This is a genomic window from Rhizobium leguminosarum, from assembly GCF_001679785.1.
GTDB classification, from domain to species: Bacteria; Pseudomonadota; Alphaproteobacteria; order Rhizobiales; family Rhizobiaceae; genus Rhizobium; species Rhizobium leguminosarum_R.
In genome coordinates this window covers 779,769-1,007,217 of record NZ_CP016286.1, presented here as the reverse complement: position 1 = coordinate 1,007,217, position 227,449 = coordinate 779,769, and the positions used below count along the sequence as shown (strand labels likewise).

Below are 227,449 nucleotides of genomic sequence, written 5' to 3'. Positions count from 1 at the left end.
TCGAAAAAGGCGGCTTCCGTGTCGCATCGTCCAAAGATTTTCGCAGCGCCGTGGCGGTGCCAAATGATTTCGATGGCGCTGATGTTCAGTACTTCGAACGTTTCGGAATCGCAATTGTGCGCCGTGACGGCGAGAGACTGAAGCCCATGTTGCAAAATGCCATGCAGCGGAAGGTCATCAGCGCGGCTCGGCCAGAGCGATCCTATCGTGCTCTCGGCGGCCCGCAGACGATGCGGCTAGACCTCGCACAGGTGGGCGGCGTTGCAACCTCTTTGGACCGTGACTACCTGCTCGGCTATCGTGACGCTGTGAACGAACTGGTCGATCGCTTATTGGGCAAAAAGGGCGCGGAGGGGCTTGTGGCCCGGGCCGCCTTTGACGAGACCAGCAACACTTGGGGACTGCAGGCTATCAGGGCTATCGAAGGTGACCTGAGCGGGGCCGGCATCAAGGTAGCAGTACTGGATACCGGATTTGACGAAACTCATCAGGATTTTGTCGGCCGCTCCGTCACCAAGAAGCTCTTTGCAACACGTAGTTCCGAAGGCGATGTTCACGGTCACGGAACGCATTGCATCGGCACGGCATGCGGTCCATTGCGACCGACCAGCGGCCCACGCTACGGCATCGCCCATGAGGCGGAAATCTACGCTGGAAAGGTGCTGGGCGACGACGGCTTCGGCACCGACCGGTCGGTCATTGCCGGCATGGAATGGGCGCTGGATGAAGGTTGCCATGTTATTTCGATGTCGCTAGGCGCTGCAACGCAATTTGGAGATGCGCCGAGTGACGACTACGAGCAAATTGGGCAGGTATGTTTAGACGCGGGAACTTTAGTTGTTGCCGCCGCTGGGAACGAGAGTTCTCGTCCTCAACAGATTGCGCCAGTTGGTTCTCCGGCGAATGCGTCCACGATCCTGGGAGTTGGCGCCGTGGATCGCCCCTTCGTGCCGGCGTCGTTCTCATGCGGCGGTTTGAATCCTGGTCAGGAAGTGGACATTGCCGCTCCTGGCGTCGACATATTTTCGAGCTTGCCCGATGATAAGTATGACCGATGGGATGGCACCAGCATGGCGACTCCACATGTTGCTGGCGTTGCGGCTCTTATTGCTCAGTCTGATCCGAAGTTTCGCGGATGGGCGCTATGGGCGCGCTTGATTCAGCTTACAAAGCCCCTATCTTCCCCTGCTAGGGATGTTGGCAAGGGCCTGCTCCAGGCAAGAGGAAGCGGCGAGGTATGACGACCGATAAGATTGAAGTTACCATTCGGATCGATAAAAAGGAGGCCCGCAGTTTGGGAGAGGTCGTCGGCGACTTGAAGTTGAAAGGCCTCGAACAGGTGCAAAGCCACGAGCGCTTCATGATTGTCAACGGTACTGTCAATCCTGATGCGCTCGATGCGCTTCGCGCGGTAAAGGGCGTCGCTTCGGTTCGGAAAGATGTCGCATACAAGCCTCAAGCGAACTGATCATGCAGGCGGCACGGCCTATGCGCAGGCGCTGAGCAGGAAGTCGTCAGTGAGAAGCAGAGAAGAGTGGGATTTTCAATATCTTCCCCCTCATTTCGGCGTGGCTGAACTTCGATTGACGAAGTCCACCACGACCCCTGGCTTGACCATAGCCGCCAACTCTTCGGCATCCCAGTTCGTCAGCCGCACGCAGCCATGCGATCCCACCTTGTCGATGAGCTTCGGCTCCGGTGTCCCATGTATCCCATAGGTGGGCTCAGTCAGGTCGATCCAGACCGTACCAACAGGACCGTTCGGCCCCTTCGGGATCGTCAGGACCTTGTCGTTCTTTCCCTGCTTGAAGTTGCGCTTCGGGTCATATCTGTAGACCGGCATCCGTGCGACGCCCTTAACCTTGTGCTTGCCTGACGGCGCCGGATTGTCTTCGCTTCCGATCGTTGCGGGATAGACTGCAAGCAGCGATCCATCCGCAGCATAGGCGAGCACCTGCCCGGTCTTCCTGTCAGCCTCGATCCTCTTGACCCTCCCTTCCCTTGGAGGACCCGGGTTCACCACCCACACCGTGTCGCCAGGAGCAAACTGCGAAGCCGGGTTGAGCGCATGCACGAGATCGATACCCATGTGGAACCGCTCGGACAGTTTCTCGGCAACGCTCGTATATCCCAAGCTTTGCATCTTTGCCTTCTCGCCATAGTCTTCAGGGATCTTGTCAACGAGACCCGCGGCATCCTCTGCCGAGACGACATAGCTCTCAACGATCGGGGCATTGCCTTCCAGGCGGGAGGCGACCTCTGGATCGAGCCTCCCATCGACAGGCAGGTTGTTCATCGCCTCGAAGCCGGCCACGGCCTTGTCGACGTTTTCGCCCGAGAGGCCGTCGATCACGCCGGGAGACGAGCCTGCACGGTCGAGCAGAACCTGAAGACGGACGATCGCCGGGTCTGGATCTCCCGGCCCAGATTTCTCAGTCCCGATGGACGCAATCGACGCGGTATTGATTTCTTCGGGTCGGAGTTCGCGCGCGACAGCACCGCCAACGGAGAAGGCCAGAGCGAGCAGCGACATCGGCAGGGCTGTTTTCATGGACGACAAATGGCCAGCGGCGCAACTTGTTCCAGTGCGAACAGAGCCAGGCGGGTGTTCACGATGATTTCAATGTCCAGCCTCAGCAAATTCAGTACAACGGCCATTCGATCCGAAGGAGCTCGTGAATGCCGCGCGAGAGCGTCAATGACCTGCTGGCTTTTCTGGCGGTCGCCCGAGAGAAGAATTTTACGCGAGCGGCTGCGAAGCTGGGCGTGTCTCAATCGGCGCTCAGCCACGTTGTCCGCCAGCTCGAGACACGGCTCGGAATCCGGCTGCTGACCCGTACCACGCGGGCCGTTTCGCTCACCGACGCCGGAGAGCGGTTGTTCCAAGGCGTGGGGCCTCATTTCGACGAGATCGAGGCGCAACTTGAAACCCTCACCGAATTCAGGGAAAAGCCGGCCGGGAACCTCCGCATCACGGCATCAGACCACGCAATAAGGTGGATCATCTGGCCGAAACTCCAGCGCTTCCTGCCGAACAACCCTGACATCAAAGTGGAGCTGATACGCGAAAACGGGCTGTCTGACATCGTGACCGAGCGCTTCGACGGCGGCGTCCGGATGGGGGAGCAGGTGGCGAAAGACATGATCTCGACACGCATCGGGCCTGATTTCCCTTTTGCCGTCGTCGGAGCACCCTCATATTTCGAGGGCAAGGGGGTTCCGGAGCATCCGCAGGACCTCGTCCGCCACAACTGTATCAACGAGCGCCTGCCCACATATGGCGGCTTCTGGGCATGGGAGTTCGAAGACAACGGGAAAGAGATCAGGATCAGGGTCGAGGGACAGCTTGCCTTCAATAACTCCTATCAGAGTGTGGAAGCGGCGCTGGACGGACTTGGCCTGGCATACGTACCGGAAGACGTCGCGCTACCTCATATCGCGGAAGGCCGTCTGAGACGCGTGCTGGAAGCCTTTTCGCCACACTGGGATGGCTACCATCTCTACTATCCCAGCAGAAGGCAGTCCTCTCCGGCTTTCGTGGCGCTCGTCGACGCCCTGCGCCATCGAGCCTGACGATAGGTCATCGTCTTTTCTACGGCGCCCTTTGGATGGCTGCATATTCGATGTAACGCATCATGGAAGGAAAACGCCGACGCGCAGGGATCGCTTCCGGTGAGGCGCTCATTTGGCCGCCCGCTGGTGACCCTCTCAGTGAATTGTCTTCGACCGCTTCTCGGTATCCGAAATGTCATCGAGCGTCGCTATAAGCTTTTCGAACTCATTCAAGACGCGATTGAACTCGGCGTCCTGCATGTTGGCGATTTCCGATATCGTCGAGGACACGGACGCGATCAGCTTGTCGATCCAAACGCAGCGCTCGGCCGGCACATGTCCGAGAACCTCTCGCCGATGCGTCTTCAGCTCGCGGAGAATGCGAACGATAAGGGCTCCACGGTCTGCCCGGCTCAAGAGCGGAAGCCTTGTCTGTGCCTGCTGGATTTCCGTTATCAGCGCCGTCGCCATCCCCGCTCTCCAAGCTCTGAATGCAACCAGGTATCACAACCGTAGCGTTTGCAACACGGACTTTAGTCCGACTGACCAGGTCGTGCAATCGGGTACGCACCGCGCGAGCACATCAGTTGCTCGCCGCTACGAGATCCGACACGTCGCAACTGCGCCGCGGTCCGTCCCATGGTTGATACGTATTGTCTTCCGCTCGATACGACTTGTAGCGAGCGGCGCACCGGGCTGCCGCCTGTGCATTTACTTTCGTGCCGATGCCTTCATCAGCCCCCGCGACGATCCGCTGGAACGGCGACATGCACTCGCGGGTCTCGCCGCTATAGGAACGATAACTGTTCGTCGCGGGGTCGAAAGAGCGGTAGCGGTCCGCACACCAGGCAAGATGCTCGACCGAAAATTCTGGCTGGGGTGTCTGACGTTCGGCCGTCGGGCGAACGGGTTCCGGCCTGGCCCTTGCGGTAATGACGGCCGATGCCTCGGTGACATAGCTGGAATAGAGAGGCGGAATTCGCTCATAGCGCTGCTGCCGAGGATCGACTTTCACCGGCGCCGTCGTCCAGAGATCGGGCGCTGCAAGGTCATTGAAAGCGTGGGGCTCGGAATCCGCCACGACGTGGGACGCGACAGATGCAGCAGCCATGCAAGCCCCGACCGAGCTCAAGATCCCAAAGGCAACGGATGCGATGGCTTTCATTGTCCCGACCCCTGCTGTTGAGCCTGTGGAACCCAGACGCGGCCGGAGGTACTGCCCTGTCGGCCGCCTGTGGCAACAAGCACCGCGAGAATAACGGCCATTGCCAGCAGGATGACGATCAGCGGCAAGGCCAGACCACCGGATTTCTCTTCGGAATAGATCATGTTCCTCTCCTTGGCCCCGGCGGCGGAGGCCGCCGCCGGGCACTGCCCGTTATGCCGAAATGATGTAGACGATCGTGAATGCGGAAGGATCGACGATGACGATCCGGCCATCCGCGAGAAGGAAGAAACGGTAGGCCTTGTACTGCGGTACAATTTCCACGATCCGCGGCGGCAGCGGCTCGAGCCTGATCTTCTTCGGGATGGTGGTGCCGACCGAGACCGTGAAATCCGCCTCCCGAACCGGCTCGACATGAACCTCCTTCACGACGCTGCGGATTTCCGTCTGCTGTTCGACGGAGATGTTCACGTCGGTCGTATTGCTCGTCTCAGTCTTCGTGGTGTTCTCAGTGTTGCTGTCGACGGATGGGTTGTTGTTCTCGGCCTTCGTCTTGCTGTTCGACTGGGTCTCGGTCGAGCCGCTGGAAGACTTCGCGTCGCCGGACTTCTGGGTTTCATCGGAGCCGGTCGACGTGCCAGTGTCCTGGCTGCCGGCAGGCTTCTGGCTTTCCGTCGAGGACTGTCCCGACTTGGAAGACTTCGAACTGTCCGGGCTTCCGCCTGAGGCGTCCGTGCCTGCGGCACCGGAGCCGGTTTCGGTCGAGCTTCCGGACTGCTTCTTAGCTCCGGGCTGAGTTGTCGTCTGATCGGAAGATCCATCCGTGGAGGTTCCGCTCGACGCACCCGACGAGCTTCCGTCGGAGCCGGAAGGCTGCGTGGCTTGCTCGCTCGATACTCCCGCGCCGCCCGAGGAGGCACCGCCCGCATCCGGTTGCTGGGTCGCGCCGCCGCTGGATTGGTCGTTTTGAGCAGCACCTTTCTTGGGAAGAATCGGCGCGTCCTGCGCCACGGCGGAAATGATGCCCACCGGCGAAACGCCGATCGACAGTGCCGTCATCAGCACGGCGAGTGTTTTGGTCTTCATAACAATCTCTCTGCTTTTTGGCCGCACGACGACGCTGTCGTCCGTCGTGCGGCGGTTCTCAGGTTCTAACGATGATGTTGAGAGGCAAGACGCGGCAGAGACCGCGTAGGATCAGGTCACTTGATAACCTGGATCACCTTGCGGGACGACGGCTCGACGATGACACGTTCATCATTGACCACCGCGTAAGCATAGGTCGGGTCATCCGGAATAGGCGTCACGACGACCGTCTCCGGCAGGGGCTGGCCGACGACAACCTTCTCCTTGACGACCACGCGCGCCGACGGGGCCGGAGCCTCGCGGACATAGGTGATGACCTTTTGGGGCGGCGGATCGATCGCCGTACCAACGACTGCGCCGGCAACGCCGCCGACAGCAGCGCCGACTGGACCGCCGACGATCGCACCGGTAACCGCGCCACCGGCGGCACCATTGACGGTCGAGGACTGGGCAAATGCGGCGCCCGACATGAGGGTCGCGGCAGCCGCACCGACGATAAGCTTGGAGAGCATTTTCTCCTCCTTCTGTTTCGAGGCGGCCTTCGTGACCGCTGGCAAACCAACTAGCTGGAGCCCAGGGTCGTTCCACGCCCCGGACCTCAGTCCGATCGGCCCCGGCCTTTGGTCCTAAACCCATTTCAATATCGGTCGCCGGCGCTAATTGCGGATCGGAAGGCCCTGTGGTCGCGGGCATTGAGGAGACTGAAGGAGATGGCACGATCCAACCGTCGGGAGGCGGGACGCAGGCGCCTGGCGATGCGCCTGCCGCAGATGCGCAAGCTGATCATGGAAAGCCGCGACCCGTGGCAGCTCGAGCTCTTCGAAGCCTACCAGATGGCCGTCGAAGCACGCGACGCAGTTCGACGGCAGCGGTTCAATCCGAACCTTGTACGGGAATATGACGAGACCTGCTCGGAAATAGAACGGCACGTCATCCGAGCCATGTGCGAGCCTTCCTACGCGCAACGCACAAGCTGACCCCGGTGAGCCGTCATATCTCGGCGGGCAGGAACTTTTGGAAATCAATATGGAGGAACCGCTTGATTGCCGCCGCAACGCTGACGAGAATTATGAAACACGGCCGACGACGACCAACGCACTCATGCCGCCGCACGGACGCACTCCGTGGCGCGATTCCAGTTGCTCGGCCACTTCGTCGACGATCTCCAGAATGCGCCCCGGCGCCCGCTTTTCGATCTCTCCCCTGAGCGGAGTGGCTTGACAGAAGGCTGCAGCGACGTCGTGCGCGGCCGCGACGGAGGTCAACTCGATCCGATCGCAGGAAACCGAATCAAATCCAGCCGAAGACATATGCGCCTTGATCGTATGAGGGTCGAAATAGGAATATGGCAGGCGACTTAGAAAGTCCGGCGGGTCGGACCGAAAGAGGCCTGCCAGGGTTTCGTCCACATATCTCGCGAAGTCGTTAGCAGAAAGCGAATCCCAGGTCGCAAACAGGAAACGACCGCCGCTCCGCAACACTCTTGCAGCCTCGCCATAGGCCTTGAGCTTATCCGCAAAGAACATCACCCCGAACTGGCAGACGACGAGATCGAACATCGAGGGCGCGAAGGGGAGATTTTGCGCGTCGGCGTGCATCCAGTGAGTCCGCGACATCGTCAGCGATGGTGCCCCGACGTCGATCATCGCCTGACTGAGATCGGTGGCAACGAGCTCTGTTGCATGATCGAGTGTCGCCCGCAGAGCGCGTGTCAAGGCGCCGGTCCCCGCAGCAACCTCGAGAACGCTGCCGGGTTTCAACCGTTCGGCGACGATCGCCATCTCCGACGCATAAGGCTCGAAGAGTATGGGCACGAGAAAGGCCTCGTAAAAGTCGGCAACGTCTTCCTCGAACGGCGCCGGAAAAACGGCAGGTGCGGCGCTGATGCCGCCGTCGATATCTGCGGAAATCGTCACGTACAAGCCTCCAAACCTTGGTCTGTCGATCGTGAAATATGACTGAATCCGTTGATGTCTATGAGCGTCAGACCTTGGTCCCAGCCCTGTCCGACCGAAGTCCCTGGAGTGGAACGCGGATCGGGATCGCTCCGTTTCGAAAGAGACCAAGGAGATCCAACATGCCCCAGAGTCATAGATCCCGAGTGAATGACGCGTGCAACGCGTCCGTCTTCGCACTTGTTGTCGTTCTGGCTGCCCTTCTCTACGTCTTCGGCGCGGCCATGTCCGGCGATACCGTCGGGTTGACCGAGAGCATAAGAGGCGCCGAGGTGTTCGACACGAGGAATTTGCCCTGACGCTGTTTGGAAAACTCTGAAGACGCGGTAGGCTCATCGGCAAGTCTATTATCGGTATCAAAATGAATTGGCTTCGCCGCTGGAATGCCCGCTCACTTGCCTCCCAGTTCTTCATTGCGGGTGGGCTCATATCGATCGCCGCAATGCTGGTGGTGGGCCTTTTCGTGAGCCACCTCATCGAGGAAACCGTCATCCACAATTCGGGAGCGGCAACGGCGCTTTATGTGGATAGCGTAATCGCACCGCTCCTTCCCGATATGCAAACAGAATCACTGCTTGATGAAGCGAGTGCTCTGGCTCTGGACGAGACGCTCGGCCAGGGTGCACTCGGCAAACGCCTTGTTTCGTTCAAGCTGTGGCGAAGCGACGGCACCATCCTCTATTCGAACGAGAAGGAGCTGGTGGGCAGGAAGTTTGCGGTCAGCGACAAGCTGCAGAGGGCATTCGCAGGGTCTCTCGTCGCGCGCTACGAAATTGCCAGCGATCCGGAAAGCGATAAGGAGCGCGCGCTCGGCAAGCCGTTGATGGAGATCTATAACCCGGTGCTCCAGCCCTGGTCCGGACAGGCAGTCGCCGTCCTTGAGTTCTACGAGACGGCAGAAGGATTGGGCGATAGTCTGGCGCATGCCAGGCTCCGGAGTTGGGGCGCCGTCACCGCTCTGACGGCGACCTTTTTCCTTGTTCTCTCCGTTCTGGTGTTCCGGGGTAGCCGCACGATCGAGGCGCAGCGCAAGGACCTCAAGGAACGGGTCACCGAACTGTCTGCGCTGCTGGCGGAAAACCGCGGGCTACAGCGTCGGCTGCAGCGCGCCTCGCAGCGGGCGGCAGCGCTGAACGAAACCTATTTGCGCAGCATCGGTGCAGATCTGCACGACGGTCCGGCCCAGCACATCGCCTATGCCTCATTGCGCCTGGACAGCGACGTGTTGATCAATGCCTCCACCCAGCCCGAAGCACGCGAAAAGGAGCTTGCCTGGATACGCTCGAGCCTTGCCGAAGCGATGACCGAGATCCGCAATATCTGCAGCGGACTGGTGCTTCCACACATCGAAAAATCCTCAATCACCGAGATCGTCACGCGGGTCGTCGAAGCGCATCAACACAAGAGCGAAAGCCATGTCGAAACTGTTATCGACGAGGATGGACCGGAACTTCCCCCCGCCGTAAAGATCTGTATCTATCGCTTCGTTCAGGAAGCCTTGAACAACGCTTATCGCCACGGCGGCGGCGTGCAGCAGGCTGTCAGGGCCGTCTCGCACAAGGGTCATGTCCGTGTCGAGGTCAGCGATCGCGGCGACGGCTTCGATCCGACCGAGGTGAGGCCAACGAGCCTTGGCCTCGTGGGGTTGCGGGAGCGCATCGACAGCCTGGGAGGATCTTTCGACATCAAGACAGGCGAAGGAGGAACGACCGTGACCATGATCTTCGAGCCAATGGAAGTGGGAGAGTAGGGATGACAGCAATCACCATCGGCGTCGTGGACGATCATCCGCTTTTTCGCGAGGGTGTAACGCGTAGCCTGTCGGAGATCAGCGGCTTTATCGTCGTTGGCGAGGGGGCCAGCAGCGATGATGCCGCGATGATCGCTTCGGACAACCACCCCGACATCATGCTCCTCGATGTCTCGATGCCCGGCGGTGGGCTGTCTGCGATCAGTGACGTGTTGGCGCGGAGCCCTACAACGAAAGTGCTGATGTTGACGGTATCCGAGGAGGTGGACACTTTACTGGGAGCTCTGCAACGGGGCGCGATGGGTTATGTTCTGAAAGGTGTTGGTTCGCGTGGCCTCGCCGAAGCAATCCAAACCGTCCTGCGTGGCTCGCGATATATCTCGCCGACGATGTCGGCGAAAGTCATGGAGAATTCGTTGAATGGCGGAACCTCCGACAAAAGCAGCCTGACGCCACGGGAACGCGAGGTGATGGATCTTGTCGCTCAAGGCTTGTCAAACAAGCATATCGGCTTGCGTCTCAGCCTGCAGGAAAAGACCGTGAAGCACCATATGACCCAAATCCTGAGCAAGCTCGGCGCCTCAAACCGGACCGAGGCGGCTCTACAGTGGCGCGAACGGCGCTGAGACGAATTATCACCGCCTAACGTCAGCGAAGAAAGCGGCTCAATCGGCGGGCATCGTTTGCCGTTGCTTGTCGACTGATAATTGTCCGGCCCTTCGAGTCCTTCATAACGTAGCGACCGCGTTGCAGGGTTTCAGTTATGCCGTTCGAATGGCGGACGTCGATGGAGCCATCGGACGCCGCTGTTGCTCTCGCGCCCGATCTTGCTGGCGATCCTGTGCTAGAGGAAGACGATCCCCCACCACCGGCGGAATTTCCACCATTGCCGTTTCCCGAACCGCTATTGCCGTTGCCGCTGCCGCCACTATTGCCATTCCCTCCCCCGTTCCCATTGCCACCACCGCCGCCGTTGCCATTCCCTCCACCATTACCGTTGTTGCCGTCCTTTGCCTGCGCAAAGTCCGCCGCCAGAACAGGAAGGAAACCGCCGAAATTTAAACTGACTGGTGATGCAGCAGCGATGAGAGCGACGGCCGCACTGCCGCCCAATCTCAGAAAATCGCGTTTCCGGATACTCATGCCATAGCCTCGTTTGTCCGTTCGTTGCCCGCTTCCCATGCAATACGACGTATGAGACTTTTCGCTGTTCCAAGTAAAGAATGCAACCGACCTAGGTAGTAGGTGCGGCAAGACTTTGGTCCGCCTCTCGCCGAGTGCAATGCTTTTCATCGGAAAAACGCCGCACGGTGGCGCCGCAAGCGTTCCTCTGCTGGCGTCCGTTCGTACCTTCTATGGAACTTCTCCGCTTTTCGCCGCTTTGTCTGTTCAAGGTGCAACAGAGGAAACTTCCATGGCAAACCCAAACGAATCCCCCGCAGTCCAGTCCCTGCGAAAAGAACAGGCAGAGCAGCGGAAGCAGGCGCGAAAAGGCGAACTCGACAAAGCAATCGAGGATACATTTCCTGCGTCCGACCCCGTGTCTGCCACTCATACTTCTATTCCTGCCGGTCGCAGCGACGTCGAGGCGGCTGAGCGTGTGAAGCGGGAGCCGGATCCCACCAGGCTTGACGAGCAATATCCGTTTGTCGATCAAGCTCTACGCTCGACCGGCGACACCGCCCGCTCCTCCGAGGCCTCCGATGTCGATCGCCAAGGAATGCGGTCTCTTCAGAGAGAAGCAAGCCGCGTCGCCGAGTCCGCATCGGAACTGGCGTCCGGATCTGCTCGCCTGGCAAAGGCCGAAGCCCGCACATTCGTCCATGATCTCGAGGATCGCATACGCCGGCAGCCGCTGACGGCCGCAGCGATCGTCGCCGGTCTCGCCTTCGTCTTTGGCGCGACGCGTTGAGGAGCCAGCCATGGCAGCGCGATGGACTGGCGGCTGTCTTTGCGGATCCTGCCGGTACGAATTCGACGGTGATCCGCCGCATTCGGGATACTGCCATTGGGATATGTGCAAGAAGGCGACGGGAGGCCCTTTCGCGGTCCTGGTTCAGGCGAGGATCGACGATCTTGCCTGGACGGCCGATACGCCCACATCGTACCGATCGTCGCCGATCGCCACGCGCGGCTTCTGCGGCAAGTGCGGAACACCACTCTATCTTCAGTACGACGGCGACGAACTGATCCGGGTGACTGTCGGCTCGCTCGACCGCCCGGAGAAGATCAGCCCTGCGGGACATTACGGTGTGGAGAGCCGCCTTGATTGGGCCGATTGCGGAGGGGGACTTCCTGAGGAGGAAACTCAGGAGCGCTTTTAGATGTTGCCCGGCATCGCCCGGGCTTCTTGCGGGGGCCTCATGAAAATCGCAACCTACAATGTCAACGGCATCAATGGGCGGCTGGAGATCCTGCTGCGCTGGCTCAAGGAGGATGTCCCTGATGTGGTCTGCCTCCAGGAACTGAAGACAGACGATGCCAGGTTTCCGCGAAAGGAGATCGAACAGGCCGGCTACGGCGCCATCTGGCACGGACAGAGATCCTGGAACGGGGTTGCCATCCTGGCGAAGGGCAAGACACCGATACTGACGCGTCGCGGTCTTCCCGGCGATCCTGACGATACCCACAGCCGGTATATCGAAGCTGCCGTCGACGGCATCCTGGTCGGATGCCTGTATCTTCCCAACGGCAATCCGTTTCCAGGAGCAAAGTTCGATTACAAACTGCGCTGGTTCCGCCGTCTGCAGGACTACGCCGCCGAACTCCTCGAGCTCGAAGTGCCTTCGATCCTGGCCGGCGACTTCAACGTCATGCCGACGGAGATCGACGTCTACAAGCCGGAGCGATGGCTGGACGATGCCCTATTCAGGCCGGAAGTGCGCGAGGCCTATGCTCATCTCGTCGCCCAGGGCTGGACTGATGCCGTGAGGCACCTGCATCCGGGAGAGCGCGTCTACACCTTCTGGAAATACTGGCGGAACAGCTTCGAACGTGACGCCGGGCTTCGGATCGATCACTTCCTGCTCAGTCCGGCAGTCGCCCCGTTGCTTCGATCAGCAACCGTCAGGAGAAAGCCGCGCAGCTGGGAGCATACGAGCGACCACGCGCCCGTCATGATCGAGCTCGACGTTTCCGAAGCTGGAGCAGATCTGTAAGCCGTAGGCCGCTCGGGAGCGAGGGAACCTGTCACGTCGCCGAGAGTTATCCCAAAGCGCGGGACGGCATCCCTGCCCCACAATTCTCCAACCGAAAGTAACGCCATGGGCGAAAGCAAGAACTACCTGAACACCGACGAGATCCAGGCCGACGACCAGCTGTCGCCGAAGCCTGTCGAAGGAAAGGACCCGCCGAGGCACGTGCGCAAAAGCGAGGAAGCCATCGCCGAAGGCTCCGACGACACGGAGCGCGTACGGGTTCCGCCGCCGGTTCCGAATCCCGATTGATCGGAATATCTCGCACGTGACGCGCAGTTTTATTCATCTATGCCAAGATCATAGATGCGACCGGTCAGCCAGGCTGGCCAGTCTCGCTCGAAGAAGGATCTGGCGCTTTCATCGAATGTGCGGTTCGCACGCGTTGAAAGCCTGATCTCATTCCCATCAAGACGAACGACGATCTGCTCTTTGCGATGCGCTTCGCGTTCTTTCTGGAAGCGATAATCCTGCAACGGTCCTGAGCGCGCCAGCGGGAGAGATTCGCCTTCCGCGTCGCATATCGCCCGCGCCCCGCGGCTGCCGCCGCCGTTGCGAATGAAGAAATCAAGCGCGCTGAGCACGGCTTCCGAAGCAAGCGCCATATGCCACCATTGCACGCCGCGAACCGCCTCCGCTGCTCGACCGTAGGCGACGCCGTTATCGCGAATTTCAGCATTCAGCTTGCGTGCTTCGAGCAGGGCGCCGCTGACACTTTCCTGATCGCAGAGGATGCCAGCCTTTTCACTCATTCGCGCCTGTACTTGCGAACGGATAGATTTGACGGTGTGCGGGCTCTCGGTCCGAAGGACCGCAAGGAGGTCGGCGATGCCCGCCTCTGCGATATCGGCGATGTCATCTGCCGCCGACCGCTTTGCCCTGCCACTCGCGCTGATGTGCTCCGCCGCGCGCGTACCGAAGACTTGCCCGGCATTGAGCGCCGCTCCACCCGGCCTCGTCACGCCGTGTGTGCCCGCCGCCTCTCCGACCGCGTAACAGCCGCCGAGACTGCTGCGGCCCCAGGTATCGACCATGATGCCGCCGTTCATGTGCTGATTGTTGACGGCAAATTCCAGCGGCTCCTCGGCAATGTCGATTTTGGAGCGGCGATAGAGTTCGATCGCGAGCGGGTTCATATGCTTCAACCGATCGATCGGCATGTCCTGGTCGGCACCGGCCTTGCCGAGATAGAGACGGACGTCTTCATCCAGTCTTTCCAAGCTGAACGACAGGTCCCCCGGCAGCGGATTGCGATTGAAGTCCATGAAGACGCGCCGTCCCGCGGCGGTCTCCCTGAAGATGGCCAGATCGACCAGGCTCGAGCCGAAATCGAGCATGCGTGTCGCGTGAAATGGCCACTGATAGCCCTTGCGGAAGATGTTCGACGCCAGCTCCTGGGTGCTGCGATAGTATTCTGCCAGGAAGTGATGCTCGGCGCCTTCGGCGTCCACCGAGTAAATATGCGGGATCGCCTGGACGTAGGTGCCTGACAGATTCCACGGGAATCCCTCCCTACGTGTTCCGATGCCAAACTGGCTTTCGGTCAGGTTGACGAGTTCGACGCCTGCGTCCAGCGCCAATCCGAGAGAGCCGAAGCAGCCGTTGGGATAAACGCTGTCGCGATAGAGTTCACCCGGCCCGCCGGCGGCGAGCACGATCACGCCGCTGAAGAACAGCGCAAGGCCCAGCGGGTTCTCCTCCCTGCGGTCGCTGGCGCGCATGGCGACTATCCCGACGACGTGACGGTCACCGCCAGCGCCCTCGGTAAGGATCTTTACCGCGGTGGTCTGGTTGTAAAACGGCACTCCGAGCCGGATCGCTTCCTCGGCCAGCACCTTGACCATCAGGCGCGAGGTGCGCGGGCCGCAACTGGTGGCGCGGCCGACCTCGTCATGGTCGGTCTGATATCTGAGCGTCCCGCCAAGCGGATCTTGAGGCAGCGGCAGGCCTAAGAACTGGAGTGATGCCATCATCCGGGACGAGCCTACAGCCTCGACATAGGCCGTGTCCTCGTCCATCGCACCGCCGCTGCGGATGGCGCGCGCCATTGCCTTGTAATTGTCGCCCTGATCGGTCGTGTTTGCCGTGTGAAGAGTCTGCTTGTCCGATCCCGAACAGGCCGAGGTTCCACCCCACGCGCTTTGGCTGATAATGACGACGTCGTCGCCGCGCCGTTTCAATTCCACCGCCGCACGCAGACCCGCCGCGCCGGATCCGACGACGACGCAACCGGCTCGATAGATCGGCGCCTCGACGCCGGCGAGCCGGACCACGTCCGAACGGCCGGGCTCGGTTGGGAGCCGCGGCATGTCGACATCGGTCAGTGCGTCAAGAATTTCCTGCGGAACGTCTGTGGTCATCGGCGTTCAGCCCAGCGGGATGTCGACCCAGCGCCTTTGCCGGGAGGACTCCATGCATGCGTCGACAATCTGGCAGATGTGATGGCCTGTATCGAATGTCGGCCACATCGGCCTGTTTGCAACGATCGAGCGGATCACCTCGGCCACCTCGATGATCTTGCTTTCATTGTAGCCCAGGCCGAAATTCGGCAGAGGAAGGAAAGCCCGGAAAGTGGGGTTCTCAGGACCCACGTCGATCTCGCGAAAGCCGCGACGTCCCGTCAGGTCGTCGTTGGAGTAGAAGCGCAGCCGGTTTATCTCGTCATAGGTATAGGCGATGCTGCCTTTCGTTCCATAGATTTCATAGGTCTGCATGAACTTGCGGCCGGTCGCGACACGGCTGAAATCGACGATCCCGCCGGCGCCGTTCTCGAACCGGCACAGCAGATTGGTTGCATCGGGATTGGTGATATCAGCCCAGGTCTCATTGCCTGTCAGCTTCACCTGCTCGCCATAGGCAAGGCCTTCGACGACAGGCCGGCGCGGCGTCACGATGAGATTGTCGGCGATCAGGGAACTGACGCGGCCGACCAGGAAATCCATGAAGCTGAAGATGTGCGAACCGGTATCACCGACGATCCCGGTCGGCGCAAGCTTTCCGTCGCCCCGCCACATGAAGGGCGCGTTCGGATCGCCATACATGTCGACGTGCTGGCAGCCGCGGAATAGCTTGATCTCGCCAATTTCGCCGGATTGAATGATATCTTTCGCCAGATCATGGACGGGATTCCGAGGAAAGGCGTGTCCAACGCGGGTAATGACACCCTTTTCCCTGGCGATGTCGGCCAGTTCCCGCGCCTCGGCGGCGGTGTTTGCCAACGGCTTCTCGCAATAGACATGTTTGCCGGCCAGCAAGGCCGCCTTGGCCACCTCGTAGTGGAGATGGTCAGGCAGGCAGATATCGATCAGATCGACATCCGGATCAGCGACCGCGAGATTCCAATCCTGAAGAATTCTTGCACCCGGCGCCCTGTGAGAAAGGTCCCCGGCTGTCTTCGACGGACCTTCGACGAGAGCGACGATCCGTGCCGTTCCGTCCGACACTCCGAAGAAATGCGGAAAGGTCTGATAGGCCATCGTGTGGACCCTTCCCATCCAGCCCGATGCGCCAATCACTGCAACTCTGACTTCAGACATTGTCGTCTCTCCTCTCGACATGGCCTACCGGATTTCGGCGCGAGCCCGAGGCCGCGTATCGTTGCGTTCGTAGGCGAAGATGGCAGATGGAAGTGCAGGCAAGCCCCGAATGAGGTCCGAGCCTTTTTCGCCGACCATGATCGTCGGAGCGTTGGTATTGCATGACGGCACGCGCGGCATGACGGATGAATCGCAGACCCTGAGGCCTTCCAGGCCATGGACCTTGAGATCAAGTCCGACAACCGCATCGGGTCCCACCCCCATCTTGCAGGTTCCCACCGGATGATGGTCGGTCTTTGCGTTGGCGCAGCCGTAGTCGAAAAGCTGCTCGTCGGTCATCACCTTCGGTCCGGGAAGCCTTTCGGCCATGACATAGGGCTTCAGCGCCGCCTGCTGCATGATCTCGCGCGCGAGCTTCAGCCCTTCCAGGGACATCGTCCTGTCGTGAGGATCGGACCAGTAGTTGGGGTCGATCAATGGAGCGGCAGCCGGGTCGGAGGTTGACAGACGCACCGTCCCCCGCGACCGCGGATGCAGATAGGCGGAGTTAAGGGTCACGCCGGCATTCTTGAGCCGTTCGACACCCGCTTCGATGCCCGAACCCAGGCCGAGATGAAACTGGATATCAGGAGAACGGGCTTGCGGATCGACGTACCAGAAGCCGCCGGTCTCGAAGAGGGACGAGGCAACCGGTCCTGTGCGGAACAGGACATATTGAATCCCGGCCCAAACGGTCCGGTGGTATTTTGCGACGCCATCATAGGTGTGATCGCCCGTGCATTCGGCAATGACGAAAAGATCCAGGTGATCCTGGAGGTTGCCGCCGACACCCGGCAGATCGTGGAGCACCTTGACGCCCACCGACTTGAGATGGTCGGCCGGTCCTATGCCGGACTGCAAAAGCAGCTTCGGTGATCCGATGGCGCCGGAGGAAACCAATACTTCGCGGTCGGCGCGCACGATCTCCTGGCCGTGCGAGGTCACGATCTCGACGCCTGTCGCACGGGCTCCCTCCACGATAATACGCGCGACGCGCGTGCCCGTCCTGACCGTCAGGTTCTTCCGGTCCTTGATCGGCGAGAGATAGGCGAGCGATGCCGACGACCGGCGACGGTTGCGCTGCGTCAGCTGATAAAATCCCACGCCTGCCTGCTGGCGTCCGTTGAAGTCGTGATTGTAGGGAATGCCGAGCTCCTGCCCTGCACGGATATAGGCGTCGCAGATCGGCAGCGGCGCAGCAGGCATGGAGACGCCGAGCGGACCGCCATAGGAGTGGTAGTCGTCGGCGAAGCGCTGGTTGTCCTCCGCACGTTTGAAATAAGGAAGGATCGAACGATAGTCCCAGCCCTCGCAGCCGTCTTCACGAGCCCAGAGGTCATAATCCACCGCGTTTCCACGCGTGTAGAGCTGTGCGTTGATGGACGAGCCGCCACCAATGACTTTCGCCTGCGTATAGCGAAGCACCCGGCCTTTCATGTGCTTCTGGGGAACGGTTTCCCATCCCCAGCTGGCGACGCCTTTGGTCATCTTGGCGAAGCCCGCGGGCATGTGAAAAAGCGGATTCCAGTCGCCTCCACCCGCCTCGAGCAGGAGTACTCTGACATCTGGATCTTCGCTCAGCCGATTTGCAAGCACGCATCCTGCAGGGCCGGCGCCGGTGATGATATAGTCGAAACCCATCTTACTTTCCTATTTTGTCCGTTCGGTCTGCCAGCGCGTCTCGTGCCTGCAAGTCCTTCGACGCGATGTGATCTGCCACTCTCAGTGCCTGGCCGGCGATAGTGAGCGCAGGATTCACAGCGGCCGATGTGGGGAGGAAACTCGCGTCGACGACGAAGAGATTGTCGTGATCATAAGCCCGGCAATACGCGTCGAGCGGCGCAGCCGCGGGATCGTTTCCGATGCGGATCGTTCCGCACTGATGGGAGGGCGTGCGCTTGTCGAAGGGCCTCGCCAGCACGATCGGAAACCCGATCGACTTCAGTATTGCCTTCAGCCTGGCGACAAGCGCGAGATGAGCGTCCCAATTGGTTCGCTGCCATTGGAGAATAATCCGGTCTCCATCCACCATGACTCGGCTTTCGGGATTGGGAACGTCCTCGCTCATCGCATAGAAGTCGATGGCATGGCCGGTGATGAAGCGCAGAAGCCATTCCGGAGCCTGGGGCAGAGAGCCCTTGAGAACTCTCTCGGAGATGCGCCCCAGGAGCTGCACGTTGCCGAGGGGCGGCCCTCCCTCCCCGTCGGAGAGATAGAAGTCGTTGAAGGCAAACGTCTTCTGGTAGATGGAGGTGTTGCTGAACCGCGGCGAGACCCCGATGACCGCGGAGGCATTGTGGTTCATGAAGTTGCGGCCCACCTGGTCGGAAGAATTCGCCAGACCCTTTGGGAAGCGGTCGTTTTTCGAACGCAGCAAAAGCACTGATGATTGGACCGCCCCGGCGGAGAGGATCACGATCTCAGGCGAAACAGTCAGCGTCTCCCCGTTCTTGATGTAGGTCACCCGGTCGATCCGGCTCCCCGCTCCCGTGTCAAGCCCCGTCACCCGCGCATTGGTTTCGAGCCGGACGTTCTCGTGCCTCAGCGCCACTGCAAGGGCTGCGGTCTCGGCATCCATCTTGCCGTCGCGGGCGTTCGGATGCGCATCCCATGGTGTGCGTGCTTTGGAGAGCCAGGCGTCAAGATCGAGGCCGAGCGGCAGGGAAAACGGATGCAGGCCTTTCCGCTTGAGGCGCGCCCTGATATCGGCGATCGGCGCCTCGTCCGGGACGGGCGGGTACTCGTAGGAAGCCGAGTGGTGCGGTTCTGTGGGGTCTTCGCCAAGGCTGCCGCGGACCTGATACATGCGTTCGGCCTGGCAGTACCACGGCTCCAGCACCTCATACGGAAACGGCCAGGCCGGCGACACGCCCTCCCGGTGCTGGATGACGTCGAAATCTTGCTTGCGATAACGTGACAACACGGCGCCGTAGAACTTCGAATTCCCGCCGACATTGTAGTAGTTGCCGGGATTGAACCCCTTGCCGCTTGCCTCGTACCAGGTTTCCTTCGGTCGAAAATGTCCCCGCTGGAAGATCGCGCGCTGGTCGCGATTAACAGGAAGGTCGGCGATATGGTCGCCGGCTTCGAGGATCAATATCTGCGCACCGGTCACGGCCAGACCGGCCGCGACCGTGGCGCCGCCGACGCCTGAACCGATGATGACGATGTCAGGTGAACCGCTCATGTTAGCACCTGGCCCTCAAGCGATCCGCGCCTGTGTGTCCGGATCGAAGAAGACGGCCTTATCGAGATTGAAGGCGAGGCGGGTGTTTTGTCCGGGAGCGATGCCGGTATCGGCGCGCAGGCGGGCGACGACGGATTTGCCGCCGAGCTTGGTGACGGCGAAGGTGTCGGAGCCTGCCGGTTCGACCACCTCGATCAGGCAGTCGCCCTCGGTCAGCGAGCGCGCCTTGCGGTCGGCGCCATCGGGATCGGTTAGCGCCTCCGGCCGGATGCCGAAGATCACCTGTTTGCCGGTATAGGCAGTCAGGCCGTCATTGCCTGATATGACCGGCAATCTCAGCGGGGCGGCATTCGGCCGCTCCAGCGAGACTTCCAGCCCGCCGGCGCCGTTCTCGACGGTGGCGGTCAAGAGGTTCATCGCCGGCGATCCCATGAAGTCGGCGACGAAGATGTTGGAAGGGCTGTTATAGATCTCGGCCGGCGTGCCGAACTGCTGCAGCACGCCGTCCTTCAGCACGGCGATCTTGGTCGCCAGCGTCATCGCCTCGATCTGGTCATGGGTGACATAGACGAAGGTGGTGCCCATGCGCTGATGCAGCCGCTTGATCTCGGTGCGCATGTCGACCCGCAGCTTGGCATCGAGATTGGAGAGCGGCTCGTCGAACAGGAAGACCTGCGGATTGCGCACCAAGGCCCTGCCCATGGCGACACGCTGGCGCTGGCCGCCGGAGAGCTGGCTCGGCTTGCGGTCGAGCAGATGGCCGATCTGCAGCATGTCGGAGACCTGGGCGATCGCCCTGGCACGCTCCTCCTTCGGCACGCCGCGGATCTCCATGCCGAAGGCGATGTTGCCCGCCACCGTCATGTTCAGATAGAGCGCATAGGACTGGAACACCATGGCGATGTCGCGCTTGGAGGGATGCAGGCCGCTGATGTCGCGCCCGTCGATCCGGATATCGCCAGAGGTGATCGTCTCCAGCCCGGCAATGGTGTTGAGCAGGGTGGACTTGCCGCAGCCGGACGGGCCGACCAGCACGAGAAAGCCGCCCTTTTCGAGTTCGAGGTCGATCCCCTTGAGAATGTCGACGGCGCCGAAGCGCTTTTTGAGACCGGAGATTTCGAGGAAGGCCATGGATTACCCTTTGACAGCGCCCGCCATCAGACCGCGCACGAAGTAGCGGCCGGCGAGGATATAGACGATGAGCGTCGGCACGGCGGCGATCATCGCAGCCGCCATGTTGACATTGTATTCGACGACGCCCGTCGAGGTGTTGACGACATTGTTCAGCGCCACCGTCATCGGCATGGATTCGCCGGTGCCGGCATAGGCAGACGCAAACAGGAAGTCGTTCCAGATATTGGTGAACTGGTAGATCACCGTGACGACGATGATCGGCAGCGAGTTCGGCAGCATGATGCGGCGGAAGATCTGGAAGAAGCTGGCGCCATCGACCTGGGCGGCCCTGACCAGCTCGGTCGGAAAGGCCTCGTAGAAATTGCGGAAGAACAGCGTCGTGAAGCCGAGGCCATAGACGACATGCACGAAGACCAGATTGATCGTCGGATTGCCGAAGCCGAAGTTCCAGCCCATGGCGTTCTGCAGCGTCATACCGAAGCGGCCGAGCGAGCCGAGGATCGTTGCCATCGGCAACAGCACCGACTGGAACGGGATGAAGCAGGCAAACAGCATCAGCCCGAACACCAGCGTGTGGCCGGGAAAGCGCCACTTGGTCAGCACATAACCGTTCAGCGCCCCCATGATGGTGGAGATCGCGACAGCCGGCACCACCATCTTGATCGAGTTCCAGAAGTAGCCCTTGATGCCGGCGCAGGTGAGCCCGACGCAGGTCTCGCCCCAGGCCTTGATCCAGGGATCGAAGGTCGGCGATTGCGGCAGCGCCAGCATGTTGCCGCCCTGGATCTCGTCCATGGTCTTGAACGAGGTCGTCAGCATGACGAAGAGCGGCATCAGGTAGAGGACGGCAAAGATCAGCAGCAGGCCGTAGATGACGGTGCGGCCGATCCAGCGGGTGTTGTTGTTCCTGCTGTCGCTGGTCTGCGGCAGCGTTGCCGAGGCTGCTATCGGAGAGGTCACGCTGCTCATCGCGCCTTCTCCTTCAGTTCGGAATAGAGATAGGGGACGATGATCGCCGAGATCGTCATCAGCATGATGATGGCGCTGGCCGAGCCGACGGCCATCTCGTTGCGCTTGAAGGTATATTCATACATGAAGTTCGACGGCAGCCAGGCCGAGCCGCCGGGGCCGCCCGAGGTCAGCGCCACCACCAGGTCGTAGGACTTGATCGCCATATGGGCGAGCACGATGAAGGCGGAGAGAAAGATCGGCCGCAGCAGCGGGATGACGATGCGGCGATAGAGCTGGAATGGCGAGGCGCCGTCGATCTGGGCCGCCTTCATGATCTCGCCGTCGATGCCGCGCAGCCCCGCCAGGAACATCGCCATGACGAAGCCGGATGCCTGCCAGACACCGGCGATGACGACGGTGTAGATGACGAAGTCCTTGTTCTTGATCCAGTCGAAGTGGAAGCTCGTCCAGCCAAAATGGTGCAGCGTCTGTTCCAGCCCGAGGCCGGGATCGAGGAACCATTTCCAGGCAACGCCTGTCACGATGAAGGAGAGCGCCATCGGATAGAGGAAGATCGGCCGCAACACGCTCTCACCGCGGATCTTCTGGTCGAGCAGGATGGCGAGGAACAGACCGAGCGCCAGGCAGATGCCGATATAGAGGAAGCCGAAGATCGCCATGTTGGTGATCGAGGTGTACCAGGAAGACGGCGGATCGCTCTCGAAGGTCCAGCGCCACAGCCGTTGATAGGCGCGTGCCCCGGTCAGCGCATAGGAGGGGAATGTCTTGGAATTGGTAAACGACAGATAGGCCGTCCAGACGATGAAGCCGTAGACGAAGATGATGGTGATGACGAAGCTCGGCGCCAGCACGATCTTCGGCAGCGCATCCTGCAGCCGGCCCCTCAACGAGACCCCCGTCGATTGCCTCGGCGTCAGAACCGGATCGGTGGTCGCAACGGTGCTCATGGAATGTCATCTCCTGCCTGCATGATCGTCCGGGCAATCGGCCCCGCATGATCATCCCTGCATGATCGGCGTGGAGCCTGAAGCTTCCCCGCCAGCAGGCGGGGAAGCATTGTCATCACAAATGGTCTCAGCGGGCGTCGTCGATCGCCTGGACGAGCTGCTTGACGGCTTCGTCGGAGGTCTTGATCTGGCCATGGACGAACTTCGAGACGACATCCTTATAGGCATTGGCGATGGCAGGCGGTGCGCCGTAACCTTGCGCCAGCGAGCCGAACAGCGTGCCGCCTTCGTTGGCTGCCTTCAGATCGGCGATACCCTTCTTGCCGCAGGCATCGAAGTCGGTATCGGGAACGTCGGTACGGGCCGGCACCGAACCCTTGACGACGTTGAAGGCCGACTGGAAGCTCTTCGACAGCGTTGCCGTTGCCAGCGCCACCTGGGCCGCCTTGCGGTCGTCGGGGACGTTGAACATGCCGAACATGTCGGAGTTGTAGACCACGCTGCCGTCGGTGCCCGGGAAGCGGTAGCACAGGAAGTCGGTGTCCGGCGTCTTCTTGGCGGCGACGAATTCCCCCTTGGCCCAGTCGCCCATCACCTGCAACAGCGCGTCACCCTTGATGACCATGGCGGTCGCCAGATTCCAGTCGCGGCCCGAGAAGTTCGGGTCGACATATTTGATGATCGTCGCCAGATTATCGAAGGACTTCTTCATCGTGTCGGACTTCAGCGATTCATCGTCGAGGTCGTTGAAGGCCTTCTTGTAGAACTCCGGCCCGCCGGTCGACAGCACGATGGAATCGAACATCGTCGCTTCCTGCCAGTTCTGGCCGCCGAGTGCCAGCGGGATGACGCCGGCAGCCTTGGCCTTGTCGAGCAGCGCGATCAGCTCCTCGAAGGTCTTCGGCTGAGTGCCGCCGATCTTGTCCATCACCGCCTTGTTGATCCACAGCCAGTTGACCGAGTGGACGTTGACCGGGGCTGCAACCCACTTGCCGTCATAGACCGAGAACTTCTGCAGGGCCGCCGGAACCGACTTGTCCCAGCCTTCCTTCTTGGCCGTCTCCGTCAGGTCGCCCATGACGCCGGCCTGAGCATAATCGAGCACGGTATAGCCGAGCATCTGCGAGGCCGTCGGATAGGTGCCTGCCGCCACCATCGCCTTCAGCGCCGTCATCGCCGCATCGCCGCCACCGCCGGCAACCGGAACATCCTTCCAGGCAAAACCTTCCTTGGAAAGATCCTCCTTCAATACGTTCAGTGCCGCTGCCTCGCCGCCTGACGTCCACCAGTGCAGCATCTGCACTTCCTTCACGTCAGCGGCTTGGGCGGACACGCTGGCGCCGGCCAGAGCCAATGCGATCATTGCAGTCGTAGTCAGAAACCTATTCATCGAAGAACCTCCCAGTTCCATCTTGGAGGATGCGGGACCTATTCCCGCACCAATCACCCGCCCTCCTCGGGCGTAGTTCGGCCGCCGGCTAAGCCGGCTTTTCCGTCTGCGGCATCCACCAGCTGGTGCGTTTGCCGATATGCATGTTGAGCGTCTTGGTCTCGGTGTAGTCTTCGACCGCATGGCGGCCGAGCTCACGGCCGAGGCCGCTTTGCTTGTAACCGCCGAAGGGAAGTTCCGAAGCACCATCCATAAAGGTGTTCATCCAGACCGTCCCCGCCCGCACCGACCGGCCGATCGTCAGGCACGTGTCGAAATCGCGGCTCCAGATACCGGCTGACAGGCCGTAGTCGATGGAATTCGCAATCCTGATCGCTTCGGCTGACGTCTCGAATGTCAGCACCGAAAGCACCGGGCCAAAGACTTCCTCGCGCGCCACGGCCATATCAGGGGTGACCTCTTCGAGGATCGTCGGCGACATGAACTGCCCCATGCCGAGATCGAGCGTCTCGCCGCCATGTGAGACCCGGGCACCGCTGCTCCTCGCGCCGGTGACGTATCCCGATATCTTCTCCAGATGCTCAGGCGTGATGATGGCGCCGACCTGCGTCGAGGGATCGAGCGGGTCGCCGACCTTCACCGCCTTCGACAGCTCGGCGATCCGCTTGACGACATCGGAAGCGATTGACTTGTGAAGGATCAACCGCGAGCCGGCGTTGCAGCACTCGCCGGCGTTGAAGTATGCGCCGAAGACCGCGGCATCGATGAATGCATCGAGATCGGCATCCGGGAACACGATCTGCGGGTTCTTCCCACCCAGTTCCAGCGAGACCTTTTTCAGCGTCTGTGCGGCATTCGACATGGTCAGCTTTCCGACGCCGGTCGAGCCGGTGAAGGACACCATGTCGACGCCGGGATGCGACGTCATGACCGCGCCGACCTCGGGTCCCGTACCGGTGACAATGTTGACGACGCCATCCGGAATGCCTGCCTCCTGCAGGATCTCTCCCAGCACCAGCGTCGATCCTGAGGTCAGTTCGGAGGGCTTGACGACGGTCGTGCAACCAGCGGCCAAGGCGAATGGCAGCTTCTGGCCGACGATCAGGAACGGAAAGTTCCAAGGCGTGATGATCGACACTACGCCGATCGCTTCGCGCAAGACGACGCCGAGCGTGCCGTCGCCGAGCGTGTTGTAGCTTTCACCGTGAAGGTCGCGGGCAAGAGCCGCCGCATAGCGCCATATGTCAACGGAGCCTGCAATTTCTCCCCGCACCTGTGTGATCGGCTTTCCTGCCTCGATAGCATCGAGAAATGCCAGCTCCTCTGCGCGCGCTGCGATCAGATCGGCCGCCTTGAGCAGGATCGCGGAACGTTCGGCAGCGGTCATTCGGGGCCACGGCCCAAGATCGAAAGCCTTGCGTGCCGCGGAAATCGCACGCTCGGCGTCCCTCTTGCTGCCGGTCGGAAACCGGCTGATCACGACACCATGGCTTGGCGCGACTCGCTCGATCGGATCGGAGCTCCCTGCCTCCCATTTGCCGTCGATGAGCATCTTGAAATCACGCGCTTTGTGGTCGCTGAGCGCGGTGGGGTTGACGAGAACCGTCATTACCATTCTCCCTTGAACGTTGCCGGGCGCTTCTCGCTGAAAGATGCGACGCCCTCCTTCAGATCGCCGGTCTTCGCAGCGAGGATCGAGCCCAGGGCTTCGACCGCGGTTCCATTGTCTTCGCCGTTTGCCGATGCGATCATCAATTTCGCGATCTCGGTCGCAGCCGGCCCCCTTGCGGCGATCCGCTGCGCATATTCCCGGGCGGCCGCAAGCGCGTTTCCTGTGGGAACAACCGCGTCTACGATCCCGAGCAGGCGTGCCTCCTCGGCGGTGAATATCTCGCCGCCCAAGGCCATGCGCCGGACGGCCTGCGCCCCGAACCGGCGCACAAGACGCTGGGTCCCGGACCAGCCCGGTACCATGCCAAGGCCGGTCTCCGGCAGGCCGATCTTGATCTGTTCCTCTGCAAGGCGAATGTCCGCAACCCCTGCAAGCTCTAGCCCTCCTCCGAGGGCGTGGCCGTTCAGAGCCGCGATCAGCGGCATCCGGAGCGTCGCCAGTCTTTCGAAGATACGGTGGCCATGCCGAACCCAGAGATGACCGAACTCCTGAGGCAACATTCCGCCCCAGGCCTTGATATCGCCTCCGGCTGAAAAGCCCTTTCCTTCGCCGGTGAGAATGGCAGCGCGCACATTTGCGTTCGCCTCTACCGCGTCGGCCGCGTCCGCCAACGCTTTCAGCATATCGAGATCGAGTGCGTTCAGCTTTTCCGGACGAGAAATCGTCAGCGTCGCAACATGTCCATCGACGTCAATTCTAACGGTTCCGCTAGCCATGGAAGCTGCCCTCCAGCGTCCGTGCCTTCTTTTCTGGAAGCGACAGACCGATGTTTGTTTCCCGGAAAAGCGCGGCGTCCATGACCTTCAGGCCGGGCGCCACGATCAGCGGAAACTCCGACTGATCGAGGATGTGGGCCTGGAGATCGACGCCGGGCGCGATCTCGGTGAGGACGACGCCGTCGGGCGTCAGCTTCATCACGCACCGCTCGGTGACATAGGTGATGTCCTGCCCCTGCTCGATCGCGCGCCTGCCGCTGAAGGTGACATGTTCGACCTCGTTCACGAGCTTCTTCAGCTTGCCTTCCTTCTCGATGAGAAGAGCGCCATAGGCGATCGAAAGCTTCGCTCCGGCGTTGAACATGCCTGAGAAGACGATCTTCCTCGCCCGCGCCGTGATGTCGACGAAGCCTCCGGCGCCCGCCGTCACATGCGGCCGGAAGGAAAGCTTGGAGACGTTGACCGAACCGTCTTTGCCGATCTCGAGGAAGGACAGCAGCGACGCATCGAAGCCTGCACCCTGGAAATAGGTGAACTGATAGGGAGACGGCATATAGGCGTCCGTGTTGGACGCACAGCCAAAGGCGAAATCGAGCAGCGGCACGCCACCGACCGCGCCTTGCTCGATGACCCAGGTGACTGCGCCGTGAAGCCCTTCCTCCAGCAGGATGCGCGGCACGTTGGCCGATATGCCGAAGCCGAGATTGACGCAGCTTCCCGCTTGCAGTTCCTGCGCGACACGACGCGCGATGACTTTCTGAACATTGAACTCCGGAACGCTGAAACTATCGAGCGGGCGGAAGATCTCCCCCGAAATCGCCGGATCGTATTGCGTCTGCGTCGTCTGCTTCTGTTCCGGATCGACGATGACATAGTCGACCAGCATTCCCGGCACGCGGACGTCATGGGGCTTCAGCGAGCCTTCCTTGGTGATCCGCTTGACCTGCGCGATGACGATGCCGCCGTTGTTGCGCGCGGCCAGCGCTTGATCGAGGCCGCCGAGATAGGCGCCTTCATGTTCGTATGTCAGATTGCCGCGCTCGTCGGCGGTGGTAGCGCGGATGATGGCGACCTCAGGGACGATCGAGGGAAAGAACAACCAGTCGTCACCCTCGAAGCGCACGCGCTTGACCACCGGATGCTCCGAAGCCAGGCCGTTCATCGCGCAACCCTGCCGTTCAGGATCGACGAATGTATCGATACCGATCTTGGTCAGGACGCCCGGCCGCTTCGCGGCGGCCTCGCGATGAATATCGAAGAGGATACCCGAGGGAATGTTGTAGGCCGGGATTTCGTTGTTGGTGATCATTTGCCAGATCAGCGGCGGCTCTGACGACGATGGACCGGACGGATAGGAACCGCCGATGATGCGCTTGAGCAGCCCCTTCTTGGCGATATGGTCGACGCCCTTGATGCCGCTCATGTCGCCGGCGGCGATAGGATGAAGGGTGGTAATATCGCGGGGATGCCCGGTCGCATCGAAACGCTCGCCAATCGCCTTCAGCATGAAGTCCGGGCAACCGAGACCGCTCGAGGAAGACACCGTTACAACGGCGCCATCCGGGATCAGCGCGGCTGCTTCAGTCGGGGTCAGATGCTTCTTCATGGGCATTACTCAGAGTCCTGTTCGATTTTTACGCTCTTGCGGGCTCCGCAGCTCTCGCGAACGACCAGCCGAACGGCTGTTGTCACCGTCTCCGCCTCGGCCTTGCCCGCATTAATCTGCTTGAGAAGCAGCTGCGCGCCGCGGCGGCCAATGCCCTGCGGATCGACCGAGACCGTCGTAAGCGCAGGAACCGCCGCCTGAGCCTCGATGACGTCGTCGAAACCCACGACCGCGAAGTCGGAGCCGGGCTCCAGACGGCGCGCACGCAATCCGTCACAAACACCGAAGGCGACGGCATCGTTGAAGCAGACGGCTGCCGTGGGTTTGTCGGCAAGAACGATTGCCTTTCCGATCGCCTCCACCCCGCCGGCGCGCGAAGGCGCGGACGAGATGACAAGTTCTTGGTGATAGTCGAGCCCGGCTGCCTCCATGCCGCTTCGGTAACCGGCAAGGCGGTCGTCGAAGACAGCGGTGTCAGGAAAGCCGCCGAGAAAAGCGATGCGCTTGTGACCGAGATCCGCCAGGTGCTTGACGGCGGACATCATTCCCGCCTGGTTGTCGGAGACGACGGACGAAACTTTGGCGCCAGGCAGGTTTCGCACGACCACCACGACAGGGATCCCCGCGGCGACAAGCGGCTTGAAGTCTGCGGCATCGGTGGCGCGCGCCGGCGACACGATGAGCCCCGAGATGCCATGTTCTCGCATCGAAGCGACAACCTCGCGCTGCCTGTCGATGCTCTCGCTGGTGTTCGACAGGAATTGCACGAAACCGGCCGACTGAACGACCATATCGACGCCGACCGCCAGTTCCGCAAAGAAGCTGTTTGTCAGGTCATTGACGACGACCCCGACGATCCGCGAATTGGCGCCGGCCTGTCGAAGATTGGCTGCGCCGCGATTGTAGACGTAACCCAGTTCGCGCATCACGGCATTGACCTTGGACCGCGTCCCCTCATTGACCAGGGAGGAGCCCTGAAGCACCAGCGAAACCGTCGATTTCGAGACGCCGGCGGCCTTCGCGATATCGATGACGGTTACCCGCGCCTTTGTCATTTCCCCTCCCGACTGCCAACGTCGACGATCGATAAATATTTGGAACGTTCCAATTTTGTCAAGTGAAAATTCGCGCCGGTGCAGTTCGCGCTCACGTTTTAGGCAAATTTTTCTGGCGCCGCCCGGGGCGGTCAGCACTGGGAAAATTGGAACGTTCTAAATTTTGGCCAAGCAGGAAAACGTCCGCCGATATTCTCGGGTACGAGAAAGCTACGTTTTTCTGCGATAGCACGCGGCCAATCGGGGGCTGGCATTTTTCAGGACATCGACTACAAGTCGAAATGAGGCGCTGCCAAAGAGCGATTGTGACCTGAGTATATTCGTCAAACCTACCGAGATTTTTTATGCAAATTTTTAAAGCTTTTCGCGCTCGTCGTCCCATTTGCGCAGCGACATTGGGACTTCTATTCGGTCCCGATATAGCTATGGCCTATCTCGGGAGCGGCTGGAATGCCATCGCCTACTCTATCGGCGGCGTCAGCATCTTTATCGCGCAACTCTGGTTGTTTGGCGCTCCTTCGACCGCTGCTTTTGGGTATTTGCTGATCTTTGCCTGGCGTCTGTTCGGCCTGCTGCATGGCTATCGCACGGCAAAGAAGATGTCAGCAGACACCGTGTTTCCTTGGTACTCACGGTGGTATAGCCTTGCCCTGATCTTTTTGATTGCACCGCTCGCCTTGGCGATGCTGCTTCGCAGTTTGGTCTTGGAGCCGTTCACGATACCGGCGAGCTCCATGCTGCCTACCTTGCGGAGCGGCGACTACACGTTCGCGCAAAAATATGTTTACGGATATAGCCGCTATTCGTTCCCTTACGGGCTTGGACCGGATCATCGCATATTCGGACATGGACCGGAGCGAGGAGACGTCGTCATATTCCGGACGCCAATGGACCCGAGGGTCGATTACGTGAAACGCGTCGTCGGCCTGCCGGGCGACCGCATTCAGATGAAATCCGGTATTCTCTATTTGAACGGTACCGCAGTTGAGCGAGAACCGGCGGGTGACTTCACCTATCAAGCAGAAACAGCGCATGCGTTCAAAGAGATGCTGCCGTCCGGCCGCAGCTATACGATCATTGAATCAATGGACGACGGCCGCGGCGACAATACCAGGGAATTCGTTGTCCCCGAGGGGCATTATTTCGTGCTGGGCGACAATCGTGACAACAGCCGGGATAGCCGCTTCGATATGGGGTTTATCCCAGATGACAATATATATGCGAAGGCAGCGCTCGTGCTTTTCAATTCCGAGGATGGATCGCGGCAGATGTCGTGGATCCAATAGCCCTGAGGCAGAAATTTTTGCGACCAGGCCGGTAAAGAGCATGAACAGATGAAACTACGCGCTGAACTGATCGCTCTGCCGCCACGCCAACAAGCACGGCGCTGGGCAGCCGTCGCCGCATCTCTGGTCATCACGTGCTGAACCCCACGCGCCGGAGGCCGAGCCGCCTTGGCGGCAATCCGCACCTGGGGTGATGGTGGAGTCCTGAGCGGCCGATACATCTCCGATCTCGTCTATAGCGACGAGGAGCACGGGACGCTTCGCCAGTTCTCCGAGGCGGCCGGAAAGCCCAGCGAAGACGCCTGGAATGCGCTCACGACGGCAGTCATGTACGTTGCCTGCTTGTTTATCAGGAGACCGGCGAACCCATGCTGAGTGACGCCAACGAGGTGGGCGAGGATAGTCTTGATTTTCTGCACGAGCAGCTCGCCCAACTCAGCTAAATGACACAGAATCTCGGCGCACTCTTGCTGGAATTGCTCTCAAGGAACTCCCGACGATAGCCATTAGCGAAACTTTATCGTTTCTGACGAATGCTAAGGATACGTGCAAGGCGCCAGATCTGAAGCAGGGCCGGATGATGTCACACTCGTTTGAATCCATTCTGGAGAGCCTGCCTCAGGGCATTGTTCTGCTTGATCCTGCCGGTACGGTGACGGCTTTCAATTCGCGCACGCTTGATATTCTCGGTCTTCCGCACGGCGCTATCCGCAAAGGCATGAATATCGACGGATTGCCGGGCACCGCAGACTGCCGTGCAGTGGCATCCCGGCGGACGATGGCCGGTGGACCGCCCACATCCCAGTTTGCCCTTTCCGACGGAGGGATGGTCTCATTGACCTGCGCGCCGTCGAAGGATGGAGGCTGGATCCTCAGCTACGAAGACATCTCGACCCTCATTCGCGTCGAAGACAGCCTGACTGAGCAACATCGCCGGTTCGACGCAGCCCTCAGCAACATGCCGCATGGGCTGTGCATGTTCGATTCGTCAAAGAATCTCATTCTATGCAACGCCTCCTATGCACGGATGTACAATCTGCCGGACCTGCTGACGCAACCGGGAACGCCACTTGTGGATATCCTGGCCTATCGCAGCCGGGAGGGAAATGGGCCGGCCGATACCGCCGCCTATTTTGACGTGGTCTTCGAAGCGACAGCACGCGGTGCGCCGGCCAGCCAGAACATCGTCCTGGCCGATGGACGCGTTATCAAGATCACCCACAATCCGATGCAAACGGGTGGATACGTGGCCACGCATGAGGACGTGACAAAGACCGTGCGACTTGCCGAAGAGCTGCGCCGGCATCACGATCAGCTCGAAGCGACGGTTAAGAGCCGCACGGCGGAAGTCGAGCGGCAGGCGCGGGAACTCGAGCGCATGCTGGCGCAGGAGCGCAACATCAACGAATTGCAGCGGCAATTCGTGGCGATGGCATCCCATGAATTCAGGACCCCGCTTGCCATCATCGACGCTGCTGCCCAGCGGCTGCTGCGAAAAAGGGGGGCGGTCGAGCCCGAATTTCTCAGCGACAAGGTCGATCAAATCCGCGCATCGGTGACCCGGATTGTCGATCTTATGGAGAGCATCCTGTCAGCCGGACGCCTTGATACCGGCAAGATCGATATCAACTACGACGCCTGCGCATTGAGATCATTGATAAAAACATGTTGCGAGCGGCAATCGACGATCGCAAAATCGCACAGCTTTGTGTTGGATATCGACGGCCTGCCGGAGTTCATCGATGCCGATCCCCGGACTTTGGGACAGGTCTTTACCAACCTGCTTTCCAATGCCGTCAAATACGCGCCTGGAACCTCCGAAATTCGCGTCACCGCATGGGCGGAGACGGGAAACGTCAAAGTTTCGATCAGTGATGATGGTGTGGGGATCGATGCCGAAGACGTGCCCCGGCTGTTCCAGCGCTATTTTCGTGCCCGGACTTCGACCGGGATTGCCGGAACCGGTATCGGCCTCAATCTGGTGAAGCAGATCATCGAACTGCACAACGGCTCGATAGAGGTTCGAAGCGCAAGAGGATGCGGATCGACATTCACCGTAACTCTTCCGATCAAGAGAAGTGGTAACGCTTCCGCGACCAATGACGCTGCCTGACGTTTCAGGATTGCTGTCCTGCTTGTCTACCCTATCCTTCTCACAATAGAGGAGGATCATGCCATGGCTTTCATTCACACCCCCAACGCATCCGCCAGCGAGAAGACGACGTCGATGTATGCGTCGGCCGAGGCGAATTATGGTTATCTGCCGAACATGTATCGGGCCTTCGGCCATCGGCCGGAGGTGATGGAGAGCTGGGCGGCGCTGCTTTCGAGCATTCGCGGCCATATGAGCTTGCGGCGCTACGAACTGGTAACGCTGGCGGCGGCCAAGGAGCTCAAATCCTCCTATTGCATGCTGGCGCACGGCTCGGTGCTGCTGCGCGAGGGTTTCACCAGCGACGGGCTGACGGCTGTTGTCAACGAGACGGAGAAGGCGCCGATCGATGCCGGCGAACGCGCGATCATGGCTTTTGCCGCCAAGGTGGCGCGCGATGCGACGTCGGTGACCCAGCAGGACATCGACGGGCTGAAGAAACACGGGCTGAGCGACGCCGATGTCTTCGACGTCACGGCAGCGGCAGCGGCCCGGTGTTTCTTCTCGAAAATGCTGGATGCGCTGGGCGCTGTACCCGACCACGCTTATATGGAGCGGCTGGAGCCGAATGTGCGAAAGGCGCTCAGCGTCGGCCGGGAAGTCGAGCGGCCTCTGGCGCCGTCACCGTCTCGCTCGCAATGATGCGATGACGGAGGTGCCAGGACGCCTGGTCCTGCCGCCCCTACTCCTGCGGTTTGTCCGCAAAATGCCGGATCGCAAATTCGGCGATATTCTGGCTCGACCGATCGGCATCGTCGAGCAGCGAGGGAAACAGCTGCCATTGATGGGGCATGCCCGGCCAGACCTCGGTGGTGACATCCACGCCCGCCTGGCGCGCCTTGTCGGCGAGCCGCAGCGTGTCGTCCAGCAGGACTTCGCCGGAGCCGACCTGCAGCAGCAGCGGCGGAAAGCCGGCCATATCAGCATAAAGCGGCGACGCCTGGGGATCCGCCGGAGATCGGCTGCCGAGATAGGTCTTGCGCAAGCCCTCGATTGACATCTTGCTGACCAGCGGATCGCTTTCGGCATTCGATGTCATCGAGCCGCCCGTCGCGGCAAGATCGGTGATGGGACTGAGTGCAATCACCGCCGCCGGCAGCGGTTTCGCCGCCCGCATCTGCCGCAGCACCGTCTCGATCGCAATATTGCCGCCGGCGCCGTCTCCCGCCACGATGACATTCTCGCTCCGGTAGCCATTATCGAGAAGCCAGCGATAGGCGGTCAGCGCGTCGTTGATCTGCGCGGGATAGCCATATTCGGGCATCAGCCGATAATCAATGAGAAGAACGTCGCTGGATGCGGCCTTGGCGAGCGAGCCGGCAAGCAGGCTATGTGTGCGAATGGAGCCGCTGGAAAAGCCGCCGCCATGAATATAGAGGATCACCCTTTGGCCGATCGGGTGATGAAGGCGGGCAGGCCACATCAGCTCGGCGTCGACGCCGTCGGCATCGACCTGCCGCACCTGAATGCGCGTCGGCCCCGGCGTCGTCTCCATCAGCGTCCTGAAGGCCGTTCGCCGCTGCTGCAGGCTATCGGCGCCGGCAAAGTGATCTTTCCAGAGGCCGACAAGTTTTTCGACCTGTTCGCGCGAGGCCGGGCTTTGCGGCCCAATGTCCCGCCCGACCACCGTCGAGGCCAGCAGCGTCAGCGCAGCCAAAGCGGGGAATAGACATTTGAGCCGCTTTGGGGCTCTTCGAATATCAGCTGGCAAAATCCGACCGTTCATCAACCGCTCCCGACGATACTGGCCATGCGGCATCTTTGGCCGGTTCGTCCACCGGAGTCAAAAGGGTGACAGGCGCGAACCCCAAGCTTTTTCATTCCACGAACATTGCCGCACCCGTCCGGGCCTGGGTGCGGTCGATGCCGCCTTGAGGGCCGTCCACATCAGGCGGCTGCTCGATGACGGAGATAGGGCGGATCCTCTGGACGTCCCCTCCGCTCTGCCTGGAATGAAAGTCGGCAGCTGCCCGTTCCCTGTGGATTCGTCAGACTGCTCTTAAAAAATTGAACAATGGCTGCCTGCACGGCTTGCCATTTGCCGCGCTTCTGTCGGAAATGGACGACGTGCCTGGCTGTCCCCTACCCCCGGCGCCTCGTCTTGCTTGTGAGTGAAGGATACAGATGACCACCATTTACCTTGCCGGCCCGGAAGTCTTTCTTCCGGATGCCATGCCCATCATGGCCGAGAAACGCCGATTGGCGCGCCAGTTCGGCTTCGAGCCGACTGGTCCCGGCAGCGACGAAAACCAGACGCCGGTGAAGCGGACGGCCGCAGAGATCTACGCACGCAACGACGACGCCATGCGTCGAGCCGAGATCTGCCTTGCCAACATCACTCCTTTTCGAGGCGTCAGCGCCGATCCGGGTACCGTCTACGAGATCGGCTTCATGATTGCGCTGGGAAAACCGGTCTTTGCCTATACCAATCACTCCGACGACTATGGTCTGCGTGTTCGCTCGATCTGGTATGCGGGACTCGATATCGATGAGACGAGCGGGCGCCCACGCGGACCGGATGGCATTGCGATCGAAAATCACGGGATGGCCGACAACCTGATGATCGACGGAGGGGTCGAGGCGACGGGAGGCAAGGTGTTTCGTGCGGCCGCACTCCCGGCGGATCCTGCCCGCGACCTGGCGGTTTATTTTGAAGCGCTTCAGACGATCGCCGGCATGCGTGCAGATGGCAGTCAACTTGACGGATCGCGCTGACGGCGCCGATTTCTTCCCTGTCAACGCTTCTCGCTGATATCAGAGAGCTTGGTCCGCCAGCATGTTTGCGAGCGAGAAGAGGACCGGCCGTTCGGGAGCGATAATCGAAGAGCAGCATGCAAGCGCCGAAAAGGCTCACCGCCTGGCGCCCGCTCGCCTTGCTTGCGGCAAATTAGCATTCGCCTTACGCCTTTCATGGCCTAGATCTAGGTTCGATCACCACCATGAAGAGGCGAGCATGTCCATCAAGTCCATCTGCATCTATGGCGCTGGCGCGCTCGGCGGCGCTATCGCCGCCAAGCTTGCACGCCAGGCCGGAAACGACGCCACCATCTCCGTCGTCGCGCGCGGGGCACATCTCGACGCCATCCGCGACAACGGTCTCAGCCTGCGCGAAGCCGATGCGGAAAGGCCGCTCAATGTCCGCCTCACCGCGACCGACGATCCCATGACATTGCCGCCACAGGATCTCGTCATCACCGGCCTCAAGGGGCATCAGCTGGCACCCGCTGCCGAAGGCATTGCAGGCCTCCTCAAGGAGGGCACCCGCGTCGTCATGATCCTCAACGGCATCCCGTGGTGGTATTTTCACCGCGATACCCAGAGCCGGCATGCCGAGCTGCAGTTCGATGAGCTCGATCCCGGCGGCAGGCTGTGGCGGTTGATCGGGCCGGAACGCGTCATCGGCTGCGTCGCTTATCAAGGCGCTGAAGTGATCAATCCTGGCGAGATCCAGCTTTCCCACAACGGCCGCTTCGTGCTCGGCGAGCCCTCCGGCGACATCTCGCCCGATCTCGGGGCGATCGCCGCGGTGCTGACCGGCGCCGGTCTCAGCATTACGACGACAGCTGATATCCGCGGCGAGATCTGGAGCAAGCTGATGGGCAACGCCGCCTTCAACCCGATCAGCGCGCTGACCAGGGCGCTGATGACCGACATCATGGCGGATCCCGCCCTTTCGGCTATGGTCGGCAAGGTGATGAGTGAGGTCCGCGCCGTCGGCGAGGCCTTGGGTGCGCGGTTCAGCATGACCGTCGAGCAGCGGTTGGAACAATCGCGCCATATCGGCGGCGTGCGCACATCGATGCTGCAGGATCTGATCGGCGGCAAGGCGCTCGAAATCACGCCGCTGGTCGGCATGGTGGTGGCGCTCGGACGCCTGAGCGCCGTGCCGACGCCGGTTTCGGAAACGATCCTGGCGCTGGTGACGCAGTTGGATCGGGAAAACCAGCGCGGCGGCTGATTGCGGAGCAAGGGCGGCCGGGAAAACCCGGCCGTCTTCGCTTACTTTCCAACCTGCTCGGCCCAGTTCGGCGCCTTGCCGCCGCCATCGAGGAAGGTCATGGCCATATTCGCCATCAGGGGCGAGGCGAAGGTCTCGTAGTGGGTGAGATCGGGCAGGATCGCCAGCCGGTTCTTCGACATGTTTTCCCGCATCCAGCCCGCATCGCGCAGACCGCCGCCGAGCTTGTGGTAGAAGTCGATCATATGCTCGGGCCGGATCATGTCGGCATCGCCATAGATCAGCATGACCGGCATGGTGAGCTTGGCGACGGCATCGCTATAGTCGATGGGTTCGCGCATCAGCGCGCCCATGGCGTCGAGCAGCTTCGGAAATTCCGAAACGTCAGGCGCCACCGCCTTGTAGGAGAGGAACATCGGCGTGTCCTTCATCATGTCGGCCATACCGGCGCCGACGGCCGCCTGCTGCGGCAGCATCTCCGGGAAGAAGCCGTTCTGCGCATAGGGTGCCGAGAGTATCACCAGCCGGCGCACCTGGTCGGGCGCATTTGCCGCCATGTTCAACGCCACCCCGCCGCCGAAGGAATAGCCGAAGACGTCGAGCTTGTCGTAACCGAGCTGCTTCACCAGGATTGCGAGATCGGCGCCGATGGCCGGAAGCTCGATCGGCCGCTTGCCGAGCGGGGTGCGGCCATGGCCCTGCAGATCGACGGCGATCACCTGCCGGTGGTCGGTGAAAACAGGCATGACCGGAGCGAACATCTCGATCTGCCCGAGGCCGCCGTGAAGCAGCAGCAGCGGCTCGCCCTCGCCGCGAATCTCGTAATAATAATCGATGCCGTTGACGGGCAGACTCCCCTTCCTGACAATCGGCGCTGCAGCCTTCTTCTCCTCGATAACAGGCGTGCTGCTGTCGGCGCCTGATATATCGGGCGCGGCCAGGAATGCGGCGGCCGTTGCGATCATCGAAATCAGCGTCATCTTTGACATGTCCTTGCTCCGATTGCATCGATACCGCAAGGACGGCGGCGCTCATGTCTTTCCGACACCGCGCTTCGAAATTTCTCGCATCGGCCTTTATGCCATTCCTATATTTTCGTGCGCGGTCCGAATGGACCAACTTTTCCTTAACTGGCATCCTGGTAAAATATCGTCGCAGAGACTTCAGACGCCACGAGACCGATGCCGAAACCGAATTTCCGCTTCACCCATTACGATCTTAGGGAACAACGCACCGGAACGATCATCGAGGTGTCGTTGAATGCGGTGAACAATGTCCGCCTGATGACGGCCCCGAATTTCCAGCGGTTCACCGAGGTTCTCGATTTCAAATATATCGGCGGCGTGGCACGCAAATCGCCGATCAAGATCGCCGTTCCGGAAAGCGGTCACTGGCATGTCATCGTCGATATGGAAGGTCATCACGGGCTTGCGGAATCCTCCGTCAAGGTGATCGCCACGCCGGCAAATCAGAAGACGCCGCGCGCCTCCTGAGGTTCGCCCGGTTTCAGCGCGGATTGCGCTCCTTGCGAAGTTTTGCCCACCATTCCAGCCGCTTGCGGATATCGCGCTCGAAGCCGCGTTCCGGCGGATCATAGAAGATCTGGCGCCCCATCTTCTCCGGGAAATAATCCTGGCCGGAAAAGGCATCCGGCTCGTCGTGGTCGTAGCGATAGCCCTCACCGTAACCCTCGCCCTTCATCAGCTTGGTCGGCGCATTGAGGATATGCTTCGGCGGCAGCAACGAGCCGTTCTGCTTTGCCGCCTGGCTTGCCGCCTTGAAGGCGGTGTAGACGGCATTCGATTTCGGGGCGGTGGCGAGATAGACGCAGGCCTGGGCCAGCGCCAGTTCGCCTTCCGGCGAGCCGAGATACTCATAGGCATCCTTGGCGGCATTGCAGATCACCAGCGCCTGCGGATCGGCAAGACCGATATCCTCCACCGCCATGCGCACCAGCCGCCGGCCGAGATAGAGCGGGTCCTCGCCGGCATCGAACATGCGGGCGAGATAATAGAGCGCGGCATCGGGATCCGAGCCGCGCACGGATTTATGCAGCGCCGAGATCAGATTGTAGTGGCCATCCTGTGCCTTGTCGTAGACCGGGGCACGGCGCTGAACGATGCGCGTCAGGCCTTCGGTATCGAAGCTTTCGCCTTCGCGCGCCGCGCGCCAGACTTCTTCGGCGAGCGTCAGCACCGCGCGGCCATCGCCGTCGGCCATGCGGATCAGGCTGGCGCGGGCATCCTCCGTCAGCGGCAGCGGCTTCTGCTCGATCGCCTCGGCACGCTTCAGCAGTTCTTCGAGGCTCTCCTCGTCATGCGACTTGAAGGTGAGCACACGGGCACGCGAGAGCAGAGCGGCGTTGAGTTCGAAGGATGGGTTCTCAGTGGTGGCGCCGACGAGGATGACGGTGCCATCCTCCATGACGGGCAGGAAACTGTCCTGCTGGGCGCGGTTGAAACGATGGATCTCATCGACGAAGAGCAGCGTCTGACGGCCGTCCATACGCCGCAAACGGGCTGTCTCGAACACCTTCTTCAGATCGGCGACGCCGGAGAAGATCGCCGATATCTGCTCGAAGGCCAGTCCCGCCTCGCCCGAGAGCAGCCGTGCCACCGTCGTCTTGCCGGTGCCGGGCGGACCCCAGAAGATCATCGAGCCAAGCGAGCCGCTTTCGATCATCCTTTTCAGCACGCCATCCTCACCGGTCAGGTGTTCCTGACCGGTGACATCGGCAAGCGTCTTCGGCCGCAGCCGGTCGGCAAGCGGCCGCCTGGCAGCGACCTCCTCCGGAACGCGCGGCGCGAAGAGATCGTTGCTCATCGGAAAAATTGCCGGATGCGCTGGCCGTCGCGCTCTATCTCGACCCGCCAGAAGCCGGGGTCGCTATCGGCGATCTCGGACAATTCGCTGGTCGACTTCACATCGGTGCCGTTGATCGAGACGATGATATCCTTCGGTTCGAAACCGAGACGGGCAGCAGGCGAATCCTCCTTCACCTCGGATACGACGACGCCCGACGATTCCGGCGGCATGCGCAGCTCGTCGGCGACACGCGGCGACAGGTTCTCGACGACGGCACCGGTAAACGGCGTGTGTCCGCCGATGGTGCGCTGGTCGCGCGGCGAGGTTTCCGGGGCACGGGCGAGCGTCAGCGGCAGTTGCTCCTCGCGGCCGTTCTCGATGACGGTGAGCTTGACTGAATTGCCGAGGCCGGCCGTCGTCAGCCGGTAGAGCAGCGCATCTGGATGCTCGACGGAAATGCCGTCGACGGCGGTGACGATCTCGCCGGCCTTCAGCCCGGCCTTAGCCGCCGGCCCGCCTTCCGAAACCTTGACGACGAGCGCGCCGCGGGCCTTGTTCAGCCCGAGCGCCTCCGCCACCTCCGAGGTCACCGCATCGAAGCTGGCGCCGACATAGGGCCGCTCGAAGGATTTGACGCCGGCATCGGCAGACGCGAGGAAGACCTTGACCAGATTGGCAGGGATGGCGAAACCGATGCCGTTCGAGCCGCCGCCGCGCGAAAAGATCGCCGTGTTGATGCCGATCAGTTCGCCCTTCATGTTCATCAGGGCGCCGCCGGAATTGCCCGGATTGATCGATGCATCGGTCTGGATGAAGAAGCCGAACTCGTTCCTGGTCACCTGGTTGCGGGCAAGTGCTGAGACGATGCCGCTCGTCACCGTCTGGCCGACACCGAAGGGATTACCGATCGCCAGCACGAGATCACCGACCTCGACCGTATCGGAATTGCCGATCGGCAATGTCGGAAAGCTTTCCTTGGTGTCGATCTTCAGCACGGCAAGATCGACACGGTCGTCGCGCAGCACCACCTTGCAGGGGAATTCGCGGCCGTCCGAGAGGGCCACCTTTATATCGTCGGCGCCCTCGATGACGTGATTGTTGGTGACGACAGTGCCGTTCGCCTCGACGATGACGCCTGAGCCGAGCGAAGACTGCTTCTCCGAACGGTTCGGCATCTGCTGGCCGAAAAATTGCTCGAAGAAAGGGTCGCCGGCAAAGGGCGACTGCCGCCGGATGGTCTTTTCCGCATAGACATTGACGACGGCGCCCGACGTCTGTTTGACGAGCGGCGCAAAGGAGAGCTGCATCTGCATCTGGCTCTCGGGTACGGTCTTTGCCGTCTGCGCATGGGCAGCAAGCGGCAGGACGAGCATGAGAGCGAATAGTGAGACGGAGGCGCGCTTGAACAGGCCTTGCATGGGTATCCCTTTTGAATCCTCTTGAGGAACGTTTTAGAGCATGATGCCGAAAAGTGTGAGCGGTTTTCGGACGACATCATCCTCTAACTATCTAATTGCGGACAGAATTCAGATTTTAGGCGGAACCGGCCTAAAATCCTGTTCTGCGGCCCGACGCTAGAAAGGAAAGAGGGCGGAAGCATGGAAGAACAAGGCAAGACGGCGTCTTGCAAACGGGTTGAAGTCAGTGTGAATTTGATTCAGGAAGATTGGCCATGCAACTGATATTAAAAGCCAAAAGCTGGGCGAAGTCACTGAAGCGTGACATCGTTGCCCTATGGCTTGCCGCCCGCGATCCCCGCGTGCCGTGGCATGCCAAAGCGGTGGCCGGCGCCGTTGCCGCCTACGCGCTGTCGCCCATCGATCTCATCCCCGATTTCATCCCCATCCTCGGCTATCTCGACGATCTTTTGATCGTGCCGCTCGGTATCATGCTGGCGATCCGGCTTGTGCCAGTAGAGGTGATCAACGAGCTTCGTACGGAGGCGACAAGGCGCACCGAGCGTCCCTCCAGCCGGGTCGGACTGATCTTCATCCTTGCCGTCTGGCTCATCTGCATCATCTTCCTGGCTCTGGCACTGCGGAAGCTAGCCTGAGCGGCAGCAATAGGAACATATGAATGATCACGACAAGAACGACGACAGCGGCCCTCGGCTTAGCGATCCTGCTGATCGCAGCGAACCTGGCACAGGCAGCAAGCTTCGATTGCGATGCGAAAGAATTGAAGCCGGATGAAAAAGCGATCTGCGACAACCGCGCACTCAACGACGCCGATGTGAAGATGGTGACGACTTTCGAGCTGCTCTCCGGCCTGCTGGCGATGGGTTCGCGCGGAACATTGCAGGACGAACAGACGGCCTGGCTGAAGAAACGGCAGGAATGCGGGGCAGATGCAACTTGCATCAAGGCTGCCTATGACGAGCGGCTGAAGCAGCTCGGCGAGTCTTATAAAAACATCAACCGGCCGCTCTAGAACAGTATGATTTTAGGCCGGGTCGGCCTAAAATCTGAATCCTGTTCTACAATATATAGCGAGAGCATGATGTTGTCCGAAAACCGCTCACACTTTTCGGCATCATGCTCTGAAGCGACCGGTTGGAAGAGCAGCTGACTCTTAATCAGCGGGTCGTAGGTGCGACGACCTACCGCGCGTTCAGATCCCGCACGGCGCCGCGATCGGCGCTCGTTGCGAAGGCGGCGTAGGCCTTCAGCGCGGTCGTGACGTTCCGCTTGCGCACTTCAGTGGGATACCAGCCCTTGGCGTCCTGCTCGGCGCGGCGGGCGGCGAGTTCGGTCTCGCTGACACGCAGGCTGATCGTGCGGTTGGGGATGTCGATATCGATCATATCACCTTCGCGCACCAGACCGATCGTGCCGCCATTTGCCGCTTCCGGCGAAGCGTGGCCGATCGAGAGGCCGGAGGTGCCGCCGGAGAAGCGGCCGTCGGTGATGAGCGCGCAGGCCTTGCCGAGGCCCTTCGACTTCAGATAGCTCGTCGGATAGAGCATTTCCTGCATGCCTGGTCCGCCCTTCGGGCCTTCGTAGCGGATGACAACGACGTCGCCGGCCTTCACCTCGTTGGCAAGGATCGCCTTGACCGACGAATCCTGGCTTTCGAAAACGCGGGCGGGGCCGGAGAACTTCAGGATCGATTCATCGACGCCGGCGGTCTTGACGATGCAGCCGTCGATCGCAAGGTTGCCCTTGAGCACGGCAAGGCCGCCATCCTTGGAGAAGGGATGCTCGACCGAGCGGATGACGCCGTTCTCGCGATCGGTGTCGAGATCGTCCCAACGGGCTTCCTGGCTGAAGGCGACCTGGGTCGGGATGCCGCCGGGTGCGGCACGATAGAAGTTGCGCACGGTTTCGCTGTTGGTGCGGGTGATATCCCAGCGATCGATCGCATCGCCCAGCGTCTCGGCATGGACCGTCGGGCAATCGCGGTTCAAGAGACCGCCCTTGTCGAGTTCGCCGAGGATCGACATGATGCCGCCGGCGCGATGGACGTCTTCCATATGAACATCGCTCTTGGCGGGTGCGACCTTCGACAGGCACGGCACGCGGCGCGACAGCGCGTCGATATCGGCCATAGTGAAATCGATCTCGCCTTCATGGGCGGCGGCAAGAATGTGCAGGACCGTATTGGTGGAACCGCCCATGGCGATGTCGAGCGTCATGGCGTTCTCGAAGGCTTGCTTGGAGGCAATGGTGCGCGGCAGTGCCTTGACGTCATCCTGCTCGTAATAACGGCGGGCGAGATCGACAATCAGATGACCGGCCTCGACGAAGAGGCGCTTTCGGTCGAGATGGGTGGCAAGCGTCGAGCCGTTGCCGGGCAGTGACAGGCCGAGGGCTTCCGTCAGGCAGTTCATCGAATTGGCAGTGAACATGCCGGAGCAGGAACCACAGGTCGGACAGGCCGAGCGTTCGATGGTCTGGACGTCCTCGTCGCTGATCTTGTCATCGGCTGCGGCAACCATGGCGTCGACGAGGTCGAGTGCATGGGTCTTGCCGTGCATCACGACCTTGCCGGCTTCCATCGGACCGCCCGAGACGAAGACCGTCGGGATATTGAGGCGCAGCGAAGCCATCAGCATGCCGGGGGTGATCTTGTCGCAGTTGGAGATGCAGACCATGGCGTCGGCGCAATGGGCATTGACCATGTATTCGACGCTGTCGGCGATGAGCTCACGCGAGGGCAGCGAATAAAGCATGCCGTCATGGCCCATGGCGATACCGTCATCGACGGCGATCGTGTTGAACTCCTTGGCAACACCGCCGGCCGCCTCGATCTCGCGGGCAACGAGCTGGCCAAGGTCCTTCAGGTGCACATGGCCGGGCACGAACTGAGTGAAGGAATTCACCACAGCGATGATCGGCTTGCCGAAATCCGAATCCTTCATGCCCGTCGCACGCCAAAGGCCGCGGGCGCCCGCCATGTTGCGGCCATGGGTCGTGGTTCTGGAACGGTAAACTGGCATCGGTGTCTTCCTCAACGTGTCGGAATTATCAGGCGAAGCCGGGCGGCATGGAGCCTGCGGGCCGGGCAAACGCTGCTTTTTGGAATTGTCCTAATCCAATCGACGGGGGCTGTCACTACCGGGAAGCCCAAATCCGGTACGCCGGGGAGAAGCGCCATGAGGCCCATCGATCATATACGGTTCGACGCGACGTTTTGTTACAGTCTATTCCATCACGACCGAACACAAAAAATTGGCTTCCCGTCAGCAATATTCAAGGCTTAGACACTAATCTAGTGCCCGTCCACAAACGGTAAACCACTGAAATTATTGGAGGAATAGCGATATTGCGACGGGCAAAGCCCGGCGGTTTCAGGTATACTTTAGATCAAGCCATTGATTCTAAAGACAAACCCGCAACCGCCGGAGCCGACAATGCGCCAAGAACGCACCGTCCAAGCCAATATATTCGATCTTTTCGCCGAACACGAGATCGGCCGCGAGCTGAAAGCCATGTCGCAATGGCTGGATGAGCATCGTGATCTGCTCGGGCTGGTAGCGCAGGACCTGCGCCGCCACGGCGTCAAGGAGACCGGCCGCGAGGGCCTGCCGGCGGAGGCCGTGCTGCGTTGCGCCCTGCTCAAACAACACCGTCAGTTGAGTTATGAGGAGTTGGCCTTTCATCTGGAAGATTCCGCCTCGTTCCGGGCCTTTGCCCGGCTGCCGTGGGGGTGGAACCCGAAGAAGTCGGTCTTGCACAAGACGATCAGCGCGATCCGGGCCGGGACCTTTGAAGCGATCAATCGCGTGCTGTTGACGAGCGCCCGGCAGGACAAGGTGGAACGCGGCAAGGTCGTGCGCATCGACAGCACCGTCACTTCGGCGCTGATGCACGAACCGAGCGACAGTAGTCTTTTGTGGGACTGCGTGCGGGTGATGGTGCGGCTGTTGCAGCAGGCGGCTTCCTTGGGCAGCGCCATCTCATGGCACGATCACTGCCGCGCGGCGAAGAAGCGATCCCGGGCGATCCAATTTACCCGCGGTCGTCCGAAACGAGTTCAGCACTATCGCGCGCTGCTCAGGATCACGCGCACCACCTTGAGCTATCTCGAACAGGCGGCGGCGCAACTGCCCTTGGCGGCGGGCCCGGCGGTCGAACTCTGGCAGGCCCAACTCCGCCACTATAAGCCGCTGATCGAACGGATCATCGCCCAGACCGAGCGGCGGGTCCTGGCCGGCGAGGCGGTGCCGGCTGGCGACAAGCTGGTCAGTTTGTTCGAGCCGCATGCCGACATCATCGTCAAAGGCAGCCGCGACGTCGAGTATGGCCATAAGATCAATTTGACCACCGGCACAAGCGGGCTGATCCTCGACCTCGTCGTCGAAACCGGCAACCCGGCCGACAGCGAGCGCTTGCTGCCGATGCTGGAACGCCACATCGGCATCTGGGGCGAGGCGCCGCGTCAGGCGGCGGCCGACGGCGGCTATGCCAGCCGCGATAATTTGAGCCGAGCCAAAGCCTGGGGCATCTGCGACATGGCCTTCCACAAGAAGTGCGGCCTCAGGATCGAAGACATGGTCAAGAGCCGCTGGGTCTATCGCAAGCTGCGCAACTTCCGCGCCGGCATCGAGGCCGGCATCTCCTGCCTCAAACGCGCCTACGGCTTGGGGCGCTGCACCTGGCGTGGGCTCGACCACTTCAAGGCTTATGTCTGGTCCTCGGTGGTCGCATACAATCTCGCCCTCTTCGCCCGCCTCAGGCCGACCTGACATCCCATGTCGCCAGCCAAAACCGGACCGGCGTGACGCCGGCAGTTGCCAATGCGCGCATGTCCACCAGAAATCCTGGCCGCCGCAATTAGCACCCATGAGCCACACCGCATGGCTTCAAAGCGGCCACCAAGCGGAACCCAAGTGCGCTGCAAGCTCAAGAAAACCAGCGTTTATGGACGGAAACTAATCTAGACATGCCGGCGGTTCGTTTAAGGGCTATATTTCAGGATATCCGCCGAGGAGGTTTCAACATGCCAACCTATCGCCCACCGAAGATCGCGTCATCGGAGATCACGCCGCGCCAGATCTATGTGCGCCGCCGTGAATTCCTCGGCGCGGCAGCGCTTGGCGCTATGGGGCTCTATAGCGCCGGCAAGGCGAGCGCTGCGGCCCTCTCCGCCGTTGAGAGCAAGTACAAGGTCGACGAGAAACCGACCCCGATCAAGGACGTCACGACCTACAATAATTTCTATGAGTTCGGCCTCGACAAGGGCGATCCCGCAGCTCTTTCCGGCGATTTCAAGCCGCTGCCCTGGACGATCAAGGTCGACGGCATGGTCAACAAGCCAGGCACCTTCGACCTCGAGGCGCTGATCAAGGAATTCCCGATCGAGGAGCGCACCTACCGGATGCGCTGCGTCGAGGCTTGGTCGATGGTCATCCCCTGGGACGGCTTTCCGCTGGCGTCGCTGCTCGACAAGGTGGAGCCGCTCGGTAGCGCCAAATACGTCGCCTTCGAAACCGTGGTGCGACCAGACGAGATGCCTGGGCAGAAGGGTTTCTTCCAGTCGCTCGACTGGCCCTATGTCGAGGGTCTGCGCCTGGATGAGGCACGCCATCCGCTGACGCTACTGGCCGTCGGGCTCTATGGCGAAACCCTGCCGAACCAGAACGGCGCGCCGATCCGCCTGGTCGTGCCGTGGAAATATGGCTTCAAGGGCATCAAATCGATCGTCAGGATCACGCTCACCGACCAGCAGCCGAAGAATACATGGCAGGTCACCAATCCGCAGGAGTATGGCTTCTACGCCAACGTCAACCCTGAGGTCGACCATCCGCGCTGGAGCCAGGCCAGCGAACGGCGCATCGGCGAGAGCGGCTTCTTCGGCGCGAGCCGCCATCCCACCCTGCCGTTCAACGGCTATGCCGACGAAGTCGCAAGCCTTTATGCCGGCATGGACCTGAAGGCGAATTTCTGATGGCGGAACTGTCGCTCGCCCTCCCGAAGCGCTGGCAGCCTGCCTCCGTCTGGCTGCTTTATGTCGTCGGGCTCGTGCCTGCGGCCTGGACTTTCTATCTCGGCGCGACCGACCAACTCGGCGCCGACCCTGTCAAGACTTTCGAGCTCTTCCTCGGCATCTGGACGATCCGTTTCCTGATCGCAACGCTTGCCGTCTCCCCGGCCCGCGAGCTCTTCGGCTGGAACTATCTGCGCTATCGCCGTGCGCTCGGCCTGCTGACCTTCTACTACGCGCTGATGCATTTCACAGTCTACATGGTGCTCGACCAGGCGATGGATATTCACGCCGTCATCAACGACGTGCTGAAGCGCCCCTTCATCATGTTCGGCATGGCAGGCCTTGCGATGCTCATTCCGCTGGCGCTGACATCCAACAATTTCTCGATCCGCCGGCTCGGCAAGAACTGGATCTGGCTGCATCGCCTCGTCTACATCATCGCCGCCTGCGGGGCGCTGCACTTCGCACTCTCGACCAAGATCCTCGACCTGGAGCAATATATCTATGTCGGGCTGATCATTGCGCTGATCCTCTACCGCTCCTATCGGCCGATTGCACGCAGCAGGCAGAAGGGCAAAGGGCGGACGCACAATCGCGCAGTGGCGTCGGCCTCGTGAGACGGCAGGTTTAGCCGCGAGGACGCAACGCAGTCCGGCGTGCCGGATCGAAGGCGCAGGCCGCAGCAACGCCGATTGCATAAGCCAGCATGTTCCAAAGCGAAAAGACTCGGCCAAGCAGCAGGGCGCCTGCCGTGGTCAGCCGAAACGTGTCGAGCCAGGGCGTGTGATAGAGCCGGAACAATTCCACCGAGATCGCTATGAACAGCGCCGTGACAGCAATTGCCGCCGGCCGTGACCTTGCGACAAAGAGCGCCACGAGCAGATAGACCATCGCTCCCCAGAGTGCCGATCCACCATATTTGACGACAATGAAGGGCAGATCGGCCGCATAGCCAAACCGTCTGAGCGCCAGCCCGAGCGCAATAACCGCAAGCAGGGCTATGAGACGGAGGAACTGCACTCGACGACGATTTTCAAAGACTTCGCGCAAATGAACCTGTCCTATCTGCACCTCAGCCGGTTTAACGGCTGATCTGAAAAGAAGCGCGGCGCTGTCGTGCAGAAACAAAAACAGCCGGGCTTTGCAGCCCGGCTGTTCTGTTTCCGCCGGAGCGGAGGATTTAAGCGGCGACAGCCTGCTCTTCGGCAGCGACGCGGGCCTTGTCGGCTGCGCCCTTGGCATAGGCATCGCGATCAACGAATTCGATCACGGCCATGGCGGCATTGTCGCCCTGACGGAAGCCGGCCTTCATGATGCGCAGGTAGCCGCCGTTGCGGGTGGCGTAGCGCGTTGCGATCGTGTCGAACAGCTTCGAGACGACAGCGGCATCGCGGATCTGCGAGATCGCCTGACGGCGAGCATGCAGGTCGCCGCGCTTGCCGAGCGTGACGAGCTTCTCGACGATCGGACGGATTTCCTTGGCCTTCGGCAGGGTCGTGACGATCTGCTCGTGGGTAATCAGCGAAGCCGCCATGTTGGCGAACATCGCCTTGCGGTGGCTTGCAGTTCTATTCAGCTTGCGGCCGGCTTTACCATGGCGCATTGCTATTCTCCTTTAATGCAGGTGCCCTTACGCTAAGTGGGCCTGCCGTTTCCTGGCACATGCAGGCGATCGGCCTGCTGTTTGACGGGGAAAGGCAGCCGAAAGAGCCTGCCTTTTGTTATGTTCTTGCGATCGGCGTGCGAGCGGAAAACCGCTTTACACTTTTCCTCACGCCGCTCAGTACTGGTCTTCGTAACGCTTGGCGAGATCTTCGATGTTCTCGGGCGGCCATGCCGGCACTTCCATGCCGAGGTGCAGGCCCATGGAAGCGAGAACTTCCTTGATTTCGTTCAGCGACTTGCGACCAAAATTCGGTGTGCGGAGCATTTCTGCTTCGGTCTTCTGAATGAGGTCGCCGATGTAGACGATGTTGTCGTTCTTCAGGCAGTTTGCCGAACGGACCGACAGTTCGAGTTCGTCCACCTTCTTCAGGAGAGCCGGATTGAAAGCGAGTTCGGTGACTGCTTCCTCTTCGGTTTCCTTCTGCGGCTCGTCGAAGTTGACGAAGACGCCAAGCTGATCCTGGAGGATGCGCGCCGCAAAAGCGACGGCGTCTTCGCCAGTGATCGAGCCATCGGTTTCGATGGTCATGTTCAGCTTGTCGTAGTCGAGAACCTGTCCTTCGCGGGTATTTTCAACCTTGTAGGACACCTTCTTGACCGGCGAATAGAGGCTGTCGACCGGGATGAGACCGATCGGAGCGTCTTCCGCACGATTGCGTTCGGCCGGAACGTAGCCCTTGCCGTTGTTGACGGTGAATTCCATGCGGATCTCGGCGCCCTCGTCGAGCGTGCAGATGACATGCTCGGGGTTGAGGATTTCGATATCGCCGACCGTCTGAATGTCGCCAGCCGTGACAACACCCGGGCCCTGCTTACGCACGACCATGCGTTTTGCATCATCGCCATCCATCTTGATGGCGATTTCCTTGATGTTGAGCACGATGTCCGTGACGTCTTCGCGGACGCCCGGAATCGAGGAGAATTCATGCAGCACGCCATCGATCTGCACCGCCGTGACGGCAGCACCGCGCAGCGAGGAGAGCAGAACGCGGCGAAGCGCGTTGCCGAGGGTGAGGCCGAAGCCGCGCTCCAGCGGTTCGGCAACAAGCGTCGCCCTGGTGCGCGAGCTCGAAGAGAACTCCACCTTGTTCGGCTTGATCAGTTCCTGCCAGTTCTTCTGAATCATGAGTTTGCCTTCCGTTCGTTGCCACCATCCAATCGTGGCAACCGAGCTTGAAAACCACCGGGAGCGCGCAGGCGCTCACCGGTGACGAGAGCGATGATCAGACGCGGCGCTTCTTGCGCGGACGGCAGCCATTGTGCGGGATCGGGGTCACGTCGCGGATGGACGTGATCATGAAACCCGCAGCCTGGAGCGCGCGCAGAGCCGATTCACGACCCGAACCCGGACCGCAGACTTCGACTTCCAGCGACTTCATGCCGTGCTCCTGGGCCTTCTTGGCGCAGTCTTCGGCAGCGATCTGGGCAGCGAACGGGGTCGACTTGCGCGAGCCCTTGAAGCCCTTGGCGCCAGCCGACGACCAAGCGATCGCATTGCCCTGCGCATCGGTGATGGTGATCATCGTGTTGTTGAAGGTCGAGTTGACGTGAGCGACACCCGACGAGATGTTCTTGCGCTCGCGACGGCGAACGCGGACGGCTTCCTTAGCCATGGTATTCCTTTCGTTGATCTCTTCACCGCCGTAATGCCAGCGGCTACACCGGAACGGCGCCTATATGGTCCCGCTCCAAACTCAAAAGAGGCCGGCGCAGACCGCCAGCCTCCCCACCCCGGTTTCCCGGAAATTACTTCTTCTTGCCAGCGATTGCCTTTGCCGGGCCCTTGCGGGTGCGGGCATTGGTATGCGTGCGCTGACCGCGGACCGGAAGGCCGCGGCGATGACGCAGGCCGCGGTAGCAGCCGAGGTCCATCAGGCGCTTGATGTTCATCGCGGTATCGCGACGAAGATCGCCTTCGACCTGATAGTCACGGTCGATGGCTTCGCGGATCTGAAGGACTTCTGCGTCCGTCAGCTGATGCACACGACGTTCGGCCGGGATACCGACCTTTGCGACGATTTCCTGTGCGAATTTCGGACCGATCCCGTGAATGTAGGTCAGCGCGATAACAACGCGCTTCGCAGTCGGGATGTTGACGCCAGCGATACGTGCCACGCCTGTTCTCCTTGCATTCCAGTTGCCATCCGGCAAGTGGGCTTCGTTATGCGGCTCTAAGAACCGCCCGTTCAGATTTACGTCCGCAACATGTCAAAACGACCGCACCCGGACTTCCCTGGGAAATCCGCGCCGATCGCATGGAATGTCGCGAGTTGGCGCGGTGTTTAGCGGAATCACTGCTGAAAAGCAACCGTTCCGCCAAGTTTATTTTCAAAGCCTTAAAGCTTGGAAAGAATGCTTTCGACCTCAGCGGTCACCTGATCGATCTCTGCCATGCCGTCCACGGACTTGAGCTTGCCCTTGGCATGGTAATAGCCGATCAGCGGTGAGGTCTCCTTGTAGTAGACCTGCAGACGAGCCGTCATGGTCTCCGGAGTGTCATCAGGACGGCGCTTGAAGTGCGTGGAACCGCACTTGTCGCAGACGCCTTCGGCAGCCGGAACCTTATCGGTATCGTGATAGACGCTGCCACACTGTGCACAGGAATAGCGACCGGCAACGCGACGAACCAACTCGTCGTCATTGACACGGAATTCGATGACAACGGAGAGGCCGAGACCTTTTGCCTTCAGCATCGCCTCGGTGGCGTCCGCCTGGACGAGCGTCCTGGGGAAGCCGTCGAGGATGAAGCCGTTGGCACAATCGGGTTGATCGATACGCTCGGAAACGATGGCAATGACGATCTCATCCGAGACGAGCTTGCCGGCGTCCATGACCGCCTTCGCACGCTTGCCGACATCGGTGCCGGCGTTAACCGCTGCACGCAGCATGTCCCCCGTGGAAAGCTGTGGAATGCCGTGCTTTTCCACGATCCGCTGGGCCTGGGTTCCCTTACCCGCGCCCGGCGGCCCCAAAAGGATAAGTCTCATCGCCCCCTCTTTCCTCCACGCAACTTCGATTTCTTGATCAGGCCTTCGTATTGCTGCGCGATCAAGTGACCCTGGATCTGTGCAACCGTATCAAGAGTTACGCTAACCACGATCAAAAGCGAAGTCCCACCAAGGGCTAATGGGATGCCGGTTTGCGACACCAATATCTCCGGAAGGATGCAGACGAAGACCAGATAGAGCGCGCCGATCACCGTGATTCGGGTCAGCACGTAGTCGATATATTCGGCGGTGCGGTCGCCCGGACGGATGCCGGGAATGAAGCCGCCATGCTTCTTCAGATTATCAGCCGTATCCTTCGGATTGAAAACGATGGCCGTGTAGAAGAAGGCGAAGAAGGCGATCAGCGCCGCATAGAGCACCATATAGAGTGGCTGGCCATGACCGAGGGCCGCGACGATCGATGTCGCCCAGGAGGGCATTGCCGTGGTGCTGGCAAAGCCCGCAATCGTTGCCGGCAGAAGCAGCAGCGACGATGCGAAGATTGCCGGAATGACACCTGATGTGTTGAGTTTCAACGGCAGGTGGGACGTATCGCCCTGGAACATCCGGTTGCCGACCTGGCGCTTCGGATACTGGATCAGCAGTCGGCGCTGGGCGCGCTCGACGAAGACGATGATGGCAATGACGGCGATCGCGACGATGATCACGAGCAGGATCAGCGGGGTCGATAGCGCGCCGGTGCGGCCGAGTTCGAGCGTGCCGGCAAGAGCTGTGGGAAGGCCGGCAGCGATGCCGGCGAAGATGATCAGCGAGATGCCGTTGCCGATGCCGCGCGACGTGATCTGCTCGCCGAGCCACATCAGGAACATCGTGCCGCCGAGCAGCGTCAGAACGGTGGAGACGCGGAAGAACCAGCCCGGATCGACGACCAAGCCTTGGCCGCTTTCAAGGCCGGCGGCAATGCCATAGGCCTGCAGCGCACCGAGGATAACGGTACCGTAGCGGGTATACTGGTTGATGATCTTACGGCCCTGCTCGCCTTCCTTCTTGAGGTTTTCGAGCGCCGGCACGACCGAAGTCATCAGCTGCACGATGATCGAGGCAGAGATATAGGGCATGATGCCGAGCGCGAAGATCGCCATGCGCTCAACGGCGCCGCCCGAAAACATGTTGAAAAGGCCGAGAATGCCGCCTGCCTGGCCGCGGAAAGCCTGGGCATAGGCTTCAGGATTGAGGCCTGGAAGCGGAATATGCGTGCCAAGTCGGTAGACGAGGAGAGCTGCCAGTGTGAACCACAAGCGCTTCTTCAAATCCTCGGCTTTGGCGAAGGTCGAAAAATTGAGGTTGGATGCCAATTGTTCCGCTGCAGAAGCCATGCGTTTCTCCGCGCTACCAATTCCGGCGTCTCTGGGGGACAGACCGGACCCGGAATCAGTATGAAATTATTCAAAACCGGGCTTAGGACGGATTGCAACGCAACCCCATGCCTCACCCTTGTTTTCGAGTCTTACCGGCATGACGCGGGCGCGCCAGCCAAGTTTTTGTGAGGCCCACATATGGGAGCAAAATCGCCCGGTGTGAAGCACCCCGGGCGATATATCATCAGATTATTATTCGGCTGCAGCCGGAGCCGAAAGCAGCGTCACGGTGCCGCCGGCCTTTTCGATCTTCTCGACGGCAGGCTTTGAGGCGCCTGCAACGACGATGGTGATCTTGGCCTTGATCTCGCCGTCGGCGAGAATGCGAACGCCGTCCTTGACGCGGCGGATGACACCAGCAGCCTTGAGGGCAGCTGCGTCAACGGTCGTCTTGGCATCGAGCTTGCCGGCGTCAATCGCCGTCTGGATGCGGGCCAGCGACACGACAACAAAATCGGAAGCGAAAATGTTGTTGAAGCCGCGCTTCGGCAGGCGACGATAGATCGGCATCTGGCCGCCCTCGAAGCCATTGATGGCGACGCCCGAACGGGACTTCTGACCCTTCACGCCGCGGCCACCAGTCTTGCCGGAACCCGAGCCGATACCGCGGCCGAGGCGCTTGCGGCTGTGGGTCGAGCCTTCGTTGTCTTTAATTTCATTGAGTTTCATGAGCGTTTCCTCCGTCTCACTTCTCGTCGACGACGCGAACGAGATGCTGGACAGCACGGATCATGCCACGAACGGAAGGGGTATCCTCCAGCGTGCGGCGACGGTGCATCTTGTTCAATCCGAGACCGATCAGCGTGCGCTGCTGGACATCCGGACGGCGAATCGGGCTGCCGATCTGTTCGATCGTGACAGTCTTCGCTTCAGCCTTCTTGGTAGCCTTGGCCATCTGTCAAACTCCTCTTATTCTTCAGAGGCGTTGCCGGAGGCGCTACGACGAGCCTGCAGCGTTGCATACTTGATGCCGCGCTGAGCTGCGATGTCCTTCGGGTGAACCTGGTGCTTCAGAGCGTCGAAGGTGGCGCGAACCATGTTGTAGGGGTTCGACGAACCGGTCGACTTGGCGACGACGTCGTGCATGCCGAGCGTCTCGAATACGGCGCGCATCGGGCCGCCGGCGATGATGCCGGTACCGACCTTGGCCGAGCGCAGCAGAACCTTGCCGGCGCCGTGGCGGCCATGAACGTCGTGATGGAGCGTACGGCCGTCACGCAGCGGTACGAAGATCAGTTCGCGCTTGGCGGCTTCGGTTGCCTTGCGGATGGCTTCCGGCACTTCACGTGCCTTGCCATGGCCGAAGCCGACGCGGCCCTTCTGGTCGCCGACGACGACGAGGGCTGCGAAACCGAAACGACGGCCGCCCTTGACGACCTTGGCGACGCGGTTGATCGCGACAAGCTTGTCGACGAATTCGCTATCGCGCTCTTCACGGCTCTGGCGGTCGTCCCGCTGCGGCCTTCTTTCCTGTGCCATTGTCCTCTTCCTTTTTCTTTTCCGGGTGCAATCGGCAAACAAATGTGGACCGCATCAGCCTCCCCTTTCGGAGAGTGCCTGCGGTCCGGCGAAAATCCGGCCGGCGCTTGAGGCGTCCGGCCGGAAACTGATCAGAAGGTGAGACCGCCTTCGCGGGCCGCTTCGGCGAGAGCCTTGATGCGGCCGTGATAGATGAAGGCGCCACGGTCGAACACGACTTCCGTAACACCGGCCTTGGAGGCGCGCTCTGCGAGGAGCTTGCCCACAACGGTAGCGGCGGCGGTATCGGCACCGGTCTTCAGAGAACCGCGCAGATCCTTCTCGAGGGTGGAGGCAGACGCAAGCGTCTTGCCGGCCACATCATCGATGACCTGGGCGTAGATGTTCTTCGAGGAGCGATGAACCGACAGGCGCGGACGGCCATTGGCCACCGACTTGAGATGACGGCGCACGCGGTTGGCACGACGTGCAAGTGCTTCTTTCCTGCTAGCCATTTCGCGTGATCCTTACTTCTTCTTGCCTTCTTTGCGGACGATCCGCTCGTCAGCGTACTTGACGCCCTTGCCCTTGTAGGGCTCGGGACCGCGATATTCGCGGATTTCGGCGGCAACCTGACCGACCTGCTGCTTGTTGATGCCGCTGACGACGATTTCCGTCGGCTTCGGAACAACGATCGAGATACCGACCGGCGGCTCGTAGATCACGTCGTGGCTGAAACCGAGGGCCAACTGCAGGTTCTTGCCCTGCATGGCGGCGCGGTAACCGACGCCGTTGATTTCAAGCTTGCGCTCGAAACCGTCCTTGACGCCCTTGAAGATGCCTTCGATCATCGTGCGGGACATGCCCCACTTTGCGCGCGCATCCTTGGTCTGGTTCACCGGCGTCACGACGACGGCGTTATTTTCAAGCTTGAGGCTGATTTCGTCGTTAGCAACGAAAAACAGCTCGCCCTTCGGGCCCTTTGCAGTCACCTTCTGGCCATCGACCGTAGCCGTGATCCCAGCAGGTACCTGAACGGGCTTCTTACCGATACGAGACATGTTTCAATCCTGTCTGTTCGCTATGGAGATCCCTGCCCGATCTTAGAAGACCGAGCAAAGAACCTCGCCACCAACGTTCTCTTCGCGAGCCTGGTGATCGGCCATCACACCCTTCGGGGTCGAAAGGATGGTGATGCCGAGACCGTTCGCGACCTGCGGAATGGACTTGACCGAGACATAAACCCGGCGGCCCGGCTTGGACACACGGCCGATCTCACGGATCACCGATGCGCCTTCATAATATTTCAGCTCGATGCTGAGTTCCGACTTGCCATTGCCGAAATCGACAACGGAATAGCCACGGATGTAGCCTTCGGACTGCAGAACATCGAGAACACGTGCACGGAGCTTCGAAGCAGGCGTCGAGACCGACGACTTGCGGCGGGAAGCGCCGTTACGGATGCGAGTGAGCATGTCGCCCAACGGATCAGTCATTGTCATGTAACCTGCTCCTTACCAGCTCGACTTGACGATACCCGGCACCTTGCCGAGATTGCCGAGTTCACGCAGCGCAATACGCGACATGCGCAGTTTGCGGTAATATGCGCGCGGACGCCCCGAAACTTCGCAACGGTTGCGAATACGGGTCTTCGATCCATCACGCGGCAGGGATGCCAGCTTGATCGAGGCCTTGAACCGCTCTTCGATCGGAAGAGCCTGGTTCATGATGATCGCCTTCAACCCAGCCCGCTTAGCGGCCTGGTTAGCGACCGTAGTACGGCGGCGCTTGTTCTTTTCAACTGCGCTTGTCTTCGCCATGTCAGGTTCCTTTTCTACGCTCGTCGTTACGGTTATTGACGGAACGGGAAGCTGAACTCTTTCAGAAGAGCCCGTGCTTCGTCGTCGGTCGTCGCCGTCGTGCAAACGATGATGTCCATGCCCCACATCTGATCAACCTTGTCGTAGTTGATCTCAGGGAACACAATGTGCTCCTTGATGCCCATGGCGAAGTTGCCACGGCCGTCAAAGCTTTTCGGGTTCAGGCCGCGGAAGTCGCGAACGCGCGGGAGCGCGATGTTCACGAGACGGTCCAAGAACTCGTACATGCGGGCGCCGCGCAGGGTGACCTTCGCGCCGATCGGCATCTGTTCGCGGACCTTGAAGCCCGCGATAGAGTTACGTGCGCGGGTGATGACCGGCTTCTGGCCGGCAATCGCTGCGAGGTCGGCGGCAGCTACCGTCGGCTTCTTCGAGTCAGCGGTCGCTTCGCCGACACCCATGTTGATCACGATCTTGTCGAGCTTCGGAATCATCATCTCGTTGGCGTAGGAGAACTGCTCCTGCAACGCCTTGCGGATGCGCTCGACATATTCCTTCTTGAGCCGCGGCTCATATTTTGCCTCAGCCATCGATCACTTCTCCAGAACGCTTGGCCACACGGACCTTCTTGCCGTCAACAACCTTGAAACCGACGCGGGTCGGCTTGCCGTCCTTGTCGATGATTGCAACGTTGGACAGGTGAACCGGGGCTTCCTTGTTGATGATGCCGGCTTCCTGGGTCTGCGTCTGGCGCTGGTGGCGCTTGACGACGTTGACGCCACGAACAACGGCACGATCTTCCTTCGGCATGACCTGGACAACTTCGCCGGTACGGCCCTTGTCCTTGCCAGCGAGCATGACGACCTTGTCGCCCTTACGAATCTTCTGCATCGCTTCGCTCCTTACAGTACTTCGGGAGCCAGCGAGATGATCTTCATGTGGTTCTTGGCGCGAAGTTCGCGCGGAACCGGTCCGAAGATACGGGTGCCGATCGGCTCTTTCTTGTTGTCGATGAGGACTGCTGCGTTGGTGTCGAAGCGGATGACGGAGCCATCTGCACGACGGATGTCCTTGGCGGTGCGAACGACAACCGCCTTCATCACGTCACCCTTCTTCACGCGGCCGCGCGGGATCGCTTCCTTGATCGAAACGACGATGACGTCGCCGATCGAGGCATACTTGCGCTTCGAGCCGCCCAGCACCTTGATGCACATGACACGACGTGCGCCGGAATTATCCGCGACGTCGAGGTTTGTTTGCATCTGAATCATATCAGGTCGCCTTCTTGGTTTACCGGAATGGTTGGGCTAGCCCCCTACTCCGGCTTATGAAAATTTTCGCCGGCCGAGTTGCCATGACGGCAGCACAGACGCGGCAATAGCTGAATAGCGCGGGATCGATCGTGCCAGGGTGGTTTCCCGAACGGGACCTTCCGTGCGCTCAAAGCAAAAGAACGCCCGGCATTCGAGCGTTCTGACGCTGCTTCATACAGATATTTCGGCGAGACGCAAGGCCTCGCGCAAAATTCTGTTACTTGCCCTGGGCGGAAATCACCGTCCAGCGCTTGTCCTTGGAGATCGGCGCGCATTCCTCGATGGATACGGTATCGCCAATCTTGTACTGATTGTTCTCGTCGTGGGCCTTGTACTTCTTGGAACGACGAACGGTCTTCTGGAGCAGCGGGTGAGCGAAACGACGCTCGACACGAACCACTACCGTCTTCTCGTTCTTGTCGCCAACGACGACGCCCTGCAGGATGCGCTTCGGCATATTTTTCTTCCTTTAGGCCTTAACTTCTGCCGCCTTCTGGCGGGCAATGGTTTTCACGCGGGCGATGTCCTTGCGGACTTCGTTGATGCGCGAGGACTTTTCGAGCTGGCCGGTCGCCTTCTGGAAGCGCAGGTTGAACTGCTCCTTCTTCAGCTTGGCAAGCTCGTCCTTGAGTTGGTCGGCGGTGAACGCGCGAACGTCTGAGGCTTTCATGAGCTCAATCCCTTACTCTGCAATGCGCTGAACGAAGCGCGTCTTGACCGAGAGCTTGGCAGAGCCGAGGCGAAGCGCCTCACGGGCGATTTCTTCGCTGACACCGTCGATCTCGAACATCATACGGCCAGGCTTGACCTTGCATGCCCAATATTCAACGGAGCCCTTACCCTTACCCATACGGACTTCGGTCGGCTTTTTGGTTACCGGAACGTCCGGGAACACGCGGATCCATACACGGCCGGCGCGCTTCATATAACGCGTGATCGCGCGGCGGGCCGCTTCGATCTCGCGCGCATTGACGCGGTTGGGTTCCTGTGCCTTCAGGCCGAATTCGCCGAATGCCAGGTCAGAACCGCCCTTGGCGACGCCCTTGATGCGGCCCTTGAACTGCTTGCGGTACTTGGTACGCTTTGGCTGCAACATTTTCTTATTCTCCGAACTTCTCTGCCACGCGCGCTATCAAGCGTTGTCGCGGCGACGGTCTCTGTCGCGGTCACGATCACGGCTTGCCGGACCCTGGGCGTCACCTTCCATCGCGCGGCGCTCGGAAGCCATCGGATCATGCTCAAGGATTTCGCCCTTGAAGATCCAGACCTTGATGCCGCAGATGCCGAACGCGGTTTCTGCTTCAGCCGTGCCGTAGTCGATGTCGGCGCGCAGCGTGTGCAACGGCACACGACCTTCGCGGTACCATTCCGTACGGGCGATTTCAGCGCCGCCGAGACGGCCAGCGCAGGTGATCTTGATGCCTTCGGCGCCAAGACGCATCGCGGACTGAACGGCGCGCTTCATGGCGCGACGGAAAGCCACGCGACGCTCGAGCTGCTGGGCGATCGACTGAGCGACCAGCGTCGCATCGACTTCGGGCTTGCGCACTTCGACGATGTTGAGGTGCGTTTCCGAATTGGTCATCTCCGACAGCTTCTTGCGGAGCTTGTCGATGTCAGCGCCCTTGCGGCCGATGATCAGGCCCGGACGTGCCGAGTGGATCGTGACGCGGCACTTCTTGTGCGGACGCTCGATGACCACCTTGGAGATCCCGGCCTGCTTCAGTTCGCTCATGACGAACTTGCGCATCTTCAGGTCTTCGTGCAGCAGCTGACCGTACTCGGCATTATCCGCAAACCAGCGGCTATCCCAGGTACGGTTGATTCCGAGACGGAAACCGATTGGATTGATTTTCTGACCCATTATGCGGCCTCCTCTGCTGCCTGCACTTCACGAACGACGATCGTCAGGTGCGCGAAGGGCTTTTCGATGCGCGACGCGCGACCGCGGCCACGAGCGTGGAAACGCTTCATGACGATCGACTTGCCGACATAGGCCTCGGCGACAACCAGCGAGTCGACGTCGAGATCGTGGTTGTTCTCGGCGTTGGCGATCGCAGATTCGAGCGTCTTCTTGACGGCGCCTGCGATGCGCTTGCGGGAGAACTCCAGCTCAGCGAGTGCGCGCTCGACCTTCTTGCCACGAATAGCCGCAGCAACCAGGTTGAGCTTCTGGGGGCTGACGCGGAGCGTGCGGGCGACTGCTTGCGCCTCGTTGTCCTTCAGCCGGCGTTCGGCTTTTGCCTTGCCCATTGTTACTTCCTCTTCGCCTTCTTGTCCGCGCCGTGACCGTAGTAGGTGCGGGTCGGAGAGAATTCACCGAATTTGTGGCCGACCATGTCTTCATTGACGCTGACCGGGATATGCTTGCTGCCGTTGTAGACGCCGAAGGTGAGACCGACGAACTGCGGCAGGATCGTGGAGCGACGGCTCCAGATCTTGATCACTTCACTACGACCGCCTTCACGAACCTTCTCAGCCTTCTTGAGAAGATAGCCGTCAACGAACGGACCTTTCCATACTGAACGAGCCATTGGAGACTTCCTCTCTTACTTCTTACGCTGATGACGCGAGCGCATGATCATCTTGTCGGTCGACTTGTTCGACCGGGTGCGCTTGCCCTTGGTCGGCTTGCCCCACGGCGTCACCGGATGGCGACCACCGGAGGTGCGGCCTTCGCCACCGCCGTGCGGATGGTCGACCGGGTTCATGACGACACCGCGGTTATGCGGACGCTTGCCGCGCCAAACGGTACGACCGGCCTTGCCGTCGTTGATGTTGGCGTGATCAGGGTTGGAGACGGCGCCGATCGAAGCAAGGCAGGAGCCATGGACGAGACGCTGTTCACCGGAGTTCAGGCGAAGGATCGCCATGCCCTGGTCGCGGCCGACGAGCTGTGCGTAGCCACCGGCGGAGCGAGCGATCTGACCACCCTTGCCCGGCTTCATTTCCACGTTGTGGATGATGGAGCCGACCGGGATGAACTGCAGCGGCATGGTGTTGCCGGGCTTGACGTCGACAGCCTTCTCGGAAGCGATGACCTTGTCACCGGCAGCGAGGCGCTGAGGAGCGAGGATATAAGCCTTCTCGCCGTCAGCATAGTTGACCAGCGCGATGAAAGCCGTGCGGTTCGGATCGTATTCGATACGCTCGACCGTGCCTTCGACGTCGAACTTACGACGCTTGAAGTCGATCAGACGATAGGTGCGCTTGTGACCGCCGCCGATGAAGCGGGCGGTGATGCGGCCGAGGTTGTTACGACCGCCGCTCTTGGTCAGACCTTCCGTCAGCGCCTTGACCGGCTTGCCCTTGTAGAGGGCCGAGCGGTCGACGATGACCAGCTGGCGCTGGCTCGGGGTGATCGGATTGAAAGTTTTCAATGCCATTTTCTTATACCTCAGAGACCGGTGGAGACGTCGATCGTCTGGCCTTCAGCCAGCGTCACAACAGCCTTCTTCACGTCCTTCTGCTTGCCGACGAAACCGCGGAACCGCTTGGTCTTGCCCTTGCGCAGCAGAGTGTTGACAGCCGTGACCTTGACGCCGAACAGCGCCTCGACCGCAGCCTTGATTTCCGGCTTCGTCGCCTGCTTGGCGACATTGAAAACAACCTGGTTGTTTTCGGATACCAGCGTGGACTTTTCGGTGATCGCCGGAGAGACGATCACATCGTAGTGGCGAAGATCGGTCACTTGAATCGCTCCTCTAGCGCTTCAACCGCAGCCTTGGAAAGCACGAGCTTGCCGCGGCGCACGATATCGTAAACGTTGATGCCCTGGATCGGCAGAACATCGATGTTCGGGATGTTCTGAGCTGCGAGCTTGAAGTTGCCATCAAGCTCTGCGCCGCCGATGAAGAGGGCGTTGGTCAGGCCGAGCGTCTCGAAAACGGACGCGAGCGACTTGGTCTTGGCTTCAGCGGCAACCAAGTTGTCGATGACGATGACGTCATCGGCCTTGATCTTGGCCGAAAGTGCGTGGCGAAGGCCGAGTGCGCGAACCTTCTTCGGAAGATCGTGCTCGTGGCTGCGGACAACCGGGCCGTGAGCCTTGCCGCCGCCGCGGAACTGCGGAGCGCGAGCCGAATGGTGGCGGGCGCGGCCCGTACCCTTCTGCTTGTACATCTTGGCGCCGGTGCGCGAAACTTCCGCGCGGCCCTTAGCCTTGTGCGTGCCCTGCTGCTTCTTGGCAAGCTGCCAGCGGATGACGCGGGCGAGAATGTCTTCGCGGGGCTCGAGGCCGAAAATCGCGTCCGAAAGGGAAACCTTCCCGGCGTCTTTTCCCTCGAGGGTCTTGACGTTGAATTCCATTGATCTGGCTCCCTTACTTCGCGGCCGACTTGACGGCGTCGCGCACGATGATCCAAGCACCCTTGGAACCAGGAACAGCACCCTTGATCAGGATCAGACCACGATCTTCGTCGGTCGAAACTACTTCCAGGTTCTGCGTCGTGACGCGCGTCTGGCCCATGTGACCAGCCATCTTCTTGTTCTTGAAAACCTTGCCCGGATCCTGGCGCGAGCCGGTCGAACCGTGCGAACGGTGCGACACCGACACACCGTGCGTAGCACGCAGACCGCCGAAACCGTGGCGCTTCATGGCGCCGGCAAAACCCTTACCGATCGTCGTGCCCGTCACGTCGACGAGCTGACCGGCAGCAAAGTGACCCGCCTTGATCTCAGTGCCGACTTCGAGCAGTTGATCTTCCGACACGCGGAATTCCGTCAGCTTGGCCTTCGGCTCGACGTTGGCAATGGCAAAGTTGCCGCGCATCGCCTTCGACGTGTTCTTCACCTTCGCCTGGCCGGCACCGAGCTGAACTGCGGTATAGCCATTCTTTTCGACAGTGCGCGTGGCTACGACCTGGCAGCCTTCCATACGCAGTACCGTTACCGGGACATGCTCGCCGGCGTCGTTATAGACGCGGGTCATTCCCACCTTCTGTGCAATCACACCTGAACGCATCGGTTCAATCCTTCTCACTCAGCCCGAAGACCCGAGGTCTCAGAGCTTGATCTCAACATCGACACCGGCGGCGAGATCGAGCTTCATCAGCGCGTCTACCGTCTGCGGGGTCGGGTCAACGATATCGAGAAGGCGCTTATGCGTGCGCATCTCGAACTGTTCGCGGCTCTTCTTGTCGATGTGCGGGGACCGGTTGACCGTAAACTTCTCGATGCGGGTCGGAAGCGGAACGGGGCCCCGGACGCTTGCACCGGTGCGCTTAGCCGTCGATACGATCTCACGCGTGGAGGCGTCGAGAATCCGGTGATCGAACGCCTTCAGGCGGATGCGGATATTCTGGCCGTTCATTCGACTTTATCCTTGTGTCTGTTATCCGCGTGTCACCGCTTAGGGACACGACTTACCTTCAGTTACGTTAGCGGGCCACCGGTTTCAAAGATCGAGAGGGACACCGAGATCGGCGTCCCTATCCTTTCCTTGGGCCAGGTGGCCCAGCCGCTAATTACTCGACGATCGACGCGACGATACCGGCGCCGACGGTGCGGCCGCCTTCGCGGATCGCGAAGCGCAGCTTTTCTTCCATCGCGATCGGAACGATCAGCTCGACCGATACCGTGACGTTGTCGCCCGGCATGACCATCTCCGTACCTTCCGGCAGCGTCACGATGCCCGTCACGTCGGTCGTGCGGAAGTAGAACTGCGGACGGTAGTTGGTGAAGAACGGCGTATGACGGCCACCCTCTTCCTTCGTCAGGATGTAGGCTTCAGCCATGAACTTCTTGTGCGGCTTGACCGAACCCGGCTTGCACAGAATCTGGCCACGCTCAACGCCGTCACGGGTGACGCCGCGGATCAGCGCGCCGATGTTGTCGCCAGCCTGGCCCTGATCGAGCAGCTTGCGGAACATTTCAACGCCGGTCACCGTCGTCTTCGTCGTCAGGCGGATGCCGACGATCTCGACTTCTTCGCCAACCTTGACGATGCCACGCTCGACGCGGCCGGTCACAACCGTGCCGCGGCCCGAGATCGAGAACACGTCTTCGATCGGCAGCAGGAACGGCAGGTTGATCGGACGCTCAGGCGTCGGGATGTAGGCGTCGACAGCGGCCATCAGTTCGCGGATCGAATCCTCGCCGATCTTCTTGTCCGAATCTTCGAGAGCAGCAAGCGCCGAACCCTTGACGATCGGGATATCGTCGCCCGGGAAGTCGTAGGACGACAGCAGTTCGCGCACTTCGAGCTCGACCAGTTCGAGAAGCTCGGCGTCGTCAACCTGGTCAACCTTGTTCAGGAACACCACGATTGCCGGAACGCCAACCTGGCGAGCGAGCAGGATGTGTTCGCGCGTCTGCGGCATCGGGCCGTCAGCGGCCGAGCACACCAGGATCGCGCCGTCCATCTGGGCAGCACCGGTGATCATGTTCTTGACGTAGTCGGCGTGGCCGGGGCAGTCGACGTGGGCGTAGTGGCGGGCCGGCGTCTCGTATTCAACGTGGGCCGTCGAAATCGTGATGCCACGCGCCTTTTCTTCCGGAGCCGCGTCGATCTGGTCGTACGCCTTGTACTCACCGAAGTACTTCGTGATCGCTGCCGTCAGAGACGTCTTGCCGTGGTCAACGTGGCCAATCGTGCCAATGTTGACGTGCGGCTTGTTGCGCTCAAACTTACTCTTTCCCATTTTCGGGTCTCCGTTTTGCTAGTCCCCGAAGGGATCTAATTCTTGTTATCGGTCAATTGGTATTCCGGTCACTTCTGACCGGAATACTTTGCCTGGATTTCAGTTGCGACGTTCGACGGGACCGGCGAATAGTGATCGAAGGTCATCGTGTACTGGGCGCGGCCCTGGGACATGGAGCGCAGGTTGTCGACGTACTTGAACATGTTCGCGAGCGGGACGTTCGCGTTGATGACGACGGCGATACCACGGCTTTCCTGGCCCTGGATCTGACCGCGACGGGAGTTCAGGTCGCCGATAACGTCGCCGACGTAATCTTCCGGGGTGACGACTTCGACCTTCATCATCGGCTCGAGCAGCTGAGCGCCGGCCTTCCTGGCTGCTTCACGGAAGCAGGCACGCGATGCGATTTCGAAGGCGAGAACCGAGGAGTCGACGTCGTGGAACGCGCCGTCGATGAGGGTCGCCTTGACGCCGAGCATCGGGAAGCCTGCGAGCGGACCCGAAGACAGAACGCTTTCGATGCCCTTCTGGACGCCGGGAATGTATTCCTTGGGAACGGAACCGCCGACGATCTTCGATTCGAACTTGAATTCGTCGCCGTCCGGGTTCGGTTCGAAGACGATCTTGACGCGCGCGAACTGGCCGGTACCACCGGACTGCTTCTTGTGCGTATAGTCTTCTTCATGCGTCCTGGTGATGGTTTCGCGGTAGGCAACCTGCGGCGCGCCGACGGTTGCTTCGACCTTGAATTCACGACGCATGCGGTCGACGATGATGTCGAGATGCAGTTCGCCCATGCCGGCGATGATGGTCTGGCCGGATTCCTGGTCGGTCTTGACGCGGAAGGACGGATCTTCAGCAGCCAGGCGATTGAGCGCGAGGCCCATCTTTTCCTGGTCGCCCTTGGTCTTCGGCTCGATGGCGATCTGGATGACCGGCTCCGGGAATTCCATGCGCTCGAGGATAACGGGCTTCAGCGGATCGCAGAGCGTGTCGCCCGTCGTGGTTTCCTTGAGGCCGGCGAGAGCGACGATGTCGCCTGCGAAGGCTTCTTCGATGTCTTCACGCGAGTTGGAGTGCATCTGCAGCATACGGCCGACGCGCTCGCGCTTGTCCTTGACCGTGTTGATGACCGACGTGCCCTTTTCGAGCTTGCCGGAGTAGATGCGGGCGAAGGTCAGCGAACCGACGAAGGGGTCGTTCATGATCTTGAAGGCGAGCATGGAAAGCGGCTCGCTGTCATCGGCGTGACGCTCGATTTCGGCTTCAGTCTTGAAATCGATGCCCTTGATCGCCGGGATGTCCATCGGCGACGGCAGGTAGTCGACAACGGCGTCGAGCAGCGGCTGCACGCCCTTGTTCTTGAAGGCGGTGCCGCAGAACATCGGGTGGAACTTGACGTCGATCGTGCCGCGGCGAACCAGCGCACGGATCTGATCGTTGTCGGGCAGAATGCCTTCGAGGTAAGCTTCGGTGGCGGCTTCGTCGATGTCGACGACCGTCTCGATCAGCTTTTCGCGATATTCTTCCGCCTTGGCCTTCATGTCCTCGGGGATCTCGACGACATCCCACTGGGCGCCGAGCGACTCGTCGCGCCAGATGAGTGCGTTCATCTCGACCAGGTCGATGACGCCCTTGAATTCAGTCTCCGCACCGATCGGCAGCTGCATGACGACAGCCGTTGCACCGAGACGGGTCTTGATCATCTCGACGGAGCGGTAGAAGTCCGCACCGGTCTTGTCCATCTTGTTGCAGAAGATCATCCGCGGGACATTGTATTTTTCAGCCTGGCGCCAGACGGTTTCCGTCTGCGGCTCGACACCGGCGTTGGCGTCGAGCAGCGCGATGGCGCCGTCGAGAACGCGCAGCGAACGCTCGACTTCAATGGTGAAGTCGACGTGGCCGGGAGTGTCGATGATGTTGAAGCGGCGCGTTTTGCCGTCACGGCCCTTCCAGTAGGTCGTGGTGGCAGCAGAGGTGATGGTGATGCCACGCTCCTGCTCCTGCTCCATCCAGTCCATGGTGGCTGCGCCGTCGTGGACTTCGCCGATCTTGTGCGACTTGCCGGTGTAATAAAGAATACGCTCGGTGGTCGTGGTCTTGCCGGCGTCGATATGCGCCATGATACCGAAATTGCGGTAGTCTTCGATCTTATATTCGCGAGCCATTGTGGACTGCCTTTCGATACCGTTCGGAATTACCAGCGATAGTGCGAGAACGCGCGGTTGGCGTCAGCCATCTTGTGCGTGTCTTCGCGCTTCTTGACGGCGGAGCCGCGGTTGTTGGACGCATCGAGCAGTTCGCCAGAAAGGCGGTCAACCATAGTCGTTTCATTGCGCTTGCGGGCAGCAGCGATCAGCCAGCGAATAGCAAGAGCCTGGCGGCGCTCCGGACGAACATCGACGGGGACCTGATAGGTCGCACCACCGACACGACGCGAGCGAACTTCAACGTGCGGAGCAATGTTCTCAAGCGCAGAATGGAAAACCGTGAGCGGCTCCTGCTTGGCCTTGCCCTGGACAACGTCGAACGCACCGTAGACGATGTTTTCAGCAACGGACTTCTTGCCGTCGAGCATGATGGCATTCATGAACTTGGTGACGACGAGATCGCCGAACTTCGGGTCCGGATTGATCTCGCGCTTTTCTGCTTTATGACGTCTGGACATATTTTGTCTCTTCAACCGTTAAGGCGCTTCATGACGCGGAGGACCTCGCGCAGCGCCGGATTATTCAAAAACCGAATTACTTCGGACGCTTCGCGCCGTACTTGGAGCGGCGCTGCTTGCGGTTCTTGACACCCTGAGTATCGAGAACGCCGCGGATGATGTGATAACGGACACCCGGAAGGTCCTTGACGCGGCCGCCACGGATCATGACGACAGAGTGTTCCTGAAGGTTGTGACCTTCGCCGGGGATGTAACCAATGACTTCGAAGCCGTTGGTCAGGCGGATCTTTGCGACCTTACGCAGAGCCGAGTTCGGCTTCTTCGGCGTCGTCGTGTAGACGCGCGTGCAAACGCCGCGCTTCTGCGGGTTCTCCTGGAGTGCGGGAACCTTGTTACGCTTTACGTTCGCCTGGCGAGGCTTGCGGATCAGCTGGTTTACGGTAGGCATTCAACCATCCCTTACGTTTTATCTCAGTACCCTTGCGGGCTTGAACTCGCGCCGTCTCCGGCAGTGACGCGCGCTTTCCGTCAATGCGCAAAATATGGCCCGATCCGCTTCCGCAGATGGACCACAAGGAGCAGAGGACGCATAGGACATGCGTCGTGCGTGCAGCATCATGACTTCAACGTGCGTTTAGAACCTTGTTTGAGGTGAACTTCAGGGCGAGTCGCCCCGAACAGCCAAGCCTCACATGGGATCTGATGGCCGGGGTACTACTGGTTTCCACCCGCCTCGTCAAGGCCGGTTAAGAAATAAACTCACCGTATCGCCTTGATATGCCGGCCCAACGCCCTGTTTCATCCTTCTAGACGAATTGACGGGCGTGCACCAAGATAAAAACTTGGGCATTGCGGCAAAAGCAGTTAAGGAATCAGCAATTGCGGCGTTCGGCCCTCACAGCAGGATTCGAGCGACCGAATCGTCAAAGAGCCGAAGGACAGGCGATGATCACGACACCTGATAACGACAATAATTTCGACGGCCCGATGATCTTCATCATCATCGGCAAGGGCTACGAGTCCGACGCCAGCGAAGGCATCGACCTGCACATCATGCTGAAGGCGCCTGACGACGACACTGCCGTACGCGAGGCCTTGAACGCCCTTGCCGAGGAAGGCTTCATTGAGGCCGATCTCGACCAGATCGGCATGCTGACCGAGGTCCCGGCCGAAGAGCCACACGCATCTGCCTACCAGGGCGCCGTCGAAGGTGAAGTCGCGATCATCCGCTTCAACTGAAGGGAGCCGCCGCTGACGCTGCCGGTCGCCACAGGCAGCATAAGCGGAAAGCAGCGCCCTCCCTCCCCGCCAGACCAATCAGAACAGACTAAAAACGAAAAACCGCCCGGATCGCTCCGGGCGGTTTTTCAATTCGTCGACTTCAACCGCGGATTATTCCGCAGCCGGAGCCTTTTCGGCCATGTCCTGCAGCATCGGCGTGGCGACGGCAGCACCCGTGCCCTTGCGGCGCTCTTCGAGGATCATCTCGTCGCGCGACGTGGCGATGCGGCGGATCTGGGTCATGGTGCCGCCGGTACCGGCCGGGATAAGACGGCCGACGATGACGTTTTCCTTCAGACCCTGCAGGCCGTCGGTCTTGCCGGCGATCGCAGCTTCCGTCAGCACCTTGGTCGTTTCCTGGAAGGACGCGGCCGAGATGAAGGACGGGGTCTGCAGCGACGCCTTGGTGATGCCGAGAAGAACCGGATCGCCATAGGCTGGCTTTTTGCCCTGCTCGATCAGGTGATCGTTGACGTCTTCGAGCTCGATCCGGTCGACATTGTCGCCGACGATATAGGTCGAGTCGCCTGCATCGGTGATTTCCACCTTCTGCAGCATCTGACGGACAATCACCTCGATGTGCTTGTCGTTGATGACGACGCCCTGCAGGCGGTAGACTTCCTGGATCTCGTTGACGAGGTACGAGGCTAGAGCCTCCACGCCCTTGATCGCCAGGATATCGTGCGGAGCCGGGTTACCGTCGAGGATGTAGTCACCCTTTTCGATATAGTCGCCTTCCTGAAGGTGGAAGGGCTTGCCCTTCGGGATCAGGTATTCGACAGGCTCGACACCGTCTTCCGCCGGCTCGATGATGACGCGACGCTTGTTCTTGTAGTCGCGGCCGAGGCGGATCGTACCATCGATCTCTGCGATGATGGCGTGGTCCTTCGGACGGCGGGCTTCGAACAGCTCGGCAACACGCGGCAGACCGCCGGTGATGTCCTTGGTCTTGGCGCTTTCGAGCGGCGAACGGGCGAGAACGTCACCCTGGGAGACCTTCGTGCCCGGCTCGACCGACAGGATCGCATCAACCGAGAGGAAGAAGCGGGCGTCACCACCACGAGACAGCTTCGCGATATTGCCGCTGGCATCCTTGATGACGATCGCCGGCTTGAGGTCCGAGCCGCGCGGGGTCGAACGCCAGTCGATGACCTGACGCTTGGTGATGCCGGTCGATTCGTCGGTCGCTTCCAGAACGGAGAGACCGTCGACCAGATCTTCAAACTGAACGGTACCGGCCACTTCCGTCATCATCGGACGGGTGTAGGGGTCCCACTCTGCCAGGCGCTGGCCGCGCTTGACCTTGTCGCCTTCGTCGACATGCAGCTTCGAACCGTAGGCCACGCGCTGCGACGACCGCTCGACACCACGTTCGTCCAGGATCTGGACGGTCATGTTGCGGCCCATGGCAACGAGGTTGCCATCGGAGTTGCGCAGGATGTTGCGGTTCTTGATCTGCACCGTACCTTCGTACGAGGCTTCGAGGAACGACTGGTCGACCACGGTTGCCGTACCGCCAAGGTGGAAGGTACGCATGGTGAGCTGGGTGCCCGGCTCGCCGATCGACTGAGCAGCGATGACGCCGACGGCTTCGCCCATATTGACCGGCGTACCGCGCGCGAGGTCGCGGCCGTAGCAGACCGAGCAGACGCCCGTCTGGATTTCGCAGGTCAGGGCCGAGCGGATGCGGATCGACTGGATGCCGGCCTTCTCGATTTCGACGACGTCGGGCTCGAGGATCATCCTGCCGGCATCGACGATGCGCTCACCCGTGACCGGATGATCGATGTCGTCGAGCGCCGTGCGGCCGAGGATACGGGCGCCGATCGAGGCAACCACCTGGCCGGCATCGACGATGGCGGTCATGGTGAGGCCCGTCTGCGTTCCGCAATCGACATGCGTGACGATGCAATCCTGCGCGACGTCGACGAGACGGCGGGTCAGGTAGCCGGAGTTGGCGGTCTTCAGGGCGGTGTCTGCCAGACCCTTACGGGCGCCGTGCGTCGAGTTGAAGTACTCGTTGACGGTCAGGCCTTCCTTGAAGTTCGAGATGATCGGGGTCTCGATGATTTCGCCCGACGGCTTGGCCATGAGGCCACGCATGCCGCCCAGCTGACGCATCTGGTTCGGAGAACCGCGGGCACCGGAGTGGCTCATCATGTAGATCGAGTTCATCGGCTTCTGGCGACCGGTCTTCTCGTCGAATTCGACCGCCTTGATGCGCGCCATCATCTCTTCGGCGACCTTTTCGGTCGCCTTGCCCCAGGCGTCGACAACCTTGTTGTACTTCTCGCCCTGGGTGATGAGGCCGTCATTGTACTGCTGCTCGTATTCCTTCACCAGGTTTTCGGTGTCGGCAACGATCTTGGCCTTGGCATCCGGAATGACCATGTCGTCCTTGCCGAACGAAATGCCGGCGCGGCAGGCGTGGGCGAAACCGAGCTGCATGATGCGGTCGCAGAAAATGACCGTGTCCTTCTGGCCGCAATGGCGATAGACCGTGTCGATCATCTTCGAGATGTTCTTCTTGGTCATTTCCTGGTTGCAGATATCGAAGGGCACCTTGCCGTTCTTCGGCAGCAGTTCGCCGATGAGCAGACGGCCAGGCGTTGTCTCATAGATCTTCGAGTAAGGCTTGCCATCCTCGTCGACCGACTTGAAGCGACCGCGGATCTTGGTGTGCAGCGTCACGACCTTGCTTTCGAGGGCGTGATGCAGTTCGCCGAGATCGGAGAAGGCCATGCCTTCGCCCGGCTCGTTCTGGTTGAGGATCGACAGATAGTAGAGGCCGAGAACCATGTCCTGCGAGGGAACGATGATCGGCGCGCCGTTGGCCGGATGCAGGATGTTGTTGGTCGACATCATCAGCACGCGGGCTTCGAGCTGGGCTTCGAGCGACAGCGGCACGTGAACGGCCATCTGGTCGCCGTCGAAGTCGGCGTTGAAGGCCGTGCAGACGAGCGGATGCAGCTGGATCGCCTTGCCTTCGACCAGGATAGGTTCGAAGGCCTGGATGCCCAGGCGGTGCAGCGTCGGTGCGCGGTTCAAGAGAACCGGATGCTCGCGGATGACCTCGTCGAGGATATCCCAGACTTCCGGCTTTTCCTTTTCGACCAGCTTCTTGGCCTGCTTGACGGTCGAGGAGTAACCCTTGGCGTCGAGGCGGGCATAGATGAACGGCTTGAAGAGCTCGAGCGCCATCTTCTTCGGCAGGCCGCACTGGTGCAGCTTCAGTTCCGGACCGGTGACGATGACCGAACGACCGGAATAGTCGACGCGCTTGCCGAGCAGGTTCTGGCGGAAGCGGCCCTGCTTGCCCTTCAGCATGTCGGAGAGCGACTTCAGCGGACGCTTGTTGGCGCCGGTGATGACACGGCCGCGACGGCCGTTGTCGAACAGCGCGTCAACGGATTCCTGCAGCATGCGCTTTTCGTTGCGGATGATGATGCCAGGCGCACGAAGTTCGATCAGGCGCTTCAGACGGTTGTTACGGTTGATGACGCGGCGGTAGAGATCGTTCAGATCCGACGTCGCGAAACGGCCGCCGTCCAGCGGAACCAGCGGACGCAGGTCCGGCGGGATGACCGGAACGACCTTCATGATCATCCATTCCGGACGGTTGCCCGACTCCATGAAGTTCTCGACAATCTTCAGGCGCTTCATCAGCTTCTTCTGCTTGAGATCCGACGTGGTGTCGGCAAGCTCTGCGCGCAGGTCGCCAGCGATCTTTTCGAGGTTCATCGAGGCCAGCATCTCGTAGATCGCCTCGGCGCCGATCATCGCGGTGAACTGGTCTTCGCCGTATTCGTCGACAGCGAGCATGTACTCTTCTTCCGAGAGGAGCTGGTGCTCCTTCAGGGCGGTCAGGCCCGGCTCGGTGACTATGTAGTTTTCGAAGTAGAGGACGCGCTCGACATCCTTCAGCGTCATGTCGAGCAGCGTCGAAATGCGTGATGGCAGCGACTTAAGGAACCAGATGTGGGCAACGGGAGCGGCGAGCTCGATATGGCCCATGCGCTCACGGCGAACGCGCGACAGCGTGACTTCGACGCCGCACTTTTCGCAGATGATGCCCTTGTACTTCATGCGCTTGTACTTGCCGCACAGGCATTCGTAGTCCTTGATCGGCCCGAAGATGCGCGCGCAGAACAGACCGTCGCGTTCCGGCTTGAACGTACGGTAGTTGATGGTTTCCGGCTTCTTGATCTCACCGTAAGACCAGGAGAGGATCTTCTCCGGAGACGCGATCGAAATCCGAATGGAATCGAAATTCTGTGCAGGCACCTGCGGATTGAAAAGATTCATGACCTCTTGGTTCATGCCTGTCTCCTTCATGGGCTAAAGCGCCCTCAAAATGCGATGGTCGGCGGCAAATTCCCGGGAGCCGCCTCCCTCGCTTAAACGAGAATAACCGCTGGATGCGGCGAAACTTCCCTTCCGGGCCGACACGGATACGGCGCCCGGCGGGACCGGCGTGCGCCGCATTGGCAGCGCACGCCCTATCAAGTGCTTACTCGGCCGCGTCGGGCAGCTGAGCTGCCTGCGCCTCGTCAAGCTTGGTGTTCTCGAGCTCGACGCTGAGGCCCAGCGAGCGCATTTCCTTGACGAGAACGTTGAAGCTTTCCGGAATACCGGCTTCGAACGTATCGTCTCCTCGGACAATGGCTTCGTAGACCTTGGTGCGGCCGGCGACGTCGTCCGACTTCACCGTCAGCATTTCCTGCAGCGTGTAGGCCGCGCCGTATGCTTCGAGCGCCCAGACTTCCATTTCGCCGAAGCGCTGGCCGCCGAACTGCGCCTTGCCACCCAGCGGCTGCTGGGTCACGAGCGAGTAAGGACCGATCGAACGAGCATGGATCTTGTCGTCGACCAGGTGGTTGAGCTTCAGCATGTAGATGTAGCCCACGGTCACCTGGCGGTCGAACTGCTCACCGGTACGGCCGTCATACAGCGTCGACTGACCGCTATCCTTGAGACCTGCCAGACGCAGCATGTCGTTGACGTCGGCTTCGTTCGCGCCGTCGAAAACAGGCGTCGCAATCGAAACGCCGCGCTTCCACTGGTCGGCGAGACGCAGAACCGAGTCATCGTCGAACTCGTGGACCTGTTCGGCCTTGGGGCCGTCTCCGACGACATCGCCGATTGTCTTGCGCAGCGGCTCAATGTTGCCATTGGCCTTATATGCGTCGATCAGTTCGCCGATCTGGCGACCCATGCCAGCGCAAGCCCAACCCAGATGCGTTTCCAGGATCTGGCCGACGTTCATGCGCGAAGGCACGCCGAGCGGGTTCAGAACGACGTCGACATGCGTGCCGTCTTCGAGGAACGGCATGTCCTCCACCGGCACAATGCGCGAGACGACGCCCTTGTTCCCATGACGGCCGGCCATCTTGTCGCCCGGCTGGATCTTGCGCTTTACGGCGACGAAGACCTTGACCATCTTCATGACGCCAGGAGGCATTTCATCGCCGCGCTGGACCTTTTCGACCTTGTCCATGAAGCGCTGTTCAAGGCGCGACTTGGATTCGTCGTACTGACCGCGCAGCGCTTCGAGCTCGCTCTGGACCTTTTCGTCTTCGACCGCGAACATCCACCACTGCGAGCGGGGATATTCGGAGACGACGGCGTTCGAAAGCTCGGCTCCCTTCTTGAAGCCCTTCGGGCCGGCAATAGAGGCCTGGCCGCGCAGCATCTCGATTAGACGGCCGTAGACGTTACGGTCGAGGATCGCCTGCTCGTCGTCACGGTCCTTTGCCAGACGCTCGATCTCTTCGCGCTCGATCGCCATCGCACGCTCGTCCTTTTCAACGCCGTGGCGGTTGAAAACGCGGACTTCGACGATCGTGCCGTAAGTGCCGGGCGGCATGCGCATGGAGGTGTCGCGCACGTCGGAGGCCTTTTCGCCGAAGATGGCGCGCAGAAGCTTTTCTTCCGGCGTCATCGGGCTTTCGCCCTTCGGCGTGATCTTGCCGACGAGGATATCGCCCGGCTGAACTTCGGCGCCGATATAGACGATACCGGCTTCGTCGAGGTTCTTCAGCGCTTCTTCCGAAACGTTCGGAATATCGCGGGTGATTTCTTCCGGACCAAGCTTGGTGTCGCGCGCCATCACTTCGAATTCCTCGATGTGGATGGAGGTGAACACGTCGTCGGCAACGATACGCTCGGAGAGCAGGATCGAGTCTTCGTAGTTGTAGCCGTTCCAGGGCATGAACGCGACGAGCGCGTTGCGGCCGAGCGCCAGGTCGCCGAGATCGGTCGACGGGCCGTCGGCGAGGATGTCGCCGCGGTTGACCTCGTCACCGACGGTGACCAGCGGGCGCTGGTTGACGCAGGTGTTCTGGTTCGAACGCTGGAACTTCTGCAGGCGGTAGATATCGACGCCGGACTTGCCGGCTTCGAGGTCTTCCGTGGCGCGGATAACGATACGCGTCGCGTCGACCTGGTCGACCACGCCGCCGCGGCGGGCGCCGATGGCGGCGCCAGAGTCACGGGCGACGACCGGCTCCATGCCGGTCCCGACGAACGGAGCTTCGGCACGCAGCAGCGGCACTGCCTGACGCTGCATGTTCGAGCCCATGAGCGCGCGGTTGGCGTCGTCGTTTTCCAGGAACGGGATGAGCGCGGCTGCGACCGAAACGACCTGCTTCGGCGAGACGTCCATCAGGTTCATGCTGTCGCGCGGGGCGAGCATGACTTCGCCGGCATGACGGCAGACGACGAATTCGTCGACGAAGGAACCGTCAGCGTTCATCTCGGCATTGGCCTGGGCGACGTAGTACTTCGCCTCTTCCATGGCGGAGAGGTAGAGCACGTCGCTCGTCACCTTGCCGTCGACGATGCGGCGGTACGGGCTTTCGATGAAGCCGTACTTGTTGACGCGGGCAAAGGTCGCAAGCGAGTTGATCAGACCGATGTTCGGGCCTTCCGGCGTTTCGATCGGGCAGATGCGGCCATAGTGGGTCGGATGCACGTCGCGGACTTCGAAGCCGGCGCGCTCGCGGGTCAGACCGCCCGGGCCAAGAGCCGAAAGACGGCGCTTGTGGGTGATTTCCGAGAGCGGGTTGACCTGGTCCATGAACTGCGAGAGCTGCGAGGAACCGAAGAATTCGCGCACGGCAGCAGCTGCCGGCTTGGCGTTGATCAGATCCTGCGGCATGACCGTGTCGATCTCGATCGAGGACATGCGTTCCTTGATCGCGCGCTCCATGCGCAGCAGGCCGAGACGGTACTGGTTTTCCATCAGCTCGCCGACCGAACGGACACGACGGTTGCCGAGGTTGTCGATGTCGTCGATCTCGCCCTTGCCGTCGCGCAGTTCGACCAGCATCCTGACCACGGCCAGGATGTCGTCCTTGCGCAGGATGCGAACGGTGTCTTCGACGGTCAGGTCGAGGCGCATGTTCATCTTGACGCGGCCGACGGCGGAGAGGTCGTAACGCTCCGCATCGAAGAACAGCGAGTTGAACATGGCTTCGGCCGATTCCATGGTCGGCGGTTCACCCGGACGCATGACGCGGTAGATGTCGAACAGAGCGTCCTGACGGTTCTCGTTCTTGTCGGCTGTCAGGGTGTTGCGGATATAGGCGCCGACATTGATGTGGTCGATGCCGAGAACCGGGATCTCGTCAAAGCCGTTCGCCAGGATGATGCCAAGCGTCTTCTCGTCGATTTCGTCGCCAGCTTCGAGGTAGATCTCACCCGTCGAGTAGTTGACGATGTCGCCGGCAAGGTAGTTGCCATAAAGATCGTCGTCGGCGGCCTTGAGGGCCTTCAGACCCTTGTCGGACAGCGTGCGCAGCAGGCGCGGGGTCAGCTTCTTGCCGGCTTCCACGACGACTTCGCCGGTATCGGCGTCGACCATCTCGGTGATCGCCTTGGCACCCTTCAGCGTTTCCGGCTTGAAGGGAATGCGCCAGCCTTCGCCGTCGCGCTTGTAGAGCGACTTCGTGTAGAAGGTGTCGAGAATTTCCTCGCCGTCCATGCCGAGCGCCATCAGCAGCGACGTGACAGGGATCTTGCGGCGGCGGTCGATACGGGCGTAGACGATGTCCTTGGCGTCGAATTCGATATCGAGCCAGGAACCGCGATAAGGGATGACGCGCGCAGCAAAGAGCAGCTTGCCGGACGAATGGCTCTTGCCCTTGTCATGGTCGAAGAAGACGCCCGGCGAACGGTGCATCTGGGAAACGATCACGCGCTCGGTGCCGTTGACGATGAACGTGCCGTTGTTGGTCATGAGCGGCATGTCGCCCATGTAAACGGACTGTTCCTTGATGTCCTTGATCGACTTGGCGCCGGTATCCTCGTCGATATCGAACACGATGAGGCGCAGCGTCACCTTCAGGGGTGCAGCATAGGTCAGGTCGCGCTGACGGCATTCGTCAACGTCAAACTTCGGCGGTTCGAACTCGTAGGACACGAATTCCAGCATGGATGCGCCGGAGAAATCGGTGATCGGGAAAACCGATTTGAAAACGGCCTGAAGACCCTCGTCGGGTCGGCCGCCCTTCGGCTCTTCAACCATCAGAAACTGGTCGTAGGACGCCTTCTGAACCTCGATGAGGTTCGGCATTTCTGCGACTTCGGGGATCTTACCAAAAAACTTGCGTACGCGCCTGCGACCGTTGAACGAAAGGGTCTGAGCCATCGTCGCTCCTTCAAAATCTTGCACCCGGGCCTGCAACGGACGGGAACCGATGGCCAGTCGATCCCGTCAATCAATGAGTAGTTCAATCTCGTCCGACCCCAGAAAACGCTCAGCTCGGATTGCTGTGCTGCCCTCGGTGCGAGACCATCCTTTTGAAGAACCCATTACCCAAAAGCCGTTTCGACGCGGCTTTTGGGTAATTCGTTCAGAAAAACGGCAAATGGGAGGCAGTAGAGATACTGCCTCCCAAAAGCAGTTCAAGATTACTTGACGTCGGCCTTGGCGCCAGCGTCTTCAAGCTTCTTCTTGATGTCAGCGGCTTCAGCCTTGTTGACGCCTTCCTTGACAGCCTTCGGAGCGGCTTCAACGAGATCCTTGGCTTCCTTGAGGCCGAGACCAGTGATGGCGCGGACTTCCTTGATGACGTTGATCTTGTTGGCGCCGACATCCGTGAGGATGACGTCGAACTCGGTCTTTTCTTCTTCAACGACAGCAGCAGCAGCACCGCCGGCAGCGGCAGCAACAGCTACCGGAGCAGCAGCGGAAACGCCCCACTTTTCTTCGAGAAGCTTCGACAGTTCTGCAGCTTCCAGAACGGTCAGCGAGGAGAGGTCGTCAACGATCTTTGCGAGATCAGCCATTTTACTAGTTCCTTTTGTTCGGTTCGAACCGGTTGATTATAAACAGCGAAAAACCGCCTTACGCGGCTTCGTCCTTCTTGGCATAGGCCGCAAACACGCGGGCAAGCTGGCTTGCCGGTGCTGCAACAACCCCAGCGATGCGGGTAGCCGGTGTCTGGATCATGCCCAGCAGCTTCGCACGCAGCTCATCGAGCGAAGGCAGGGTCGCAAGCGACTTGACTGCTTCGGCGTTGAGCGTGGTTGTTCCCATGGCGCCGCCCAGAACAATGATCTTGTCATTGGTCTTGGCGAAATCCATGACGACCTTCGGAGCGGTGATTGGATCGGTGCTGTATGCAATCAGCGTCTGACCCTTGAAGAGATTGGACATCCCTTCCGCTTCCGTACCCTGAAGGGCAATCTTGGCCAGGCGGTTCTTCGCGACTTTGACGGTACCGCCAGCTGCGCGCATCTTCGAACGAAAATCGTTCATCTGCGCGACTGTGGCACCAGCATAGTGGGCCACGACAACTGAGCCCGAAGCCTTGAAGACTTCGTTCAGTTCCGTGACGAATTCGCGTTTTTCCGCTCTTTCCACTGCCTATCTCCAGTTGGCGGGACCGAAAATGGGCCCGCCGGTTGCCTTTTGCCTCCTGGGATCATGCGAGATCCCAAGCGACGCTTGAGGATCCTGTCCCCCCGCGCTCTCGCGCCAATCAAGGCTAAAGAGGCACAAGGCATCCAAGGCTCGAACCGAGTTCCGAGAAGCGAACTTCTTGCAATTCGGGTCTTACCCGTCTCATGCAGGCACAGTGATTAAGGGAAAACCACCTGCAATCTCGGACAGGATTCCGGATTTCTCCGGAATATTCCGGCCCCTTGCGAGGCCGAAAATTCAGTCGCCGGGCTTAAAGCCCGGCCATAAACTTACGCAGCCGGAGCACCGGTGACCGAGCCGGGCTCGATCTTGACGCCCGGGCCCATGGTCGACGAAATCGCCACGCGCTTGACGTAGTTGCCCTTGGCGCCAGCCGGCTTCGCCTTGATGACGGCGTCAGCAAAGGCGCGGATGTTTTCTTCCAGAGCCTTGGCGTCGAAAGAGGCCTTGCCGATACCGGCATGGACGATGCCAGCCTTCTCGACGCGGAACTCGACAGCGCCGCCCTTGGAAGCCTTGACGGCTCCTGCGACGTCCATGGTAACGGTGCCGACCTTCGGGTTCGGCATCATGCCGCGCGGACCGAGAACCTTACCGAGACGGCCGACGAGCGGCATCATATCGGGGGTGGCGATGCAGCGATCGAATTCGATCTTGCCGCCCTGGACGATTTCGACGAGGTCTTCGGCGCCGACGATATCGGCACCAGCGGCCTTGGCTTCGTCAGCCTTGGCGCCACGAGCGAAGACGGCGACGCGAACCGTGCGGCCCGTGCCGTTCGGCAGGTTGACGACGCCGCGAACCATCTGGTCCGCATGGCGCGGGTCGACGCCGAGGTTCATCGAGACTTCGATGGTTTCGTCGAACTTGGCGACAGCCCGTTCCTTGACCATGCCGATGGCCAGGGTCAGAGCGTAGAGCTTGGTGGGATCAACACCTTCGTTGATCTTCTTCGTGCGCTTACCAGCCATGATCTTAACCCACCACTTCCAGGCCCATGGCGCGGGCAGAGCCCTCGATCATCGCCATTGCACCTTCGATATCCGCTGCGTTCAGATCCTTCATCTTGGCTTCCGCGATCGACTTGATCTGAGCCTTGGTGAGGGAGCCGGCCTTGGCGCCCTTGCCGGGCGTCTTGGAACCGGACGTGATCTTCGCTTCCTTCTTCAGCCAGTAGCTGACCGGCGGCTGCTTCATCGCGAAGGTGAAGGACTTGTCCTGGTAATAGGTAATGACGACCGGAATCGGCATGCCCTTTTCCATTTCCTGCGTAGCGGCATTGAACGCTTTGCAGAATTCCATGATGTTAATGCCACGCTGACCAAGCGCCGGACCAATCGGCGGGGACGGGTTTGCCGATCCTGCCTTGACCTGAAGCTTGAGTTGGCCTGCAACTTTCTTAGCCATATCTCTCTGCCTTTCATGAACGGCCGGTTGCCCGGCCCGTGATGCCGGATCTCTCCGGCGGCTGCGGTTGCGTGGTGCGGATCCTTAGGGTCCGGCTAAGACCCCTCACCTTCCACGCGGGTGCGAACAACGTCCGCAGGAAACAGGCCGCAAAGGGCCAGCTTCCAGTTTCTGCAATCAGACCTTCTCGACCTGAGCGTATTCCAGCTCGACCGGCGTTGCGCGGCCGAAGATCGACACTTCCACCTTCAGGCGCGAACGTTCTTCGTCCACATCCTGAACCGTGCCGTTGAACGACGCGAACGGACCGTCGGAAACGCGGACCTGCTCGCCGATCTCGAAGGTAATGGAGGCCTTCGGCCGCTCGACACCTTCCTGAACCTGACCGAGAATGCGCTCGGCTTCATAATCCGGAATCGGAACGGGCTTATTGTCGGAGCCGAGGAAACCTGTGACCTTCGGCGTATTCTTGATCAGGTGATAGGCTTCGTCGGTCAGATTGGCACGAACCATGACATAGCCCGGGAAAAACTTGCGCTCGGAATCGACCTTGCGGCCGCGACGCACTTCCACCACCTTTTCAGTCGGCACGAGGATCTTCTCGAACAAGTGCTCAAGCCCCTTCTGGCGAGCCTTGTTCTCGATGTCTTCAGCCACCTTCTTTTCAAAATTTGAATATGCGTGGACGATGTACCAACGTGCCGCCATTTTCATTTCCACCCGTATCAGTTGCCGGTATTCAGCACGAAGCTCAGAGCCCAGCCGATCAGCTGGTCAGCGGCAAAGAAAAACAGCGCGGCGAAAACCACCATCACCAGCACCATGACCGTCGAGATCATGGTCTCGCGGCGCGACGGCCATGTAACTTTGGACGTCTCGGAGCGAACCTGCTGCAGAAACGCAAACGGATTGGATTTGGATGCCATCGACTGCCCACGCAATTACGGCGCGTAAAGCTGAAACTATCAGCCCCACGCACCGCGTGTCTGTTGAACCCTAAATAAACACCGATTTCCGAATACACAAGGGGGAAACCGAAGTTTAACGAAATTACTTACCACCAATCAATCCCCGACCGGAAATGCCGCGAGCATGTCCGCGCTGTCCCGCATCCAGGAAAATGGCAGGGGCAGTAGGGCTCGAACCTACGACCTGCGGTTTTGGAGACCGCCGCTCTACCAACTGAGCTATACCCCTTCATACCGATCATTCAGCGCCAGGCCAAGGCCCGCAAATCGCTGCTGAAAAGCATGGCGCTCCCTTTAAGACGACGGCACGGGATTGGCAAGCACGATTTTCGATTTTCAAAGCCATTCTCCTGATATGCGAGCGATCGGCCTTTCAATCGCGGAACCACGGTCCGTTCAGACCTTCACATATTTCCGCCAATCGTGTTCTTCCTTAAAACCCAGCACCTCGCAGATCTTGCGGTTGGAGAGCAGGCCCTCATATTCGCCGATCTCGCGGGTAAAGGGCACGTTCGGAAAGAATCGCTTCGCAAGCTCTTTCGATGGCGTATTGGCAGAGACGGTGTCGTTGGCGGCGTTGAAGACCTGGTAGCCGAGACCGTCCTTCTCGACGCAGAGATGGCAGATCTGCCCGAGGTCGCGGGCATCGATATAGCTCCAGGCGATGCGCTTGCGCATCTCGGGATTGGCGAAATAGGTCGGAAACCTCTCATATTCGTGCGGCTCGATGACGTTGCCGATGCGTAGCGCATAGATGTCGAAGCCCGAACGTTCGGCAAAGGCGCGCGCCGTCTTTTCGTTGACCACCTTGGAAAGGCCGTAGGAATCCATCGGATTGACGTCATAATCCTCCTCCAGCGGGAACTGGTGGAAATCGCGATGGCCTTCGGCAAAGCAGACGCCGTAGGTCGTCTCGCTCGATGCGACGATGATCTTCCGGATGCCGAGCTTCACCGCCGCCTCGATGACATTATAGGTGCCCATCGTGTTGATGCGGAAGGTTTCATTGTCGGGCTTGATCAGGATGCGCGGGATAGCGGCGAAATGCACGACGGCGTCGAAGGGCTGCACGCCCCTGCCCGCGTCGAGATCGGGAAAATCGCGATGCATCGAGAGCGCGTTGAAGACCTGACCGCTATCGGTGATGTCGGCGATGAGATTGGTGACGCCGGGGCTATCCAGCGGCACGAGATCGAGGTTGTGAACCTCGTAGCCGGCATTGACGAGCCACGGCACCGCATGGCGACCTGCCTTGCCCGAACCGCCGGTGAATAGAATACGTCTCTTCATGGAATATCCTCCGCGTCATGAAATCGGAGGCATAGATAGACGCTTCCGCGCGAAGAGCAAGCGAGCGTCCTGCAAGGGTTCACCCCCGCGTCGCCAGGAGCATCCTATCCGGGAGCACCTGGCCGATCATTTCCGATCACCGCAGAACCCTGCGATGCTCGGCAAAGGTCGTCACTTGACGACACTTACCTCGCCAATCTGCACGACGGCAGACTGAACAACTTCTTGCGGAATTGCAGCGATGAAAAACATCGTGAAAACATACATCGCGAATATCGTCGCAGCGAATGTGGCCTTTGGAATCATCCGGGCTCTCCTCTTTGCAAGAAGGAGTCTGGACTACAATGGTCCAATCACAAACCGGTTTCTGAACGTGAGATGAACAAAATACTGTGACAGGCCAATTTAACGATATTTTTACAACACCTGTTAAACCTACCCGAAGCCATCAAAATGAAAAACCCCGCTGTTTCCAGCGGGGTCTTCATAATTGCGGATAACTCGAAAGTTACTCGACGATCGACGCGACGATACCGGCGCCGACGGTGCGGCCGCCTTCGCGGATCGCGAAGCGCAGCTTTTCTTCCATCGCGATCGGAACGATCAGCTCGACCGATACCGTGACGTTGTCGCCCGGCATGACCATCTCCGTACCTTCCGGCAGCGTCACGATGCCCGTCACGTCGGTCGTGCGGAAGTAGAACTGCGGACGGTAGTTGGTGAAGAACGGCGTATGACGGCCACCCTCTTCCTTCGTCAGGATGTAGGCTTCAGCCATGAACTTCTTGTGCGGCTTGACCGAACCCGGCTTGCACAGAATCTGGCCACGCTCAACGCCGTCACGGGTGACGCCGCGGATCAGCGCGCCGATGTTGTCGCCAGCCTGGCCCTGATCGAGCAGCTTGCGGAACATTTCAACGCCGGTCACCGTCGTCTTCGTCGTCGGGCGGATGCCGACGATCTCGACTTCTTCGCCAACCTTGACGATGCCACGCTCGACGCGGCCGGTCACAACCGTGCCGCGGCCCGAGATCGAGAATACGTCTTCGATCGGCAGCAGGAACGGCAGGTTGATCGGACGCTCAGGCGTCGGGATGTAGGCGTCGACAGCGGCCATCAGTTCGCGGATCGAATCCTCGCCGATCTTCTTGTCCGAATCTTCGAGAGCAGCAAGCGCCGAACCCTTGACGATCGGGATATCGTCGCCCGGGAAGTCGTAGGACGACAGCAGTTCGCGCACTTCGAGCTCGACCAGTTCGAGAAGCTCGGCGTCGTCAACCTGGTCGACCTTGTTCAGGAACACCACGATTGCCGGAACGCCAACCTGGCGGGCGAGCAGGATGTGTTCGCGCGTCTGCGGCATCGGGCCGTCAGCAGCCGAGCACACCAGGATCGCGCCGTCCATCTGGGCAGCACCGGTGATCATGTTCTTGACGTAGTCGGCGTGGCCGGGGCAGTCGACGTGGGCGTAGTGGCGGGCCGGCGTCTCGTACTCAACGTGGGCCGTCGAAATCGTGATGCCACGCGCCTTTTCTTCCGGAGCCGCGTCGATCTGGTCGTACGCCTTGTACTCACCGAAGTACTTCGTGATCGCTGCCGTCAGAGACGTCTTACCGTGGTCAACGTGGCCAATCGTGCCAATGTTGACGTGCGGCTTGTTGCGCTCAAACTTACTCTTTCCCATTTGAATGCTTCCTGTGAACGAAAATGGTGGCCCCGGCGAACCGGTTTAGTGCCGCCGTTTAAGGCTTTCGGCGACATTGCGCAAGACTTAATTGCAGACGCCAAACTTGGCCTGACAGCGCATATGGGAGACAATTCGCCGCCTGCAAGGCGATTCGCCAAAGCCCCCTCGAAAATCGCTGAAATCTTAGAGAAAATTGCATTGACCACCGGAGACGCGCTATAGACGTTCGGCGTTGAGCGCCCTTCCCTACCAGTCGATAATCGCAATCGTCAGCTTCTCCGCCAGCGCCGGAGATAATCGAATAAAGTAGCGTAACGGAAACTGGAGCGGGTAGCGGGAATCGAACCCGCGTATTCAGCTTGGAAGGCTGCTGCTCTACCATTGAGCTATACCCGCGGGGTGGTCCGATCCGATGACGAATGGTGGAGAGAGTTGGATTTGAACCAACGTAGGCTGAGCCAACGGATTTACAGTCCGTCCCCTTTAACCACTCGGGCATCTCTCCAGTTTTCGTCCGGATCGCAAGACCAAGTTCGTCAGACTTCGAAGCGTTGCTGCCCGTCGTCTGCGCCGCGTATATGACCGGAGCATTTCAGTCTGTCAACACGATGACAACGGAAAAAACACGAAAAATTTCATTCGCCACCGAAAGCCGGCATATGAAAGAAAGCCTATGCGGCAGCGAGCGCCATGGCTATAAAGCTGCATGAGCAAAGACAACAAATCCGGCGGCAAGACCGCGACAGACCCATCCGCCAAGGATACGCATTACGCCACTCTGCGGCGCGCCCACCGCGACGCCAAGCGCGAACGCGGGGAGATTCCGACACCTCAGCCGCAGAAGCGCAAGCGCGGCGGCGAGGACTGGAAGCCGCCAACGCTAGCGCCCGACCAAGTGCATCTCTATGGCCTGCATACGGTGCGCGCAGCGCTCGATAATCCCGAGCGCAAGAAGATCAAGCTGTTCGTAACGCAGAATGCACTTGCGCGCCTCGAAGTCGACGTCGAGGCGCTCGGCATTCCCTTCGAGATCGTCTCGCCGCAGGAGATCGACAAGGTGCTCGGCCCCGAGGCGATCCATCAGGGCGTCATGCTGGAAACTCGGCCGCTTCCGGTACGCCGGCTCGAAGCGCTGAAGGAAAGCCCTCTCCTGCTCGTCCTCGATCAGGTGACCGACCCGCACAATGTCGGCGCGATCATGCGCTCGGCCGTCGCCTTCAATGCCGGGGCGGTGATCACCACGCAGCGACACAGCCCGACCGAATCGGGCGTGCTCGCCAAGTCCGCCTCCGGCGCGCTGGAACTGATACCTTATATACAGGTCACCAATCTCGCCGATGCGCTCGGTGAATTGCACAAGCTCGGTTTCTCCACCATCGGCCTCGATTCGGAAGGGCCGGCGCCACTCGAAGGCACCTTCTCGGGCCAGAAAGTGGCGCTCGTGCTCGGCTCCGAGGGCAAGGGACTGCGGCAGAAGACGCGGGAAACCGTCAACGCACTTGCCCGTCTCGACATGCCGGGCGCGATCAAATCGCTTAACGTCTCGAATGCAGCGGCAATCGCGCTTTATGCGGCGCGGCTCCACCTAAAGGCATAGGCTGGCCCGCAGGCAGTCATTCAAAGTGCTACGGCGTTCTTTGCGCGTCTGAAAAGATGCGCGTCGCTGTCGTCGCGACAAAGGGGAATTGTCATGATCCGTTTTATTCCCGGGCTCGCGGCTTTGTGCGGTCTCGCATACGGGCAGGATATCGATCCGGATATTCTCAAAGCGCAAGCCGGAACTTATCTCATTGCCCCGGAAGATGGTGCGGCCGGATGCCGGTTGACGCTGGAAACCGGCGAAGCGATCGGCGGCTATTCGCTCTCTGGTCAGGACTCCTGCATCAAACCGCTGCCGGCACTCGCGGAAGCCTATTCGTGGAATTTCGACGGCAATGGCGGCGTTATCCTCATTGATGCGACGCGCAAGGTGCTCGCCCGTTTTGTCGAAAACGAAGGCCAGCCGATGAAGACGGAGGGTGATGCGCCGTTTTTGCTGATCGCGGCCCCTGACGGCGTCGATCGCCTGCCGACCGTCACCAGTCTTGCCGGGATATGGACAATGCAAAGACCGGACGGCGAAAGGCTTTGCGGCGTGACACTCAACGGCAATGTCGATGCGGACGGCAACGCGCCGCTGTCACTTTCCCAAGATTGCGCCGCCAATGTCGCCAGGCTGAAGCTCGCAGTCTGGCATATCGAAGGTTTCGGGCTGACGCTGATGGGTCGTGACGGTTCGTCGCTTGGCTTCGACATGCGCGCCGACGGCAATTTCGATAAGTCGAAGGAGGAAGGCGGCAAGCCGCTTTCGCTCGTCCGCCGCTAACCCGCAGCCAGGCTAAGATGCCGGAAAAATCCACTTTTACCTTGGAATGACGCCCTGGAGCACTATGATCGGGCGATGACCGGTTGTTGCGACCGGCTCAGAAGCAAGAAGGAACGATCCCTATCATGGCCATTCGACCGCTGATTTTCGGTATCCTCTTCATCGCGGTCTTCGTCGTGATTATCCTCAGCATCATTTGGGTGGACACGTCGCACCCCGTCCACCAGCCCGATCCCCTGTCACCGATAGTGCCCGGCCCCGCGACGCCGGGACCGGTGCAATAATTCTGGCAGGAACGCGGACGGAGATCAGGATCGAGGCGAGCGTCAACGAGCCCGTCACTCATTAAAGTAACGGCCCGGATGATCCGGGCCGTAATCGTCAGCTGCGATAGAGCCAGAACGGCATTCCGCGATCGCGATCGCGCCATTCGCGGCGCTCCTGCCAACGCTCGGCACGCCACCGTCGCCAGTGACGGCGATTATCGCGCCAGTCGGACCGGCGCCAATCGCGCTCATCGCGCCAGCCACGGTCGTCACGATCATCACGGTCGCGATCATGTCGCCAGCCACGATCGTCACGGTCGCGATCACCTCGCCAGCCATCACGAATTTGAACGATATCGCCCTGCGTCGACACCGCCGGCCGCTCAGCCGGCATGGCGGCCGCCGGTGCGACGGACGCGAAAGCCGCACCGACGGAAATGGTTGCGGCAAGAAAGAGATGAGCGAGCTTCATGGCTGTTTCCTCATTGATGATGAGGCGAAGATAGGCGGGCGCGGCTGAATTGGCGGTGAAGCAGCCCTTCACGCGCGGTTCATCGAACGATATGAACCTTCTGAAAGATCTGCTGGCGCGATTGATCGGCCCAGCGTCGAACCCAGGCTATGGTTTAGAAAGGCAGTATCGTGGGGAAAGATGGTGCAGCTAACCGGATCATTCTGGAACCAGTCCGCCTTCGTTCCTGACGGAACTACGACGCGACAGCCTCCGCTTAGCTGCTCTCTTCGGCTCGCCGAGCCGAAGAGAGCAGAGCGTAGGCTGGTGCCCCCGCCAGGGTTCGAACCCGGGACCCCCTGATTACAAATCAGGTGCTCTACCAACTGAGCTACAAGGGCGTTAGTTGCCCCAACTAGCAGATTCTATAATTCTGTAAAGGGAAAATCCGTGTCTGCGCGGACAGCTCGGCTGCAGCTCAAAACGCTTGGCGATAGAAAACGTCCTTGTCGCGCAAGGCCTTTATCCTTTAGCTAGGGCAGCATCATAAAGGGCATTGCATGGGCCGTTCATTTCAGACGCTTTCCTTTCTCGCCTCACCAACGACGGAGGCGCTTGCCGCGCGCGAGGAGTTGATTGGCATCTATGGCGACGTACCGGCTGACGAAGCCGACGTCATCGTCGCGCTCGGCGGCGACGGTTTCATGCTGCAGACGCTGCACAACACCATGAACTCCGGCAAGCTGGTTTACGGCATGAATCGCGGCTCGGTCGGCTTTCTGATGAACGATTACCGTACAGACCAGCTTCAGGAGCGCATCTGCTTCGCCGTCGAAAACGTCTTCCGGCCATTGCAGATGACGACGGCCAACGCCGACGGCACCAACTCGACGGCGCTCGCCATCAACGAGGTCTATCTTTTCCGCCAGTCCTATCAGGCCGCTAACCTGAGGGTCATGGTGGACGGGCGCGTCCGTCTGGAGGAACTGATCTGCGACGGGCTGATGGTGGCAACACCTGCCGGATCGACGGCTTATAATCTTTCCGCCCATGGCCCGATCCTGCCGCTCGAGGCGCCGCTGCTCGCCATGACGCCGGTCAGCGCTTTCAGGCCGCGGCGCTGGAGGGGCGCTCTGCTGCCGAACAAGGTGACCGTCGATATCGACATTCTTGAGCCGGAGAAGCGGCCGGTGAATGCGGTGGCCGACAATACCGAGGTCAAGTCGGTGCTGCATATCCGCATCGCCCAGTCGGAGCATGTCACGGCGCGCATTCTTTCTGATCCCGACCGCTCATGGTCCGACCGTATTCTCGCCGAGCAGTTCAAGGATTGAGACGATGGCAATGCGACGGATATTGATGACCAGCCTCCTGCTTGCGGCATGGAGCGCCACGGCGGAGGCCGCGCCGGCGCAGGATGCCCTCCTGCCGGCATCGGTGATTTTCGCGACCAGCACCGGCTATTGGGAGGACGACGGCAACGCACCTGATGTCGAGCGGGCGCCGACGGGCGCCGAGAGCGTTGCTAACCCCGAAGGAGAAGGGACGCAGCGCCACGGCTACTACAAGCTCTTTGCCGTGCGCCAGCCGGACAGGACTTCGAAGGTCTATCTGCAGCAGATTGCCCAGACGGAGGCCGGCCCGGCGATCGCCTCGACCATCGAGCTGCAGGAGTTCACCGACCTGAAGCCTTACGTGACCGATATCCGCCCCGAAAATTCGAACGGCATCATCAAGCAGTCGGGACTCTTCGCCACGGTCTATCTGAAGACAGACCCTGCTGCGGAGCCGGATGGCTGGACCGTGCTGATCGACGAATTCGGCGACATCACCGTCGACAAGGCGACGAATTAACGGCTGGGAATTGTTCAGAGGGGCATCCAAGAGATGAAACTGGGCTTTCGCGACGGCGTCCTCTACGACCAGAATAGGCCGAACTGGGACGCCGCCGGCCCCAGACCCATCCGCTGGTCCCTTTGGTACCCCGCCGCCGATGACGCGCAAAGCGACGTCCCGGAACGAAGCTGGTTCCAGAGGGCGGCCGTCGCCCGCGACGCACCCATCCTGCCGGACGCCAGGCCCTATCCCCTCGTGCTGTTGTCGCATGGCACCGGCGGATCCGCGGCCGGACTGGAGTGGCTGGCGCGACGTCTGGTCGATCGCGGATTTGCCGCGCTCGGAGTCAGCCATCACGGCAATACCGGCATCGAGCCCTATCGCGCTGAAGGCTTTGCCTGCCTTTGGGAGCGGGCGCCGGATCTAAGCTACATGCTCGACCATTGCGATGCGTGGCTCAGCGATCTCTCAGGCCATATCGATACGAACAACGTCTTCGCAGCCGGATTTTCGGCCGGAGCCTATAGTGTGATGCTGCTGCTTGGCGCTGTCGCCCAGTTCTCGCAGTTCGAACCGTCCAGGATGAAGCCGGGTGGCGCGCGCGGACCGAGGGAATTTCCCGACCTTGCCGATCATATCCCGGCATTGCTGCGCACCAGCGATGTGTTTCGCGATTCGTGGTCCCGGATGTCGGAGTCTTACCGAGACGACAGAATCAAGGCCGCACTCATCTGCGCGCCGGGCCGGTCCGTTCTCGGCTTCAGCGAGGAAAGCCTGAAAGCAGTCGATGCGCCTGCCCTTATCCTGGTCGGTGATGCCGACCGGGCGGCACCGGCCGAAGAATGTTCGTCGTGGCTGCATGCGCGGCTGCGGCGCGGCGCTCTTAGAATCTTCGGCGGCTGCCTTGGGCACTATGTCTTCGTGCCAGAGGGCACAGCGCTCGGCCTCGCCTTTGCGGCGGAACTCTTTACCGATCCCCCGGGCATCGAGCGCGCAGCCATTCATGACGAGATTGCCGATCTGTCGGCAGCACTGTTTCAAGACAGCGGCATTACAGCGCCGCGCGTCTTTTCAGAGGCGCAAAGGACGCTGTAACATTTTGAATTGCTGCATAATGGTTTGAGCAAAAGGAAAGCCCCGTCTCCGGGGCTTTCCAACTCATCCATCGTCAATCCGATCAGTCGACATCCTCGACAACCGCGTCGGCGGCGCCGCTGATGCGGTGAGCGAGTGCTGCTTCCATGAACTCGTTCAGGTCGCCGTCGAGAACGTCATCCGGCGCGCTGCTGGCGACGCCGGTGCGCAGGTCCTTGACCATCTGATAGGGCTGCAACACATAGGAGCGAATCTGGTGGCCCCAGCCGATCTCCGTCTTGGAAGCGGCTTCGGCGCTGGCGGCGTCCTCGCGCTTCTTCAGTTCGGCTTCATACATGCGGGCACGCAGCATGTCCCAGGCCTTGGCGCGGTTCTTGTGCTGCGAGCGCTCCTGCTGGCACTGCACGACGATGCCCGTCGGGATATGTGTGATGCGTACGGCCGAGTCGGTGGTGTTGACGTGCTGGCCGCCAGCACCCGACGAACGATAGGTATCGATGCGGCAGTCGCTTTCGTTGATCTCGATCTGGATCGAGTCGTCGACAACCGGATAGACCCAGATCGACGAGAAGGAGGTGTGGCGACGCGCATTGCTGTCGTAGGGCGAGATGCGCACCAGTCGGTGCACGCCCGATTCCGTCTTCAGCCAGCCATAGGCATTATGGCCCTTGACGAGCAGGGTCGCGGACTTGATGCCGGCCTCTTCGCCATCATGGACTTCGAGAAGCTCGACCTTGAAGCGCTGGCGTTCGGCCCAGCGGGTGTACATGCGCAAAAGCATGTTCGCCCAGTCCTGGCTTTCGGTGCCGCCGGCGCCGGAATGGACTTCGAGATAGGTGTCGTTGCCATCGGCTTCGCCGGAGAGCATGGCTTCCACCTGGCGGCGCCCGGCCTCGGCCTTCAAGGCCTTCAGCGTGTCTTCGGCTTCCTTGACGACGCTCTGGTCGCCCTCTTCCTCGCCAAGCTCGATCAGCTCGATATTGTCGTTCAGCTGTTGCTCGAGCTGCTTTACGCCGTTGATGCCGTCATCGAGCTGCTGGCGTTCGCGCATCAGCTTCTGCGCTTCGGAAGCGTCGTTCCAGAGGTTCGGATCCTCTGCCTTGTTGTTCAACCAGTCCAGCCGCCTTATCGCCTGGTCCCAGTCAAAGATGCCTCCTCAGCAGGGTGATAGCCTGCTTGGTTTCATCGACCACGTTTTCGATTTCCGCTCGCATTTTCCTGTTTCTCTGTCTCAGTCTTCTTCAGGTGCTGGTGAGATAGCGCATTTCCGTTTTTCTCCGAGCCACGGAGATGCTCTATCTTTTTGGTTTCGCGCAATTCCTGGGAAAGTCGCTTTGCGCTTTTCCCGGCAAAACCGCTATGCACTTTTGCTGGAATTGCTCTAGAGACGCCCACCGCGGATGTAAAGGGCCGCGGCGGGCATACAAAATTCAGGTCTCGTCAGAACAGGCCGGGCGTGCCGGTCTGGACGGCCTGGTTCGCCTGCGGTGACGTTTTCAGGATTTCCTCCGGCGCCATGGTGCTGTCCATTCCGATGACGGAGAAGCTGTCGGCCGGGCCGGTGCCGGGCTTGAAGGCCTCGACGATGGTGTTCGGATCGCCTTCGCCAGCCGCCATGCCGGTCTTGCGGTCGATCGAAATCAGGTTCATGCCTGATGGAATGACGAACTTCGATTCTGGCGTGTCCTTGACGGCAGCCTGCATGAATTCGTTGAAGATCGGGGCGGAGAGACCACCGCCGGTGCCGCCGCGGCCGAGCGGGCCCGGCGTATCGAAGCCCAGATAGAGGCCGGCGACCAGATCCGGCGTGAAGCCGACAAACCAGGCATCCTTCTCGTCGTTGGTGGTGCCGGTCTTTCCGGCAACGTCGCGGCCGCCGAGATCGATCTTGCCGGCAGCGGTGCCGCGCTGGATGACGCCCTGCATCATCGAGGTGATCTGGTAGGCGGTCATCGGGTCGAGAACGGTTTCGCGATTGTCGACGACATTCGGCTCTTCCTGGTTCTGCCAGTCGCCGGCATTGCAGCCCTCGCAGAGACGCTCCTCATGCTTGAAGATCGTCTTGCCGTAGCGGTCCTGGATGCGGTCGATCAATGTCGGCTTGATCTGCTTGCCGCCATTGGCGATGACCGAATAGGCCGAGACCATGCGCAGCACTGTCGTGTCGCCGGCGCCGAGCGACATGGAAAGAACCGGCAGCATGTGATCGTAGATGCCGAAGCGCTCGGCATATTCGGCGACGATGTTCATGCCGAGATCGTTGGCGAGGCGCACCGTCATCAGATTGCGCGAATGCTCGATGCCCGAACGCAGCGTCGACGGGCCGCCGGATTCGCCGCCGTAGTTTTCCGGCCTCCAGACTTGGCCGCCCGAGACGATTTCGATCGGCGCGTCCATGATGACCGAAGCCGGCGTATAACCATTGTCCATCGCCGCCGCGTAGACGAAAGGCTTGAACGAGGAGCCCGGCTGGCGCATCGCCTGGGTGGCGCGGTTGAATTCGGACTGGGCATAGGAGAAGCCGCCGACCATGGCGAGCACGCGGCCGGTCTTCGGATCCATGGCGACCAGGCCACCTTGCACCTTCGGCGGCTGCTGCAGGCGATAGGAGGTCGACGCGTCGTCACCGAGCTTTGCGACATAGACGACGTCACCGGGGGACACGGCGCCGACCGGCGATTTCGTGGTCTTGCGGGCGCCGTCGGCCGAACGGAAGGCCCACTGCATATTCTTGGCGTCGATCGTGCCGCGCTGGCGATCAGCTGCAACCTTGCCGCTTCCATCCTTGGCCGGCTGCAGGCCTATGTCGACGGTGCTGTCTGACACGGCGAGTACCACGGCGAGCCGCCATTCCGGCACGTCGGACAGTGTGGGAATATCGGCAAGCGCCTTGCCCCAATCACCGCTCGCATCGATCTGCTTGATCGGGCCGTGGAAACCGCGGCGCTCATCATAGGTGACCAGACCGTCCTGCAGCGCCTTGCGGGCAGCGAGCTGCATCTGCGGATCGAGCGACGTGCGCACCGAAAGGCCGCCCTCATAGAGGACCTTTTCGCCGTACTGGTCGATCAGCTGGCGGCGCACGGCTTCGGCGAAATAATCCGAAGCAAAGAGCGAAGGGCCGGTGGTGCGGGCGGTGACGCCAAGCGGCTGCTTCTTGGCTTCCTCGCCGTCAGGCTGGCTGACATAGCCGTTCTCGACCATCCGGTCAATCACCCAGTTACGCCGCTCGAGCGCAGCTTCCGGATGGCGGAAAGGATGATAGTTGGCAGGACCCTTCGGCAGCGATGCCAGATAGGCGGCTTCGGCGACGGTCAGTTCGGTGACGGATTTGTTGAAATAGGTAAGTGCTGCGCCGGCGATGCCATAGGAATTCAGACCGAAGAAGATCTCGTTCAGGTAGAGTTCGAGGATCTTGTCCTTGCTGTAGGCCTGCTCGATACGGAAGGAGAGGATCGCTTCCTTGATCTTGCGGTCGATCGTCTGGTCCGAGCTCAATAGGAAGTTCTTGGCCACCTGCTGGGTGATTGTGGAGGCGCCGACCGGGCGGCGGCCGGAACCGAAATTCTGCAGGTTGACGAGGATTGCGCGACCGAGACCGGTCAGATCGACGCCCGGATGATTGTAGAAGTTCTTGTCTTCGGCCGACAGGAAAGCCGCTTTCACGCGGTCGGGAACCGCCTGGATCGGTAGGAAGAGACGCTTTTCCTTGGCATATTCGGCCATCAAAGCGCCGTTGCCGGCATGGACGCGGGTCGTCACCGGCGGCGCGTAGCTGTTCAGAACGGCATAGTCCGGAAGATCCTTCGCGACATTGGCGAGATAAATGGCAATACCCGCCGCCGCGACCAGAAACAGGACGCAGGCCATTCCGAAGAAATATCCAAAAAGTCTAACCATATTTCAGCTACCGGTCTTTTCGATCTTCAATCGGCGCAGACGCAACGATTGCAAAGATCAAGGCAATTTGCACGTTGCGCGGCTTACTCCATGAGCGCTACCGCCACAAGCCGATTCCGCGCCTCAGGCTGCGAAACATAAGCCGGAGTAACGGCGCGAATGTGAGCAAAATAGGGCTGTCTGCGCCGCATTCACCGCTGCGGCGGCGTTTCATTAGAACTGTCACATCCAAGCAACGCCCGCTCCCGCCGCCAATCTGAGGTATCTTGCTCAGAATTTGATTCATGCGGCGCACTTAAATCTTTGTTTTTATGAATTTTTGTTTTTGCTGGCCGCGCCGCCGTGCCGCAACCGCTACAGATTTACGGTGGCCGTCAGCCGCCATTCGCCATGACGGCGGCGCGGTATCGCTTCACTGCGTCGGTCAAGAGACCGGCGATCTTGCCGCGCCAGGCCTCGTCGAGCAGCAGTTTCTCGTCCTCGGCATTCGAGAGGAACCCGATCTCGAGAAGGATCGACGGCACGTCAGGGGCCTGCAGCACGCGGAAGCCGGCATGACGGTGCGGATTGTTGATGGTGCCGACCTGATCCTTGAAAGAATTCAGCACACTCTCGGCCAGCGAGATGGAGAAAGCCTGGGTCTCGCGCCGCGTCAGATCGAGCAGGATGTCAGCGACCTCGGGCGGCTCGGCGACCGTCTCCTTGCCGGCGATCTGGTCGGAGAGGTTTTCGCGTTCGGCCAAGTCGGCGGCGAGCTTGTCGGATGCCTTGTCGGAGATCGTGTAGACAGTCGCGCCGCGGATATCCTTCTGTTTCAGCGTATCGGCATGCAGCGAAATGAAGAGGCCGGCATGGTTCTGGCGGGCGATCAGTACACGCTGCGAAAGCGACAGGAACTCGTCGTCCTCGCGCGTCAGGAAAGCCTTGATGCCCGGTTCCTTGTTGAGCCGTTCCGTGAAGGCCTTGGCGAAGGCGAGCGTCACCTGTTTTTCCTCGGTCTTGGTGTCGACGCCGATCGCGCCGGTGTCGATGCCGCCATGGCCGGCGTCGACGGCGATGACGAAATCGCCGGGAGCAGCCTTTTGCGGTGCCGGAATGGCGCTTGTCGTCTGAGCCGCCTCAGTCCGATCGCTCCAGGATTGCGTCTTCACCAGTTCGGCAAAGGCCTTCTTGTCGATCATCTCCGCATCGAGCACGAGGCGATGGCCGTTGCCCGTCTCATCGGCCTGCACCTTGGCAAGCGCCAGCTTCACCGGCCCTGCCGTCGTCAGCACGATGCGGGCGCTCTCTTCGTCCATCTTGCCGTAGCGGATATCCTTGAACAGGCCGCGGGCGGCAAGATCCTTCGCCGGAAACCCGAAGGCGGTCGCCGGCAAGTCAACGACGATGCGTTCCGGATTGGCGATATAGTGGACGGAGAAACGCGGCTCGCGATCGAAATCGATGACGATGCGGGTCCTTGCGTCGTCGCCGACGATGCGCGCGCCATAGGCAAGCAGCGGATCCCCGGCCTCGACAGAGCTGGCAGCGGCCGGCAGCAGACTAGCGACCAGAAGCGCCGCCAGAACCCGCCTTGCGAATGTCGATAGCGGCGCTGCGGATTTCGCCGCGATCCGAGCCCTCTTAAACAATAAACCGCCACACCCTATCTGTATTGCGATGGACCCGACGCGGCTGCGGCCAACGTCCTGTGACGAAACACCCGCTGCAGCCTGCCGAATCGCGTTCACTTTATCCCAGCTTGTATGCGTTGCGAAATCCATCAATATTATGGCACATTTGGCTTTCCCCTTGCTATTGTGACACAGAAAACATACAACGAATTTCAGGGTAAAGTGTTGACGGGATAGAGTCGCCGCAAAGGCTGCCAGCCAGATCAGGACCTGGCGCCACACCGGTCATCGTCCGCCGTCTCATGCGCTTCATCCCTGGAACTCGATCCTGATTTTCCGGCTTATTGTCGGAATTCATTGGTGGATCAGCCACCACGCTCTCAGGGAGCAAACTCATCGGACCCGAACGGGTCTTCGTATTTGTCGATCACGCTTGGTTGTTGATGGTTTCGCAGCAGGTTTTATCTGAAGTGTACAGGCCCCGGACCGAAATGGTTCCGGCTGCGGTCTGGCTGCTGCCCTCCCCCTCGCATCAGGCGCGACTTTCATTATCCGGCGCGGCCACAGTGGACCGCATTCTTTCTGTCTCAACAGCAGTCGGGAATGCGCTCTCGCGGCCACGCCGAGGAGCACAGCTTTCATGGCAGACAAAATGCTTATCGATGCGTCTCACGAGGAAGAGACGCGCGTCGTTGTCGTTCGCGGGAACCGCATAGAAGAATTTGACTTCGAGTCCCAGCACAAGAAGCAGATCCGCGGCAACATCTATCTTGCAAAGGTAACGAGGGTCGAACCCTCGCTGCAGGCCGCCTTCGTCGATTATGGCGGCAACCGGCACGGCTTCCTGGCCTTCGCCGAAATCCATCCCGACTATTATCAGATACCGCTTGCCGACCGTCAGGCACTGCTTCGGGCCGAGGCCGAGGAGCATCGCCGCGACGAAGATGTCGAGCATGTCGAAACCGCACCGATGGTCGATCTTTCCAAACAGGATCAACCGGATGTCGGCATCGTTCCGGCAGAGGCGCCGGAAACGGCTGCCGTAACGGAAGAGACCGCAACGGTAGAGGCCGCGGCATCACCCGATGCCACCGAGGAAGCGCCGGCCAAGAAGGCAAGGCCGCGCCGCAGCCGCAAGAAGGTCGTAGAACCGGTTGTCGAAACGACCGCGACCGAGGATGCTGTTCCCACAGACGTCGAAGCCGAAGGCGCTTCCAGCGTCGACAATGAGGATGACGGTTCGACCGGCGGCGCGATGGCTGCGATGGTGGAAACCGACTCGATTTCCGAGGACGTCGATACCAGCAAGCGTCGCCACGATGACGACGACGACGATGACGATCACGGCGAAGAGGAAGTCATCGAATCCGTCGGCGCCGAAGACGCGATGGAAGAAGTGCCGGACCGCGTGCAGCGCAAGCCGCGCAAGCAGTACCGCATTCAGGAAGTCATCAAGCGCCGCCAGATCCTGCTCGTGCAGGTCGCCAAGGAAGAGCGCGGCAACAAGGGTGCAGCCCTTACCACCTATCTCTCGCTCGCCGGCCGCTATTCGGTGCTGATGCCGAACACGGCGCGCGGCGGCGGCATTTCCCGCAAGATCACCAACCCTGCCGACCGCAAGCGCCTGAAGGAAATTGCGCGCCTGCTCGAGGTGCCGCAGGGCATGGGCGTCATCCTTCGCACCGCCGGTGCCAACCGCACCAAGGTCGAGGTCAAGCGCGACTTCGAATATCTGATGCGCCTCTGGGAGAATGTGCGCACGCTGACGCTGGCGTCCACCGCTCCCTGCCTCGTCTATGAGGAAGGCTCGCTGATCAAGCGTTCGATCCGCGACCTCTACAACAAGGATATCAGCGAAGTCATCGTTTCCGGCGAAGAAGGCTATCGTGAAGCGAAAGACTTCATGAAGATGCTGATGCCGAGCCATGCCAAGGTGGTTCAGCCCTACCGCGACATCCATCCGATCTTTTCGCGTTCCGGCATCGAGGCTCAGCTCGACCGCATGCTGCAGCCACAGGTGACGCTGAAGTCCGGCGGCTACCTGATCATGAACCAGACCGAAGCGCTGGTTTCGATCGACGTCAACTCCGGCCGTTCGACCCGCGAACATTCGATCGAGGACACCGCGCTGCAGACGAACCTCGAGGCTGCAGACGAAGTCGCCCGCCAGCTTCGCCTTCGCGACCTTGCCGGCCTGATCGTCATCGATTTCATCGACATGGAAGAGAAGCGCAACAACCGCGCCGTCGAGAAGAAGCTGAAGGAATGCCTGAAGAACGACCGCGCCCGCATCCAGGTCGGCCGAATCTCGCATTTCGGCCTGCTCGAAATGTCGCGCCAGCGCATCCGCGCTTCGGTTCTCGAATCGACCACGCAGGTCTGCTCGCATTGCGGCGGCAGCGGCCATGTGCGTTCGCAGTCCTCCGTCGCCCTGCATGTCCTGCGCGGCATCGAGGAATATCTGCTCAAGAACACCACGCACAACATCACCGTGCGCACCACGCCTGACATCGCGCTCTACCTGCTCAACCACAAGCGCCAGACGATCGTCGATTATGAGAGCCGCTTCGGCGTCACGATCATCATCGATGCGGACGGCTCGGTCGGCGCGCAACATTTCGCGATCGATCGCGGCGAGCCGGTGGAAAACCCGGTCAAGATCGAAACCCTCTTCAACTTCGCAGCCATTCCCGAGGATGACGACGACGATATCGTCATCGAAGTGGATGAGGAGGAAGACGAGGAACTCGAGGAAAAGCCGGCCGTTTCAGAGCGGCCCGTCGCGGCACGCGCGGAAGGCGAAGCTGACGGCAACCGCAAGCGCAAGCGCCGCAGGCGCCGCCGCGGCCGCAACGGCAATGCCGAACAGCCGCTATCAGCGGCAGGCGAAGCCGGCGACGAGGATGAGGACGGCGACGACGAGGGCGGCGAAGGTGATGAAAACACCGAGGCCACGCCCGAGACACGCGCCGAAAGCGAAGAATCGCAGCGCCGCAAGCGCCGCCGTCGCGGCAAGCGTGGCGGCCGTCGCAATCGCGCCGAGGATGGTTCCGAACTGACGGCCGGCGAAGCCGGTGAAGACAATGGCGGCGACGAGGACGAAGGCGACGACGTTTCGAACGACGGCGCTCCGAGCGAAGCTGTAGCGGTCGAGGCGATTGCCGAACAGGCCGACGAAGGCCAGGCCGCGATGGCAGCCGTCGAAAGCGCGCCTGTTGTAACCGAAGATGTAAAGCCCGCCCGCGCCCGCGGCCGCCGCAAACCGGCCGCAGCGCCGGTCGAGGAACCGGTTGCAGAGACGGCCCCTGTGGCCGAGGCCGAACCGGAATTGGTGGAAGCCTCCGCCGATCTCGAAACATCAGCTCAGGAAGAAGCAAAGCCGGTTCGCGCCAACCGCGAATCCAACATCTCCTCCTCCGAGCCGACGGTGAAATCCACCCGCGTCGAGAATGGCGAAGGCGATGACGGCAAGCCGAAGAAAGCCGGCTGGTGGCAGCGCCGTGGTTTCTTTTGAACGCTGATTTTCGGACGTAAACACTGAAATCCGGCCGCGGCGACGCGGCCGGATTTTCGTTTATGACGAGGGCTCGTGGCCGAGCTTGAATAACTTGGCGCAGATGTGTATATTTTGTTATATTCATACACATGAGGCGCGATCGTGCGGACGAATATAGATATCGATGATGCCTTGCTCGACGCGGCAATGACCGCCACCGGACTGGCGACAAAAAAGGCCACCGTCGAACAAGCTTTGCGAAATCTTGTCGAGAGGCACCGCCGTGGCAATGCCATCGCAAACCTTGCAGGAATAGGTTGGGAAGGCGACCTCGACGTGATACGTCGCGACCGGCCCGACGATAAACGGTGATCGTCGTCGACAGTTCGGTCTGGATTGCGCATCTGCGTGGGATAGAAAGCGCCGCCAGATGGCGGCTGCAGAACATCGAGGATCCGCTGGATATTGTTGTCGGGGACCTGATCCTTTTGGAAGTGCTTCAGGGCGCGCGCAATGAACGCCATGCATCGGTGATCGAAGAAAGCCTACGCCAGTTCACAATCCGCCCGATGCTTGGCGACAGCCTCGCCGTCAAGGCGGCTCGTAACTATCGCCTGCTACGAGAACGCGGCATCACGGTGCGCAAGACCATCGATGTGATCATCGGCACCTTCTGCATTGAGGAAGGCTATGCGCTCTTGCACGATGATCGCGACTTCGATCCTATGACCGAGCATCTCGGCCTCAAGATCGCCTGACTTCAGAGAGCCCGATCGGACAGATGGTTGCTCCTCATGAAAGTGCAGAATAGGTGCTCTCGCCATCCTACGATCCCGACAGATGAGCGGCATCAACGACCGCCATCGAGGGTAACGAGACGGCGCAAAGCGCTTCTATATCGCTTGGCTCAACGCAGCGAAGCGCGATCATCATCCCTCGGCGGCGATCAGGCGGCCGGGGGATAGAGCAGGTCGACGATGTAGCTGGCATCGAAGCGGGAATCGAGCATGCCGTAGGTGGAGCGCCAGCCGCCGGCAAGACGCGTCTCGATGAAGGCATCGGCAATGCGCCCTGCCCCAAGGCGATAGAGTTCGGCTGCACCGGCGGCGAGCGCCAGCTGCTCGACGAGCAGGCGCGCGGCGCCCTCGTCCTGTTCACACAGCGCGATTGCGGCGCGCAGCACGTCGATCGTCTTCTTGCCGGCAGGGCCGAGATCGCGGGCAAGGCCGGAAAAGACCGTTTCGAACAGATCCTTGCCGCGGTTCAGCACGCGCAGCACGTCGAGCGCCATGACGTTGCCGGAGCCTTCCCAGATTGCGTTGACGGGAGCCTCGCGGTAATGGCGGGCGATCGGGCGCTCTTCGATGTAGCCGTTGCCGCCGATGCATTCCATCGCCTCGTAGATCAGCGCGGGCGCGATCTTGCAGCACCAGTATTTGGCGACCGGCGTCATGACGCGGGCATAGGCCGCTTCCTCGGCATTGCCGCGCGCCTTGTCGAAGGCGTCTGCTAGACGAAAGGACAGTGCCGTCGCGGCGGCGACATCGAGCGCCATGTCGGCGAGCACGCGCGTCATGATCGGCTGATTGACGAGCATCTTGCCGAAGACGCTGCGGCCGCGGGTGTGGTGCACGGCTTCGGCGAGCGAGGCGCGCATCATGCCTGATGAGGCCAGCGCGCAGTCGAGCCGGGTCAGCGTCACCATGTCGAGGATGGTGCGGATGCCGGCATCCGGACCACCGAGCAGGAAACCGAACGTGTCTGTAAATTCGACCTCGGAAGAGGCGTTGGAGCGGTTGCCGACCTTGTCCTTCAACCGCTGGAATTGCAGGCCGTTGGCGGAACCATCCTCCAGAAGGCGCGGCACCAGAAAGCAGCCCATGCCCTCCTTCGTCTGAGCCAGCATAATGAAGGCATCGCTCATCGGCGCCGACATGAACCATTTGTGCCCGGACAGCCGATAGATGCCCTCGCTGACCTTTTCGGCAGCGCTCCTGTTGGCGCGCACATCCGTACCACCCTGCTTTTCCGTCATGCCCATGCCGATGGTCACAGCGGATTTCTGCATGGCGGGCTTGTTCGACGAATCATATTTGCGCGAGAGAATTTTTGGCGCCCAGTCCTTCTGGACCGCGGGCGAAGCCGAGAGCGCCGCAACGGAGGCGCTGGTCATCGTCAGCGGGCAAAGGTGGCCGGATTCCAGCTGCGACGTCAGATAAAACCGCGCGGCGCGAACCTTGTGGGCCTCGTCCTTGGCCTCAGTATCGGCCTGGGGATCCCATACGGAAGAATGTAGGCCGACCGACATGGAGCGGCGCATCAATGCATGCCAGGCAGGATGGAATTCGACGACGTCGACGCGTTCACCGCGCGGACCGTGGGTGCGCAGCTGCGGCACGCCCTGGTTTGCCATGCGCGCCATCTCCTGCGCCTCCGGCGAGGTGACGTAGCGGCCCATGTTTTCCAGGTCTTCGCGGATGCCGCGCGGCAGGGCCGCCGTCAGGTCGACGATCAGCGGATCGGATCGATAGGCATTGATGCCGGACCACAGGCTCGGCTGGTTGAGTTCTGCGAGTTTGTCGTCAGTCCGGTTGGCGGAGGTCATAATTCGCTTCTAGTGTAAGAACCCGGCAAAGGGAAACCGGAAGTTATGATTCGGTTCATTCTGCTCTATCGGAATTCGGGCGAAAATGCATGGGGACATAAGCCTTTGCCCACAGCGCACGCTTGCCCCGGCGGGCAGCACTCTTTATAGACCCGCCAGAGACAGCAAGAGGCAGGGTCATGGTCTTTTTCCCCCACCGCCACCTCATCGGCATCAAGGGCCTCACCGAGCAGGATATCACCTATCTTCTCGACAAGGCGGACGAGGCCGTCAAGATCAGCCGCCAGAGAGAAAAGAAGACGTCGACGCTACGCGGGCTGACGCAGATCAACCTCTTCTTCGAGGCATCGACCCGCACGCAGGCCTCCTTCGAGCTTGCCGGCAAGCGGCTCGGCGCCGACGTCATGAACATGTCGGTCGGCAATTCCTCGGTCAAGAAAGGCGAAACGCTGATCGATACGGCGATGACGCTGAATGCGATGCGCCCCGACGTGCTGGTGATCCGCCATTCGAGCGCCGGTGCCGCCGCCCTTCTCGCCCAGAAGGTCTCCTGCTCGGTCGTCAATGCCGGCGACGGGCAGCATGAACATCCGACCCAGGCACTGCTCGACGCGCTGACGATCCGCCGCGCCAAGGGCAAGCTTTCGCGCATCATCGTGGCGATCTGCGGCGACGTGCTGCATTCGCGGGTGGCGCGCTCCAATATCCTGCTGCTCAATGCGATGGGCGCCCGCGTCCGTGTCGTCGCGCCCGCGACCCTCCTGCCGGCCGGCATCGCCGAGATGGGCGTCGAGGTCTTCCATTCGATGCAGGACGGGCTGAAGGACGCCGACGTGGTGATGATGCTGCGGCTGCAGCGCGAGCGGATGTCCGGCGCCTTCGTGCCTTCGGTGCGCGAATACTATCACTTCTACGGGCTCGACGCAGAAACACTGAAAGCGGCGAAGGACGACGCGCTGGTCATGCATCCCGGCCCGATGAACCGCGGCGTCGAGATCGCTTCGGAAGTGGCGGACGGACCGCAGAGCGTCATCGCCGAACAGGTGGAAATGGGGGTCGCGGTACGCATGGCCGTCATGGAGACGCTGCTCGTCGCGCAGAACCAGGGCCCCCGAAGCGATGGAATGATGGCATGAGCAACCCGATCGTCCTCAAGAACGTCCGCATCATCGACCCGTCGCGCAATCTCGACGAGATCGGGACGATCATTGCCGAAAACGGCGTGATTCTCGCCGCCGGCCACAAGGCGCAGAACCAGGGCGCGCCTGAAGGCGCAGTCATCCGCGACTGCACGCGCCTTGTCGCGACGCCGGGCCTCGTCGATGCGCGCGTCCATGTCGGCGAACCCGGCGGCGAACACCGCGAGACGATCGCCTCGGCGAGCCGGGCGGCCGCCGCCGGCGGAGTCACCTCGATCATCATGATGCCGGACACCGATCCCATCATCGACGACATCGCGCTCGTCGAATTCGTCAAGAAGACGGCGCGGGATACGGCCGCCGTCAACGTCTATCCGGCAGCCGCCATCACCAAGGGCCTTGCCGGCGAGGAGATGACGGAGATCGGCCTCTTGATGCAGGCCGGCGCCGTTGCCTTCACCGATGCCCATTCCAGCGTCCACGACACACAGGTGTTGCGCCGGATCATGACCTATGCGCGCGAATTCGGCGCCGTCGTCTCCTGCGAGACGCGCGACAAATATCTCGGCGCCAACGGCGTCATGCATGAGGGGCTTTTTGCCAGCTGGCTCGGGCTTTCCGGCATTCCAAAAGAAGCCGAGCTCATCCCGCTCGAACGCGATTTGAGGATCGCGCAGCTGACGCGTGGCCGTTATCACGCCGCGATGATCTCGGTGCCGGAATCCGTCGAGGCGATCGAACGCGCCCGCAACCGCGGCGCCAAGGTGACCTGCGGCATCTCAATCAACAATCTGGCGCTCAACGAAAACGACATCGGCGAATACCGCACCTTCTTCAAGCTCTATCCGCCGCTGCGTCCGGAAGACGACCGGGTGGCGATGGTCGACGCCCTTGCGAGCGGCGCGATCGATATCATCGTCTCCTCGCACGACCCGCAGGACGTCGATACGAAGCGTCTGCCTTTCGGCGAGGCGGAGGACGGCGCGATCGGCCTCGAAACCATGCTGGCGGCAGCGCTCAGGCTTCACCATGGCGGCCAAGTGAGCCTGATGCGGCTGATCGACGCCATGTCGACCCGCCCCGCTCAGATCTTCGGCCTTGATGCCGGCACGCTGAAGCCGGGCGCTGCGGCCGATATCGCGCTGATCGATCTCGATGAGCCTTGGCTTGTCGCCAAAGACATGCTTCTCTCCCGCTCGAAGAATACGCCGTTCGAGGATGCGCGCTTCAGTGGGCGGGCGGTCGCGACATACGTCTCGGGAAAGCTTGTCCACGCAATTTAGAACCGACACGATCGCCGTCCATCCCCCAGCGGGAGAAGGCTGACTCGAGGATAGGCCACGGAGAGGCTAAGGGGGCATATGTTATCCAATCTCATGTCATGGCAGATCACGCTGCCGATCGCGCTTGCCGCCGCCATTATCGGCTATCTCTTCGGCTCGATCCCGTTCGGCCTGATCCTCACGCGCGCCGCCGGCCTCGGCGACGTGCGCAGCATCGGCTCCGGCAATATCGGCGCGACCAATGTGCTGAGAACAGGAAACCGGACGCTCGCCGCGGCGACGCTGCTGCTCGATGCGCTGAAGGCATCGACGGCAGCCTGGGTCGTCGGCTATTTCCTCGGTGAGGAAGCCGCGATCATCGCCGGCTTCTTCGCCTTTATCGGCCATCTTTTCCCGGTGTGGATCGGCTTCAAGGGCGGCAAGGGTGTCGCTACTTATATCGGCACGCTGCTCGGCGTTGCCCCGATCATGGTCGTGCTCTTCGCCGCCGTCTGGCTGGCGGTCGCTTTCACCACCCGCTACTCCTCACTGTCGGCGCTGGTTGCCATGCTTGTCATTCCAGTTGCACTGTGGATATTGGGCAACGAAAAGGTTGCAGCTGTCATGGCGATCATGACCCTCATCTCCTACTGGAAGCATAGAGCGAATATTTCGCGCCTGATGGGCGGGACGGAAAGCAAGATCGGAGCGAAGGGATAATGGATGCGCTAAGCGCCGGACCGAAAGGCGTCGTGCTGACCGAACGGCAAAGAATTGCCTGGCTGCGCCTCATCCGTTCCGACAATATCGGCCCTGCCACCTTTCGTGACCTCATCAATCATTTCGGTTCGGCCGAAGCAGCACTTGCCGCACTGCCGGAGCTTTCGGCGCGCGGCGGCGCCACACGGGCAATCCGCATCGCCAGCGAAGCCGAGGCGCATCGGGAACTGGAGGCGGCGCGTCGCTTCGGCGCCCGCTTCGTCGGCATCGGTGAGCCGGACTATCCGCAAGCGCTGAAGCAGATCGACGGTGCGCCGCCGCTTCTGGCCGTCAAAGGCGCGCTTGCCGCTGCCAAACGACCGGCCGTCGGCATAGTCGGCTCGCGCAATGCCTCGATCGCAGGCGCGAAATTCGCGGCGATGGTGGCGCGCGACTGTGGCCGGGCGGGTTACACCGTGGTCTCTGGCCTGGCGCGCGGCATAGACACCGCTGCCCACCGGGCAAGCCTGGACACAGGTACGATCGCAGCGCTCGCCGGCGGCCTCGACCAGCCCTACCCGCCGGAGAATATCGGCCTGCTCGAAGAGATAACCGGTGGTAATGGCCTGGCGGTGAGCGAGATGCCCTTCGGCTGGGAACCCCGCGCCCGCGACTTCCCACGCCGAAACCGGCTGATCGCCGGCATCGGGCTCGGCCTCGTCGTCATCGAAGCGGCGACACGTTCGGGCTCGCTGATCACGGCGCGGCTTGCCGGCGAGTTCGGCCGCCTGGTGTTTGCCGTGCCCGGCTCGCCGCTCGATCCGCGCTGCCATGGCACCAACGGCCTGCTGAAGGACGGCGCTTCGATCGTCACCGCACCCACCGATGTCATCGAGGCCCTGGCGCCGCTTGCGCAATTCGACCTGTTCCCATCATCGATGGCGGAGGAACCGGCACCTGACGGCAAGGCAATGTCGGTGCCACCAGACGATTCAGATCGAAACCGCATCATCGATGCGCTCGGGCCGACGCCGGTCGAGGTCGACGACGTCATCCGCCATACCGGCCTCGCGGCATCCGCGGTCTATCTCATCCTTCTGGAACTCGATATATCAGGCAGGCTGCACCGGCATCAGGGCGGTCTCGTCTCGCTTTCCGATTGAACCTGGGTACGACATCAGGCGGCGGCTTTGCGAATTGTCGAACCCTGAGTCGAAAACCTTCGGTAGACTATCTATAATTGCATTCCATCGATACTCTCCCTTCGGCTGCAGAAGACACAAGAGGTAAAATTGTAGCAAACCCCTTGACCGCGGCGATTTCCCTGTCCATGTCGGAGGGCCGATATCCATGTTGCGGTGTGTGTCGCGCTGGCTTCAACGCTGGCGTCGTTTCCTTTTTAGAGAATCATCATGAATGTTGTAGTGGTGGAATCGCCTGCCAAGGCCAAGACGATCAATAAGTATCTGGGTCCGGGATACAAAGTGCTCGCCTCCTTCGGCCATGTGCGCGATCTGCCTGCCAAGGACGGCTCAGTTCTTCCTGATCAGGATTTCGAAATGCTTTGGGAGGTCGATAGCGCCTCCGCCAAGCGGATGAAGGACATTGCCGACGCGGTGAAATCTGCCGATGGCCTGTTTCTCGCGACCGACCCGGATCGCGAAGGCGAAGCGATTTCCTGGCACGTTCTTGACATGCTGAACAAGAAGCGCGTGCTGAACGGTAAACCGGTCAAGCGCGTCGTCTTCAATGCGATCACCAAGAAGGCGGTGCTCGACGCGATGGCCGATCCGCGCGACATCGACGTGCCGCTGGTCGATGCCTATCTCGCGCGCCGCGCGCTCGACTATCTCGTCGGCTTCAATCTTTCGCCGGTGCTGTGGCGCAAGCTGCCCGGCGCACGTTCGGCCGGACGCGTTCAGTCGGTGGCGCTTCGCCTCGTCTGCGACCGCGAATCCGAGATCGAGCGCTTCATTTCGGAAGAATACTGGAACATCTCGGCGTTTCTGAAGACGCCGCGCGGCGACGAGTTCGAGGCAAGACTGGTTTCGGCGAACGGCAAACGGCTGCAGCCGCGGGCAATCGGCAACGGCGAAGATGCCGGCCGGCTGAAGGCGTTGCTCGAAGGTGCGAGGTATGTCGTCGATACGGTCGAGGCGAAGCCGGTCAAGCGCAACCCGGGACCGCCGTTTACGACCTCGACGCTGCAGCAGGCAGCCTCCTCCAATCTCGGCTTCTCCGCCTCACGCACCATGCAGATAGCGCAGCGGCTCTATGAGGGTGTCGATATCGGCGGCGAGACCGTTGGTCTCATCACCTATATGCGAACCGACGGAGTGCAGATGGCGCCCGAGGCGATCGACGCGGCGCGCAGTGCCATCGTCGACCAGTTCGGCGAACGCTATATGCCGGAAAAGCCGCGCTTCTACTCGACCAAGGCGAAGAACGCCCAAGAGGCGCACGAGGCGATCCGCCCGACCGATTTCGACCGCTCGCCCGACCGTGTCCGCAAATTCCTCGATGCCGACCAGATCCGGCTCTACGAGCTGATCTGGAAGCGCGGCATCGCCAGCCAGATGGCGTCGGCCGAGATCGAGCGCACCACAGCTGAAATCACCGCCGACAACAAGGGCGAGAAGGCCGGGCTTCGCGCCGTCGGTTCCGTGATCCGCTTCGACGGTTTCATCGCCGCCTATACCGACCAGAAGGAGGATGGCGAACAGAGCGATGACGGCGACGAGGATGGCCGCCTGCCGGAGATCATTGCGCGCGAGGCGCTCGCCAAGCAGAAGATCAATTCGACGCAGCATTTCACCGAACCGCCGCCGCGCTATTCGGAAGCGACGCTGATCAAGAAGATGGAAGAGCTCGGCATCGGCCGCCCCTCCACCTATGCCGCGACGCTCGCAACGCTGCGCGACCGCGACTATGTGACGATCGACAAGCGCAAGCTGATCCCGCAGGCCAAGGGCCGGCTAGTGACGGCTTTCCTCGAGAGCTTCTTCACCAAATATGTCGAGTACGACTTCACCGCCGATCTCGAAGAGAAGCTTGACCGGATTTCCGCCGGCGAGTTGAACTGGAAGCAGGTCCTGCGCGATTTCTGGAAGGATTTCTTCGCCCAGATCGAGGACACCAAGGAACTGCGCGTCACCAACGTGCTGGATTCGCTGAACGAGGCGCTGGCACCGCTCGTCTTCCCGAAACGGGAGGACGGCAGCGATCCCAGAATCTGTCAGGTCTGCGGCACCGGCAACCTGTCGCTTAAGCTCGGCAAATACGGCGCCTTCGTCGGCTGCTCGAACTATCCGGACTGCAACTACACCCGCCAGCTCTCCTCCGAAAACGGCGGAGAAGCAGACGGTGCTGCGCTCAACGAGCCGAAGAACCTCGGCACCGATCCGACCACCGGCGAGGAACTGACGCTGCGTTCCGGCCGCTTCGGCCCTTATATCCAGCGCGGCGACGGCAAGGAAGCCAAACGCGCTTCGCTGCCGAAGGGCTGGAAGCCCGAGGACATCGATTATGAAAAGGCGATGGCGCTGATCTCGCTGCCGCGCGATATCGGCAAACATCCCGAATCGGGCAAGATGATCTCGTCCGGCATCGGTCGCTACGGGCCGTTCCTCCTGCACGACGGCTCCTATGCCAATCTGGAAACCGTCGAGGACGTGTTCTCGGTCGGCCTCAACCGCGCCGTGACTGTTATCGCCGAAAAGGCGAAACAGGCCCCGGGCCGGGGTGCGCGCGGCACGCCGGCGGCGCTGAAGACGCTCGGTGATCATCCTGACGGCGGCGCCATCACCGTTCGCGACGGCAAGTACGGCCCTTATGTCAACTGGGGCAAGGTCAACGCCACACTGCCGAAGGGCAAGGATCCCCAGGCGATCACCGTCGAAGAGGCGCTTGCGCTGATCGCCGAGAAGGCCGGCAAGGCCCCTGTGGGCAAGGCGGCCAAGGCGAAAGCCAAGCCGAAGGCGGCAGCCGCCGAAGCCAAGAGCACCAAGACGGCCGCCAAGCCGAAAACAACGAAGGCGAAAGCGCCCGCGAAATCGAAAAAGGGCTGACGTGAGCAGGATACCGCGCGAGAGAATGAACCCTGCGGGCAAGCGCCCGGGCAAGATCGGCCGCAAGGATGCTCCCGCCGTCGAGCCGCTGAACATCGTCCACGGCGCGCTGCCCTCGCGCGAGGTGATCCTGCGCTTCATCGCCGATCATCCGCAGAAAGCGTCCAAGCGTGAACTCGCCAAGGCTTTCGGCCTGAAAGGCGATAGCCGCGTCGAGCTCAAGCAGATGCTGCAGGAGCTCGAGCAGGAAGGCATGCTGCAGAAGAACCGCAAGTCGCTGATCCGGCCCGGTGCACTGCCGCCTGTCACCGTTCTCGATATCACCACGCGCGACAAGGACGGCGATCTGATCGGCCGGCCGGCGGAATGGCCTGAGGACCAGGGCGTGGCACCCGCCGTCGCCATCCGCCAACAATCGCCGGCAGGCCGCCAGGGCAAGGGCAAGGCGCCCGTCGCCGGGCTCGGCGACCGCATCCTGGCGAAAATCTTCCCGGCTGTCGATCGCGGCGGGCCGGCCTATACGGCGCGGATCATCAAGGTGATCGACAGGCGCCGCGGCGCCTCGATGGGCGTTTTCCGCATAGCACCCGGCGGCGGCGGCCGGCTGCTGCCGATCGAACGGCGCGGCGAGGAGATGGTAATCGATCCCGACTTCACCGGCGGCGCCACGGACGGCGATCTGGTCGAAGTCGAAGTCGCCCGTCTCGGCCGTTTCGGCCTGCCGCGCGCCAAGGTGCTTTCCGTCGTCGGTTCCGTCGGTTCGGAAAAGGCGATCTCGATGATCGCGATCCATGCGCACGGCATCCCGCATGTCTTCCCAACGGCCGTCATCGCCGAGGCGGACGCAGCAAGGCCCGCCAGCATGTCGCATCGCGAGGATTGGCGCGACGTGCCGCTGATCACCATCGACCCGGCCGATGCCAAGGACCATGACGACGCCGTTTATGCCGAGCCCGATCCCTCGCCCGACAATCCCGGCGGCGTCCTCGTCACCGTCGCGATCGCCGACGTCTCCTGGTATGTCCGACCCAATTCACCGCTCGACCGCGAGGCGCTGAAGCGCGGCAACTCGGTCTATTTCCCGGATCGCGTCGTGCCGATGCTGCCGGAGCGCATCTCCAACGATCTCTGCTCGCTGAAAGAAGGCGTCGACCGCCCGGCGCTCGCCGTGCGCATGAGCTTTTCCGGGGAAGGCCGCAAGATCGGCCACACTTTCCATCGCATCATGATGAAGAGTGCCGCCAAGCTCTCCTACCAGCAGGCGCAGGCGGCCATCGACGGGAAACCGGACGATCAGACCGGACCGATGCTCGAGCCGATCCTGAAGCCGCTCTGGCACGCCTATGAGGTGATGAAGCGCGGACGCGACCGGCGCCAGCCGCTGGAACTCGATATGCCGGAGCGCAAAATCCTCCTGAAGCCCGACGGCACGGTCGACCGGGTCGTCGTGCCGCCACGGCTCGATGCGCATAAGCTGATCGAAGAGATGATGATCCAGGCGAACGTCTGCGCCGCCGAGACGCTCGAAAAGAAGCGGCAGCCGCTGATCTACCGCATCCATGACGGCCCGACGCTTGCCAAGCAGGAGATCCTGCGCGAGTTCCTGGCCACGCTCGGCATCTCGCTTTCCAAGGGTGGCAACATGCGCGCCAACAACTTCAACGGCATTCTGGCGAAGGCGGACGGCACGCCGCATCAGACCATGGTGAGCGAGATGGTGCTGCGTTCGCAGAGCCAGGCGATCTACGGCCCGGAGAATATCGGCCATTTCGGCCTCAACCTGATGAAATACGCCCACTTCACCTCGCCGATCCGCCGTTATGCCGACCTTATCGTGCATCGCGCCCTCGTCGGCTCGCTCGGCTTCGGCGAAGGCGGCATCACGCCCGAAGAAGAGGCGGCGCTCGACGATATCGCCGCCGAAATCTCGACCTTCGAGCGCCGGGCCATGGCAGCCGAGCGCGAAACCATCGACCGGCTGATCGCGCACCACCTTAGCGGCCGCGTCGGCGAGGAATTTGCCGGGCGGGTTTCGGGCGTAACGAAATCGGGGCTTTTTATCGCCCTGCCGGACTATGGCGCCGACGGTTTCGTCCCTATATCTACGCTCGGCAGCGATTATTTCATCTATGACGAGGCGCATCAGGCACTCTCAGGTGAACGAACAGGACTCGGCTATCGCCTGGGCGACAGCGTCACCGTGAAACTTGCCGAAGCGATCCCGCTTGCCGGTGCACTGCGTTTCGAGATGACCAGCGAGGGCCGCGAAATGCCGGCGGCGGTGCGTTCCTTCCACAAGGCGGGGCGCCGCGACAGGGGCCAGGTTCGCAAGAAACCCGGAACGAGGCCGCCGCGCGGACGGTACTAAGGCGCGTCGCAATCTTTCAGATTGGCTCCCCCGCGCTATAGGTCCTTGTTTTCACGCATGTCGTTATCGCGAAACCGCTGCAGAGTTTCGCGCGACGTGTTTTAGATCCGAAGAGGAACATGCGATGAGTACACCGACCGATCCGGCCGCCGCCCGCTACGGCGATACGCCCGAGGTCGAGCGTCCGCTTGGGCGCTCCATCATGCGCGGGCTGATGAACCGCTGCCCGGCCTGCGGCAAAGGCAAGCTCTTTCGCGCCTTCCTGAAGCCGGTCGATCATTGCGCCACCTGCGGCGAGGCGATGCATCACCAACGCGCCGACGACCTGCCGCCCTATATCGTCATTCTCGTCCTCGGCCACGTCGTGGTCGGTGGCTATATGCTGACCGACCTGACTTTCGTGCTACCGGTCTGGGTCCATCTGGCCATCTGGGCGCCGATCACCGTCATCACCGCGCTTGCCTCGATCCAGCCGATCAAGGGCGGGGTCATCGGCCTGCAATGGGCGCTGCGCATGCACGGCTTCGGTGGCGAGAGCGACGGTCCGGACGATTATGACATCCCCGGCCGGCCGAATTAGCGCCTTCACCTTCCAGACATATTTAACGTGTAGTGCCAGCCCTCCACCGACCACCACCAAATGCGGGAGCCGACGATCCTCAAGACCTGACATGGTAAGCATTTCTTGCCCGAACGGGCTTTACATTCCGCAGATGGTCACTCACATCGGAAATACTGCGAAGCGGCATCCGTCACCTGGATTTGGCACGTCCGTGTCTATCTATCTGGCGGGATCGGCCGATTCGTTCGCGCACCTCTCTAAGGATGGATAAATGTCTCAGCCGAGAACCGGCACATCGGGCGATGTCGAAGAAATCCATTGGCCTTCTCTGGTGGCAGCCATCTCGTCCATATCAGCCGTTGGCATAGCAATCGGCCTCGGTCTGCCCCTCCTCAGCATCATCCTCGAAAAACGCGGCATCTCGTCCACCCTGATCGGGCTCAACACGGCGATGGCCGGGGTCGCGGCGATGGCCGCCGCACCGATCACCACCAAGCTCGCCCATAAGTATGGCGTGGCGCCGACAATGATCTGGGCCGTGCTGATTTCGGCACTGAGCGCGCTCGGCTTCTATTACGCCCAGGATTTCTGGATGTGGTTTCCGCTGCGTTTCGCCTTCCATGGCGCGACGACGACGCTGTTCATCCTCTCCGAATTCTGGATCAACGCCGCTTCGCCGCCGTCCAAGCGCGGCTTCGTGCTCGGCATCTATGCGACGGTGCTTTCGCTTGGCTTCGCGGCCGGACCGCTGCTGTTTTCGATCCTCGGCAGCGACGGCATCTTCCCCTTCCTGATCGGCGCCGGCGCCATCCTGCTTGCCGCCATCCCGATCTTCATCGCTCGCGACGAAAGCCCGGTGCTCGAGGAAAAACCGGAGCTGCATTTCATGCGCTACGTCTTCCTGGTGCCGACGGCGACGGCGGCCGTCTTCATCTTCGGCGCGGTCGAAGCGGGCGGGCTGTCACTTTTTCCGATCTTTGCCGTGCGCGCCCATTTCACCGAATCGCAGGCCGCACTGCTGCTCACCATGATGGGCGTCGGCAACGTCATCTTCCAGATCCCACTCGGCCTGCTTTCCGACCGCATCGCCGACAAGCGGCCGCTTCTGGCCGGCATGGCGCTGATGGGCTTCATCGGCTCGATGATGTTGCCACTGTTGCTCAACAACTGGCTGCTGATGGCCGGCCTCCTGCTTTTCTGGGGCGGCTGCGTCTCAGGCCTCTATACGGTCGGCCTCAGCCATCTCGGCTCGCGGTTGACGGGCTCCGATCTTGCAGCGGCCAATGCCGCCTTTGTCTTCTGTTATGCGATGGGAACCGTGGCCGGGCCGCAGGCGATCGGCGCGGCGATCGATGTCGCTGGAAATAACGGTTTTGCTTGGGCGATTGCCGCTTTCTTCGGTCTTTACGCCCTACTTTCCGGCATCAGACTGATGTTCATTCGAAAACGGGCTTGACTTTTCGGGCGGGATTCGTAGTTTCGCGCCAGAATTTGCCGTGGAGCCCATCCGGCTTCCACGGCTTTCATTTTCTTAAAGGCAGGACGACCATGGCCAAGGCTACAACAATCAAGATCAAGCTGCTGTCGACGGCCGACACCGGTTTCTTCTACGTCACCACCAAGAACAGCCGCACGATGACGGACAAGATGACGAAGACGAAGTACGACCCGGTTGCGAAGAAGCATGTCGAGTTCAAGGAAACCAAGATCAAGTAATCACTTGGCCTGACGGATTTCAAAAAAAGCGCGCGCCCTCGGGTTGCGCGTTTTTTATTGCCCGGATTGATCGTCCTTAAAAATGATAGCGCAAACAGACAAAACGCCGCCCTTCCATCTTCGGGAAGTGGCGGCGTTTTCTTGAAAGGGGGTCGGCCAGCATGCAAAACGGCACGAGGAACCGCTATAACTTGCCTACTAGCCGACCGACCCCACGACCCAGGAGATGCGGCGGACCTGAGCATCATGGGGTATCGACAACTCCTCAACGGGAGCGCTTCTCTTATGAGCCGATAATTTGCGCAAAAATGAAAGAAAATCAACAAATTCTTAATGATGAATTTTCTGATCTTGATTCTATGGTTAAAAGTCCAGATTTGGGACATACAAAGATTGATCGGCTCTGCTTGACCTCGAAGCGTAGCGTTTCGCTCTTCGAAGAAATTCGACAATATAGCTTAACAACTTACGCCTCCCCTCCCCTTACGTGAGGTGACGTCGCCGCAATCTATTTGACCCTGTCGGCGGCAGGCATTTTTTATAGTCTTCATTTCATTTAGAGCTGCGGCCTGACACTCTCAAGACTATCGCGCGGCAACACATCCGCAGCAACGCGGTGAGTCCATTTTTGGGCTATTGAGTTGCGAAATTTTCGCCCCGCAGTGCACAGGCGAAAATTAAAAATCGGTAACAATTCGCTTACCGCAGTGGAAAACCCGCCAATGGCGCCTATTGGCGGCAAGTGATTCGTTACGCGGCTGCGGCGACCACACGGTTTCGGCCGGTATTCTTGGCCTCGTAAAGAGCGAGATCCGCCTGTTTCATCAGCTGATCCGGTGTCAGCACCGACGTAATGCGCGAGGCGATGCCGAAGGAAGCAGTGACGTTCAGTGCTTCCCCGGCGTGTTTCAGCATGAAGGGAGCGTTTTCGATCGCCGCACGCAGGCGCTCGGCGACGGCGGCGGCAATTTCCGGCGAGGTGTCGGGCATCACGACGACGAATTCCTCTCCGCCGTAGCGGCAGGCAAGATCGGCGCCGCGGATGGTCGACCGGACGCGATTTGAAAATTCCCGCAGCACCTCGTCGCCGCCGTCATGGCCGTAGGTGTCGTTCACATGCTTGAAGCGGTCGATATCGGTGATCAGCACCGAAAGTGGCCGGCCCCGCGCCATCGAACGGTTGAAGAGCACGTTCAGGTGATTGTCGAGATAGCGCCGGTTATAAAGGCCGGTCAGTGGATCGGTCACGGCAAGCTCGATCGTCTGCTTGACGCTGGCGCGCAGGCGGTCGTTATAGCGCTTGCGGCGGATCTGCGTCAGGCTGCGGGCAACCAGTTCGTTGGGATCGACCGGGCGGATGATGTAGTCGTTGACGCCGAGATCGAGCGCGCGCACGACCATTTCGTCAGCGCCTTGCTCGGTGATGATCAGGATCGGCAGGAAGCGCGTGCGTTCCAGCGAGCGCAGCTGCGAGCAAAGGCGAAGCGGATCGTAATCGTCGAAGTTGGCGTTGACGATGACGAGATCGAACGCGCTCTCGGCCGCCTCGAAGAGCGCGGCCTGCGGATCGGAGAGGGCAAGCACGTCGGCGACGGGCTTCAGCGCCTTGACGATGCGCTCCTGCGAATTGGCGCGGCCGTCGACCAGCAGGACCTGAGCGGTCTCGTCGGCGCGGCCCTCGCCTGCCCGCGTGAGGTCGTCGATGCCCATCGTATGGGCGGTGTCGGCGCGGATGCGCAGCTCATCGCTCAACGTCTTCAGCCGCAGCAGGCTCTTCACCCGGGAGATCAGTTGCAGATCGTTGACCGGCTTGGTGAGAAAATCGTCGGCACCAGCCTTCAGGCCGCGCACGCGATCGGTCGGCTGGTCGAGCGCGGTGACCATGACGACGGGAATATGGGCGGTCTTCTGGCTGGCCTTCAGCCGCTCGCAGACCTCGAAACCGTCTATGCCGGGCATCATGATGTCGAGCAGGATGAGATCGACCTGGTTGCGCTCGCAGATCGCCAGTGCCGTGTAGCCGTCCGCTGCGGTCATCACGTCGAAATACTCCGCAAGCAGCCGCGCTTCGAGCAGCTTCACGTTGGCCGGAATATCGTCAACCACCAGTATTCGCGCAGTCATCAGCGTCTTTCCGATGCGTCAGGCATCGCCCAGATAGGTCTTGATCGTCTCGATGAATTTCGGAACCGAGATCGGCTTGGAAACATAGGCCTCGCAGCCGCCCTGGCGGATCCGCTCCTCGTCGCCCTTCATCGCGAAAGCCGTAACGGCGATGACGGGAATCACGTGCAACTCGTCGTCTTCCTTCAGCCATTTCGTGACTTCGAGGCCGGAGACCTCGGGAAGCTGAATATCCATCAGGATGAGGTCGGGGCGATGCTTACGCGCCAGATCGAGCGCCTCCATGCCGTTTCTGGTCTGGATCGTCGTATAGCCGGACGCCTCGATGAGGTCGCGAAAGAGCTTCATGTTGAGCTCGTTATCTTCTACAATCATCACCTGTTTGGGCATGACAAGCTGTCCCTACGTCCGTTCGCGCAGCGGTTCGTCCCATGAGAAAGGCACATGCGGACAAAAGCTGCGTGAAACCGATAGCGCACGCTACCGGTATTTGGTTGAAGAAAAGGTAACTTACCCAGCGAAATGCAAAGCAACTTCAAGACTTCGAAACAACAGGCCGCCGACCCGCACGAGACAGCGATCGCCGTGCTCGGCTGGCTTGCCGACGATCCCGACATGTTCGGCCGCTTCCTCGCCCTGACGGGGGTGGCGCCCGGCCAGGTGCGCAACGCCGTCGACGATCCGGGATTCCTTGCCGGCTTGATGGATTTCCTGATGAACCACGAACCGACGGCGATGGCCTTCTGCGCGGCGAGCGGGATCAGCCCGGAGACCGTGACGGCCGCCTGGCGGCATTTCTCGTCACCGGGCCTCGATTCCGGAGAATACTGACCGTGACCTCCGGGGAACTCGACATCTCGCATATCCGCCTCGGCGAACGGCCGTTGATCGTCTGTGACGTCGACGACGTCGTGCTGCAGTTCATCGGTCCCTTCCAGCTTTTCCTTCAGAGCCAGGGCCACGCGTTTCTGCCGCGATCGTTCCGGCTGCATGGCAACATCGTCTCGCGAGCCGACGGCGTGGAGATCGAGGATCAAGAGGTCAGCCGGCTGATCGAGGAGTTCTTCGATGCCCAAGAGCTGTGGCAGACGCCGCTCGACCGCGTCGTCGAAACGCTCGACCGGCTTTCGGAAGAGGCCGATGTGCTTTTCCTGACAGCCATGCAGCCACGGTTCCAGGACCAGCGCCGTCGCCTGCTCGACAGGATGGGCCTGCTCTTTCCGCTGCTTGCCACCGAACAACCCAAAGGGCCGATCGTTCACGCATTGCATGCCAGCCGCTCCCTTCCCGTCGTCTTCATTGATGATATGGCGCGCAATCTGCATTCCGTCAGAGATCACGTCGCCGATTGCCTGCTGATTCACCTGATGCCGAACTCGCCCGTCCATCGTTTCGCACCGGCCGCCGCTGACGACATCACCCGCGCCACCGACTGGACGCATGCGGCCGAGCTGATCGAGGCGCATTTTGTTTCCGGCACCTTCACGCACGCAGTTCCAGCCGCATGAGCGGACGGCCGTCCTTGCGCCGTGCTACCGTCTCGAAACCGGCGGCATCGAAGATCGCCGTCGAGCCGATGCAGAGTGTCACGGATTTCGACTGCTTCACATGATCGATCGGACAGGCTTCGAGCAGCCGCGCTCCCTGGCGCCGCGCATGGTCGATCGCCTCGGCGAGCAGACGGTGGCTCATTCCCTTGCCGCGCAGTTTGGGCAGCAGGAAGAAGCAACTGACGACCCAGATGGATGGATCATGCGCATCGCCCTCATCGAGCGGCCGCGAGACGGTGCGCGGCGAATTGAACTGCGGCACGTCGTGGCGCGGCCCGACCTGCACCCAGGCGACCGGCGCGCCGTCGGCATAACAGAGGATGCCAGGCGGCGGACCCGCCTTGATCCGCTCCCGCATATGCGCCTTGCGCTCGTTGGCCGCCATCTTGGTCCTCACCGCATGCGGCAGGCGCAACGCGACGCACCAGCAATTATAGAAGCCACCCTGCGGCCCGAACACGATTTCGAAATCGTCCCAGCGTTCTGGCGTTACCGGCTCGAAACGAAGATCGTTATCCAAAGGCAAAGCTTCCACCCTCTCTTGAGACTCGGAAGCTTAAGGCGTAATCTCCGGCCGTTCAATCTTTGTTCCCATGATGACGCCCACGCCTGACAAGACACCCGGCTTCTGTCGCGACTGCCTTGCCGAGCAGAAGGGCGAGGCGCGCCGTTGCGTTTCTTGCGGCAGCCCGCGCCTCGTGCGCCATCGCGAACTCTACGCCTTGACGCTCGCCCATATCGACTGCGACGCCTTCTACGCAGCCGTCGAGAAACGCGACAATCCCGAGCTTGCCGACAAGCCTGTCATTATCGGCGGCGGCAAACGCGGCGTCGTCTCCACCGCCTGCTATATCGCCCGTATCGATGGCGTGCGGTCCGCCATGCCGATGTTCAAGGCGCTGGAAGCATGCCCTCAAGCGATCGTCATCCGCCCCGACATGGAGAAATATGTCCGGGTCGGACGGCAGGTGCGCGCCATGATGCAGGATCTGACGCCGCTGGTGCAGCCGCTATCGATCGACGAGGCCTTCCTGGAGCTCGGCGGAACCGAGAGGCTGCATCACGATCCGCCGGCGCGCACGCTCGCCAAATTCGCCCGTCGCATCGAAAGGGAGATCGGCATCACCGTTTCGGTCGGGCTTTCCTATTGCAAATTCCTCGCCAAGGTCGCCTCCGATCTGCAGAAGCCACGCGGCTTTTCGGTCATCGGCCGCGAGGAAGCGGTCGAGTTCCTGGCGCCGCGTCCCGTCACCACGATCTGGGGCGTCGGCAAGGCCTTTGCGGCGATGCTGGAGGCGGACGGTATCCGCACCATCAGCCAGTTGCAGCAGATGGAGGAAAACGACCTGATGCGCCGCTACGGCAGTATCGGCCAGCGGCTCGCCCGATTGTCGCGCGGCATCGACGACCGCGAAGTGCATCTCAATGATGCGGCCAAGAGCGTTTCGTCCGAGACCACCTTCTTTGACGACATCTCGCGTTACAACGATCTGGTGCCGATCCTGCGCAACCTCTCCGAAAAGGTCTCCTGGCGGCTGAAGAAAAACGGCATTGCCGGCCAGACCGTGGTCTTGAAGATGAAGACCGCCGATTTCAAATCGCGCACCCGCAACCGCAAGCTCGAAGACCCGACCCAGCTTGCCGACAGGATCTTCCGCACCGGCCTCGAGCTTCTCGAAAAAGAGACCGACGGTACGAAGTTCCGCCTGATCGGCATCGGCGTCACCGATCTCGGCGATGCCGGCCGCGCCGATCCGCCCGATCTCATCGACCAGCAATCGGGCCGGCGGGCGGCGGCCGAAGCGGCGATGGACAAGCTGCGTGACAAGTTCGGCAAGAAGACGGTCGAGACCGGCTACACCTTCGGCAACGGCAAGCGCGATCACTAGGTGTTTAGTCCCGGCATTTGATGGATAGGATCGATGATGAATCGATCTGGCTCGGAAGTCCACCTTTTGCAGATGAACTCGTAGGGGGTGAGGCCCTTTAGTGTCTTGAGCCTGCGCCCAAAATTGTAGGCGTCGATGAAGTCGGCGAGATGCTTTTTCAGTTGTGCGTGATCGTCGTAGTGGAAGCGCTTGACAGTCGCTTCCTTGATCGTCCGGTTCATCCGCTCGACCTGCCCATTGGTCCATGGGTGCTTAACCTTTGTCAGGCGATGCTCGATCTCGTATTCCTCACAGACTCGGTCGAAGATGTGCTGGAAGGCATTTTGGTCACAGGCCCGGTTGGTGAACTGGATGCCATTATCGGTCAGGATAGTATGGATGGTGTAGGGCACCGCCGCGATCAGGTTGCGCAGGAACTGGGCGGCATTCATCTTGCCAGCTTTGGCATAGAGCTCAGCGAAGGCGAACTTGGACGTGCGATCAATCGCCACGAAGAGATAGAGCTTGCCCTCAGCCGTCTGCACCTCGGCAATATCGACGTGGAAGTAGCCGATCGGGTAGCTTTTGAACTTTTTCTTCGGTTCTTTGTCGCCTTTCACTTCCGGCAGGCGTGAAATGCCGTGGCGCTGCAGACACCTGTGCAGGGACGAACGTGTCAGATGCGGGATCGTCGGTTGAAGGGCATAGAGGCAGTCATCAAGAGGCAGCAATGTATGCCTGCGAAAGGCGACGATGACGGCTTCTTCTTCAAGGGAGAGGATTGTCGAATGCGGGTCCTTCGGGCCTGTCGGAAGATCGGCCAATGATGTCCGTCTCTTCCATTTGGCTATTGTCTTCTGATTGACCCCATACCGCTTTGAAAGCGCTCTCAGGCTCTCTTCACTATTTTGTATTGCTCGACGGATTGCCTCTGTCGTTGTGGCGCTCCCGTGTAGAACCTGGCCCATAGTGCCTCCCTCCATTCTAAGGAAAATAATGCACCATCAAATGCCGGGACTAAACACCTAGCGCATAACCCCGAAAATCGGAATCGATTTTCGGAAAGGATTATGCGCAGATTCAAAGTGATAGAGCGTCCTTAGCGCGTCTGAAGACGCGCGGCGCTCTAACGCGTGAAACCTGCGGGGGATCCAGCCTATAAAATCTTCGTTAAACTTCGTCCCATAATGTGCCGGGCAAGTATTGCGTATGGTTGGGTATCATGTTCTCGCGTCTCGTCTTCGGCCTCGGCTTGCTGTCGGCCACCGCACTCGTGCACCCCGCTCTTGCCGCGGATGCGCGCACGCTGCAGATCATCGTCTCGAAGGACAAGCAGTCGCTTGCGGTCTATGATGGCACCGAGGTCGTCGCGACCTCGAAGGTCTCGACCGGCAAGGACGGCCACACGACGCCGAGCGGCATATTTTCGGTGCTGGAAAAGCAGAAATACCACGAATCCAATCTCTATTCCAACGCCCCGATGCCGTTCATGCAACGGCTGACCTGGTCAGGCATCGCGCTGCACGAATCCAATTCGGTGCCGCGTTATCCGGCCTCGCATGGCTGCGTGCGCATGCCCGGCACCTTCGCAAAAATGCTCTATGGGATGACCGACCGCGGTGTCCCCGTCATTATCAGCGACGGTGAACTGGCGCCGCAACCGATCGACCATCCGACGCTTTTCCATCCGGATGCACCGGCGGCGATGCCGCTGCTTTCGGATGTCGAGCTGCGGCCCTCCATGCCCGACGGCCTCGGGGAGCCGGTACAGGTGGCGATGAACGACACGGCTGCGATGCCGATGCCGGCCGTGCCGCCGATTGCAGCGCCCGAACCCGAGCCGCCGTCCGAGCCGATCAGCATGCTCGTTACGCGACGGACACTGCGCGAGACGGTGATCGACATCCAGACCCTGCTCAACCAGCTCGGCTTTTCCGCCGGCAATCCGGACGGCTTGCTCGGTCCGTCGACCGTGCAGGCGATCAAGGCTTTCAAGACATTGCGGCCGACGGAATTCGGCGCCGACAGGAACCTGGTCTCAGACACGCTCCTCAGGGAAGTCTATGCCGCGGCAGGCAAGGGCGAGCCGCCGAACGGCGTCATCATGGTGCGGCAGGCTTTCAAGCCCCTCTTCGAAGCGCCGGTGACGATCGCCGATCCGGGACTGGCGCTCGGCACGCATTTCTTCACGTTGCATGCCGTCGATGCAAAGGCCGGCACAGCGGACTGGCTCAGCATCACGCTTGAGAACAATCTCTCCCGCGAAACGATGAAGCGGCTCGGCATCACCAATCAGGAAAGCTCGATCATCACAGGCAAGCCGATCGCCCGTTCGCTCAGCCGGATTAGCATCCCCGATGAGACCCGCCGCAAGATCGACGCCCTCATCGCGCCGGGCTCGACGCTGACGATCTCAGATACCGGCCTCGGCCTGGAGACCGGCGAAGGCACGGATTTCATCACCATCACCCGCGGGTGATCAGACGAGCTCGACGTCGACGACCCCCGGGGCGGCGCGAAGGGCGGCGGCAATCTCCGGCGTGATGCGGTATTTCTCCGGCAGCGCCACTTCCACCTCGCGTTTGCCATCCTCCTTGATGACGATGAAGGAGACGAGGCCGTCGCCCTTGGCGTTCAGATGGCCGGCGACCATCCGCAGCGGTCCGGAATCGCGGACATAGACGCGCAGCGCCTTCTGCATCTGCAGTGACTTTTCCTCCAGCGACTGGATCGTCTGGATGCGCAGGCCGATGCCCTCCGGCCGCTCCTCGCCCGTCGCAGTCAGCACGAAGGATTTTCCCGATTCGAGCACGTCGCGATACTGGTTCAGCATTTCCGAAAACAGCACCGCTTCGAACTGGCCCGAAGAATCGGAGAAGACGATGATGCCCATCTTGTTGCCGGTGCGAGTCTTGCGCTCCTGCTTCGAGATGACGGTACCGGCAAGCCGCGCATTGGCCGCGCCCTGTTTGATGGCGGCGGAAAACTCGGCAAAGGTCTGCACCCGCATCTTCTGCAGGATGTTGTTGTAGGAATCGAGCGGGTGGGCCGTCAGATAGAAGCCCAGCACCTGGAATTCCTTGAGCAGCCGCTCGGAGGGGAGCCAGGGCGAGAACGGCGGCAGGGAGATCTTCTCAGGCCCCGACGTCAGCGTACTGCCGAAAATATCCGACTGGCCGCTCAGCTTGTTCTCCTGGGCGCGCTGGGCATAACCGAGAACACGGTCGAGGCCGGCTGCCAGCTGGGCGCGGTCCATGTCGAAACAATCGAAGGCGCCGGCATAGATCAGGCTTTCGAGCACGCGACGATTGACCTGGCGCGGATCGATGCGCAGGCAGAAATCCTCGATGCTGGCAAAGGGCTTGTCGCCACGCACCTCGACGATATGGTCGACGGCGGATTCGCCGACGCCCTTGAGGGCGGCGAGCGCGTAATAGATGCGGTTGTCGCCGGTCTCGAAATGGCGGAAGGAGCTCTGCACCGAGGGTGCGATCACCTCGATGCCGAGGCGCTTGGCATCCTGACGGAAATCATTGACCTTTTCGGTGTTGGACATGTCGAGCGTCATCGAGGCGGCGAGGAATTCGACCGGGTAATGCGCCTTCATGTAGGCCGTCTGGTAGGAGACGATGGCATAGGCGGCGGCATGCGACTTGTTGAAGCCGTAATTGGCGAACTTCGCCAGCAGTTCGAAGATATTGTCGGCCTGCGGCTTCGATACGCCATTCTTGACCGCGCCAACGACGAAGCGTTCGCGCTGCTGGTCCATCTCGGCCTTGATCTTCTTGCCCATGGCGCGGCGCAGAAGGTCGGCTTCGCCAAGCGAATAGCCTGATAGTACCTGGGCGATCTGCATCACCTGTTCCTGATAAACGATGACGCCTTGCGTTTCCTTGAGCAGGTGGTCGATCATCGGATGGATCGATTCCAGCTCTTCTTCGCCGTGCTTGCGGGCATTGTAGGTCGGGATATTCTCCATCGGGCCAGGACGATAGAGCGCCACCAGCGCGATGATGTCCTCGATGCAGTCCGGCTTCATGCCGATCAGCGCCTTGCGCATGCCGGCACTTTCCACCTGGAACACGCCGACCGTCTCGCCGCGCGACAGCATCTCGTAGGTCTTCTTGTCGTCGAGAGGAATGGCCGCGAGATCGACCTTGACGCCAAGCTTGGCGACGAAATCGACCGCGACCTTCAGCACGGTCAGCGTCTTCAGGCCGAGGAAGTCGAACTTGACGAGACCTGCCTGCTCCACCCATTTCATGTTGAACTGGGTGACCGGCATGTCCGAACGCGGATCGCGATACATCGGCACCAGCTTGGAAAGCGGCCGGTCGCCGATGACGATGCCGGCGGCATGGGTCGAGGCATGGCGGTAAAGCCCCTCGATCTTCTGGGCGATATCAAGCAGCCGCGCGACAACAGGTTCCTTTGCCGCCTCCTCCTGCAGCTTCGGCTCCTCCTCGATCGCCTTGGACAGCGGCGTCGGATTGGCGGGATTGTTCGGCACGAGTTTGCAGATCTTGTCGACCTGGCCATAGGGCATTTCCAGCACGCGGCCGACGTCGCGAAGGGCGGCGCGCGCTTGCAGCGAACCGAAAGTGATGATCTGCGCCACCTGCTCGCGGCCATACTTGGCCTGGACATAGCGGATCACCTCTTCGCGGCGGTCCTGGCAGAAATCGATGTCGAAGTCCGGCATCGAGACGCGTTCCGGATTGAGGAAGCGCTCGAAGAGCAGCGAAAAACGCAAGGGATCGACGTCGGTGATCGTCAATGCATAGGCGACCAGCGAGCCGGCGCCCGAACCGCGGCCGGGACCGACCGGAATGTCATGCTGCTTGGCCCATTTGATGAAGTCGGCAACGATCAGGAAGTAACCGGGAAAACGCATGCGCTCGATGACGCTGAGCTCGAAATCCAGCCGTTCGCGATAATCCTTTTCCTCGTAACCCGGCGACATGCCGAGCGTTGCAAGCCGCATATCCAGTCCTTCGACCGCCTGGCGGCGCAGCTCGCTCGCCTCGGCGCGTTCGGCCTCCTCGGCATCGTCGGTCGCCCCGGTGAAGCGTGGCAGGATCGGCTTTCGCGTCTTCAGCACGAAGGAGCAGCGCGTGGCAATCTCGATCGTATTTTCCAGTGCTTCCGGCAGGTCGGCGAAAAGCTTGACCATCTCGGCCCGGCTCTTCAGATAGTGATCCGGCGTCAGGCGAAAGCGGCTGTCGTCGGAGACGATGGCGTTGTGCGCGACCGCCATCAGCGCATCATGGGCGTCGTAATCGTCGCGGGTCGGAAAGAAGGCCTCGTTGGTCGCAACCAGCGGCAGGTCGTGGGCATAGGCGAGCCCGATAATCTTCTGCTCGTGCCGCTTGTCGTAGGTGCCGTGCCGCTGCAGCTCGACATAGAGCCTATCGCCGAAGAGGCGCTTGAGCGTGAGCAGCCGGGCTTCCGCCTGAGCGGGATGGCCTTCCTTGATCGCCACGTCGACCGGCCCGGTCAAGGCGCCGCTCAATGCGATCAGCCCTTCCGTGCCTGCCTCCTCAAGCCAGGAGGCGCTGATATGAACGGCCTGGTTGCTCTCGCCGCCGAGATAGGCCCGGCTGACAAGATCGACCAGCCGTTCGTAACCGGCATCCGTCGCGGCAAGAAGAACGATCGCCGGCAGCTTGACCAGGGCCTGCTGGCCGCCGCGCTTTTCCGTTTCCAACCCGTCTCCCATATCGATCGAGACCTGACAGCCGATGATCGGCTGCAGGCCGTCCTCCATCGCCTTCTGGGAGAATTCGAGGGCGACAAACAGATTGTTGGTGTCGGTAATCGCAATCGCCGGCTGGCTGTCGCCGGTCGCCTTGTAGAGGATCTTCTTCAGCGGCAGGGCGCCCTCGAGAAGCGAATAGGCGGAATGGACCCTCAGGTGGATGAAACCCGGCGTACCGCCGGTCGCCTCACCCGTTGAACCCTTTGCCGTATCCGCCATAACATGCCTTCCCAATCACCCGAATGAATCGGACGCATTGTCGGCATAGAGGGCGATGATGTCCAGAAGAAGTCCCGCGTCCGGACCGCATGATTACCATGCGGTCCCCTGAAAAGTTTAGAGCGCCATGACGATGAGCGAGAAGCTGGCAACGAACATTGCGATGGAGGTGAATGCTGCGATATCACGGATCATGTCAGTCATCGGGCTCTCCTTTACTCGTTATGTTTTCAATTTGTTCCATGTATGTTCTGTTGTCAACAGGAATCTTTTCCTTCTTTCTTGTGTTCGAAAATCCCAGGAAATAGGCGACGAATCGGCTAAGGGCCGGCGCCCGATGTGATCGGCAGCAGCCTTGCCCTTTCCCGATCCGCCGCAGATCGGTCATGGTGCTCAGGCGGCAGACCTCCTCAGGGCGACTCTTTATTTCTCACCTATGTTCCCTTTTTGTTCTTTACATACCGCGGCATATTTGCCAGCATCGGGCCGAGAGGAGAATGACATGCTCGATATTGCGATGCTGAACGAATTCGTCGTGGAGGCGAAGGCTGCGACCTATGTCGGCGGCGGCGTGGCGCGCGCGTCCTGTCGGCCGGGTGCCCACGATATCGGTTACGAACGCGGCGACTGGCGCTATCTCGACAGCTATTTCGGCGGGACCGATTTCGCCGGACAGGAAGTGGTGTGGCTTGCCGACGAGCCCGTCTGGGCGATGAATTATTTCGGCTGCGTCATTGCGCCTGAGCTCATCGACGGCACAGCAGCCGGAGCAGTGATCAAGGCCGCACTTTCGGCGATGTATCGCGAGGGCCGGTTTCTTGGCGGGATGGAATTCGACCATCCGTTCGGCCGCTATATCGACAGCAGCGAAGGCGGCTGCGAGCGGTTCATCGGCCACGAATGCATCATGGTCGATGGCCAGAAGGCCTATATGCTCGATTATCGCGGCGGGCTGGTCATCCCCTGATTATGGCCCACGGCTGTTCTGTTAAAAGTGCATAATATCCCGCCAGGAGGTCGGCGAGATTAGCCCTCATCCGGCTGCCTCCACCTCTGCCTGGGGCGAGACGAGTGGCTCGACCCCGGTAGGTTAGTGCCCGTCCACAAACGGTAAACCACTGAAATTATTGGAGGAATAGCGATATTGCGACGGGCAAAGCCCGGCGGTTTCAGGTATACTTTAGATCAAGCCATTGATTCTAAAGACAAACCCGCAACCGCCGGAGCCGACAATGCGCCAAGAACGCACCGTCCAAGCCAATATATTCGATCTTTTCGCCGAACACGAGATCGGCCGCGAGCTGAAAGCCATGTCGCAATGGCTGGATGAGCATCGTGATCTGCTCGGGCTGGTAGCGCAGGACCTGCGCCGCCACGGCGTCAAGGAGACCGGCCGCGAGGGCCTGCCGGCGGAGGCCGTGCTGCGTTGCGCCCTGCTCAAACAACACCGTCAGTTGAGTTATGAGGAGTTGGCCTTTCATCTGGAAGATTCCGCCTCGTTCCGGGCCTTTGCCCGGCTGCCGTGGGGGTGGAACCCGAAGAAGTCGGTCTTGCACAAGACGATCAGCGCGATCCGGGCCGGGACCTTTGAAGCGATCAATCGCGTGCTGTTGACGAGCGCCCGGCAGGACAAGGTGGAACGCGGCAAGGTCGTGCGCATCGACAGCACCGTCACTTCGGCGCTGATGCACGAACCGAGCGACAGTAGTCTTTTGTGGGACTGCGTGCGGGTGATGGTGCGGCTGTTGCAGCAGGCGGCTTCCTTGGGCAGCGCCATCTCATGGCACGATCACTGCCGCGCGGCGAAGAAGCGATCCCGGGCGATCCAATTTACCCGCGGTCGTCCGAAACGAGTTCAGCACTATCGCGCGCTGCTCAGGATCACGCGCACCACCTTGAGCTATCTCGAACAGGCGGCGGCGCAACTGCCCTTGGCGGCGGGCCCGGCGGTCGAACTCTGGCAGGCCCAACTCCGCCACTATAAGCCGCTGATCGAACGGATCATCGCCCAGACCGAGCGGCGGGTCCTGGCCGGCGAGGCGGTGCCGGCTGGCGACAAGCTGGTCAGTTTGTTCGAGCCGCATGCCGACATCATCGTCAAAGGCAGCCGCGACGTCGAGTATGGCCATAAGATCAATTTGACCACCGGCACAAGCGGGCTGATCCTCGACCTCGTCGTCGAAACCGGCAACCCGGCCGACAGCGAGCGCTTGCTGCCGATGCTGGAACGCCACATCGGCATCTGGGGCGAGGCGCCGCGTCAGGCGGCGGCCGACGGCGGCTATGCCAGCCGCGATAATTTGAGCCGAGCCAAAGCCTGGGGCATCTGCGACATGGCCTTCCACAAGAAGTGCGGCCTCAGGATCGAAGACATGGTCAAGAGCCGCTGGGTCTATCGCAAGCTGCGCAACTTCCGCGCCGGCATCGAGGCCGGCATCTCCTGCCTCAAACGCGCCTACGGCTTGGGGCGCTGCACCTGGCGTGGGCTCGACCACTTCAAGGCTTATGTCTGGTCCTCGGTGGTCGCATACAATCTCGCCCTCTTCGCCCGCCTCAGGCCGACCTGACATCCCATGTCGCCAGCCAAAACCGGACCGGCGTGACGCCGGCAGTTGCCAATGCGCGCATGTCCACCAGAAATCCTGGCCGCCGCAATTAGCACCCATGAGCCACACCGCATGGCTTCAAAGCGGCCACCAAGCGGAACCCAAGTGCGCTGCAAGCTCAAGAAAACCAGCGTTTATGGACGGAAACTAGTTTAGGGTGAGGGGCAGTCACCAGCGTCAACCGGACTGCCATGGACCGCAGTCTCAGAAATCGACGATCTTGCCATCGGAGATCGTCACGCGCCGATCCATGCGGCGGGCGAGCTCGTGATTGTGGGTGGCGATGAGAGCAGCAAGGCCGGACTGGCGCACCAGCGCTTCCAGCGCGTCGAAGACATAGCTTGCCGTCTCAGGGTCGAGATTGCCGGTCGGCTCGTCGGCAAGAAGCAGGGTCGGCGCATTGGCGACGGCGCGAGCAATCGCAACGCGCTGCTGCTCGCCGCCGGAAAGCTCGCCGGGGCGATGCGAGCCACGATGGCCGATGCGCATATAATCGAGAAGCTGGCCGGCCCGCTCTCCGGCTTCCTTCCAGGAAAGCCCGGCGATCAGCTGCGGCATCATGATGTTTTCGAGCGCCGAGAATTCCGGCAGCAGGTGGTGGAACTGATAGACGAAGCCGATTTCGCTGCGGCGGATGGCGGTGCGTTTCTCGTCGCTCAGGCCGTCACAGGCATGGCCGTTGATGTTGACCTCACCGCCGTCCGGATGCTCCAGCAGGCCGGCGACATGCAGCAGTGTCGACTTGCCGGTGCCGGAAGGGGCGACGAGAGCGACAATCTCTCCCTTCGATATTGAAAAATCCGCGCCCTTCAGGATCGAGAGCAGCGTACCGCCCTGCCCGTAATGGCGCTCGACGCCGGTAAGCTGGAGAACGACGTTGCGTTTCATGAAGGCGGCATTCCTTATTCGTAGCGCAGGGCCTGCACCGGATCGAGCTTGGAGGCACGCCAGGCGGGGAAGATGGTCGCGATGAAGGACAGCGTCAGCGCCATGACGACGATCGAGATCGTTTCGCTCAGATCCATCTCGGCCGGCAGCTGGCTGAGGAAATAGACCTGCGGATTGAAGAGCACGGTGCCGGAGATCCAGGAGAAGAACTGGCGGACGGATTCGATGTTGACGCAGACGAGAACGCCGAGCAGCACACCGGCAATAGTGCCGACGATGCCGATCGCCGCCCCGGTCATGAAAAAGATGCGCATGATCGCGCCGGCGCTGGCGCCCATGGTGCGCAGGATGGCGATATCGCTGCCCTTGTCCTTCACCAGCATGATCAGGCCGGAGATAATATTCAGCGCCGCGACAAGCACGATCAGAGTCAGGATCATGAACATGACGTTGCGCTCGACCTGCAGCGCCGAGAAGAAGGTCTGGTTGCGCTGGCGCCAGTCGGTGATGGCGATCTGGCGGCCGGCCGCTTCCTCCACCTTGGGCCTCAGATCGTCGATATCGTCGGGATTGTCGACGAAGAGCTCGATCGACTGCACCAGCCCCTCGGCATTGAAATAGAGCTGCGCTTCCTCGAGCGGCATGAAGATGATCGAGGAGTCATATTCCGACATGCCGATCTCGAAGAGGCCGGAGATCTTGTAGGATTTGATGCGAGGGCTGACGCCCATCGGCGTAATGTCTCCATCTGGTGACGTCAGCGTAATAAGATCGCCAACGCGCAGACCGAGTTGGTCGGCCATGCGGCTGCCGATCAGCACGCCGTCGCCAGAGGCATACCCCACCATATCGCCTGATTTGATGTTGTCGGAGACCGTCTTGAGCTTGGTCAGATCCTCGGCGCGGGCGCCGCGCACCAGAGCGCCGGTGCTGCCGCCGGCCTGGGCGGAGGCGAGCACCTGGCCTTCCACGAGCGGTAGCGCCATCTTGACGCCCGGTACGGCGGCGAGCTTGCTGCTGAGGACAGGATAATCGGTGAAGGGGCCGTCGACCGGCTGGACGATCATGTGACCGTTGATGCCGAGGATGCGCGAGACGAGCTCGGTGCGAAAGCCGTTCATCACGGCCATGACGATGATCAGCGTCGCAACGCCGAGCATGATGCCGACGAAAGAGAAGCCGGCGATGACCGATATGAAGGCTTCCTTGCGGCGGGCGCGCAGATAACGCCACGCCACGAGGCGTTCAAAGGTGGAAAATGGCTTGCCAGCCGGACCCAAGCCGGATTTCGAACTCCGGTCCACTGCTGTCTCTGCCATTTCGCCTCCGTTTCCTTAAGCCACGAACCGATTGATCGCCGCTTCGATGGTCATCGTTTCGCGGGCGCCGGTCTTGCGGTCCTTCACTTCCACTTCGCCGTTTGCGACCGCGCGCGGGCCGGCGATGATCTGGACGGGCACACCGATCAGGTCGGCGGTCGCGAATTTCGTGCCGGCCCGGTCGTCGGTATCGTCATAGAGCACATCCTTGCCGGCCTTGGTCAGCGCGGCATAGATCAGCTCGCAGGTATCGTCACAGGCTTGATCGCCCGCCTTCATGTTGATCACAACGATATCGAAGGGCGCGACCGATGCCGGCCAGATGATTCCGTTATCATCATGCGATGCTTCGATGATGGCGGGAACAAGGCGTGTCGGGCCGATACCGTAGGAACCCATGTGAACGAAGTGTTCCTTGCCATCAGGTCCCTGCACTTTCGCGCCCATCGGCTCGGAATATTTCGTACCGAAATAGAAGATATGGCCGACCTCGATACCCCGCGCCGACAGGCGGTCGCCTTCGGGAACGGCGTTGAAGGCCGCCTCGTCGTGCATTTCCGAGGTCGCCGCATAGAGCGAGGTCCATTTGTCGAAGATCGCCTGCAGGCCCTCGACACTGTCGAAATCGGTGTGTTCGCCAGGAATATCGAAATCGACGAAATCCTTGTGGCAGAAGACTTCGGATTCGCCGGTATCGGCGAGGATAATGAATTCATGGCTGAGCTTGCCGCCGATCGGGCCGGTGTCGGCGCGCATCGGAATGGCGCGCAGGCCGAGCCGGTCGAAAGTTCTGAGATAGGCGGCGAACATCTTGTTATAGGAATGCTCCGCCGCTTCGCGCGTCAGATCGAAGGAATAGGCATCCTTCATCATGAATTCGCGCGAGCGCATGGTGCCGAAGCGCGGACGGATCTCATCACGGAACTTCAGCTGGATATGATAGAGATTGAGCGGCAGGTCCTTGTAGGACTTGACGGAGGAGCGGAAAATATCCGTCACCATCTCCTCGTTGGTCGGGCCGTAGAGCATCGGCCGATCCTGACGGTCCTTGATGCGCAGCATCTCCTTACCATAGGCGTCGTAGCGGCCGCTTTCCTGCCAGAGTTCGGCCGATTGCAGCGTCGGCATCGACAGCTCGATGGCGCCGGCGCGGTTTTGCTCGTCGCGGATAACGGCGTTGACCTTGTCGAGCACACGCTTGCCGAGCGGCAGCCAGGAATAAATGCCCTGCGACTGCTGGCGGATCATGCCGGCGCGCAGCATCAGCCGGTGGGAGACGATTTCCGCCTCCTTGGGGTTTTCCTTGAGGATGGGCATGAAATAGCGGGACAGACGCATGGCGGATTCCGAAGAAGTTGAGATCCCGCAGCAGGCGGAATCGAAAGACCATTGTTAATGTCGGGAGCGTTCATAGCCGCTTCGCGGCAGGAAGGAAACCCGCAACGGATGCCGGCAACCTCCCGGAAGCGCATGTTCGCACCCGCAAAATGAAACGGCATGAAAAAGCGCGTGTTTATAAGGACTTGAACGAAAATCTTGTCAACAGAAAAATTTTGCTAGAGTGTAGCAAAAATGCAAAAAAAGCAGATGACAAAGCCCAATGTTTGAGCTAGTTTTAGCTCACAAAACAGGCAGGAAGTTAAATTCTTGCCGAATTCGCGGTCAAGTCTTGGGAGGATCAGATCTTAGGCGCGCTCGTCGCAGCCCCGGCAACGGTTACAGATCACGCGATACTTAAAACAAGGCTTTTAGCCTTGTTTTTTTTTGGCTTTTCGGCCTCCATCCCATCCAAAAATCCGACCGACTTCCGTTAGGGGATGACCCTCATTCCGTTACGAGAGCTCTTTGCCGCAACAGTATGACGCTGGTATGACGAAGTTCGCTTTCAATAGGTTTACATCTGCTCAAAGTTTGAGCAAAAGCCACACTCAATAGAAGCTGGGGCCGAGTTGCGGCAGGGCGTCGAAGCCCCAGCCGAAATAGGTGTCGCAGACGTACCAGAGGCCGTAGACCAGAGCCGAAATCAGCGTCGTCAGCGAAAACACGAAAGCGGCGCGAAACCGGGTGGGCGCGCTTGGAACGGTGCCGAGCACGACGTCGTTGTCATCCGCCTGGGTGCGCAGGCCGATCGGCAGGACGGCGAAAAGCGTCATCCACCAGATGATGAAGTAGACGGCAAATCCCTGAAGAAAGATCTGGAGCATTCTGGTTCTCGTTGGTGTCGCGCTGCTGCATTCCTTAAATCGGAATCGATTTAAGGAATGCAGCAATTTAAATTGTTACAGCGTCCTTTGCGCGTCTTAAAGACACGCGGCGCTGTAATATCGCGTCCTTATACGGCGGAGTGGCGACCAAAAGCGAACGAAAGGTTTGGCCGTCTTCGGGTCACTCTGCCGCAGCAGGGCTCAGGCCTGTTCGAGTTCGATCAGCGTGCCGAAGAAATCCTTGGGGTGCAGAAAGAGCACCGGCTTGCCATGCGCGCCGGTCTTCGGCTGCCCATCGCCAAGCACCCTTGCGCCCGCCTCGACCAGCCGGTCACGGGCGAGAAGGATATCGTCCACCTCGTAGCAGATGTGATGCATGCCGCCGGACGGATTCTTTTGAAGGAAGGCTGCGATCGGCGAGGTAGCCCCGAGCGGCTGCAGCAATTCGACCTTGGTGTTCGGCAATTCGACGAAAACCACGGTGACGCCGTGTTCCGGCAGAGCCTGCGGCTGCGATACGGCAGCACCCAGCGTATCGCGATAGGCCGCCGTCGCCGCAGCCAGATCCGGCACGGCGATGGCGATATGGTTGACCCGGCCGAGCATGGTCAGACCTTGGTGACGAAGGCGGTGACAAGAGGTTTCTTGCCCCAGGTGTTGTTCGCGGCCGAGCGGATGGCGCGGCGCACGGCCTCCTGCAGCATGTCGATATCCTTGCGGCGGGCGCGCGGAATGCTTTCGATGGCGCTGACCGCCGCGTCGAAGAGCGTATCCTCCATATCCTCGCCCTCGTCATCGTAGGTCGGCAGGCCGAGTGAAATGAGGTCGGGTTCGCCGACGATGTCATAGCGGGCGTCGAGCACGACGTTAACAGCGACATGGCCGACATAGGAGAGCTTCTTGCGCTCGCCGATACCCATCTCGTCGAAATCGCCGATCAGCGTGCCGTCCTTGTAGATGCGGCCATGCGGCGCCTCGCCGATCACCTCGACGGGACCGGGCGCCAGCCGCAGGATGTCGCCGTTGCGCACCCGCGGCACCAGCGCAATGCCGGATTGCTCGGCAAGCTCCTTGTGGGCCGTCAGATGTATCGCCTCGCCATGCACCGGCACGACGATCTTCGGCCGCGTCCACTCATACATCCGCTGCAGCTCGTTGCGGCGCGGATGGCCGGAAACGTGGACCAACGCCTCGGTATCCGTAATGATGTGCACACCCTGCTCGACGAGGCCGTTCTTGATGTCCTGGATCGCCTTCTCGTTGCCGGGAATGGCGCGCGAGGAAAAGACGACGATATCGCCCGCCGCAAAGGCCACATTGCGCATCTCGTCGCGCGAGAGCTTGGCAAGGGCTGCCCGCGCCTCACCCTGGCTGCCGGTGAGGATGACGACGACCTTGTCGCGCGGGATGTAGCCGTATTCATCCTCCGAGATGAAGGGCTTCACGCCTTCCATCAGGCCGATATCCTGGGCAACGTCGACGACGCGCTTCAGTGAACTGCCGAGCAACAGCACTTCGCGGCCTGCCGCCTCGGCCGCCTCGGCTACGGTGCGGATACGCCCGACATTCGACGAGAAGGTGGTGATCGCCACCCTGCCCTCGGCATCCTCGATGATCTTGCGCAGGCTTTCGGACACATCCTTCTCGGAGGGCGAGACGCCGTCGCGCAGTGCATTGGTGGAGTCGCACATCAGCGCCAGCACGCCCTCGTCGCCGAGCTGGCGGAAACGCGTCTCGTCGGTCAGGGGCCCGAGCGAAGGCTCGTGGTCGATCTTCCAGTCACCGGTATGGATGACATTGCCGACCGGCGTGCGGATCATCAGCGACATCGGCTCGGGGATCGAATGGTTGACGGCGACGCCTTCGATGCTGAAGGGGCCGACATTGATCGTATCGCCGGCCTTGAACGGCGTCACCGGCACTTCGCCGATCTTAGCCTTCTCGAAATTGCGCTTGGCTTCCAACAGACCGGCGGTAAAACCAGAGGCATAGACCGGCACGTTGAGGCCGGGCCAGAGGTCGGCGAGCGCACCATAATGGTCTTCATGCGCATGGGTGATGATAATCGCCTTGAGGTTCTTTCGTTCGCTGGCGAGGAAGCGGATATCGGGCAATACGAGGTCGACACCCGGCAGGTCAGGCCCCGGAAAAGTGACGCCACAATCGACCATGATCCACTGGCGATGCTCGGGCGGGCCGTAGCCATAGAGAGCGAGATTCATGCCAATCTCACCGACACCGCCCAGAGGCAGGAATACCAGTTCGTCCTGTTTCGCCATAATTTTTGTTTTTTCCGCTATCCAAAAAACACATCACCGGCAGCAATGGGCATTATCCTGCCAGCGCCGGTATCGAGCATCAACAAGCCATTATCATCAATTCCGGCGAATTGTCCGGAAATCGATCGGTCCGGCAAATTCACCGTAATCTTTTCGCCGATGCCGCAGGCGATCGCGCGCCAAAGCGCCGTGATCTCGCCGATGCCGCGGCCCTTGTCCCATATTTCAAGCACTTCCGCCGTGGCGGCGAAGAGATGCGCGAAGAGTTCCTCCGGCGACGCCGCACTTCCCTGCTGACGCAGGCAGGTGACGGGGTAGAGCGGATTGTCCGGCATGACCGAGATATTAATGCCGATGCCGACGATCAGCGCGTAACGGCCGTCCGGCAGCCCCTCGCCTTCGACGAGAATGCCGCAGGTCTTCTTTCGACCGATGAGGATATCGTTCGGCCATTTGACCTCGAGCGGCTCGGCGCCCAGCGGCAGCACCCTGCGGATCGCCTGATGCGCGGCAACGGCGATCGCCAGCGGCAGAGAACCAAGGCGCTCCATCGGCGCCGGGTCGATCAGAAGAAGAGAAGCGTAGAGATTGCCGCGCTCGGAAACCCAGAGCCTGCCGCGGCGGCCGCGGCCGCCCGTCTGCCTCTCGGCGGTCACCCACAAATTGCCGCCATCGCCCGCCCGAGCCCGGGCGAGGCACTCGCTGTTGGTAGACGATGTTTCCGACAGAGCCTCGTGCCTGAAATCGCCGAGCGATATCCGGCGCCGTCCGTCGGAAGCCATCAAAAGAGCGTCGCGGCGGCAAGCTCTGCCGCACCGCCGATCGGGCCGCCGATGAGGACATAGGCGGTGACGAAGAGACCGGAGAGGCCGAAGACCAGACGCAGCGCTCCGGAGACACGGGCGAATTCGCCGGTCGCCTCATCGAACCACATCAGCTTGATGACACGCAGATAGTAGTAGGCGCCGACGACGGAGGCGAGAACACCGATGATGGCGAGCGCATAGAGCTTGGCTTCGATGGCGGCGACGAAGACGAAGTACTTCGCGAAGAAGCCGGCGAGCGGCGGGATGCCGGCAAGCGAGAACATCAGCGCCGTCAGCACCACGGCCATGAACGGGTTGGTTGTGGAGAGGCCGGCGAGATCGTCGACATTCTCGACGACGGTGCCGTCCTTGCGGCGCATCGACATGATGATCGCAAAGGTCCCGAGCGTCATGACCATGTAGATGACCATGTAAAGCATGACGCCGGTGACGCCGGTCTGGTTGCCAGCGGCAAGACCAACCAAGGCATAACCCATGTGGCCGATCGAGGAATAGGCCATCAGCCGCTTGATATTCTTCTGGCCGATCGCGGCAAACGAGCCGAGCAGCATCGAGGCGATCGAGATGAAGACGACGACCTGCTGCCAGTCCGCCAGAACCGGCTGGAAAGCGGTGATGACGATGCGGGTCATCATCGCCATGGCGGCAACCTTGGGTGCTGCGGCCAGGAAGGCGGTGACCGGTGTCGGCGCGCCTTCATAAACATCCGGCGTCCACATGTGGAAGGGAACGGCCGAGATCTTGAAGGCGATGCCGGCGAGGATGAAGACCAAGCCGAAGATCAAGCCGAGCGAACGCGCGCCCTCGACGGACAGCGCCTGGGCGATTTCGGAGAAGTGGGTGTGGCCGGTGAAGCCGTAGACCAGCGACATGCCATAGAGCAGCATGCCGGAGGAAAGCGCGCCTAGGACGAAATATTTCAGGCCGGCTTCAGTCGACTTCAGGCTGTCGCGGTTGATCGCGGCGACGACGTAGAGCGCCAGTGATTGCAGCTCCAGCGCCAGATAGAGCGAGATCAGGTCGTTGGCCGAGATCATCAGCAGGATGCCGAGGGTCGCAAGTACCAGGAGAACCGGGAACTCGAACTTGTCTAGCTGATTTTCTCGGGCGTGGCCGATCGACATGAATATGGCGACCAGCGAACCGATCAGCGCCACCAGCTTCATGAAGCGCGAGAAGCCGTCCGCCATGTAGACCCCGCCATAGGCAAGGCCTTCTGCGGGCACGAAAAGCAGCCAGAGGCCCGAGGCCAGGAGCAGGACGATGGCGAGGCCGGTGACGAGGAGGCCCGACCGCTCGCCGGAGAAGACGCCGACCATCAACAGGACAAGGGCGCCGACCGCGAGGATGAGCTCCGGCGCGGAAAGATGCAGACTGAGGAGAATTGTTTCAGCGGTCATGTCCAATAAGTCCCGTCATCATTTCATAGACAGCGCAACATTCTGCGCTGCGTGCACGGCGGCCGTGTAGTTGTTGACCAGCAGATCCACCGAGGCAGCCGTCGCATCGAAGACTGGGGCCGGGTAAACGCCGAAGAAGATCGTCAGCGCGACCAGCGGGTAGAGGATCAGCTGCTCGCGTCTGGAAAGATCGAGCAGCGCCTTCAGCTTTTCCTTCTCCAGCGCGCCGAAGATCACCCGGCGATAAAGCCAGAGCGCGTAGGCGGCCGAGAGGATGACGCCGGTGGCGGCAAAGAGCGCCACCCAGGTGTTGACCCGGAAGACACCGATCAGCGTCAGGAATTCGCCGACGAAACCCGACGTGCCGGGAAGCCCGACATTGGCCATGGTGAAGACCATCATCGCCACGGCATATTTCGGCATGTTGTTGACTAGGCCGCCATAGGCGTTGATCTCGCGGGTGTGGGTACGGTCGTAGACGACGCCGACGCAGAGGAAGAGCGCGCCGGAGACGATGCCGTGCGAGAGCATCTGAAAGATCGAGCCCTGGACGCCCTGCATGTTGGCGGCAAAGATGCCCATGGTCACGTAGCCCATGTGCGCCACGGAGGAATAGGCGATCAGCTTCTTGATATCGTCCTGCATCATCGCCACCAGAGAGGTGTAGATGATGGCGATGACGGACATGGCGAAGACGAGCGGCGCGAAATAATCGGACGCGACCGGGAACATGCCGAGCGAGAAACGGATGAGACCGTAGCCGCCGAGCTTCAAAAGCACGCCCGCCAGGATCACCGAGCCAGCCGTCGGCGCCTGAACGTGGGCATCGGGAAGCCAGGTATGGACGGGCCACATCGGCATCTTCACCGCGAAGGAGGCGAAGAAGGCAAGCCACAACCAGGTCTGCAGCGCCGGCGGGAACTTGTAGGCGAGCAGCGCAGTGATATCAGTCGTGCCGGCCTGCCAGTACATCGCCATGATGGCGAGCAGCATCAGCACCGAGCCGAGCAGCGTGTAGAGGAAGAACTTGTAGCTCGCATAAACGCGGTCCTTGCCGCCCCAGACACCGATGATCAGGAACATCGGAATGAGGCCCGCCTCGAAGAAGACGTAGAAGAGCACGATATCGAGCGAGACGAAGACGCCGATCATCATCGTTTCGAGGATGAGGAAGGCGATCATGTATTCCTTCAGGCGCTTCTCGATCGAGAGCCAGCTCGCCAGCACACAGAAGGGCATGAGAAAGGTCGACAGGATGACGAACAGCATCGAGATGCCGTCGACGCCGACGTGGTAGCCGATGCCGGTGCCGAGCCAATTATGCTTCTCGACCATCTGGAAGCCGGGATTGGCATTGTCGAAGCCGATCCAGATGAAGAGCGAGACGAGGAAGGTGAAGACGGTGGTGATCAGCGAGATCCACAGCACGTTCTTCCGGCCGGTTTCGCTCTCGCCGTTCATCAGCAGCAGGAGCACCACGCCGACCAGCGGCAGGAAGGTGACCGTTGAAAGAATAGGCCAATCGGTCATCAGAAGGAACTCCCGAGCATCATCCAGGTAACGAGCGCCGCGATGCCGATCAGCATGGCGAAGGCGTAGTGATAGAGGTAACCGGTCTGCAGGCGAACCACGCGATCGGTGACGGCGACGACGCGAGCGGCGACGCCGTTCGGGCCGTAGGTGTCGATGACGCCGACATCACCCTTCTTCCACAGGAAGCGGCCGAGCGCCTTGGCGGAGCGGACGAAGAGGAAGTCGTAGAGTTCGTCGAAATACCACTTGTTCAGCAGGAACTGGTAGAGCACGCGGTGCTGCTGGGCGAGGATACGCGGCGTCTGCGGCGAGCGGATATACATGTACCAGGCGGTGACGAAGCCGAGCACCATGGCGATGAAGGGGCTCAAAGCCACAAGTGCGGGAACATGATGGAACTCTTCGACGAGTTCGTTCTCGGCGCCGGTAAAGAGCGCACCCTTCCAGAACTCGGCATACTCCTCGCCGTAGAACCGGCCTTCGAAGAAGTAGCCGGCGAAAACGGCTCCGATCGCGAGGAGGTAGAGCGGCACCAGCATGACCTGCGGCGATTCGTGAACGTGGTGCATAACCTCGTGCGAGGCGCGCGGCTTGCCGAAGAAGGTCATGAAGATCAGGCGCCAGGAATAGAAGCTGGTGAACAGAGCCGCGATGACCAGCAGCGCGAAGGCAAAGCCCGAGACCGGCGAATGCGATGCATAGGCCGCCTCGATGATCACGTCCTTGGAGAAGAAGCCGGCCAAGCCGAACGGCGTGAAGGGGATGCCGACACCGGTGATTGCCAGCGTTCCGACAATCATCATACGGAACGTCCACTTAATGTGCGGACGCAGGCCGCCCATGTAGCGCATGTCCTGCTCGCCATCGACGGCATGGATGACCGAGCCGGCGCAGAGGAAGAGCAGCGCCTTGAAGAAGGCGTGCGTGAAGAGATGGAAGATCGCCGCGCCATAGGCCCCTACCCCGAGCGCCACGAACATGTAGCCGAGCTGCGAGCAGGTGGAATAGGCGATGACGCGCTTGATATCGTTCTGCACGAGGCCGACGGTGGCCGCGAAGAAGGCGGTGATCGCACCGATCACGGTGACGACGACCAGCGCATCCGGCGACAGTTCGAAGAGCGGCGACATGCGGGCGACGAGGAAGACGCCGGCGGTGACCATGGTCGCGGCATGGATGAGGGCCGAGACCGGGGTCGGGCCTTCCATGGCATCCGGCAGCCAGGTGTGCAGCAGGAACTGTGCCGACTTGCCCATTGCGCCCATGAAGAGCAGCAGGCAGACGCCGGTCAGCGCATGCGCCTTGTCGAGCTGCATGCCGAAGAGGTTGAGGAACACTCCGCCCGCCTCGCCGCCGCCTTCGTGCGGGGCGAAATTCGAGGCATTGGCGAAGATGGTATCGAGGTTGATCGAGCCGAAGAGGACGAAGACGCCGGCAATGCCGAGCACGAAGCCGAAGTCGCCGACACGGTTGACGATGAAGGCTTTCATCGCCGCCGCCGTCGCCGACGGCTTCTTGAACCAGAAGCCGATCAGCAAATAGGAAGCGAGACCGACACCTTCCCAGCCGAAGAACATCTGGGCGAGGTTGTCAGCGGTCACCAGCATCAGCATGGCGAAGGTAAAGAGCGAGAGATAGGCGAAGAAGCGCGGACGATGCGGATCAGTGTGCATGTAGCCGATCGAATAGACATGCACCAGCGTCGAGACGGTGTTGACGACGATCAGCATGACCGAGGTCAGCGTGTCGATGCGCAGCGACCATGAGACGTCGATGCCGCCGGACTGGATCCAGCGCAGCACCTCGACCTTGATCGGGCCGCCTTCGGCATGGCCCATGCCGACGGTGAAGAAGACGACCCAGGACAGGATGGCGGCGATGATCATCAGGCCGCTGGTGACATATTCCGAAGCCTTGGCGCCGATCGCGCGGCCGAAAAGGCCGGCGACGATCGCACCGATCAAGGGAAGAAAGACGATAGCCTTATAGAGGAACATGAGCCACTCAGCCCTTCATCATATTGACGTCTTCGACCGCGATCGAGCCGCGGTTGCGGTAGAAGACAACGAGAATTGCAAGACCGATCGCCGCTTCGGCAGCCGCGACCGTCAGGATGAACAGCGCGAAGACCTGGCCGACGATGTCGTTCAGGAAGGAGGAGAAGGCGACCATGTTGATGTTGACGGCAAGCAGGATCAGTTCAATCGACATCAAGATGACGATGACGTTCTTCCGGTTCAGGAAGATGCCGAAGACGCCGAGCGTGAAGAGGATGGCGCTGACCGTCAGGTAGTGGGAAAGTCCGATGACCATGTTCTTTGTTCCTTGACCTGCCTTTAGACGCCCTGCCCGGGCTTGACCGAAACCACCTCGACGGCGGTGGCGGGCGTGCGGGCAACCTGCCTGGGAATATTCTGCCGCTTGATGTTGGTGCGGTGTCTCAACGTCAGCACGATCGCGCCGATCATGGCGACCAGGAGCACCAGACCGGCGATCTGGAAGAAATAGACGTAGTTGGTATAGAGCACGTCGCCGAGGGCGGCCGTATTGGTGCGCTCGCTCAGCGCCGGGATCGGCATGGCGACTGATTTGGCGATCTCAGGCGAGATGACGCTGCCGCCGATGACGACGATCAGTTCGGCTGCGAGGATCACCCCGATCAGCCCGCCGATCGGCGCATATTCGAGAACGCCAGCCCTCAGTTCGGTGAAGTCGATATCGAGCATCATCACGACGAAGAGGAAGAGGACGGCGACGGCGCCGACATAGACGACAAGCAGGATCATCGCCAGGAATTCGGCACCGAGCAGCAGGAAGAGGCCAGCCGCATTGAAGAACACCAGGATCAGGAAGAGAACCGAGTGAACCGGGTTCTTCGCCCAGATGACCATGAACGCCGACGCCACCGCGACAAAGGCGAAAAGATAGAAAAATAGAGCCTGCAGACCCATGTTGGTGCCTTTTTCATCTTCCCCCGGGCAGCCGGGAGTTTCCCTGCCCGATGGAGTTCTCCCTGGCGTTAACCGGAAAAGCTCCTGTGCATGTTGACCGCGACAGGAGCAACAGCGCTCCACCGCGGCATTTCAAAATCTCAATCAGCGGTACGGCGAGTCGATCGCGATGTTGCGGGCGATTTCGCGCTCCCACCGGTCTCCGTTATCCAGAAGCCGTGCCTTGTCGAAGTAGAGCTCTTCGCGGGTTTCCGTCGCAAATTCGAAATTCGGGCCTTCGACGATCGCGTCGACCGGGCAGGCTTCCTGGCAGAAGCCACAATAGATGCACTTCACCATGTCGATGTCGTAGCGCACCGTGCGGCGCGTGCCGTCATTGCGGCGCGGCCCGGCCTCGATGGTGATCGCCTGGGCAGGACAGATCGCCTCGCAGAGCTTGCAGGCGATGCAGCGTTCCTCGCCGTTCGGATAACGGCGCAGCGCATGCTCGCCGCGGAAACGCGGGGAGACAGGACCCTTTTCGAAGGGATAGTTGATCGTCGCCTTCTGGCGGAAGAAATAGCGCATCGACAGAAAGAACGCGCCGACGAATTCCTTGAGAAACAGCGAGTTGATGGAGCCGGACAAGCTTGCCATCTTCAACCTCCAATTTTGCCGAAAACGAGAGCGGGCAGCATCATGCCCAACCCATCAGTTTCAGCACGAATGCAACGATGACGACCATGGCGAGCGACAGGGGCAGGAAGACCTTCCAGCCGAGGCGCATGAGCTGGTCGTAGCGGTAGCGCGGAACGAAGGCCTTGACCATCGCGAACATGAAGAACACCAGGCAGGCCTTCAGCGTGAACCAGATGATGCCTGGGACCCAGTTGAGGATCCAGATATCGACCGGGGGCAGCCAGCCGCCGAGGAAGAGGATCGTCGTCAGCGCGCACATCAGGCAGACGGCCGCATATTCGCCGAGCATGAACATCATGTATGGCGAGGAGCCGTATTCGACCATGAAGCCGGCGACGAGTTCCGATTCGGCTTCCGGAAGGTCGAAGGGCGGGCGGTTCGTTTCGGCGAGCGCCGAAATGAAGAAGATGATGAACATCGGGAAGAGCGACAGCCAGTGCCAGTCGAGGAACGACGCCGGCAGGCCGAGCATGGTGCCGAGGCCGGTATGCTGCGCATTGACGATATCGGTCAGGTTCAGCGAACCCACACAGAGAAGCACCGTGACGATGACGAAACCGATCGAGACTTCATAGGACACCATCTGTGCCGCCGAGCGCAGCGCGCCGAGGAACGGATACTTCGAGTTCGAAGCCCAGCCACCCATGATGATGCCGTAAACCTCGAGCGAGGAGATCGCGAAAATATAGAGGATGCCGACATTGATGTTGGCGATCACCCATCCGTCTGCCAGCGGCACCACCGCCCAGGTCGACAGCGCCAGAAGGACCGTCACCAACGGGGCAAGCAGGAAGACCGCCTTGTTGGCGCCGGCCGGAATGATCGGCTCCTTGAAGACGAACTTCAAAAGATCGGCGAAGGACTGGAACAGGCCGAAGGGACCGACGACGTTCGGGCCGCGGCGCAGCTGCACGGCCGCCCAGATCTTGCGGTCGGCGAGCAGCACGTAGGCGATGAAGACGAGCAGGCAGACGAGAAGCAGCAGCGACTGGCCGACCATGATGATCGCCGGCAAGACATAGCTTGAAAAGAAAGAATCCATAGTCCCCTGCCCTTACTCTGCCGCGACTTTGAAGTTGTTGCGGGCCAATGCCGAGCACTCCGCCATGACAGCCGAGGCACGCGCTATCGGGTTCGTCAAATAGAAGTCTTTCACCGGCGACGCAAACCCGGATTTGTTCATCTTGCCGGCTTTTTTCGCAACTGCGGCAATTTGGGCGCTATCGGCTTCAGCGATCTCGTCGGTGGCGGCGAAATGCGGGAAAGCGGCATAAAGCCGGACACGCAATTCGCTGAGCGAATCGAAGGGAAGCTTCTTGCCGAGCACGTCGGAAAGCGCACGGATGATCGCCCAGTCCTCGCGGGCGTCACCCGGCGCAAAGCCTGCGCGGTTGCCCATCTGAACGCGGCCTTCGGTATTGACCCAGGTGCCGGACTTTTCGGTATAGGCTGCGGCCGGCAGGATGACATCGGCATGATGCGCGCCGTTATCGCCGTGCGAGCCGATATAGACGGTGAGCTTGGCCTTCTTGGCAGTGAAGTCGAGTTCGTCTGCACCGAGCAGGAAGAGCACGTCCATCGCCGCCAGCATCTCGGCGGCATTGACGCCCTTGGCGCCCGGCACGAAGCCGAGGTCGAGGCCGCCGACGCGCGACGCTGCGGTATGGAGGACGGCAAAACCGTTCCAGCCTTCGGCAACCGCGCCGACCGAGCCGGCAAGTTGGGCAGCACTGGCGAGAACGCCGGCGCCGTCGGTGCGCGAGAGCGCGCCCTGGCCGATGATGATCATCGGCTTGGCGGCATTCTTCAGCACATCCGCGAAGGCGTGGGTACCGTCGATCAGATCCTTCAGCGTGTCCGGACCGCCGCCGAGGTAATCATAGCTGTAGCGCAGTTCACCCGGCTCGCCGATCACGCCGATCGGGAACTTGCCGCGGCGCCAGCGCTTGCGGATGCGGGCGTTGAGGATGGCTGCTTCGAAGCGCGGATTGGCGCCGATGATCAACAGCGCGTCGGCCTGGTCGATGCCCGATATGGTCGGGTTGAAGAGATAGCTTGCACGGCCGAGCGACGGATCGAGTGCCGCCCCATCCTGGCGACAGTCGAGATTGACCGACCCCAGCGATTTCACCAGTTCGGAGAGTGCATACATTTCCTCGACGGAAGCGAGGTCGCCGGCGACAGCGCCGATCTTGTCGCCCGAGGTGGCGCCGACGGCGGCCTTGATGGCGCCGAAGGCTTCGGCCCAGGTGGCGGGCTGCAGGCGGCCGTCGCGGCGGACATAAGGCCGGTCGAGGCGCTGGGTCTTCAGGCCGTCCCAGATGAAGCGGCTCTTGTCGGAGATCCACTCCTCGTTGATCGCCTCATTGACGCGCGGCAGGATGCGCATGACCTCACGGCCGCGGGTGTCGACGCGGATCGCCGAACCGACGGCATCCATGACGTCGATCGATTCAGTCTTGTTCAATTCCCACGGGCGCGCGGTGAAGGCGAAGGGCTTCGAGGTCAGCGCGCCGACCGGGCAAAGGTCAACGACGTTGCCCTGCAGCTCGGAGGTCATCGCCTGCTCGAGATAGGTGGTGATCTCGGCATCCTCGCCGCGGCCGATCAGGCCGAGTTCGGAAATTCCGGCGACCTCGGTGGTGAAGCGGACGCAGCGCGTGCAGTGGATGCAGCGGTTCATCACCGTCTTGACGAGCGGGCCGATATACTTGTCCTCGACGGCGCGCTTGTCTTCCTGATAGCGCGAGGTGTCGATGCCAAAGGCCATCGCCTGGTCCTGCAGGTCGCATTCGCCGCCCTGGTCGCAGATCGGGCAATCGAGCGGATGGTTGATCAGCAGGAATTCCATCACACCTTCGCGGGCCTTCTTGACCATCGGGGTGTTGGTGAAGACCTCAGGCAGTTCGCCGTTCGGGCCACCGCGGATATCGCGCACGCTCATGGCGCAGGAAGCCTGCGGCTTCGGCGGGCCGCCCTTCACCTCGACAAGGCACATGCGGCAATTGCCGGCAACCGACAAGCGCTCATGGAAGCAGAAGCGCGGAACCTCGGCACCGGCATCCTCGCACGCCTGCAATAGCGTGTAATGATCCGGAACTTCGATCTCGTTGCCGTCAATCTTCAGTTTTGCCATCGTCGCTCAGTCCTGTTTCCCGTTTGCCTGATGACGGCAAACAAACCTATTTTTGCAGCACTCTCATTGCCAAGCCGGATCTTTCGTCCTGCCGACATCTGATGTCGCCCAAATTCTCTGTCGCGCGTCCCAGATCCGGAACCCGCACCGGCATCCTGAGGCCCCCGCCCGTCCGCCGACCTGCCCATCTTTCCGGCCGATTGACACGGCCGGACAGTTCATTTCTTTCTACGGCCCCGTCCTGCCAGAACTTTCGCCTGGCCGGTCCAATCGTCACGGCCGATGCGGCCGTTAAAGCCGAGCTCGGCGTCGAGCCGGGCGATTTCCTCGTCGGTCCAGGCAGCGATCTCGGCGAAGCTGCGAATGCCCTTGGCGTTCAGTACCTGCTCCAGCTTCGGGCCGATGCCGGCGATCAGCTTGAGGTCGTCGGTCTTCCCCCGCGCAACCGGTTTTGCCTTCACGGCCGGCTTTGGCTCGCTGGCCTTCGCTTGGCGGGCTGGCTTCGCCTGGCTGGCTGGCTTCGCCTGGCTTACTGGCGTCGGCTCGCCGACCGGCTTGACAACCGTCAGTTTCGGTCCTGCCTTCTGCGCGGCCGGTGGCTTGGTGAACGCCTTCACGACCGGGCGAATATTCTCCGGCCGGATATCGACATCGGGCTTCAGTTCGTCCGGCGGCGTGTCATCGAGGGCGGCCGCGACCTTGCTGGTGGTTTCCAGGGCGCTCTGGAAGGCCCCGAAGAAGGCGCCTGCCATCTGGGTCGAGAAACCGAAGCCGATCGCCGTTGCGGCGGCAAAGGCTGCAGCGGGATGCGCCATCAGCGGATGCACCGGCATCGCCCGGGCATTTTCCAGCATCTCGGCAGCAAGACGGCCGAAACCCGCCGCGAAATCGGCGGCTTCTTCGTTTTTCCTACCCTTGGATGCATTGTCCACCATGATTATTCAGCCGCCTCCAGAACCGCGCCGTGATCAAGCGCGCTCGCCGTATACTGGTCGATGCGCTTTTCGATCTCGGGACGGAAGTTACGGATCAGACCCTGCACCGGCCATGCGGCGGCGTCGCCGAGCGCGCAGATGGTGTGGCCTTCGATCTGCTTCGTCACCTGGAACAGCATGTCGATTTCGCGCTTCTGAGCATTGCCCTTGGCCATGCGCTCCATCACGCGCCACATCCAGCCCGTGCCTTCGCGGCAGGGCGTGCACTGGCCGCAGCTCTCATGCTTGAAGAAGGCGGAGATACGGGCGATCGCCTTGATGACGTCGGTGGACTTGTCCATGACGATCGCGGCCGCCGTACCGAAGGAAGAGCCGACGCCGCGCAGGCCGTCGAAATCCATCGGGCAATCGATGATGTCCTTGGCCGGAACGATCGGGCAGGATGCCCCGCCCGGAATGACGGCAAGCAGGTTGTCCCAGCCGCCGCGGATGCCGCCGGCATGGCGGTCGACCAGTTCGCGGAAGGTGATGCCCATTTCTTCTTCGACCGTGCACGGCTTGTTGACGTGGCCGGAGAGCATGAACAGCTTGGTGCCGACATTGTTCGGACGGCCGATGGCCGAGAACCAGCCGGCGCCGCGGCGCAGGATCGTCGGCGCAACAGCGATCGATTCGACGTTATTGACCGTCGTCGGGCAGCCGTAGAGGCCCATATTGGCCGGGAACGGCGGCTTCAGACGCGGCTGGCCCTTCTTGCCTTCGAGGCTTTCAAGCAGCGCGGTTTCCTCGCCGCAGATATAGGCGCCGGCGCCGTGATGGACGAAGATGTCCATGTCCCAGCCGAGCTTGTTGTTCTTGCCGAGCAGGCCATAATCATAGCATTCGTCGATCGCCGCCTGCAGCGCCTCACGCTCGCGGATATATTCGCCGCGCACATAAATGTAGGCGGCATTGGCGCCCATGGCGAAGCTCGCGATGACACAGCCTTCGATCAGCGTATGCGGATCGTGGCGCATGATGTCGCGGTCCTTGCAGGTGCCGGGCTCCGATTCGTCGGCGTTGACGACGAGGTAATGCGGTCGGCCGTCGCTTTCCTTCGGCATGAAGGACCATTTGAGGCCTGTCGGGAAGCCGGCGCCGCCGCGGCCGCGAAGGCCAGACGCCTTCATCTCGTTGATGATCCAGTCACGGCCCTTTTCGAGGATCTGCTTGGTGCCGTCCCAGTGGCCGCGGCTCATCGCGCCCTTCAGGGACTTGTCCTTGAGGCCGTAGATGTTGGTAAAGATGCGGTCTTTATCTTGTAACATGCTTCACCTCTTACCGCGGCTTCTTGCCGAAGACCTTGATATATTCCGCTTCCCCGCCCTTGGCGAGCGCCTTGGCCTGCTTGACCCAGTCATCGCGCTCGATGCGGCCGCGGAAATTCAAATAGCCGTCGACCCATTCGCGTTCGGCCTTCTTCCAGCCCGCGACCTGCGCGAAGGTGAAGATACCGATTTCGTTCAACGTCGCCTCGATTTTCGGGCCGACACCCGAGATCATCTTCAGATCATCCGGTGCGGCGGGCTTTTCGATGCCGGACGGACGGTTCTTGTCGGTCAGAGCAGGCTTTGCCGCTGAGGCAGCCTCGGCCTTGACGGCAGCTTTCGGCGCCGGTTCGGCCGCCGCAGTGCCTGATATCGGCTGCTGCTCGGCTGCCTTTGCGTTTTTCGCAGCCGCCTTGGGCGCCGTTGCCGGCGTCTTCAGCGCCGCATTGGTCTCGGCATCGGTGCTCTTCGGGCGGGCGGCCTCGGAGGGCGGAACCGGGGCAGCATCGACCGGAGCCGATACGGTTTCGGCATCGGCCTTCTTGGCGCGCGCCCTTGCCTTCGGCTCTTCGGTCGTCAGCGAGGTCAGGCCGCCTTCAGGCGCCGAAAACACCCGGTCGATCTGGGTGCCGGGCTTGATGCTGGCGCCATTGCCGGCGGCAAAGACGTCGATGATCTCTTCGAGACGCGCGGGCGTCAGGTCCTCATAAGTGTCCTTGCCGATCATCACCATCGGCGCATTGACGCAGGCCCCGAGACATTCGACCTCTTCCCAGGACAGCGTGCCTTCGGCATTGCGCTCGAAGGCATGGGCATGGATCTTGCTCTTGCAGACCGACATCAGCGCTTCCGAGCCGCGCAGCATGCAGGGCGTGGTGCCGCAGACCTGGACATGGGCGCGGGTGCCGACCGGATGCAGCTGGAACTGCGTATAGAAGGTCGCGACCTCAAGCACGCGGATATAGGCCATATCAAGCATGTCGGCGATCTTTTCGATCGCCGCGCGCGTGACCCAGCCGTCCTGCTCCTGCGCCCGCATCAACAGCGGGATGACGGCCGATTGCTGGCGGCCGGCGGGGTATTTCTGGATCGTCTTGTCCGCCCAGACCGCATTCTCATCGCTGAAGGCGAATGCGGCAGGCTGGAATTGATCTTCGGCTAATCGACGAACGGACATTCTTTCTCACGCCTTGTCAGTTTAGGGTTCCACACCGCGAAGCGGTCAAAGACTGCATTTCGCAGGCATAGGCCGACTGGTCTTTTTGCATAAACACTACGAATTTGCTGCCGTTCGGAATGGCAGCCTTAATCTGATAGCCCTTGGACAAAAGCTCACCCATGGACGATTGCTGCGCCGGCGGCGTCTCTTCCTTATGGCCGAGCGGCGTGCCGAGGCTATCGGACTCCTGAGCCGAAACCCCGGACGCCGAAAGAAGGATAACGACGGCCAGCGGCATAAGCTGCATCAGCGATCCACCTCGCCGAAGACGATGTCGAGCGAGCCGAGGACGGCCGCGACGTCGGCAAGCTGATGGCCGCGGCACATGAAGTCCATCGCCTGCAGATGGGCATAACCGGGGGCGCGGATCTTGCAGCGATAGGGCTTATTGGTGCCGTCGGAGACGAGATAGACGCCGAATTCGCCCTTCGGCGCCTCGACGGCGGCGTAAACCTCGCCGGCCGGCACATGGTAGCCTTCGGTATAGAGCTTGAAGTGGTGGATCAGCGCTTCCATCGAGCGCTTCATCTCGCCGCGCTTCGGCGGCACGACCTTGCCGTCGATCGACGAGAAAGGACCGGTCCTGGCATCCGAGAGCAGGCGGTTGACGCATTGCTTCATGATGCGGACCGATTCGCGCATCTCGATCATACGGATCAGATAACGGTCGTAGTTGTCGCCATTCTTGCCGATCGGGATGTCGAATTCGAGATCGGAATAACATTCATAGGGCTGGGCGCGACGCAGATCCCAGGCCGCACCCGAACCACGCACCATGACGCCGGAAAAGCCCCAAGCCCAGCATTCCTCCAGCGAGACGACGCCGATATCGACGTTGCGCTGCTTGAAGATGCGGTTGCCGGTCAACAGGTTGTCGATGTCGTCGAGCGCCTTCAGGAACGGGTCGCACCAGGCGCCGATATCCTGCACGAGCTGTTCGGGCAGATCCTGGTGGACGCCGCCCGGACGGATATAAGCGGCATGCATGCGTGAGCCGCTGGCGCGCTCGTAGAACACCATCAGCTTTTCACGCTCTTCGAAGCCCCAGAGCGGCGGCGTCAGCGCGCCGACGTCCATGGCCTGCGTCGTGACGTTCAGGAGGTGCGAAAGGATGCGGCCGATTTCCGAATAGAGAACGCGGATCAGCTGGCCACGAATCGGGATCTCGATGCCGAGCAGCTTTTCGACGGCCATCGCATAGGCATGCTCCTGGTTCATCGGCGCGACGTAGTCGAGGCGATCGAAATAGGGCACGGCCTGAAGATACGTCTTGGTCTCGATCAGCTTCTCGGTGCCGCGATGCAAAAGGCCGATATGCGGATCGACACGCTCCACAATTTCGCCGTCAAGCTCCAGGACAAGACGAAGAACGCCGTGCGCCGCCGGATGCTGCGGTCCGAAGTTGATGTTGAAGTTGCGGACGTTATGTTCGGTCATGCTGCGTGCTCCATGCCAAACGCGTTGCCAATCAGGCGAATAGCGAATGGCGAATAGCGAATAGTTTCGTTCGGTCTCATCATTTCTCCTGGAGACTCCGTATTAGCGCTCGAATCATTCGTCCGATCTCGTCGCACTTTCCGGTCATCTGCCTGAACTCACTCTCGTCGATCAGGCCGATGCGATGAGAAATGAGCATATCCGTTTCCAATTCCTTCAACGAACCTTGAGAGATACGCAGAAACTGAATGAAACTTCCCGTGACTTCACGTCCGTGTCCTTCAGCAATATTGGCTGCGATTGAAGTCGCCGCCCTGCGTATCTGAGCCGTCAGACCGTAAACCTCCTCCCTGGGAAATTTTCTGGTCAGTTGATAGCAATCCACCGCGAGATCGATCGCCATCTGCCAGACCTTAAGATCCTTGTAGGAGTTTATCGTCTGCCCGCCCCTTCCAACTATTCGCTATTCGCTACTCACTATTCGCCGTTATGGCTTCGCCTTTTCATCCCCAGGCAGCACATACTCCGTGCCTTCCCAAGGCGACATAAAGTCGAAGTTGCGGAATTCCTGCTTCAGCTCGACCGGCTCGTAGACGACGCGCTTTGCCGCGTCGTCGTAGCGAACCTCGACGAAACCGGTGGTCGGGAAGTCCTTGCGCAGAGGGTGGCCTTCGAAGCCGTAGTCGGTCAGGATGCGGCGCAGGTCCGGATGGCCGGTGAAGAGCACGCCGTACATGTCCCAGGTCTCGCGCTCGAACCAGTCGGCGCCGGGATAGACGGGGCAGGCCGACGGAACCGGCGTATCCTCGTCGGTCGCGACCTTGATGCGGATGCGCAGGTTCTTCTTCGGCGACAGCAAGTGGTAGACGACATCGAAACGCAGCTCGCGCTGCGGCCAGTCGACTCCGCAAATATCGATCAGGTTGACGAAACCGCATTTGGCATCGTCGCGCAGGAAGGTCAGAAGCGCGACCAGGTTTTCACCCGTCGTCGTCAGCGTCAGTTCGCCATACTTGATCTGCGATGCGGCGATCAGGTTGCCGCGCGCTTCGCCAAGGTAGGACGCAAGCTCAGTCAGGGCTTCACTCATATGCCTTGTCCTTAACCCTTAGCGTTCGATCGTGCCGGTACGCCGGATCTTCTTCTGCAGCAGAAGCACGCCGTAAAGCAGCGCCTCTGCCGTGGGGGGACAGCCCGGCACGTAGATGTCGATCGGCACGATGCGGTCGCAGCCGCGCACCACCGAATAGGAATAGTGATAATAGCCGCCGCCATTGGCGCAGGAGCCCATCGAGATGACGTAGCGCGGCTCGGGCATCTGGTCGTAGACCTTGCGCAGCGCCGGCGCCATCTTGTTGGTCAGCGTGCCGGCGACGATCATCACGTCGGACTGGCGCGGCGAAGCGCGCGGCGCAAAACCGAAGCGCTCGACGTCGTAACGCGGCATGGACAGCTGCATCATTTCGACGGCGCAGCAGGCAAGACCGAAGGTCATCCACATCAGCGAGCCCGTGCGGGCCCAGTTGATCAGATCATCGGTCGAGGTGACGAGGAAACCCTTGTCGGCAAGCTCATTGTTGATCTCGCCGAAAAATGGGTCGTTGCTGCCGACCGGCTTGCCGGTCGAGGGATCGATAATCCCCTTCGGCTGCTGGGCAACAAGCGGCTGATTGCTCACAGGGGCTACTCCCATTCCAGGGCTCCCTTCTTCCATTCATAGATAAAGCCGATGGTCAGCACGAGAAGGAAGACCATCATGGACCAGAAGCCGAACCAGCCAATGGCGCCGAAGGAGACGGCCCAGGGGAAGAGGAAGGCGACTTCGAGGTCGAAGATGATGAAGAGGATCGACACGAGGTAGAAGCGGATGTCGAACTTCATGCGGGCGTCGTCGAAAGCGTTGAAGCCGCATTCGTAAGCCGAGAGCTTTTCCGAATCGGGCGCTTTGAAAGCCACGGCGAACGGCGCAATGAGCAGCGCCAGGCCGATAACGAGCGCAATAGCAATGAAGATAGCGATCGGAATATAAGAACTGAGCAGTTCAGTCATCATGTTCATCCCTGCTTGCCGGTGACGCCAGGCGGCGCATTTGGGCAAATGCCCGGCAAGCGAACGTGCGTTGCAACAAGCCGTGGTTAGCGCAGCCGAGGCCCCGGCGCAAGACTTTTACAGAGGCAATTCGACGCGTGTCGCGCGGACATTATCAAGCAGATGCAACGATGTCGCGACAAATCCGTGCAAGCCGTTTGAACCTGCATGCCTGACCATTGGAAACTGCATAGCTTTCGGAAGAAATGGCGCGAGTGACGGGGCTCGAACCCGCGACCTCCGGCGTGACAGGCCGGCACTCTAACCGACTGAGCTACACCCGCGCATTGATCGGCCATTTTGCGGCCGCGAGGATAAAGAGAACCGGACAAACGACAAATCGCATTTGCGTTTTACAAGACTTGAAATGGCGCGAGTGACGGGGCTCGAACCCGCGACCTCCGGCGTGACAGGCCGGCACTCTAACCAACTGAGCTACACCCGCAATTCATTTCAAGCAGTCCGGATGCCTTCGCACCCTCTCCAAAACGGCTGCCCGTTTCGATGAGCGGCTAACTACGGGGTTCGCCTTTTAGTGTCAAGCAGGTTTGGAGACAAAACCATGACAGTCCGCGAATTGTTTCGGTGGGTCGGGTGCAAGACGAACAAAAGCCGGCACTTCCGTCTTCCGCGGCGATGCTCAGGTGCCGACACAGTGCCTTCGAAACGGACATGCCCGCCGCCCGCCCCTCACTTTTTTACACCCGCGCCGGGCCTGAGCGGCATTGCCAGACACGGGACCACCACCAAAAAAATCAAAAAATCTTCACAAACACTCTTGCGGTTTTGCCGCGATCCGCATAGATCACGGCCACCAACGCGACAGGCCGATCCGGCTTCGTTTGCGATGGGCGATTAGCTCAGTTGGTAGAGCGCCTCGTTTACACCGAGGATGTCGGCGGTTCGAGTCCGTCATCGCCCACCATTTCCAAACATTCCTGCTGCTTGTTCATCAGATTAGGCTTCCGAATTAGCTCGCTAATCCGGCCAGTATCTGCGCAAGGTGTTTTGTCAGGAGACACCTCATGAAAACCGTTGCCATCATCTCTACGCTGCTTCTCGCAGGCGTGGCTGCGCCGCCGTGCATTGCCAGAGAGCCGGCGCAAGAGGTGTTCCTGTCTGCCGGGGACCAGACGATGACGACCTCGGGGGAAACCCCGGCGCGTGAAGCCAGGACCTATCTCCTGAGAATGCCGTCAGATCTGCCGATTAATTTTTCGGTCGATGCGGACAATTCAGCCTGCAGCCTGGAAATCAAGAAAACCAGCCAGCGCGGCGTCTTAAGCACAATCAGCCGATTCCCCGCATCTTTCAAAGACAGCGGTCAAAGCGGCGATGAATATACGTTTTCGTTTTTCCAAAACCGCGTTTCGTTTATGAGCGGCGCCCGATGCGCCTTCTCATTTTCTCTGACACAGATGTGACCATGTGTTTGGGGTGATGGGCATGCCTTGCCGCGCGCATACCCTCCAATTCATGCCTTCGCCAATTCCTTCTCCACCGCCGAAACCAGCCGCGAATCGTCGGCCGTCACATCGGGCGCGAATCGGGCGACGACTTTGCCGTCGCGGCCGATCAGGAATTTTTCGAAATTCCAGAGGATATCGTCCTCATCGCCGCCTGTCATGCCATGGGATTTCAGGCGTTCGCGCATTGGTCCGTCACCCGTCGTCGCGACACCCGACTTGGTCAGCTGCCGGTAAAGCGGGTGCTGGGCCTCGCCCTTGACCGAGATCTTCGAGAAGATCGGGAAGGTGACGTCGTAGGTGCTGGTGCAGAAATCGAGGATCTCGGCGTCGGTGCCGGGCTCCTGGCCCTTGAAGTCGTTTGCGGGAAAGGCGGCGATGACGAAGCCGCGCTCGCGCTTTTCCCCATAGAGCTTTTCCAGCCCGTCATACTGCGGGGTTAGCCCGCATTTCGAGGCGACGTTAACGATCAGAATCACCCTGCCCTTGTATTCGTTGAGCGTCATTTGACGACCATCCACAGTCTTGACCGGGATATCCAGCACATTGCCCGTCACGGGAACCTCCAATTTCAGCAATCTGTCCTTCGCTCAACTTAGCGATATCGCAGCCGTTGTCATCAGCGACGGGATCAACTCGGCGTCACTCCGGCTGCCAGCCCGGCCTTGCGGCCGGCGCCGGCTCTATGGGCAGAGATATCAGGCTGGCGAAGTTTCCCTGACGTCGTCGAGCAGGAAGTGCACGACGAGATAATCCGTCTTGTAATGGCGGCCACTGTCCGACACGGAATCGACGCTACCGCCGTCCTTCGGATGCCAGGGATGATAGTGGGGGTTGGTGGTGATCAGCGTAATGGCCTTGCCATCTCTTTCGCCAAGCCGGAAGCGCATCTCGGCGAGCGGCCAGATCCGCTCGTAATCCTGCATGGTGATTCGCGCCTTCAGCGCCTTGCGCTGCAGCGGCGCTTCGCCGGCCTCGGCTGGTGTTTCCAACACCACCTCCTCAGCTCCGCTGATGATGGCGTTGAATTCTTCAGGCCACATGCGTCTCATGAAATCGCTCCTCCCGAGGCTTTTTCGTCAGTTCACAGATGGAACTTAGCGGTTTGTTCGAAAGAAGCAAATTCCTGTCATGCGGTTGTCATCGGTGCCGGCTGCTCCTACCTTCCCGTCAAACCGCATCAGGGCCGTCAGTCGCCCGCAATCCCGAGATCAAGATGAAGACACGTGAAGAAAGGCAGGCGCTCCGGGCGAGCATGCCGCGCACCCCGCTCAGCGCCCATCATATGGAAAACGCCCGGCTGCTGCCGGATCGCGGCGAGCTGCTCTACCGGATTCCGAACGGCGGCATCGGCGTCGAGGTGGGAGCGGCCTTTGGCGAATATACGGCGGAGATCCTGGAAAAGAACCGACCGGCACAGCTCTACCTCATCGATCCCTGGTCGATGGATCGCTACAGTTCCGGGCTCGACTCGATCCACACGAATTTCGCGGCCGAGATCGAGGCCGGCCGGCTGCACCTGATGCAGGGCACATCGCTCGAGAAGCTTGCCGAATTCGAGGACGATTTCCTCGACTGGGCCTATATCGATACCGATCATTCCTTCGAGCTCACCTGGCAGGAACTCCTGCTCTGCGAAAAAAAGGTGAAGCGGACGGGGCGTATTGCCGGGCATGATTTCTGCACCGGCAATACGGTCAAGCCGATCGTCTACGGCGTCGTCGAGGCGGTTACCAAATTCTGCAAGGATTACGGCTGGCAATTCGAGTTCCTGACGGTCGAATCACACGCGCATTTTTCCTATTGCCTAAAGCGGCTCTGATCAGTCTAAAGCGCGGCGCGATCTTTCAGATTCGCTTCACACGCTTTAGGTCTTTGGTCTTGCGCATGTCTTCACCGCAAAACCGCTGCACACTTTTGCGTGACATGCTTTACGCCTGGCCGGAATATTGCTCGTCGCTGACCTTTTCCATCCAGTCGACGTGATTGCCGTCCAGCGCCTCATGAATGGCGATGTGCGTCATCGCCGTATCCGGGGCAGCACCGTGCCAATGTTTTTCGCCCGGCGCGAACCAGACGGTATCGCCGGCACGGATCTCGCGGATGTCCCCACCCCAACTCTGAGCGAGGCCCTTGCCTGATGTCACGATCAGCGTCTGGCCGAGCGGATGCGTATGCCAGGCCGTGCGGGCGCCGGGTTCGAAGGTGACGGAGACCGCCCTCACCCGTGCCGGCGCCGGCGTTTCCATCAGCGGATCCTGGCGAACGGTGCCGGTGAAATAGTCGGCCGGTGGCTTCGTCGAGGAGCGAGAGCCGACGGGTTTGATCTCCATGATCTTTCCTTTTCCATTGATTGCGGTTGAAGCCCTATATCGCGACGATATTTCATCGAGGCGACCAATCAAAGCTGGATCGGCAATTGCTGCGGACTCACCCGACTGATAATTCCAACACCTTTCACCTACGGAGGATTTTTCATGAAACACCATGCTTTTGGCCGCATGCCCTTCACCGTCACCAATGTCGGCTTCGGCGCATGGCAGATCGGCGGCTCCTGGGGTGATGTCAGCGAGGCCGACGGGCGCGCGGCGCTGAATGCCGCGCTCGATGCCGGCATGACATTCATCGATACGGCCGATGTCTATGGCGATGGCCGCTCTGAAAAAATCATTGCCGACGTGCTGAAGACGCGCGGTGGCGAACGCCCGATGGTCGCCACCAAGGCGGGCCGCCGCCTCAACCCGCATGTCGCCGAAGGCTACACCAAGGCTAATCTTGAAGGCTTCATCGACCGCAGCCTGGCGAATCTTGCCGTCGACAGCCTCGACCTCGTGCAGCTCCACTGCCCGCCGCGCGAAGTGCTTTACCAGCCTGAGGTCTTCGAGGGCCTGAACGCGCTGCAGAAGGCCGGCAAGATCAAGGGTTACGGTGTCAGCGTCGAAAAGGTCGAAGACGGGCTGAAGGCGATCGAATATCCCGGCGTCGTCAGCATCCAGATCATCTACAACATCTTCCGCCAGCGCCCCGACCACCTCTTCTTCCAGGAAGCGCGCCGCAGGAATGTGGCGATCATCGCCCGTGTGCCGCTCGCCAGCGGTCTTCTCTCCGGCAAGATCACCCGGGACACACATTTTGCCAGCGACGACCACCGCAATTTCAACCGCAACGGCGAGGCCTTCGATGTCGGCGAGACCTTTGCCGGCGTTCCCTTCGAGGTCGGCCTGCAGGCGGTGGAAGAGGTGCGCAAGCTGGTGCCCGAGGGCACGACCATGGCTGCCTTCGCGCTCCGCTGGATTCTGATGAGCGACGCTGTCACCGTCGTCATCCCCGGCGCCCGCAATGCCGAGCAGGCCAGGGCCAACGCGGCTGCCGCCGACCTTGCGCCGCTGTCAGCCGATGTCATGGCGGCAACGCGCGAGATCTATGAGCGGCTGATCGCGCCGCATGTGCACCAGCGCTGGTAGGCTATCGATATTCCAAAATGCAAATGGCCGAAAGGCAAAATGGCCGGGTTTTCGCCCGGCCATTTTTCTGTCGTGTAACTATCAGAAGCTCAGTTCGTGGCGGTCAGGTCGACCGGGAAGAACAGGGTCTCGCCGGAGGAGTCGCTGACGCCGTCATTGTCGGTGACCGCGTAGGGCTTGCCCGACGCGTCGAAAGTGAAGCCTTCGAGCTTGTCCAGCACATAGCCGTTGGTGGCAGACTTCAGCTCACCGAGGAAGTCATGGGCTTCGGTCTTCTTGACGACCGGCAACTCGCCGCCGAGCTTGGCGGGCTTCAGCTCCGATATCGCCACCTTGTAGAGCTTCTTCAGCCTGGCGGCATCGCCGACGAGATTGTCGCGCTCGATGATGTAAACGCTGTCGCCCTGAGCCGAGATTTCCGACAGGCCGACCCAGCCGCTTTCCGTCTTGTCGAGCGGATAGCGAACGGCACCCCATTCCTTCTTCTTCGGATTGTAGGAGACGAGCTTGACGAAGCCCTTCTCGTCGTCGCTCCACTCACGCTGGACCGCCATCCAGAGCGTGATGTCGTCGCCGGTACCGACAATGGTCACGCCTTCGAAGCCGTAGCGGATTTCGTTGGCGACGAGCTCCTTCGGCAGGGCGATCTCGGCCCTGATGTCGCCCTTGGCATTGACGTTGTAGAGGGCGTGCGGGACGAGACGCTCGCTGTAGCCTTCCGAGGCGAGCCAGAAGGAGCCATCGGCGGCAGCCGCGATGCCTTCGATGTCGAGCTTCTGGGCCGGGGCGCCGTCACGCTTGACGACGAGGGCGTCGATGATGACGGCCGGCTTCTTGCTGGCATCGATCGAGTAGATCGTCGGCTGCGAGCCCAGAACGCTGTCACTGACGGCGTAGAGCATGCCCGGTTTGCCCGGAACGGCGGCGAGACCCGAAAGGGCTGCAAAGCCGATCGGATTGCCGTCCTTCTCGGCGGAAACGATCTGCGGATAGGCCTTCTCGCCTTCCGAGCGCTCGTAGATCATCACATGCGAACGCGTGCCGCCATCCTTGCCGAGATCGACCTCGTTGGCGGTCGCAAAGAGATTGCGGGCGGGAATGGCGATCGCGCCTTCCGGCGAAATGCCTGATGGCAGCAGCTGGACGAGTTCGGGATCGGCGCCGGTATCCTTATAGACGCCGACGACCGAGGCACGTTCGGCGAGCAGGAAGAAATAATTGATGTCGCCGAACTTGGCGGCTTCGAGGCCTTCGGGCTCGACACCCTTCGATCCCGAGCGGCTTTCCGGATAGTGGCCGATATGGGCGACGGCGCGTTCGAAGGAAGCGCCCGATTCGTAGAGAAGCTTGCCCGTCTTGTCGAAGATGGTGAAGCCGCGTGAGCCGCCCTGGTAGTCGCCTTCATTGGCGACGACGAGGCGGTTGTCGTCCAGCCACTTCACGGCGTCGGGCTCGCGCAGCACGCCTTTGGCTTCGCCTGAGAATTTCAGGGCGCCGTCACGCTTGGTGTCGATACCGGAGAGATCGACGCTGCCGGCGGAGAAATGCGTCTTCACTTCAGCCGTGTTGGCGTCGATGATGACGATCTCGTTGTTTTCCTGCAGCGTCAGGGCAATCTCATTCAGGCTGTTGAAGGCGACGAATTCCGGCTCCGGATCCTCCGGGGCGACGCCGGTAAGCCCGGTCAGCGCCACGTGCTTGATGGTGCCGCAATCGACGGTGCCGTTCTTGACCTGGAAGACGACGAGATCGCCGGCCGGCATCTGCGGGATCTTGCCGTCATTGACGTCTTCGTCGCGCTCGTTTTCGATCGCTATGGCGCCGAGCGTCTTGTCCTTGTTGAGGGCGATCGAATCCGGCTGACCGCCGAGATCGCACGTGCTTTCGATCTTCTTGCTCGCCACGTCGACGATCGCCAGACGGCCCGAGGGCTTCGCCTTGCTTTCGGAGGTGTTGACGGCAACGAACGCCTTGCCGGCGCTCGAGGTGACCGAAGTCGGCTCGCCGTCCATCATCAGCGCGCCGCCGGCCTTGGGGCCCTTGGCATCGGTAATGTCGATAAAGCCGATCGCGCCGAGCGGGCTGTCGCTATAGATCAGCGTGTTGCCGTCGTCGGTCGCGGTGATGATCTCGGCGGAGCTCACCGACAGCTTGTCCTTGTCGACCGGCAGGTTCTCTGCGACCGGGAAGGAAGCGATGCGGTTGAAAACCGGCTCGGCCGCGGCCGGGAAGGCAACGGATGCGAGAAGCACGGCAGCAAGCGCTGCCTTGCGCGATGAAATTGTCATGAAATCCCCCATGTGTCGAACATTCGAAACATGAGTTTTCTGCGGGAGCGGCATGACAGAGGCATGACAGATGCGGCATTTTGCGTCAGATCATGTCAGGCGAGTTTCCGCTCCCGGCGCATCTCGTTGCGCATGATGAACAGAGAAGCGGAGAGAATAAGAGCCGCTCCCAGCCAGAGGTAGCCCGCCGGCGCATAACCGAAGAACAGCCAACCGGCCAGCACGTTCAACGGCAGCTTCAGATCGTCGAACGGCTGGACGTAGGCGGCATCGGCTGCAGCATAGGCGAGCGTCAGGAAATACTGCGCTACGGCAGTCAGCAGCCCCGCCAGCAGCAACAGGGCAAGGGTTGCACCCGTCGCACTGCAAAACCTGCCGCAAGCGCCAGCCCGCCATTTATCGGCGTCAGCAGAACGAGCAGCCAGACGGTGATCGTCTCCGGCCGTTCGATGCCTGTCAGGCTCTTGGTGATCAGCGACGAGCCGCCCCACAGCAGCGCCGAAAGCACAGGCAAGAGAGCCGCCCAGCCAAAACCATCAGACCATGGCTGCAGAATGATCATCGCCCCGGTGAAGCCCGCCGCCGTCGCAGCCCAGCGGGCCGGGCCGACACGCTCACCCAGAAATAGCCGGGCGCCCAGAATGATGAAGAAGGGCGAGGTCATCACCAGTGCAATCGCCTGCCAGATCGGCACCGTGGCAAGGCCGGCAACCCAAGCCTCGACGCCGAGCGCGGCAAGCGCGACGCGCGCAAGATGGCGCCAGGGATAGTGTGTGCACATCGCTGCAAGGCCGAGCCTCTTCAGGAACGGCAGCGAAAACAGGAAGGCGAAGCCATATTGCCAGAAGGCTGCCGACGCCGAGGGAAAGGCAAGCTTCATCGTCAGCCATTGGGTGACGACGTTGAGAAGCGAAAAGGCAATGCCGGCAAGGACCATCCAAAGTGCGCCGACAACGGCGCGGGACGGCTCGACTGCAAGGGAATTCTGATTCATGTCTTTCATCCGTGACCAGGGACCAACATAAATCAGGACGCATGAGGCACGGACACGAACGACATGGCGGATCCCCACCCTCGCACGACCGACGCTCATTCTCTTCCATCCGGACTTTAACCGTCGGCTCCGGAATCGCACCGGATCTGCTGACCCCTCCCCCGCTTGGACACGGGGAAAGGCGCTCGCGGGCTCGAGCCGAAACCCTTACCGCCGGTGGGGAGTTTCACCCCGCCCTGAGAACAGAAACGTCGTAGATCAAAGCCCGCGCGGCGGCAAGTGCTCCTAGATCCAGATGATTTTAGGCCGGATCGGCCTAAAATCTGAATCCGAATCTAAATCAAAAAGTAGAGCATGATGTCGTCCGAAAACCGCTCACACTTTTCGGCATCATGCTCTAAAGCAAAAGGGGTTCGGCAAAGCCGAACCCCTCTCAAATCCTGCACAGCTGGTCTCGTTTCCGGCTGGTGGATAATCTCAGATCAGCCGTTGACGGCGTCCTTCAGGCCCTTGCCGGGCGTGAATTTCGGAACGTTGCGAGCCGGAATGTCGACTTCAGCGCCCGTCGACGGGTTACGGCCCTTCGATGCGGCACGATGAGAAACGGTGAAGCTGCCGAAACCCGCGAGGCGGATGTCGCCCTTGTTCTTGAGTTCAGCCTGGACAACGTCAAAAACCGCGTCAACAGCGGAAGCCGCGTCAGACTTCGTCAGTCCTGCCTTTTCGGCTACTGCGGACACGAGTTCATTCTTGTTCATGTTTCCACCCCTTTCTAAATGGTATGAAACGACTCAAAAGTAAGCTAGGCGCAGAATAGGTTTCATCAGGCCCGCCGAAAACCCAAAAGCCCTGCAAATCAAGGAAAAGCAAGCGTCTACATGACGTTTTCACAAAAAAGGCTGGCGTTTCCGCCAGCCTTTTTGCGTGTTTTGGGCCAATTGGGCATAAATGTGGCAAAGGCCACTCAATGCGCTATGGTTGCGCCTGTCTCATCGAGGCCTTCGACCGTTGCGATGACCGGCGTTTCCACCGTGCCGTCCCATTCGATCGGCTCCGGCCGCCGGATCAACGCATGCTTGATCACCTCGCCCATGCGGGATACCGGGATGATCTCCATGTTGTTCTTCACGTTATCAGGAATCTCCGCCAGGTCCTTGGCGTTTTCCTCCGGAATCAGCACCTTCTTGATGCCGCCGCGAAGCGCTGCGAGCAACTTTTCCTTGAGACCGCCGATCGGCAGCACACGGCCGCGAAGGGTGATTTCACCGGTCATGGCCACATGCCTGTCCACCGGGATCCCGGTCATGATCGAGACGATCGCGGTTGCCATGGCGACGCCGGCCGAGGGGCCATCCTTCGGCGTCGCGCCTTCCGGCACGTGCACGTGGATGTCGCTCTTGTCGAAGCGCGGCGGCTCGATGCCGAAATCGACAGCGCGCGAGCGGACATAGGAGGCCGCTGCCGAGATCGATTCCTTCATGACTTCCTTCAGATTGCCGGTGACCGTCATGCGGCCCTTGCCCGGCATCATCACGCCTTCGATGGTCAGCAGCTCGCCACCGACTTCCGTCCAGGCAAGACCGGTCACGACGCCGACCTGATCCTCGCCCTCTGCTTCGCCATGGCGGAAGCGCGGGACGCCCAGGTAGTCGGAGATGTTGGCCGCCGTCACGTGAACGGCCTTCGTCTTGCCCTTGATGATCTCGGTGACCGCCTTGCGGGCGAGTTTCATCAGTTCGCGTTCGAAGTTGCGGACGCCGGCTTCGCGGGTGTACTGCTGGCTGATCGCCATCAGGGCGTCGTCGCTGACCGAGAATTCTTCCGGCTGCAACGCATGTTCCTTGATGGCCTTCGGCAGCAGGTGCCGCTTGGCGATCTCGCGCTTTTCATCCTCGGTGTAGCCGGCGATACGGATGATCTCCATGCGATCCATCAGGGGCGCTGGAATATTCAGTGTATTCGCCGTCGTGATGAACATCACATCCGACAGGTCGTACTCGACTTCCAGATAGTGGTCCATGAAGGTCATGTTCTGCGCCGGATCGAGCACTTCGAGCAGAGCCGAAGACGGATCGCCGCGATAGTCCTGGCCGAGCTTGTCGATTTCGTCGAGCAGGAACAGCGGGTTGGACTTCTTCGCCTTCTTCATCGACTGGATGACTTTGCCGGGCATCGAGCCGATATAGGTGCGGCGGTGACCACGGATTTCGGCTTCGTCGCGAACGCCGCCAAGCGCCATGCGGACATACTCACGGCCGGTCGCCTTGGCGATCGACTGGGCGAGCGAGGTCTTGCCGACGCCCGGAGGGCCGACGAGGCAGAGGATAGGGCCCTTGATCTTGGTAGCACGGGCCTGCACGGCCAGATATTCGACGATGCGCTCCTTGACCTTGTCGAGACCGAAGTGATCGGCTTCGAGGATCTTCTCGGCATTGTTGAGATCGGCCTTGATCTTCGACTTCTTGCCCCAGGGAATGCCGAGCAGCCAGTCCAGATAATTGCGCACGACGGTGGCTTCCGCCGACATCGGGCTCATCTGGCGCAGCTTCTTCAGCTCCGCATCGGCCTTTTCACGGGCTTCCTTGGACAGCTTGGTCTTGGAGATGCGCTCTTCCAGTTCGCTCATCTCGTCGCGGCCTTCCTCGCCGTCGCCGAGTTCCTTCTGGATCGCCTTCATCTGTTCATTGAGGTAATACTCGCGCTGAGTCTTCTCCATCTGGCGCTTGACGCGCGAGCGGATGCGCTTTTCGACCTGCAGCACCGAGATCTCGCCTTCCATGAAGCCGAGGGCCTTTTCGAGGCGCTGCTTGACGCTGGTGGTTTCCAGCATCTCCTGCTTCTCGGTGATCTTGATCGACAGATGCGAGGCGACCGTATCGGCGAGCTTGGAATAGTCGTCGATCTGGCTTGCGGCGCCGACCACTTCGGGCGAAATCTTCTTGTTGAGCTTCACGTAGCTCTCGAATTCGGAGACGACCGAACGCGACAAGGCTTCCAGTTCGACCGGATCGTCATGCGGCTCCTCGAGCACATGGCCAAGCGCCTCATAGAAATCCTCACGGCTGGTATAGGTGTCGATCTCGGCGCGGGCGCGGCCTTCGACCAGAACCTTGACGGTGCCGTCGGGCAGCTTCAAGAGCTGCAGCACGTTTGCCACGGTGCCGACATTGTGGATCGCGGAAGGATCCGGATCGTCGTCGCTGGCGTTGATCTGCGTCACCAGCATGATCTGCTTGTCGGAACCCATGACCTCTTCGAGCGCACGGATCGACTTTTCCCGTCCGACGAACAGCGGCACGATCATATGCGGGAAAACCACGATGTCGCGCAGGGGCAGAACAGGGTAGGCAGTGCTGCTCGCTACAGACGTTTTCTTCGTCATTTTATGTCCTTTCCATCGTCCCGTTGCCGGGCTCTCTGCACGGCCGCTTGGGACCGGCCGGCACTCTCACTTGTTGCTACAAGTGGAGGTTCTGACTACGCTTTTCAAGCCACGCTAACGCCCGCGTCCCTCGGATGTGACGGCATTATTACAACGGAACGCCAACACTATGAAGCGCGTGGCTGGACCGGCGCTTACCACTTCCGAGCCGGCTAAAATACAAACACCAGCAAGAGGCTTACGGAAACATTGCATCATTGCCAAGCACGATCCCTTGCGCAACATCGGCAAAGGCAATTTCGGTTCCCACGGGCAAATACTAACAGTGCCTTGCATGGTTTTTCAAATAGAAAGGGGCCTGCCTATGGCAAGCCCCCAAAATAATCACGCGAAAGCGGTAAAGATCACGCCGAAGCGTTGGCTTTTTCTTCCTGGCGATCGGCATAGATGTAAAGCGGACGGGCCGAACCGCGCACCACTTCCTCGGAGATGACGACCTCGCGCACACCTTCCAGCGTCGGCAGTTCGAACATCGTGTCGAGCAGGATCTTCTCCATGATCGAGCGAAGGCCGCGGGCGCCGGTCTTGCGCACGATCGCCTTGCGGGCGATTTCGCGAAGAGCGTCCTCGTGGAAGTTCAATTCCACGTCTTCCATCTCGAACAGGCGCTGATACTGCTTGATCAACGCGTTCTTCGGCTCGGACAGGATCTGGATCAGCGCGTCCTCATCGAGGTCCTCGAGCGTCGCCAGAACCGGCAAGCGGCCGATGAACTCAGGGATCAGGCCGAACTTGACCAGATCTTCAGGCTCCAGTTCGCGCAGAACCTCGCCGACGCGGCGGTCATCCTGCGACTTGACGCTAGCGCCAAAGCCGATCGAGGTCTTCTCGCCACGGGCAGAGATGATCTTGTCGAGGCCGGCAAAAGCGCCGCCGCAGATGAACAGGATGTTCGTCGTGTCGACCTGCAGGAATTCCTGCTGCGGGTGCTTGCGGCCGCCCTGCGGCGGAACGGAAGCGACCGTGCCTTCCATGATCTTCAGCAGCGCCTGCTGCACGCCCTCGCCCGAGACGTCACGGGTAATCGAGGGGTTGTCGGACTTGCGCGAAATCTTGTCGACTTCGTCGATGTAGACGATGCCGCGCTGTGCACGCTCGACGTTGTAGTCGGCCGACTGCAGCAGCTTCAGGATGATGTTTTCGACATCCTCGCCGACATAACCGGCCTCGGTCAGCGTCGTCGCATCAGCCATGGTGAAGGGAACGTCGATGATGCGGGCAAGCGTCTGGGCAAGATAAGTTTTGCCGCAGCCGGTCGGACCGACGAGCATGATGTTCGACTTCGCCAGCTCGACTTCGCCGTTCTTGGAGGCGTGCGCCAGGCGCTTGTAATGGTTGTGTACGGCTACCGACAGGATCTTCTTCGCCTGCCGCTGGCCGATGACATATTCGTCGAGGACCTTGATGATGTCCTGGGGCGTCGGAACGCCGTCGCGGGACTTGACCATCGAGGACTTGTTTTCCTCACGGATGATGTCCATGCACAATTCGACGCATTCATCGCAGATGAAGACGGTCGGTCCGGCAATCAGTTTCCGGACTTCGTGCTGGCTCTTTCCGCAGAACGAACAATAAAGAGTGTTCTTGGAGTCGCCGCCGTTGCTGCCGCTGACCTTGCTCATATCACTTTCCTTCCAGCACGCCGCATTTCAAGGCGAAATCGCGGTCCACTCTATCAGCTCCTGGCGGCACTCCGTTTCCGGAGCCTTTGCCGAGAAGGGCTTCAGGGGCTACGAACCGGGCCCAACCAATCATGTCCTGGCCCCGGCGGCAACGAATTCCCCTTCGAATGCCGAATGCTATGTCATAAAAATTCAACATAGCATTAATAGTTACTATTAGCGTCTTCGTCGCCGGATGAAAGCCCTTGTTCAATCACAAATGGGATAGAACTGTGGCGAGGAAAACACCATCCCTATTAATTACTAGCCTGCTCGCCTTCCATTTCGAGGCGCGACGTCAGAACCTTGTCGATCACGCCCCAGCTCTGGGCTTCGTCCGCATCCATGAAATGGTCACGATCGAGCGTCTTTTCAACTTCCTCATAGGTCCGGCCCGTGTGCTTGACGTAGACCTCGTTCAGGCGGCGCTTCATCTTGAGGATGTCGCGGGCATGACGCTCGATGTCCGAAGCCTGGCCCTGAAAGCCGCCCGAGGGCTGGTGCACCATGATGCGTGAATTCGGCGTGGCAAAGCGCATGTCCTTGTGGCCGGCTGCGAGAAGCAGCGAGCCCATGGACGCGGCCTGGCCGATGCAGAGCGTCGAAACCGCGGGCTTGATGAACTGCATCGTATCGTAGATCGCCATACCGGCGGTGACGACGCCACCGGGCGAATTGATGTAGAGGGCGATTTCCTTCTTCGGGTTTTCCGCCTCGAGGAAGAGCAGCTGGGCGCAGACGAGCGTCGCCATATGGTCCTCGACAGCACCTGTCAGGAAGATGATGCGTTCCTTCAACAGGCGGGAATAAATGTCGTAGGAGCGTTCACCGCGGTTGGTCTGTTCCACGACCATCGGAACGAGGGCCATTGCGGTATCGACTGGGTTTCTCATGTGCGTCCTTTGTCAACGTCTCGCCGGCCGGCGCCGGGAATCAAAGAAAAATCTCTTACCCCTACATAGAGTGTCCCGGCCCTTCTCTTCAAGACACGCATGAGGATAACGTTAAGAAGGCGGGGCAAGGCGGCTAAGCTCCTTCTTTTCATGCATGTCGTTATCCCGGAACCGCTGCACACTTCCGGGCGACATGCATTGAGCCTCTTTCCCTCAAACGCCTGTTAACGGCGAGCTCTTTGTACGGTCTCCCCCGGCTTTTCTCCATGACAGGATGAAGGAAGGCTTACTCTATTCGACAATACTCATGCACGTTTACCCGACGGAAAGCCTACCGGCAGATATCGGCCTAAAACAATGCCGCAGCGCAGCGACATTAAGGAAGTAGCGAGCTTCCTCGGCAAGGATGCGAACGGACAGACAAGGGGTTGCTGCCGTGTTCAATTTCGCTACAGGTCTCGCCATCTGGTGTTCCGAGGCCATGACGCTCGCTTTGGTGCTGTTCGTCGCCTGGCGCCACAATGTCAGGAACGAGGCCTATCTCTATTGGGGCCTGGGCTTCCTCCTGACCGGCATCGGCTTTGCGATGGTCGCGCTGCGCGGCGAAATCCCCAGCGTGCTTTCAGTAGAGGCGGGCAATGCCATCGCCCTGCTCGGCCAGAGCGCCTGGGTGGCTGGTTTTCTGGCACTCGACCGCAAGAGGATCGAATGGTGGGCACTGCTGCCGCCGGTAATTTGGCTCGCCGGTGTCTTCCTGCCCTGGGTCAACAGCGATTATTCAAACCGGGTGGTGCTCTACAACCTTGCTTCGGCGACGGGTGCGACGGCACTCGCCATGGCGGTCGCCGCCGGCGACATGCGCCGTGAGCGTACCCGCATCAAGCTCATGGGTGTGTTCATCCTCCAGGGCTGCCTGTGCTTCGGCTCGGCGCTGACGATGGCATTGACGATGCCAAGCGATATCGAGGCGACCAATCTTGGCGGCGCCTCCGCCATGGCCAGCGCCTTCCTGCTGACCATCGCCTTCGCGTTCACCTGCCGGCTGATCATGGAGCGCTCCGAACGGCACCTGCGTGCCCTCACCCTGACCGACTCGCTGACCGGCGTGCTCAACCGCCGCGGCCTGCTCGGCTATTTCAACGGCATCCAGGAACGTGCTCATAACGAGCAGCGCCAGGTTGCGGTGATCCTTTTCGATCTTGACCATTTCAAGCGCGTCAATGACCGTTTCGGCCACCAGTCCGGCGATGCCGTGTTGACCGCCTTTGCGCGCATGGCCCGCCAGTATATTCCGAACAACATCTTCGGCCGCATGGGCGGCGAGGAATTCGCCGCCTTCGCCGCCGTCGCGGACCAGACGGAAGCCGAGGCGATCGCCGAAGCGATCCGCACCGAATTCTGCCGTCTTCCCATCAGCACCGGCGAAGCGATCGTTCCGGTCACCGTCAGCATCGGCATCGCGCTCGCCTCCTCGATCGAAGCCAATATCGACAAGCTGATCTCGGCCGCCGACCGGGCGCTCTATGCGGCGAAGGCCGCCGGCCGCAACTGCACGGTCACCTTCGGCGAAGCGGAGGCCGCAGCCCCTGCACCAGCCACGCCGAACAGCACTGCCGGCGAACTCGTGCCGACGGTCGACGACCAGGTCGAAGCGCTGCGACGCATGGGCACGCTGTCGCGGGCCGGGTAGTCCGGGATCCCTGCCCCACATCTTTCCGAGGTCCGGCAAATCCGATAAGGCTCGGGACATGATGATCCCATCCTTTCTCTCGATCGACCGCGTCAACCGTCATGTCTCGCTGGACGGCCGCAACCCGGCCTTCTACGGCAACCCGAATGCCGTCTATGCCGCACTTCATGCCCATTGCCCGACCTTCTATTGGAGCGAGCAGAAGCAGTGGTTCTTCACGGGTTACGACCATGTGAACGGCCTGCTGCGCGACCGGCGCTTCGGCCGGCAGATCCTGCATATCGCCAGCCGCGAGGAGCTCGGCCTTGCCGAGCCGATGCCGCATCTTGCCAGTTTCGATCTCTCGGAGCGCTATTCCCTGCTCGAACTCGAACCGCCGGAGCACACGCGGCTCCGCACGCTCGTCAACCGCGCCTTCGTTTCCCGCCATGTCGAGAAGATGAAGCCGGAACTTGCCGAACTCGCCAACCGGCTGATCGACGGCTTCGCGGAGAAGCGTGAGATCGAGTTGCTCTCGGCCTTTGCCGACATCATCCCGGTGACGATGATCGCCCGGATGATCGGCATTCCCGAGGAGATGGGGCCGCAACTGCTCGCCTGGTCGCACGCCTATGTCCGCATGTACATGTTCGGCCGTACGCGCGAGCAGGAGGAAGAGGCCGAACGGGCGGCCAAGGAATTTTCCGACTACGTCAAGACGGTCATCGCAGAACGCCGTGTCGAACCGCGCGACGACCTGCTGACCCACATGATCCATACCGAGCATAAGGGCCAATATCTGACCGAGGAGGAGCTCGTCTCGACGACGATCGTGCTGCTCAATGCCGGACATGAGGCGACCGTGCATCAGATCGGCAACTCCGTGCGCACCATTCTCGACAGCGGCTGCGATCCGGCGGTACTCTTCCGGGACGAGGCGACGACGGAGCGCACCGTCGAGGAAACCCTGCGCATCTGCGCGCCGGTCCACATCTTCCAGCGCTGGGCCCTGGAGCCTGCCGAAATCGACGGCGTCTCCTTCAAGCGCGGCGACAAGGTTAGCCTCATCCTCGCCGCCGCCAATCTCGACCCGGCGAAATTCACCGATCCCCTCACCTTCAAGCCCGACCGCAACGAGGCGGCAAACCTCTCCTTCGGCGCCGGCATCCATTTCTGCATCGGCGCGCCGCTGGCGCGGCTGGAGCTCAACGTCGTGCTGCCGATCCTGTTCGAACGGCTTACCCGCCTGAGGCTGGCGAAGACGCCGGTGGTCAAGGACGTCTACCATTTCCACGGGCTGGACCGGCTGGATCTGCAATGGTGATCCGTCCTCTGAGCTGGGCAATGTCTGGAATGCCGGCGAGCAGTTCGATCGCGCCGCCGCGCGACCGGATCCCATTCTGTACCTGTAGAGGAAACCGAAGCCGAAGGCCGAAAGGCGACCGCCGCGCCCCCAACCATGGAAATCGCGGCGGCGAGCGGAACCGCCAGAAAAAGCCGGCCACAGCCGAAAACTATCCAATGGAAAATACGGTCGCCGCCGGTAACGATCCGTCAATACCGAGCCTATGCCACGACCTTTTGCGCCATCATGCGGCTGACTCTTCTTCCAGCCTGCTTGATATGTCGTATGCCGACATAGGTTTTCCAATCAGATATCCTTGAAGCTGATCGCAGCCGGCGTCGCGCAAGATCGCCGCCTGGCGGATAGTCTCGATACCTTCCGCGGTAACGGGAATTCGTAGCGCGGTCGCGAGCGAGATGGTTGCCCGGAGAACATCAGCGCCATTAGCGCCTTCGTCGAGGGCCGACACGAGTGAACGGTCGATTTTCATGCGATCAAACCCGAACTGCCGCAATGCGCCGATGCTGGCGTATCCGCAGCCAAAGTCGTCGAGCGCGAACTTTATGCCGACGCGCTTGAGCTGGTCTATCGACCGACGGGCCTGATCCGGGTTTGTCATCAGAACGCCTTCGGTGATCTCCAATGTCAGGCGGTTGGGATTGAAATCGAGCTCCTGCAGGACCGAGATCACTTCGGCGGCAAATTCCGGATTGCAGAGCTGGATCGGCGAAACGTTCACCGACAATGCCAGATCGGGCCAGCCCTTGGCATGCTCGATCGATGTCCTCAGCATATGAACGCCGAGTGCATCGATGAGGCCGCATCTCTCGGCAAGAGGGATGAAAATCTCCGGGCTGATATTTCCGGTTGCAGTTCGCCAGCGCGCCAGTGCTTCAAGACCGGTCACAGCGCCGGTCGAAGCAGAGACGAGAGGTTGGAAAACGGCCTCGATTGCGCCACTGCTGATGGCATTCTTCAACAGGCCTTCTAGTTCGGCGACCCGTTGGCGTTCCCGGTCCAGTTCGGGGTCGTATTCGATCGCCTGGCCTCTGCCATTCGCCTTGGCACGATAAAGGGCCATGTCCGCTCTGCGGAGAAGCTCCAAGGGCGGCACGTCGCCGTCGCGAGCAGCAGCTCCTATGCTTGCGCCAACTTCGATTGTTCGTCCGTCGATTTTGAAGGGCTCGGCAAACAGCGCCAAAATCGTCTTTTCCATATCTCCGCACGTGGCGGAACCGACGTGCACCAGCGCAAATTCATCGCCCCCGAGCCGCGCCGTGGCAATGATTTCGGGGTGGCAGGCGGTTAGCGCCTTGGAGACCAGCCGGATCAAATCGTCCCCCACCGCATGGCCCCAGGCGTCGTTGACGGCCTTGAAGCCATCAAGGTCGACGAGATAAAGCCGATGTGGCGAAAAGGCCGAATTTTCTAACTCTTCCAATAGGTTGAGAAGCCCGTGTCTGTTCAACAGGCCGCTCAGGCTATCGTGGTCGGCTTCGAAAATCGCTGTTTGCGCCAATTGGCGCAGGCGCCGCGCCTCGGAGGCGCCAACCAGCAGAACGCCGATCAGGAACAGCGCAAGGATGACGATAGCGGCTGCGACATAGGGGTAGACCTGATGAAACACGGCGCTTCCCGGCGCTTTGCTGGGCCAGACGAGATAGCCGATGACGGCCCCCTTCATGTCGGTGATCGGCGTGTTCAGGAACTCCGGCTTCGGCGTCGTCTCAAGGCGCAAGCCTTCAAGTTCATGTTCGTTCGAGAGCGTGTCGATAACTTCCGATGTAAATTCCTTGTAGAAACTCAGCGTGCTGAGCTTCGGAAGCTCCGCGGTCACCTCGAAAGGCTGGATCGCCTGCGAGGCGATCAGGGCTATACCGCTTTCGGTCTTGATGAAATTGACCACCGGCGCCCTCGCCGGAGCTGCGGCCGCATTGGTCTGCTGATAAAAGGCTTCCCCGAAAAACGTGCCCGGCTGGAAGGGCTTGCCTTTGGCATAGGCCGAGACGATCGAAGACCGGTCAGGGCCGGTTACGATCGCGCCGTCATAAAGCGCATAATCCTCGCTGGTTTTTCCCCAATTCTCATAGGCCCAATCCGCAGCGGCTGGAGATGAGGCAGCGCTATAGGCATCGTCCCATATGGCATTGTCCGTCGTTGTCCCGCTCAAGCGACCCACAAAGGCTGCGACCGCCGCGCGGGCGGCGCGACTGGCCCTGGCATCGTCGATCTCGTTGGCCGACCGGGTCATCGTGACGACGACATGTGCCATCAGGCCGGTCAATACGAGGGCGACGACTAGGAAGAAGACCGTTGTCGCGATGATGGAAGACGTCTGGGTTCGAACGTACCTACCTGCAAGATTCGACGACATGCCAATTCCGGAATGATTAATTGCAAGGCCATGTCTATGAGACGGCAGGAGACATCATGTCCGCAATGCGCTGCAGACAAGGTTTAGCATTTGCCGATGTAGGCACGATTAATGGGATTGGTTAAAAGCATTTCAATCCGGGACAACGGGTCATGAATACCGTCGTTGCCTGCTTGCCGTCAGGGATTATCGCCGTGAAAGAGACGACAAGGTGAAGCCGAAAACGGAACAGGGTCGGCTTCGTTCGCCCCGCTCAAACCTTGATCACATAGTCCTTGCGAGTCGTTTCAATGACTTCCCACGTCCCCTTGAAGCCGGGCCTGAGGATCATCCGGTCGCCCGCCTTCAGATGAACCGGCTCACCGCCGTCCTCCGTCACGATCGAATGGCCGGACAGCAGACTGAAATATTCCCATTCCTCGTAAACGATCCGCCACTTGCCCAGTGTCGCCTCCCAGATGCCGGAATAGAGGCCGCCTTCGGCCTCCTCCAGATTCCAGGTGCGAAAATGCGGATCGCCGGAGATAATCCGATCGGCTTCGGGGGCGCCGAATTCCGGTTGGACGCCATCAATGCTGAAGGTGATGAAATTTGTCATGGTCGCCGTAGATCCCTCTGATCTCAGATGTGGTTCGCACATACCTTTGACAACTTCCCTATTGAAATCATAGAGCTTTTCCTGCGGAAGCGTCACGTACGTCTGGCTGTTTCCTCACATACCTTTGCTCAAGCATGTTCCTTACGTCAAATACCCTTGACCAATTCTACAACCACAAACTAAACCATTGTTTTTTTAAAATTTATCGCATGCACGCCTTGCGCCGGACTGGCTGTCGAACAGCCACAAGGGAAGGACGGATGCGGAGTTGTCGCTTCGTCTTGATTCTAAGGAGCTTATGACCCGCACTTACGAACAGCTTGTCCCGCGAGCCGAACTCGAGAACAAGCCACCACTAACCACAGTGGACTCACGAATAAGTAGTGTTACATTTAGCTCTGATGCCAATGCTGTCAGGATCAGACTCGAATGAGGTCGGCTCGCGGTGGCGGCGATGCAGAACCGCCGCAAATAATAAAGAACATCATTTGGCTGCTGCAAAACTGGCGATCCCAGACCATACCGATTTTGCTCGCCGGCGTCGTTCTAGCAACTGGTTTTGCTTGGGCCTACAGGGCCGCGATCTGGGGCCTGTTTTCGGCCTATAAAATCGGCGAATTCAACATCACTTTGGTAAACACAACAGATGCGAAATACCGCATGGACTTTCCCGGCGAATTGTACGCCTGCGAGCCCTCGGTCCCGGGAATAAACATCAAAGTTAAGTCAGGCCTGTTGTGGATCGTTAAAGACGGAGAACCAGTTAGCTATGGCTACGGCGTTGATGTCGACCCCTGTAAAAGAGGGTGCCGCGCATCACGGGATAGTTCCCGTCGCGGAGGACTTTCACCGACGAGGATTCCTGGACCCATACGAGGTCCTTCATCTCCGTGCCCGCAGGGTCGAGCGCCTCCACGATTCCGTTCTCTTCCTCGTCGCGGAAACGCGAGGTCTTCAGGACGGCGACACGGGCCGGGTAGTGCCGATGATGGTTCTTGTCGGCGGTCAGCACCGCTTCTTCCTGGAATGTCCGCTGGATAGGCGATGGGAACTTCGGTGTCTCGCGGCCGTTTAGTTGCAGATGCGGCGTATTGGGCGGACATCCTGCGCCTCGGGCGGCAGAAGAGATCGTCATGGCAAGGGATGCCGACATAACCATATTAAGAAAGCGCGGAATGCTGGCGACCGTGCGCGGCGTCGTTGCGCATAGCGTGGGCGGGGCCGAAGTCGAGACTGCGCCCTGCGATATGCTACTGGGTAATGCAATTCTGCATGTCGCGAGACTGGACGTTTCGGTTTGCACGACCGCCGCCGCGAGTGTCGTTGCGGAGGGCATTATGTTGAATTGCGAGGACTGCCGTCGGCTCGCCTTGAAATATGGCGACAAGCTTGAAGTTCGTGAGTAGGAAGCAAGAGCCCTGAGCACTGGCCGATCAGCTTTCTGGGCCCAAGGAACCTCAATCGGACATCAACACGACAACCGACCTCGGAGCCACGAGAGAATTCAGTTCGATGATGGTGTTCGGGAGTTTCATGGTTGAGACGTGGGGCATTGAACCGCCTCGGCTGATGGTCTTTCGTCCACCATTCTTCACCTTTGAGTTCTCGTAATCGGGCAGCGTTGTGAAGCAGATGGGGATTGCGTTCATGTCGGACTCCGATGACGGACGCCGCATGACGTAGAAAAATATCTCCTGCCATTCAGTGCGAGGTGATCGCACGACCGCTGGACGCGAGATGCTCAGTAATGGCGCGCCGGATTTCGGTAACCGTGTCGAAGAGCCTGTTGTCCAAGTCGATGACATTGAAGCGGACAGCGATGAATTTGAGGCGGTTTTCGACAGGGACCGCGATCCCGACTTCCTGACCGTTGAATACGACAGCTTGCTTTTGCATAACAAACCTCGGGCGCGCCATACGGGAGCACCATCTTAGAAAAGTGGAACAAAGGGTTTACGACGCGTCAGATTGCCGTCGTAGTTCGGTATCGGATCGAGACGAGATCACGCACTCGCTGCACCATTGCGAAGAAACGAAGTCGGGCAAACAACGTCATCATCCTCCTCAAGCGAGGTCAAACGACCGCTGAGTATCGCCGGCGAGGGGCCGGTTATTTCGGAACTATTCTGTAAAAAACGTAGTCGAGAACCTTCGAGTAAGCAACTGATTTTTGTTATTAATTAGCGTTTTGAATCGTATGACAATTACCGCAGGTGCGAAGTAACAAATGATGTACGTTCGTCCGACCCATCGTCGAAGGCCCGTCAATGGCTTTACTCGGCGATATTGCAGACTAAGCGGCATCCATTACATTGTATCTTTCAGCTTCTTTCGGACTCGGGGCAATCAAACGGTCACTTGTACTTTTAGACCTCAGGTCCGTGGTCCTTTCGATGAGAAGGACGTTCAACAAAGGCCATCTAGGCGCTCCCACATTCTGGGCGAACCAATGCTCATGAAAGGACTCCCCCGGGTCGACTGCGGGGCCGCCCACAGCCTTCTCGGACCTAAGTCCCTATCGCGAACCAAATTACCTATCCGCTGTTTCCTTCCTATCACGAAGGAGGACTGCCATGACCTTTGAGCCGGAAAGCCTAGCCTGCGATCAGCTTGCGAGCGTGCAGGCCGCGGTGTCCGCGGAACCAGAGCTGAAAGGCTCGTCCATCTCTGTAAGCATGGTGGGCAGAAGCGTCCTGTTGGAGGCCTATGTGGCGGGCTACGGTAATCGGGGAGAAGGCGACGGCGATCGCCGCTTTGATCGCGGGGCCGGAGAACGTGCATGATAGGATGCAGGACCGCGACACGACCGATAGCTAGTGCCCGTCCACAAACGGTAAACCACTGAAATTATTGGAGGAATAGCGATATTGCGACGGGCAAAGCCCGGCGGTTTCAGGTATACTTTAGATCAAGCCATTGATTCTAAAGACAAACCCGCAACCGCCGGAGCCGACAATGCGCCAAGAACGCACCGTCCAAGCCAATATATTCGATCTTTTCGCCGAACACGAGATCGGCCGCGAGCTGAAAGCCATGTCGCAATGGCTGGATGAGCATCGTGATCTGCTCGGGCTGGTAGCGCAGGACCTGCGCCGCCACGGCGTCAAGGAGACCGGCCGCGAGGGCCTGCCGGCGGAGGCCGTGCTGCGTTGCGCCCTGCTCAAACAACACCGTCAGTTGAGTTATGAGGAGTTGGCCTTTCATCTGGAAGATTCCGCCTCGTTCCGGGCCTTTGCCCGGCTGCCGTGGGGGTGGAACCCGAAGAAGTCGGTCTTGCACAAGACGATCAGCGCGATCCGGGCCGGGACCTTTGAAGCGATCAATCGCGTGCTGTTGACGAGCGCCCGGCAGGACAAGGTGGAACGCGGCAAGGTCGTGCGCATCGACAGCACCGTCACTTCGGCGCTGATGCACGAACCGAGCGACAGTAGTCTTTTGTGGGACTGCGTGCGGGTGATGGTGCGGCTGTTGCAGCAGGCGGCTTCCTTGGGCAGCGCCATCTCATGGCACGATCACTGCCGCGCGGCGAAGAAGCGATCCCGGGCGATCCAATTTACCCGCGGTCGTCCGAAACGAGTTCAGCACTATCGCGCGCTGCTCAGGATCACGCGCACCACCTTGAGCTATCTCGAACAGGCGGCGGCGCAACTGCCCTTGGCGGCGGGCCCGGCGGTCGAACTCTGGCAGGCCCAACTCCGCCACTATAAGCCGCTGATCGAACGGATCATCGCCCAGACCGAGCGGCGGGTCCTGGCCGGCGAGGCGGTGCCGGCTGGCGACAAGCTGGTCAGTTTGTTCGAGCCGCATGCCGACATCATCGTCAAAGGCAGCCGCGACGTCGAGTATGGCCATAAGATCAATTTGACCACCGGCACAAGCGGGCTGATCCTCGACCTCGTCGTCGAAACCGGCAACCCGGCCGACAGCGAGCGCTTGCTGCCGATGCTGGAACGCCACATCGGCATCTGGGGCGAGGCGCCGCGTCAGGCGGCGGCCGACGGCGGCTATGCCAGCCGCGATAATTTGAGCCGAGCCAAAGCCTGGGGCATCTGCGACATGGCCTTCCACAAGAAGTGCGGCCTCAGGATCGAAGACATGGTCAAGAGCCGCTGGGTCTATCGCAAGCTGCGCAACTTCCGCGCCGGCATCGAGGCCGGCATCTCCTGCCTCAAACGCGCCTACGGCTTGGGGCGCTGCACCTGGCGTGGGCTCGACCACTTCAAGGCTTATGTCTGGTCCTCGGTGGTCGCATACAATCTCGCCCTCTTCGCCCGCCTCAGGCCGACCTGACATCCCATGTCGCCAGCCAAAACCGGACCGGCGTGACGCCGGCAGTTGCCAATGCGCGCATGTCCACCAGAAATCCTGGCCGCCGCAATTAGCACCCATGAGCCACACCGCATGGCTTCAAAGCGGCCACCAAGCGGAACCCAAGTGCGCTGCAAGCTCAAGAAAACCAGCGTTTATGGACGGAAACTAGCTAGTCACACGCCGGGCATAATGACAGAACTGGCTCCCAGTGCACAGTCCGCGTTGCGGGCACTTCGATCCGATCACCAAAGTCCTCATGGATCAATGGCAGTATGCCCACGGTCAGGGAGTCTCGCGAACTCCACCCTAAGACTTTGAAGGATTTCCTCCCGGGAGTGACCTTGGGAGCGCAGGTCTACGACCCGCGCCACGAAGCCCTGATGGTCTGGAGTAATCTTCAGCTCATTGCATGCATCGACGAGGATCGCCTGGAGGAATTCGAGGTCGTCAATGTCAATCGCGAAATCAGAAAGCGGGCCCAATTCCCCTCCCCGCAGACAGAGGCAGAGAGCGTCAACATCTCCCAAGCTGGCCCCCAAAGACCAACCGAATCATCATAGCGCGAATGCATCCGCAATCCAGCGAAATTCCGATCGTCTCCAACTATACAAAATCGTAGAGCGCCCACTCCTTTTCAGCCGCATGCCTTCACACCCGGTCACTCCAGGTAATCAATCGTCAATTACGAATTGGGAATACACGCGTATATTACCCCTCGGGGATTGCGATCCCTGCCCTGAGGTCGACGATAATGGACTGGGACGCAACCTCTGCATTCACACCCGTCGGGCTGGCTCTGCGCGGTCAGCCAGCTCACAGGATCGTCCGCACCCTCGGCGACGCGGCATACATGCTGCTCAAGGACTGGCCATCCGATGACGGCGAAGAATACGTCACTGCAGTGAAGGCTTGCGTCGATGCGATCAGCGGTGAGATCACTCCACAGCAATTTTGGGACGCGTTCCTGCGTGCGGCCGATGAAGCGGGCATCGCTGCTCTGACTATCGTTCACCGATGACAGCGAGTAAAAGAAGCGGATGGTTGCGAATCGGATCATGCGGGCCCTGATATTACGGCTTACCGATGTCCTCGGCCGCATCGCCGACACACCGATCAGCAGGCTGGAGCAATTGCGTCCGTGGAATTGGCGTTGTCACCGAATTGAGGCCGCTGCTTGATGGAAGCGCACCCCGATCTGAGCGACGAGCGACGAAATGCGCTATTGCAGAGTTTGACGGCAGTAGGCTTGTCTAAGCCAATTGGCTATCTGCCACTCTACACAATCGAAAAATTCTTACGACTTTCACCGGAAGCTCTTGCCGACGATGCGGCAAAGCGTGGCCTCGCAACGGTTCAATTCGACGCGGCGGCCTGTTGCATCAAGAGCGGTGCGCTTTATGCATACCATCGTCAGGCGCTCGCGAGCGTTTTGCAAGAAAACGCTGCGACCGTTCGTGCCGCTGGACTTCCGTTGGACCCGGATGAATTTGTATCCCAGATCGCTACAGTTTGGTTTGAGGAGCAACACCTGGCATATCCGGTCATTGCCGCTGCATTTGGCGACAAAGCCTGACGAAATGCTCTTCCTGCGGTCGAGATCGGAGGGGGCGTCCCTCAAACTTTGATCGCAGGAACAAGTAGCGAACGCAATAAAAATCAAGCGGGATCAAGGGCGGCGGGCACGGAAAATCGATCACGCGCGCGCCATTTAACCGCGCCAACGTTGCGTTAACCTCCACCGGCCATACTGAGTGAGCTTAAAGAAGCATGCATACCTCCTTTCTTCGGAAGGGTGTCAATGAGAGAGCCGGGCCGGTCGTCCAAACCATTTAGGCCGGCTCTCTCCTCCTCCCCGAGAATATCGACGGATTAGGTTTAAGTTCGTTTAACAGGTCGAGCTTGTCGTCATCCCCTTAATGAGAACTTAACGGCTTCGGTGCCGCTTTCGACCTGACCAGCGCTGCCCCAATCCCGCGTTAACTCTTTCGACGAGAAAGCTGATTGCACTCATATTGAGCTTGAAGGGCTCTGGTCGCGGGCTGAAAACCGCGAGTTCCAGATAAATTCGCGATCATGGTTCGAGACGCACCCGCATCGGCGTCTTCCATTCCTGGCGTCCGAGATTGTGATCCGCGCGGCGATCTGAGCGCATGGCCGAGATCGGCTCCCCGATCCTCTCATGTAGCGCTTTGCCAGCCGCATGAATCCTGCAGCCGCGGGGACGGTCCCACTGTGCGAATTGTCGACGGCGAAATCAACGTCTTCCATTAACTCGGGTGACGACGTCTTGAATAAGACACGACGGCTCTTGTGACGTCGGCGCGGGAGCGCTCCCGAGCGACCCCGAGTTCTTTGATTTTTTTGCTGCTTGTTGAGGGTTTCGGAGACGGCAGCCCGAAGAGTTGGCCTCTTGGTCGAGGTTTCCGAGCGTGGATTCACCACCTCGATCTCGGCGCAACAGTTAACAAAACCGCCTTCGAGCACAACCAAAAAAATTTTCAGAAGGTCGATTTTTTGAAGATTTGACCGCCAAAAAAGCCACGTTTTCATGGCTTTAGCGGCGGTCGAATCAATGCAACCAGTTCAAAAATGTGTCAAAGGAACTGACGTAGGTGTCAGAGGTATGTGACGAACCTCATCAGATCTTCGAGAGCGCCTGTTCGAGATCGGCGATGATGTCCTTGACGTCCTCGATGCCGACGGAAAGGCGCACCACGTCAGGGCCTGCGCCGGCGGCGATCCTTTGCTCGTCGGTCAACTGCCGGTGTGTCGTCGAGGCCGGATGGATGACGAGCGAACGGGTGTCGCCGATATTGGCAAGATGGGAGAAGAGTTCCAGCCCCTCGACCAGCGTCTTGCCCGCCTCATAGCCGCCCTTGACGCCGAAGGTGAAGACGGAGCCGGCGCCCTTCGGCGAGTAGCGCTGCTGCAGGGCGTGGTTCGGGTCGTCGTCGAGGCCGGCATAATTCACCCAGGCGATCTTGCTGTGCGCCTTCAGCCATTTCGCGACGGCGATCGCATTGTCGCTGTGGCGCTGCATCCTGAGCGGCAGCGTCTCGATGCCGGTCAGGATCAGGAAGGCATTGAAGGGCGAGATCGCCGGCCCGAGATCGCGCAGGCCGAGCACACGGGCAGCGATCGCAAAGGCGAAATTGCCGAAAGTCGCGTGCAACACCATGCCGTTATATTCCGGCCGCGGGCTCGACAGCATCGGGTAATTGCCGGATTTCGACCAGTCGAAGGTGCCGCCGTCGACGATGAGGCCACCCATGGAATTGCCGTGGCCGCCGAGAAACTTCGTCAGCGAATGCACGACGATGTCGGCGCCGTGCTCGATCGGACGGATGAAATAGGGTGTTGCCATCGTATTGTCGACGATCAGCGGCAGGCCGTGGCGATGCGCGACGTCGGCAATGGCGGCGATATCGACGAAGGTGCCGCCGGGATTGGCCAGGCTTTCGATGAAGATGCCGCGCGTCTTGTCGTCGATCTGGCTTTCGAAGCTTGCCGGATCGGCGGTGTCGGCCCAGCGCACCTGCCAGCCGAAATTCTCGAAGGCATGGCCGAACTGGTTGATCGAGCCGCCATAGAGCCTGTTGGCGGCGATGAAATTCTCGCCGGGGCGCATGATGGTGTGGAAGACGATCATCTGCGCCGCATGGCCGGAGGCGACGGCAAGGGCCGCCGTGCCGCCCTCGAGCGCTGCGACGCGCTCCTCGAGCACGGCCTGCGTCGGGTTCATGATGCGGGTATAGATGTTGCCGAAAGCCTGCAAACCGAAGAGGGCGGCGGCATGATCGGAATCATTGAAGACGAAAGCGGTCGTCTGGTAGATCGGCGTGACCCGCGCGCCCGTCGCCGGGTCGGGCTGCGCACCGGCATGGATCGCCAACGTGTTGAATCCCGGATCGTTCTTGGCCATGTCGTCCTCCAGTTGTTGCTGACGGGCAGGATCATAGCCGGTCGCTTGCGAAAGTTAATCGCGATCCATTTCAACCCATGGGCGTTCGGTGGAAAATCCGTCTCAGCGGACCGCAACTCAGGCAATAAGACGAGGATACTCGATCGCCGGGCAGCGGTTCATCACCACCTGGATGCCGGCGGCCTCCGCCTTTGCCGCGGCGGCATCGTCGCGCACACCAAGTTGAGACCAGATGATCTTCGGCAGCGGCCTCAGCGCCAGCGCCTCCTCGACGACCCCACCCAGATATTCGGAAGCGCGAAATACATCGACCATGTCGATCGGCACGGGAATGTCGGTGAGCCGGGCATAGACGGTGCGGCCCTGGATCTGTTTGCCCGCCTGCCCGGGATTGACAGGAATGACCTCGTAGCCGCGCGACAGCAGATAGCCCATGACGCCGTTGATCGGCCGAGCCGGATTGGGCGATGCGCCGGTCAGCGCGATGGTCTTTACCGATTGCAGGATTCCGGCGAGGTAATCATCCGTGTAGGCGTCGTGGTTCATGTCCGCTTCTCCACTCCTGAGAGCCCTTCGGCTCGGCCGGCATGTTTTTTTGCGTTTCCGTGAAACCGGCTGCGTGTCTTTTCTGTATATATGAAATGGATACTCCCTGAGGATGATTCGGTGAAAAAAATCGCTCTTGCCCTCATGCTCGTGCTCGCCGCATCGCCGGCGCTGGCGATCTCTCGCTACAATCCGCTCACCATGAGCTGTGCCAGTGTGTGCGCCGCCATCCACAATCAAGGCGCAGTCATCTTCCGCTACCCGTCTCCCCGTGGCTTGCCGCTCTACGATCGCTATGTCCGCAACAGCAATTATTGCGACGCGACCGATTATGCGGAATGGACGTATATCCCTTCGAAAGACACTACTCGCTGCCGAGTTCTGAACTGCCAAAACATCGACAACCTTGACGGGATGCTCTTCGTTCCGCATCATCAGCTCTGATGTTTTCGCCGTCATAGCTACGCAGGAACTGTACGCCTTTCGCGCTTGCGAAAGGTTTGAGGATCAATCCCGCGCTGCGATTTCGTAACGATTGCACAATCATAAGCTTTAATTTTCCCCTATATCGAAGTTATAGAATAATATCTATATTTCAGCAGCATAGAATAATCCGCTCCCGAACTCCTGGAGATGTTTTCTTTTTTTGTTCTTGACAGTTTCGCGCTTTGTTCCTGCATCCATTAGAGACATCTCATAGTTGAAAGGAGGGCCGTGGATTGAACGCATGTCGCGCGCACGTAAAAATTGCTCAAATAGCCCGCCATTGTCCACATACCGTAAGGATGCTATTCGACATATGAACGCATAAGCGACCGCCGCCGCGCGTTTTCGTGCAAATCCCAGTTGTCTTTTCAGGAATTTGAAACGCCGAAGGCGAGGCGTATTCCGCTTCCTCTCATCCTCTCCGGATTCACTCCCTTGCCTCTCGACGTTATCCTGCTTGTTCTCTTCGGCGCACTGCTACACGCGACATGGAACGCCATCATCAAGGCGGGGAGCGATAAGTCCCTCGATGCGGCGCTGATCTCGGCCGGCGGCGCGGTTTCGGCGCTGCCGTTCCTTGCATTCCTGCCGTTGCCGCACGCCTCGGCGTGGCCGTTCATCGGTGCCTCCGCCATCCTGCAATTTGCTTATTTCCAATTGGTCGCCGCCGCCTACCGGGCCGGCGATATCGGCCTCGTCTATCCGCTGATGCGTGGCTGCGCGCCGCTGCTGATCGCCGCGACAAGCGGTTTCATTCTGCAGGAAAATCTTTCCGGCGGTGCCCTTGCAGGCACAATGACGATCTCGGCCGGCGTGCTGACGCTCGCCCTGGAGGCGCGGCGTGGCAGCAGCCGGGCCGTCATCCTCTCGCTTGCCAATGCCTGCGTCATCGCCAGCTACACCTATGTCGACGGAATCGGCGCGCGCATCTCCGGCAATGCGGTTTCCTACACTTTGTGGATGTCGCTGCTGCCGCCGGTGCTGCTGTTTTCCTGGGCAGCGTCCCAGCGCGGCGCTTTGGCAGTGGTGCGTCATGTTCGCTGTAACTGGTGGCGCGGCCTTATCGGCGGCGCCGGCTCGATCGCTTCCTACGGGCTGGCACTCTGGGCGATGACGAAAGCCCCGGTCGCGACCGTCGCAGCCTTGCGCGAAACCGCAATCCTCTTTGCGCTGGTGATCTCGATCACCGTCTTCAAGGAAAAAGCCAGCATCTGGCGCTACGTCGCCGGCGTCGTCATCGCGATCGGCGGGCTGCTTCTGAAACTGGCGTGATCACTCACCTGTCCATTCGGCCTTGCGCTTGCCAAGGAACGCGCCGATCCCTTCCTGCGCATCCTTAGTCAGCATGTTCTCGACCATCACCCTGGCGGTATAATCATATGCCGCCTCCACCGGCAGTTCGAGCTGCCGGTTGAAGGCTTCCTTGCCGATCTTCAGTGTCAACGGCGACTTGCTGGCGATCACAGCCGCATATTTGGAAACCACCTGCGCCAGATATTGCTTCGGCACGATACGGTTGACGAGGCCGAAATCCTTGGCGGTCGAGGCGTCGATTGTCTCGCCGGTCAGCAGCATCTCCATCGCCTGTTTGCGGTGCGCGGCACGGGAAACGGCCACCATCGGCGTCGAACAGAACAGGCCGATGTTGACGCCCGGCGTACAGAATGTCGAACTGTCCGTGCAGATCGCCAGATCGCAGGAAGCAACGAGCTGGCAGCCAGCAGCCGTCGCCAGCCCATCGATCTCGGCAATGACGGGCTTCGGCAGATGCGCGATCTTCAGTATCAGATCGGCGCAGAGCCGGAAGGTCTTTTCGAAGAAACCGGCACCCTGATCTTCATCGGCGCGATGGGCCGTCAGCTCTTTCAGATCATGTCCGGCGGAAAAGACATTGCCGGTCGAGGCGATGACGACGACGCGCGCATCCTGCTCCGCCCCGGCCGTCTCGAGTTCTTGCATCAGCGCTTCGAGAAGCGCGATCGAAAGCACATTGGCCGGTGGGTTGTTGAGCACGAGCCGCAGCACGCCGTCGCGCAGCGAGCGGGTCAGCAAGCCGCCCTCTTCCGCTCCGGCGGCGTCCTTCCGGAAGGATACGATTTCGGCCATGATGCTGCTCCCTGCGCTCGATTCCAGGCAGACGTTTTGCCACAAGGCGCCGGAAATTTCGAGCAGGATCCGCACTCTCCCCAGAGGCCGCTGCCCTCAGGACCAGAACCACGACTTCGATGTTTCTGCCCTCGCCTGTGCACGGGTCAGACCGACATCGCAAAGCTCGTCGTCGGTGAGTTCCAAAAGCGTGCGGCGGCTGCAGCGCTTTTCGAGGTGATGTTCGATCGTCATCAGCAGCCGCAGGCTCCATCGCGCCATCCCGCGAAGTTTCGACCGAACGATATCGCGAGGTGTTTCAAAGATCCCGCTTAATTCCAGAGCCATCTCTTCGTCCTTTTCTTCAACGGATGAAAGATGCGCTGGAAGATGCCGCGAAAGAAGCTTATGGATATTATGATATGCATAAGGATTTCTTTTGTATGCCTCTTCACCTCGATCAGCTTGCCGCCTTCGTCAATGTCGCCGATCTCGGAAGCTTTACGGCTGCGGCGGACAAGGAAGGCCTGACGCAACCGGCCATCAGCCTGCAGGTGAAGGGGCTCGAACAGCGGCTCGGCGTCCGGCTGATCGAGCGTGTCGGGCGGCGGGCCCAGCCGACCGCGGCAGGCCTCGACCTGCTCGTGCATGCAAGGCGACTGCTTCAGGAATCGGCTGCCGCGGAAGAAGCGATGATGCCGTACAGAGATGGCGCCAACGGCCGCGTGCGCATCGGCAGCGGCGGCACGGCGTCGATCCATTTGCTTCCTCGCGCCATCGCCGTCGCCAGAAAATCCATGCCCGGCCTCGAAATCACCGTGCGCATCGGCGACGCTGACGACATTCTGCGCGATCTGGAGGCCAACAGCCTCGACATCGCCGTCGTCGCCCTGCCGGCATCCGGACGGAACTTCGAGATCGAGCCGTTCTACGAGGAGGAATTGCTAGCCGTCGCTCCTACGGGCAGCCTGATGCCCGAAGGCGGGCCGGACGCCGCCTTCATGCGCGACAGGACGCTGCTGCTTTATGAGGGCGGCAATACCAGGCGGGCGATCGACGCGTGGCTGGCTGCACCGGATACCAGGATCCGGCCTGCGATGGAGTTCGGCAGCATCGAGGCGATCAAGGAGCTGGTGGCCGTGGGGCTCGGCTGGTCGATCCTGCCGGGCCTGGCGCTGAAGCGTGACCGCGCTGGCCTCGTTGCGACTTCATCGCTGAACCCGCGGCTCACGCGCCGCCTCGGCATGGTTCTGCGCCGGGACAAACATCTGACACGCGGCCTTCGCGAAATGATGAAATGCCTGCGCGCGTTCAAAGGTTAAGAGCCGCTTTCGACCATGGGATGCTATTTCAAACCGGCAGAGACGACGTGAAAAACGTCAAGCGCAGCAGTTCGCGACCGCAGAAATATGAGGTATCAAAATACCACATATCTAAGTATTTGTTTTTACTTCACAATTTTTCCAAACCTTCGGAACGTCGATATTGACCCGATGTCATGTTCCCTTTATACACCGCGCCAGAACGCAGCCTGTCCGGGCTGCTTTCTTTTTGGCATGCCTAAAGCCTGCCAATCCAAGCAACAAGAAACGCCCTTCAAGCCTTCGGGCCAAGGGTCTCAAAAGAGAGTATTCACTATGGCAACCTTCTCCCAGAAGCCTGCAGAGGTGGAGAAGAAGTGGGTGATCATCGACGCCGAAGGGCTGGTCGTTGGCCGTCTCGCTTCCATCATCGCTATGCGCCTGCGCGGCAAGCACAAGGCAACCTTCACGCCTCACGTTGACGACGGCGACAACGTCATCGTCATCAATGCCGAAAAGGTCGTTTTCACCGGCAAGAAGTATTCCGACAAGGTCTACTACTGGCACACCGGTTATGCCGGCGGCATCAAGGAACGCAGCGCACGCCAGATCATCGAAGGCCGCTTCCCGGAGCGCGTCCTCGAAAAGGCCGTCGAACGTATGGTTCCGCGTGGCCCGCTCGGCCGTCGCCAGATGAAGAACCTGCGCGTTTACGCCGGCTCCAACCATCCCCATGAAGCCCAGCAGCCGGTCGCCCTCGATGTTGCCGCGCTCAACAAAAAGAATGTAAGGAGCGCCTGATCATGGCTGACCTCTCCTCCCTGAAGGATCTCGGCACGGTTTCCGAAGCTGCTGCTCCGGCCCACGTCCGCAAGGTCGATTCGCTCGGCCGCTCCTACGCGACCGGCAAGCGCAAGAACGCCGTCGCCCGCGTCTGGGTCAAGCCGGGCTCCGGCAAGATCACCGTCAACGGCAAGGAATTCGCGGAATATTTCGCACGTCCGGTGCTGCAGATGATCCTGCGCCAGCCGATCGTTGCGGCTGCCCGTGACGGCCAGTTCGACATCGTCGCAACCGTTGCCGGCGGCGGCCTCTCCGGCCAGGCCGGTGCCGTTCGCCATGGCGTGTCCAAGGCGCTCACCTACTTCGAACCGGGCCTGCGCGCGGTACTGAAGAAGGGCGGCTTCCTGACCCGCGACAGCCGCGTCGTCGAACGCAAGAAGTACGGCAAGGCAAAGGCCCGCCGCTCGTTCCAGTTCTCCAAGCGTTAATCGCTTCGGACAGACGGAATTTACGAAGGCCGGGGCAACCCGGCCTTTTTGTTTTGCAGGTCCGCGTTTCTCTTTCTTCGCTCGCGCACATCATTACCAAGGCGCAGCACCGCGGCGTGCTTTTGCCCGCCACTCCATCGCCGATCGCTTGTAATTCGCGGCTCGGTCGCCTACCCGTTGTCGACGCCTTGACCTTTCACGACCGAAAAAGGAGCCCCCCTTGGCGAACAGATCGATCGACCACGCCTTCACGGCGACCAGCCTCACTTCCGCCGCGAGCGACCCGACCTTTGCCGGCGCGCTGTCCTTCATGCGCCGCCGGTTCACCAAGGAGCTCGCCGGCGTCGACGTCGCCGTCTGGGGCATTCCCTTCGATGCCGCCACATCGAACAGGCCGGGTACACGCTTCGGACCGCAGGCGATCCGGCGCGCTTCGGCGATCTTCGACAATGATGCGCAATATCCCTTCAACCGCGAACTCTTCGCCGACATGTCCGTGATCGACTACGGCGATTGCCTGCTCGACTATGGCAATCATCAGGACACGCCGGCCGCTATCGAACGCCAGGCGAATGTCATCCTCGACAGCGGCGCCTTCCTGCTGACGCTTGGCGGCGATCACTACGTCACCTGGCCGCTGCTGAAAGCCCATGTGGCAAAACATGGGCCGCTGGCGCTCATGCAATTTGACGCGCACCAGGATACCTGGTTCGACGAGGAACGGCGCATCGACCATGGCTCTTTCGTAGCGCGGGCCGCCCGCGAGGGCATCATCGATCCCGACCGCTCCATTCAGATCGGCATCCGCACCCATGCGCCGGAGGATTGCGGCGTCAATATTCTCTATGGTCATCAGGTCGAGGAGATGAGCGCCAGCGATATCGCCTCGGCGATCATCTCCCAGACGCGCGGGGCGCCGGCCTATCTCACCTTCGATATCGATTGCCTCGATCCGGCCTTCGCGCCGGGCACCGGCACGCCGGTTTCAGGTGGGCCATCGAGCGCCAAGATCCTCTCGGTGCTGCAGCGCCTGCACCAGCTCGATATCCGCGGCGCCGACGTCGTCGAGGTATCGCCGCCCTACGATCATGCCGATATCACCGCCATTGCGGGGGCAACGGTGGCGATGTATATGCTGGGGCTTCATGCCGAGCGACGCGCCATCGCCGTGTCACAAGGCTGACCTATCATCCTCAAACTGAATCCGGAAACCTTCAGAACCCATTGAAAGCGCAGGTTTAACATGGCACCGAAAATCTTCATCGACGGCGAACACGGCACGACGGGTCTACAGATCCGCACGCGCATGGCCGGCCGCCGCGATGTCGAACTTCTGTCCATACCCGAAGCCGAGCGGCGCAACGCCGCCATGCGCGAGGACATGCTGAACGGCGCCGACATCGCCATTCTCTGCCTGCCCGACGATGCGTCGAAAGAAGCGGTTCAGATGGTTTCGGCCAACAACAATGTGCGCGTCATCGACACTTCGACCGCCTTCCGCGTCAATCCCGGCTGGGCCTATGGTTTTGCGGAAATGGACAAGCAGCAGGCCGACAAGATCGCTGCCGCCCGTTTCGTCGCCAATCCCGGCTGCTATCCCACCGGAGCGATCGGCCTCATCCGGCCGCTTCGCGCCGCCGGCATTCTGCCGGACGGCTATCCGATTACGGTCAACGCGGTCTCCGGCTATACCGGCGGCGGCAAGCAGATGATCGCGCAGATGGAAAACCCGGATCACCCGGATGCGATCACCGCGCCGCATTTCCTCTACGGCCTGCCGCTCACCCACAAACACGTGCCCGAGATGACCGTTCACGGCCTGCTCGACCGCGCGCCGATCTTCTCGCCGTCCGTCGGCAAGTTCGCGCAGGGCATGATCGTGCAGGTGCCGCTGCATCTCGACGATCTCGCCGAGGGCACGACGATGGAGAGTATCCATGCGGCCCTCGTCGCCCATTATGCCGGCCAGGATATCGTCAGTGTCGTACCGCTGGCCGAAAGCAAGGCCCTGCCCCGCGTCAATGCCATCGAGCTCGAAGGCAAGGACACGATGAAGCTCTTCGTCTTCGGCACACCAGGCGCTTCGCAGGTCAATTTGGTGGCGCTGCTCGACAATCTCGGCAAGGGGGCGTCGGGCGCCGCCGTCCAGAACATGGACCTGATGCTCGCCTCGTAAGGCACAGACGACGGCATCAGCGTGGATGCCGCTCGAGCTTTGTATCGATGTCTTCATCATGATCTTTCCGCGGCTGCCTGCATCGGCGGCCGCAGCATCGCTTTCGCGCTCGATCATCGATGACGATTGGGCTATGAAACCGGATCCTTCCTCGCCGCCCATCCCGAATCACGGAGCCGATGTCATGACGCTGGATGCGATTAGCGCTGGCGTCGGCGCATGGTTTGCCGCCGCCTTGCCCGATCATGGCATCTATGCGCTGATGGCATTTGCCTTCATCGCCGGGCTTGCCCGCGGTTTTTCGGGCTTTGGCGCTGCATTGATCTTCATTCCGCTCGGCGGCGCGATCGTCGGACCGAAGCTGATCTCGCCGATCCTGCTCGTCATCGACGGCATTGCCACACTCGGGATGATCCCGCCGGCCTGGCGCGGCGCCAACCGGCGCGAGGTCCTCATCATGGCGGCGGGCGCCGCGCTCGGCGTCCCGGCCGGCACGGCGATGCTGGCGCTGCTCGACCCGACGATTTTGCGCTGGAGCATCACGATCATCGCCATCGCCCTGCTTGCGCTCCTCGTCTCGGGATGGCGCTACCACGGTGCGCCTTCGGCACCGCTCAGCAGCGGCGCCGCGCAGCTCGGCGGGCCGCCAGTCGTCGCCTACTGGCTCGGCGGCAAGAGCGACTTCACCCGCGTCAGGGCGAATGTCGTGCTCTACTTCTCGATCTCGTCGGTCTTCAGCGCCATCAGCTATTATATCGGCGGACTGTTCGTGCCCGCTGTCTTCGCGCTCACCGTCGTCATCCTGCCGAGTTACATGGTCGGACTCTACGGCGGCTCGAAACTGTTCGGCCTTGCCGAGGAACGGACCTTCCGCATAGCCTGCTATGTCCTGATCGCCGCCGCCGCGATCATCGGCATGCCGCTGCTCGATGGGGTGTTGCGCTAGAACCGCTGGTGGAGACTAGGGCCGCTCGCTTCAATTACGTTCGGCGATTATCGTCCCGTGCGGATATTCGCCGTAAAAGCCGCGCCAGTTGGCGACGGCGAAACCGAAAACCACCAGCGCACCGGCCTGGTGCAGCAGGCCCCAGTGAAGCGGCACCTGCATCAGCAGCGTCGCTATGCCGATTGCCGCCTGCAGCGTCACCAGCACGAAAAGCAGGATCGCGCGGCGCGCATGGGTGGTCCATGGCGCTGCACCAAGAGCAATCACCATGTTGATCAGCGTCAATGCGAAGAGCGTATAGGCACCGATGCGGTGAATGAACTGCACCGTCTTCGGGTTCTCGAAGACATTGATCCAGAAGGGCTGCTGGATCAGCAGATCGGGAGGGATGACGGCGCCATCCATCAGCGGCCAGGTATTGTAGGACAAACCAGCGTCGAGCCCCGCCACCAGCGCGCCCAGATAGATCTGGAACAGAGAGAAAATGGCGATCGCGGCGGCAAAACCGCGCGAGCTTCTTGTCGGCGCCGGATCGTTGGAATGTCTGGAGAGACCGCGCATGATCCACATGCAGCCGGCAAAGATCAGGCAGGCCATGACGAGATGCGTCGCCAGCCTGTACTGGCTGACGTCGGTGCGGACGGAAAGTCCCGAGGACACCATCCACCAACCGATAAAACCCTGCAGGCCGCCGAGCGCCAGGATGCCGACGAGCGGCCAGCGCAGACGCTTCTCGATCCGCCCGGTCAGCCAGAAATAGATGAGCGGCAGCGCGAAGATCACGCCGATGGCACGCGCGATCAGCCGGTGCGCCCATTCCCACCAGAAGATGCCCTTGAACTCATCGACGGTCATGGAACTGTTCAGCTGCTGAAATTCGGGAATGCGCTGGTAGAGGCGGAATTCCTCCTCCCATTCGGCAGCCGACAGCGGCGGGATGACGCCGTGGATCGGCTTCCACTCGGTGATCGACAGGCCGGAATTGGTCAGCCGCGTGGCGCCGCCGACGAGCACGAGACAGAAGAGCGCCAAAAGCACGAAGCCGAGCCAGAAGCGCAAGGCGCGGCGGTCGCGGCTCTGCTTGCGCATTTCGCTCAGGATCGCCTGTTCCGTGGTCGGGTTTGCGACGGCCATGAAGTCTCCTTCTATCCGGCAGTTGATTTGCCCTACCGGCTCATGCAAAACAAGCCCCGAACCTTTGCGGCATGCCGTCGCGGCGGTTCGTCCCCTCCATGCCGAAAGATAACCGATGCCCGTCCGCCTCCGCAAATTCATCGGCACGATCCTCATCATCGTGCTCGTGGTCGTCTATGCGCTGGTGGCCAATACGATCGCGGTGGCAACGCTCGGCAACGCGCCCTGGTGGGGACATCTGCTCTATTTCCTGCTCACCGGCCTGCTCTGGGTATTGCCGGCGATGGTGATCATCAAATGGATGGCCGGACCAACGCATAGCTAAAGCGCGGCGCGATCTTTCAGATTCGTTTGTCGCGCTTTGGGTCTTTGTTTTTACGCATGTCGTTGTCGCAAAACCGCGGCACACTTTTGCGCGACATGCTTTAGGGCCATTAACGGCCGAATAACCGTGATCTGCGGAAAACCTCGCCCATCGCCTGCGGTTAAACCAAATATACGTCCGGCATACCTACCCTCCCGTTCAGCATTCTTGACCGGAGAAGACCGTGCAGACGCAACAGCTCGATGTCCATGAACAGCCGTCCGACGACGTGGCGCTGGCCGATACGGCCATTTCGCGCCTGCGCCAGCTGAGCATCAAACTTGCCATGGCCCAACTGGACATCGAAGTCTTCGACGCGATGCAGCCGCTGGAGGATGACTGGCGGGCGCTGGAGCGCGACAATCTCCAGTCCCTGCATCAGAGCTACGACTGGTGCGCCGCCTGGGTGAGCGCCTTCCAGCGGCCGCTTGCGATCCTCAAAGCCACTCATGCGGGTCAGACCGCCTTCATTCTGCCGGTCGAGATCGTCAAGTCCCGCGGGCTCAGCGCGGCGAAATTCATTGCCGCAGATCACAGCAATATCAATACTGGCCTGTTCGCGGAGAGCTTTGCCGAAGCCGGCAGGACCATCGCCCCCCATGAGTTCGCCGGCAAGCTCCGGCATGCGCTGAAGGGCCGCGCCGATCTGCTGCTGCTGCAGAACATTCCGCTGGAATGGCGCGGGCGAGAGAGCCCGCTCGCCGGGCTGCCGATGGTGCAGAACCAGAATCACGCCTATCAGCTGCCGTTCCTTCCCGCTTTCGAGGACACACTGAAGCAGCTCAACGCCAAGAACCGGCGCAAGAAATTCCGTGTTCAGTCGAAGCGCCTCGAGGCGGCGGGCGGCTTCGAATACGTCATTCCCGAGACATCGGCAGAACAGCACGGCCTGCTCGATATCTTCTTCCGCCTGAAAAGCGCCCGCTTCGCCAGCCTCGGCCTGCCCGACGTCTTTGCCGACAGGGAAACACAGACCTTCCTGCACGGTCTCATCGACAAGCTGGATGACAGCAGGCAGTATCTCGGGCTGCAGATGCATATGCTCCGGCTCAAGGGCGAGCATGAGGGTAAGATCGCCGCAATTTCAGGGATTTCGCGAAAGGGCGACCATATCATCTGCCAGTTCGGCGCGATCGATGAAGAGCTCGTGCCGGATACCAGCCCCGGCGAATTTCTCTATTGGCAGATCATCTCGGGATTGCATGGCAAGGGTGTCGCGCTGTTCGATTTCGGCCTCGGCGACCAGACCTACAAGCGTTCCTGGGCGCCGGTCGAGACCGCGCATTACGACGTGGTGTTGCCGGTATCGTCTTTCGGCGTCGTCGCCGGCACCGCCCACCGGCTCGTTACCCGCACCAAGGCGCACATCAAGGTGCGCCCGAAGCTCTATAAATTCGCCCAGGGCATCCGGGCACGGATCGGCTGACTGTCAAAAGACTAGTACCACGCCACAGAGATTATGACGGTTTGTCTTATCGTAGAATTGGCAGGGCTTCTGGTGGGATGAGAAGTTGGATGCTGCGTGCGGCGCCTGGCACGCGAGATATAAAACCCGCCTTCTCGAGGGTCAGCACCATCTGGTGAACAGACGGAGCCGTAACGCCGAAGTGGCGACGCATGTCGGCTTCGGCCGGAGGCTGTTTGAAGATGCGGCTGTAGGCGTAGATGAAGGCCAGGTACTGGCCTTGGATCTGCGTAAGGCCCCGTCTTGCCGTTGCGGCTTGCGGGTCAAGTGAGGGACTCATTTTGGGATTCATCTGCGTCTCCACGCTGAAGGAGGTGTCGATGAATATAAAGTTTCACATAGAGCTTAGCCAATCGGAACGTGACCAACTGGCCGCTTTGTTGAGCGGGGGGTGCCACAGGTCGCGCAAGATCAAGCGCGCCCAGATCCTGGTCGCAGCGAACGAAGGCTTCAGCGACGAGGTGATCGCGGCAACCTTGAACGTCAGCGGATCGACGATTTACCGGACCAAACGCCGGTTTGTGGAAGCCAATCTGGAAGGGGCGCTCAGCGAAGAACCGCGCCCGGGTGTTGAGCGCAAGCTATCGAGCAAGGAGGAGGCGCTGTTGGTAGCGACCGCCTGCTCAAAGCCGCCGCCCGGGCGAGCCCGCTGGACCCTGGAGCTTCTGGCAGATGAGATGGTCCGGCTCACCGATCATGACCAGTTGTCCTCGGAGACCGTGCGTCGCCGGCTGGCTGAGAACCATCTCAAGCCTTGGCGCAAAGACATGTGGTGCATCCCAAAGATCGATGGGGAATACGTCGCGCGCATGGAGGATGTTCTCGACCTCTACGCAGAAACGCCTGATCCACAAAGGCCCGTGGTCTGCTTCGACGAGAGCCCGACCCAACTCATCGGCGAAGTGCGCGAGCCCATTGCGGCCAAGCCTGGCCAGCTTGAACGCTACGATTGCGAGTATCGCCGAAACGGCACGGTCAATCTGTTTGTCTTCATGGACGCCCACCGGCCCTGGCGCAGGGTGAAGGTCACCGATCGGCGAACCAACCAAGACTTCGCCGAGTGCATGCGCGAACTGGTCGACGTCGATTATCCCGACGCGCCGATCATCCGCGTGGTGATGGACAACCTCTCCACTCATTCCGCCGGGGCGCTTTACGACGCATTTCCCGCCCCGCAAGCTCGAAGGGTGCTGAAGCGACTGGAGTTCCACCACACGCCCAAGCACGCCAGTTGGCTCAACATGGTCGAGATCGAGATCGGTGTCCTGCGTAGCCAATGCCTCGACCGTCGTATCGACAACAAAGACACCATAATCGCCGAAGTCGCAGCCTGGGAGCAGCAACGCAACGCCCACGGCGCAAAGATCCAATGGATGTTCACAACCGAAAATGCCCGCAAAAAGCTCCGTAAAGCTTACCCCGTCAAAGAGTCATAATCTCTGTGGCGTGGTACTAGGCGTGTAGCGGCTATTTAGTAATGCGACAGTTGGGCCAGTTAGAGATGCGACAGTCTCGCCTCTCTACGCACTGGTCAATGCCAACGTCGGGAGCAAGGATGACGATCTTCAGCCTGGTCGAGACCATGAGCGGTCGGAGTCGTCATGTCCTTTATGATCACCATGTCGCAGAAAGAATTGCATCGCCTCGAAGTTATCCAGAAGATTCGTGACGAGCGCCTGAGCGTCGTCCAGGCCGCCGAACTGCTCGACCTCAGTCGAAGTCAGGTCCATCGGCTGCTGCAGGCTTATGACCGGAATGGTCCAGCCGGCCTTGTTTCCAAGAAGCGATCACAGCCGAGCAACCGGCGCCACAGCGAGGAGTTTCGCAATGCGGCGCTGGATCTGATCCGGGAGCGCTATCTGGATTTCGGTCCGACGCTGGCGCGCGAGAAGCTGATGGAACTGCATCAGATCTCGGTCGCCAAGGAGACGCTGCGGCAATGGATGACCGAGGCCGGCATCTGGATCTCGCGGCGTGAGCGTAAGCAGCGGGTTTTCCAGCCGCGCGGCCGGCGCGACTGTTTCGGCGAACTCGTGCAGATCGATGGATCGCATCACTGGTGGTTTGAGAACCGTGGTCCCAAATGCGCCCTGCTTGTCTATATCGATGACGCCACCGGCAAGTTGCTGCATCTGCGGTTCGCTGGGTCAGAGAACACGTTCGACTACCTGCATGCGACAAAGGCTTATCTGCAGCAATGGGGTAAACCTCTGGCCTTCTACAGCGACAAGCATGGTGTCTTTCGTTCGACCCATGCGTCGGAGAAAGACCGCACGAGCGGCCTGACGCAGTTTGGTCGTGCGCTTTATGAGCTGAACATCGACATCATCTGCGCCAATACTCCGCAGGCAAAGGGCCGTGTGGAACGCGCCAACCAGACGCTGCAGGACCGGCTGGTCAAGGAGATGCGGCTTCGCGGCATCGATACGATCGAGGCGGCCAACGGCTATGCATCAGAATTCATTGCGGATTTCAATTCCCGTTTTGGCAAACCGCCACGCAATCCGAAGGACATGCACCGGCCGCTTGCCGCGCATGAGAATCTCGATGGCGCCATGTGCCGCAAGGAAGTCCGCACACTGTCGCAGTCCCTGACGCTCCGTTACGACAAGGTCTTGTTCATTCTCGATCCGACGGAGCGGGCCAGAGGGCTGGCGGGAAAGAAGGTCGTTGTCTGCGACTACCCGGACGGCCGCCTCGAGATCATGCACGAGAGCTTCACCCTGCCCTACAGAACCTTCGATACATTGCGGTCGGTCCACCGGGCAGAGGTTGTCGAGAACAAGCGTCTCGACGACATGCTTTCCGTCGTCGCCGAGCTGCAGGCTGGGCGGGAACAGCAGCGCAGTAAGAGCGGCCCTCGCCGCACCGGCCAGACGGATCATATGTTCGGTATTCCCGATGGCAGCCAGGGCAATGGTTATCAGAAGCGTGGCCGCAAGCCTGGCCGGCGGACGGACTTCATGAATGATCCGGAGGTCATCGCAAAAAGGCAGAAGGCGCTGGCGCGCATGGAGGCCGCGGAATGATCGCCTGCACTCATAGTCTCAAAGCTAAAGCCGAAGGGTGTTCCTCACCCGCCCCCGCTCCTCCCTTGCAACCCGGTCCAGCCGGTCGGATCGGCGGCTAATCCGAAGCGCAAGTGTCGCGTTTCTAACCGGCTGACAGCGTCGCGCATCTAATCAGCTTTGACATAGGCGGCCCGGCCGAGCGTCTGTTCGGCCCCCTCGCCGCCCGACATCAGCACGACGCGCTCATAACCGGCAGCCTGGAATTCCGTCATCAGTGCAACGAAAATGGTCTCCTCGACCTTAGGCAGCGAGAGGATGATCTCGACGTCCCGGCTGCGCGTCAGCCGCGATACGCCGGCGACATCGGCCGAACCGCATTCGACCAGCACGAGATCGTAGGCGGCGGCGAGCGCATCGAGCAGCAACGACAGCCGGTCGACACCGCGCATGGCGCGGCGCACGTCGCTCTGACCCTGGGGAATGAGATGGGCATCGGAAAGGCGGTCGCCGTGGATCGTGTCGCCAAAGGCGGCCTCGCCGCAAAGCAGATCGGTGACGCCAAGGGCGGCCTGGTCCTCGGCCATCAGTTCCGTGGGGTAGCCGGAGCCGGTCATATCGATCAGGATGACGCGGTGGCCGGCATCGGCGAGCATGCGGGTCAGCGAAACCGTCGCCGCCGATCCATTGTCACCAGTCGGAGATATGGCGATTGCCAGCGGCGCGCGGCTGCCGGTGAGATAATCCGCAACCGAGGCGATGGAGAATTCATTCTCGTCCTCCGGCTCGTCCTCTGGCACCTCCTCGGCAGCCCTCACGTCCTCGATCGCATCCTCTTCGTCCGCGACGACAGCGAGCATGCTCGGTTGAACGGGTTTTCCGGCGGCAGCGGCGATCGGAGCAGCCTGCGGCGCATGTTTCTCCTCGACGACTGCTTCTGCCTCGATTGTCTCTGAAGCCGCATCTGTCGGGCGGAGTGCCCGGCCACTGAAGAGTTCGGCCAGCATGATGACGATGGCGCTCATGATCAGCGTCGCGACGGCAGCGACGACGACGATCGGTACCACCTTCGGGAAATAAGGATCGACCGGCTCGACGGCCCTGGAAACGATCCGGGCATCAGCCGGGCTCGAATTGCTGTCGGCACGCGAGGCGGCCTCGCGGTAGCGCACCAGATAGGTTTCGAGCAGCTGACGCTGGGCGTTTGCTTCACGCTCCAGCGCATTGAGACCGACCTCGTCCTCGCCGGCGCGCGCGCTGGTGGCCTGCACCGTTTCCGACTGGCGCTCGAGCTCGCTCGCCCTCAAATCCGCGACCTTCGACTCGTTCTCGATGCTCGCCAGGATCTTCTGCGTCTCCTGGCGGATCTGGGTGCGGATATCGGAGAGCTGGGCACGCAGGCTTTTCAGCCGCGGATGGTTGTTGAGAAGGCTGGTCTGCAGATCGGAGATCTGCGACTGCAGGCCGGATTCCGTCCCCTTCAGCCGCTGGATCGCCTGGGAGGACATGATGTCAGGCAGCGTATCGGAGGCTTCGCCCGAAGACAGTGCATTGCGCACTGCCTGCGCCCTCGCCTCGGCATTGGCCTTGTCGCCCCGCACGCGGGTCAGCTCAGCGGAAATATCGTTCAGTTGCTGGGCCGGAAAAGTGGTCGTGCCGTTCGTCTGCAGCAGCCCGTGCGAGGTGCGGTATTCGGCGACCTTCTTCTCGGCTTCGCTAACCTTCTGGCGCAGACCTTCGATCTCCGGCTCCAGCCAGCGGGTCGCCTCGGAATTGGAATCGAGCTTGGCGCCGCTCTGGGTCGAAAGATAGACATTCGCCATGGCATTCGGGATAGCGGCGGCGAGCTTCGGGTCCTTGGAGGTGAAATTGATGCCGATAACGCGTGAACCCGGCACCTGATAGACCTGCAGGCGTTCGACGAAGGCGTCGATGACGCGCTCTTCGGGCGGATTTTCCAGCGGGTTCTTCTTCAGGTGCAGCTTCACCAGGATGCTGCTCATGGCCGAACCGCTGGCGGCATCGTCGAATTCCGGCAGGTTATAGAGCTTCAGATCGTTGATGACCTTCTTGAGGAGATCGGCCGATTGCAGAAGCTGCACCTGGCTGGCGATGTTCAGCTCATCCATCAGCGGGCCGGCGCTGGCGTCATTGATCTGCTGCGTGCTGGCGAAGGCCGGCGCCCGGGGTTCAATGAGGATACGTGTTTCGGTGCGATATTGCGGCGACATGATCTTGGCGCCGGCAAAGGCGACGCCCGCCCCCACGAGGGTAATTGTCAAAATCCGCAGACGGCGCGCCCAGACCGCACGGACCAACTGGCCGAGATCGATGTCCACATCCTGATCACGAGCTACGCCGGACATGCTCTTACTCCACAACAAAGGTGCCGCAAGCGTAAACGATCGTGGTAACTCAACGGTTAATGACGATCTCGCCGAGAAATGAGCGATGATCGATGAAGGATACCGGGAAATTGCAAGCGACCTTTACCGGGCATTAACCCTAACGGATCGATAACGACTGCACCGAGTTCATTTTTGTGAGCACAAGCGGATGTCTGTCGTCCAGCCCAAGATCCTTTTGGCCCTGAGCCTTGCAGCCATGACGGCAGCACTGAGCGGCTGCACGACGTACAGGCCGGCGCCGAAGGCCTTCAACGAGGCCACCATCCAGCCCTACACGCTGGACAGCGGCGATCGGCTGCGCATTACCGTATTCGACCAGCAGAGCCTGACCAATACCTATACGGTGGATCAAGCCGGCTATGTCGCCTTCCCGCTCATCGGTCAGGTCCCTGCCCGCGGCCGAACCCTGCAGCAACTCTCGGGGCAGATAGCCCAGAAGCTGCAGCAGGGCTATCTTCGCGATCCGGACGTCACCATCGATGTCGATCGCTACCGTTCGGTCTTCATCATGGGTGAAGTCGGCCAGCCCGGCCAGTATGCCTATGTTCCCGGCATGACGGTGCAGAATGCCATCGCGGTTGCCGGCGGTTTCACCAGCCGCGCCAACCAGCGCATGGTCGATGTCACCCGCAAGATCAACGGACAGGTGCTGACCGGCCGCATCAACATATCAGGGCCGATCATCGCAGGTGACACGATCTACGTTCGCGAACGGCTTTTCTGAGCGATGGGAAAACAGCAGCCGCTCCGCATCCTCCATTGCTTCAGGTCGCCGGTCGGCGGAATTTTCCGCCATGTCCGCGATCTCGTCGAGGAACACAGCAAGGCCGGCCATGAAATCGGCATCCTCTGCGACAGCTCGACCGGCGGCGAGCACGAGGACAGCCTGTTCGACGATATCCGTCCCTATCTCTCGCTCGGCCTGACGCGCGTGCCGATCCGGCGCTCGATCAGCCCGTCCGATATTGCGACGATGTGGGATACATACAAGAAAATCAAAAGTTTGCGGCCGGATGTGCTGCACGGACACGGCGCCAAGGGCGGCGTGCTCGCGCGACTTGCCGGCTCAGCGTTGCGGGTGAACAGGTATCGCGTAGCCCGCCTCTATACCGCGCATGGCGGAAGCCTGCATTATTCGCGCTCCTCGCTCAGCGGACAGTTCGTCCTCCGAATGGAGCGCCTGCAGGAATATTTCACCGATGCGCTGGTCTTCATCTGCGAATATGAGCGCGACACCTATGCGCGCAAGGTGGGTAAGCCACGGACGAAGACGAGACTGATCTACAACGGTATCGGCGAGCGCGATTTCGAGCCGATCCCGACCCGCTCGGATGCCGTGCATTTCATCTATGTCGGAATGCTCCGGGACCTCAAGGGTCCCGATCTGTTTGTCGATGCCTTCGCCAAGACCGAACGGCTGCTCGGCAGGCCGCTGTCGGCGCTGATGATCGGCGACGGGCCGGATCGCGACCGCTACCGTGAAATGATGGTCGAACGCGGCCTTGGCAAACGCATCGGCATGCTGCCAGCAATGCGGGTCCACGAAGCCTTCTCCATGGCGCAGAACCTCGTCGTTCCCTCGCGCGCCGAAGCCATGCCCTATATCGTGCTCGAGGGGCTCGGCGCCGGCAAGACGATCATTGCAAGCCGTGTTGGAGGCATTCCCGAGGTGCTTGGCGCCGACAGCGCAGCACTGGTGGAACCCGGCAATTCCGACGATCTCGCCCGCGTCATGGCGGAAACGCTGAGCACGCCCGACTGGCACGTCAGGACGATGCCGAAGCCCGAGGCGGTGAAGGCGGTGTTTTCCTCCGCCGTCATGGCACGTGATGTCCTGAAATTGTACCATGAGCTCGTCAATCCCGCTGCCGGCCAAGCAATGCCCGTCGCCTCGTAAATATTTCTTAGGGGCTTTCTGGTATTTCGCTTGCTGACAACGAGCGACTACGCCCCATGAACAAGCTGGGCCCCATGAACAAGCTGGAAAAAGGTGATCAATTCGACGTGGAAGCACTGCGCAAGCAGGTCTCCGACATCGAGGCGCGCGGCGGCGCGGGTCAGGAGAAGCCTTCCGACCCGACCGAAATCAACCCCTATGCCCGGCAGATCGCCGAACAGTTCCGCGACGGAACCAATTCGCCTGTGATCATCATCGGGCAATTGCGGCTGCTGGAATTCCTGGCGCTCTTCGCGATTGCCCTGATCGTCCGCTATTTCTGGCCCGGTGACGGCAGCGATTCCACCTGGATGCGGACGGGCATGGCAGCGATCGCCTCGGCCCTGACCGTCATCGGCCTGCAGCTTGCCGACACCTACACCATTCCTGCCCTTCGGGCGAAGCTGCGGCTGATGCCGCGCATCGTCGCCGCGTGGACGATCGCGCTTCTCCTGACCGTCGGCCTGTTCGCGCTCATTCGCGGCACCACATGGGCGATGGTCGATGCCTATATCCCATGGTTCGCCGCGGGTGCGCTCTTCCTTGCGACCGAGCGTTTCCTCGTCGCCTACGGCATCCGTAACTGGGCGCGCAACGGCATCATGGAACGCCGCGCCGTCATCGTCGGCGGCGGCGAGCCGGCCAAGGACCTGATCCGCATCCTCGAACAGCAGGCCGACAACGACATCCGTATCTGCGGCATCTTCGACGACCGCGGCGAGAAACGCTCGCCGATCATGGTCGCCGGTTATCCGAAGCTCGGCACCGTGGCCGAGCTCGTCGAATTCGTGCGGCTGACGCGCATCGACATGCTGATCATCGCCCTGCCGCTGTCGGCCGAAGCCCGTATCTACGACCTTTTGAAGAAGCTCTGGGTTCTGCCGGTCGATATCCGCCTTGCCGCGCATGCCAACCGGTTGCGCTTCCGGCCGCGCGCCTATTCGCATGTCGGCTCGGTGCCGATGCTCGATATTTTCAAAAAGCCGATACGCGACTGGGATTCCGTCGCCAAGCGCGGCTTCGACATCTTCTTCACTTTGGTCGCGCTCGCACTGCTCTGGCCGCTGATGATCGCCACCGCGATCGCCATTAAGGCGACTTCCGAAGGCCCGGTCTTCTTCATGCAGAAGCGCCACGGCTTCAACAACGAAATCATCAACGTCTTCAAGTTCCGCTCGATGTACACCAACATGGCCGACCCCACCGGCAAGGCCGCGGTAACCAAGGGCGATCCACGCGTCACCCGCGTCGGCCGCTTCATCCGCAAGACCTCGATCGACGAATTGCCGCAGCTTTTCAACGTTTTGAGGGGCGAACTCTCGCTGGTCGGCCCACGCCCGCATGCCGTTCTCGCCCAGGCGCGCGATCGCGCCTTCGCCGATGTCGTCGAGGGTTATTTCGCCCGCCATCGCGTCAAGCCCGGCGTCACCGGCTGGGCGCAGATCAACGGCTGGCGCGGCGAAGTGGACAATGACGAGAAGATCAAGTTCCGCACGGCCTACGACCTCTACTACATCGAGAACTGGTCGCTCTGGTTCGATCTCAAGATCCTGTTCCTGACGCCGATCCGACTGCTCAACACGGAAAACGCCTATTGAGCGCGATCGAGGCGACATATCCCCGTGTCGCCCAACCGCAGCGGATGACGCTGCGCCTGATCGGCTCGGCCTTCGTCGCCTTCGGCGTCTTTCTTTCCGGTTTCGTGATCGACGAGCCGGCACCCTATGAACTCTGGATGGCGGGGCTGATCGGCCTCTGGTTCATCCTGGGCCTCAGGATTTCGCGCAGCGTGGCGCCGCTGCTTGCCCTGCTGCTGACCTTCAATATCGGCGGCATGCTGTCGCTGACGCAGATGAAGGACCTGGCAACGGCGCCGATGTATATCGCGGTGTCGACCTTCCTGGCGCTGACGGCGGTCTTCTACGCGGCAATCATCGAGGACAGCCACAAGCGGCTGCCGCTGATCTTCAATGCCTGGACTTTTGCCGCCGTCGCCACCTCCGCGCTCGGCATACTCGGCTATTTCCACGCCTTCCCGGGCGCGGAAATCTTCACGCTCTACGACCGTGCCAAGGGCGCCTTCCAGGATCCGAATGTTTTCGGCCCCTTCCTGGTGCCGCCATCGCTCTATCTCGTCCACGGTATCCTGGTCGGTGACCTGAAGAAATCGCCGCTGAAGGCCGCCGCCCTGCTCGTGCTTGCGCTCGGCATCTTCCTCTCCTTTTCCCGCGCCGCCTGGGGGCTGTTCGCGCTCGGCGTGGTGCTGCTGATCTTCATCATGCTGCTGAAGGAGCGCAGCGGCGCCTTTCGCTTGCGCGTCCTGGTCCTGTCGCTGGCGGCGATCATCATGCTGATCGCGTCGCTGCTGGTGGCTCTGCAGATCCCGAAGGTCGCCGAACTGTTTTCGGCGCGCGCCCAGCTGGTACAGCAATATGACGGCGAACATCTCGGCCGCTTCGAGCGCCATCGGATCGGCTTCACCATGATGATGGAGCGCCCGCTCGGCATCGGCCCGCTGGTGTTCGGCACGATGTTTCCCGAGGACGAGCACAATATCTGGCTGAAATCGCTCACCTCCTATGGCTGGCTCGGCTTTGTCAGCTATGTCGGCATGCTTCTCTGGACGCTGGCTCTCGGTTTCCGAAACCTGTTGCTCGACCGGCCGTGGCAGCCCTTCCTGATGATCGCCTGGATCTCGGTTCTCGGCCATGCGGCGATCGGCAACGTCATCGATATCGACCACTGGCGCCATGTCTATCTGCTGCTTGGCACGGTCTGGGGCTGCGCGGCGCTGGAAGTGCGCCACAAGCGCGAGCGAAGAGTGAGGGGCGCGGCGTGAGGTCTTGCCGCCGACCGCATCGGCTGTCTATTTCGTCGCTCCTGCCGTCAAGCCGGCAATAAACCGCCGCTGAAAAATGAGATAAGTCACGATGAGCGGGAAAATGACAATCACCGCGCCGGCGGTCAGAACCGGCGTGTTGACGGTATAACGCCCTTGGAAAAACAGCATGCCGAGGGGCAGCGTCCGATAGTCGTCGTCGTTGACCAGGATGAACGGAATCAGAAACTCGTTCCAGGTCCATATGAACAGGAACAGCGCCAGTGTCGACATTGCCGGCACCATGAGCGGGACGACGATCTTGCGCAGGATATGGAAGCGTCCGGCGCCATCGAGAACCGCCGCTTCGAGAACTTCTTCCGGCAGTTGCTGCATCGCGCTGGCGAGGAAGATCGTCGAGAACGGTATCGACATCGCGATCTGCGGCAAAATCAAAGCCGCATAGGTATTGATCAATCCCAGATATCGCATTTCATAATAAAGCGGGATGATGAAGGCTTCCGCCGGCACCATCATGCCGAGCGTTAGGATAGCGAATAGCGTGCGCCGGAACGGGAACGACAGGTAGGCGAAGGCAAAACCGGTCAGCAGGCCTAAAAAGACGCTTGCAGCAACGACGGGTATGACAACGATGATCGAATTCCAGAAATAAATGTTGAAATGTCCGGCATTCCAAGCAGCGAGGTAATTTTCGAAATGTGGATATGCCGGCAGCGCGAATGCACCCTGCAGAACGTCGGCCTTGCTCTTTATCGAGGTCAGAAGCAGAAGCAGGAACGGCGTGATCGTTACGAAAGCAAGAAGCCAGAGGACAAGGCGAAGGAATAGCGTACCGGCGGAGATGTTAGACCAACGGCTCATCAAGCCCGTCCTTTGTTCTGCGAGCCCACCAGCCGGTGAATTGCAAAGTTGATGATGAATGTGAGGACCGCGCCGACAATGGCGATGGCCGCCGCAGCGCCGAACCGATTAAGCTCGAAGCCGAGCTGATACATGTAGATGTTCGGCACGAGCGTCGCGTTGGCGGGTCCGCCCCTGGTCATTGTAAAAATCAGGTCGAAGCTTTTGATTGACGCTATGACCGTCAGCAGCAAAACCACCCTTATCTCAGGCAAGAGAAGCGGCAGCGTTATCCAGAAAAAGGTTTTTCGCGCCGAAGCACCATCGACCTTGGCAGCGTCGAAAAGAGACGGATCGATGCGCTGAATCCCGGTCAGGAAGATGACCATGCAAAAACCGAAGAAATACCAGGTGGCAACGATCCCGACCGCGGGAAGCACAAAATTGAAATCTCCCAGCCACGGGAGTGCGAAGGCGCCTAAGCCCACTGCTCTGAGAAACTGATTGAATGGGCCAAATGCAGGATTGTAGAGCCATGCCCAGATGATGCCCAACACGGCAGTCGGCATGATATAAGGCAGGAACAGGAAGGTCCGCAGCGCAAGTTGTTCGCGCTGCTTCAGATTCCAGACACAAGCGGCAAGAGTTATGCCAAGCACGAGCGGCAGGACACAGTAGAAGATCATAAGCTCGGCATTGTTACGCAAGGCAATATAAAAACGGCTGTCAGAAAAAAGATCGACGTAATTGCCGAGACCAACCCATTTGGGCATGCTCAGGCCGTCCCAGCTGGTCAGGCTCAAACCCAAAGCCGCGATGATCGGTCCAAAGACAAAAGCCGCGTAGAACAGCAATCCGGGCAATAAATAGATAAAATTGGTCTGTTGCGAGCCATCAAGTGCGGAGCGTTTCATCCATTACTCCATAAAGCTAAAGCTGTGGTCATCGCGCAGCAAGCCGATCGCAGTGCTCATTTATTTGGCTCGAAGAGACTAAGGTCACGACCGCAGGGGACGGCCGTGACCAGCGCCTGCAATCTTTATTTCTTATCCTTCAGGTACGCCTGATAATCCTTGTCCATAGCATCGACAAAGGCTTCGGGCGTGATATTGCCGGACAGAAGAAGCGGCGTGTTGTCGTCTATTGTCTTCAGCATCGTCGGGCTCGACCAGTCGGGGTAATGGCCGAGAGCATCGTTTGCGTTGAGTGTCTTCCACATTTCGATGCCGGAGCTGAGGAGCGGCGTGAGCTTTGGCTTGGCGTCAGCCGCGAGCGACGTCGCCGGAAGATAGCCAGCATTGGCCCAGGTTTCAGCAGCCTTTTCCGAGACCATATAATCGATGTACGCGCCGGCGACGTCCTGTGTCGGCTTCGTTTTGGCAAGGCTCGTTATCGCCCAGGCAAGATCCACGCCCCCGACACTCATGGGCTTGGAAATACCTTTCGGGGCGGGAATCGCCATGAAGCCGATATCCGGATTGTGTTGCATGTCACCGAAATACCAGGTCCCGGAGATCAGGAACGCGCCCTGCCCGGAAATGAAAAGCTGGACGGCGTCGTCACCCGAGATGCCTTCGAAACCGGGGAAAAAATAACCGCCCTGTGCCCATTGCTGCACGAGTTTGGCGGATTCGATGTTCCCCTTGGTGTTCCAGGAGCCGCCCCGGCCGTAAATCAGATCGTCAAGCTCGGCACGATTGCTTGCGTCGATATGCGCTTGCTCGATGGCGCCGATCATGTGCAGGGCCAGATGCTGCTTTGCCGAGCCCATCATGAAGGGTGGAACGCCTTTTTCCTTCAGCTTATCAAGACCGGCCAGCAGCTCCTCGAAGGTTTGCGGCAGCGCTACTCCCGCATCGGCGAGGATCTTTTTATTGTAGTAGAGGCCAACGATCTCGCCGAGGCCTGATATGCCGTAGGTCTTGCCGACCCCAAATTTTCCATCTTCCCAGCGGTCTCGGGCAAGCACAGAATCCGACTGGCGCTTATCCCAGCCATATTTTTTGATGTAGTCGTCGACCGGCAGGAGCAATCCTTCCTTGACCATCGCCCCCATGTCACCCGCACCCTGATTGACTTTCGTGATGACAGGGCCATCACCTGCCGAAACTGCAAGCTTCAGCGTCAACTTCATGTCATCAAAGGTGCGGGCGGTGCGCTTGATCGTGACGCCGGGATGGGCAGCTTCGAACTCCTTGTTGAGCTGCTCTATGACCGCACTCTGGCCTTCATAGGTTTGGTCGTCCCACACTGCCAGGTCGTCAGCGCGCGCGGCTGTCGAAAAAAGGCCAAAACTCAAAAGCGCCGCGCCAGCAAGCGCGACAGCTGCTTTCAATCGGTATGCCGGCAGTAAGCTGATCGATTTCACGGTTCTTTTCATCTGCTCCACCTCATCTGGTTTATTTTCCACTCCCCGCTCAGGCCTTGCGCCAAGCACAGGCCGAACGTTTTCTTCCCCCAGAGCTTTGCCTGGCTGGCGATTCTGAGGTAATCGTCAATGCATCCGCTCCTCTCCCGACCCAAAATGACAAAGCGCCACGCAGGAGGTGGCAAAGTGATGGACACCAGCTGCTTCATCCGCCCCGCGATTGAAGCGGATATGGACGCCTTTTTCGACATCTGCCTGAAAACCGCGAATGGCGGTGAGGATGCCAGCGCGCTTTATAGCGACCCGCATCTGCCCGGCTATGTGTGGTCGGTACCCTACCTCAAATTCGCCAAGGACTTTGCCTTTGTTCTCGTTCAGGACGGCCGGCCGGCCGGCTATGTCGTAGGGGTGCCGGACACCAGCAGGTTCGACAGAGACTTGCAGACAAACTGGTGGCCGTTCGTCCGCCAGCAGATTGCGGGATTGGCACCCACCCGTCCGCGCGACGCCGACGTGATGGAACGAATTCAAAATCCGCGCAGCGGAACGGCGTGGCTTCAAGACCAGTACCCGGCGCATCTCCACATCAACATCCTTCCCGGACTTCAGGCAAGCGGTTGGGGGCGCAGGATGATCGCCACGGAGCTTCAAGCGCTTCGAAACCACGGGGTCGGAGCCGTGCATCTCGGGGTCGACCCAAACAACGAACGCGCCAGGGGTTTCTACCGTCGCCTCGGCTTTTCCGAATTCGAGCAGGATGGCTCCGTCGCCTTCGCAATGCGGATCGATGAGGGATCGGGTTGAAGCATTTCCTGGTTTCTCCGAGCCACGGAAAGGCCCTGTCTCCCGGGTATAAGCACCCTTGATTGGAGAAAATCTCACACGCCCGAAACTGCCTGCTCCCCACAAGGCGAGATCAGTGTGCCCATTCGGATGAACGTCGGCATGAAGGCGTGATACTATTGGCAGTAAAACAGGCTGCTCGGCGAAAAGCTGTCCATCAGTCGAGGGCTTCATCATGAGCAAATCCTCGGCAGCCAGGTTCAAGGAGTCCGCGGGACGCGAAAAAGGAAATAGCCGGTCAAGACCAGGCCAGTTCCTCTTTGGGCGATCTTGGCGGGCGCACGGCTAACCGGACGATAGGTATGGCGCATACTTCTCATCGACCCTCTTTATTTCATCGCGCATTTTCATCGCACGTTAATTCAAGCCTACAGCTGACCTCCCATTTGTCAAGAACATAGACAAACTGCCCGTTTCGATGTATTGAATTCCGGTTAGTCGCGATAGCTCTGACTTAATATCGCGCCTATTAAGTATGCGCTCCGAACTAATTTGACTGAGCTAGCCGGATGGCAATGACATCTTCTGTCGCACAGACCCCGATCGCACGAAAAATTTCAACCAATGCCGTCATCCGAACCGTGTTCGCGAACGGGTCGATCTCTCGCGCCGATATTGCCAAGCTGACCGGCTTGTCAAAGCAGACGATTTCCGATGTCGTGCGCGACCTTGAGGATGACGGATGGCTGAAACCAGTCGGGCAGACCGATGGTCGCCCGGGCCGGAATGCGATCACCTATGAAATCAACGCCAGGGCGGGACTGGCCGTCTCTATCGATCTCGGAAGCACCAAGATTGCTGGGGCTATTTGCGATCTGTTGGGTAACGTGGTTGCTGAAACCAAAGTATCCACCGACCCGCGCGGCGGAATGCATCTCGTCAATCAGTTCAGCGATCTTATCTTGGAACTCGCGTTTGCGGCCGGGACGACTGCCGACAAACTCCGTCTCATCGTTCTGGGCAGTCCCGGTGTGCTCGATCCGGCTACCGGACATATCAACGTAGCGCCAAGCGTCCCCGGCATCGACGCAATAAATCTGCGGCAAGTCTTCAGCGACAGAATGGGGATACCGGTGATCGTTGAAAATGACGTCAACCTGGCCGCCCAAGGGGAGAGATGGCGGGGACACGGTGTCAAAACCAGCAATTTTGCTTTCGTTGCTCTCGGCACGGGCGTCGGCATGGGCATCATCGCCAACGGAACTCTGTTGCGCGGCGCGCGTGGGGCGGCCGGCGAAATCGCCTATCTTCCGATCGGCGGCGATGCTTTTGATCCTGGCGGATTTACGCTTGGAACCTTTGAGAGTGCGGTCGGCAGCGTCGCGATGTTGCGCCGCTACGTCGGTTTCGGCGGCCGCAACGCATCCACCGTGGCCGATCTCTTCGCCGCGTTTAATGCAGGAGAAACGAGCGCCGCGGCGGCCATCGAAGAGACGGCAAGGCTGGTCGCAGTCGCTATTGCTGCAATCGGAGCGGCTCTCGATCCTGAACTGGTGATCACCGGCGGTAGCATCGGCGCAAGACCGGAACTCGTAAACGCCATCCGCGGTTTTCTGCCGCGTTGTACGCCTTATCCGCCGCGCATCGAGATCAGTCGCTTTGGGAACCGCGCCGCCCTGATGGGAGGAATGGGGATCGCGGTCGAGCGCATGCATGACGATCTATTTGGTGTCAAATTGAGGGAAGTTTGAAGAGCGCATGCCGTGCGGCCAACGTGCAGTGCCGCCACTTGAGAAGCGCTGGAAATGCGCTAGATTTTCCATCATGATAACAGCAACGCAGATACGCGGCGCGCGCGCCATGATCGGAATGAGCATCGAAGAGCTCGCCGCCGCCAGCGGCCTGCCGGTCGAGACTGTAATGGCGCTGGAAAACGGTGAATTCGCGGGCGAGCCGCACGCGCTGTTCGATGTGCGCAGCACGCTCGAGGCGAACGGCATCATCTTCCTGTCCAGCGGCAATCAGGATGAAGGCGGCCCCGGCATCCGGTTACGCGCACGCACCTCCAGCGATGACGGCATCCGGCCGGAAAACCTCAACGCCGCCAACGACGACTGACGGAACCAATCGCTTGCCCGGGCGTTTCGCTGTCCCATAACATATCGGGGCCTATAACTTATCGGGGGCAGTCTCTTGAACCGCAGCAATGGTCTCTACGTCATCATCGGCGTTTTTGTCGTCGCCGTCATCGGCCTCGGCGCCTATATCTTCCACGAGGAAAGCAAGCCGCAGGGGATCGAGATGAGCATCGGTAAGAACGGTGTCTCGATCGAGCAGAATTGATCTTTATAGATAGGTTTTTGCAAGGTCGGCGAGTTTGCCGCCATCCTTCACGCCTTGCCTGTAGAGCTGAATGATGACCGCACCGATCCGCTCGGCCTCCGGCGTCGTCCTGGCGAGGCCGCGTTCGTCGCAGACCTTGTCGAGCACTTGCGAAAGCAGATCGAGATCTTCCGAAAATAGCGGTAAATCATGCGGATGAATTGATGATCGTAACATCACGCCGCATCTCCTCCGAGGGCAAACGCATCCACGCTTGCATCGCCAGCCGCCCTCCGCAACCGACCATAAAATCATTATGCGCGAGGGTCTGAAGTTTAGCAACTGCGCAAATTTCTGTGGAACAAAATTATGGAACAAAATTCTATCACGCGCGTTCTGGCCGCGTTTGGTAGCAGGAATCAGTGAGTGCAGACGTGAGTGAAAAACGCTTTCCCTCCCCCGTCAGGGTCATTTCTCCAAACAGCAGTCTGATCGTTTCGACCGTCTGGGAAGCCGTCGAATATCTGAAGCGGTGGCCCAGCAAGCGTGGGCGCGATTATCGCGTTGCGCGCCAGCACTGCCTGGATGCACTCGACGGACTGCGCAGCCCGCGCGCAGCACAGGCATCCTTCATCACGGCAGCGAAAACGGCGGGATTGCTAGTGTAAGATCGTTAGCTGTTGCGTCCACCGCCGGCAGCGATGAGCTGAGGATGGACGGAGCCTTCCATGATCACCTTGGCGGTAACCTCAATCACCCGCTCCTCGGCGAGTTCAGCAAGCGCGAGGGCGACATCGCCTTCCGACCAGCCGGCTTTGACGGCCTCGTCCGACAGAGCCTGGAACGCGCTGGCGAGGCTCTGCCTGCAAGTTAGATTGTGCTTCATATCCGCCATGCTCGACTAGGCTATCTGTGACAGGGATAATGTTAATCTACACATATTCACGAGAATGCGAAGAGGCTTCAGGTTTTTGCAATCCAAAATCGGGTTAGTAACTTTCAAATTTGGTGTAATTTTAACAAAATGCTACAAATACCGCCTCTCCCAACTGAAGGATTACCAAAAGAACTAAAGGATTTATTTATGACTCACCTTCAAAGGGTATTTCATCGCGTTATTTAGTTTAAATGGTAGAAGAGGGCCGAGCCGGATGCGGTGGCGCTTTGAACCACTATAATGCGGCAATCTGAACGCGGGCCGTTTTCAGCATCTTCAGGGCACCCTGTTCAATCAGCTTCGGGATCCTTGCTGGGGCGAGCGTCGGGCGTGCTTGAGGACGTCTCGTGCAGTCGCTACAGCCATTCGGCGGGCGACGCTTAGCCGCCGCGACCGCCTTTGGCGTTAATCACCTTAATACCACAACGACACCACACTCCCGTCAAAGTCCGCCGTACCATTGGCCGCTCACTTTCTTAAGATTTTCAGGAGGTAAAATGTCTATCGAACTGGACGCTACGACCTATGTACACGCCAAGCCGGCGACCGCCCATTCCTATATTCTCCCGGCCGTTGTCGATGTTCTCGAGAACAGTTTCCAGGAGGCAAATGAAACGGCGGTGTTCGACCTCGGTTGCGGCACCGGCGGTGCTGCAGCCGTGCTTGCGGAAAAAGGCTATGACGTCGTCGGTGTCGATCCCTCGAAGGACGGCATCGCGAAAGCGAGAACGGCCCACCCCGATCTTCCGCTGGAAATCGGTTCCGGCTACGAAGATCTTTCCAGCCGGTATGGGACTTTCGATGCCGTGATCAGCCTTGAAGTGGTGGAACATGTCTATGATCCCAAGGCTTTCTCGGCCACCATGTATGATCTGGTGAAGCCTGGCGGCATCGCCGTTATGTCGACGCCTTTTCACGGTTACTGGAAAAATCTGGCATTGGCCGTCAGCGGAAAGATGGATGACCATTTCATGCCGCTGAAGGACCATGGCCATATCAAATTCTGGTCTCCCGGAACGCTCAGCACGCTGCTCGTCGAAGCAGGCTTCGAAGACGTCGACTTCGAATATGTCGGGAGGATTCCGCTTCTGGCGAAGTCGATGATCGCGATTGCTCAGAAACCGCACTGACGGCGGCCGAATCCCAGCCGCCGTTTGCGATGGCGGCGCCACAGCTTGTTGCAACAAGAACAAATGGCATTTTCGTTCGGGATTTTTCGGGACTTACAGTTCCCGTTTCAGCATTTCTGCCGACGTCTCGTTCCGCTCTCCGCCGCTGGCGGGACGAAGAAAAGTGACATTCTGACTGGGTTTTTCAAGGGGATAAATGGTCGGGGCGACTGGACTCGAACCAGCGACCCCTTGACCCCCAGTCAAGTGCGCTACCGGGCTGCGCTACGCCCCGACCTGCCGAAACGGCTTGCTTCGTTTAGTTTTTCAGCGCGTGCAATGCAAGCGGAAAAACCTTGCCTTCAAGAAAAAGGAGGCGGTTTGCGCGAATGGTCAGATCGCCGCGAGCCTCAGCCGGCCTTCGGCGGTTTGACGAGGCTGCCATGCCTGGTAGTTGGCGATCGAAAAATGCGGCGTTTCGAAGGGCGTGGCGTGCGTTTCGGTGATGACGGTGACGTCGGCGCCGGCGGCCTCGCCGGCGAGGATGCCGGCGACCGCATCTTCGAAGACCAGGCATTTTTTCGGATCGACACCGAGGCGACTTGCACCGAGCAGATATCCTTCGGGGCTGGGCTTGCCTGATTTGACCTCTTGGCCGCTGACGATGACCTTCGGCATCGGGACGCCGGCAGCGGCCATGCGGCGCCTGGCGAGCTCGATCGGCGCCGAGGTGACGATCGCCCATTTGCCATCGGCGATGGCATTGAGGAAACGAACGGCGTCGGGGATCTCGACGATGCCGGAGACATCCTCCATTTCCTCGGCGAGCAGCAGATCCGCCTCATGTGCCGGATCGACGCCAGGCAAGCCAAGCCCGCGGATCACATCGGAGGCGCGGATGCCGTGGATCGTCTTCAGGAAGACCTCCGGCTCGAAGCCGTGGCGCCTTGCCCATTCACTCCAGACGCGTTCGACGACCGCAATAGAATTCAGCAGCGTTCCGTCCATGTCGAAAAGGAAGGCGTCATAGGATCTGTCGAGGATGTCATGGAGAGCGGGCACGGGCTTTTCCTTGCAAGCATGAGGCCGGAGCGGCCTTTGTGCAGGCGAGTAGCGGAGAGCGGAAACGGCGTCAACGTCAGTTGTTGGTGTCTGGATGCGTGACGTTACGGACGTCGGCAAGACCGCGGGCGGCGTCGCGGCTGCCGGTTGCGGCAGTGGCTTCGAAGATACGGGTCGCATCGCCGTACATTTTGAGATTGAGGTAGCAATAGCCGCGCAGAACCATCAGGTCGATGCGTTCCTGCTGCAGCTGGGCGCGCTGATCGAGATAGATGAGAGTTTCGCGATAACGGCCGGCATCGAAGGCCGAAAGCGCACGGTCTGCGAGGATCGCCACCTGAAGCTCGGCGGCGCGCTGGCGGTTCTGCGGCGCCTTGGTGGCCGCGACAGCGGCATTGGTGGAAAGACCGGCGCGGAGATAGGCAAGGCTCTGGCCATAGGCTGCGTCTTCACGGACCTTGCGGGCCGGGCTCTGCAATGCGGCCTCGAAGGCCGAGATCGCCTCCATCGGCCGGTTGATATCCATCAGGCACCAGCCGCGCGACAGCGCGTCGGCCGGCTTAAGCTGCCCCGCGTCGATGGTCCTCGAGCAGCCGCGCGTCTGGCGCGGGCCGCGCGGGACGGTCACCGTGTCCATCGCCGGTCTCGCCGCACGAACGACCACTTCCGCACCCGGCTGCAGGATCACGCGGCGCTCTGCCGGAAGCGGCTCGGCCGGGGGGCGCTGCGCCGGTTGAGCCGGTTGCTGTGCGACAAGCCCCCCCTTCGCCGGCGGCGGCGTGACGGCGTTCGGCATCAGGGAGGACGTGTCTTCGAGATTGGTGATCCGGCTCGACCGGCCGGCCCAGGCGCGCTGGAGGTCGAGCACGCCCTTGCGGTCGCTCAGTTGCTCGCGGGTGATGACAAGGCCATAGGCGGACGGTTCGTCATCAGGTTTCCAGGCAAGCGCCGTCTCGAACCAGCGTGCGGCGGTCTGGAACTGGTTGAGGGAACGGGCATACCAGCCGAACTGCTGCGCCGTCGGCACGTATTTGCGGGCGATGACCTCGCCAGCGATGCGGTGCAGCACGTCTTCGGCCAGATCGGCCGGCGGCTGCAGCGCCATCAGGTTGGCGGTGGCGGCGAGATAGGTTGATGTCGCATCCTCGGAATCGGTGCGCCAGCGGAACATCACCTCTTCGGCTTCCTTAGGCGCCTTGCGGGCGATCAGCGCCAGCGCCAGCCCCTGCGAAGCGGTCGCCGAATCTTGCTTGGCTCGGGCGGCACGGAACCATTTCTCGGCATCGGCATCATTGTTGCGGCGAAGCTGGTACCAGCCGAGCAGCAGCGCATCGGGGGCAAGCCCCTCCGTCTCGGCGAGTTTTTCGAGGCGGGCGATATAATCGGGCGCGATGGCGAGATTCGGATCGTCATCGCCCTCGGCCATGAAGCGTCGGGCGAGGTTGTCGCGAATCGCGTCGAATTCCTTGTTGCCGTCGGCGGCAGGCCTCTCCAGCGCGAGCAGCGCCTGCATCGGCTGGTAGGCAAGCAGCGTCGAGGCCTTCTCGACCGTCGCCTGCCGCTCGGCCGGATTGGTGCAGTTCTTCAGGATATAGATGTAGGCGTCCTGGCCGCGCTGCGCCCTCTCCGTCTGGATGAAGGCTTCGGCCACGCGCCAGAGAACATCGACCTCGCTGCAGGTGAGCAGGCTCGGTGTTGCGGCAGCGATATCGACCACAGTCGCATATTGCTTGAGGTCCGAAGCATTGACGAGGCGGGCACGGGCCTCGGCGACGTCAAGCCGGTCGAGCAGATCGGCCGGCGGCTGCCATCCGGCATCGGCTGCCTGGCGGTCGGCGACGGCCTTGCGCAGTTCCGCATAGCGGCCATCGGAATAGAGCTGCCACATGGCCTCGAGCTGCTTGTCGCCATTCTGCGGCACGGCGAGCGGATCGGCTGGCGGAACCCAGTTCGGATAGAGCGCCTGAAGGCGGGAGATTTCGGCCTGCAGGCGCACCTTGTCGCCGCGGCTGGCGAAATAACGAAGCGCACTTTCATCGACGGTAGGCTGCGGCGCCGCGGCCGCCTGCTGTGGTGCCGGCGGCTTGGAAACGATGGGGGGTGTGACTGGTGCCGGCTGGGCGACCGTCTGAGCCGGCGGAGCAGCCGTCTGAGGTGCCGCAGGCTGCGATGCAGCGGCATCCGGCTCGGACCTGTCCGGTGCTGGCGGCGGGGAAGTGATCGCCTCTATCTTGTCGGCGACGAGTTGCGCGTTGAACTCGGGATCGCCGGCAGGACCATCCGTCGGTTTGATGCGGCCCATCATCATCAGCTCCGGCGACGGCTTGCCGGCGGCCCCAAGGCCGAACTTTTCCTGCAAAGCGGCACGATCTTTCAGCCCGGTGACGAGGGTCGCCACCACAACTGCCGCTGAAACCGCCACGAGAGAAGACTTCACAGACACTCCGGATGCTTCTCCCCAATATAGGCCAACCCCAGCAGCTGGAGCGTGGACGGATAATAGAGTGCGGGCGCAAATTGCAGGGCCGAGACCGGCAACTTGGTCCCATCGACCACACAGGCCACAACATCGTTAACAATACGATAACCAGGATCCGACAATACAGCCTTCGGCCGGCCGGTGCTCAGATCGATCGTGGCGGGAACGCCGTCTTGCGACATCCCTTGTTGCAGGCGGGTTAGCAGCGCCTTGTCGGTGACACCGCCACGAGCGAGATAGAGCGGGATGCGGATGGCATTATAGGCAAACTCGGCGTCGAAACCCTGTGCCGGCTGCGGCTGGCCGCTGAGGCTCACCCATTCGGCTGGAAGCTTGCGCGGCCCGAACTGCATCGTCTTCAACAGCGTTAAGCCGTCGTCCGATAGTTTTTGCCAGGCATCCGAGGGAGCGAGCGCCGCCATCACCGGGATCGCCTCGTAAATCCAGTAGGACGGGTTGACGACGGGGCCATCTTCACGGTCGGTAGCGGCAAAACCCTCACTCCCCGGCAGCAGGAGCGTGTGGCCGGACGAGTGCACAACGGTTTCGGCAAGCAGGGCTTGCGCCATTCGGGAGGCGGCGAGGATATAGTCGTTGCGTTTCCACGCCGTGCCGGCAAGCGCCAGCGCATAGGCGATCAGCATGTCGCCATCCGAGGCGTTGTTGGTGTCCGTGACGTGCGGCTTGCCGTTCGGATCCCACTTCCAGACGGCCAGGCCATCGTCGCGCAGCAGCAGCTCCGTGCGGGTAAAATACCAGATCTGCTCGAAGTCGGCAGGGCTGGCTGCGAGATAGGCGAGCAGCATGCCATAACCCTGCCCTTCGCTGTGGCTGATATTGCCGTTGCCGTTATCGATGATGCGGCCGGTCGCATCGAGAAACTTCGCCTTGTAGGCCGACCATGCGCCGGCATTGATCATTGCCTGCTGCGCAACGGCGGGCGCTCCCCCGGGAGCGAGCGCGACCGATGCCGCAAGCAGGAGTGCGCGCCACCGCCTCATTTCGACCGACCCAGTCTTCTGAGCATGCTTGACGTGGTGACCCCGATCAGCAGCACGAAGACGACCAGCAGGGAGGCATAGGAGAGGATATTCGTCGACAGCCAGTTGGCGGCGATCAGGCGGTAATTGGAGATCGACCAGGGTGTGGACGGCACAAAATCGAAACGGGTGACGGGCACGGTCTCGATCTTGCCTGTCTTGCTCGAATAGGTGGTGATGTGGCCCGATATCTGCGGCCAGTTCAGCTGCGTGGTCAGAACCTCGAGCCCTTCGCGCAAATCCTTCGCCGATGGCGCCGCCACCACGGTCCAGGCGCCGGCTCCCGCGGGGCTGGAGCCCTGTGCGATCAGCAGCGTGTCGGCGTTGGCCGGCGTGAAAATCTGCTCGGCGCCGGGGATGAATTGCAGCGAGCTGCGGGAGATATCGAAATTACGCGACACCCACTCGCGGAACGCAGTGATCCGGTTGCGCAAGACACCGCCGCTGACCTTGGAATTCCACTCCTCGAAGGCCGTACCGGTATCGACGACGCCCGCCTGCGTATCGGCCACGGGATGCCACGAGGCCTGGCTCGCCGTGGCGATATTGGTCTGCGACAGCGCGGTTGCCGGCATCTGCGAGATGGAGCCGATGAAGATCGCGTCACGATCGCCGATCGTATTCGGCGAGGCGACGGTTTCAACGGCGATCGGATGGCCGGCGGTGATCGCCATCTGACCGAGCAGCGTGGCGGCTGCCGAAAGCGTGTCGGCATCGATGCGGTCGATGAAAAGCGGCGTCGGTTCCGTGGCCCGGCCATAGGGATAGGCGGTGCCGGCCATTGCCGCCAGGTTCGGACGTTGACCGACGCGGGCGAAATCCGGAATTTGCAGTTCGGAGGTATCGAACAGGGCAAAGCGCGGGGTGGCGCCGGCGGTCGAGCCCGGCGCACAGACGGCATCGTCCTTGGTCATCAGGATCGCCTCGATCGCCACCGAATTGAGGCCGGGCTTGAAGTGCCGCATCGTCACGCGGATCGGCAGATGACGGAGAATGCCGCCTGATGTCGTCGTGATCGGCACGGTGGAGGCGATGTTGTCATTGACGTAGATATCGATGTGACTGCCGGGCATTACGTTATCGGTATAGGCGGCGTCGAGCAGCACCTTCGCCTCGCCATAGGCATTGGCATAAAAATCGGCCGGTACGGCAACATTAAAGCTGGTCCGCAACCGCCGGCCGGAGAATTCGGTGGTCTTCACGCCGAGCTGCGACAGGGCGATATTCGTACCGGAAAAGACCAGCGGCGCGTTCGGCGCGCTCCAGCGCTCGGTGGTCAACACGTCTCGGCGGATATCCGAGGACCGGTCTGTCGGCGAGACGATGGTATCGATCGCCGAGGAGACCGCCTGCCAGGAGGGGCCGCTGATCAGAAGTACCGGCAAGCCGCTGCGCGGATCGGTGACGAAAGCGGCGAGTGCCGCACTTTCGGCACCGGGCGGCAGGCCCGGAAAGATCGGCCGCAGTTCTGCCGCAGTACCGACGAGCACGCTGAGCTTGCCAGGCCCGCCGGCCGGAAGCGAAGCAGTGCTGAAGGCAAAGATCTGGTTCGGCATGCTGCTCAGCACCGACAGGCCCTGCGCCAGCCGTAGCAGCGGCTTGGTGGTTCCCGGCTGCTCCAGCGCCGGGACAACGATATCGAACTCCGTCTTGCCGGCACCGTCGACGCCGATGGCGCGGATTGCGTCGGCGCTCGATAGCTGGGCGACATCCCTGCCGGTAAAGCTCAGAAAGGTTCCGGCCGGATCGATATTCGACCACAGTTCATAAGTCGATTGGATGCTGCAATCTGTTCGGTGGCGCTGATCGGCTTCGAAGGTGACGAGATTGGCGCCGGGCTGCAGCAGACTGGGCGGAACCTCGAACGTGACGGCCGACGGGCCATCCGGCGAACCGACGCGCTGCTGGCCGATCGGGCGGTTGTTGAGATAGACGGTCAGCGCCGAGGCCTCGGGCGCGACGACGATCGCATTCTGGTAGGCGAAGGTGAAGCTTGCCTTGGCCGCCGCCTGCTCCGGCGTCAGATAGACCGACCATGACCGGCGATCGTATTCGCCGCCGAGACCGAGTTGCGAAAAGGGCACGACATAGCGACGGACATCACCGGGGCGCGGCACGGCGGTATTTGCCGTGGCGGCTGGCTGGGGCGCAGGCGCCGCCGGCTGCGGCTGGGCGACGACCGCCGGAGGAACAGGAGCGGCCGGGGTTGCGGGCGGCGTAGGCGACGTCAATCTCGGGGTAACGGATGCCCCGGGCGGCCGCTCGCCGGACATGTCGAAGGGCGCCGTCTGCGCCTGGGCGAAGGCGAAGGCGGAGGCATTCAGCAGGAGAAGCGAGGCAGCGACGATCTTTCTCATCCGGCGTTGACCTTTGCCGCCTTCTGCTGGGCTTCCCTCTCCGGCCGCATGCTGCGGAAGAAGTAAATGAGGCCGCGGCTCGTCTGGTAGAACGACAGGCCGAGGAACCAGATGGTGCCACGGATCAGGCCCGGATTGCGACGGCGCGAGGCCTGGAACTCTGTCCACTGATCGGAATTGGCAAACATCAGGTCGGCGATCAGGCGATGATCAAGTGCGCTTTTCGGCATGTACTGGCAACCGACATTGCTGATATCGCCCGTCGGCTCGATATTTCGGACGATGAGCGGCAGGGTTTCCAGTTCCGCGCCGCTATAGGGCCGGAAGCGGATCTCTCCGAGTGCGCCAACCAGCATCTCGTCGAGCTGCTTGTTGAAGATGTGAAGCCTGGCACCGTGGACGGAAACGTCCTCGATCGAGGCCGCGTACCACTTGCCGTTGACGCCGAATTCGCAGCGCCGGTTGACGCGGACGCGACGGGACAAGGCGCGCTCGCCGCGCTCCGACACGACACCGAGCGCGCAGCCAGCCATGATCAGGTTGATGAGATTCCATCCGCCGACGACGAGCGTGACGTCGGCCTTATAGGGCTCGGCATAGATTTTGTAGATGGTGATGACGAGCGCGACGATCTGAACCGCAAAGATGACGAAGAACGGACGGCTGATTTCCGACAGTCGGCTGACGGCAATCGATTCGTCCTTGGCGGTGACCTTGAAAGTCGGCTTTCGCGGATTGAGCATGACGGAGACGACTGCCGGCAGCAGATGCACGGTCTGAACATATTCGTAGAGCTCTGAAATCCAGGGCCAGCGGAACGACCCGTAGAGGTAATTCTGCATCATCAGATTCACGAGCATATAGGCAAGCGTGTAGGCGAGGAACTCGCCGCCCGAGGCTGTGAAGATTTCCAGGTCGAAGAACAGGTAGAAGAGCGGCGCAAACAGGAAGATCGTGCGCGGGAACGGGAAGAGCCAGAACAGCGTGGAGGACATATAGCAGAAACGCTGCGGGATCGTCAGGCCGCGCTTCAGAAGCGGAAAGCGGAAACGCAGGATCTGCATCATGCCCTGAGCCCAGCGGCTGCGCTGGCCGATGAAGCTTGCGAAGGTGGCCGGCTGCAGGCCGGCGATCAGCGGCTTGTCGACATAGATGCTGTTCCAGCCGCTGCCGTGGAGCGCCAGCGCCGTCTCGCAATCCTCGGTGATGCTGATTCCACTGAAGCCGTTCTGGGATTCGAGCGCCCTGCGGCTCAAAACGGCGGCCGAACCGCAGAAGAAGGCGGCGTTCCATTTATCGAGGCCGCGCTGGATGATGCCGTAGAACATCTCGTTCTCGCTCGGCATCTTGTCGAAGGTGCGCAGGTTGCGTTCCAGCGGATCGGGATTGATGAAGAAGTGCGGGGTCTGGACGAGGAACAGCTTCGGATCGTCTTCGAAGTAACCGACGGTCTCGAGCAGGAAATCGCGGGCCGGCGCGTGGTCGGCATCGAAGACGGCGATGAGTTCGCCGGTCGAATGTTTCATGCCGTTGTTGAGGTTGCCGGCCTTGGCGTGCTCGTTGCGGTCGCGCGTGAGGTAGTGGACATCGAGATCGTCGCAGAGCTGCTTCAACTCGATATGCCGGGCCGCGGCCGCCTGGGCTTCGAGCAGCTTGCCGGAGTTGCGCTTCTGCAAGGTCGCGCCGTCGTCGAGCAGCCACACATGCAGCTTTTCGGCCGGATAATCCATGGCCTTGGCGGCGGCCAGTGTGTTTCCCAAAAGGCCGGCATCCTCGTTGTAGGATGGCACGAAGACGTCGACATGCGGGAGGCGCCCGGGGTTGGCGGCACGCGAGGGGCGCGACGGCAACGGTGTGGCAACAATGAACAGGCTGAGCGCCAGCATCGCGACGCTATACATTTCGGCAAGATAGAGCAGCAGGCCGGGAATGAAGTTTTCCAACTGGTTCAGAGGCGGCAGCGTATTGGTGGTGCGCCAGTAAACATAACGCAGCACGATCGACGTGCCGAAGGCGAGCGCCACCAGGCGCCAGGTCCCCTCGCCCTTCAGAATCTTGATCAGCGCCATGACAGTCACGACCGTGATGCTGGTGATGAGCTGGGTCTGCAGGTTAACCGGCAGCGTGATCAGCACGATCATGCAGAGCGAAACCACGGCCCATATGATGACACTGCGGGCTTTGCGCATCGACGTTCCTTCGAAATTGCTCAACCGGTGCCAATCAGGCCGCGGGCATGCTCATTATCTCCGGCAGGCGGCCGTCATGGCGGCGTCGCCTACGCAGTCGGGCGAAGGCACGGTGACGCCGATCGCCCTTACCGATTGTTCGATTGGCGCAGCGGCCGCAGGCGGCCTTGCGCTCGTCTGTGGCGCCTCACCCGGCAGCGGCACGCGCGGGCCGATGGGTGCCGGCGCCGCTGCGACGCCTTGAGCCGGTTGCGCGGTCGAGGCGCTGCGAACGGCAGCTGCCCGCGGCCGGCTCACAATGGCAGGCGCCGGCTCGTAGCCGATCGGCATTGGGCTGGCGCGATAACCCTCTTCGTCGGGATAGATCGGCGCGCCGGTGCGCCCGAGCGCAGCATGGGCAGGCGGCGGATTGCCGTAAGGGTTCCAGACCTCGCCGTCGAAGGTGCCGGTGACGGTGTAGCCATAGACGATGCCGAGCAGTTGGCGCTCGCTGGCACCCGCATCGCAGAGACGCAGGCGCAACTGGATCATGCCGAAATTGCGCGCCTGCGTATTGGCGTTGGTGCTCGAGCGGATCTGCTGCCAGGCATAGAGGCAGGTGTCGCCGCTACGGCTGCGGCCGGAGGCATAGCCGAAGGGACCATAGGCGTTCTGCAGGAAGGTCGCCGACGTCGCCATCGGCACGCCGGGGGCCGAACGGGCCACCTCGCGGGCAATGCCGCTCTCATTGATCATGCTGAAGCCGGCATTGCCGGCGCCGGGATTGGCCCCCGAAGCGCCGAAGAACTGGATCTTCAGCGAATTCTGACCGGGCACGGAGGATGAGGTAAACAGCGAGATCGTCTGCTCGACGCCGTTGCCGCGTTTGCGTTCGACGACGCTGACGATCGACGGGCCGCCCGGCGGCGGCAGCACCAGCGCCTTTTCAGGCGCCACGGTTTCTGGTCCGGAAGGCTGGCGTACACCGCCTGTCGATGTGCAGCCGGCCATCATGCCCGCCACGGCCAACAGCAATATGGTCTTCCGCAAGCGCATGTCTCGAGCCGCCGCAATCGTCTTCCAGAGATCCACTCGCAAGTCGAAACGCGACGGATCGTCGAATCAACGACCGGTTGGTCGTCCGTTCAGAATAAACGTCCAACATGGTTAGCGAAAAGTAAACAAGCGAGCTCTAACATCACCATCTGCACTCTTTTCGAACGCTGTTCAAACGGCTCAACCGTATGATGCAAAAATTAATTTAGTAACAACTTAAATACTCTCATTGCGTCTGTTACTGCTGTCGCGAAAAGTCCGCGGGGAACTATGCCGCATGACCAGCGTTGCCTTGATGTCTCAGGTAGAAAGGAGAAATCCCATGCGCAAGACCATGCTGGCTGCGGCCGCCATGCTGACCATCAGCTCCGCCGCCTTCGCGCAGAGCAGCGTCATCGTCACCGATCCCGCACCGACCGGCTCCGTCGTATTGCCCGGCGAGGTGCGCACCTATGTGATGGAGCAGAACACGCCATCCGTCGTCTATGACGGCGATATCGCGGTCGGCGCGACGCTGCCCGATACCGTCGAAGTGCATACCGTGCCAAATATCGACGGCTATGGCTATACGGTCGTCAACGAGCGGCGCGTGATCGTCGAACCGAAGACGCATCGCATCATCCAGGTCTTGGAATAACGCGGATAGAGAATTGCGGACGTGCGGCCGTATTCCGGCTTCACGTCCGCTCGTCTCCCACCCTCACCGCGACATTCAGAAGCTCGCGGATCTTATGAGCGAGCTGCTCCAGGCTGAAGGGCTTGGCAAGCAGGGAAACGCCGTGATCAAGCACGCCATTGTGGACGATGGCATTGCGGGTGTAACCCGTCGTGTAGAGGATCCGGATCGTCGGCCATTTTTCCTGGACGATATCGGCAAGCTGGCGTCCGCTCATCTGCGGCATGACGATATCGGTGAAGATCAGGTCGACTGCCGCATTCTGCTCCAGAAGCATAAGCGCCTCCATGCCGCTAGCCGCCTGCAACACGGTGTAACCGAGTTCATGCAGGCTTTCGGCAGTCATGGTGCGGACGTTCTCATCGTCCTCCACCACCAGGATCGTATCTTTGACGCTGCCCTGAGGAAGCGGCTGGGCGCCGGCGACGTTCAACCGGGCACCCGCCGTGCCGACATGACGGGGGAGATAGATCTTCAACGTCGTGCCCCTGTCGATCTCCGAATAGATCTTGATGTGGCCGCCGCTCTGCTTGATGTAGCCGTAGACCTGGCTGAGGCCGAGACCTGTGCCTTTGCCGGGTCCCTTGGTCGTGTAGAACGGGTCGAAGGCGCGTTCGATCACCTCCGGCGACATGCCGGTGCCGGTGTCGGTGATGCTGATCATCACATATTGACCTGCTTCGACCTCCGAATGCATACGCGAATATCGCTCGTCGAGTTCGGTATTGGCGGTCTCGATCGTCAGATTTCCGCCACCAGGCATGGCATCGCGAGCGTTGACGGCAAGGTTCAGGATGGCATTCTCGAGCTGGCTCAAATCGGCAAAGCTCGGCCAAAGGCCGCCGGCAAGCACGGTCTCGATCCGGATGTGCTCGCCGAGCGTGCGCCGCAGCAGCTCCGACATGCCGCCGACCAGCTTGTTGAGGTCGATCACCTCCGGGGCGAGCGGTTGCTGGCGCGAGAAGGCGAGAAGACGCGCGGTCAGCACCGCCGCTCTCTGCGCACCATCTCTGGCATTCTGGATGGAATATAGCAGGCGAGGATCCTCGTTGCCAATCAGGCGCCGCTGGGCGAGATCGAGGTTGCCGATGATGATCGCCAGCATGTTGTTGAAATCATGGGCGACACCGCCGGTCAGTTGGCCGATCGTTTCCATCTTCTGCAGCTGGCGAACCTGCGCCTGAGCGGCGGCATTCTCTTCCATCTCGTGCCTGAGCTCGGCAGTGCGCTGGACCACTGTCTGTTCGAGGCGCGTGTTGAAGCTGTTGAGCTCGCTGCGAAGGCGGCTCTGCCTGCCATGGGCGATGATGATCATCTCCATCAGGCCGACGATGATCACGGCATTGATGAGATAGGCGGAAAGCCCGACCCATTGGGCGGCGCTGGCCGGCCAGAAAACATTGTGCGGCTCGACGAAAAACTGCTGGACAATGAAACCGGCAACCAAGGTCGCGACAAAGCCCGGCCCGGCGCCGCCTATGAAACTCGCGAGCAATATCGCCGGAAGGAAGCTCAGGAAGGGAAACTCGGAGAGAGTGTCGCTGGCGGCAAGCCTCAGAAGAAACGTCAGGCCAACGAAGGCAATGGCCAGCGGATATGTAAAACCTGGCCTGTGACGCAGCCAATCCGTGGCACTCAGCAAATCCATTCGACACCCCTTCTTACAGCGCCGCCATGTCTTTTCGAGAGCCGCAAAAGACGCTGCAACGCTTTGAATTGCTGCATAATTTTATTCATAAATCGATTCCGATTTAAGGAAATTATGCAGGAGACGTTGCGGAGACGGCACTCCAGCTTTTGCACATCGAATTTCAACCGGCAATATGCTGTTTCTCGCACTGCCGGCCACGACGTCTTGACGAGCCGTGCAAGCGGCCACATAAACCTCATGCCTAAAGCGTGTCGCAATCTTTCAGATTGGCTCCTTGCGCTTTAGGTCTTTGTTTTTACGCATGTCGTTATCGCAAAACCGCAGCACACTTTTGCGCGACATGCTTTAGCAAGGGGCAATGGGTGGACGGGATCATGAAAGACATATTCATCGTCGAAGACGACGCGCTGATTGCCATGCTGCTCGAGGACATGCTTGACGATCTCGGCTACCGGGTCTGCGCCAGCGCGCCCGACCTGGAACGAGCGCTGACAGCCGCCAGGGATACGGAGTTCGACGCTGCAATTCTCGATGTCTCGCTTGCCGGGCAGAGTTCGTTGCCGGTCGCAAAGCTGCTCGACGAACGCGGAAAACCCTATCTCTATGCGACGGGATACGGCACGCCGCCTGATGGCAGCAGCCCAAGCACGCTGCCCGTGCTGCAAAAACCCTTCCAGCTCAGCGAACTCGAACAGGCGATGAAGCGGCTTACCGAAGCCTGACTTTCCTATTCAGCGCACCTGATCGAGCAGACGCTTGCATTCCAGGAGGTCGTAGAGCGCCTCCTGCAGCAGCGCCCTGTCTTCCTTGCCAATGCTCGATTTGCCGATCGAAACTTCCTGCTCGTCGTCTCCGGCGACGAAATTGAAGAACCGGCGGGTGATCGGCGGCTTGGCGCGGCCGACGATCTGGTCTTCATCGGCCATGCCGACGCGCGGTTCCCCTGCACCCATGTCCTGCACGCCCGACGCGAGCGCCTCGACGCTCGCGAGATCGCCATGGCCGACTGATATGACGAACTTGTTGCCATTGGTCTTCAGAAGCTTCTGCACACCCTTGATCGTATAGCCATGATCATAGAGCAAATGCCGGATGCCCTTGAGGAGGTCCACGTCCTCCGGCCGATAGTAGCGACGGCCGCCGCCGCGCTTCATCGGCTTTATCTGGGGAAACCGCGTCTCCCAGAAGCGCAGCACATGCTGCGGCAGATCAAGATCGTCTGCGACTTCGCTGATGGTGCGAAAGGCATCGGGGCTCTTGTCCAACGTCATGCTGCTACGCGACCTCGCGGCTCGATCCTACGGCGACTCATCATATTTCAACGGTTTGGCGCCGACAATTCAAGTCATGTCTTGACGTTGCGCACAAGGATGGAGAGCGCGATAGAGAAAAAAAGCCGTTTCCGAAACGGGAGCCGATTATCAGGGAGCCGGATTCAGCGGCTTCAGCTTGATCTTGCGAGCGACATGCGATTTGAGGATGCGTGTCTTCAACACGTTCGACGCCTTGAAGGTCATGACCCGGCGGGGGGAAATCGGAACCTCTTCGCCGGTCTTCGGGTTGCGGCCGATCCGCTCGTTCTTGTCGCGCACCTGGAAGGTGGCGAAGGAGGAAAGCTTGACGGTTTCGCCACGCACGATGGCGTTGCAGATCTCGTCGATGACGGTTTCCACAAGTTCGGCAGATTCGGTCCGGGAAAGCCCGACCTTTCGGAAAACGGATTCCGCCAGGTCTGCTCGCGTCACTGTTTTTCCGGTCATGGTTTCCCCGCCCATACAAATATTTTGTGAAATCGCACGAAGAGTATTTGTCTTGCGCCTTACGGTCAAGCTCTTGTTCGCCGCCAGTTTTTTAGGTTTCGTGCCTACCAGCGCAGCAGAACCGCACCCCAGGTAAAGCCGCCGCCCATCGCTTCGAGCATCACCAGGTCACCCTTCTTGATGCGGCCGTCGCCGGCAGCGGTCGCAAGTGCCAACGGGATCGAGGCAGCCGACGTATTGCCGTGCAGGTCGACGGTGATGACGACCTTCGCGGCATCGATGTTCAGCTTCTTCGCCGAACCGTCGATGATGCGGCGATTGGCCTGGTGCGGTACCAGCCAGTCGAGGTCATCGGCTGTGGTGCCGGTCGAATCGAAAGCCGCCTGGATAACATCGGTGATCATGCCGACGGCGTATTTGAAGACCTCGCGGCCTTCCATGCGCAGCTTGCCGACAGTGCCCGTCGTCGACGGGCCGCCATCGACATAGAGCTTTTCCTTGTGCGAGCCGTCGGAACGCAGATGTGCGGTCAGCACGCCGCGATCGCTAACGGTACCCTCGCCTTCTGTCGCTTCGAGGATGATCGCGCCGGCGCCGTCGCCGAAAAGCACGCAGGTGGTGCGGTCGTTCCAGTCGAGAATGCGCGAAAAAGTTTCGGCGCCAATGACGAGAACGCGCTTTGCCAGCCCACCGCGGATATAGGCATCCGCGGTCGTCACCGCATAGACGAAACCGGTGCAGACGGCCTGGACGTCGAAGGCGAAGCCGTGGCTCATGCCGAGCCGGTTCTGGATGTTGACTGACGTCGCCGGAAACGTGTTATCAGGCGTCGAGGTGGCGCAGATGACAAGATCGATATCGGCAGGCGTCAGGCCGCCATTGGCAAGGGCTGCGCGCGCAGCGGCCTCGCCGAGCGACGCCGTCGTTTCGTCATCACCGGCGACATAACGCTGGCGGATGCCGGTGCGCTGGACGATCCATTCGTCTGACGTGTCGACGATGGCCTCCATGTCACGATTGGTCATTACGCGCTTCGGAAGTGCGGCTCCGAACCCGCGAACCACTGAACGGATCATCTTTGATTGAACCCCATCGCTCATGCCGCTTCCGGGCCCATCGGGGGCAGCCGCTTGGCATGATATTTCTTAAGATCGTTTTCTATTTTCTGATTGAGGCCGTTCTTGGCCATGTCGTAGCCGACTTCGATGGCGGCTGCGATGCCTTCGGCATTCGCCCCGCCATGGCTCTTGATGACGATGCCGTTCAGGCCGAGAAACACGCCGCCATTGACCTTGCTCGGATCGAGCTTCTCGCGAAGCATGTCGAAGGCGCTTTTGGCGAAGAGGTAGCCAATACGGGCCAGCAGCGTGCGCGACATGGCGGCACGCAGATATTCGCCGATCTGCTTGGCTGTGCCTTCGGCGGTCTTGAGCGCGATATTACCGGAAAATCCTTCGGTGACGACAACGTCGACCGTGCCCTTGCCAAGGTCGTTGCCCTCGACGAAGCCGGAATATTCGAGCGAATCGATGTTCGCCTCGCGCAACAGCCGGCCGGCCTCCTTGACCTCCTCCTGGCCTTTCATCTCCTCGACGCCGACGTTCAGAAGACCGACCGTCGGACGTTCGACCTCGAAAAGAGCGCGCGCCATGGCGCCGCCCATCAGGGCAAAATCCATCAGCTGCTGCGCATCGGCGCCGATCGTCGCCCCAACATCGAGCACGATGCTCTCACCCTTCAGCGTCGGCCAGATCGCGGCAATCGCGGGACGCTCGATATTGGCCATAGTGCGCAGACAGAACTTTGCCATGGCCATCAGCGCGCCGGTATTGCCGGCCGAGACCGCGACGTCGGCGTCACCCGTCTTCACCGCCTCGATCGAACGCCACATGGTGGAGATGTAGCGGCCACGGCGCAACGCCTGGCTCGGCTTCTCATCCATAGCGACGGCAAGCTCGCAGTCGTGAAAGAGCGATTTTTCCCTGAGCTTCGGAAACTTGGCGAGAACCGGATCGCACTGTTCCTTGAGACCATAGAGAACGAAGGAAATATCCGGATGCCGATCCAACGCCTTGGCGGCGCCGGGGATGACAACCTGGGGACCAAAGTCGCCACCCATGAGGTCGAGAGATATTCTGATCACGCGTCCCTGATCCTTCTTTTCGCCGAGGGCGAAATTTCGGCCAAAATACCGGTTTTGGCGTCGCTTACAACTGAATTGTGTCAAATGCCAGAGGGGCTTCAGTCCTTTTTCCAGTCCTTGAGGGCCGCGAAAGCGGAGGGCTTTTTGTCGTCTTCGCCGCTGTCTTCGACATGGCCGGCGAATTCGATACCCGGCTTGCGCGGATAGGGATCAATCGCCAGAGCGGCGAATTCGGCAACCACCTGGCCGGCGTCGATCGTATCGCCGACAAAGTTCTCGGGCAGGTCGGGACCGTCGGGATCGAGCAGCATCTCGCCGGCGTCGTTGCCGGCCTGACGGGCAAGCTTGGAGCCCTCCGGCACGAAGATCTGCTCGAAGCTCTCGTCGATGGCAGATTCGACCGGCTCCAGCGTCACGACGCAGGACTGGACGATCTTCGCCTGCACGCGGCCCTTGATGCGCACGCCGTCGCGCTTCCAGCGGGCAATCTGCAGATCGGCGCCGAGATCGTCGACAGAGACGACGTTCCAGGTCCGGGCCAACGCCTTCAGTTCGCTGGCGTCGGCCTCGACATGGACCTCGACGGGGTTGGCCGAGATGTGGCCGACCTTGACTTGATAGGAGAAGGGAACATCGTCCCGATCATTCTGCATCGTTTCCTCCTTCAGATGACCGGTGGGCAGGCGACCGGCGGGAGCGTTGCCGAACCGGTGGCGATCACCTCTTCGGCTACGGCGGACAGATGCGATTCTGCGGTCATCATCCACCCGGCGAGGCCGGACATATCGGCAGGCGTCGCGGTTTCAGGGTAGATATTGCGCTGAAGGGCAAGAGTGAGGGCTTCGGCATCGCCTGTGTCCATCGCCTTCGAATAGGCTTCGAGCCGGCCGTAAAACATGCCAGCGAGCTTCTTCATGCGCTTCGGCACGCTGTTGTCGCCGATGCCGAGTTCGCGGATCGAATAGTCGATATCCTGGAAGAAAGCGTCGACGATCTCCTGGGCGATCTCCTGGCCGCTGGTGGCGGAAGCACGGGTGCGGCGAAAAAACAGAATCATGACTATCGACAGCATCTCGAAACGGCCCATGACCGTATCCGGCACATTGAGCCGCTCGTAGAGTTCCGGCATGCGCGCGGCCGCCGCCAACGCCGCATATTGCCTGTCGACGATCGCCTGATTGTTGTTTTTCTTGCGGAAGAGCCCGAGGATCATTGTTTTTTCCGGAAATGCCTCATTCTTCATGCCGGCTGGCGTCTGGCCTTGTTGCATGATTTCGAAAGCTGGTTTACCGAAGCAGGCGCGAATTGCAATGCCGATCATGGCCAGTTTCAGGACGACGCCTTCGACGCGTCAGCGAAGCGAATTCGGGAGATTCGACCCGGAATGGCCACAATGGTTTTGCAGGAGGTAAAGCGTGCAAGGCCCAGAATGGCTGCTATCGACACTCACAGGGAGTAGATGT

At 60.6% G+C, this 227,449-nt stretch carries 222 protein-coding genes, 8 tRNA genes, 1 pseudogene and 1 riboswitch (2 of these 232 only partly in view); of the genes and pseudogenes, 84 read left to right on the top strand and 147 right to left on the bottom strand.

Features of this window, described 5'->3' with window-relative positions; all coding sequences use genetic code 11:
• Together BA011_RS05165 and BA011_RS05160 are read left to right on the top strand one after the other, a co-directional pair.
• A protein-coding gene (locus BA011_RS05165; protein WP_065279654.1) for a S8 family peptidase crosses the window boundary here: on the top strand, nt 1-1,241 show its 3' portion. The gene continues 109 nt to the left of window position 1, outside the view; the window shows 1,241 of its 1,350 coding nt (coding positions 110-1,350); its start codon lies beyond the left edge, outside the window; the stop codon is at nt 1,239-1,241.
• Entirely contained in the window at nt 1,238-1,468 is a 231-nt protein-coding gene (locus tag BA011_RS05160; protein ID WP_065279653.1) for a hypothetical protein, read from the top strand. The genes BA011_RS05165 and BA011_RS05160 overlap by 4 nt, the downstream gene beginning before the upstream one ends.
• Nucleotides 1,469-1,558: 90 nt before the next feature.
• Here the strand turns inward: BA011_RS05160 and BA011_RS05155 are convergent, their stop codons facing one another.
• Nucleotides 1,559-2,560 (bottom strand): L,D-transpeptidase family protein, encoded by a 1,002-nt coding sequence (locus BA011_RS05155; protein ID WP_065279652.1) that lies wholly within the window; start codon nt 2,558-2,560, stop codon nt 1,559-1,561.
• A gap of 119 nt (nt 2,561-2,679) precedes the next feature.
• Between BA011_RS05155 and BA011_RS05150 the strand changes: the two genes are divergently transcribed.
• On the top strand, nt 2,680-3,573 hold the full coding sequence (locus BA011_RS05150; RefSeq protein ID WP_065279651.1) for a LysR family transcriptional regulator: 894 nt from the start codon (nt 2,680-2,682) through the stop codon (nt 3,571-3,573).
• Between the two features lie 135 nt (nt 3,574-3,708).
• Here the strand turns inward: BA011_RS05150 and BA011_RS05145 are convergent, their stop codons facing one another.
• The 5 genes from BA011_RS05145 to BA011_RS05130 all read right to left on the bottom strand — a co-directional run bounded on the left by BA011_RS05145 (nt 3,709) and on the right by BA011_RS05130 (nt 6,315).
• On the bottom strand, nt 3,709-4,023 hold the full coding sequence (locus BA011_RS05145) for a hypothetical protein (RefSeq protein WP_065279650.1): 315 nt from the start codon (nt 4,021-4,023) through the stop codon (nt 3,709-3,711).
• 112 nt (nt 4,024-4,135) lie between these two features.
• The gene (locus BA011_RS05140) at nt 4,136-4,717 is read right to left on the bottom strand and encodes a BA14K family protein (protein ID WP_065279649.1); all 582 of its coding nucleotides are present in this window, start codon (nt 4,715-4,717) and stop codon (nt 4,136-4,138) included.
• Nucleotides 4,714-4,881 carry a hypothetical protein gene (locus BA011_RS44140; protein WP_186806502.1) on the bottom strand — a complete coding sequence of 56 codons (168 nt, stop codon included), beginning with the start codon at nt 4,879-4,881 and terminating at the stop codon, nt 4,714-4,716. Before BA011_RS44140 ends, BA011_RS05140 begins: the two co-directional genes overlap by 4 nt.
• A 49-nt stretch (nt 4,882-4,930) precedes the next feature.
• Complete coding sequence (locus tag BA011_RS05135) at nt 4,931-5,803, bottom strand: DUF1236 domain-containing protein (protein WP_065279648.1); 873 nt, start codon at nt 5,801-5,803, stop codon at nt 4,931-4,933.
• A 116-nt stretch (nt 5,804-5,919) separates the two neighbouring features.
• Nucleotides 5,920-6,315: a DUF1236 domain-containing protein gene (locus BA011_RS05130; protein WP_065282416.1), complete on the bottom strand. Its 396-nt coding sequence runs from the start codon at nt 6,313-6,315 to the stop codon at nt 5,920-5,922.
• A 198-nt stretch (nt 6,316-6,513) separates the two neighbouring features.
• Between BA011_RS05130 and BA011_RS05125 the strand changes: the two genes are divergently transcribed.
• Nucleotides 6,514-6,780, top strand: a complete 267-nt coding sequence (locus BA011_RS05125) for a hypothetical protein (RefSeq protein WP_065279647.1) — start codon at nt 6,514-6,516, stop codon at nt 6,778-6,780.
• Between the two features lie 90 nt (nt 6,781-6,870).
• Here BA011_RS05125 and BA011_RS05120 read toward each other — a convergent pair whose 3' ends face one another.
• On the bottom strand, nt 6,871-7,719 hold the full coding sequence (locus tag BA011_RS05120; protein WP_065279646.1) for a class I SAM-dependent methyltransferase: 849 nt from the start codon (nt 7,717-7,719) through the stop codon (nt 6,871-6,873).
• A gap of 161 nt (nt 7,720-7,880) precedes the next feature.
• Here BA011_RS05120 and BA011_RS44135 point away from each other — a divergent pair, with 161 nt between their 5' ends.
• The 3 genes from BA011_RS44135 (at nt 7,881) to BA011_RS05110 (ending at nt 10,134) form a co-directional block, all read left to right on the top strand.
• The gene (locus BA011_RS44135) at nt 7,881-8,057 is read left to right on the top strand and encodes a hypothetical protein (RefSeq protein WP_186806501.1); all 177 of its coding nucleotides are present in this window, start codon (nt 7,881-7,883) and stop codon (nt 8,055-8,057) included.
• A gap of 62 nt (nt 8,058-8,119) precedes the next feature.
• On the top strand, nt 8,120-9,508 hold the full coding sequence (locus BA011_RS05115) for a sensor histidine kinase (protein WP_065279645.1): 1,389 nt from the start codon (nt 8,120-8,122) through the stop codon (nt 9,506-9,508).
• Nucleotides 9,509-9,510: 2 nt separating this feature from the next.
• The gene (locus BA011_RS05110; RefSeq protein ID WP_065279644.1) at nt 9,511-10,134 is read left to right on the top strand and encodes a response regulator; all 624 of its coding nucleotides are present in this window, start codon (nt 9,511-9,513) and stop codon (nt 10,132-10,134) included.
• A 22-nt stretch (nt 10,135-10,156) separates the two neighbouring features.
• Here BA011_RS05110 and BA011_RS41100 read toward each other — a convergent pair whose 3' ends face one another.
• The gene (locus BA011_RS41100; RefSeq protein WP_151343386.1) at nt 10,157-10,651 is read right to left on the bottom strand and encodes a hypothetical protein; all 495 of its coding nucleotides are present in this window, start codon (nt 10,649-10,651) and stop codon (nt 10,157-10,159) included.
• 271 nt (nt 10,652-10,922) lie between these two features.
• Between BA011_RS41100 and BA011_RS05105 the strand changes: the two genes are divergently transcribed.
• The 4 genes from BA011_RS05105 to BA011_RS05090 all read left to right on the top strand — a co-directional run bounded on the left by BA011_RS05105 (nt 10,923) and on the right by BA011_RS05090 (nt 12,954).
• Nucleotides 10,923-11,420 carry a hypothetical protein gene (locus BA011_RS05105; protein ID WP_065279643.1) on the top strand — a complete coding sequence of 166 codons (498 nt, stop codon included), beginning with the start codon at nt 10,923-10,925 and terminating at the stop codon, nt 11,418-11,420.
• A gap of 10 nt (nt 11,421-11,430) precedes the next feature.
• A complete protein-coding gene (locus tag BA011_RS05100) occupies nt 11,431-11,832 on the top strand; it encodes a GFA family protein (protein ID WP_065279642.1) in 402 nt (133 codons plus the stop codon).
• A 39-nt stretch (nt 11,833-11,871) separates the two neighbouring features.
• Nucleotides 11,872-12,666: an exodeoxyribonuclease III gene (gene xth / locus BA011_RS05095; RefSeq protein ID WP_065282415.1), complete on the top strand. Its 795-nt coding sequence runs from the start codon at nt 11,872-11,874 to the stop codon at nt 12,664-12,666.
• Nucleotides 12,667-12,771: 105 nt separating this feature from the next.
• On the top strand, nt 12,772-12,954 hold the full coding sequence (locus BA011_RS05090; protein WP_003547647.1) for a hypothetical protein: 183 nt from the start codon (nt 12,772-12,774) through the stop codon (nt 12,952-12,954).
• Nucleotides 12,955-12,983: 29 nt separating this feature from the next.
• Here the strand turns inward: BA011_RS05090 and BA011_RS05085 are convergent, their stop codons facing one another.
• The 12 genes from BA011_RS05085 to BA011_RS05030 form a co-directional block, all read right to left on the bottom strand.
• Nucleotides 12,984-15,062, bottom strand: coding sequence for an FAD-binding protein (locus tag BA011_RS05085; protein WP_065279641.1), 2,079 nt, complete (start codon nt 15,060-15,062; stop codon nt 12,984-12,986).
• A gap of 6 nt (nt 15,063-15,068) precedes the next feature.
• The gene (locus BA011_RS05080; protein ID WP_065279640.1) at nt 15,069-16,238 is read right to left on the bottom strand and encodes a Gfo/Idh/MocA family protein; all 1,170 of its coding nucleotides are present in this window, start codon (nt 16,236-16,238) and stop codon (nt 15,069-15,071) included.
• A gap of 24 nt (nt 16,239-16,262) precedes the next feature.
• On the bottom strand, nt 16,263-17,918 hold the full coding sequence (locus tag BA011_RS05075; protein WP_065279639.1) for a GMC family oxidoreductase: 1,656 nt from the start codon (nt 17,916-17,918) through the stop codon (nt 16,263-16,265).
• A gap of 1 nt (nt 17,919) precedes the next feature.
• The gene (locus BA011_RS05070) at nt 17,920-19,464 is read right to left on the bottom strand and encodes a GMC oxidoreductase (RefSeq protein WP_065279638.1); all 1,545 of its coding nucleotides are present in this window, start codon (nt 19,462-19,464) and stop codon (nt 17,920-17,922) included.
• 15 nt (nt 19,465-19,479) lie between these two features.
• Nucleotides 19,480-20,595: an ABC transporter ATP-binding protein gene (locus tag BA011_RS05065; protein ID WP_065279637.1), complete on the bottom strand. Its 1,116-nt coding sequence runs from the start codon at nt 20,593-20,595 to the stop codon at nt 19,480-19,482.
• A gap of 3 nt (nt 20,596-20,598) precedes the next feature.
• Nucleotides 20,599-21,567 carry a carbohydrate ABC transporter permease gene (locus BA011_RS05060; protein ID WP_065279636.1) on the bottom strand — a complete coding sequence of 323 codons (969 nt, stop codon included), beginning with the start codon at nt 21,565-21,567 and terminating at the stop codon, nt 20,599-20,601.
• Nucleotides 21,564-22,517 (bottom strand): carbohydrate ABC transporter permease, encoded by a 954-nt coding sequence (locus tag BA011_RS05055; protein ID WP_065279635.1) that lies wholly within the window; start codon nt 22,515-22,517, stop codon nt 21,564-21,566. The genes BA011_RS05060 and BA011_RS05055 overlap by 4 nt, the downstream gene beginning before the upstream one ends.
• 127 nt (nt 22,518-22,644) lie before the next feature.
• Complete coding sequence (locus tag BA011_RS05050) at nt 22,645-23,907, bottom strand: ABC transporter substrate-binding protein (RefSeq protein ID WP_065279634.1); 1,263 nt, start codon at nt 23,905-23,907, stop codon at nt 22,645-22,647.
• An 88-nt stretch (nt 23,908-23,995) separates the two neighbouring features.
• Entirely contained in the window at nt 23,996-25,516 is a 1,521-nt protein-coding gene (locus BA011_RS05045) for an aldehyde dehydrogenase family protein (RefSeq protein ID WP_065279633.1), read from the bottom strand.
• A complete protein-coding gene (locus tag BA011_RS05040; protein WP_065279632.1) occupies nt 25,516-26,295 on the bottom strand; it encodes an enoyl-CoA hydratase/isomerase family protein in 780 nt (259 codons plus the stop codon). The genes BA011_RS05045 and BA011_RS05040 overlap by 1 nt, the downstream gene beginning before the upstream one ends.
• On the bottom strand, nt 26,288-27,901 hold the full coding sequence (locus tag BA011_RS05035) for an acyl CoA:acetate/3-ketoacid CoA transferase (RefSeq protein ID WP_065279631.1): 1,614 nt from the start codon (nt 27,899-27,901) through the stop codon (nt 26,288-26,290). Before BA011_RS05035 ends, BA011_RS05040 begins: the two co-directional genes overlap by 8 nt.
• Before the next feature lie 5 nt (nt 27,902-27,906).
• On the bottom strand, nt 27,907-28,956 hold the full coding sequence (locus BA011_RS05030; protein WP_065279630.1) for a LacI family DNA-binding transcriptional regulator: 1,050 nt from the start codon (nt 28,954-28,956) through the stop codon (nt 27,907-27,909).
• Nucleotides 28,957-29,555: 599 nt separating this feature from the next.
• Between BA011_RS05030 and lepB the strand changes: the two genes are divergently transcribed.
• From lepB to BA011_RS05010, 3 genes are all read left to right on the top strand, one after another.
• Complete coding sequence (gene lepB, locus BA011_RS05025; protein ID WP_065282414.1) at nt 29,556-30,242, top strand: signal peptidase I; 687 nt, start codon at nt 29,556-29,558, stop codon at nt 30,240-30,242.
• Nucleotides 30,243-30,819: 577 nt separating this feature from the next.
• Nucleotides 30,820-32,355 carry a sensor histidine kinase gene (locus BA011_RS05015; RefSeq protein ID WP_065279628.1) on the top strand — a complete coding sequence of 512 codons (1,536 nt, stop codon included), beginning with the start codon at nt 30,820-30,822 and terminating at the stop codon, nt 32,353-32,355.
• A 63-nt stretch (nt 32,356-32,418) separates the two neighbouring features.
• Entirely contained in the window at nt 32,419-33,036 is a 618-nt protein-coding gene (locus tag BA011_RS05010) for a carboxymuconolactone decarboxylase family protein (RefSeq protein ID WP_065279627.1), read from the top strand.
• 40 nt (nt 33,037-33,076) lie between these two features.
• Here BA011_RS05010 and BA011_RS05005 read toward each other — a convergent pair whose 3' ends face one another.
• Complete coding sequence (locus BA011_RS05005; RefSeq protein WP_186806553.1) at nt 33,077-34,051, bottom strand: alpha/beta hydrolase; 975 nt, start codon at nt 34,049-34,051, stop codon at nt 33,077-33,079.
• 467 nt (nt 34,052-34,518) lie between these two features.
• Here BA011_RS05005 and BA011_RS05000 point away from each other — a divergent pair, with 467 nt between their 5' ends.
• Complete coding sequence (locus BA011_RS05000; RefSeq protein ID WP_065279625.1) at nt 34,519-35,109, top strand: nucleoside 2-deoxyribosyltransferase; 591 nt, start codon at nt 34,519-34,521, stop codon at nt 35,107-35,109.
• 238 nt (nt 35,110-35,347) lie between these two features.
• Complete coding sequence (locus tag BA011_RS04995) at nt 35,348-36,352, top strand: ketopantoate reductase family protein (protein WP_065279624.1); 1,005 nt, start codon at nt 35,348-35,350, stop codon at nt 36,350-36,352.
• Between the two features lie 41 nt (nt 36,353-36,393).
• On the opposite strand, the gene BA011_RS04990 is transcribed toward BA011_RS04995, so the two are convergent.
• On the bottom strand, nt 36,394-37,341 hold the full coding sequence (locus BA011_RS04990) for an alpha/beta fold hydrolase (protein WP_065279623.1): 948 nt from the start codon (nt 37,339-37,341) through the stop codon (nt 36,394-36,396).
• A gap of 192 nt (nt 37,342-37,533) precedes the next feature.
• On the opposite strand from BA011_RS04990, the gene BA011_RS04985 reads away from it, so the two are divergent.
• Nucleotides 37,534-37,845 (top strand): DUF1883 domain-containing protein, encoded by a 312-nt coding sequence (locus tag BA011_RS04985; protein WP_065279622.1) that lies wholly within the window; start codon nt 37,534-37,536, stop codon nt 37,843-37,845.
• A 13-nt stretch (nt 37,846-37,858) separates the two neighbouring features.
• Here BA011_RS04985 and BA011_RS04980 read toward each other — a convergent pair whose 3' ends face one another.
• On the bottom strand, nt 37,859-39,175 hold the full coding sequence (locus BA011_RS04980; RefSeq protein ID WP_065279621.1) for a replication-associated recombination protein A: 1,317 nt from the start codon (nt 39,173-39,175) through the stop codon (nt 37,859-37,861).
• Nucleotides 39,172-40,575, bottom strand: a complete 1,404-nt coding sequence (locus BA011_RS04975) for a DegQ family serine endoprotease (RefSeq protein WP_065279620.1) — start codon at nt 40,573-40,575, stop codon at nt 39,172-39,174. Before BA011_RS04975 ends, BA011_RS04980 begins: the two co-directional genes overlap by 4 nt.
• A 254-nt stretch (nt 40,576-40,829) precedes the next feature.
• Here BA011_RS04975 and BA011_RS04970 point away from each other — a divergent pair, with 254 nt between their 5' ends.
• The gene (locus tag BA011_RS04970; protein ID WP_065279619.1) at nt 40,830-41,210 is read left to right on the top strand and encodes a YkvA family protein; all 381 of its coding nucleotides are present in this window, start codon (nt 40,830-40,832) and stop codon (nt 41,208-41,210) included.
• Between the two features lie 23 nt (nt 41,211-41,233).
• Nucleotides 41,234-41,587, top strand: a complete 354-nt coding sequence (locus BA011_RS04965) for a lysozyme inhibitor LprI family protein (protein ID WP_065279618.1) — start codon at nt 41,234-41,236, stop codon at nt 41,585-41,587.
• Between the two features lie 169 nt (nt 41,588-41,756).
• Here BA011_RS04965 and ilvD read toward each other — a convergent pair whose 3' ends face one another.
• Nucleotides 41,757-43,595, bottom strand: a complete 1,839-nt coding sequence (ilvD, locus tag BA011_RS04960; protein ID WP_065279617.1) for a dihydroxy-acid dehydratase — start codon at nt 43,593-43,595, stop codon at nt 41,757-41,759.
• Nucleotides 43,596-44,009: 414 nt separating this feature from the next.
• Here ilvD and BA011_RS04955 point away from each other — a divergent pair, with 414 nt between their 5' ends.
• The 3 genes from BA011_RS04955 to msrQ all read left to right on the top strand — a co-directional run bounded on the left by BA011_RS04955 (nt 44,010) and on the right by msrQ (nt 47,202).
• Nucleotides 44,010-45,344 carry an ISNCY family transposase gene (locus BA011_RS04955; protein WP_065279157.1) on the top strand — a complete coding sequence of 445 codons (1,335 nt, stop codon included), beginning with the start codon at nt 44,010-44,012 and terminating at the stop codon, nt 45,342-45,344.
• Nucleotides 45,345-45,598: 254 nt separating this feature from the next.
• On the top strand, nt 45,599-46,546 hold the full coding sequence (msrP, locus tag BA011_RS04950; protein WP_065279616.1) for a protein-methionine-sulfoxide reductase catalytic subunit MsrP: 948 nt from the start codon (nt 45,599-45,601) through the stop codon (nt 46,544-46,546).
• Nucleotides 46,546-47,202, top strand: coding sequence for a protein-methionine-sulfoxide reductase heme-binding subunit MsrQ (gene msrQ, locus BA011_RS04945; protein WP_065279615.1), 657 nt, complete (start codon nt 46,546-46,548; stop codon nt 47,200-47,202). The genes msrP and msrQ overlap by 1 nt, the downstream gene beginning before the upstream one ends.
• Nucleotides 47,203-47,212: 10 nt before the next feature.
• On the opposite strand, the gene BA011_RS04940 is transcribed toward msrQ, so the two are convergent.
• The 32 genes from BA011_RS04940 to rpsL all read right to left on the bottom strand — a co-directional run bounded on the left by BA011_RS04940 (nt 47,213) and on the right by rpsL (nt 66,964).
• Complete coding sequence (locus tag BA011_RS04940; protein WP_420493422.1) at nt 47,213-47,605, bottom strand: DUF2809 domain-containing protein; 393 nt, start codon at nt 47,603-47,605, stop codon at nt 47,213-47,215.
• Nucleotides 47,606-47,765: 160 nt separating this feature from the next.
• Nucleotides 47,766-48,188: a 50S ribosomal protein L17 gene (rplQ, locus tag BA011_RS04935; protein WP_003558556.1), complete on the bottom strand. Its 423-nt coding sequence runs from the start codon at nt 48,186-48,188 to the stop codon at nt 47,766-47,768.
• 177 nt (nt 48,189-48,365) lie between these two features.
• Nucleotides 48,366-49,376, bottom strand: coding sequence for a DNA-directed RNA polymerase subunit alpha (locus tag BA011_RS04930; protein ID WP_003547579.1), 1,011 nt, complete (start codon nt 49,374-49,376; stop codon nt 48,366-48,368).
• A 97-nt stretch (nt 49,377-49,473) separates the two neighbouring features.
• Nucleotides 49,474-49,863 (bottom strand): 30S ribosomal protein S11, encoded by a 390-nt coding sequence (gene rpsK, locus BA011_RS04925; protein ID WP_003547577.1) that lies wholly within the window; start codon nt 49,861-49,863, stop codon nt 49,474-49,476.
• A 133-nt stretch (nt 49,864-49,996) separates the two neighbouring features.
• Nucleotides 49,997-50,365, bottom strand: a complete 369-nt coding sequence (gene rpsM / locus BA011_RS04920; RefSeq protein ID WP_011651425.1) for a 30S ribosomal protein S13 — start codon at nt 50,363-50,365, stop codon at nt 49,997-49,999.
• Nucleotides 50,366-50,586: 221 nt separating this feature from the next.
• Nucleotides 50,587-51,237 (bottom strand): adenylate kinase, encoded by a 651-nt coding sequence (locus tag BA011_RS04915; RefSeq protein WP_065279614.1) that lies wholly within the window; start codon nt 51,235-51,237, stop codon nt 50,587-50,589.
• Nucleotides 51,234-52,574 (bottom strand): preprotein translocase subunit SecY, encoded by a 1,341-nt coding sequence (gene secY, locus BA011_RS04910; RefSeq protein ID WP_003547569.1) that lies wholly within the window; start codon nt 52,572-52,574, stop codon nt 51,234-51,236. The genes BA011_RS04915 and secY overlap by 4 nt, the downstream gene beginning before the upstream one ends.
• 234 nt (nt 52,575-52,808) lie before the next feature.
• The gene (gene rplO, locus BA011_RS04905) at nt 52,809-53,285 is read right to left on the bottom strand and encodes a 50S ribosomal protein L15 (protein WP_065279613.1); all 477 of its coding nucleotides are present in this window, start codon (nt 53,283-53,285) and stop codon (nt 52,809-52,811) included.
• 16 nt (nt 53,286-53,301) lie between these two features.
• Nucleotides 53,302-53,511 (bottom strand): 50S ribosomal protein L30, encoded by a 210-nt coding sequence (rpmD, locus tag BA011_RS04900; protein WP_003547566.1) that lies wholly within the window; start codon nt 53,509-53,511, stop codon nt 53,302-53,304.
• Between the two features lie 14 nt (nt 53,512-53,525).
• Entirely contained in the window at nt 53,526-54,095 is a 570-nt protein-coding gene (gene rpsE, locus BA011_RS04895) for a 30S ribosomal protein S5 (RefSeq protein WP_003547565.1), read from the bottom strand.
• 131 nt (nt 54,096-54,226) lie between these two features.
• Nucleotides 54,227-54,589, bottom strand: a complete 363-nt coding sequence (gene rplR / locus BA011_RS04890) for a 50S ribosomal protein L18 (RefSeq protein ID WP_003547564.1) — start codon at nt 54,587-54,589, stop codon at nt 54,227-54,229.
• Between the two features lie 12 nt (nt 54,590-54,601).
• Nucleotides 54,602-55,135: a 50S ribosomal protein L6 gene (rplF, locus tag BA011_RS04885; protein WP_017963907.1), complete on the bottom strand. Its 534-nt coding sequence runs from the start codon at nt 55,133-55,135 to the stop codon at nt 54,602-54,604.
• 42 nt (nt 55,136-55,177) lie between these two features.
• The gene (gene rpsH, locus BA011_RS04880; RefSeq protein WP_065279612.1) at nt 55,178-55,576 is read right to left on the bottom strand and encodes a 30S ribosomal protein S8; all 399 of its coding nucleotides are present in this window, start codon (nt 55,574-55,576) and stop codon (nt 55,178-55,180) included.
• A 12-nt stretch (nt 55,577-55,588) separates the two neighbouring features.
• Entirely contained in the window at nt 55,589-55,894 is a 306-nt protein-coding gene (gene rpsN / locus BA011_RS04875) for a 30S ribosomal protein S14 (RefSeq protein ID WP_003547561.1), read from the bottom strand.
• Nucleotides 55,895-55,926: 32 nt separating this feature from the next.
• On the bottom strand, nt 55,927-56,484 hold the full coding sequence (rplE, locus tag BA011_RS04870; protein ID WP_027668957.1) for a 50S ribosomal protein L5: 558 nt from the start codon (nt 56,482-56,484) through the stop codon (nt 55,927-55,929).
• Nucleotides 56,477-56,785, bottom strand: coding sequence for a 50S ribosomal protein L24 (rplX, locus tag BA011_RS04865; protein WP_003547559.1), 309 nt, complete (start codon nt 56,783-56,785; stop codon nt 56,477-56,479). Before rplX ends, rplE begins: the two co-directional genes overlap by 8 nt.
• Nucleotides 56,786-56,796: 11 nt before the next feature.
• Nucleotides 56,797-57,165: a 50S ribosomal protein L14 gene (rplN, locus tag BA011_RS04860; RefSeq protein ID WP_003547558.1), complete on the bottom strand. Its 369-nt coding sequence runs from the start codon at nt 57,163-57,165 to the stop codon at nt 56,797-56,799.
• A 259-nt stretch (nt 57,166-57,424) separates the two neighbouring features.
• Complete coding sequence (gene rpsQ / locus BA011_RS04855) at nt 57,425-57,664, bottom strand: 30S ribosomal protein S17 (protein WP_003547557.1); 240 nt, start codon at nt 57,662-57,664, stop codon at nt 57,425-57,427.
• Between the two features lie 12 nt (nt 57,665-57,676).
• Nucleotides 57,677-57,877, bottom strand: a complete 201-nt coding sequence (rpmC, locus tag BA011_RS04850) for a 50S ribosomal protein L29 (protein ID WP_003558545.1) — start codon at nt 57,875-57,877, stop codon at nt 57,677-57,679.
• 12 nt (nt 57,878-57,889) lie between these two features.
• Entirely contained in the window at nt 57,890-58,303 is a 414-nt protein-coding gene (rplP, locus tag BA011_RS04845; RefSeq protein ID WP_003547555.1) for a 50S ribosomal protein L16, read from the bottom strand.
• Nucleotides 58,304-58,339: 36 nt separating this feature from the next.
• Nucleotides 58,340-59,071, bottom strand: coding sequence for a 30S ribosomal protein S3 (rpsC, locus tag BA011_RS04840; RefSeq protein WP_003547554.1), 732 nt, complete (start codon nt 59,069-59,071; stop codon nt 58,340-58,342).
• On the bottom strand, nt 59,071-59,460 hold the full coding sequence (rplV, locus tag BA011_RS04835; RefSeq protein ID WP_003547553.1) for a 50S ribosomal protein L22: 390 nt from the start codon (nt 59,458-59,460) through the stop codon (nt 59,071-59,073). Before rplV ends, rpsC begins: the two co-directional genes overlap by 1 nt.
• Nucleotides 59,461-59,462: 2 nt before the next feature.
• Nucleotides 59,463-59,741, bottom strand: a complete 279-nt coding sequence (gene rpsS, locus BA011_RS04830) for a 30S ribosomal protein S19 (protein WP_003547552.1) — start codon at nt 59,739-59,741, stop codon at nt 59,463-59,465.
• 15 nt (nt 59,742-59,756) lie between these two features.
• Complete coding sequence (gene rplB, locus BA011_RS04825; protein ID WP_003547551.1) at nt 59,757-60,593, bottom strand: 50S ribosomal protein L2; 837 nt, start codon at nt 60,591-60,593, stop codon at nt 59,757-59,759.
• Between the two features lie 11 nt (nt 60,594-60,604).
• Nucleotides 60,605-60,898: a 50S ribosomal protein L23 gene (locus BA011_RS04820; RefSeq protein ID WP_003547550.1), complete on the bottom strand. Its 294-nt coding sequence runs from the start codon at nt 60,896-60,898 to the stop codon at nt 60,605-60,607.
• Nucleotides 60,895-61,515, bottom strand: a complete 621-nt coding sequence (rplD, locus tag BA011_RS04815) for a 50S ribosomal protein L4 (protein ID WP_003547549.1) — start codon at nt 61,513-61,515, stop codon at nt 60,895-60,897. The genes BA011_RS04820 and rplD overlap by 4 nt, the downstream gene beginning before the upstream one ends.
• Nucleotides 61,516-61,528: 13 nt before the next feature.
• The gene (gene rplC / locus BA011_RS04810; protein WP_003547548.1) at nt 61,529-62,170 is read right to left on the bottom strand and encodes a 50S ribosomal protein L3; all 642 of its coding nucleotides are present in this window, start codon (nt 62,168-62,170) and stop codon (nt 61,529-61,531) included.
• A gap of 39 nt (nt 62,171-62,209) precedes the next feature.
• On the bottom strand, nt 62,210-62,518 hold the full coding sequence (gene rpsJ / locus BA011_RS04805; RefSeq protein WP_003547547.1) for a 30S ribosomal protein S10: 309 nt from the start codon (nt 62,516-62,518) through the stop codon (nt 62,210-62,212).
• A gap of 154 nt (nt 62,519-62,672) precedes the next feature.
• Complete coding sequence (gene tuf / locus BA011_RS04800; RefSeq protein ID WP_065279611.1) at nt 62,673-63,848, bottom strand: elongation factor Tu; 1,176 nt, start codon at nt 63,846-63,848, stop codon at nt 62,673-62,675.
• A 68-nt stretch (nt 63,849-63,916) separates the two neighbouring features.
• Nucleotides 63,917-66,016, bottom strand: coding sequence for an elongation factor G (gene fusA / locus BA011_RS04795; protein ID WP_017993648.1), 2,100 nt, complete (start codon nt 66,014-66,016; stop codon nt 63,917-63,919).
• 29 nt (nt 66,017-66,045) lie between these two features.
• A complete protein-coding gene (gene rpsG, locus BA011_RS04790; RefSeq protein ID WP_011651422.1) occupies nt 66,046-66,516 on the bottom strand; it encodes a 30S ribosomal protein S7 in 471 nt (156 codons plus the stop codon).
• 76 nt (nt 66,517-66,592) lie between these two features.
• Nucleotides 66,593-66,964, bottom strand: coding sequence for a 30S ribosomal protein S12 (rpsL, locus tag BA011_RS04785; RefSeq protein ID WP_003547537.1), 372 nt, complete (start codon nt 66,962-66,964; stop codon nt 66,593-66,595).
• A 497-nt stretch (nt 66,965-67,461) separates the two neighbouring features.
• Between rpsL and BA011_RS04780 the strand changes: the two genes are divergently transcribed.
• A complete protein-coding gene (locus BA011_RS04780) occupies nt 67,462-67,755 on the top strand; it encodes a hypothetical protein (RefSeq protein WP_003547528.1) in 294 nt (97 codons plus the stop codon).
• 153 nt (nt 67,756-67,908) lie between these two features.
• On the opposite strand, the gene rpoC is transcribed toward BA011_RS04780, so the two are convergent.
• From rpoC to BA011_RS04715, 14 genes are all read right to left on the bottom strand, one after another.
• On the bottom strand, nt 67,909-72,117 hold the full coding sequence (rpoC, locus tag BA011_RS04775; protein ID WP_026158635.1) for a DNA-directed RNA polymerase subunit beta': 4,209 nt from the start codon (nt 72,115-72,117) through the stop codon (nt 67,909-67,911).
• Between the two features lie 190 nt (nt 72,118-72,307).
• Complete coding sequence (rpoB, locus tag BA011_RS04770) at nt 72,308-76,447, bottom strand: DNA-directed RNA polymerase subunit beta (RefSeq protein ID WP_012757017.1); 4,140 nt, start codon at nt 76,445-76,447, stop codon at nt 72,308-72,310.
• Between the two features lie 263 nt (nt 76,448-76,710).
• Nucleotides 76,711-77,088: a 50S ribosomal protein L7/L12 gene (gene rplL, locus BA011_RS04765; protein ID WP_020049535.1), complete on the bottom strand. Its 378-nt coding sequence runs from the start codon at nt 77,086-77,088 to the stop codon at nt 76,711-76,713.
• Nucleotides 77,089-77,146: 58 nt separating this feature from the next.
• Nucleotides 77,147-77,665: a 50S ribosomal protein L10 gene (gene rplJ, locus BA011_RS04760; RefSeq protein ID WP_065279610.1), complete on the bottom strand. Its 519-nt coding sequence runs from the start codon at nt 77,663-77,665 to the stop codon at nt 77,147-77,149.
• A gap of 329 nt (nt 77,666-77,994) precedes the next feature.
• Complete coding sequence (gene rplA, locus BA011_RS04755; RefSeq protein WP_065279609.1) at nt 77,995-78,696, bottom strand: 50S ribosomal protein L1; 702 nt, start codon at nt 78,694-78,696, stop codon at nt 77,995-77,997.
• A 4-nt stretch (nt 78,697-78,700) separates the two neighbouring features.
• Nucleotides 78,701-79,132 carry a 50S ribosomal protein L11 gene (gene rplK / locus BA011_RS04750; protein WP_003547518.1) on the bottom strand — a complete coding sequence of 144 codons (432 nt, stop codon included), beginning with the start codon at nt 79,130-79,132 and terminating at the stop codon, nt 78,701-78,703.
• A gap of 177 nt (nt 79,133-79,309) precedes the next feature.
• Nucleotides 79,310-79,840, bottom strand: coding sequence for a transcription termination/antitermination protein NusG (gene nusG, locus BA011_RS04745; RefSeq protein WP_003547516.1), 531 nt, complete (start codon nt 79,838-79,840; stop codon nt 79,310-79,312).
• 17 nt (nt 79,841-79,857) lie between these two features.
• On the bottom strand, nt 79,858-80,058 hold the full coding sequence (gene secE, locus BA011_RS04740) for a preprotein translocase subunit SecE (RefSeq protein ID WP_003547514.1): 201 nt from the start codon (nt 80,056-80,058) through the stop codon (nt 79,858-79,860).
• A 195-nt stretch (nt 80,059-80,253) separates the two neighbouring features.
• Nucleotides 80,254-80,329 (bottom strand) — tRNA-Trp (locus BA011_RS04735).
• Between the two features lie 167 nt (nt 80,330-80,496).
• On the bottom strand, nt 80,497-81,390 hold the full coding sequence (locus BA011_RS04730) for an NAD-dependent epimerase/dehydratase family protein (protein ID WP_065279608.1): 894 nt from the start codon (nt 81,388-81,390) through the stop codon (nt 80,497-80,499).
• 171 nt (nt 81,391-81,561) lie between these two features.
• Nucleotides 81,562-81,696 (bottom strand): hypothetical protein, encoded by a 135-nt coding sequence (locus BA011_RS46070; protein ID WP_003547509.1) that lies wholly within the window; start codon nt 81,694-81,696, stop codon nt 81,562-81,564.
• Between the two features lie 202 nt (nt 81,697-81,898).
• Nucleotides 81,899-83,074 (bottom strand): elongation factor Tu, encoded by a 1,176-nt coding sequence (gene tuf, locus BA011_RS04725; protein WP_012757012.1) that lies wholly within the window; start codon nt 83,072-83,074, stop codon nt 81,899-81,901.
• A 325-nt stretch (nt 83,075-83,399) separates the two neighbouring features.
• Nucleotides 83,400-83,473 (bottom strand) — tRNA-Gly (locus tag BA011_RS04720).
• Nucleotides 83,474-83,497: 24 nt separating this feature from the next.
• A tRNA-Tyr gene (locus tag BA011_RS04715) sits at nt 83,498-83,582 on the bottom strand.
• 201 nt (nt 83,583-83,783) lie between these two features.
• Between BA011_RS04715 and rlmB the strand changes: the two genes are divergently transcribed.
• Together rlmB and BA011_RS04705 are read left to right on the top strand one after the other, a co-directional pair.
• Nucleotides 83,784-84,674, top strand: coding sequence for a 23S rRNA (guanosine(2251)-2'-O)-methyltransferase RlmB (rlmB, locus tag BA011_RS04710; RefSeq protein ID WP_065279607.1), 891 nt, complete (start codon nt 83,784-83,786; stop codon nt 84,672-84,674).
• A gap of 93 nt (nt 84,675-84,767) precedes the next feature.
• Nucleotides 84,768-85,442, top strand: coding sequence for an AprI/Inh family metalloprotease inhibitor (locus BA011_RS04705; RefSeq protein WP_065279606.1), 675 nt, complete (start codon nt 84,768-84,770; stop codon nt 85,440-85,442).
• 381 nt (nt 85,443-85,823) lie between these two features.
• On the opposite strand, the gene BA011_RS04700 is transcribed toward BA011_RS04705, so the two are convergent.
• Both BA011_RS04700 and BA011_RS04695 read right to left on the bottom strand, forming a co-directional pair.
• Nucleotides 85,824-86,252 carry a hypothetical protein gene (locus tag BA011_RS04700; protein ID WP_186806500.1) on the bottom strand — a complete coding sequence of 143 codons (429 nt, stop codon included), beginning with the start codon at nt 86,250-86,252 and terminating at the stop codon, nt 85,824-85,826.
• Between the two features lie 232 nt (nt 86,253-86,484).
• Nucleotides 86,485-86,560: transfer RNA gene (locus BA011_RS04695), tRNA-Thr, on the bottom strand.
• Between the two features lie 159 nt (nt 86,561-86,719).
• On the opposite strand from BA011_RS04695, the gene BA011_RS04690 reads away from it, so the two are divergent.
• From BA011_RS04690 to BA011_RS04680, 3 genes are read left to right on the top strand one after another with little or no spacing between them, the layout of a single operon-like run.
• Nucleotides 86,720-87,493, top strand: coding sequence for an NAD kinase (locus tag BA011_RS04690; RefSeq protein WP_065279605.1), 774 nt, complete (start codon nt 86,720-86,722; stop codon nt 87,491-87,493).
• A gap of 4 nt (nt 87,494-87,497) precedes the next feature.
• Nucleotides 87,498-88,013 carry a hypothetical protein gene (locus BA011_RS04685; RefSeq protein WP_065279604.1) on the top strand — a complete coding sequence of 172 codons (516 nt, stop codon included), beginning with the start codon at nt 87,498-87,500 and terminating at the stop codon, nt 88,011-88,013.
• Nucleotides 88,014-88,046: 33 nt separating this feature from the next.
• Nucleotides 88,047-89,090 (top strand): alpha/beta hydrolase family protein, encoded by a 1,044-nt coding sequence (locus BA011_RS04680; RefSeq protein WP_065279603.1) that lies wholly within the window; start codon nt 88,047-88,049, stop codon nt 89,088-89,090.
• 82 nt (nt 89,091-89,172) lie between these two features.
• Here BA011_RS04680 and prfB read toward each other — a convergent pair.
• Nucleotides 89,173-90,304, bottom strand: a protein-coding gene (prfB, locus tag BA011_RS04675; protein WP_128404385.1) for a peptide chain release factor 2 whose coding sequence is annotated in 2 segments (ribosomal slippage) — nt 89,173-90,234 and nt 90,236-90,304 — 1,131 coding nt in all. Because the reading frame shifts where the segments join, the coding sequence is not laid out codon by codon here.
• On the opposite strand from prfB, the gene BA011_RS44130 reads away from it, so the two are divergent.
• Complete coding sequence (locus tag BA011_RS44130) at nt 90,191-90,475, top strand: hypothetical protein (RefSeq protein ID WP_186806564.1); 285 nt, start codon at nt 90,191-90,193, stop codon at nt 90,473-90,475. The genes prfB and BA011_RS44130 overlap by 114 nt on opposite strands.
• A gap of 55 nt (nt 90,476-90,530) precedes the next feature.
• Here BA011_RS44130 and BA011_RS04670 read toward each other — a convergent pair whose 3' ends face one another.
• Nucleotides 90,531-92,990: a penicillin-binding protein 1A gene (locus BA011_RS04670; protein ID WP_065279602.1), complete on the bottom strand. Its 2,460-nt coding sequence runs from the start codon at nt 92,988-92,990 to the stop codon at nt 90,531-90,533.
• A gap of 374 nt (nt 92,991-93,364) precedes the next feature.
• Complete coding sequence (locus BA011_RS04665) at nt 93,365-94,621, bottom strand: N-acetylmuramoyl-L-alanine amidase (RefSeq protein ID WP_065279601.1); 1,257 nt, start codon at nt 94,619-94,621, stop codon at nt 93,365-93,367.
• Nucleotides 94,622-95,243: 622 nt separating this feature from the next.
• Between BA011_RS04665 and BA011_RS04660 the strand changes: the two genes are divergently transcribed.
• The 3 genes from BA011_RS04660 (at nt 95,244) to vapC (ending at nt 98,857) form a co-directional block, all read left to right on the top strand.
• Nucleotides 95,244-98,117, top strand: coding sequence for an Rne/Rng family ribonuclease (locus tag BA011_RS04660; RefSeq protein ID WP_065279600.1), 2,874 nt, complete (start codon nt 95,244-95,246; stop codon nt 98,115-98,117).
• A 144-nt stretch (nt 98,118-98,261) separates the two neighbouring features.
• Nucleotides 98,262-98,471: a type II toxin-antitoxin system VapB family antitoxin gene (locus tag BA011_RS04655; protein WP_065279599.1), complete on the top strand. Its 210-nt coding sequence runs from the start codon at nt 98,262-98,264 to the stop codon at nt 98,469-98,471.
• Nucleotides 98,468-98,857, top strand: a complete 390-nt coding sequence (gene vapC / locus BA011_RS04650; protein ID WP_027665395.1) for a PIN domain nuclease — start codon at nt 98,468-98,470, stop codon at nt 98,855-98,857. The genes BA011_RS04655 and vapC overlap by 4 nt, the downstream gene beginning before the upstream one ends.
• Before the next feature lie 188 nt (nt 98,858-99,045).
• Here the strand turns inward: vapC and BA011_RS04645 are convergent, their stop codons facing one another.
• A complete protein-coding gene (locus BA011_RS04645; protein WP_065279598.1) occupies nt 99,046-100,704 on the bottom strand; it encodes an acyl-CoA dehydrogenase family protein in 1,659 nt (552 codons plus the stop codon).
• A gap of 179 nt (nt 100,705-100,883) precedes the next feature.
• Between BA011_RS04645 and BA011_RS04640 the strand changes: the two genes are divergently transcribed.
• From BA011_RS04640 to rpmG, 9 genes are all read left to right on the top strand, one after another.
• Nucleotides 100,884-101,840 (top strand): aspartate carbamoyltransferase catalytic subunit, encoded by a 957-nt coding sequence (locus tag BA011_RS04640; protein ID WP_065279597.1) that lies wholly within the window; start codon nt 100,884-100,886, stop codon nt 101,838-101,840.
• Nucleotides 101,837-103,126: a dihydroorotase gene (locus BA011_RS04635; protein WP_065279596.1), complete on the top strand. Its 1,290-nt coding sequence runs from the start codon at nt 101,837-101,839 to the stop codon at nt 103,124-103,126. The genes BA011_RS04640 and BA011_RS04635 overlap by 4 nt, the downstream gene beginning before the upstream one ends.
• A gap of 78 nt (nt 103,127-103,204) precedes the next feature.
• Complete coding sequence (gene plsY, locus BA011_RS04630) at nt 103,205-103,825, top strand: glycerol-3-phosphate 1-O-acyltransferase PlsY (protein ID WP_065279595.1); 621 nt, start codon at nt 103,205-103,207, stop codon at nt 103,823-103,825.
• On the top strand, nt 103,825-104,967 hold the full coding sequence (dprA, locus tag BA011_RS04625) for a DNA-processing protein DprA (RefSeq protein ID WP_065279594.1): 1,143 nt from the start codon (nt 103,825-103,827) through the stop codon (nt 104,965-104,967). The genes plsY and dprA overlap by 1 nt, the downstream gene beginning before the upstream one ends.
• 249 nt (nt 104,968-105,216) lie before the next feature.
• Nucleotides 105,217-107,871: a type I DNA topoisomerase gene (gene topA, locus BA011_RS04620; protein WP_065279593.1), complete on the top strand. Its 2,655-nt coding sequence runs from the start codon at nt 105,217-105,219 to the stop codon at nt 107,869-107,871.
• Nucleotide 107,872: 1 nt separating this feature from the next.
• The gene (gene rnr / locus BA011_RS04615; RefSeq protein ID WP_065279592.1) at nt 107,873-110,239 is read left to right on the top strand and encodes a ribonuclease R; all 2,367 of its coding nucleotides are present in this window, start codon (nt 107,873-107,875) and stop codon (nt 110,237-110,239) included.
• A gap of 124 nt (nt 110,240-110,363) precedes the next feature.
• Complete coding sequence (locus tag BA011_RS04610) at nt 110,364-110,819, top strand: DUF983 domain-containing protein (RefSeq protein ID WP_065279591.1); 456 nt, start codon at nt 110,364-110,366, stop codon at nt 110,817-110,819.
• Between the two features lie 253 nt (nt 110,820-111,072).
• Nucleotides 111,073-112,257: an MFS transporter gene (locus BA011_RS04605; protein ID WP_017959960.1), complete on the top strand. Its 1,185-nt coding sequence runs from the start codon at nt 111,073-111,075 to the stop codon at nt 112,255-112,257.
• Between the two features lie 92 nt (nt 112,258-112,349).
• The gene (gene rpmG / locus BA011_RS04600) at nt 112,350-112,517 is read left to right on the top strand and encodes a 50S ribosomal protein L33 (protein ID WP_003547442.1); all 168 of its coding nucleotides are present in this window, start codon (nt 112,350-112,352) and stop codon (nt 112,515-112,517) included.
• A gap of 750 nt (nt 112,518-113,267) precedes the next feature.
• Here rpmG and BA011_RS04595 read toward each other — a convergent pair.
• Nucleotides 113,268-114,641, bottom strand: a complete 1,374-nt coding sequence (locus tag BA011_RS04595; protein ID WP_065279590.1) for a PleD family two-component system response regulator — start codon at nt 114,639-114,641, stop codon at nt 113,268-113,270.
• 18 nt (nt 114,642-114,659) lie between these two features.
• Nucleotides 114,660-115,031 (bottom strand): response regulator, encoded by a 372-nt coding sequence (locus BA011_RS04590; RefSeq protein WP_003547430.1) that lies wholly within the window; start codon nt 115,029-115,031, stop codon nt 114,660-114,662.
• Nucleotides 115,032-115,163: 132 nt separating this feature from the next.
• Between BA011_RS04590 and BA011_RS04585 the strand changes: the two genes are divergently transcribed.
• On the top strand, nt 115,164-115,472 hold the full coding sequence (locus tag BA011_RS04585; protein ID WP_017959959.1) for a DUF3572 domain-containing protein: 309 nt from the start codon (nt 115,164-115,166) through the stop codon (nt 115,470-115,472).
• Between the two features lie 2 nt (nt 115,473-115,474).
• A complete protein-coding gene (locus tag BA011_RS04580; protein ID WP_065279589.1) occupies nt 115,475-116,149 on the top strand; it encodes a hypothetical protein in 675 nt (224 codons plus the stop codon).
• Here the strand turns inward: BA011_RS04580 and BA011_RS04575 are convergent.
• Nucleotides 116,124-116,711 (bottom strand): GNAT family N-acetyltransferase, encoded by a 588-nt coding sequence (locus BA011_RS04575; protein ID WP_065279588.1) that lies wholly within the window; start codon nt 116,709-116,711, stop codon nt 116,124-116,126. The two genes, BA011_RS04580 and BA011_RS04575, sit on opposite strands and share 26 nt — an antisense overlap.
• A 76-nt stretch (nt 116,712-116,787) precedes the next feature.
• Here BA011_RS04575 and BA011_RS04570 point away from each other — a divergent pair, with 76 nt between their 5' ends.
• Nucleotides 116,788-118,080: a DNA polymerase IV gene (locus tag BA011_RS04570; RefSeq protein ID WP_065282411.1), complete on the top strand. Its 1,293-nt coding sequence runs from the start codon at nt 116,788-116,790 to the stop codon at nt 118,078-118,080.
• On the opposite strand, the gene BA011_RS04565 is transcribed toward BA011_RS04570, so the two are convergent.
• Nucleotides 118,077-119,027: an IS481 family transposase gene (locus BA011_RS04565; protein WP_072638367.1), complete on the bottom strand. Its 951-nt coding sequence runs from the start codon at nt 119,025-119,027 to the stop codon at nt 118,077-118,079. The genes BA011_RS04570 and BA011_RS04565 overlap by 4 nt on opposite strands.
• Before the next feature lie 254 nt (nt 119,028-119,281).
• Here BA011_RS04565 and BA011_RS04560 point away from each other — a divergent pair, with 254 nt between their 5' ends.
• Nucleotides 119,282-120,538, top strand: coding sequence for a L,D-transpeptidase family protein (locus tag BA011_RS04560; RefSeq protein ID WP_065279587.1), 1,257 nt, complete (start codon nt 119,282-119,284; stop codon nt 120,536-120,538).
• Here BA011_RS04560 and dnaE read toward each other — a convergent pair whose 3' ends face one another.
• Nucleotides 120,539-124,036 (bottom strand): DNA polymerase III subunit alpha, encoded by a 3,498-nt coding sequence (dnaE, locus tag BA011_RS04555; protein ID WP_065279586.1) that lies wholly within the window; start codon nt 124,034-124,036, stop codon nt 120,539-120,541. It abuts the gene before it with no gap.
• 502 nt (nt 124,037-124,538) lie between these two features.
• Here dnaE and BA011_RS04550 point away from each other — a divergent pair.
• Together BA011_RS04550 and BA011_RS04545 are read left to right on the top strand one after the other, a co-directional pair.
• A complete protein-coding gene (locus tag BA011_RS04550) occupies nt 124,539-125,003 on the top strand; it encodes a DUF5680 domain-containing protein (RefSeq protein ID WP_065279585.1) in 465 nt (154 codons plus the stop codon).
• Between the two features lie 265 nt (nt 125,004-125,268).
• Nucleotides 125,269-126,603: an ISNCY family transposase gene (locus tag BA011_RS04545; RefSeq protein ID WP_065279157.1), complete on the top strand. Its 1,335-nt coding sequence runs from the start codon at nt 125,269-125,271 to the stop codon at nt 126,601-126,603.
• 243 nt (nt 126,604-126,846) lie between these two features.
• Here the strand turns inward: BA011_RS04545 and BA011_RS04540 are convergent, their stop codons facing one another.
• The 26 genes from BA011_RS04540 to BA011_RS04415 form a co-directional block, all read right to left on the bottom strand.
• Entirely contained in the window at nt 126,847-127,530 is a 684-nt protein-coding gene (locus BA011_RS04540) for an ABC transporter ATP-binding protein (protein ID WP_025394108.1), read from the bottom strand.
• A gap of 14 nt (nt 127,531-127,544) precedes the next feature.
• Nucleotides 127,545-128,849 (bottom strand): lipoprotein-releasing ABC transporter permease subunit, encoded by a 1,305-nt coding sequence (locus tag BA011_RS04535; RefSeq protein ID WP_065279584.1) that lies wholly within the window; start codon nt 128,847-128,849, stop codon nt 127,545-127,547.
• Between the two features lie 15 nt (nt 128,850-128,864).
• Nucleotides 128,865-130,187 (bottom strand): proline--tRNA ligase, encoded by a 1,323-nt coding sequence (gene proS, locus BA011_RS04530; protein ID WP_065279583.1) that lies wholly within the window; start codon nt 130,185-130,187, stop codon nt 128,865-128,867.
• Between the two features lie 590 nt (nt 130,188-130,777).
• Complete coding sequence (locus tag BA011_RS04525; protein WP_003547401.1) at nt 130,778-131,053, bottom strand: DUF1467 family protein; 276 nt, start codon at nt 131,051-131,053, stop codon at nt 130,778-130,780.
• A gap of 201 nt (nt 131,054-131,254) precedes the next feature.
• The gene (mce, locus tag BA011_RS04520) at nt 131,255-131,659 is read right to left on the bottom strand and encodes a methylmalonyl-CoA epimerase (protein ID WP_065279582.1); all 405 of its coding nucleotides are present in this window, start codon (nt 131,657-131,659) and stop codon (nt 131,255-131,257) included.
• A gap of 2 nt (nt 131,660-131,661) precedes the next feature.
• Nucleotides 131,662-133,332, bottom strand: a complete 1,671-nt coding sequence (locus tag BA011_RS04515) for a ribonuclease J (RefSeq protein WP_065279581.1) — start codon at nt 133,330-133,332, stop codon at nt 131,662-131,664.
• Between the two features lie 17 nt (nt 133,333-133,349).
• Nucleotides 133,350-134,114, bottom strand: coding sequence for a biotin--[acetyl-CoA-carboxylase] ligase (locus BA011_RS04510; protein ID WP_065279580.1), 765 nt, complete (start codon nt 134,112-134,114; stop codon nt 133,350-133,352).
• Entirely contained in the window at nt 134,114-135,559 is a 1,446-nt protein-coding gene (nuoN, locus tag BA011_RS04505; RefSeq protein ID WP_003547394.1) for an NADH-quinone oxidoreductase subunit NuoN, read from the bottom strand. Before nuoN ends, BA011_RS04510 begins: the two co-directional genes overlap by 1 nt.
• Before the next feature lie 18 nt (nt 135,560-135,577).
• Nucleotides 135,578-137,089, bottom strand: coding sequence for an NADH-quinone oxidoreductase subunit M (locus tag BA011_RS04500; RefSeq protein ID WP_065279579.1), 1,512 nt, complete (start codon nt 137,087-137,089; stop codon nt 135,578-135,580).
• Nucleotides 137,089-139,089, bottom strand: coding sequence for an NADH-quinone oxidoreductase subunit L (gene nuoL / locus BA011_RS04495; protein ID WP_065279578.1), 2,001 nt, complete (start codon nt 139,087-139,089; stop codon nt 137,089-137,091). Before nuoL ends, BA011_RS04500 begins: the two co-directional genes overlap by 1 nt.
• Before the next feature lie 7 nt (nt 139,090-139,096).
• Complete coding sequence (nuoK, locus tag BA011_RS04490) at nt 139,097-139,405, bottom strand: NADH-quinone oxidoreductase subunit NuoK (RefSeq protein ID WP_003547388.1); 309 nt, start codon at nt 139,403-139,405, stop codon at nt 139,097-139,099.
• 23 nt (nt 139,406-139,428) lie between these two features.
• A complete protein-coding gene (locus BA011_RS04485; RefSeq protein ID WP_003547387.1) occupies nt 139,429-140,043 on the bottom strand; it encodes an NADH-quinone oxidoreductase subunit J in 615 nt (204 codons plus the stop codon).
• Nucleotides 140,044-140,187: 144 nt separating this feature from the next.
• A complete protein-coding gene (gene nuoI, locus BA011_RS04480; RefSeq protein WP_017959943.1) occupies nt 140,188-140,679 on the bottom strand; it encodes an NADH-quinone oxidoreductase subunit NuoI in 492 nt (163 codons plus the stop codon).
• 40 nt (nt 140,680-140,719) lie between these two features.
• Complete coding sequence (nuoH, locus tag BA011_RS04475) at nt 140,720-141,763, bottom strand: NADH-quinone oxidoreductase subunit NuoH (RefSeq protein WP_017959942.1); 1,044 nt, start codon at nt 141,761-141,763, stop codon at nt 140,720-140,722.
• Nucleotides 141,764-141,775: 12 nt separating this feature from the next.
• Entirely contained in the window at nt 141,776-143,857 is a 2,082-nt protein-coding gene (gene nuoG, locus BA011_RS04470) for an NADH-quinone oxidoreductase subunit NuoG (protein ID WP_065279577.1), read from the bottom strand.
• Between the two features lie 218 nt (nt 143,858-144,075).
• On the bottom strand, nt 144,076-144,792 hold the full coding sequence (locus BA011_RS04465) for a 5' DNA nuclease (protein WP_065279576.1): 717 nt from the start codon (nt 144,790-144,792) through the stop codon (nt 144,076-144,078).
• 2 nt (nt 144,793-144,794) lie between these two features.
• Nucleotides 144,795-146,099 (bottom strand): NADH-quinone oxidoreductase subunit NuoF, encoded by a 1,305-nt coding sequence (nuoF, locus tag BA011_RS04460; protein ID WP_003547378.1) that lies wholly within the window; start codon nt 146,097-146,099, stop codon nt 144,795-144,797.
• 10 nt (nt 146,100-146,109) lie between these two features.
• Nucleotides 146,110-147,276 (bottom strand): NADH-quinone oxidoreductase subunit E, encoded by a 1,167-nt coding sequence (locus BA011_RS04455; RefSeq protein ID WP_065279575.1) that lies wholly within the window; start codon nt 147,274-147,276, stop codon nt 146,110-146,112.
• Nucleotides 147,277-147,292: 16 nt separating this feature from the next.
• Nucleotides 147,293-147,565, bottom strand: a complete 273-nt coding sequence (locus BA011_RS04450; RefSeq protein ID WP_065279574.1) for a hypothetical protein — start codon at nt 147,563-147,565, stop codon at nt 147,293-147,295.
• A complete protein-coding gene (locus BA011_RS04445) occupies nt 147,565-148,755 on the bottom strand; it encodes an NADH-quinone oxidoreductase subunit D (protein WP_012756960.1) in 1,191 nt (396 codons plus the stop codon). Before BA011_RS04445 ends, BA011_RS04450 begins: the two co-directional genes overlap by 1 nt.
• A 79-nt stretch (nt 148,756-148,834) precedes the next feature.
• A complete protein-coding gene (locus BA011_RS04440) occupies nt 148,835-149,158 on the bottom strand; it encodes a four helix bundle protein (RefSeq protein ID WP_065279573.1) in 324 nt (107 codons plus the stop codon).
• An 84-nt stretch (nt 149,159-149,242) separates the two neighbouring features.
• Nucleotides 149,243-149,845 (bottom strand): NADH-quinone oxidoreductase subunit C, encoded by a 603-nt coding sequence (locus BA011_RS04435; RefSeq protein WP_065279572.1) that lies wholly within the window; start codon nt 149,843-149,845, stop codon nt 149,243-149,245.
• Nucleotides 149,846-149,863: 18 nt separating this feature from the next.
• Complete coding sequence (locus BA011_RS04430) at nt 149,864-150,448, bottom strand: NuoB/complex I 20 kDa subunit family protein (RefSeq protein WP_065279571.1); 585 nt, start codon at nt 150,446-150,448, stop codon at nt 149,864-149,866.
• On the bottom strand, nt 150,439-150,804 hold the full coding sequence (locus BA011_RS04425; protein WP_010055493.1) for an NADH-quinone oxidoreductase subunit A: 366 nt from the start codon (nt 150,802-150,804) through the stop codon (nt 150,439-150,441). The genes BA011_RS04430 and BA011_RS04425 overlap by 10 nt, the downstream gene beginning before the upstream one ends.
• A gap of 246 nt (nt 150,805-151,050) precedes the next feature.
• A tRNA-Asp gene (locus tag BA011_RS04420) sits at nt 151,051-151,127 on the bottom strand.
• A gap of 84 nt (nt 151,128-151,211) precedes the next feature.
• Nucleotides 151,212-151,288: transfer RNA gene (locus BA011_RS04415), tRNA-Asp, on the bottom strand.
• A 404-nt stretch (nt 151,289-151,692) separates the two neighbouring features.
• On the opposite strand from BA011_RS04415, the gene BA011_RS04410 reads away from it, so the two are divergent.
• Both BA011_RS04410 and BA011_RS04405 read left to right on the top strand, forming a co-directional pair.
• Nucleotides 151,693-151,768, top strand: a tRNA-Val gene (locus BA011_RS04410).
• Between the two features lie 100 nt (nt 151,769-151,868).
• Nucleotides 151,869-152,267, top strand: coding sequence for a hypothetical protein (locus BA011_RS04405; protein ID WP_065279570.1), 399 nt, complete (start codon nt 151,869-151,871; stop codon nt 152,265-152,267).
• Between the two features lie 50 nt (nt 152,268-152,317).
• Here BA011_RS04405 and BA011_RS04400 read toward each other — a convergent pair whose 3' ends face one another.
• Both BA011_RS04400 and BA011_RS04395 read right to left on the bottom strand, forming a co-directional pair.
• Entirely contained in the window at nt 152,318-152,866 is a 549-nt protein-coding gene (locus BA011_RS04400) for a glutathione peroxidase (protein ID WP_065279569.1), read from the bottom strand.
• Nucleotides 152,867-153,007: 141 nt separating this feature from the next.
• Nucleotides 153,008-153,361, bottom strand: a complete 354-nt coding sequence (locus BA011_RS04395; protein ID WP_065279568.1) for a hypothetical protein — start codon at nt 153,359-153,361, stop codon at nt 153,008-153,010.
• Between the two features lie 164 nt (nt 153,362-153,525).
• Between BA011_RS04395 and BA011_RS04390 the strand changes: the two genes are divergently transcribed.
• Nucleotides 153,526-154,131 carry a class I SAM-dependent methyltransferase gene (locus BA011_RS04390; RefSeq protein WP_011651366.1) on the top strand — a complete coding sequence of 202 codons (606 nt, stop codon included), beginning with the start codon at nt 153,526-153,528 and terminating at the stop codon, nt 154,129-154,131.
• Between the two features lie 109 nt (nt 154,132-154,240).
• Here BA011_RS04390 and BA011_RS04385 read toward each other — a convergent pair whose 3' ends face one another.
• The gene (locus BA011_RS04385; protein WP_065279567.1) at nt 154,241-154,642 is read right to left on the bottom strand and encodes a cupin domain-containing protein; all 402 of its coding nucleotides are present in this window, start codon (nt 154,640-154,642) and stop codon (nt 154,241-154,243) included.
• Nucleotides 154,643-154,786: 144 nt separating this feature from the next.
• Between BA011_RS04385 and BA011_RS04380 the strand changes: the two genes are divergently transcribed.
• Nucleotides 154,787-155,773 (top strand): aldo/keto reductase, encoded by a 987-nt coding sequence (locus BA011_RS04380; protein ID WP_065279566.1) that lies wholly within the window; start codon nt 154,787-154,789, stop codon nt 155,771-155,773.
• A gap of 89 nt (nt 155,774-155,862) precedes the next feature.
• Here BA011_RS04380 and BA011_RS04375 read toward each other — a convergent pair whose 3' ends face one another.
• The 6 genes and pseudogenes from BA011_RS04375 to clpP form a co-directional block, all read right to left on the bottom strand.
• Nucleotides 155,863-158,073 (bottom strand): esterase-like activity of phytase family protein, encoded by a 2,211-nt coding sequence (locus BA011_RS04375; protein ID WP_186806499.1) that lies wholly within the window; start codon nt 158,071-158,073, stop codon nt 155,863-155,865.
• Nucleotides 158,074-158,156: 83 nt separating this feature from the next.
• A pseudogene (gene ribN / locus BA011_RS04370) lies at nt 158,157-159,064 on the bottom strand (riboflavin transporter RibN).
• Between the two features lie 84 nt (nt 159,065-159,148).
• A riboswitch (FMN riboswitch) is annotated at nt 159,149-159,303 on the bottom strand.
• Nucleotides 159,304-159,537: 234 nt separating this feature from the next.
• Nucleotides 159,538-159,813 (bottom strand): DNA-binding protein HupB, encoded by a 276-nt coding sequence (gene hupB, locus BA011_RS04365; RefSeq protein WP_003547346.1) that lies wholly within the window; start codon nt 159,811-159,813, stop codon nt 159,538-159,540.
• 206 nt (nt 159,814-160,019) lie between these two features.
• Nucleotides 160,020-162,437, bottom strand: coding sequence for an endopeptidase La (gene lon / locus BA011_RS04360; protein WP_017959927.1), 2,418 nt, complete (start codon nt 162,435-162,437; stop codon nt 160,020-160,022).
• A gap of 404 nt (nt 162,438-162,841) precedes the next feature.
• Nucleotides 162,842-164,119: an ATP-dependent Clp protease ATP-binding subunit ClpX gene (clpX, locus tag BA011_RS04355; RefSeq protein WP_003547337.1), complete on the bottom strand. Its 1,278-nt coding sequence runs from the start codon at nt 164,117-164,119 to the stop codon at nt 162,842-162,844.
• A gap of 296 nt (nt 164,120-164,415) precedes the next feature.
• Nucleotides 164,416-165,051: an ATP-dependent Clp endopeptidase proteolytic subunit ClpP gene (gene clpP, locus BA011_RS04350; protein ID WP_017959926.1), complete on the bottom strand. Its 636-nt coding sequence runs from the start codon at nt 165,049-165,051 to the stop codon at nt 164,416-164,418.
• A gap of 436 nt (nt 165,052-165,487) precedes the next feature.
• On the opposite strand from clpP, the gene BA011_RS04345 reads away from it, so the two are divergent.
• Together BA011_RS04345 and BA011_RS04340 are read left to right on the top strand one after the other, a co-directional pair.
• Nucleotides 165,488-166,741, top strand: a complete 1,254-nt coding sequence (locus BA011_RS04345) for a GGDEF domain-containing protein (protein ID WP_065282409.1) — start codon at nt 165,488-165,490, stop codon at nt 166,739-166,741.
• Between the two features lie 58 nt (nt 166,742-166,799).
• A complete protein-coding gene (locus tag BA011_RS04340) occupies nt 166,800-168,044 on the top strand; it encodes a cytochrome P450 (protein ID WP_065279565.1) in 1,245 nt (414 codons plus the stop codon).
• A gap of 265 nt (nt 168,045-168,309) precedes the next feature.
• Here the strand turns inward: BA011_RS04340 and BA011_RS04335 are convergent, their stop codons facing one another.
• From BA011_RS04335 to BA011_RS44940, 3 genes are all read right to left on the bottom strand, one after another.
• On the bottom strand, nt 168,310-170,439 hold the full coding sequence (locus BA011_RS04335) for a putative bifunctional diguanylate cyclase/phosphodiesterase (RefSeq protein WP_065279564.1): 2,130 nt from the start codon (nt 170,437-170,439) through the stop codon (nt 168,310-168,312).
• Between the two features lie 253 nt (nt 170,440-170,692).
• Nucleotides 170,693-171,037 (bottom strand): cupin domain-containing protein, encoded by a 345-nt coding sequence (locus BA011_RS04330; RefSeq protein WP_065279563.1) that lies wholly within the window; start codon nt 171,035-171,037, stop codon nt 170,693-170,695.
• A gap of 763 nt (nt 171,038-171,800) precedes the next feature.
• Nucleotides 171,801-172,172, bottom strand: coding sequence for a hypothetical protein (locus tag BA011_RS44940; protein WP_237352578.1), 372 nt, complete (start codon nt 172,170-172,172; stop codon nt 171,801-171,803).
• Between BA011_RS44940 and BA011_RS04320 the strand changes: the two genes are divergently transcribed.
• On the top strand, nt 172,171-172,443 hold the full coding sequence (locus BA011_RS04320; protein WP_017959920.1) for a hypothetical protein: 273 nt from the start codon (nt 172,171-172,173) through the stop codon (nt 172,441-172,443). The genes BA011_RS44940 and BA011_RS04320 overlap by 2 nt on opposite strands.
• A gap of 295 nt (nt 172,444-172,738) precedes the next feature.
• On the opposite strand, the gene BA011_RS04310 is transcribed toward BA011_RS04320, so the two are convergent.
• Nucleotides 172,739-172,933 carry a hypothetical protein gene (locus tag BA011_RS04310; protein WP_003577126.1) on the bottom strand — a complete coding sequence of 65 codons (195 nt, stop codon included), beginning with the start codon at nt 172,931-172,933 and terminating at the stop codon, nt 172,739-172,741.
• A gap of 677 nt (nt 172,934-173,610) precedes the next feature.
• Here BA011_RS04310 and BA011_RS04305 point away from each other — a divergent pair.
• The 5 genes from BA011_RS04305 to BA011_RS04285 all read left to right on the top strand — a co-directional run bounded on the left by BA011_RS04305 (nt 173,611) and on the right by BA011_RS04285 (nt 176,921).
• Nucleotides 173,611-173,820: a hypothetical protein gene (locus BA011_RS04305; protein WP_237352576.1), complete on the top strand. Its 210-nt coding sequence runs from the start codon at nt 173,611-173,613 to the stop codon at nt 173,818-173,820.
• A 172-nt stretch (nt 173,821-173,992) separates the two neighbouring features.
• Nucleotides 173,993-175,327 (top strand): ISNCY family transposase, encoded by a 1,335-nt coding sequence (locus BA011_RS04300; protein WP_065279157.1) that lies wholly within the window; start codon nt 173,993-173,995, stop codon nt 175,325-175,327.
• A gap of 362 nt (nt 175,328-175,689) precedes the next feature.
• Nucleotides 175,690-175,908, top strand: a complete 219-nt coding sequence (locus BA011_RS04295) for a hypothetical protein (RefSeq protein ID WP_237352574.1) — start codon at nt 175,690-175,692, stop codon at nt 175,906-175,908.
• 191 nt (nt 175,909-176,099) lie between these two features.
• Nucleotides 176,100-176,366, top strand: a complete 267-nt coding sequence (locus BA011_RS04290) for a DUF982 domain-containing protein (RefSeq protein WP_011651748.1) — start codon at nt 176,100-176,102, stop codon at nt 176,364-176,366.
• A 156-nt stretch (nt 176,367-176,522) separates the two neighbouring features.
• Nucleotides 176,523-176,921, top strand: a complete 399-nt coding sequence (locus tag BA011_RS04285; protein WP_151343383.1) for a hypothetical protein — start codon at nt 176,523-176,525, stop codon at nt 176,919-176,921.
• Nucleotides 176,922-177,986: 1,065 nt separating this feature from the next.
• On the opposite strand, the gene BA011_RS04280 is transcribed toward BA011_RS04285, so the two are convergent.
• Nucleotides 177,987-179,270, bottom strand: coding sequence for an O-acetylhomoserine aminocarboxypropyltransferase (locus BA011_RS04280; RefSeq protein WP_065279559.1), 1,284 nt, complete (start codon nt 179,268-179,270; stop codon nt 177,987-177,989).
• 117 nt (nt 179,271-179,387) lie between these two features.
• A complete protein-coding gene (locus tag BA011_RS04275) occupies nt 179,388-179,816 on the bottom strand; it encodes a CoA-binding protein (RefSeq protein WP_065279558.1) in 429 nt (142 codons plus the stop codon).
• A 120-nt stretch (nt 179,817-179,936) separates the two neighbouring features.
• Between BA011_RS04275 and BA011_RS04270 the strand changes: the two genes are divergently transcribed.
• Nucleotides 179,937-180,260 carry a hypothetical protein gene (locus BA011_RS04270; RefSeq protein ID WP_065282408.1) on the top strand — a complete coding sequence of 108 codons (324 nt, stop codon included), beginning with the start codon at nt 179,937-179,939 and terminating at the stop codon, nt 180,258-180,260.
• A gap of 477 nt (nt 180,261-180,737) precedes the next feature.
• Entirely contained in the window at nt 180,738-181,574 is an 837-nt protein-coding gene (locus BA011_RS04265; RefSeq protein ID WP_026265154.1) for an EamA family transporter, read from the top strand.
• On the opposite strand, the gene BA011_RS04260 is transcribed toward BA011_RS04265, so the two are convergent.
• Together BA011_RS04260 and BA011_RS04255 are read right to left on the bottom strand one after the other, a co-directional pair.
• Nucleotides 181,575-182,408: an enoyl-CoA hydratase gene (locus BA011_RS04260; RefSeq protein ID WP_065282407.1), complete on the bottom strand. Its 834-nt coding sequence runs from the start codon at nt 182,406-182,408 to the stop codon at nt 181,575-181,577.
• Nucleotides 182,409-182,504: 96 nt separating this feature from the next.
• On the bottom strand, nt 182,505-182,735 hold the full coding sequence (locus tag BA011_RS04255) for a DUF1127 domain-containing protein (RefSeq protein ID WP_065279557.1): 231 nt from the start codon (nt 182,733-182,735) through the stop codon (nt 182,505-182,507).
• A 74-nt stretch (nt 182,736-182,809) separates the two neighbouring features.
• Here BA011_RS04255 and BA011_RS04250 point away from each other — a divergent pair, with 74 nt between their 5' ends.
• The 6 genes from BA011_RS04250 (at nt 182,810) to BA011_RS04225 (ending at nt 188,081) form a co-directional block, all read left to right on the top strand.
• Entirely contained in the window at nt 182,810-183,709 is a 900-nt protein-coding gene (locus BA011_RS04250; RefSeq protein ID WP_186806498.1) for a LysR family transcriptional regulator, read from the top strand.
• 315 nt (nt 183,710-184,024) lie between these two features.
• A complete protein-coding gene (gene rplM, locus BA011_RS04245) occupies nt 184,025-184,489 on the top strand; it encodes a 50S ribosomal protein L13 (RefSeq protein WP_003558420.1) in 465 nt (154 codons plus the stop codon).
• Between the two features lie 2 nt (nt 184,490-184,491).
• Complete coding sequence (rpsI, locus tag BA011_RS04240; protein ID WP_003558419.1) at nt 184,492-184,959, top strand: 30S ribosomal protein S9; 468 nt, start codon at nt 184,492-184,494, stop codon at nt 184,957-184,959.
• Between the two features lie 220 nt (nt 184,960-185,179).
• Nucleotides 185,180-186,142, top strand: coding sequence for an agmatinase (gene speB / locus BA011_RS04235; RefSeq protein WP_065279556.1), 963 nt, complete (start codon nt 185,180-185,182; stop codon nt 186,140-186,142).
• A gap of 60 nt (nt 186,143-186,202) precedes the next feature.
• Nucleotides 186,203-187,135 carry an N-acetyl-gamma-glutamyl-phosphate reductase gene (argC, locus tag BA011_RS04230; RefSeq protein ID WP_011651343.1) on the top strand — a complete coding sequence of 311 codons (933 nt, stop codon included), beginning with the start codon at nt 186,203-186,205 and terminating at the stop codon, nt 187,133-187,135.
• Nucleotides 187,136-187,319: 184 nt separating this feature from the next.
• Entirely contained in the window at nt 187,320-188,081 is a 762-nt protein-coding gene (locus tag BA011_RS04225; RefSeq protein ID WP_065282405.1) for a sulfite exporter TauE/SafE family protein, read from the top strand.
• Nucleotides 188,082-188,111: 30 nt separating this feature from the next.
• Here the strand turns inward: BA011_RS04225 and BA011_RS04220 are convergent, their stop codons facing one another.
• Nucleotides 188,112-189,215: a COX15/CtaA family protein gene (locus BA011_RS04220; RefSeq protein WP_065279555.1), complete on the bottom strand. Its 1,104-nt coding sequence runs from the start codon at nt 189,213-189,215 to the stop codon at nt 188,112-188,114.
• Nucleotides 189,216-189,330: 115 nt separating this feature from the next.
• Here BA011_RS04220 and BA011_RS04215 point away from each other — a divergent pair, with 115 nt between their 5' ends.
• Nucleotides 189,331-189,540 carry a DUF2842 domain-containing protein gene (locus BA011_RS04215; RefSeq protein WP_065279554.1) on the top strand — a complete coding sequence of 70 codons (210 nt, stop codon included), beginning with the start codon at nt 189,331-189,333 and terminating at the stop codon, nt 189,538-189,540.
• A 223-nt stretch (nt 189,541-189,763) separates the two neighbouring features.
• Nucleotides 189,764-191,005, top strand: a complete 1,242-nt coding sequence (locus tag BA011_RS04210) for a GNAT family N-acetyltransferase (protein ID WP_065279553.1) — start codon at nt 189,764-189,766, stop codon at nt 191,003-191,005.
• 46 nt (nt 191,006-191,051) lie between these two features.
• On the opposite strand, the gene BA011_RS04205 is transcribed toward BA011_RS04210, so the two are convergent.
• Entirely contained in the window at nt 191,052-191,336 is a 285-nt protein-coding gene (locus BA011_RS04205) for a LexA family protein (RefSeq protein ID WP_420493416.1), read from the bottom strand.
• Nucleotides 191,337-191,364: 28 nt separating this feature from the next.
• Between BA011_RS04205 and BA011_RS04200 the strand changes: the two genes are divergently transcribed.
• Both BA011_RS04200 and BA011_RS04195 read left to right on the top strand, forming a co-directional pair.
• Complete coding sequence (locus BA011_RS04200) at nt 191,365-192,480, top strand: IS630 family transposase (RefSeq protein WP_065282351.1); 1,116 nt, start codon at nt 191,365-191,367, stop codon at nt 192,478-192,480.
• Between the two features lie 165 nt (nt 192,481-192,645).
• Nucleotides 192,646-194,073: an ISNCY family transposase gene (locus BA011_RS04195; protein WP_065279332.1), complete on the top strand. Its 1,428-nt coding sequence runs from the start codon at nt 192,646-192,648 to the stop codon at nt 194,071-194,073.
• Between the two features lie 149 nt (nt 194,074-194,222).
• On the opposite strand, the gene BA011_RS04190 is transcribed toward BA011_RS04195, so the two are convergent.
• On the bottom strand, nt 194,223-196,418 hold the full coding sequence (locus BA011_RS04190; RefSeq protein ID WP_065279552.1) for a GumC family protein: 2,196 nt from the start codon (nt 196,416-196,418) through the stop codon (nt 194,223-194,225).
• Between the two features lie 190 nt (nt 196,419-196,608).
• Between BA011_RS04190 and BA011_RS04185 the strand changes: the two genes are divergently transcribed.
• The 4 genes from BA011_RS04185 (at nt 196,609) to BA011_RS04170 (ending at nt 201,235) form a co-directional block, all read left to right on the top strand.
• Nucleotides 196,609-197,184 carry a polysaccharide biosynthesis/export family protein gene (locus BA011_RS04185; RefSeq protein ID WP_017959905.1) on the top strand — a complete coding sequence of 192 codons (576 nt, stop codon included), beginning with the start codon at nt 196,609-196,611 and terminating at the stop codon, nt 197,182-197,184.
• 3 nt (nt 197,185-197,187) lie between these two features.
• On the top strand, nt 197,188-198,357 hold the full coding sequence (locus tag BA011_RS04180) for a glycosyltransferase (protein WP_065279551.1): 1,170 nt from the start codon (nt 197,188-197,190) through the stop codon (nt 198,355-198,357).
• 74 nt (nt 198,358-198,431) lie between these two features.
• Nucleotides 198,432-199,994 (top strand): undecaprenyl-phosphate glucose phosphotransferase, encoded by a 1,563-nt coding sequence (locus BA011_RS04175; RefSeq protein WP_065279550.1) that lies wholly within the window; start codon nt 198,432-198,434, stop codon nt 199,992-199,994.
• Nucleotides 199,991-201,235 carry an O-antigen ligase family protein gene (locus BA011_RS04170; RefSeq protein WP_065279549.1) on the top strand — a complete coding sequence of 415 codons (1,245 nt, stop codon included), beginning with the start codon at nt 199,991-199,993 and terminating at the stop codon, nt 201,233-201,235. The genes BA011_RS04175 and BA011_RS04170 overlap by 4 nt, the downstream gene beginning before the upstream one ends.
• 27 nt (nt 201,236-201,262) lie before the next feature.
• Here BA011_RS04170 and BA011_RS04165 read toward each other — a convergent pair whose 3' ends face one another.
• The 3 genes from BA011_RS04165 to BA011_RS04155 all read right to left on the bottom strand — a co-directional run bounded on the left by BA011_RS04165 (nt 201,263) and on the right by BA011_RS04155 (nt 204,455).
• On the bottom strand, nt 201,263-202,096 hold the full coding sequence (locus BA011_RS04165) for a carbohydrate ABC transporter permease (protein WP_065279548.1): 834 nt from the start codon (nt 202,094-202,096) through the stop codon (nt 201,263-201,265).
• Nucleotides 202,096-202,989: a carbohydrate ABC transporter permease gene (locus tag BA011_RS04160; protein WP_065279547.1), complete on the bottom strand. Its 894-nt coding sequence runs from the start codon at nt 202,987-202,989 to the stop codon at nt 202,096-202,098. The genes BA011_RS04165 and BA011_RS04160 overlap by 1 nt, the downstream gene beginning before the upstream one ends.
• Nucleotides 202,990-203,114: 125 nt before the next feature.
• Nucleotides 203,115-204,455 carry an extracellular solute-binding protein gene (locus tag BA011_RS04155; RefSeq protein WP_065279546.1) on the bottom strand — a complete coding sequence of 447 codons (1,341 nt, stop codon included), beginning with the start codon at nt 204,453-204,455 and terminating at the stop codon, nt 203,115-203,117.
• A gap of 177 nt (nt 204,456-204,632) precedes the next feature.
• Between BA011_RS04155 and BA011_RS04150 the strand changes: the two genes are divergently transcribed.
• From BA011_RS04150 to BA011_RS44125, 4 genes are all read left to right on the top strand, one after another.
• Nucleotides 204,633-205,247, top strand: coding sequence for a GNAT family N-acetyltransferase (locus tag BA011_RS04150; RefSeq protein WP_065279545.1), 615 nt, complete (start codon nt 204,633-204,635; stop codon nt 205,245-205,247).
• A gap of 548 nt (nt 205,248-205,795) precedes the next feature.
• Nucleotides 205,796-206,977 (top strand): ROK family transcriptional regulator, encoded by a 1,182-nt coding sequence (locus tag BA011_RS04145; protein WP_065279544.1) that lies wholly within the window; start codon nt 205,796-205,798, stop codon nt 206,975-206,977.
• Nucleotides 206,978-207,050: 73 nt separating this feature from the next.
• The gene (locus BA011_RS04140) at nt 207,051-207,344 is read left to right on the top strand and encodes a helix-turn-helix domain-containing protein (RefSeq protein WP_003547265.1); all 294 of its coding nucleotides are present in this window, start codon (nt 207,051-207,053) and stop codon (nt 207,342-207,344) included.
• Nucleotides 207,345-207,419: 75 nt separating this feature from the next.
• Nucleotides 207,420-207,569: a hypothetical protein gene (locus BA011_RS44125; RefSeq protein ID WP_186806497.1), complete on the top strand. Its 150-nt coding sequence runs from the start codon at nt 207,420-207,422 to the stop codon at nt 207,567-207,569.
• A 3-nt stretch (nt 207,570-207,572) separates the two neighbouring features.
• Here the strand turns inward: BA011_RS44125 and BA011_RS04135 are convergent, their stop codons facing one another.
• Nucleotides 207,573-207,785: a hypothetical protein gene (locus tag BA011_RS04135; RefSeq protein ID WP_029872887.1), complete on the bottom strand. Its 213-nt coding sequence runs from the start codon at nt 207,783-207,785 to the stop codon at nt 207,573-207,575.
• A gap of 197 nt (nt 207,786-207,982) precedes the next feature.
• Between BA011_RS04135 and BA011_RS04130 the strand changes: the two genes are divergently transcribed.
• Nucleotides 207,983-208,216 carry a DUF982 domain-containing protein gene (locus BA011_RS04130; RefSeq protein ID WP_065279543.1) on the top strand — a complete coding sequence of 78 codons (234 nt, stop codon included), beginning with the start codon at nt 207,983-207,985 and terminating at the stop codon, nt 208,214-208,216.
• A gap of 5 nt (nt 208,217-208,221) precedes the next feature.
• On the opposite strand, the gene BA011_RS04125 is transcribed toward BA011_RS04130, so the two are convergent.
• Nucleotides 208,222-208,443 carry a hypothetical protein gene (locus tag BA011_RS04125; RefSeq protein ID WP_017990988.1) on the bottom strand — a complete coding sequence of 74 codons (222 nt, stop codon included), beginning with the start codon at nt 208,441-208,443 and terminating at the stop codon, nt 208,222-208,224.
• A gap of 539 nt (nt 208,444-208,982) precedes the next feature.
• Here BA011_RS04125 and BA011_RS04120 point away from each other — a divergent pair.
• Entirely contained in the window at nt 208,983-209,615 is a 633-nt protein-coding gene (locus BA011_RS04120) for a class I SAM-dependent methyltransferase (RefSeq protein ID WP_065279542.1), read from the top strand.
• 197 nt (nt 209,616-209,812) lie between these two features.
• On the opposite strand, the gene BA011_RS04115 is transcribed toward BA011_RS04120, so the two are convergent.
• From BA011_RS04115 to bcsN, 7 genes are all read right to left on the bottom strand, one after another.
• Nucleotides 209,813-209,889: transfer RNA gene (locus tag BA011_RS04115), tRNA-Pro, on the bottom strand.
• Nucleotides 209,890-209,987: 98 nt separating this feature from the next.
• Complete coding sequence (locus BA011_RS04110; protein WP_065279541.1) at nt 209,988-210,656, bottom strand: HAD family hydrolase; 669 nt, start codon at nt 210,654-210,656, stop codon at nt 209,988-209,990.
• 76 nt (nt 210,657-210,732) lie between these two features.
• Entirely contained in the window at nt 210,733-213,093 is a 2,361-nt protein-coding gene (locus tag BA011_RS04105; RefSeq protein ID WP_065279540.1) for a cellulose synthase, read from the bottom strand.
• The gene (locus tag BA011_RS04100) at nt 213,090-214,136 is read right to left on the bottom strand and encodes a glycosyl hydrolase family 8 (RefSeq protein ID WP_065279539.1); all 1,047 of its coding nucleotides are present in this window, start codon (nt 214,134-214,136) and stop codon (nt 213,090-213,092) included. Before BA011_RS04100 ends, BA011_RS04105 begins: the two co-directional genes overlap by 4 nt.
• Nucleotides 214,133-216,532, bottom strand: a complete 2,400-nt coding sequence (locus BA011_RS04095; protein WP_065279538.1) for a cellulose biosynthesis cyclic di-GMP-binding regulatory protein BcsB — start codon at nt 216,530-216,532, stop codon at nt 214,133-214,135. Before BA011_RS04095 ends, BA011_RS04100 begins: the two co-directional genes overlap by 4 nt.
• On the bottom strand, nt 216,529-218,721 hold the full coding sequence (bcsA, locus tag BA011_RS04090; protein ID WP_065282404.1) for a UDP-forming cellulose synthase catalytic subunit: 2,193 nt from the start codon (nt 218,719-218,721) through the stop codon (nt 216,529-216,531). Before bcsA ends, BA011_RS04095 begins: the two co-directional genes overlap by 4 nt.
• 54 nt (nt 218,722-218,775) lie before the next feature.
• Nucleotides 218,776-219,756 (bottom strand): cellulose biosynthesis protein BcsN, encoded by a 981-nt coding sequence (gene bcsN / locus BA011_RS04085; RefSeq protein WP_065279537.1) that lies wholly within the window; start codon nt 219,754-219,756, stop codon nt 218,776-218,778.
• 322 nt (nt 219,757-220,078) lie between these two features.
• Between bcsN and BA011_RS04080 the strand changes: the two genes are divergently transcribed.
• On the top strand, nt 220,079-220,393 hold the full coding sequence (locus BA011_RS04080; RefSeq protein ID WP_020049431.1) for a DUF1236 domain-containing protein: 315 nt from the start codon (nt 220,079-220,081) through the stop codon (nt 220,391-220,393).
• 40 nt (nt 220,394-220,433) lie between these two features.
• On the opposite strand, the gene BA011_RS04075 is transcribed toward BA011_RS04080, so the two are convergent.
• Nucleotides 220,434-222,080 carry an ATP-binding protein gene (locus BA011_RS04075; protein WP_065279536.1) on the bottom strand — a complete coding sequence of 549 codons (1,647 nt, stop codon included), beginning with the start codon at nt 222,078-222,080 and terminating at the stop codon, nt 220,434-220,436.
• A 377-nt stretch (nt 222,081-222,457) separates the two neighbouring features.
• Between BA011_RS04075 and BA011_RS04070 the strand changes: the two genes are divergently transcribed.
• On the top strand, nt 222,458-222,805 hold the full coding sequence (locus BA011_RS04070) for a response regulator (protein ID WP_065279535.1): 348 nt from the start codon (nt 222,458-222,460) through the stop codon (nt 222,803-222,805).
• Between the two features lie 9 nt (nt 222,806-222,814).
• Here BA011_RS04070 and BA011_RS04065 read toward each other — a convergent pair whose 3' ends face one another.
• From BA011_RS04065 to BA011_RS04040, 6 genes are all read right to left on the bottom strand, one after another.
• Entirely contained in the window at nt 222,815-223,354 is a 540-nt protein-coding gene (locus BA011_RS04065; protein ID WP_065279534.1) for a MerR family transcriptional regulator, read from the bottom strand.
• Between the two features lie 150 nt (nt 223,355-223,504).
• Nucleotides 223,505-223,843 carry an integration host factor subunit alpha gene (locus BA011_RS04060; protein ID WP_003547228.1) on the bottom strand — a complete coding sequence of 113 codons (339 nt, stop codon included), beginning with the start codon at nt 223,841-223,843 and terminating at the stop codon, nt 223,505-223,507.
• A gap of 104 nt (nt 223,844-223,947) precedes the next feature.
• A complete protein-coding gene (locus BA011_RS04055) occupies nt 223,948-224,919 on the bottom strand; it encodes a beta-ketoacyl-ACP synthase III (protein ID WP_012756903.1) in 972 nt (323 codons plus the stop codon).
• Between the two features lie 20 nt (nt 224,920-224,939).
• Nucleotides 224,940-225,986, bottom strand: coding sequence for a phosphate acyltransferase PlsX (gene plsX, locus BA011_RS04050; RefSeq protein ID WP_026158621.1), 1,047 nt, complete (start codon nt 225,984-225,986; stop codon nt 224,940-224,942).
• A gap of 98 nt (nt 225,987-226,084) precedes the next feature.
• Complete coding sequence (locus BA011_RS04045; RefSeq protein ID WP_065279533.1) at nt 226,085-226,639, bottom strand: YceD family protein; 555 nt, start codon at nt 226,637-226,639, stop codon at nt 226,085-226,087.
• 11 nt (nt 226,640-226,650) lie between these two features.
• Nucleotides 226,651-227,307, bottom strand: coding sequence for a ubiquinol-cytochrome C chaperone family protein (locus BA011_RS04040; protein ID WP_065279532.1), 657 nt, complete (start codon nt 227,305-227,307; stop codon nt 226,651-226,653).
• A gap of 138 nt (nt 227,308-227,445) precedes the next feature.
• Between BA011_RS04040 and BA011_RS04035 the strand changes: the two genes are divergently transcribed.
• Nucleotides 227,446-227,449 carry the 5' end (the start) of an outer membrane protein assembly factor BamE gene (locus BA011_RS04035; protein ID WP_012756899.1) on the top strand. It continues 530 nt past the right edge of the window, so the window shows 4 of its 534 coding nt (coding positions 1-4); its start codon is at nt 227,446-227,448; its stop codon lies off the right edge, out of view.

Excerpts from the sequence above, each read along its gene's own strand:
- BA011_RS05160 (WP_065279653.1), top strand. The coding sequence starts at position 1,238 with ATGACGACCGATAAGATTGAAGTTACCATTCGGATCGATAAAAAGGAG.
- BA011_RS05150 (WP_065279651.1), top strand. The coding sequence starts at position 2,680 with ATGCCGCGCGAGAGCGTCAATGACCTGCTGGCTTTTCTGGCGGTCGCC.
- BA011_RS05145 (WP_065279650.1), bottom strand. The coding sequence starts at position 4,023 with ATGGCGACGGCGCTGATAACGGAAATCCAGCAGGCACAGACAAGGCTT.
- BA011_RS05140 (WP_065279649.1), bottom strand. The coding sequence starts at position 4,717 with ATGAAAGCCATCGCATCCGTTGCCTTTGGGATCTTGAGCTCGGTCGGG.
- BA011_RS44140 (WP_186806502.1), bottom strand. The coding sequence starts at position 4,881 with ATGATCTATTCCGAAGAGAAATCCGGTGGTCTGGCCTTGCCGCTGATC.
- BA011_RS05135 (WP_065279648.1), bottom strand. The coding sequence starts at position 5,803 with ATGAAGACCAAAACACTCGCCGTGCTGATGACGGCACTGTCGATCGGC.
- BA011_RS05130 (WP_065282416.1), bottom strand. The coding sequence starts at position 6,315 with ATGCTCTCCAAGCTTATCGTCGGTGCGGCTGCCGCGACCCTCATGTCG.
- BA011_RS05125 (WP_065279647.1), top strand. The coding sequence starts at position 6,514 with ATGGCACGATCCAACCGTCGGGAGGCGGGACGCAGGCGCCTGGCGATG.
- BA011_RS44135 (WP_186806501.1), top strand. The coding sequence starts at position 7,881 with ATGCCCCAGAGTCATAGATCCCGAGTGAATGACGCGTGCAACGCGTCC.
- BA011_RS05115 (WP_065279645.1), top strand. The coding sequence starts at position 8,120 with ATGAATTGGCTTCGCCGCTGGAATGCCCGCTCACTTGCCTCCCAGTTC.
- BA011_RS05110 (WP_065279644.1), top strand. The coding sequence starts at position 9,511 with ATGACAGCAATCACCATCGGCGTCGTGGACGATCATCCGCTTTTTCGC.
- BA011_RS41100 (WP_151343386.1), bottom strand. The coding sequence starts at position 10,651 with ATGAGTATCCGGAAACGCGATTTTCTGAGATTGGGCGGCAGTGCGGCC.
- BA011_RS05105 (WP_065279643.1), top strand. The coding sequence starts at position 10,923 with ATGGCAAACCCAAACGAATCCCCCGCAGTCCAGTCCCTGCGAAAAGAA.
- BA011_RS05100 (WP_065279642.1), top strand. The coding sequence starts at position 11,431 with ATGGCAGCGCGATGGACTGGCGGCTGTCTTTGCGGATCCTGCCGGTAC.
- xth (WP_065282415.1), top strand. The coding sequence starts at position 11,872 with ATGAAAATCGCAACCTACAATGTCAACGGCATCAATGGGCGGCTGGAG.
- BA011_RS05090 (WP_003547647.1), top strand. The coding sequence starts at position 12,772 with ATGGGCGAAAGCAAGAACTACCTGAACACCGACGAGATCCAGGCCGAC.
- BA011_RS05085 (WP_065279641.1), bottom strand. The coding sequence starts at position 15,062 with ATGACCACAGACGTTCCGCAGGAAATTCTTGACGCACTGACCGATGTC.
- BA011_RS05080 (WP_065279640.1), bottom strand. The coding sequence starts at position 16,238 with ATGTCTGAAGTCAGAGTTGCAGTGATTGGCGCATCGGGCTGGATGGGA.
- BA011_RS05075 (WP_065279639.1), bottom strand. The coding sequence starts at position 17,918 with ATGGGTTTCGACTATATCATCACCGGCGCCGGCCCTGCAGGATGCGTG.
- BA011_RS05070 (WP_065279638.1), bottom strand. The coding sequence starts at position 19,464 with ATGAGCGGTTCACCTGACATCGTCATCATCGGTTCAGGCGTCGGCGGC.
- BA011_RS05065 (WP_065279637.1), bottom strand. The coding sequence starts at position 20,595 with ATGGCCTTCCTCGAAATCTCCGGTCTCAAAAAGCGCTTCGGCGCCGTC.
- BA011_RS05060 (WP_065279636.1), bottom strand. The coding sequence starts at position 21,567 with ATGAGCAGCGTGACCTCTCCGATAGCAGCCTCGGCAACGCTGCCGCAG.
- BA011_RS05055 (WP_065279635.1), bottom strand. The coding sequence starts at position 22,517 with ATGAGCACCGTTGCGACCACCGATCCGGTTCTGACGCCGAGGCAATCG.
- BA011_RS05050 (WP_065279634.1), bottom strand. The coding sequence starts at position 23,907 with ATGAATAGGTTTCTGACTACGACTGCAATGATCGCATTGGCTCTGGCC.
- BA011_RS05045 (WP_065279633.1), bottom strand. The coding sequence starts at position 25,516 with ATGACGGTTCTCGTCAACCCCACCGCGCTCAGCGACCACAAAGCGCGT.
- BA011_RS05040 (WP_065279632.1), bottom strand. The coding sequence starts at position 26,295 with ATGGCTAGCGGAACCGTTAGAATTGACGTCGATGGACATGTTGCGACG.
- BA011_RS05035 (WP_065279631.1), bottom strand. The coding sequence starts at position 27,901 with ATGAAGAAGCATCTGACCCCGACTGAAGCAGCCGCGCTGATCCCGGAT.
- BA011_RS05030 (WP_065279630.1), bottom strand. The coding sequence starts at position 28,956 with ATGACAAAGGCGCGGGTAACCGTCATCGATATCGCGAAGGCCGCCGGC.
- lepB (WP_065282414.1), top strand. The coding sequence starts at position 29,556 with ATGTCAGCAGACACCGTGTTTCCTTGGTACTCACGGTGGTATAGCCTT.
- BA011_RS05015 (WP_065279628.1), top strand. The coding sequence starts at position 30,820 with ATGATGTCACACTCGTTTGAATCCATTCTGGAGAGCCTGCCTCAGGGC.
- BA011_RS05010 (WP_065279627.1), top strand. The coding sequence starts at position 32,419 with ATGGCTTTCATTCACACCCCCAACGCATCCGCCAGCGAGAAGACGACG.
- BA011_RS05000 (WP_065279625.1), top strand. The coding sequence starts at position 34,519 with ATGACCACCATTTACCTTGCCGGCCCGGAAGTCTTTCTTCCGGATGCC.
- BA011_RS04995 (WP_065279624.1), top strand. The coding sequence starts at position 35,348 with ATGTCCATCAAGTCCATCTGCATCTATGGCGCTGGCGCGCTCGGCGGC.
- BA011_RS04990 (WP_065279623.1), bottom strand. The coding sequence starts at position 37,341 with ATGTCAAAGATGACGCTGATTTCGATGATCGCAACGGCCGCCGCATTC.
- BA011_RS04985 (WP_065279622.1), top strand. The coding sequence starts at position 37,534 with ATGCCGAAACCGAATTTCCGCTTCACCCATTACGATCTTAGGGAACAA.
- BA011_RS04980 (WP_065279621.1), bottom strand. The coding sequence starts at position 39,175 with ATGAGCAACGATCTCTTCGCGCCGCGCGTTCCGGAGGAGGTCGCTGCC.
- BA011_RS04975 (WP_065279620.1), bottom strand. The coding sequence starts at position 40,575 with ATGCAAGGCCTGTTCAAGCGCGCCTCCGTCTCACTATTCGCTCTCATG.
- BA011_RS04970 (WP_065279619.1), top strand. The coding sequence starts at position 40,830 with ATGCAACTGATATTAAAAGCCAAAAGCTGGGCGAAGTCACTGAAGCGT.
- BA011_RS04965 (WP_065279618.1), top strand. The coding sequence starts at position 41,234 with ATGATCACGACAAGAACGACGACAGCGGCCCTCGGCTTAGCGATCCTG.
- ilvD (WP_065279617.1), bottom strand. The coding sequence starts at position 43,595 with ATGCCAGTTTACCGTTCCAGAACCACGACCCATGGCCGCAACATGGCG.
- BA011_RS04955 (WP_065279157.1), top strand. The coding sequence starts at position 44,010 with ATGCGCCAAGAACGCACCGTCCAAGCCAATATATTCGATCTTTTCGCC.
- msrP (WP_065279616.1), top strand. The coding sequence starts at position 45,599 with ATGCCAACCTATCGCCCACCGAAGATCGCGTCATCGGAGATCACGCCG.
- msrQ (WP_065279615.1), top strand. The coding sequence starts at position 46,546 with ATGGCGGAACTGTCGCTCGCCCTCCCGAAGCGCTGGCAGCCTGCCTCC.
- rplQ (WP_003558556.1), bottom strand. The coding sequence starts at position 48,188 with ATGCGCCATGGTAAAGCCGGCCGCAAGCTGAATAGAACTGCAAGCCAC.
- BA011_RS04930 (WP_003547579.1), bottom strand. The coding sequence starts at position 49,376 with ATGATTCAGAAGAACTGGCAGGAACTGATCAAGCCGAACAAGGTGGAG.
- rpsK (WP_003547577.1), bottom strand. The coding sequence starts at position 49,863 with ATGGCTAAGGAAGCCGTCCGCGTTCGCCGTCGCGAGCGCAAGAACATC.
- BA011_RS04915 (WP_065279614.1), bottom strand. The coding sequence starts at position 51,237 with ATGAGACTTATCCTTTTGGGGCCGCCGGGCGCGGGTAAGGGAACCCAG.
- secY (WP_003547569.1), bottom strand. The coding sequence starts at position 52,574 with ATGGCTTCTGCAGCGGAACAATTGGCATCCAACCTCAATTTTTCGACC.
- rplO (WP_065279613.1), bottom strand. The coding sequence starts at position 53,285 with ATGAAACTCAATGAAATTAAAGACAACGAAGGCTCGACCCACAGCCGC.
- rpmD (WP_003547566.1), bottom strand. The coding sequence starts at position 53,511 with ATGGCCAAGGCTACCAAGAAGGCTGAAGCGAAGACTGTCACGATCGAA.
- rpsE (WP_003547565.1), bottom strand. The coding sequence starts at position 54,095 with ATGGCACAGGAAAGAAGGCCGCAGCGGGACGACCGCCAGAGCCGTGAA.
- rplR (WP_003547564.1), bottom strand. The coding sequence starts at position 54,589 with ATGGCTAGCAGGAAAGAAGCACTTGCACGTCGTGCCAACCGCGTGCGC.
- rplF (WP_017963907.1), bottom strand. The coding sequence starts at position 55,135 with ATGTCTCGTATCGGTAAGAAGCCCGTTCAGGTACCTGCTGGGATCACG.
- rpsH (WP_065279612.1), bottom strand. The coding sequence starts at position 55,576 with ATGACAATGACTGATCCGTTGGGCGACATGCTCACTCGCATCCGTAAC.
- rpsN (WP_003547561.1), bottom strand. The coding sequence starts at position 55,894 with ATGGCGAAGACAAGCGCAGTTGAAAAGAACAAGCGCCGCCGTACTACG.
- rplE (WP_027668957.1), bottom strand. The coding sequence starts at position 56,484 with ATGGCTGAGGCAAAATATGAGCCGCGGCTCAAGAAGGAATATGTCGAG.
- rplX (WP_003547559.1), bottom strand. The coding sequence starts at position 56,785 with ATGCAGAAGATTCGTAAGGGCGACAAGGTCGTCATGCTCGCTGGCAAG.
- rplN (WP_003547558.1), bottom strand. The coding sequence starts at position 57,165 with ATGATTCAGATGCAAACAAACCTCGACGTCGCGGATAATTCCGGCGCA.
- rpsQ (WP_003547557.1), bottom strand. The coding sequence starts at position 57,664 with ATGCCGAAGCGCATCCTGCAGGGCGTCGTCGTTGGCGACAAGAACGAG.
- rpmC (WP_003558545.1), bottom strand. The coding sequence starts at position 57,877 with ATGAAAGCCTCAGACGTTCGCGCGTTCACCGCCGACCAACTCAAGGAC.
- rplP (WP_003547555.1), bottom strand. The coding sequence starts at position 58,303 with ATGTTGCAGCCAAAGCGTACCAAGTACCGCAAGCAGTTCAAGGGCCGC.
- rpsC (WP_003547554.1), bottom strand. The coding sequence starts at position 59,071 with ATGGGTCAGAAAATCAATCCAATCGGTTTCCGTCTCGGAATCAACCGT.
- rplV (WP_003547553.1), bottom strand. The coding sequence starts at position 59,460 with ATGGGCAAGGCAAAAGCCGAACGCCGGCTGAAGGACAACGAGGCGCAA.
- rpsS (WP_003547552.1), bottom strand. The coding sequence starts at position 59,741 with ATGGCTCGTTCAGTATGGAAAGGTCCGTTCGTTGACGGCTATCTTCTC.
- rplB (WP_003547551.1), bottom strand. The coding sequence starts at position 60,593 with ATGGCATTGAAAACTTTCAATCCGATCACCCCGAGCCAGCGCCAGCTG.
- rplD (WP_003547549.1), bottom strand. The coding sequence starts at position 61,515 with ATGGAATTCAACGTCAAGACCCTCGAGGGAAAAGACGCCGGGAAGGTT.
- rplC (WP_003547548.1), bottom strand. The coding sequence starts at position 62,170 with ATGCGTTCAGGTGTGATTGCACAGAAGGTGGGAATGACCCGCGTCTAT.
- rpsJ (WP_003547547.1), bottom strand. The coding sequence starts at position 62,518 with ATGAACGGCCAGAATATCCGCATCCGCCTGAAGGCGTTCGATCACCGG.
- tuf (WP_065279611.1), bottom strand. The coding sequence starts at position 63,848 with ATGGGAAAGAGTAAGTTTGAGCGCAACAAGCCGCACGTCAACATTGGC.
- fusA (WP_017993648.1), bottom strand. The coding sequence starts at position 66,016 with ATGGCTCGCGAATATAAGATCGAAGACTACCGCAATTTCGGTATCATG.
- rpsG (WP_011651422.1), bottom strand. The coding sequence starts at position 66,516 with ATGTCCAGACGTCATAAAGCAGAAAAGCGCGAGATCAATCCGGACCCG.
- rpsL (WP_003547537.1), bottom strand. The coding sequence starts at position 66,964 with ATGCCTACCGTAAACCAGCTGATCCGCAAGCCTCGCCAGGCGAACGTA.
- BA011_RS04780 (WP_003547528.1), top strand. The coding sequence starts at position 67,462 with ATGATCACGACACCTGATAACGACAATAATTTCGACGGCCCGATGATC.
- rpoC (WP_026158635.1), bottom strand. The coding sequence starts at position 72,117 with ATGAACCAAGAGGTCATGAATCTTTTCAATCCGCAGGTGCCTGCACAG.
- rpoB (WP_012757017.1), bottom strand. The coding sequence starts at position 76,447 with ATGGCTCAGACCCTTTCGTTCAACGGTCGCAGGCGCGTACGCAAGTTT.
- rplL (WP_020049535.1), bottom strand. The coding sequence starts at position 77,088 with ATGGCTGATCTCGCAAAGATCGTTGACGACCTCTCCTCGCTGACCGTT.
- rplA (WP_065279609.1), bottom strand. The coding sequence starts at position 78,696 with ATGGCTGGTAAGCGCACGAAGAAGATCAACGAAGGTGTTGATCCCACC.
- rplK (WP_003547518.1), bottom strand. The coding sequence starts at position 79,132 with ATGGCTAAGAAAGTTGCAGGCCAACTCAAGCTTCAGGTCAAGGCAGGA.
- nusG (WP_003547516.1), bottom strand. The coding sequence starts at position 79,840 with ATGGCGGCACGTTGGTACATCGTCCACGCATATTCAAATTTTGAAAAG.
- secE (WP_003547514.1), bottom strand. The coding sequence starts at position 80,058 with ATGGCATCCAAATCCAATCCGTTTGCGTTTCTGCAGCAGGTTCGCTCC.
- BA011_RS04730 (WP_065279608.1), bottom strand. The coding sequence starts at position 81,390 with ATGAAGAGACGTATTCTATTCACCGGCGGTTCGGGCAAGGCAGGTCGC.
- BA011_RS46070 (WP_003547509.1), bottom strand. The coding sequence starts at position 81,696 with ATGATTCCAAAGGCCACATTCGCTGCGACGATATTCGCGATGTATGTT.
- tuf (WP_012757012.1), bottom strand. The coding sequence starts at position 83,074 with ATGGGAAAGAGTAAGTTTGAGCGCAACAAGCCGCACGTCAACATTGGC.
- rlmB (WP_065279607.1), top strand. The coding sequence starts at position 83,784 with ATGAGCAAAGACAACAAATCCGGCGGCAAGACCGCGACAGACCCATCC.
- BA011_RS04705 (WP_065279606.1), top strand. The coding sequence starts at position 84,768 with ATGATCCGTTTTATTCCCGGGCTCGCGGCTTTGTGCGGTCTCGCATAC.
- BA011_RS04690 (WP_065279605.1), top strand. The coding sequence starts at position 86,720 with ATGGGCCGTTCATTTCAGACGCTTTCCTTTCTCGCCTCACCAACGACG.
- BA011_RS04685 (WP_065279604.1), top strand. The coding sequence starts at position 87,498 with ATGGCAATGCGACGGATATTGATGACCAGCCTCCTGCTTGCGGCATGG.
- BA011_RS04680 (WP_065279603.1), top strand. The coding sequence starts at position 88,047 with ATGAAACTGGGCTTTCGCGACGGCGTCCTCTACGACCAGAATAGGCCG.
- BA011_RS04670 (WP_065279602.1), bottom strand. The coding sequence starts at position 92,990 with ATGGTTAGACTTTTTGGATATTTCTTCGGAATGGCCTGCGTCCTGTTT.
- BA011_RS04660 (WP_065279600.1), top strand. The coding sequence starts at position 95,244 with ATGGCAGACAAAATGCTTATCGATGCGTCTCACGAGGAAGAGACGCGC.
- BA011_RS04645 (WP_065279598.1), bottom strand. The coding sequence starts at position 100,704 with ATGACCTCCGCCAACCGGACTGACGACAAACTCGCAGAACTCAACCAG.
- BA011_RS04640 (WP_065279597.1), top strand. The coding sequence starts at position 100,884 with ATGGTCTTTTTCCCCCACCGCCACCTCATCGGCATCAAGGGCCTCACC.
- BA011_RS04635 (WP_065279596.1), top strand. The coding sequence starts at position 101,837 with ATGAGCAACCCGATCGTCCTCAAGAACGTCCGCATCATCGACCCGTCG.
- plsY (WP_065279595.1), top strand. The coding sequence starts at position 103,205 with ATGTTATCCAATCTCATGTCATGGCAGATCACGCTGCCGATCGCGCTT.
- dprA (WP_065279594.1), top strand. The coding sequence starts at position 103,825 with ATGGATGCGCTAAGCGCCGGACCGAAAGGCGTCGTGCTGACCGAACGG.
- topA (WP_065279593.1), top strand. The coding sequence starts at position 105,217 with ATGAATGTTGTAGTGGTGGAATCGCCTGCCAAGGCCAAGACGATCAAT.
- BA011_RS04610 (WP_065279591.1), top strand. The coding sequence starts at position 110,364 with ATGAGTACACCGACCGATCCGGCCGCCGCCCGCTACGGCGATACGCCC.
- BA011_RS04605 (WP_017959960.1), top strand. The coding sequence starts at position 111,073 with ATGTCTCAGCCGAGAACCGGCACATCGGGCGATGTCGAAGAAATCCAT.
- rpmG (WP_003547442.1), top strand. The coding sequence starts at position 112,350 with ATGGCCAAGGCTACAACAATCAAGATCAAGCTGCTGTCGACGGCCGAC.
- BA011_RS04595 (WP_065279590.1), bottom strand. The coding sequence starts at position 114,641 with ATGACTGCGCGAATACTGGTGGTTGACGATATTCCGGCCAACGTGAAG.
- BA011_RS04590 (WP_003547430.1), bottom strand. The coding sequence starts at position 115,031 with ATGCCCAAACAGGTGATGATTGTAGAAGATAACGAGCTCAACATGAAG.
- BA011_RS04585 (WP_017959959.1), top strand. The coding sequence starts at position 115,164 with ATGCAAAGCAACTTCAAGACTTCGAAACAACAGGCCGCCGACCCGCAC.
- BA011_RS04570 (WP_065282411.1), top strand. The coding sequence starts at position 116,788 with ATGACGCCCACGCCTGACAAGACACCCGGCTTCTGTCGCGACTGCCTT.
- BA011_RS04565 (WP_072638367.1), bottom strand. The coding sequence starts at position 119,027 with ATGGGCCAGGTTCTACACGGGAGCGCCACAACGACAGAGGCAATCCGT.
- BA011_RS04560 (WP_065279587.1), top strand. The coding sequence starts at position 119,282 with ATGTTCTCGCGTCTCGTCTTCGGCCTCGGCTTGCTGTCGGCCACCGCA.
- dnaE (WP_065279586.1), bottom strand. The coding sequence starts at position 124,036 with ATGGCGGATACGGCAAAGGGTTCAACGGGTGAGGCGACCGGCGGTACG.
- BA011_RS04550 (WP_065279585.1), top strand. The coding sequence starts at position 124,539 with ATGCTCGATATTGCGATGCTGAACGAATTCGTCGTGGAGGCGAAGGCT.
- BA011_RS04545 (WP_065279157.1), top strand. The coding sequence starts at position 125,269 with ATGCGCCAAGAACGCACCGTCCAAGCCAATATATTCGATCTTTTCGCC.
- BA011_RS04540 (WP_025394108.1), bottom strand. The coding sequence starts at position 127,530 with ATGAAACGCAACGTCGTTCTCCAGCTTACCGGCGTCGAGCGCCATTAC.
- BA011_RS04535 (WP_065279584.1), bottom strand. The coding sequence starts at position 128,849 with ATGGCAGAGACAGCAGTGGACCGGAGTTCGAAATCCGGCTTGGGTCCG.
- proS (WP_065279583.1), bottom strand. The coding sequence starts at position 130,187 with ATGCGTCTGTCCCGCTATTTCATGCCCATCCTCAAGGAAAACCCCAAG.
- BA011_RS04525 (WP_003547401.1), bottom strand. The coding sequence starts at position 131,053 with ATGCTCCAGATCTTTCTTCAGGGATTTGCCGTCTACTTCATCATCTGG.
- mce (WP_065279582.1), bottom strand. The coding sequence starts at position 131,659 with ATGCTCGGCCGGGTCAACCATATCGCCATCGCCGTGCCGGATCTGGCT.
- BA011_RS04515 (WP_065279581.1), bottom strand. The coding sequence starts at position 133,332 with ATGGCGAAACAGGACGAACTGGTATTCCTGCCTCTGGGCGGTGTCGGT.
- BA011_RS04510 (WP_065279580.1), bottom strand. The coding sequence starts at position 134,114 with ATGGCTTCCGACGGACGGCGCCGGATATCGCTCGGCGATTTCAGGCAC.
- nuoN (WP_003547394.1), bottom strand. The coding sequence starts at position 135,559 with ATGACCGCTGAAACAATTCTCCTCAGTCTGCATCTTTCCGCGCCGGAG.
- BA011_RS04500 (WP_065279579.1), bottom strand. The coding sequence starts at position 137,089 with ATGACCGATTGGCCTATTCTTTCAACGGTCACCTTCCTGCCGCTGGTC.
- nuoL (WP_065279578.1), bottom strand. The coding sequence starts at position 139,089 with ATGTTCCTCTATAAGGCTATCGTCTTTCTTCCCTTGATCGGTGCGATC.
- nuoK (WP_003547388.1), bottom strand. The coding sequence starts at position 139,405 with ATGGTCATCGGACTTTCCCACTACCTGACGGTCAGCGCCATCCTCTTC.
- BA011_RS04485 (WP_003547387.1), bottom strand. The coding sequence starts at position 140,043 with ATGGGTCTGCAGGCTCTATTTTTCTATCTTTTCGCCTTTGTCGCGGTG.
- nuoI (WP_017959943.1), bottom strand. The coding sequence starts at position 140,679 with ATGGCAAGCTTGTCCGGCTCCATCAACTCGCTGTTTCTCAAGGAATTC.
- nuoH (WP_017959942.1), bottom strand. The coding sequence starts at position 141,763 with ATGGATTCTTTCTTTTCAAGCTATGTCTTGCCGGCGATCATCATGGTC.
- nuoG (WP_065279577.1), bottom strand. The coding sequence starts at position 143,857 with ATGGCAAAACTGAAGATTGACGGCAACGAGATCGAAGTTCCGGATCAT.
- BA011_RS04465 (WP_065279576.1), bottom strand. The coding sequence starts at position 144,792 with ATGGTGGACAATGCATCCAAGGGTAGGAAAAACGAAGAAGCCGCCGAT.
- nuoF (WP_003547378.1), bottom strand. The coding sequence starts at position 146,099 with ATGTTACAAGATAAAGACCGCATCTTTACCAACATCTACGGCCTCAAG.
- BA011_RS04455 (WP_065279575.1), bottom strand. The coding sequence starts at position 147,276 with ATGTCCGTTCGTCGATTAGCCGAAGATCAATTCCAGCCTGCCGCATTC.
- BA011_RS04450 (WP_065279574.1), bottom strand. The coding sequence starts at position 147,565 with ATGCAGCTTATGCCGCTGGCCGTCGTTATCCTTCTTTCGGCGTCCGGG.
- BA011_RS04445 (WP_012756960.1), bottom strand. The coding sequence starts at position 148,755 with ATGACCGAACATAACGTCCGCAACTTCAACATCAACTTCGGACCGCAG.
- BA011_RS04440 (WP_065279573.1), bottom strand. The coding sequence starts at position 149,158 with ATGGCGATCGATCTCGCGGTGGATTGCTATCAACTGACCAGAAAATTT.
- BA011_RS04435 (WP_065279572.1), bottom strand. The coding sequence starts at position 149,845 with ATGAGTGAAGCCCTGACTGAGCTTGCGTCCTACCTTGGCGAAGCGCGC.
- BA011_RS04430 (WP_065279571.1), bottom strand. The coding sequence starts at position 150,448 with ATGGGAGTAGCCCCTGTGAGCAATCAGCCGCTTGTTGCCCAGCAGCCG.
- BA011_RS04425 (WP_010055493.1), bottom strand. The coding sequence starts at position 150,804 with ATGACTGAACTGCTCAGTTCTTATATTCCGATCGCTATCTTCATTGCT.
- BA011_RS04405 (WP_065279570.1), top strand. The coding sequence starts at position 151,869 with ATGAAAACCGTTGCCATCATCTCTACGCTGCTTCTCGCAGGCGTGGCT.
- BA011_RS04395 (WP_065279568.1), bottom strand. The coding sequence starts at position 153,361 with ATGAGACGCATGTGGCCTGAAGAATTCAACGCCATCATCAGCGGAGCT.
- BA011_RS04390 (WP_011651366.1), top strand. The coding sequence starts at position 153,526 with ATGAAGACACGTGAAGAAAGGCAGGCGCTCCGGGCGAGCATGCCGCGC.
- BA011_RS04385 (WP_065279567.1), bottom strand. The coding sequence starts at position 154,642 with ATGGAGATCAAACCCGTCGGCTCTCGCTCCTCGACGAAGCCACCGGCC.
- BA011_RS04380 (WP_065279566.1), top strand. The coding sequence starts at position 154,787 with ATGAAACACCATGCTTTTGGCCGCATGCCCTTCACCGTCACCAATGTC.
- BA011_RS04375 (WP_186806499.1), bottom strand. The coding sequence starts at position 158,073 with ATGGGGGATTTCATGACAATTTCATCGCGCAAGGCAGCGCTTGCTGCC.
- hupB (WP_003547346.1), bottom strand. The coding sequence starts at position 159,813 with ATGAACAAGAATGAACTCGTGTCCGCAGTAGCCGAAAAGGCAGGACTG.
- lon (WP_017959927.1), bottom strand. The coding sequence starts at position 162,437 with ATGACGAAGAAAACGTCTGTAGCGAGCAGCACTGCCTACCCTGTTCTG.
- clpX (WP_003547337.1), bottom strand. The coding sequence starts at position 164,119 with ATGAGCAAGGTCAGCGGCAGCAACGGCGGCGACTCCAAGAACACTCTT.
- clpP (WP_017959926.1), bottom strand. The coding sequence starts at position 165,051 with ATGAGAAACCCAGTCGATACCGCAATGGCCCTCGTTCCGATGGTCGTG.
- BA011_RS04340 (WP_065279565.1), top strand. The coding sequence starts at position 166,800 with ATGATGATCCCATCCTTTCTCTCGATCGACCGCGTCAACCGTCATGTC.
- BA011_RS04335 (WP_065279564.1), bottom strand. The coding sequence starts at position 170,439 with ATGTCGTCGAATCTTGCAGGTAGGTACGTTCGAACCCAGACGTCTTCC.
- BA011_RS04330 (WP_065279563.1), bottom strand. The coding sequence starts at position 171,037 with ATGACAAATTTCATCACCTTCAGCATTGATGGCGTCCAACCGGAATTC.
- BA011_RS04320 (WP_017959920.1), top strand. The coding sequence starts at position 172,171 with ATGGCAAGGGATGCCGACATAACCATATTAAGAAAGCGCGGAATGCTG.
- BA011_RS44940 (WP_237352578.1), bottom strand. The coding sequence starts at position 172,172 with ATGACGATCTCTTCTGCCGCCCGAGGCGCAGGATGTCCGCCCAATACG.
- BA011_RS04310 (WP_003577126.1), bottom strand. The coding sequence starts at position 172,933 with ATGCAAAAGCAAGCTGTCGTATTCAACGGTCAGGAAGTCGGGATCGCG.
- BA011_RS04305 (WP_237352576.1), top strand. The coding sequence starts at position 173,611 with ATGACCTTTGAGCCGGAAAGCCTAGCCTGCGATCAGCTTGCGAGCGTG.
- BA011_RS04300 (WP_065279157.1), top strand. The coding sequence starts at position 173,993 with ATGCGCCAAGAACGCACCGTCCAAGCCAATATATTCGATCTTTTCGCC.
- BA011_RS04290 (WP_011651748.1), top strand. The coding sequence starts at position 176,100 with ATGGACTGGGACGCAACCTCTGCATTCACACCCGTCGGGCTGGCTCTG.
- BA011_RS04280 (WP_065279559.1), bottom strand. The coding sequence starts at position 179,270 with ATGGCCAAGAACGATCCGGGATTCAACACGTTGGCGATCCATGCCGGT.
- BA011_RS04275 (WP_065279558.1), bottom strand. The coding sequence starts at position 179,816 with ATGAACCACGACGCCTACACGGATGATTACCTCGCCGGAATCCTGCAA.
- BA011_RS04260 (WP_065282407.1), bottom strand. The coding sequence starts at position 182,408 with ATGGCCGAAATCGTATCCTTCCGGAAGGACGCCGCCGGAGCGGAAGAG.
- BA011_RS04255 (WP_065279557.1), bottom strand. The coding sequence starts at position 182,735 with ATGGCTCTGGAATTAAGCGGGATCTTTGAAACACCTCGCGATATCGTT.
- BA011_RS04250 (WP_186806498.1), top strand. The coding sequence starts at position 182,810 with ATGCATAAGGATTTCTTTTGTATGCCTCTTCACCTCGATCAGCTTGCC.
- rplM (WP_003558420.1), top strand. The coding sequence starts at position 184,025 with ATGGCAACCTTCTCCCAGAAGCCTGCAGAGGTGGAGAAGAAGTGGGTG.
- rpsI (WP_003558419.1), top strand. The coding sequence starts at position 184,492 with ATGGCTGACCTCTCCTCCCTGAAGGATCTCGGCACGGTTTCCGAAGCT.
- argC (WP_011651343.1), top strand. The coding sequence starts at position 186,203 with ATGGCACCGAAAATCTTCATCGACGGCGAACACGGCACGACGGGTCTA.
- BA011_RS04225 (WP_065282405.1), top strand. The coding sequence starts at position 187,320 with ATGACGCTGGATGCGATTAGCGCTGGCGTCGGCGCATGGTTTGCCGCC.
- BA011_RS04220 (WP_065279555.1), bottom strand. The coding sequence starts at position 189,215 with ATGGCCGTCGCAAACCCGACCACGGAACAGGCGATCCTGAGCGAAATG.
- BA011_RS04215 (WP_065279554.1), top strand. The coding sequence starts at position 189,331 with ATGCCCGTCCGCCTCCGCAAATTCATCGGCACGATCCTCATCATCGTG.
- BA011_RS04205 (WP_420493416.1), bottom strand. The coding sequence starts at position 191,336 with ATGAATCCCAAAATGAGTCCCTCACTTGACCCGCAAGCCGCAACGGCA.
- BA011_RS04200 (WP_065282351.1), top strand. The coding sequence starts at position 191,365 with ATGAATATAAAGTTTCACATAGAGCTTAGCCAATCGGAACGTGACCAA.
- BA011_RS04195 (WP_065279332.1), top strand. The coding sequence starts at position 192,646 with ATGTCCTTTATGATCACCATGTCGCAGAAAGAATTGCATCGCCTCGAA.
- BA011_RS04190 (WP_065279552.1), bottom strand. The coding sequence starts at position 196,418 with ATGTCCGGCGTAGCTCGTGATCAGGATGTGGACATCGATCTCGGCCAG.
- BA011_RS04185 (WP_017959905.1), top strand. The coding sequence starts at position 196,609 with ATGTCTGTCGTCCAGCCCAAGATCCTTTTGGCCCTGAGCCTTGCAGCC.
- BA011_RS04180 (WP_065279551.1), top strand. The coding sequence starts at position 197,188 with ATGGGAAAACAGCAGCCGCTCCGCATCCTCCATTGCTTCAGGTCGCCG.
- BA011_RS04175 (WP_065279550.1), top strand. The coding sequence starts at position 198,432 with ATGAACAAGCTGGAAAAAGGTGATCAATTCGACGTGGAAGCACTGCGC.
- BA011_RS04165 (WP_065279548.1), bottom strand. The coding sequence starts at position 202,096 with ATGAGCCGTTGGTCTAACATCTCCGCCGGTACGCTATTCCTTCGCCTT.
- BA011_RS04160 (WP_065279547.1), bottom strand. The coding sequence starts at position 202,989 with ATGAAACGCTCCGCACTTGATGGCTCGCAACAGACCAATTTTATCTAT.
- BA011_RS04155 (WP_065279546.1), bottom strand. The coding sequence starts at position 204,455 with ATGAAAAGAACCGTGAAATCGATCAGCTTACTGCCGGCATACCGATTG.
- BA011_RS04150 (WP_065279545.1), top strand. The coding sequence starts at position 204,633 with ATGGACACCAGCTGCTTCATCCGCCCCGCGATTGAAGCGGATATGGAC.
- BA011_RS04145 (WP_065279544.1), top strand. The coding sequence starts at position 205,796 with ATGGCAATGACATCTTCTGTCGCACAGACCCCGATCGCACGAAAAATT.
- BA011_RS04140 (WP_003547265.1), top strand. The coding sequence starts at position 207,051 with ATGATAACAGCAACGCAGATACGCGGCGCGCGCGCCATGATCGGAATG.
- BA011_RS04135 (WP_029872887.1), bottom strand. The coding sequence starts at position 207,785 with ATGTTACGATCATCAATTCATCCGCATGATTTACCGCTATTTTCGGAA.
- BA011_RS04125 (WP_017990988.1), bottom strand. The coding sequence starts at position 208,443 with ATGGCGGATATGAAGCACAATCTAACTTGCAGGCAGAGCCTCGCCAGC.
- BA011_RS04120 (WP_065279542.1), top strand. The coding sequence starts at position 208,983 with ATGTCTATCGAACTGGACGCTACGACCTATGTACACGCCAAGCCGGCG.
- BA011_RS04100 (WP_065279539.1), bottom strand. The coding sequence starts at position 214,136 with ATGAGGCGGTGGCGCGCACTCCTGCTTGCGGCATCGGTCGCGCTCGCT.
- BA011_RS04095 (WP_065279538.1), bottom strand. The coding sequence starts at position 216,532 with ATGAGAAAGATCGTCGCTGCCTCGCTTCTCCTGCTGAATGCCTCCGCC.
- bcsA (WP_065282404.1), bottom strand. The coding sequence starts at position 218,721 with ATGCGCAAAGCCCGCAGTGTCATCATATGGGCCGTGGTTTCGCTCTGC.
- bcsN (WP_065279537.1), bottom strand. The coding sequence starts at position 219,756 with ATGCGCTTGCGGAAGACCATATTGCTGTTGGCCGTGGCGGGCATGATG.
- BA011_RS04080 (WP_020049431.1), top strand. The coding sequence starts at position 220,079 with ATGCGCAAGACCATGCTGGCTGCGGCCGCCATGCTGACCATCAGCTCC.
- BA011_RS04075 (WP_065279536.1), bottom strand. The coding sequence starts at position 222,080 with ATGGATTTGCTGAGTGCCACGGATTGGCTGCGTCACAGGCCAGGTTTT.
- BA011_RS04070 (WP_065279535.1), top strand. The coding sequence starts at position 222,458 with ATGAAAGACATATTCATCGTCGAAGACGACGCGCTGATTGCCATGCTG.
- BA011_RS04065 (WP_065279534.1), bottom strand. The coding sequence starts at position 223,354 with ATGACGTTGGACAAGAGCCCCGATGCCTTTCGCACCATCAGCGAAGTC.
- BA011_RS04060 (WP_003547228.1), bottom strand. The coding sequence starts at position 223,843 with ATGACCGGAAAAACAGTGACGCGAGCAGACCTGGCGGAATCCGTTTTC.
- BA011_RS04055 (WP_012756903.1), bottom strand. The coding sequence starts at position 224,919 with ATGATCCGTTCAGTGGTTCGCGGGTTCGGAGCCGCACTTCCGAAGCGC.
- BA011_RS04045 (WP_065279533.1), bottom strand. The coding sequence starts at position 226,639 with ATGCAGAATGATCGGGACGATGTTCCCTTCTCCTATCAAGTCAAGGTC.
- BA011_RS04040 (WP_065279532.1), bottom strand. The coding sequence starts at position 227,307 with ATGATCGGCATTGCAATTCGCGCCTGCTTCGGTAAACCAGCTTTCGAA.